General features: G+C 36.4%; 249 protein-coding genes, 10 tRNA genes and 1 pseudogene (2 of these 260 only partly in view). 175 read left to right on the top strand and 85 right to left on the bottom strand.

Features of this window, described 5'->3' with window-relative positions:
- A protein-coding gene (gene amrB / locus GFO_RS11970; protein WP_011710399.1) for an AmmeMemoRadiSam system protein B crosses the window boundary here: on the bottom strand, positions 1-451 show its beginning. The gene continues 614 nt to the left of window position 1, outside the view; 451 of the gene's 1,065 nt are visible here — the first part of the coding sequence; it begins with the start codon at positions 449-451; its stop codon lies off the left edge, out of view.
- A 316-nt stretch (positions 452-767) separates the two neighbouring features.
- Here amrB and GFO_RS11965 point away from each other — a divergent pair, with 316 nt between their 5' ends.
- The 3 genes from GFO_RS11965 (at position 768) to GFO_RS11955 (ending at position 4,242) form a co-directional block, all read left to right on the top strand.
- Complete coding sequence (locus GFO_RS11965) at positions 768-2,399, top strand: amidohydrolase (RefSeq protein WP_011710398.1); 1,632 nt, start codon at positions 768-770, stop codon at positions 2,397-2,399.
- Between the two features lie 183 nt (positions 2,400-2,582).
- Positions 2,583-3,515, top strand: coding sequence for a peptidylprolyl isomerase (locus tag GFO_RS11960; protein ID WP_011710397.1), 933 nt, complete (start codon positions 2,583-2,585; stop codon positions 3,513-3,515).
- Positions 3,516-3,696: 181 nt separating this feature from the next.
- Positions 3,697-4,242 (top strand): YfiT family bacillithiol transferase, encoded by a 546-nt coding sequence (locus tag GFO_RS11955; RefSeq protein ID WP_011710396.1) that lies wholly within the window; start codon positions 3,697-3,699, stop codon positions 4,240-4,242.
- A 119-nt stretch (positions 4,243-4,361) separates the two neighbouring features.
- On the opposite strand, the gene GFO_RS11950 is transcribed toward GFO_RS11955, so the two are convergent.
- Complete coding sequence (locus GFO_RS11950) at positions 4,362-5,006, bottom strand: peroxiredoxin (RefSeq protein WP_011710395.1); 645 nt, start codon at positions 5,004-5,006, stop codon at positions 4,362-4,364.
- Positions 5,007-5,103: 97 nt separating this feature from the next.
- A complete protein-coding gene (locus tag GFO_RS11945) occupies positions 5,104-5,661 on the bottom strand; it encodes a thioredoxin family protein (protein WP_011710394.1) in 558 nt (185 codons plus the stop codon).
- Between the two features lie 65 nt (positions 5,662-5,726).
- Here GFO_RS11945 and GFO_RS11940 point away from each other — a divergent pair, with 65 nt between their 5' ends.
- A complete protein-coding gene (locus tag GFO_RS11940) occupies positions 5,727-6,065 on the top strand; it encodes a tRNA-binding protein (RefSeq protein WP_011710393.1) in 339 nt (112 codons plus the stop codon).
- A gap of 164 nt (positions 6,066-6,229) precedes the next feature.
- Here the strand turns inward: GFO_RS11940 and GFO_RS11935 are convergent, their stop codons facing one another.
- The 5 genes from GFO_RS11935 to GFO_RS11915 form a co-directional block, all read right to left on the bottom strand.
- Entirely contained in the window at positions 6,230-6,937 is a 708-nt protein-coding gene (locus GFO_RS11935) for a potassium channel family protein (protein WP_011710392.1), read from the bottom strand.
- Positions 6,938-6,947: 10 nt separating this feature from the next.
- A complete protein-coding gene (locus tag GFO_RS11930; protein ID WP_011710391.1) occupies positions 6,948-8,738 on the bottom strand; it encodes a TrkH family potassium uptake protein in 1,791 nt (596 codons plus the stop codon).
- A gap of 152 nt (positions 8,739-8,890) precedes the next feature.
- Positions 8,891-11,407: a M14 family metallopeptidase gene (locus GFO_RS11925; RefSeq protein WP_011710390.1), complete on the bottom strand. Its 2,517-nt coding sequence runs from the start codon at positions 11,405-11,407 to the stop codon at positions 8,891-8,893.
- A 78-nt stretch (positions 11,408-11,485) separates the two neighbouring features.
- Entirely contained in the window at positions 11,486-11,878 is a 393-nt protein-coding gene (locus GFO_RS11920) for a PUR family DNA/RNA-binding protein (protein ID WP_011710389.1), read from the bottom strand.
- Positions 11,879-11,953: 75 nt separating this feature from the next.
- Positions 11,954-13,711, bottom strand: coding sequence for an ABC transporter ATP-binding protein (locus GFO_RS11915; RefSeq protein WP_011710388.1), 1,758 nt, complete (start codon positions 13,709-13,711; stop codon positions 11,954-11,956).
- Positions 13,712-13,844: 133 nt separating this feature from the next.
- Here GFO_RS11915 and GFO_RS11910 point away from each other — a divergent pair, with 133 nt between their 5' ends.
- From GFO_RS11910 to yajC, 4 genes are all read left to right on the top strand, one after another.
- Complete coding sequence (locus tag GFO_RS11910; protein ID WP_011710387.1) at positions 13,845-14,942, top strand: Glu/Leu/Phe/Val family dehydrogenase; 1,098 nt, start codon at positions 13,845-13,847, stop codon at positions 14,940-14,942.
- Between the two features lie 89 nt (positions 14,943-15,031).
- On the top strand, positions 15,032-15,976 hold the full coding sequence (gene nusB / locus GFO_RS11905; RefSeq protein WP_041250370.1) for a transcription antitermination factor NusB: 945 nt from the start codon (positions 15,032-15,034) through the stop codon (positions 15,974-15,976).
- A gap of 54 nt (positions 15,977-16,030) precedes the next feature.
- Entirely contained in the window at positions 16,031-16,489 is a 459-nt protein-coding gene (locus GFO_RS11900) for a DUF1573 domain-containing protein (protein WP_011710385.1), read from the top strand.
- Positions 16,490-16,497: 8 nt separating this feature from the next.
- Positions 16,498-16,800 (top strand): preprotein translocase subunit YajC, encoded by a 303-nt coding sequence (gene yajC / locus GFO_RS11895; RefSeq protein WP_011710384.1) that lies wholly within the window; start codon positions 16,498-16,500, stop codon positions 16,798-16,800.
- 51 nt (positions 16,801-16,851) lie between these two features.
- On the opposite strand, the pseudogene GFO_RS18065 reads toward yajC, so the two are convergent.
- The 3 genes and pseudogenes from GFO_RS18065 to pepT all read right to left on the bottom strand — a co-directional run.
- Positions 16,852-16,992 (bottom strand): annotated as a pseudogene (locus GFO_RS18065) (YdeI/OmpD-associated family protein); the annotation flags it as partial.
- A gap of 15 nt (positions 16,993-17,007) precedes the next feature.
- On the bottom strand, positions 17,008-17,445 hold the full coding sequence (locus GFO_RS11890; RefSeq protein ID WP_011710383.1) for a DUF1801 domain-containing protein: 438 nt from the start codon (positions 17,443-17,445) through the stop codon (positions 17,008-17,010).
- A 12-nt stretch (positions 17,446-17,457) separates the two neighbouring features.
- Entirely contained in the window at positions 17,458-18,699 is a 1,242-nt protein-coding gene (pepT, locus tag GFO_RS11885) for a peptidase T (protein ID WP_011710382.1), read from the bottom strand.
- A gap of 425 nt (positions 18,700-19,124) precedes the next feature.
- Between pepT and GFO_RS11880 the strand changes: the two genes are divergently transcribed.
- The 8 genes from GFO_RS11880 to GFO_RS11845 all read left to right on the top strand — a co-directional run bounded on the left by GFO_RS11880 (position 19,125) and on the right by GFO_RS11845 (position 32,164).
- Positions 19,125-21,998, top strand: coding sequence for a TonB-dependent receptor (locus GFO_RS11880; protein ID WP_011710380.1), 2,874 nt, complete (start codon positions 19,125-19,127; stop codon positions 21,996-21,998).
- A gap of 319 nt (positions 21,999-22,317) precedes the next feature.
- Complete coding sequence (locus GFO_RS11875) at positions 22,318-23,340, top strand: quinone-dependent dihydroorotate dehydrogenase (RefSeq protein ID WP_011710378.1); 1,023 nt, start codon at positions 22,318-22,320, stop codon at positions 23,338-23,340.
- Between the two features lie 3 nt (positions 23,341-23,343).
- The gene (locus GFO_RS11870) at positions 23,344-23,958 is read left to right on the top strand and encodes a LysE family translocator (protein WP_011710377.1); all 615 of its coding nucleotides are present in this window, start codon (positions 23,344-23,346) and stop codon (positions 23,956-23,958) included.
- A gap of 110 nt (positions 23,959-24,068) precedes the next feature.
- Positions 24,069-24,932, top strand: coding sequence for a hydroxymethylglutaryl-CoA lyase (locus GFO_RS11865; RefSeq protein ID WP_011710376.1), 864 nt, complete (start codon positions 24,069-24,071; stop codon positions 24,930-24,932).
- 1,028 nt (positions 24,933-25,960) lie between these two features.
- On the top strand, positions 25,961-27,175 hold the full coding sequence (locus tag GFO_RS11860; RefSeq protein WP_011710374.1) for a DUF4856 domain-containing protein: 1,215 nt from the start codon (positions 25,961-25,963) through the stop codon (positions 27,173-27,175).
- A gap of 56 nt (positions 27,176-27,231) precedes the next feature.
- A complete protein-coding gene (locus GFO_RS11855) occupies positions 27,232-28,344 on the top strand; it encodes an imelysin family protein (RefSeq protein WP_011710373.1) in 1,113 nt (370 codons plus the stop codon).
- Between the two features lie 9 nt (positions 28,345-28,353).
- Positions 28,354-29,718, top strand: a complete 1,365-nt coding sequence (locus GFO_RS11850; protein ID WP_011710372.1) for an HTTM domain-containing protein — start codon at positions 28,354-28,356, stop codon at positions 29,716-29,718.
- The gene (locus GFO_RS11845; protein ID WP_011710371.1) at positions 29,699-32,164 is read left to right on the top strand and encodes a TonB-dependent receptor; all 2,466 of its coding nucleotides are present in this window, start codon (positions 29,699-29,701) and stop codon (positions 32,162-32,164) included. Before GFO_RS11850 ends, GFO_RS11845 begins: the two co-directional genes overlap by 20 nt.
- 2 nt (positions 32,165-32,166) lie before the next feature.
- On the opposite strand, the gene GFO_RS11840 is transcribed toward GFO_RS11845, so the two are convergent.
- Positions 32,167-32,409, bottom strand: coding sequence for a hypothetical protein (locus GFO_RS11840; RefSeq protein WP_011710370.1), 243 nt, complete (start codon positions 32,407-32,409; stop codon positions 32,167-32,169).
- Between the two features lie 241 nt (positions 32,410-32,650).
- On the opposite strand from GFO_RS11840, the gene guaB reads away from it, so the two are divergent.
- Positions 32,651-34,123 carry an IMP dehydrogenase gene (gene guaB, locus GFO_RS11835; protein WP_041250116.1) on the top strand — a complete coding sequence of 491 codons (1,473 nt, stop codon included), beginning with the start codon at positions 32,651-32,653 and terminating at the stop codon, positions 34,121-34,123.
- A 71-nt stretch (positions 34,124-34,194) separates the two neighbouring features.
- On the opposite strand, the gene GFO_RS11830 is transcribed toward guaB, so the two are convergent.
- On the bottom strand, positions 34,195-34,728 hold the full coding sequence (locus GFO_RS11830) for an OmpH/Skp family outer membrane protein (protein WP_011710368.1): 534 nt from the start codon (positions 34,726-34,728) through the stop codon (positions 34,195-34,197).
- Between the two features lie 72 nt (positions 34,729-34,800).
- Positions 34,801-35,253 carry an SRPBCC family protein gene (locus GFO_RS11825; RefSeq protein ID WP_011710367.1) on the bottom strand — a complete coding sequence of 151 codons (453 nt, stop codon included), beginning with the start codon at positions 35,251-35,253 and terminating at the stop codon, positions 34,801-34,803.
- Positions 35,254-35,449: 196 nt separating this feature from the next.
- Here GFO_RS11825 and GFO_RS11820 point away from each other — a divergent pair, with 196 nt between their 5' ends.
- The 6 genes from GFO_RS11820 (at position 35,450) to GFO_RS11795 (ending at position 42,094) form a co-directional block, all read left to right on the top strand.
- A complete protein-coding gene (locus GFO_RS11820; RefSeq protein WP_229664727.1) occupies positions 35,450-36,310 on the top strand; it encodes a peptidyl-prolyl cis-trans isomerase in 861 nt (286 codons plus the stop codon).
- Positions 36,273-37,721 carry a peptidylprolyl isomerase gene (locus tag GFO_RS11815; RefSeq protein ID WP_011710365.1) on the top strand — a complete coding sequence of 483 codons (1,449 nt, stop codon included), beginning with the start codon at positions 36,273-36,275 and terminating at the stop codon, positions 37,719-37,721. The genes GFO_RS11820 and GFO_RS11815 overlap by 38 nt, the downstream gene beginning before the upstream one ends.
- Positions 37,722-37,729: 8 nt before the next feature.
- Positions 37,730-38,680, top strand: a complete 951-nt coding sequence (locus GFO_RS11810; RefSeq protein WP_011710364.1) for an AAA family ATPase — start codon at positions 37,730-37,732, stop codon at positions 38,678-38,680.
- A gap of 112 nt (positions 38,681-38,792) precedes the next feature.
- Complete coding sequence (locus GFO_RS18130) at positions 38,793-38,993, top strand: PLDc N-terminal domain-containing protein (protein ID WP_148264618.1); 201 nt, start codon at positions 38,793-38,795, stop codon at positions 38,991-38,993.
- Between the two features lie 186 nt (positions 38,994-39,179).
- Positions 39,180-41,447, top strand: coding sequence for an aconitate hydratase (locus GFO_RS11800; RefSeq protein ID WP_011710363.1), 2,268 nt, complete (start codon positions 39,180-39,182; stop codon positions 41,445-41,447).
- Positions 41,448-41,533: 86 nt separating this feature from the next.
- Entirely contained in the window at positions 41,534-42,094 is a 561-nt protein-coding gene (locus tag GFO_RS11795) for a TlpA family protein disulfide reductase (protein ID WP_011710362.1), read from the top strand.
- Between the two features lie 2 nt (positions 42,095-42,096).
- Here the strand turns inward: GFO_RS11795 and GFO_RS11790 are convergent, their stop codons facing one another.
- The 5 genes from GFO_RS11790 to GFO_RS11770 are packed head-to-tail and all read right to left on the bottom strand — an operon-like array spanning position 42,097 to position 46,931.
- On the bottom strand, positions 42,097-43,233 hold the full coding sequence (locus GFO_RS11790; protein WP_011710361.1) for a lycopene cyclase family protein: 1,137 nt from the start codon (positions 43,231-43,233) through the stop codon (positions 42,097-42,099).
- A 16-nt stretch (positions 43,234-43,249) separates the two neighbouring features.
- A complete protein-coding gene (locus tag GFO_RS11785) occupies positions 43,250-43,699 on the bottom strand; it encodes a sterol desaturase family protein (protein ID WP_011710360.1) in 450 nt (149 codons plus the stop codon).
- A 12-nt stretch (positions 43,700-43,711) separates the two neighbouring features.
- The gene (locus GFO_RS11780) at positions 43,712-44,551 is read right to left on the bottom strand and encodes a phytoene/squalene synthase family protein (protein WP_011710359.1); all 840 of its coding nucleotides are present in this window, start codon (positions 44,549-44,551) and stop codon (positions 43,712-43,714) included.
- Position 44,552: 1 nt separating this feature from the next.
- Positions 44,553-46,019, bottom strand: coding sequence for a phytoene desaturase family protein (locus tag GFO_RS11775; protein WP_011710358.1), 1,467 nt, complete (start codon positions 46,017-46,019; stop codon positions 44,553-44,555).
- Positions 46,020-46,028: 9 nt separating this feature from the next.
- A complete protein-coding gene (locus tag GFO_RS11770) occupies positions 46,029-46,931 on the bottom strand; it encodes a MerR family transcriptional regulator (protein WP_041250114.1) in 903 nt (300 codons plus the stop codon).
- A gap of 350 nt (positions 46,932-47,281) precedes the next feature.
- On the opposite strand from GFO_RS11770, the gene GFO_RS11765 reads away from it, so the two are divergent.
- Positions 47,282-48,538, top strand: coding sequence for a phage integrase SAM-like domain-containing protein (locus tag GFO_RS11765; RefSeq protein WP_011710356.1), 1,257 nt, complete (start codon positions 47,282-47,284; stop codon positions 48,536-48,538).
- Here the strand turns inward: GFO_RS11765 and GFO_RS17345 are convergent.
- The 3 genes from GFO_RS17345 to GFO_RS11745 all read right to left on the bottom strand — a co-directional run bounded on the left by GFO_RS17345 (position 48,523) and on the right by GFO_RS11745 (position 50,524).
- Positions 48,523-49,143 carry an NUMOD4 motif-containing HNH endonuclease gene (locus tag GFO_RS17345; protein ID WP_011710355.1) on the bottom strand — a complete coding sequence of 207 codons (621 nt, stop codon included), beginning with the start codon at positions 49,141-49,143 and terminating at the stop codon, positions 48,523-48,525. The genes GFO_RS11765 and GFO_RS17345 overlap by 16 nt on opposite strands.
- 161 nt (positions 49,144-49,304) lie before the next feature.
- Entirely contained in the window at positions 49,305-49,820 is a 516-nt protein-coding gene (locus GFO_RS11750; protein ID WP_011710354.1) for a hypothetical protein, read from the bottom strand.
- 11 nt (positions 49,821-49,831) lie between these two features.
- Complete coding sequence (locus GFO_RS11745) at positions 49,832-50,524, bottom strand: LexA family transcriptional regulator (protein ID WP_049792108.1); 693 nt, start codon at positions 50,522-50,524, stop codon at positions 49,832-49,834.
- Between the two features lie 145 nt (positions 50,525-50,669).
- Between GFO_RS11745 and GFO_RS11740 the strand changes: the two genes are divergently transcribed.
- From GFO_RS11740 to GFO_RS17740, 65 genes are all read left to right on the top strand, one after another.
- Positions 50,670-50,930, top strand: coding sequence for a hypothetical protein (locus tag GFO_RS11740; protein ID WP_011710352.1), 261 nt, complete (start codon positions 50,670-50,672; stop codon positions 50,928-50,930).
- 32 nt (positions 50,931-50,962) lie between these two features.
- Complete coding sequence (locus GFO_RS11735) at positions 50,963-51,244, top strand: hypothetical protein (RefSeq protein ID WP_011710351.1); 282 nt, start codon at positions 50,963-50,965, stop codon at positions 51,242-51,244.
- A gap of 30 nt (positions 51,245-51,274) precedes the next feature.
- Positions 51,275-51,613, top strand: coding sequence for a hypothetical protein (locus tag GFO_RS11730; protein WP_011710350.1), 339 nt, complete (start codon positions 51,275-51,277; stop codon positions 51,611-51,613).
- Between the two features lie 22 nt (positions 51,614-51,635).
- Positions 51,636-52,235: a LuxR C-terminal-related transcriptional regulator gene (locus GFO_RS17340; protein WP_011710349.1), complete on the top strand. Its 600-nt coding sequence runs from the start codon at positions 51,636-51,638 to the stop codon at positions 52,233-52,235.
- Position 52,236: 1 nt separating this feature from the next.
- Positions 52,237-52,416, top strand: coding sequence for a helix-turn-helix domain-containing protein (locus tag GFO_RS11720; protein ID WP_011710348.1), 180 nt, complete (start codon positions 52,237-52,239; stop codon positions 52,414-52,416).
- Between the two features lie 5 nt (positions 52,417-52,421).
- Positions 52,422-52,610: a hypothetical protein gene (locus GFO_RS11715; protein WP_041250113.1), complete on the top strand. Its 189-nt coding sequence runs from the start codon at positions 52,422-52,424 to the stop codon at positions 52,608-52,610.
- On the top strand, positions 52,607-54,631 hold the full coding sequence (locus GFO_RS11710; RefSeq protein ID WP_011710346.1) for an AAA family ATPase: 2,025 nt from the start codon (positions 52,607-52,609) through the stop codon (positions 54,629-54,631). Before GFO_RS11715 ends, GFO_RS11710 begins: the two co-directional genes overlap by 4 nt.
- Positions 54,632-54,642: 11 nt before the next feature.
- Entirely contained in the window at positions 54,643-54,882 is a 240-nt protein-coding gene (locus GFO_RS11705) for a hypothetical protein (protein WP_011710345.1), read from the top strand.
- A gap of 10 nt (positions 54,883-54,892) precedes the next feature.
- Positions 54,893-55,834: a recombinase RecT gene (locus tag GFO_RS11700; protein WP_011710344.1), complete on the top strand. Its 942-nt coding sequence runs from the start codon at positions 54,893-54,895 to the stop codon at positions 55,832-55,834.
- Between the two features lie 3 nt (positions 55,835-55,837).
- Positions 55,838-56,005 (top strand): hypothetical protein, encoded by a 168-nt coding sequence (locus GFO_RS17755; protein ID WP_011710343.1) that lies wholly within the window; start codon positions 55,838-55,840, stop codon positions 56,003-56,005.
- A complete protein-coding gene (locus tag GFO_RS11695) occupies positions 56,005-56,742 on the top strand; it encodes an MBL fold metallo-hydrolase (RefSeq protein WP_011710342.1) in 738 nt (245 codons plus the stop codon). The genes GFO_RS17755 and GFO_RS11695 overlap by 1 nt, the downstream gene beginning before the upstream one ends.
- 3 nt (positions 56,743-56,745) lie before the next feature.
- Complete coding sequence (locus GFO_RS17335; RefSeq protein ID WP_011710341.1) at positions 56,746-57,141, top strand: YopX family protein; 396 nt, start codon at positions 56,746-56,748, stop codon at positions 57,139-57,141.
- The gene (locus GFO_RS11685) at positions 57,141-57,341 is read left to right on the top strand and encodes a hypothetical protein (protein ID WP_011710340.1); all 201 of its coding nucleotides are present in this window, start codon (positions 57,141-57,143) and stop codon (positions 57,339-57,341) included. The genes GFO_RS17335 and GFO_RS11685 overlap by 1 nt, the downstream gene beginning before the upstream one ends.
- Positions 57,342-57,352: 11 nt before the next feature.
- Positions 57,353-57,859, top strand: coding sequence for a nucleoid-associated protein (locus tag GFO_RS11680; protein WP_011710339.1), 507 nt, complete (start codon positions 57,353-57,355; stop codon positions 57,857-57,859).
- Between the two features lie 4 nt (positions 57,860-57,863).
- A complete protein-coding gene (locus tag GFO_RS11675; protein WP_011710338.1) occupies positions 57,864-58,376 on the top strand; it encodes a hypothetical protein in 513 nt (170 codons plus the stop codon).
- Complete coding sequence (locus GFO_RS11670; RefSeq protein WP_011710337.1) at positions 58,377-58,817, top strand: hypothetical protein; 441 nt, start codon at positions 58,377-58,379, stop codon at positions 58,815-58,817.
- Positions 58,814-59,095 (top strand): hypothetical protein, encoded by a 282-nt coding sequence (locus tag GFO_RS11665; RefSeq protein ID WP_011710336.1) that lies wholly within the window; start codon positions 58,814-58,816, stop codon positions 59,093-59,095. Before GFO_RS11670 ends, GFO_RS11665 begins: the two co-directional genes overlap by 4 nt.
- Positions 59,096-59,125: 30 nt before the next feature.
- Positions 59,126-59,380, top strand: a complete 255-nt coding sequence (locus GFO_RS11660) for a hypothetical protein (RefSeq protein WP_011710335.1) — start codon at positions 59,126-59,128, stop codon at positions 59,378-59,380.
- Positions 59,377-59,556: a hypothetical protein gene (locus GFO_RS11655; RefSeq protein WP_148264617.1), complete on the top strand. Its 180-nt coding sequence runs from the start codon at positions 59,377-59,379 to the stop codon at positions 59,554-59,556. The genes GFO_RS11660 and GFO_RS11655 overlap by 4 nt, the downstream gene beginning before the upstream one ends.
- Positions 59,556-60,089 (top strand): PDDEXK family nuclease, encoded by a 534-nt coding sequence (locus GFO_RS11650; RefSeq protein ID WP_011710333.1) that lies wholly within the window; start codon positions 59,556-59,558, stop codon positions 60,087-60,089. Before GFO_RS11655 ends, GFO_RS11650 begins: the two co-directional genes overlap by 1 nt.
- Positions 60,070-60,903: a hypothetical protein gene (locus tag GFO_RS17330; protein ID WP_011710332.1), complete on the top strand. Its 834-nt coding sequence runs from the start codon at positions 60,070-60,072 to the stop codon at positions 60,901-60,903. The genes GFO_RS11650 and GFO_RS17330 overlap by 20 nt, the downstream gene beginning before the upstream one ends.
- Positions 60,815-61,522, top strand: coding sequence for a hypothetical protein (locus GFO_RS11640; protein WP_148264616.1), 708 nt, complete (start codon positions 60,815-60,817; stop codon positions 61,520-61,522). Before GFO_RS17330 ends, GFO_RS11640 begins: the two co-directional genes overlap by 89 nt.
- On the top strand, positions 61,519-61,854 hold the full coding sequence (locus GFO_RS11635) for a hypothetical protein (protein ID WP_011710331.1): 336 nt from the start codon (positions 61,519-61,521) through the stop codon (positions 61,852-61,854). The genes GFO_RS11640 and GFO_RS11635 overlap by 4 nt, the downstream gene beginning before the upstream one ends.
- A gap of 127 nt (positions 61,855-61,981) precedes the next feature.
- Positions 61,982-63,529 carry a DUF4942 domain-containing protein gene (locus GFO_RS11630; protein ID WP_011710329.1) on the top strand — a complete coding sequence of 516 codons (1,548 nt, stop codon included), beginning with the start codon at positions 61,982-61,984 and terminating at the stop codon, positions 63,527-63,529.
- Between the two features lie 4 nt (positions 63,530-63,533).
- A complete protein-coding gene (locus GFO_RS11625; protein WP_041250111.1) occupies positions 63,534-64,244 on the top strand; it encodes a DNA methyltransferase in 711 nt (236 codons plus the stop codon).
- On the top strand, positions 64,241-64,549 hold the full coding sequence (locus tag GFO_RS11620; RefSeq protein ID WP_011710327.1) for a DUF7768 domain-containing protein: 309 nt from the start codon (positions 64,241-64,243) through the stop codon (positions 64,547-64,549). Before GFO_RS11625 ends, GFO_RS11620 begins: the two co-directional genes overlap by 4 nt.
- Before the next feature lie 32 nt (positions 64,550-64,581).
- The gene (locus GFO_RS11615; protein WP_011710326.1) at positions 64,582-64,863 is read left to right on the top strand and encodes a hypothetical protein; all 282 of its coding nucleotides are present in this window, start codon (positions 64,582-64,584) and stop codon (positions 64,861-64,863) included.
- 130 nt (positions 64,864-64,993) lie between these two features.
- On the top strand, positions 64,994-65,161 hold the full coding sequence (locus tag GFO_RS17750; RefSeq protein ID WP_011710324.1) for a hypothetical protein: 168 nt from the start codon (positions 64,994-64,996) through the stop codon (positions 65,159-65,161).
- A gap of 29 nt (positions 65,162-65,190) precedes the next feature.
- Positions 65,191-65,337 (top strand): hypothetical protein, encoded by a 147-nt coding sequence (locus tag GFO_RS17675; protein ID WP_011710323.1) that lies wholly within the window; start codon positions 65,191-65,193, stop codon positions 65,335-65,337.
- Between the two features lie 6 nt (positions 65,338-65,343).
- A complete protein-coding gene (locus GFO_RS11610) occupies positions 65,344-65,559 on the top strand; it encodes a hypothetical protein (protein ID WP_011710322.1) in 216 nt (71 codons plus the stop codon).
- Between the two features lie 27 nt (positions 65,560-65,586).
- On the top strand, positions 65,587-66,030 hold the full coding sequence (locus tag GFO_RS11605) for a hypothetical protein (protein ID WP_011710321.1): 444 nt from the start codon (positions 65,587-65,589) through the stop codon (positions 66,028-66,030).
- 13 nt (positions 66,031-66,043) lie between these two features.
- Entirely contained in the window at positions 66,044-66,238 is a 195-nt protein-coding gene (locus GFO_RS11600; protein WP_041250109.1) for a hypothetical protein, read from the top strand.
- A 10-nt stretch (positions 66,239-66,248) separates the two neighbouring features.
- Positions 66,249-66,704 (top strand): DUF551 domain-containing protein, encoded by a 456-nt coding sequence (locus tag GFO_RS11595; protein ID WP_011710320.1) that lies wholly within the window; start codon positions 66,249-66,251, stop codon positions 66,702-66,704.
- Between the two features lie 5 nt (positions 66,705-66,709).
- Positions 66,710-66,922, top strand: a complete 213-nt coding sequence (locus tag GFO_RS11590; RefSeq protein ID WP_011710319.1) for a hypothetical protein — start codon at positions 66,710-66,712, stop codon at positions 66,920-66,922.
- The gene (locus GFO_RS11585; RefSeq protein ID WP_011710318.1) at positions 66,919-67,164 is read left to right on the top strand and encodes a hypothetical protein; all 246 of its coding nucleotides are present in this window, start codon (positions 66,919-66,921) and stop codon (positions 67,162-67,164) included. The genes GFO_RS11590 and GFO_RS11585 overlap by 4 nt, the downstream gene beginning before the upstream one ends.
- Positions 67,165-67,608: 444 nt before the next feature.
- Positions 67,609-67,983 carry a PDDEXK family nuclease gene (locus tag GFO_RS11580; protein WP_011710315.1) on the top strand — a complete coding sequence of 125 codons (375 nt, stop codon included), beginning with the start codon at positions 67,609-67,611 and terminating at the stop codon, positions 67,981-67,983.
- A gap of 124 nt (positions 67,984-68,107) precedes the next feature.
- Positions 68,108-68,206, top strand: a tRNA-OTHER gene (locus GFO_RS17670).
- Positions 68,207-68,314: 108 nt separating this feature from the next.
- Positions 68,315-68,665, top strand: a complete 351-nt coding sequence (locus GFO_RS11575; RefSeq protein WP_011710314.1) for an HNH endonuclease signature motif containing protein — start codon at positions 68,315-68,317, stop codon at positions 68,663-68,665.
- Positions 68,666-68,667: 2 nt separating this feature from the next.
- Complete coding sequence (locus GFO_RS11570; protein ID WP_011710313.1) at positions 68,668-69,582, top strand: hypothetical protein; 915 nt, start codon at positions 68,668-68,670, stop codon at positions 69,580-69,582.
- A gap of 6 nt (positions 69,583-69,588) precedes the next feature.
- The gene (locus tag GFO_RS17745) at positions 69,589-69,759 is read left to right on the top strand and encodes a hypothetical protein (protein WP_011710312.1); all 171 of its coding nucleotides are present in this window, start codon (positions 69,589-69,591) and stop codon (positions 69,757-69,759) included.
- Positions 69,760-70,074: a hypothetical protein gene (locus GFO_RS11565; protein WP_011710311.1), complete on the top strand. Its 315-nt coding sequence runs from the start codon at positions 69,760-69,762 to the stop codon at positions 70,072-70,074. It begins immediately after the preceding gene.
- Complete coding sequence (locus GFO_RS11560) at positions 70,074-70,595, top strand: terminase small subunit (protein WP_011710310.1); 522 nt, start codon at positions 70,074-70,076, stop codon at positions 70,593-70,595. Before GFO_RS11565 ends, GFO_RS11560 begins: the two co-directional genes overlap by 1 nt.
- Positions 70,582-72,102 (top strand): phage terminase large subunit, encoded by a 1,521-nt coding sequence (locus tag GFO_RS17325; RefSeq protein WP_011710309.1) that lies wholly within the window; start codon positions 70,582-70,584, stop codon positions 72,100-72,102. Before GFO_RS11560 ends, GFO_RS17325 begins: the two co-directional genes overlap by 14 nt.
- Positions 72,102-73,439: a phage portal protein gene (locus GFO_RS11550; RefSeq protein ID WP_011710308.1), complete on the top strand. Its 1,338-nt coding sequence runs from the start codon at positions 72,102-72,104 to the stop codon at positions 73,437-73,439. The genes GFO_RS17325 and GFO_RS11550 overlap by 1 nt, the downstream gene beginning before the upstream one ends.
- Positions 73,439-73,792 (top strand): hypothetical protein, encoded by a 354-nt coding sequence (locus GFO_RS11545; RefSeq protein WP_011710307.1) that lies wholly within the window; start codon positions 73,439-73,441, stop codon positions 73,790-73,792. Before GFO_RS11550 ends, GFO_RS11545 begins: the two co-directional genes overlap by 1 nt.
- 11 nt (positions 73,793-73,803) lie before the next feature.
- The gene (locus GFO_RS11540; protein ID WP_011710306.1) at positions 73,804-74,040 is read left to right on the top strand and encodes a hypothetical protein; all 237 of its coding nucleotides are present in this window, start codon (positions 73,804-73,806) and stop codon (positions 74,038-74,040) included.
- Positions 74,024-74,236, top strand: a complete 213-nt coding sequence (locus tag GFO_RS11535; protein ID WP_011710305.1) for a hypothetical protein — start codon at positions 74,024-74,026, stop codon at positions 74,234-74,236. Before GFO_RS11540 ends, GFO_RS11535 begins: the two co-directional genes overlap by 17 nt.
- The gene (locus GFO_RS11530; protein WP_011710304.1) at positions 74,233-74,604 is read left to right on the top strand and encodes a YopX family protein; all 372 of its coding nucleotides are present in this window, start codon (positions 74,233-74,235) and stop codon (positions 74,602-74,604) included. The genes GFO_RS11535 and GFO_RS11530 overlap by 4 nt, the downstream gene beginning before the upstream one ends.
- Before the next feature lie 3 nt (positions 74,605-74,607).
- Positions 74,608-74,850 (top strand): hypothetical protein, encoded by a 243-nt coding sequence (locus tag GFO_RS11525; RefSeq protein ID WP_011710303.1) that lies wholly within the window; start codon positions 74,608-74,610, stop codon positions 74,848-74,850.
- On the top strand, positions 74,850-75,089 hold the full coding sequence (locus tag GFO_RS11520) for a hypothetical protein (protein ID WP_011710302.1): 240 nt from the start codon (positions 74,850-74,852) through the stop codon (positions 75,087-75,089). Before GFO_RS11525 ends, GFO_RS11520 begins: the two co-directional genes overlap by 1 nt.
- On the top strand, positions 75,090-75,224 hold the full coding sequence (locus tag GFO_RS18020) for a hypothetical protein (RefSeq protein WP_011710301.1): 135 nt from the start codon (positions 75,090-75,092) through the stop codon (positions 75,222-75,224).
- Positions 75,225-75,227: 3 nt separating this feature from the next.
- Entirely contained in the window at positions 75,228-76,253 is a 1,026-nt protein-coding gene (locus tag GFO_RS17320; protein WP_011710300.1) for a hypothetical protein, read from the top strand.
- A complete protein-coding gene (locus GFO_RS11510) occupies positions 76,234-76,638 on the top strand; it encodes a hypothetical protein (RefSeq protein WP_011710299.1) in 405 nt (134 codons plus the stop codon). Before GFO_RS17320 ends, GFO_RS11510 begins: the two co-directional genes overlap by 20 nt.
- Positions 76,625-76,840 carry a hypothetical protein gene (locus GFO_RS11505; protein WP_011710298.1) on the top strand — a complete coding sequence of 72 codons (216 nt, stop codon included), beginning with the start codon at positions 76,625-76,627 and terminating at the stop codon, positions 76,838-76,840. The genes GFO_RS11510 and GFO_RS11505 overlap by 14 nt, the downstream gene beginning before the upstream one ends.
- A gap of 59 nt (positions 76,841-76,899) precedes the next feature.
- Positions 76,900-77,526 (top strand): hypothetical protein, encoded by a 627-nt coding sequence (locus GFO_RS11500; RefSeq protein WP_011710297.1) that lies wholly within the window; start codon positions 76,900-76,902, stop codon positions 77,524-77,526.
- A gap of 16 nt (positions 77,527-77,542) precedes the next feature.
- Positions 77,543-77,914, top strand: coding sequence for a hypothetical protein (locus tag GFO_RS17315; protein ID WP_011710296.1), 372 nt, complete (start codon positions 77,543-77,545; stop codon positions 77,912-77,914).
- On the top strand, positions 77,914-79,206 hold the full coding sequence (locus GFO_RS11490) for a major capsid protein (protein ID WP_011710295.1): 1,293 nt from the start codon (positions 77,914-77,916) through the stop codon (positions 79,204-79,206). Before GFO_RS17315 ends, GFO_RS11490 begins: the two co-directional genes overlap by 1 nt.
- A gap of 1 nt (position 79,207) precedes the next feature.
- Entirely contained in the window at positions 79,208-79,510 is a 303-nt protein-coding gene (locus GFO_RS11485; protein WP_011710294.1) for a DUF6706 family protein, read from the top strand.
- On the top strand, positions 79,507-79,794 hold the full coding sequence (locus GFO_RS11480; protein ID WP_011710293.1) for a hypothetical protein: 288 nt from the start codon (positions 79,507-79,509) through the stop codon (positions 79,792-79,794). Before GFO_RS11485 ends, GFO_RS11480 begins: the two co-directional genes overlap by 4 nt.
- On the top strand, positions 79,782-80,210 hold the full coding sequence (locus GFO_RS11475) for a hypothetical protein (RefSeq protein WP_011710292.1): 429 nt from the start codon (positions 79,782-79,784) through the stop codon (positions 80,208-80,210). Before GFO_RS11480 ends, GFO_RS11475 begins: the two co-directional genes overlap by 13 nt.
- Positions 80,194-80,577 carry a hypothetical protein gene (locus GFO_RS11470; protein ID WP_011710291.1) on the top strand — a complete coding sequence of 128 codons (384 nt, stop codon included), beginning with the start codon at positions 80,194-80,196 and terminating at the stop codon, positions 80,575-80,577. The genes GFO_RS11475 and GFO_RS11470 overlap by 17 nt, the downstream gene beginning before the upstream one ends.
- Before the next feature lie 3 nt (positions 80,578-80,580).
- Complete coding sequence (locus GFO_RS11465; RefSeq protein ID WP_011710290.1) at positions 80,581-81,123, top strand: hypothetical protein; 543 nt, start codon at positions 80,581-80,583, stop codon at positions 81,121-81,123.
- A 43-nt stretch (positions 81,124-81,166) separates the two neighbouring features.
- Positions 81,167-81,571, top strand: coding sequence for a hypothetical protein (locus GFO_RS11460; RefSeq protein ID WP_011710289.1), 405 nt, complete (start codon positions 81,167-81,169; stop codon positions 81,569-81,571).
- A gap of 51 nt (positions 81,572-81,622) precedes the next feature.
- Positions 81,623-82,129 carry a hypothetical protein gene (locus GFO_RS11455; RefSeq protein ID WP_232501930.1) on the top strand — a complete coding sequence of 169 codons (507 nt, stop codon included), beginning with the start codon at positions 81,623-81,625 and terminating at the stop codon, positions 82,127-82,129.
- A gap of 50 nt (positions 82,130-82,179) precedes the next feature.
- A complete protein-coding gene (locus GFO_RS17740; protein WP_158308624.1) occupies positions 82,180-82,326 on the top strand; it encodes a hypothetical protein in 147 nt (48 codons plus the stop codon).
- Positions 82,327-82,335: 9 nt separating this feature from the next.
- On the opposite strand, the gene GFO_RS11450 is transcribed toward GFO_RS17740, so the two are convergent.
- A complete protein-coding gene (locus GFO_RS11450) occupies positions 82,336-82,995 on the bottom strand; it encodes a hypothetical protein (protein WP_011710287.1) in 660 nt (219 codons plus the stop codon).
- Between the two features lie 99 nt (positions 82,996-83,094).
- On the opposite strand from GFO_RS11450, the gene GFO_RS17310 reads away from it, so the two are divergent.
- From GFO_RS17310 to GFO_RS11380, 15 genes are all read left to right on the top strand, one after another.
- Entirely contained in the window at positions 83,095-84,033 is a 939-nt protein-coding gene (locus GFO_RS17310) for an NUMOD4 motif-containing HNH endonuclease (RefSeq protein WP_011710286.1), read from the top strand.
- An 85-nt stretch (positions 84,034-84,118) separates the two neighbouring features.
- Complete coding sequence (locus GFO_RS11435) at positions 84,119-88,096, top strand: phage tail tape measure protein (protein WP_011710285.1); 3,978 nt, start codon at positions 84,119-84,121, stop codon at positions 88,094-88,096.
- An 81-nt stretch (positions 88,097-88,177) separates the two neighbouring features.
- The gene (locus tag GFO_RS11430; protein WP_011710284.1) at positions 88,178-90,643 is read left to right on the top strand and encodes a phage tail spike protein; all 2,466 of its coding nucleotides are present in this window, start codon (positions 88,178-88,180) and stop codon (positions 90,641-90,643) included.
- Complete coding sequence (locus GFO_RS11425; protein WP_011710283.1) at positions 90,643-91,647, top strand: hypothetical protein; 1,005 nt, start codon at positions 90,643-90,645, stop codon at positions 91,645-91,647. Before GFO_RS11430 ends, GFO_RS11425 begins: the two co-directional genes overlap by 1 nt.
- The gene (locus GFO_RS17305; RefSeq protein ID WP_011710282.1) at positions 91,647-92,834 is read left to right on the top strand and encodes a hypothetical protein; all 1,188 of its coding nucleotides are present in this window, start codon (positions 91,647-91,649) and stop codon (positions 92,832-92,834) included. Before GFO_RS11425 ends, GFO_RS17305 begins: the two co-directional genes overlap by 1 nt.
- Positions 92,835-92,887: 53 nt before the next feature.
- A complete protein-coding gene (locus GFO_RS11415) occupies positions 92,888-94,624 on the top strand; it encodes a fibronectin type III domain-containing protein (RefSeq protein ID WP_158308623.1) in 1,737 nt (578 codons plus the stop codon).
- Positions 94,611-94,784 (top strand): hypothetical protein, encoded by a 174-nt coding sequence (locus tag GFO_RS17735; protein ID WP_011710280.1) that lies wholly within the window; start codon positions 94,611-94,613, stop codon positions 94,782-94,784. Before GFO_RS11415 ends, GFO_RS17735 begins: the two co-directional genes overlap by 14 nt.
- A gap of 6 nt (positions 94,785-94,790) precedes the next feature.
- Positions 94,791-96,794 (top strand): right-handed parallel beta-helix repeat-containing protein, encoded by a 2,004-nt coding sequence (locus tag GFO_RS11410; RefSeq protein ID WP_011710279.1) that lies wholly within the window; start codon positions 94,791-94,793, stop codon positions 96,792-96,794.
- Positions 96,787-96,975, top strand: a complete 189-nt coding sequence (locus GFO_RS11405) for a hypothetical protein (RefSeq protein WP_011710278.1) — start codon at positions 96,787-96,789, stop codon at positions 96,973-96,975. Before GFO_RS11410 ends, GFO_RS11405 begins: the two co-directional genes overlap by 8 nt.
- Before the next feature lie 38 nt (positions 96,976-97,013).
- Positions 97,014-97,676 (top strand): hypothetical protein, encoded by a 663-nt coding sequence (locus GFO_RS11400; RefSeq protein ID WP_011710277.1) that lies wholly within the window; start codon positions 97,014-97,016, stop codon positions 97,674-97,676.
- A gap of 7 nt (positions 97,677-97,683) precedes the next feature.
- A complete protein-coding gene (locus GFO_RS11395; protein WP_011710276.1) occupies positions 97,684-98,223 on the top strand; it encodes a hypothetical protein in 540 nt (179 codons plus the stop codon).
- A 10-nt stretch (positions 98,224-98,233) separates the two neighbouring features.
- The gene (locus GFO_RS17730; RefSeq protein ID WP_011710275.1) at positions 98,234-98,407 is read left to right on the top strand and encodes a hypothetical protein; all 174 of its coding nucleotides are present in this window, start codon (positions 98,234-98,236) and stop codon (positions 98,405-98,407) included.
- Between the two features lie 2 nt (positions 98,408-98,409).
- Positions 98,410-98,601 carry a hypothetical protein gene (locus GFO_RS11390; RefSeq protein ID WP_011710274.1) on the top strand — a complete coding sequence of 64 codons (192 nt, stop codon included), beginning with the start codon at positions 98,410-98,412 and terminating at the stop codon, positions 98,599-98,601.
- A gap of 33 nt (positions 98,602-98,634) precedes the next feature.
- Complete coding sequence (locus GFO_RS11385) at positions 98,635-98,967, top strand: hypothetical protein (RefSeq protein WP_011710273.1); 333 nt, start codon at positions 98,635-98,637, stop codon at positions 98,965-98,967.
- Position 98,968: 1 nt separating this feature from the next.
- On the top strand, positions 98,969-99,604 hold the full coding sequence (locus GFO_RS11380) for a hypothetical protein (RefSeq protein WP_011710272.1): 636 nt from the start codon (positions 98,969-98,971) through the stop codon (positions 99,602-99,604).
- A gap of 37 nt (positions 99,605-99,641) precedes the next feature.
- Here GFO_RS11380 and GFO_RS11375 read toward each other — a convergent pair whose 3' ends face one another.
- The 5 genes from GFO_RS11375 to GFO_RS11355 all read right to left on the bottom strand — a co-directional run bounded on the left by GFO_RS11375 (position 99,642) and on the right by GFO_RS11355 (position 100,864).
- Positions 99,642-99,908: a helix-turn-helix domain-containing protein gene (locus GFO_RS11375; protein ID WP_011710271.1), complete on the bottom strand. Its 267-nt coding sequence runs from the start codon at positions 99,906-99,908 to the stop codon at positions 99,642-99,644.
- 77 nt (positions 99,909-99,985) lie between these two features.
- Positions 99,986-100,189 (bottom strand): hypothetical protein, encoded by a 204-nt coding sequence (locus GFO_RS11370; RefSeq protein WP_011710270.1) that lies wholly within the window; start codon positions 100,187-100,189, stop codon positions 99,986-99,988.
- 248 nt (positions 100,190-100,437) lie between these two features.
- Positions 100,438-100,521 (bottom strand) — tRNA-Leu (locus GFO_RS11365).
- Between the two features lie 165 nt (positions 100,522-100,686).
- Positions 100,687-100,759: transfer RNA gene (locus tag GFO_RS11360), tRNA-Lys, on the bottom strand.
- A gap of 32 nt (positions 100,760-100,791) precedes the next feature.
- Positions 100,792-100,864 (bottom strand) — tRNA-Lys (locus tag GFO_RS11355).
- Between the two features lie 126 nt (positions 100,865-100,990).
- Between GFO_RS11355 and GFO_RS11350 the strand changes: the two genes are divergently transcribed.
- On the top strand, positions 100,991-101,512 hold the full coding sequence (locus GFO_RS11350) for a shikimate kinase (RefSeq protein ID WP_011710269.1): 522 nt from the start codon (positions 100,991-100,993) through the stop codon (positions 101,510-101,512).
- On the opposite strand, the gene GFO_RS11345 is transcribed toward GFO_RS11350, so the two are convergent.
- Genes GFO_RS11345 through GFO_RS11335 form a run of 3 tightly spaced genes read right to left on the bottom strand, consistent with a single transcriptional unit; the run spans position 101,504 to position 102,995 of the window.
- The gene (locus tag GFO_RS11345) at positions 101,504-102,004 is read right to left on the bottom strand and encodes a phosphoribosyltransferase family protein (protein ID WP_011710268.1); all 501 of its coding nucleotides are present in this window, start codon (positions 102,002-102,004) and stop codon (positions 101,504-101,506) included. The two genes, GFO_RS11350 and GFO_RS11345, sit on opposite strands and share 9 nt — an antisense overlap.
- A 3-nt stretch (positions 102,005-102,007) precedes the next feature.
- Positions 102,008-102,583, bottom strand: a complete 576-nt coding sequence (locus tag GFO_RS11340; RefSeq protein ID WP_011710267.1) for a methyltransferase domain-containing protein — start codon at positions 102,581-102,583, stop codon at positions 102,008-102,010.
- Positions 102,576-102,995, bottom strand: a complete 420-nt coding sequence (locus GFO_RS11335; RefSeq protein WP_011710266.1) for an RNA-binding S4 domain-containing protein — start codon at positions 102,993-102,995, stop codon at positions 102,576-102,578. The genes GFO_RS11340 and GFO_RS11335 overlap by 8 nt, the downstream gene beginning before the upstream one ends.
- Positions 102,996-103,075: 80 nt before the next feature.
- Here GFO_RS11335 and GFO_RS11330 point away from each other — a divergent pair, with 80 nt between their 5' ends.
- Positions 103,076-104,023 carry an FKBP-type peptidyl-prolyl cis-trans isomerase gene (locus GFO_RS11330; protein ID WP_011710265.1) on the top strand — a complete coding sequence of 316 codons (948 nt, stop codon included), beginning with the start codon at positions 103,076-103,078 and terminating at the stop codon, positions 104,021-104,023.
- Between the two features lie 225 nt (positions 104,024-104,248).
- Here GFO_RS11330 and GFO_RS11325 read toward each other — a convergent pair whose 3' ends face one another.
- Positions 104,249-105,028, bottom strand: a complete 780-nt coding sequence (locus tag GFO_RS11325) for a hypothetical protein (protein WP_011710264.1) — start codon at positions 105,026-105,028, stop codon at positions 104,249-104,251.
- 86 nt (positions 105,029-105,114) lie between these two features.
- Positions 105,115-105,819: an SAM-dependent methyltransferase gene (locus GFO_RS11320; protein WP_011710263.1), complete on the bottom strand. Its 705-nt coding sequence runs from the start codon at positions 105,817-105,819 to the stop codon at positions 105,115-105,117.
- Here GFO_RS11320 and GFO_RS11315 point away from each other — a divergent pair.
- Positions 105,819-106,313, top strand: a complete 495-nt coding sequence (locus GFO_RS11315; RefSeq protein ID WP_011710262.1) for a YkgJ family cysteine cluster protein — start codon at positions 105,819-105,821, stop codon at positions 106,311-106,313. The genes GFO_RS11320 and GFO_RS11315 overlap by 1 nt on opposite strands.
- Before the next feature lie 260 nt (positions 106,314-106,573).
- Here GFO_RS11315 and GFO_RS11310 read toward each other — a convergent pair whose 3' ends face one another.
- Positions 106,574-107,812: an exo-beta-N-acetylmuramidase NamZ family protein gene (locus tag GFO_RS11310; RefSeq protein ID WP_011710261.1), complete on the bottom strand. Its 1,239-nt coding sequence runs from the start codon at positions 107,810-107,812 to the stop codon at positions 106,574-106,576.
- A gap of 6 nt (positions 107,813-107,818) precedes the next feature.
- Here GFO_RS11310 and GFO_RS11305 point away from each other — a divergent pair, with 6 nt between their 5' ends.
- The 10 genes from GFO_RS11305 (at position 107,819) to GFO_RS11260 (ending at position 120,300) form a co-directional block, all read left to right on the top strand.
- Positions 107,819-109,051, top strand: a complete 1,233-nt coding sequence (locus tag GFO_RS11305) for an ABC transporter permease (protein WP_011710260.1) — start codon at positions 107,819-107,821, stop codon at positions 109,049-109,051.
- An 83-nt stretch (positions 109,052-109,134) separates the two neighbouring features.
- The gene (locus tag GFO_RS11300; RefSeq protein ID WP_011710259.1) at positions 109,135-110,115 is read left to right on the top strand and encodes a PLP-dependent cysteine synthase family protein; all 981 of its coding nucleotides are present in this window, start codon (positions 109,135-109,137) and stop codon (positions 110,113-110,115) included.
- A gap of 240 nt (positions 110,116-110,355) precedes the next feature.
- Complete coding sequence (locus tag GFO_RS11295) at positions 110,356-112,464, top strand: amino acid carrier protein (RefSeq protein ID WP_011710258.1); 2,109 nt, start codon at positions 110,356-110,358, stop codon at positions 112,462-112,464.
- 191 nt (positions 112,465-112,655) lie between these two features.
- Complete coding sequence (locus GFO_RS11290; protein WP_011710257.1) at positions 112,656-113,351, top strand: SGNH/GDSL hydrolase family protein; 696 nt, start codon at positions 112,656-112,658, stop codon at positions 113,349-113,351.
- Positions 113,352-113,398: 47 nt separating this feature from the next.
- Entirely contained in the window at positions 113,399-114,682 is a 1,284-nt protein-coding gene (locus GFO_RS11285; protein WP_011710256.1) for a DUF2851 family protein, read from the top strand.
- Between the two features lie 9 nt (positions 114,683-114,691).
- The gene (locus GFO_RS11280) at positions 114,692-114,922 is read left to right on the top strand and encodes a PspC family transcriptional regulator (protein WP_011710255.1); all 231 of its coding nucleotides are present in this window, start codon (positions 114,692-114,694) and stop codon (positions 114,920-114,922) included.
- The gene (locus GFO_RS11275) at positions 114,919-115,929 is read left to right on the top strand and encodes a potassium channel family protein (RefSeq protein ID WP_011710254.1); all 1,011 of its coding nucleotides are present in this window, start codon (positions 114,919-114,921) and stop codon (positions 115,927-115,929) included. Before GFO_RS11280 ends, GFO_RS11275 begins: the two co-directional genes overlap by 4 nt.
- 142 nt (positions 115,930-116,071) lie before the next feature.
- Entirely contained in the window at positions 116,072-118,156 is a 2,085-nt protein-coding gene (locus tag GFO_RS11270; RefSeq protein WP_011710253.1) for an amino acid carrier protein, read from the top strand.
- 13 nt (positions 118,157-118,169) lie between these two features.
- Positions 118,170-119,042 (top strand): helix-hairpin-helix domain-containing protein, encoded by an 873-nt coding sequence (locus GFO_RS11265; protein ID WP_011710252.1) that lies wholly within the window; start codon positions 118,170-118,172, stop codon positions 119,040-119,042.
- A 91-nt stretch (positions 119,043-119,133) separates the two neighbouring features.
- Complete coding sequence (locus GFO_RS11260; RefSeq protein WP_011710251.1) at positions 119,134-120,300, top strand: acyl-CoA dehydrogenase family protein; 1,167 nt, start codon at positions 119,134-119,136, stop codon at positions 120,298-120,300.
- A gap of 358 nt (positions 120,301-120,658) precedes the next feature.
- Here the strand turns inward: GFO_RS11260 and GFO_RS11255 are convergent, their stop codons facing one another.
- The gene (locus GFO_RS11255) at positions 120,659-121,528 is read right to left on the bottom strand and encodes an MBL fold metallo-hydrolase (RefSeq protein ID WP_041250107.1); all 870 of its coding nucleotides are present in this window, start codon (positions 121,526-121,528) and stop codon (positions 120,659-120,661) included.
- Positions 121,529-121,683: 155 nt separating this feature from the next.
- On the opposite strand from GFO_RS11255, the gene rpsU reads away from it, so the two are divergent.
- The 19 genes from rpsU (at position 121,684) to GFO_RS11160 (ending at position 137,876) form a co-directional block, all read left to right on the top strand.
- Positions 121,684-121,878, top strand: coding sequence for a 30S ribosomal protein S21 (gene rpsU, locus GFO_RS11250; protein ID WP_041250351.1), 195 nt, complete (start codon positions 121,684-121,686; stop codon positions 121,876-121,878).
- A gap of 92 nt (positions 121,879-121,970) precedes the next feature.
- Entirely contained in the window at positions 121,971-122,861 is an 891-nt protein-coding gene (locus GFO_RS11245) for a tyrosine-type recombinase/integrase (protein WP_011710248.1), read from the top strand.
- Positions 122,862-122,896: 35 nt separating this feature from the next.
- Complete coding sequence (gene hpf, locus GFO_RS11240) at positions 122,897-123,199, top strand: ribosome hibernation-promoting factor, HPF/YfiA family (protein WP_011710247.1); 303 nt, start codon at positions 122,897-122,899, stop codon at positions 123,197-123,199.
- 103 nt (positions 123,200-123,302) lie between these two features.
- Positions 123,303-123,376: transfer RNA gene (locus tag GFO_RS11235), tRNA-Thr, on the top strand.
- 306 nt (positions 123,377-123,682) lie between these two features.
- Positions 123,683-123,767: transfer RNA gene (locus tag GFO_RS11230), tRNA-Tyr, on the top strand.
- A 71-nt stretch (positions 123,768-123,838) separates the two neighbouring features.
- A tRNA-Gly gene (locus tag GFO_RS11225) sits at positions 123,839-123,911 on the top strand.
- 279 nt (positions 123,912-124,190) lie between these two features.
- A tRNA-Thr gene (locus GFO_RS11220) sits at positions 124,191-124,262 on the top strand.
- 57 nt (positions 124,263-124,319) lie between these two features.
- Complete coding sequence (gene tuf, locus GFO_RS11215; protein ID WP_011710244.1) at positions 124,320-125,507, top strand: elongation factor Tu; 1,188 nt, start codon at positions 124,320-124,322, stop codon at positions 125,505-125,507.
- 58 nt (positions 125,508-125,565) lie between these two features.
- Positions 125,566-125,638: transfer RNA gene (locus GFO_RS11210), tRNA-Trp, on the top strand.
- Positions 125,639-125,717: 79 nt separating this feature from the next.
- The gene (secE, locus tag GFO_RS11205; protein ID WP_011710243.1) at positions 125,718-125,915 is read left to right on the top strand and encodes a preprotein translocase subunit SecE; all 198 of its coding nucleotides are present in this window, start codon (positions 125,718-125,720) and stop codon (positions 125,913-125,915) included.
- An 11-nt stretch (positions 125,916-125,926) separates the two neighbouring features.
- The gene (gene nusG / locus GFO_RS11200; protein WP_041250350.1) at positions 125,927-126,478 is read left to right on the top strand and encodes a transcription termination/antitermination protein NusG; all 552 of its coding nucleotides are present in this window, start codon (positions 125,927-125,929) and stop codon (positions 126,476-126,478) included.
- A 73-nt stretch (positions 126,479-126,551) separates the two neighbouring features.
- Complete coding sequence (gene rplK / locus GFO_RS11195; protein ID WP_011710241.1) at positions 126,552-126,989, top strand: 50S ribosomal protein L11; 438 nt, start codon at positions 126,552-126,554, stop codon at positions 126,987-126,989.
- A gap of 19 nt (positions 126,990-127,008) precedes the next feature.
- Positions 127,009-127,707 (top strand): 50S ribosomal protein L1, encoded by a 699-nt coding sequence (rplA, locus tag GFO_RS11190; protein WP_011710240.1) that lies wholly within the window; start codon positions 127,009-127,011, stop codon positions 127,705-127,707.
- A 9-nt stretch (positions 127,708-127,716) separates the two neighbouring features.
- Positions 127,717-128,238: a 50S ribosomal protein L10 gene (gene rplJ, locus GFO_RS11185; protein WP_011710239.1), complete on the top strand. Its 522-nt coding sequence runs from the start codon at positions 127,717-127,719 to the stop codon at positions 128,236-128,238.
- A gap of 57 nt (positions 128,239-128,295) precedes the next feature.
- Entirely contained in the window at positions 128,296-128,670 is a 375-nt protein-coding gene (gene rplL / locus GFO_RS11180) for a 50S ribosomal protein L7/L12 (protein WP_011710238.1), read from the top strand.
- Positions 128,671-128,803: 133 nt separating this feature from the next.
- Positions 128,804-132,616 carry a DNA-directed RNA polymerase subunit beta gene (gene rpoB / locus GFO_RS11175; protein WP_011710237.1) on the top strand — a complete coding sequence of 1,271 codons (3,813 nt, stop codon included), beginning with the start codon at positions 128,804-128,806 and terminating at the stop codon, positions 132,614-132,616.
- Positions 132,617-132,686: 70 nt separating this feature from the next.
- Positions 132,687-136,988, top strand: coding sequence for a DNA-directed RNA polymerase subunit beta' (gene rpoC, locus GFO_RS11170; RefSeq protein WP_011710236.1), 4,302 nt, complete (start codon positions 132,687-132,689; stop codon positions 136,986-136,988).
- A 71-nt stretch (positions 136,989-137,059) separates the two neighbouring features.
- Complete coding sequence (locus GFO_RS11165; RefSeq protein ID WP_011710235.1) at positions 137,060-137,515, top strand: DinB family protein; 456 nt, start codon at positions 137,060-137,062, stop codon at positions 137,513-137,515.
- 40 nt (positions 137,516-137,555) lie between these two features.
- Complete coding sequence (locus GFO_RS11160) at positions 137,556-137,876, top strand: DUF3467 domain-containing protein (RefSeq protein ID WP_011710234.1); 321 nt, start codon at positions 137,556-137,558, stop codon at positions 137,874-137,876.
- Positions 137,877-138,045: 169 nt separating this feature from the next.
- Here the strand turns inward: GFO_RS11160 and GFO_RS11155 are convergent, their stop codons facing one another.
- Positions 138,046-139,416, bottom strand: a complete 1,371-nt coding sequence (locus tag GFO_RS11155) for an alanine/glycine:cation symporter family protein (RefSeq protein WP_011710233.1) — start codon at positions 139,414-139,416, stop codon at positions 138,046-138,048.
- 164 nt (positions 139,417-139,580) lie between these two features.
- The gene (locus tag GFO_RS11150; protein WP_011710232.1) at positions 139,581-141,170 is read right to left on the bottom strand and encodes a peptide chain release factor 3; all 1,590 of its coding nucleotides are present in this window, start codon (positions 141,168-141,170) and stop codon (positions 139,581-139,583) included.
- A gap of 162 nt (positions 141,171-141,332) precedes the next feature.
- On the opposite strand from GFO_RS11150, the gene GFO_RS11145 reads away from it, so the two are divergent.
- The 6 genes from GFO_RS11145 (at position 141,333) to GFO_RS11120 (ending at position 144,806) form a co-directional block, all read left to right on the top strand.
- The gene (locus tag GFO_RS11145; RefSeq protein WP_011710231.1) at positions 141,333-142,943 is read left to right on the top strand and encodes an OmpA family protein; all 1,611 of its coding nucleotides are present in this window, start codon (positions 141,333-141,335) and stop codon (positions 142,941-142,943) included.
- 68 nt (positions 142,944-143,011) lie between these two features.
- Positions 143,012-143,530 carry an isopentenyl-diphosphate Delta-isomerase gene (gene idi / locus GFO_RS11140; RefSeq protein WP_011710230.1) on the top strand — a complete coding sequence of 173 codons (519 nt, stop codon included), beginning with the start codon at positions 143,012-143,014 and terminating at the stop codon, positions 143,528-143,530.
- A complete protein-coding gene (locus GFO_RS11135; RefSeq protein ID WP_011710229.1) occupies positions 143,527-143,937 on the top strand; it encodes a 6-pyruvoyl trahydropterin synthase family protein in 411 nt (136 codons plus the stop codon). The genes idi and GFO_RS11135 overlap by 4 nt, the downstream gene beginning before the upstream one ends.
- Before the next feature lies 1 nt (position 143,938).
- The gene (locus tag GFO_RS11130; protein WP_011710228.1) at positions 143,939-144,391 is read left to right on the top strand and encodes a peroxiredoxin; all 453 of its coding nucleotides are present in this window, start codon (positions 143,939-143,941) and stop codon (positions 144,389-144,391) included.
- Between the two features lie 63 nt (positions 144,392-144,454).
- A complete protein-coding gene (locus GFO_RS11125) occupies positions 144,455-144,721 on the top strand; it encodes a hypothetical protein (protein ID WP_011710227.1) in 267 nt (88 codons plus the stop codon).
- 11 nt (positions 144,722-144,732) lie between these two features.
- Positions 144,733-144,806, top strand: a tRNA-Thr gene (locus GFO_RS11120).
- 264 nt (positions 144,807-145,070) lie between these two features.
- On the opposite strand, the gene GFO_RS11115 is transcribed toward GFO_RS11120, so the two are convergent.
- The 10 genes from GFO_RS11115 to GFO_RS11075 form a co-directional block, all read right to left on the bottom strand.
- Complete coding sequence (locus GFO_RS11115) at positions 145,071-145,370, bottom strand: type II toxin-antitoxin system RelE/ParE family toxin (protein WP_011710226.1); 300 nt, start codon at positions 145,368-145,370, stop codon at positions 145,071-145,073.
- Entirely contained in the window at positions 145,367-145,609 is a 243-nt protein-coding gene (locus GFO_RS11110; protein ID WP_011710225.1) for a type II toxin-antitoxin system ParD family antitoxin, read from the bottom strand. Before GFO_RS11110 ends, GFO_RS11115 begins: the two co-directional genes overlap by 4 nt.
- A 110-nt stretch (positions 145,610-145,719) precedes the next feature.
- Positions 145,720-146,985: an L-lactate MFS transporter gene (locus GFO_RS11105; RefSeq protein ID WP_011710224.1), complete on the bottom strand. Its 1,266-nt coding sequence runs from the start codon at positions 146,983-146,985 to the stop codon at positions 145,720-145,722.
- A 383-nt stretch (positions 146,986-147,368) separates the two neighbouring features.
- Positions 147,369-148,115 carry a DUF4369 domain-containing protein gene (locus GFO_RS11100; RefSeq protein WP_011710223.1) on the bottom strand — a complete coding sequence of 249 codons (747 nt, stop codon included), beginning with the start codon at positions 148,113-148,115 and terminating at the stop codon, positions 147,369-147,371.
- A 54-nt stretch (positions 148,116-148,169) separates the two neighbouring features.
- A complete protein-coding gene (locus GFO_RS11095; RefSeq protein ID WP_041250106.1) occupies positions 148,170-149,435 on the bottom strand; it encodes a DUF819 family protein in 1,266 nt (421 codons plus the stop codon).
- A 67-nt stretch (positions 149,436-149,502) separates the two neighbouring features.
- Positions 149,503-150,312, bottom strand: coding sequence for a Cof-type HAD-IIB family hydrolase (locus GFO_RS11090; RefSeq protein WP_011710221.1), 810 nt, complete (start codon positions 150,310-150,312; stop codon positions 149,503-149,505).
- Positions 150,312-150,482, bottom strand: a complete 171-nt coding sequence (locus GFO_RS17550; protein ID WP_011710220.1) for a type II toxin-antitoxin system antitoxin — start codon at positions 150,480-150,482, stop codon at positions 150,312-150,314. The genes GFO_RS11090 and GFO_RS17550 overlap by 1 nt, the downstream gene beginning before the upstream one ends.
- Before the next feature lie 3 nt (positions 150,483-150,485).
- Positions 150,486-151,424 (bottom strand): alpha/beta hydrolase family protein, encoded by a 939-nt coding sequence (locus GFO_RS11085; protein WP_011710219.1) that lies wholly within the window; start codon positions 151,422-151,424, stop codon positions 150,486-150,488.
- A gap of 2 nt (positions 151,425-151,426) precedes the next feature.
- The gene (locus GFO_RS11080) at positions 151,427-151,903 is read right to left on the bottom strand and encodes a hypothetical protein (RefSeq protein WP_011710218.1); all 477 of its coding nucleotides are present in this window, start codon (positions 151,901-151,903) and stop codon (positions 151,427-151,429) included.
- 1 nt (position 151,904) lies between these two features.
- Positions 151,905-152,765 carry an SPFH domain-containing protein gene (locus tag GFO_RS11075; protein WP_011710217.1) on the bottom strand — a complete coding sequence of 287 codons (861 nt, stop codon included), beginning with the start codon at positions 152,763-152,765 and terminating at the stop codon, positions 151,905-151,907.
- A 120-nt stretch (positions 152,766-152,885) separates the two neighbouring features.
- On the opposite strand from GFO_RS11075, the gene GFO_RS11070 reads away from it, so the two are divergent.
- On the top strand, positions 152,886-153,668 hold the full coding sequence (locus GFO_RS11070; protein WP_011710216.1) for a S1/P1 nuclease: 783 nt from the start codon (positions 152,886-152,888) through the stop codon (positions 153,666-153,668).
- On the opposite strand, the gene GFO_RS11065 is transcribed toward GFO_RS11070, so the two are convergent.
- Entirely contained in the window at positions 153,665-154,252 is a 588-nt protein-coding gene (locus tag GFO_RS11065; RefSeq protein ID WP_011710215.1) for an alpha-ketoglutarate-dependent dioxygenase AlkB family protein, read from the bottom strand. The genes GFO_RS11070 and GFO_RS11065 overlap by 4 nt on opposite strands.
- Positions 154,253-154,255: 3 nt before the next feature.
- The gene (locus tag GFO_RS11060) at positions 154,256-154,615 is read right to left on the bottom strand and encodes a DoxX family protein (protein ID WP_011710214.1); all 360 of its coding nucleotides are present in this window, start codon (positions 154,613-154,615) and stop codon (positions 154,256-154,258) included.
- A 152-nt stretch (positions 154,616-154,767) separates the two neighbouring features.
- On the opposite strand from GFO_RS11060, the gene GFO_RS11055 reads away from it, so the two are divergent.
- On the top strand, positions 154,768-156,999 hold the full coding sequence (locus GFO_RS11055) for a tetratricopeptide repeat-containing hybrid sensor histidine kinase/response regulator (protein ID WP_011710213.1): 2,232 nt from the start codon (positions 154,768-154,770) through the stop codon (positions 156,997-156,999).
- A 2-nt stretch (positions 157,000-157,001) separates the two neighbouring features.
- Here GFO_RS11055 and GFO_RS11050 read toward each other — a convergent pair whose 3' ends face one another.
- Positions 157,002-157,817: a DUF6503 family protein gene (locus GFO_RS11050; protein ID WP_011710212.1), complete on the bottom strand. Its 816-nt coding sequence runs from the start codon at positions 157,815-157,817 to the stop codon at positions 157,002-157,004.
- A 265-nt stretch (positions 157,818-158,082) separates the two neighbouring features.
- The gene (gene htpG, locus GFO_RS11045; RefSeq protein ID WP_011710211.1) at positions 158,083-159,972 is read right to left on the bottom strand and encodes a molecular chaperone HtpG; all 1,890 of its coding nucleotides are present in this window, start codon (positions 159,970-159,972) and stop codon (positions 158,083-158,085) included.
- A gap of 211 nt (positions 159,973-160,183) precedes the next feature.
- Here htpG and GFO_RS11040 point away from each other — a divergent pair, with 211 nt between their 5' ends.
- Together GFO_RS11040 and GFO_RS11035 are read left to right on the top strand one after the other, a co-directional pair.
- Positions 160,184-160,855, top strand: a complete 672-nt coding sequence (locus tag GFO_RS11040) for a TetR/AcrR family transcriptional regulator (RefSeq protein ID WP_011710210.1) — start codon at positions 160,184-160,186, stop codon at positions 160,853-160,855.
- Between the two features lie 15 nt (positions 160,856-160,870).
- The gene (locus GFO_RS11035; RefSeq protein ID WP_011710209.1) at positions 160,871-162,178 is read left to right on the top strand and encodes an ABC1 kinase family protein; all 1,308 of its coding nucleotides are present in this window, start codon (positions 160,871-160,873) and stop codon (positions 162,176-162,178) included.
- Positions 162,179-162,399: 221 nt separating this feature from the next.
- On the opposite strand, the gene GFO_RS11030 is transcribed toward GFO_RS11035, so the two are convergent.
- A complete protein-coding gene (locus GFO_RS11030) occupies positions 162,400-164,868 on the bottom strand; it encodes a S9 family peptidase (RefSeq protein WP_011710208.1) in 2,469 nt (822 codons plus the stop codon).
- Positions 164,869-165,003: 135 nt separating this feature from the next.
- Between GFO_RS11030 and GFO_RS11025 the strand changes: the two genes are divergently transcribed.
- Positions 165,004-166,014, top strand: a complete 1,011-nt coding sequence (locus tag GFO_RS11025; RefSeq protein WP_011710207.1) for a 3-oxoacyl-ACP synthase III family protein — start codon at positions 165,004-165,006, stop codon at positions 166,012-166,014.
- A gap of 45 nt (positions 166,015-166,059) precedes the next feature.
- Here the strand turns inward: GFO_RS11025 and GFO_RS11020 are convergent, their stop codons facing one another.
- The 3 genes from GFO_RS11020 to GFO_RS11010 form a co-directional block, all read right to left on the bottom strand.
- Complete coding sequence (locus tag GFO_RS11020) at positions 166,060-166,269, bottom strand: hypothetical protein (RefSeq protein ID WP_041250105.1); 210 nt, start codon at positions 166,267-166,269, stop codon at positions 166,060-166,062.
- Positions 166,262-166,504, bottom strand: coding sequence for a putative signal transducing protein (locus GFO_RS11015; RefSeq protein ID WP_011710205.1), 243 nt, complete (start codon positions 166,502-166,504; stop codon positions 166,262-166,264). The genes GFO_RS11020 and GFO_RS11015 overlap by 8 nt, the downstream gene beginning before the upstream one ends.
- A 71-nt stretch (positions 166,505-166,575) precedes the next feature.
- Complete coding sequence (locus GFO_RS11010) at positions 166,576-167,301, bottom strand: hypothetical protein (protein ID WP_011710204.1); 726 nt, start codon at positions 167,299-167,301, stop codon at positions 166,576-166,578.
- Between the two features lie 170 nt (positions 167,302-167,471).
- Between GFO_RS11010 and GFO_RS11005 the strand changes: the two genes are divergently transcribed.
- On the top strand, positions 167,472-168,038 hold the full coding sequence (locus tag GFO_RS11005; RefSeq protein WP_011710203.1) for a fasciclin domain-containing protein: 567 nt from the start codon (positions 167,472-167,474) through the stop codon (positions 168,036-168,038).
- 130 nt (positions 168,039-168,168) lie between these two features.
- A complete protein-coding gene (locus GFO_RS11000; RefSeq protein ID WP_011710202.1) occupies positions 168,169-168,747 on the top strand; it encodes a DUF4136 domain-containing protein in 579 nt (192 codons plus the stop codon).
- A gap of 88 nt (positions 168,748-168,835) precedes the next feature.
- Here GFO_RS11000 and pheT read toward each other — a convergent pair whose 3' ends face one another.
- The 3 genes from pheT to recG all read right to left on the bottom strand — a co-directional run bounded on the left by pheT (position 168,836) and on the right by recG (position 174,938).
- The gene (pheT, locus tag GFO_RS10995; RefSeq protein ID WP_011710201.1) at positions 168,836-171,262 is read right to left on the bottom strand and encodes a phenylalanine--tRNA ligase subunit beta; all 2,427 of its coding nucleotides are present in this window, start codon (positions 171,260-171,262) and stop codon (positions 168,836-168,838) included.
- A gap of 251 nt (positions 171,263-171,513) precedes the next feature.
- Positions 171,514-172,422, bottom strand: a complete 909-nt coding sequence (locus GFO_RS10990; protein WP_011710200.1) for a tetratricopeptide repeat protein — start codon at positions 172,420-172,422, stop codon at positions 171,514-171,516.
- Positions 172,423-172,838: 416 nt separating this feature from the next.
- Entirely contained in the window at positions 172,839-174,938 is a 2,100-nt protein-coding gene (gene recG / locus GFO_RS10985) for an ATP-dependent DNA helicase RecG (protein ID WP_011710199.1), read from the bottom strand.
- Between the two features lie 126 nt (positions 174,939-175,064).
- On the opposite strand from recG, the gene GFO_RS10980 reads away from it, so the two are divergent.
- The 3 genes from GFO_RS10980 to GFO_RS10970 are packed head-to-tail and all read left to right on the top strand — an operon-like array spanning position 175,065 to position 179,009.
- Positions 175,065-177,179 carry a M1 family metallopeptidase gene (locus GFO_RS10980; protein WP_041250348.1) on the top strand — a complete coding sequence of 705 codons (2,115 nt, stop codon included), beginning with the start codon at positions 175,065-175,067 and terminating at the stop codon, positions 177,177-177,179.
- Position 177,180: 1 nt separating this feature from the next.
- Positions 177,181-178,083, top strand: a complete 903-nt coding sequence (locus GFO_RS10975; RefSeq protein WP_011710197.1) for a patatin-like phospholipase family protein — start codon at positions 177,181-177,183, stop codon at positions 178,081-178,083.
- Positions 178,083-179,009 (top strand): patatin-like phospholipase family protein, encoded by a 927-nt coding sequence (locus tag GFO_RS10970; protein ID WP_011710196.1) that lies wholly within the window; start codon positions 178,083-178,085, stop codon positions 179,007-179,009. Before GFO_RS10975 ends, GFO_RS10970 begins: the two co-directional genes overlap by 1 nt.
- Here GFO_RS10970 and GFO_RS10965 read toward each other — a convergent pair.
- The 4 genes from GFO_RS10965 to GFO_RS10950 are packed head-to-tail and all read right to left on the bottom strand — an operon-like array spanning position 178,993 to position 182,943.
- On the bottom strand, positions 178,993-179,514 hold the full coding sequence (locus GFO_RS10965; protein ID WP_011710195.1) for a DUF7935 family protein: 522 nt from the start codon (positions 179,512-179,514) through the stop codon (positions 178,993-178,995). The two genes, GFO_RS10970 and GFO_RS10965, sit on opposite strands and share 17 nt — an antisense overlap.
- Positions 179,515-179,527: 13 nt before the next feature.
- Positions 179,528-181,123: an FMN-binding glutamate synthase family protein gene (locus tag GFO_RS10960; protein WP_011710194.1), complete on the bottom strand. Its 1,596-nt coding sequence runs from the start codon at positions 181,121-181,123 to the stop codon at positions 179,528-179,530.
- Positions 181,123-182,403, bottom strand: coding sequence for an amidohydrolase (locus GFO_RS10955; protein ID WP_011710193.1), 1,281 nt, complete (start codon positions 182,401-182,403; stop codon positions 181,123-181,125). Before GFO_RS10955 ends, GFO_RS10960 begins: the two co-directional genes overlap by 1 nt.
- 3 nt (positions 182,404-182,406) lie before the next feature.
- On the bottom strand, positions 182,407-182,943 hold the full coding sequence (locus tag GFO_RS10950) for a DsrE family protein (RefSeq protein ID WP_011710192.1): 537 nt from the start codon (positions 182,941-182,943) through the stop codon (positions 182,407-182,409).
- Positions 182,944-183,099: 156 nt separating this feature from the next.
- On the opposite strand from GFO_RS10950, the gene GFO_RS10945 reads away from it, so the two are divergent.
- From GFO_RS10945 to GFO_RS10925, 4 genes are all read left to right on the top strand, one after another.
- The gene (locus tag GFO_RS10945; RefSeq protein ID WP_041250347.1) at positions 183,100-185,421 is read left to right on the top strand and encodes an ATP-dependent helicase; all 2,322 of its coding nucleotides are present in this window, start codon (positions 183,100-183,102) and stop codon (positions 185,419-185,421) included.
- Positions 185,422-185,840: 419 nt separating this feature from the next.
- On the top strand, positions 185,841-186,053 hold the full coding sequence (locus tag GFO_RS10935; RefSeq protein WP_011710190.1) for a hypervirulence associated TUDOR domain-containing protein: 213 nt from the start codon (positions 185,841-185,843) through the stop codon (positions 186,051-186,053).
- A 60-nt stretch (positions 186,054-186,113) separates the two neighbouring features.
- Positions 186,114-186,734 carry an L-threonylcarbamoyladenylate synthase gene (locus tag GFO_RS10930; RefSeq protein WP_011710189.1) on the top strand — a complete coding sequence of 207 codons (621 nt, stop codon included), beginning with the start codon at positions 186,114-186,116 and terminating at the stop codon, positions 186,732-186,734.
- A 106-nt stretch (positions 186,735-186,840) separates the two neighbouring features.
- A complete protein-coding gene (locus GFO_RS10925; protein ID WP_011710188.1) occupies positions 186,841-187,677 on the top strand; it encodes an alpha/beta fold hydrolase in 837 nt (278 codons plus the stop codon).
- Positions 187,678-187,840: 163 nt separating this feature from the next.
- On the opposite strand, the gene GFO_RS10920 is transcribed toward GFO_RS10925, so the two are convergent.
- The 4 genes from GFO_RS10920 to GFO_RS10905 form a co-directional block, all read right to left on the bottom strand.
- Positions 187,841-188,938, bottom strand: a complete 1,098-nt coding sequence (locus GFO_RS10920) for a neutral zinc metallopeptidase (protein WP_011710186.1) — start codon at positions 188,936-188,938, stop codon at positions 187,841-187,843.
- Between the two features lie 128 nt (positions 188,939-189,066).
- Positions 189,067-189,912: an OmpA/MotB family protein gene (locus tag GFO_RS10915; RefSeq protein WP_011710185.1), complete on the bottom strand. Its 846-nt coding sequence runs from the start codon at positions 189,910-189,912 to the stop codon at positions 189,067-189,069.
- A 97-nt stretch (positions 189,913-190,009) separates the two neighbouring features.
- On the bottom strand, positions 190,010-191,002 hold the full coding sequence (locus GFO_RS10910; RefSeq protein WP_011710184.1) for a glycosyltransferase family 2 protein: 993 nt from the start codon (positions 191,000-191,002) through the stop codon (positions 190,010-190,012).
- A complete protein-coding gene (locus tag GFO_RS10905; protein ID WP_011710183.1) occupies positions 190,999-191,448 on the bottom strand; it encodes a type I restriction enzyme HsdR N-terminal domain-containing protein in 450 nt (149 codons plus the stop codon). Before GFO_RS10905 ends, GFO_RS10910 begins: the two co-directional genes overlap by 4 nt.
- Positions 191,449-191,531: 83 nt before the next feature.
- Between GFO_RS10905 and holA the strand changes: the two genes are divergently transcribed.
- From holA to GFO_RS10850, 11 genes are all read left to right on the top strand, one after another.
- Positions 191,532-192,536: a DNA polymerase III subunit delta gene (holA, locus tag GFO_RS10900; protein WP_011710182.1), complete on the top strand. Its 1,005-nt coding sequence runs from the start codon at positions 191,532-191,534 to the stop codon at positions 192,534-192,536.
- Positions 192,537-192,538: 2 nt separating this feature from the next.
- Positions 192,539-193,441, top strand: a complete 903-nt coding sequence (gene menA, locus GFO_RS10895) for a 1,4-dihydroxy-2-naphthoate octaprenyltransferase (RefSeq protein WP_011710181.1) — start codon at positions 192,539-192,541, stop codon at positions 193,439-193,441.
- A gap of 92 nt (positions 193,442-193,533) precedes the next feature.
- Positions 193,534-194,214, top strand: a complete 681-nt coding sequence (locus GFO_RS10890; RefSeq protein WP_011710180.1) for a metal-dependent hydrolase — start codon at positions 193,534-193,536, stop codon at positions 194,212-194,214.
- 58 nt (positions 194,215-194,272) lie between these two features.
- A complete protein-coding gene (locus GFO_RS10885) occupies positions 194,273-194,620 on the top strand; it encodes a four helix bundle protein (RefSeq protein WP_229664730.1) in 348 nt (115 codons plus the stop codon).
- Positions 194,621-194,664: 44 nt separating this feature from the next.
- Positions 194,665-195,699 (top strand): o-succinylbenzoate synthase, encoded by a 1,035-nt coding sequence (locus tag GFO_RS10880; RefSeq protein ID WP_011710178.1) that lies wholly within the window; start codon positions 194,665-194,667, stop codon positions 195,697-195,699.
- Between the two features lie 8 nt (positions 195,700-195,707).
- On the top strand, positions 195,708-196,646 hold the full coding sequence (locus tag GFO_RS10875; protein ID WP_011710177.1) for a CPBP family intramembrane glutamic endopeptidase: 939 nt from the start codon (positions 195,708-195,710) through the stop codon (positions 196,644-196,646).
- 91 nt (positions 196,647-196,737) lie between these two features.
- On the top strand, positions 196,738-197,244 hold the full coding sequence (locus tag GFO_RS10870; protein WP_011710176.1) for a hypothetical protein: 507 nt from the start codon (positions 196,738-196,740) through the stop codon (positions 197,242-197,244).
- Positions 197,245-197,250: 6 nt separating this feature from the next.
- Positions 197,251-197,991, top strand: a complete 741-nt coding sequence (locus tag GFO_RS10865) for an LVIVD repeat-containing protein (RefSeq protein WP_011710175.1) — start codon at positions 197,251-197,253, stop codon at positions 197,989-197,991.
- A 123-nt stretch (positions 197,992-198,114) separates the two neighbouring features.
- Entirely contained in the window at positions 198,115-199,212 is a 1,098-nt protein-coding gene (locus tag GFO_RS10860; RefSeq protein WP_041250103.1) for an AMP-binding protein, read from the top strand.
- Between the two features lie 4 nt (positions 199,213-199,216).
- Positions 199,217-199,747: a CIA30 family protein gene (locus GFO_RS10855; RefSeq protein ID WP_011710173.1), complete on the top strand. Its 531-nt coding sequence runs from the start codon at positions 199,217-199,219 to the stop codon at positions 199,745-199,747.
- 42 nt (positions 199,748-199,789) lie between these two features.
- On the top strand, positions 199,790-201,121 hold the full coding sequence (locus GFO_RS10850; RefSeq protein ID WP_011710172.1) for a M24 family metallopeptidase: 1,332 nt from the start codon (positions 199,790-199,792) through the stop codon (positions 201,119-201,121).
- Between the two features lie 11 nt (positions 201,122-201,132).
- Here the strand turns inward: GFO_RS10850 and GFO_RS10845 are convergent, their stop codons facing one another.
- The 4 genes from GFO_RS10845 to GFO_RS10830 form a co-directional block, all read right to left on the bottom strand.
- A complete protein-coding gene (locus GFO_RS10845) occupies positions 201,133-201,555 on the bottom strand; it encodes a DoxX family protein (protein WP_011710171.1) in 423 nt (140 codons plus the stop codon).
- An 86-nt stretch (positions 201,556-201,641) separates the two neighbouring features.
- The gene (locus GFO_RS10840; protein ID WP_011710170.1) at positions 201,642-203,276 is read right to left on the bottom strand and encodes a M1 family metallopeptidase; all 1,635 of its coding nucleotides are present in this window, start codon (positions 203,274-203,276) and stop codon (positions 201,642-201,644) included.
- The gene (locus GFO_RS10835) at positions 203,269-204,153 is read right to left on the bottom strand and encodes a hypothetical protein (RefSeq protein WP_011710169.1); all 885 of its coding nucleotides are present in this window, start codon (positions 204,151-204,153) and stop codon (positions 203,269-203,271) included. The genes GFO_RS10840 and GFO_RS10835 overlap by 8 nt, the downstream gene beginning before the upstream one ends.
- Before the next feature lie 3 nt (positions 204,154-204,156).
- A complete protein-coding gene (locus GFO_RS10830) occupies positions 204,157-205,785 on the bottom strand; it encodes an acyl-CoA carboxylase subunit beta (protein WP_011710168.1) in 1,629 nt (542 codons plus the stop codon).
- Between the two features lie 186 nt (positions 205,786-205,971).
- Between GFO_RS10830 and GFO_RS10825 the strand changes: the two genes are divergently transcribed.
- The 3 genes from GFO_RS10825 (at position 205,972) to ettA (ending at position 208,401) form a co-directional block, all read left to right on the top strand.
- Positions 205,972-206,151 (top strand): CAL67264 family membrane protein, encoded by a 180-nt coding sequence (locus tag GFO_RS10825; RefSeq protein ID WP_041250102.1) that lies wholly within the window; start codon positions 205,972-205,974, stop codon positions 206,149-206,151.
- A gap of 10 nt (positions 206,152-206,161) precedes the next feature.
- Positions 206,162-206,641, top strand: a complete 480-nt coding sequence (locus GFO_RS10820; protein WP_011710166.1) for a DinB family protein — start codon at positions 206,162-206,164, stop codon at positions 206,639-206,641.
- A 68-nt stretch (positions 206,642-206,709) separates the two neighbouring features.
- Positions 206,710-208,401 carry an energy-dependent translational throttle protein EttA gene (ettA, locus tag GFO_RS10815; protein ID WP_011710165.1) on the top strand — a complete coding sequence of 564 codons (1,692 nt, stop codon included), beginning with the start codon at positions 206,710-206,712 and terminating at the stop codon, positions 208,399-208,401.
- A gap of 78 nt (positions 208,402-208,479) precedes the next feature.
- Here ettA and GFO_RS10810 read toward each other — a convergent pair whose 3' ends face one another.
- Both GFO_RS10810 and GFO_RS10805 read right to left on the bottom strand, forming a co-directional pair.
- On the bottom strand, positions 208,480-208,716 hold the full coding sequence (locus GFO_RS10810) for a DUF1456 family protein (protein WP_011710164.1): 237 nt from the start codon (positions 208,714-208,716) through the stop codon (positions 208,480-208,482).
- Positions 208,700-210,016: a DUF2254 domain-containing protein gene (locus GFO_RS10805; RefSeq protein ID WP_011710163.1), complete on the bottom strand. Its 1,317-nt coding sequence runs from the start codon at positions 210,014-210,016 to the stop codon at positions 208,700-208,702. The genes GFO_RS10810 and GFO_RS10805 overlap by 17 nt, the downstream gene beginning before the upstream one ends.
- Before the next feature lie 197 nt (positions 210,017-210,213).
- Here GFO_RS10805 and GFO_RS10800 point away from each other — a divergent pair, with 197 nt between their 5' ends.
- Positions 210,214-210,657 (top strand): Hsp20/alpha crystallin family protein, encoded by a 444-nt coding sequence (locus GFO_RS10800; protein WP_011710162.1) that lies wholly within the window; start codon positions 210,214-210,216, stop codon positions 210,655-210,657.
- A gap of 103 nt (positions 210,658-210,760) precedes the next feature.
- On the opposite strand, the gene GFO_RS10795 is transcribed toward GFO_RS10800, so the two are convergent.
- The 5 genes from GFO_RS10795 to GFO_RS10775 form a co-directional block, all read right to left on the bottom strand.
- Positions 210,761-211,978, bottom strand: coding sequence for a hypothetical protein (locus tag GFO_RS10795; RefSeq protein ID WP_011710161.1), 1,218 nt, complete (start codon positions 211,976-211,978; stop codon positions 210,761-210,763).
- An 89-nt stretch (positions 211,979-212,067) separates the two neighbouring features.
- Positions 212,068-214,071: an excinuclease ABC subunit UvrB gene (gene uvrB / locus GFO_RS10790; RefSeq protein WP_011710160.1), complete on the bottom strand. Its 2,004-nt coding sequence runs from the start codon at positions 214,069-214,071 to the stop codon at positions 212,068-212,070.
- 157 nt (positions 214,072-214,228) lie between these two features.
- On the bottom strand, positions 214,229-216,991 hold the full coding sequence (locus tag GFO_RS10785) for a T9SS type B sorting domain-containing protein (RefSeq protein ID WP_011710159.1): 2,763 nt from the start codon (positions 216,989-216,991) through the stop codon (positions 214,229-214,231).
- A 24-nt stretch (positions 216,992-217,015) separates the two neighbouring features.
- Positions 217,016-217,852, bottom strand: coding sequence for an ABC transporter permease (locus GFO_RS10780; RefSeq protein WP_011710158.1), 837 nt, complete (start codon positions 217,850-217,852; stop codon positions 217,016-217,018).
- 5 nt (positions 217,853-217,857) lie between these two features.
- Positions 217,858-218,757: an ABC transporter ATP-binding protein gene (locus tag GFO_RS10775; RefSeq protein WP_041250100.1), complete on the bottom strand. Its 900-nt coding sequence runs from the start codon at positions 218,755-218,757 to the stop codon at positions 217,858-217,860.
- Between the two features lie 94 nt (positions 218,758-218,851).
- Between GFO_RS10775 and GFO_RS10770 the strand changes: the two genes are divergently transcribed.
- On the top strand, positions 218,852-219,916 hold the full coding sequence (locus GFO_RS10770) for a hypothetical protein (RefSeq protein ID WP_011710156.1): 1,065 nt from the start codon (positions 218,852-218,854) through the stop codon (positions 219,914-219,916).
- Between the two features lie 126 nt (positions 219,917-220,042).
- Here GFO_RS10770 and GFO_RS10765 read toward each other — a convergent pair whose 3' ends face one another.
- The 6 genes from GFO_RS10765 to GFO_RS10740 form a co-directional block, all read right to left on the bottom strand.
- Positions 220,043-221,101 (bottom strand): nucleoid-associated protein, encoded by a 1,059-nt coding sequence (locus tag GFO_RS10765; RefSeq protein ID WP_011710155.1) that lies wholly within the window; start codon positions 221,099-221,101, stop codon positions 220,043-220,045.
- Between the two features lie 85 nt (positions 221,102-221,186).
- Positions 221,187-221,699, bottom strand: a complete 513-nt coding sequence (locus GFO_RS10760; protein ID WP_011710154.1) for an IS1096 element passenger TnpR family protein — start codon at positions 221,697-221,699, stop codon at positions 221,187-221,189.
- Positions 221,700-221,928: 229 nt separating this feature from the next.
- On the bottom strand, positions 221,929-222,963 hold the full coding sequence (locus GFO_RS10755) for a COX15/CtaA family protein (protein ID WP_011710152.1): 1,035 nt from the start codon (positions 222,961-222,963) through the stop codon (positions 221,929-221,931).
- A gap of 132 nt (positions 222,964-223,095) precedes the next feature.
- Entirely contained in the window at positions 223,096-224,529 is a 1,434-nt protein-coding gene (locus tag GFO_RS10750; RefSeq protein WP_011710151.1) for a CCA tRNA nucleotidyltransferase, read from the bottom strand.
- A gap of 3 nt (positions 224,530-224,532) precedes the next feature.
- Positions 224,533-225,102, bottom strand: coding sequence for an L-threonylcarbamoyladenylate synthase (locus tag GFO_RS10745; RefSeq protein WP_011710150.1), 570 nt, complete (start codon positions 225,100-225,102; stop codon positions 224,533-224,535).
- Positions 225,089-226,210: a glycosyltransferase family 4 protein gene (locus GFO_RS10740; RefSeq protein ID WP_011710149.1), complete on the bottom strand. Its 1,122-nt coding sequence runs from the start codon at positions 226,208-226,210 to the stop codon at positions 225,089-225,091. Before GFO_RS10740 ends, GFO_RS10745 begins: the two co-directional genes overlap by 14 nt.
- 95 nt (positions 226,211-226,305) lie before the next feature.
- Here GFO_RS10740 and GFO_RS10735 point away from each other — a divergent pair, with 95 nt between their 5' ends.
- From GFO_RS10735 to GFO_RS10725, 3 genes are read left to right on the top strand one after another with little or no spacing between them, the layout of a single operon-like run.
- Entirely contained in the window at positions 226,306-227,421 is a 1,116-nt protein-coding gene (locus tag GFO_RS10735) for a glycosyltransferase family 4 protein (RefSeq protein WP_011710148.1), read from the top strand.
- Positions 227,421-228,212, top strand: a complete 792-nt coding sequence (locus GFO_RS10730; RefSeq protein ID WP_011710147.1) for a glycosyltransferase family 2 protein — start codon at positions 227,421-227,423, stop codon at positions 228,210-228,212. The genes GFO_RS10735 and GFO_RS10730 overlap by 1 nt, the downstream gene beginning before the upstream one ends.
- 2 nt (positions 228,213-228,214) lie before the next feature.
- Complete coding sequence (locus GFO_RS10725) at positions 228,215-228,973, top strand: lipopolysaccharide kinase InaA family protein (protein WP_011710146.1); 759 nt, start codon at positions 228,215-228,217, stop codon at positions 228,971-228,973.
- On the opposite strand, the gene GFO_RS10720 is transcribed toward GFO_RS10725, so the two are convergent.
- Together GFO_RS10720 and GFO_RS10715 are read right to left on the bottom strand one after the other, a co-directional pair.
- Complete coding sequence (locus tag GFO_RS10720; RefSeq protein WP_011710145.1) at positions 228,970-230,040, bottom strand: CDP-glycerol glycerophosphotransferase family protein; 1,071 nt, start codon at positions 230,038-230,040, stop codon at positions 228,970-228,972. The two genes, GFO_RS10725 and GFO_RS10720, sit on opposite strands and share 4 nt — an antisense overlap.
- Positions 230,037-230,686: the 3' portion of a glycosyltransferase family 9 protein gene (locus GFO_RS10715; RefSeq protein WP_011710144.1), read on the bottom strand. The gene runs 400 nt beyond the window's last position; the window shows 650 of its 1,050 coding nt (coding positions 401-1,050); the start codon falls outside the window, past its right edge; the stop codon is at positions 230,037-230,039. Before GFO_RS10715 ends, GFO_RS10720 begins: the two co-directional genes overlap by 4 nt.

Here is a 230,686-nt window from a genome sequence, read left to right as displayed (position 1 = left end):
GCATCATGCTATCATGCACAACAAAAGACTCCTCCTGGAGATTTTGAAGCAATTCATTTCTTAATGCTGAAATTTTCACTTCTCCATACGGTGCTTCCCAGGAGTTGAAAGATCCAAAGATCAACCTATCCTGAAGATCAAAATTTCTGGCCCGGTGCGCCACTCCTATCAATACTACCGTATTCGCTTTTATTCCCGAAAGTGTTTTAGCATAAAGCCCGGCCGCATACTTATAATCATCATGCGGATTGATCACAGCTTTATAAATTTCCTGATTCTGGATTTTATCAGCATCTGCGATCCGGGCAACGATGCTGTCCATTTGCCACTGGTGTTTTGCAAATCCTATAGAATCATGAAACTGCCTGATTTCAGGCTCCGTTGAATTCTGGGCTTTTAAACTCAGGTTACTCAGGAAAAGAATAAGAAGGAAACTCAGTTTTAATTTCATGTGAGGTTTAATTATTCTACATATCCGTTTTTTGTCCTATGGTGATTTCGTCACGCTGAATTTATTTCAGGGTCTTAAGTTACAGTTATGATTACTAGTGTTCTGAAAATCTGAAACAAGTTCAGAACGACGTCTGTTATCAATTTAGGACATATGGTGGATATTCAATTTAATTTTTAAGAGTTCTAAAATATGGCTTTTATTTCAAAATTAAGAAGTGAAATACTGATATCGATATGGGGATAGCTCCTGAAATTTCCTCAAGCCCATAGATTTTTAAAAAGCTTTATCTATTTTTGATCAAAACTTATACAAAATGAAGAAATTCCTATATCTATTTTGTCTTTTATTTCTAGTTGCTTCCTGCGGGCCAGATAAAGAGAAAGCCGATCTTTTAGTTTTCAATGCAACTATTTATACGGTAAATAACGAATTTGCAAAAGCGGAAGCCTTTGCGGTAAAAGATGGAAAATTCCTTGAAGTTGGTACTTCTAATGATCTTCGGAATAAATATGAATTTTCAGAAAAAATAGATGCTGAAGACAAAGCGGTTTATCCGGGATTGATTGATGCTCATGCCCATTTTTACGGATTGGGAATGCAACAGCAGCGTGTAGATCTTACCAACACTCAAAGTTTTAAGGAAGTTGTCGCTAAGATCGTGGAATTTCAGGAGAAAAATAAAGTTGAATTTATCGCCGGAAGAGGCTGGGACCAGAATGACTGGGAAGTAAAGGAATTTCCGGTAAAAGATACGCTGGATAAATTATTTCCCGATACTCCGGTTGCAGTGACTAGAATAGACGGTCACGCCATGCTGGTAAATCAGGCAGCCTTGGATAAAGCAAAAATCAATACTCGAACTAAATTTGAGGGTGGTGATATTGAGCAGAAAGGTGGAAAACTTACCGGAATATTGATAGATAATCCCATGATGCTTATTGAAAAGATCACAGACGATATAAATATAGAAACTCAAATCAAAGCACTAATGGATGCCCAGGAGATCTGTTTTGGGTATGGATTAACTACCGTTGATGATGCGGGAATAGATAAGCAGGTAATCGAATTAATAGACAGCCTGCACAATTCCGGGGAATTAAAGATCAGGTTGTACGCCATGATTAGTAATACTAAAAAGAATCTGGATTATTATTTAGAAGAAGGACCCTATAAGACCGATAAGTTAAATGTAAGATCGGTGAAATTCTATGGGGACGGAGCTTTGGGATCTCGTGGCGCTGCTTTAAAAGAAGAATATTCGGACAGGCAGGATCATTTTGGCGCATTACTTTCTCCGGTTTCAGAATTTAAAAAAACGGCGAAGCGTATTGCTAAAACTGAATTTCAGATGAACACTCACGCTATTGGTGATTCGGCGAATTATTTAGTGCTAAAAACCTATGATTCCCTGTTAGGAAATGGTAATGAACGTCGCTGGAGAGTAGAACATTCCCAGGTAATCGATTCCGCAGATTTTAAGTATTTCAGCAAAAATATAATTCCGTCCATACAGCCAACACATGCAACGAGCGATATGTACTGGGCAGAAGACAGGCTGGGAGATGAGAGGATCAAAGGAGCTTATGCCTATAAAAAATTACTGGATCAGGCCGGAATGGTGGCTTTAGGAACCGATTTTCCTGTAGAGCAGGTTAATCCCTTTTTAACCTTTTACGCTTCTGTAGATCGCCAGGATACTGAAAATTTTCCTGAAGGAGGATTTATGAGAGAGCAGGCACTGAGCAGAGAGGAAACTTTAAAGGGAATGACGATTTGGGCAGCTTATTCAAATTTTGAAGAAGATGAAAAAGGAAGTATTGAGGTTGGTAAATTTGCCGATTTCGTGATTCTGGATAGGGATATTATGGAAGTTGATATAGATAAAGTGCCGGAGACAAAGGTGATCTCTACTTTTGTGAATGGCGAGCAGGTCTATAAAAATTAATATGGGTATCTTTGCGCCCAAATAAGAATCAGTTGTATATCAGTTTTATTCATAGTAGTTATTTCGTCACCCTGAATTTATTTCAGGGTCTCAATATATAGTATTGTAAGATTCTGAAACAAGTTCAGAATGACGCATTTTATCAAATTATGATATATTACGGACAATCAAAAAATCAAAAAAATGAACGAAGGATTATATGCTAAATTCCATACTTCTAAAGGAGAGATCCTGGTAGAACTGGAATACGAAAAAACACCCGGAACTGTAGGAAACTTTGTAGGCCTTGCTGAAGGGAATATAGAAAATGAGCCAAAAGCTAAAGGAGAGGCTTATTATGACGGATTGAAATTTCACCGTGTAATTCCAGATTTTATGGTACAGGGAGGCGATCCTCAGGGAACCGGTGCCGGTGGACCAGGATATCAGTTTGATGATGAGATTCATCCGGAACTTAAGCATGATGCACCAGGAAAACTTTCTATGGCCAATGCAGGTCCCGGAACTAACGGGAGCCAGTTTTTTATTACTCATGTGGAAACTCCATGGTTAGATGGAAAACATACTGTTTTTGGGAATGTTGTAGAAGGTCAGGACATAGTTGATAAAATTCAGCAGGGGGATAAACTTGAAAAAGTAGAGATCATCCGTGAAGGAAGTGCTGCTGAAAACTTTAAAGCTACGGAAGCTTTTCAGAATTTTACTGCTGAAAAAGCAGGAAGAGAAGAAGAGGAAAAAAAGAATGCAGAGGCTGAAGTAGACAAATTAGCAACTGGTTTTCAAAAAACAGATAGCGGACTTCGTTACCAGATCATTCAAAAAGGGGATGGTGCGAAAGCAGAGAAAGGAAAGACCGTTTCTGTGCATTATAAAGGGCAGTTGGCTGATGGGACTGTTTTTGACTCTTCTTATAAGAGAAACAAACCTCTCGAATTTCCAATAGGAGTAGGGCATGTTATTCCGGGATGGGATGAAGGTATTCAACTTCTTCAGGTTGGAGATAAGGCAAGGATGGTAATTCCTTCTCATATTGCTTATGGAGAAAGAGGCGCAGGTGGAGTGATACCTCCAAATGCGGTACTTATTTTTGATGTGGAATTAATGGAGGTAAAGTAACTTTTCTTAAATGGAAAGAATTGTCAGATTGAGCTTGTCGAAATCTGCTTGAAGAATCAATGGAGTGAAACTTCGACAGGCTCAGTTTGACATTTTAAGAACAGAGAAATAGAATAATAGTCTTCCCTTAAATTATATACAAAATGCGCTGCATGTTCAGCGCGTTTTTTTATTTTTAAGAATGACTACAGAAGAACTAGAAACACTAAGATATCCTATTGGGAAATTTGAAATTCCTCAAGAAATTTCTTCGGAAGATATTAAGAAATGGATCACCGATATTAGTGAGTTACCCGAAAAACTGAATAAAGCGGTAAGGCCACTTTCAAAAGAACAATTAGATACCCCATACCGGCCAGAAGGCTGGACCCTAAAACAATTAGTACATCATATTGCAGATAGTCATATGAGTGCTTTACTTCGATTTAAGTGGGCTTTGACAGAAGATGAGCCCACCATTAAGGCATATGATGAAAAAGCTTTTGCAGACTTGTATGATTCTAAATTTGCACCGGTAGAGATTTCTCTGGATTTTATAAGTGCCTTACATGCTAAATGGGTGATATTACTGGAAAATATGGGAGCTTCAGATTTTGAAAAGACCTTTGTTCATCCGCAATCGGGATCCAGATTTAAACTTAAGGAAATTCTAGGGCATTATTCATGGCATACGCGACACCATTTTGCTCATTTAAATAATCTTTTAAAAAATAAAGGCTGGCAATAATAGTCAGCCCTGTTATTTACTAGGTTTTGTCATCTTGAGCGCAGCCGAAAGATAAACAAAGACTTTACGACTGCGCTCAATGTGACCTAAATTTAAGAGTCACTGTTCACCAGCCTCTTTTATTTTTTTAATTCGGGTTGTGAAGTGGTTCTCAAATATGGTTTTACAACTTTATAACCCTTTGGGAACATTTTGTCTGCTTCTTCATTACTAACCGATGGGCTTATTACCACATCTTCTCCCTGTTTCCAGTTTGCCGGAGTGGCTACTTTATTGTAAGCCGTTAATTGCAGGGAGTCTATTACACGTAACAATTCGTCAAAATTCCTTCCTGTACTTGCAGGATAGGTAAGTGTCATTTTAATGCTTTTGTCTGGGGCGATCACAAATACAGATCTCACCGTAAGCGTATCGTCTGCCTTAGGATGGATCATTCCATATAAATCTGAAACTTTTCTATCCTCATCTGCGATAATTGGAAAATTTACCGTGGTGTTTTGAGTTTCATTGATGTCCTTTATCCAGCCTTCATGGGATTTTAAACCATCAACACTAAGCGCTATCACTTTAACATCACGTTCTTTAAACTTGGCTTTATAATTCGCCACTGTGCCTAATTCGGTTGTACAAACCGGGGTGTAATCTGCCGGGTGTGAAAATAAAATTCCCCAGCTATCTCCCAGGTAGTCGTGAAAATTGATTTTTCCGTCTGAAGTTTCAGCGTCAAAGTTTGGGGCTTTATCTCCTAATTTTAACTCGCTCATAATCAATACTTTTTAATTAATAATAAATAACCTATTAACTCTATAGGAATATAAAAGTAGAGAAAATAATATCCGAAAATTTAAAGATGAAGTTAAATTAATCTTTCCATTTTATGTTGCAGCCTATACTGGGTTTTTGTTCTTCAGTAACTTTTCTATTGTTTAAAATAGCATCCATGGCTTCTCTAAGATCCCGGCCATTTGGATGAATTCCATTTCCAGGTCTACTATCATCCAATTGTCCTCGATAGATTAGTTGTAGTTGATCATCAAAAAGGAAGAAATCGGGAGTGCAGGCAGCGTCGTATGCTTTTGCAATTTCCTGGGTTCCGTCAAAAAGGTAAGGAAAGGAATATTGATGTTTTGCTGCATGCTCTTTCATTTTTTCAGGATTGTCCTCTGGATAATTTTTAACATCGTTACTCATTATTCCGGCAAATCCAAAGCCCAACTGCCGGTATTCATTGGCAATACGAACAATTTCTTCGTTCACATGTTTTACAAAGGGGCAATGATTACAAATAAACATGATCAAAGTTCCACGCTCACCTTTTACTTCATCTAAAGTAATAAGATGATCTGTGATGGTATCCATCAATTTGAAATTGGGAGCTTTTGTCCCGAGTTTAAGCATATTTGAAGCAGTACGTGACATCTTTTTTCTTAAAATTAATTATTAATGCCGAATATTCTCTAATTTGACGATCTTAAAATTTAAAGATGGAAGAAATTAATTGGAATGATTTTGAAAAGGTAGAAATGCGGGTAGGTTCGATTACTTCAGTAGAAGATTTTCCAGAAGCCAGGGATCCGGCGTATAAACTGACTATAGATTTTGGGGAGGAAATTGGCGAAAAAAGATCTTCAGCTCAAATTACCCGGCGTTATACGAAAGAAGAACTTCCCGGAAGGCAGGTTATTGCCGTGGTTAATTTTCCCGTAAAGAGGATTGCTGGTTTTAAAAGTGAATGTCTTGTTCTTGGGGTCTTGGGGGATAATAAAGATGTTGTTTTACTATCTCCAGATCAAAAAATGCCTAACGGATCAAAAATAGCCTAGTGTTAAATTAAAGTTGAAATAACATATAATGCAATCTCCGGTTTTGTAACAGGTTGAGGCAAAAAATTATTGTATGGCCGCAGCCATTGGATTATTATTGAACGGAGGCATGGTTAAAAAGTGCTTCGGACCTAATGTAGGTTTTCAATTAACTGAACACTAGATTATATCCCTTCTTTAAACTTTTTATGTTCCTCTAAAAGATTTTTTATATCCTTATTGTGACCATATAGAACCATAATTTCATCTTTATAGAGCACGGTATTGGCTCTGGCAATTCCCTGAACCGATTTTTTTTCAGTATCTGCGCCAAGTTCATTTTTTGAATTGGAAACATTCATGGTAGTAAGCACTATAATATCAAATTCTTCTTTGATATTTAGCTCTTTAATGGTCTTTTCGTGATACTCTTTCGGAATTCTTGTTTCAACAATACTATAATCACTGTCTAGTTCAAAGCTGTCTACCACACCTTCAAGATTAAGTTTTTGCGCCCATCTGTCTGCAGTTTCCTTTTCGGGATGAATTATTTCATCAACTCCCATAGTTTCCAGGACCATGCGCTGAAGTGGATCCACAGCCCGGCTTATAAGCCTTTTTACTTTCATTTGTTTCATAAGCGCGGCGGCCATGATATTTGCTCCTTTATCTTCTCCAATTCCAATAATTACAATATCGGTATCGTTCAGTGGTAGATTTTTAATAGCTTCCATATCGGTTGCGTCCAGGCTTATGGCGTGGGTAATCTTTTCTTTAATTCCTTCCACTTTGCTCATGCTAATATCAACACCAATCACTTCATTTCCCATTTCGGCCAGCTTTTCTGCTATAGATGATCCAAAAACGCCCAGTCCAACTACTATATACTTCATACTATTTTCTTTAGTTGATTAAAATTTCATCGCTTGGATAGCGATAATTTAAATGCTTCACACGCCTTAGTATAGCGATTAAAAGTGTAAGCATACTTACACGGCCTATAAACATGGTAAAGATAATCACGACTTTGGAGTTTGCGGAAAGATCTGAAGTGATCCCGGTTGAAAGTCCTACCGTACTATAGGCGGAGAATGACTCAAAAACAATACTTAAAAGTGTTTTATCCTGATCAAAGCTTGCTATCAAGAATATAGAAATTCCTATAATCATTAAGGATAATGAAATAATAGCGAAGGCCCTTCGTATGGAAGCCTGAGAAATTTCTCTCCTATAAACCTCTATTCTATCTTTTCCCTTGGCAAGGCTGAAAAAATTGAGGGTAGCTACAGCGATGGTACTTGTTTTAATTCCGCCTCCTGTAGACGCCGGAGATGCCCCAATCCACATTAAAATAAACATCAGCATGATAGTGCTGAAATTCAGGGCACTGGTATCTACACTATTAAAGCCGGCTGTTCTTGGGGTGGCGGCTCCGAAGAAGGCTGTCACTATTTTACCAAACCAGTTATGTTCGGCTAAAGTATTGTTGTATTCAGAAACATAAAAGCCAATGGTTCCAAGGCTAAGCAAAATAAATGTGGTTACAATTACAATTCTGGTGTTGAGGTTGATCACCCAGGGGGAATAAGGTAGTTTTTCCTTATTTCTAATTTTTGAATACAGATTTTTCATAGTGTATTTAGTGTACTTATAAATATTGAGTACAATTGGAAAGCCAATTCCGCCAAGGATAAAAAGGGATGCTATAATTAGATGGAGTGGGTAATTAAATCTAAAATCGGGTTCATAGAGACTGTTTTCCAGAGTTGAAAATCCTGCATTACAAAAGCCGCTTACCGCATGAAAGATCGAAAAGAATAAGCGGTGACCTATATGGGTGATTTCAGAATTATTAAGACTGAAATAGATGAAAATTGTACCGAGCAATTCTACGATAAAAGTGATAAAAAGGATCTTTTTCAGCACGCTAAAAACTTCTCCTATCTTATCTGAATTTGTAGCATCTTTCAACATTAACTGACTCTGGTAAGAGGTTTGACCTCTGAAAAAATAGCTGAAATAACTGGCGAAAGTCATGATTCCCAGTCCGCCAATCTGCATTAACATTAAAATAATGGTCTGGCCAAAAAGTGTAAAATAAGATCCGGTATCTACTACGATTAGACCTGTTACGCATACGGCGCTGGTGGAGGTGAAAAGCGCATCCAGAAGACTAATTCCTTCATAAGTAGCTTTTGGAAGCATGAGTAATGCGGTTCCTGCTAAAATGATAAGTAAAAAACTGGAAATAAATAATTGGGCGGGATTGAGATACTGACTATTCAAACTGAATTCTACAGTAGAAAATTCCCGAACGAAATAAATTAATGCAGCGATATAGACATATACCATTTGATTCATAAACTCCATGAAAGGTAGATTTTCAAGGACTCCATCAATTTTTATGAATATCAATAAAGCGAAAAGGGTGCCAAGCACACTGTCAAAAATTCTAACTTTCAGCCGAAAATGTACTTTGAAGAGAAAGTAGCGAAGCAGGATCGCCAGGACACCAATAATAAGCGCACCAAAATAGAAATGACTTAGCTGTTCTTCTTCATATTCAGCATGCCGGTAACCAAGATCGTAGATGGCAATTAATACCGTTATAAGGCTTAATAAAAAGGAAAGTCGGTTTAAATACCTGAGAAATCTTTCATTTTGAAGCCAGCTTCTAAATCCTGAAAATTTCACTTACCGGTAGTTTTTAGCATTTGGAGCAATGTTTTTCTGAACCTAAAAAGTCCGAAAATGAAGGCTTCCGGACTTTGTTGATCTTATTCTTTACAAAGTTATTTAATTTTAAAGTAAGACTATTAAAGTTTCCCTAAACTATAAGGGTATTGTTACATCTCTTCCCCAAAGAAAATAGCATTCATAAGTAATTTGTTGGTTCCGTACCAGAAAGCCCGGAAATTGGTATTATCTGTAAATAGCATTACTTCCCCGCGCCCCATATTTTCATGTTTAAAGGGTACAGTACTCGCAATAGAATCCAGGTTCGGTTTACTAATATACCCGCTTAATAAAGGTTTCTGAGTATATTGAATAGGGTTCTTGTAGCTTTGTTCATCTGCTTCCATAAAAATAGTAGTGTTTCTAAACATGGCTATTTTATCGTCTTTATACCCAAAGGCTATGGGGTGACTCCTGTCCAGCTTAACTTCAAAAATAGCACCTCCAATTACCTGGGCTCCTCGAAAATCTCCGCGCTCTCCAAAACTTATATCCTGTGCGGTCATTTTATTTTCTTTTGTTTTGAAATCGATGAATTTATGTTCTTTCATCCAGTTAACCGCACTGCGATAAGCGATAATGGTTCCACCACTTTTTGTCCATTCTTTTAGTTTAGGTGCAAATTCCTTATCTATCCCGCTGCCCCATGAACTGGGAAGTATAATATCTGTGTATCTGCTCAGGTCGGTTCTGGAAAGATCGCTAACGTCCAGTTTTGTAATTTTCATATCATAGCGTTGATCAAATAAATGCCAGATTTCCCCAGCGTCATATGATGTAACAGATCCGCCAACAATAAGGGCTACTTTTTGCGGCTTTATAGCTCTAAACTGATTGCTTCCCAGATTAATTCCTTTAGTCATCCCTGTTTGAATAGCTGAAATCTTTACGCTACTTTCTTTAGACACTTTTTTTAGAAATTCATATAGATCTGCATTACCAAGTTTTTGATTCTGAACAGGGATCATAATGGTTCCATAACCATAATTTTTTCCTTCCAGCCAAAAATCTTCCATGGCAACTTTGGCCCGCAGATCTTTCTCTAAAATTTTATTCAAGGCCTTTGGAGCCATGTAATCTTTCCAGTTTAGCAGGTATGCATAATCACTTTCTTCTGGTAATTCCGGAGATATAGGAGAAAGCTCCTCAACTTTACTTCCGGCATTTTTCATAGCGGCTTCTTCTGTGAAATCCAGGTTAAATGCCAGCGGAAAAGTCCAGGCAGAAATATCATAAAAGAGACTGTCCCTAAACTCAGTTCTTTTTTCGAACATCGCTTTTAATAATCTGTGCTGGCGCTGGTTTTTCGGGACGATATAGGCTGAACCTTTTTCAAAATTTTCATCTTGCTGGCTGAAGTTGTCTTTAAGTTCATAAACTTCAATTTTATGTCTTTTTAATATTTCAGCAAGTTTATAGGCACTAAAAGGATCGTGTGAATTTCCAAAAGCATAGGCTCCGGATTCGGCAGAATCGCGAGACTCCTTAAAAAAGTTTCGTTGATAATTCAGAAGATCTTCTCTCATATGTTGAGAAGCCTCTAATGTTGAAAGCGCCGCAGTAAACTGATTTCTGATGGTGAACGGAAAAGTAAGAATACCATTCTCGGTTTCCTGAGCATGTCCTCTGGAACTTCCCTGTTCAAATAAGATTCCTACACTTCCGTTAATATCGGGAAATGTGGAGCCTTTTCCGTAATAGAAATCGTCATAATTTTCTTCGGTGTAATATAAAGAACCAATTTCGTCCAGTGCTTCGGCATGGTAAGTTCCAATTTCCCTGGTTAAGTCCTGGTTCATTTTTGGCGTTAACGGATGTGTTCTTGATGGAATTCCCGGTTGAAAGAAAAACGTGGAATTAGAACCCATTTCATGATGATCTGTTAGGATATTAGGATACCATTTATGAAATGTGGCAATTCTTGCCTGAGATTCCGGTAATTGTACCGGCAACCAGTCACGGTTCATATCAAACCAGTAGTGATTGGTTCTTCCTCCCGGCCATACTTCGCTGTATTCACGATCCTGAGGATCTGGATTTATATTTTCACTCTTATTGGTATTTGCCCAATAGGCGAATCTTTGTAAACCATCTGGATTAAATGCCGGATCAAGCAAAATAACCGTGTTATCCAATACTTTTTCAATTTCATCTCCTTCTGCTGCGGCTAAATAATACGCATATAATAATGCTGAATTTGATCCGCTGGCTTCATTTCCATGAATGGAAAAACCCTGATTGATGACGATCGGCATTGCTTCAGTATTCAAAGATTCTGAATCGTTTTCTACCAGGGAAACATGTTCCTTTCTAATATTTTCAATATTCTCTAAATTTTCTTCCGAAGAAATCACCAGCAACGCCAATTGCCTTCCCTCGTAAGTAAATCCTCGATTTTCAATTTGAATTCTGGGTGAAACTTCAGCCAGCTTATTTATATACATTAAAAGCCGATCGTGGCTTACATGCCATTCTCCGGGAATAAAGCCTATAACTTCCTGCGGAGTTGGAATTTCAGAATTGTATGAAATATCTGCAGGTAAATAATAATCTAAAGTGATTTCCTGGTCCTGAGCCTGAATAAATAAAAATGAAAATAGAAAAATGATAGTCGTAGAAATTCGCATGGTCGTGATTTTGAAAAATCTAATATAAAAAAAACCGTCCTGAAATGGGACGGTTTAAATTATCTAAAAGTAATTTTGTTATATATCGTCGAAACTTACATCTGTAAATTTCTCTGCATTTGGTGAAGTGGAAACAGCTTTATCTTTAGTGTTTTCGTCATCATCAAATTCTTTTTTGAAATCTTTCTGGTGACGTTCGCTAATTACTTCTTCACCTTTTTCGTTGATGATATAGTTCGTCATTTCTTCAAGGATCTCTCTAAAGCCATCAAAATCTTCTTTGTAAAGGTAGATCTTGTGTTTTTTGTAGTAGAAAGAACCATCGTCGTTAGTGAACTTCTTACTTTCTGTGATCGTAAGATAATAATCATCAGCACGGGTGGATCTTACATCAAAAAAATAAGTTCTTCTTCCCGCTCTTAAAACTTTAGAGAATATCTCTTCTTTCTCCATCATTCCCTTGTCGCTCATAAAATAGATTCTTTAATAAATTTATTATTGTCGAGTTCAAAAATCTAAAAATTTTTAACATCTCGCAAAATATTTTCACATTTCTTTTTCATTTAGCTGTTTTGCATAGAGTTCTTTATAGTATCCCTCAGTATTCATTAGCATTTGGTGGGTACCTTCCTGAACTATTTGTCCGTCTTCCAAAATAATGATCTTATCGGCATTTTTTGCTGACGATATACGGTGACTTACAATAATGGTGGTTTTATCTTTAGAAATATGGAATAGGTTATTTAAAATCTCTTCTTCTGTTTCGGTGTCTACCGCAGAAAGGCAGTCGTCAAAAAGAAGAATCTCCGGCTCATGGATAATCGCTCTGGCAATAGAAATCCTTTGCTTTTGTCCGCCAGAAAGTGTAATTCCTCTTTCACCTAACACGGTATCATAACCTTTACTAAAGCCTGTAATATTTTTGTGTACGGAAGCATTCTTAGCTGCGGTGATAATCTCTTCTTCGGTAGCTTCTGTTTTTCCGAATTTAATATTATTTCGAATACTATCGCTAAATAAGAATGCATCCTGCGGAACATATCCTATACTTTCGCGCAGGCTCTCCAGATTAAGACTTTCAATATTGCGATCGTCTATAACAATCTCACCCTGATCTATATCATATAACCTCCCAATAAGCTCCAGAATAGTAGATTTTCCAGATCCTGTTTTACCAATAATGGCCAGGGTTTCTCCTTTCTTGACGTTAAAGGAAACATTTTTTAAAGCAGTAATATTGGTATCATCATAAGTAAAGGTTACCTCTTTAAATGCGATATCTCCATGAATAGTATCAGGTTCTGTTTTAGGATTGGTAATCTCTGGTTTTTCGCTTAAGAATTCATTAATACGCTCCTGGGAAGCTTCAGCCTGTTGAACGAGTGACGTAACCCATCCTATAGATGCTACCGGCCATGTGAGCATATTCACATAAAGAATAAACTCTACCAAAACATCAATATTGGCTATTTGGCCGGAGATAATCTGTCTCCCACCAATATAGATCACAATAATGTTACTAATCCCTATCAACAATATCATTAAAGGAAAAAAGAATGCCTGAACTTTTACCAGATCAATGTTCTTATCCCGGCTTCCATTGGAAAGTTCGGTGAAATTAGTGTTGGTTTGTGGTTCGATTCCGTAAGATTTTATTACCGCAATCCCACTAAAACTTTCCTGTGTAAAAGTATTTAGTTTTGATAGGTATTGCTGAACAACCGTACTTCTCTTATGGATGGCAACGCTCAACTTGTAAATGGAAAATGCCAGGATTGGCAATGGGATAACCGTATATAAAGTGAGTTCTGGAGCAGCCTGGATCATAAAGATAAGTACCACGATAGTTGAAGTGAAAGTGGTAACACTGTACATAATCGCAGGGCCAAGATATAATCTTACCTTAGAAACATCTTCACTAATCCTGTTCATCAGGTCTCCGGTTCTATTTTTCTTATAGAAATTAAGAGAAAGATCCTGGTAATGTTCGAAAACTTCATTTTTGAGATCATATTCCATATGGCGGGAAACCACGATAAATGTCTGCCTCATTAAAAAAGTAAGAAATGCCGCAATAAGAGTAGTCCCAACAATTAGGGCAATATTATAGGCAAGCTCACTTTTAACCATAGCAATATCGCTCACTTCACCACTGATATACTTCTCAATGATCACCGTACTTTTTCCAATAAGCGGAATATAATAAATGGCAAATATTCTGGCGGCAATGGTAATTACCAAACCAATTAATAATTTCCATTTGTATTTGTAAAAATATTTATTTAGATGCTGAAGGTTTTTCATTCAGGGTAATTTACTTTAATTGAGGATTTCGTAATTTAACACGTTTTAAATTACTGCTTTTTAAATTATTATTATTTTTGCAGCAGTTTTTTGATAAAATTCAAAATCTGAATAATTTAAAAATCAACAAATTATGCAAGTTGACGTTCTAAATGCAAATGAACTAAAAAAGTCTGCTCCGGTATTCGGACAGGTGTCGTTTGATGAACACGAGCAAATCGTTTTTTGCAACGACAAAGATACAGGTTTAAAGGCAATAATTGGTATTCATAACACGGTTTTAGGACCTGCTTTAGGAGGTACCAGAATGTGGAATTATACCAGTGAATGGGAGGCGGTAAATGATGTTTTGCGCTTATCCCGAGGAATGACTTTTAAAAGTGCAATCACAGGATTGAATCTTGGAGGAGGGAAAGCAGTGATCATTGGAGATGCCAAGACAGATAAGACGCCTGCTCTCATGAAGAGATTTGGTGAATTTGTACATTCTTTAGGGGGAAAATATATCACTGCAGAAGATGTTGGAATGGAAACTTCAGATATGGATACCGTTCGTGAGGTAACTCCTTATGTAACGGGAATTTCAGAATCTAAAGGTGGGGCAGGAAACCCATCACCAATTACTGCTTACGGAGTATTTATGGGGCTAAAAGCTTCCGCTAAATTCAAGTATGGATCTGATGATCTTGAAGGTAAGAAAGTATTGGTTCAGGGAATTGGCCATGTTGGCGAAACGCTTGTAGAATATCTTACCGGGGAAGGTGCTGAGGTTTTTATCACAGACATCAACGAAGAACGCCTTGAAGAAGTTAGTAAAAAATATGGTGCTCATATTTTTACAGATAGAGACATCTATGGTGCAGATATGGATATTTATGCGCCATGTGCACTTGGGGCAACGATCAACGATGAAACTATTCAGAGGTTAAAAGTTGATATTATTGCCGGTGCCGCAAACAATCAATTGGCAGATGAAGTTTCTCACGGAGAGATTCTTCAGAAAAAAGGGATTGTTTATGCTCCCGATTTTCTAATCAACGCCGGTGGAATTATAAATGTGTATGCCGAACTTGAGAATTACGATAAGCAGGAGATCATGCGTAAGACGGAGAATATCTATAATACTACATTGAGAATTCTTGAAAAAGCTTCCAAAGATGACATAACAACTCACTTCGCTGCCTTGCAAATCGCCAAGCAAAGAATTGAGGACAGAAAAAATCAAAATTAAAATTAGTCAGTTCTAATTAATTGATATTTTTGCAGGGCGAAAGAGAAATTCTTTCGCCCTTTCTAATTTCTAAAAGTTCTTTTACAATTATGTTGACAAGAAGACATATCAGGGTTAAAGTAATGCAGTCACTATACGCTTTTAACCAAAGCCAGAATGATAACCTTGCCACTGAAGAAAAATTTCTGCTCAAAAGTATGCAGGAGATGTATGACCTTTTCTTATTACAAATCAGTTTAATTACTGAAATAAGAGAACATGCAGAAACCTATTTAGAAAAATCACAACAAAAGCATTTAGCGACCAGCGAAGAGAAAGATCCTAATCGCAAATTTGTAAATAATCAGGTCTTTCAAATTCTCAATGAGAACGAAAGTATCCAGAATGCGTTGGAGAAGCATAAGATCAATCACTGGAAACAGGATGACGAATATGTGGCTATTATTTGGAATGAAATTAGGAATAGCCTAACGTACCAGGAGTATTTAGAAACCAGGGAAAGCAGTTTTAAAGAAGATAAGGACTTTATTGTTCATATTTTTAAAGAGATTATTGCGCCTAATGATAAGCTTTACGATTACCTGGAAGATAAAAAGCTAACATGGGTGGACGACCTTCCCCTGGTAAATACCGCTATCCTAAAATTTCTTCAGAAAATGAAAGAATCTACCGGTAGGGAGAAGAAGATCACGCAGCTTTTTAAGAATGAAGAGGATAAGGAATTTGCCATAAAACTTTTCAGAAAAACTTATCTCAACGATGAAGACCTTTCCGAAGAAATGCTAGGGAAGACACCAAACTGGGATAAAGATCGTATTGCTGAAGTTGATATGGTTTTAATTAAAATGGCTATTTGTGAATTTTTGAAATTCACTAGTATTCCTGTTAAGGTAACCATTAATGAATATCTTGAAATTGCTAAGGAATATAGTACTCCTAAAAGTAGCATTTTTATAAACGGGGTTCTAGATAAGTTGTCCAAGGAATACCAAACAGAAGACAAGTTAAATAAAACCGGAAGAGGTCTTATGTAGTAATATATTTTTTATTATTTTTATCAATTAGAAATTTAACAAAATAACTTCACCATGAAAAAGACAATTTTGATGTTTGCAGCAGTAGGGGCGATGCTGTTCACCGGATGTAAAGATAATGCCTCAGACAAAGTAAAAGCTGAAAACGTTGAAGCTTCTGCTGAACGTGACGCTCAGGAAACTCAATATCCAGAGATTACATTTAATGAATCTGAATTTGACTTTGGTAATATTGCTAAAGGAACAAATGTTGAGCACGTATTTAAATTTGAAAATACAGGAAACGCTCCATTAGTAATCACAAATGCTTCAAGTTCTTGTGGATGTACAGTTCCTGAATATCATAAAAATGAAACCATTGCTCCTGGAGAGACTGGTGAGATGCTGGTTAAGTTTAACGGGTCTGGAAACGGACAGGTTACTAAAACAGTGACTGTATCTGCAAATACAGAAACAGGAAAAGAACAAATTAAAATCAAAGCTTTTGTAGAAGCTGACGAAAACGCTAGCTAAAAGCATTTATGGATCAATTAACGCAGTTTGCACCAATTATTTTAATGTTTGTGGTGGTGTATTTTTTTATGATACGCCCGCAAATGAAGAAAGCTAAACAAGAGAAAAATTTTGCTGCCGAGCTTAAAAAGGGAGATCGGGTTATTACCAAAAGTGGAATGCATGGTAAAATTATAGATTTTAGCGAAAAAAATAATTCGGTGATAATTGAAACCGGAGCAGGAAAAATAACATTTGACAGGTCTTCCATTTCTATGGAAATGAGTAAGAAACTTAATGAGCCTGCAAAACCTGTAAAGGAGAAAAAGTAATTACAGAGTACATTGATAAAAAAAGCAGCTATTTATAGCTGCTTTTTTTATTTAACAATTTTTGTATTTATCATGTAAGCCTTTTCCCTGTTTAATCATGGGTGTGATTTTTTCCAAACGACTTATTTTAGTGGTTTCCCTTTTTGCTTCTGAAATATGATCGGCATATTCCCGCTGTTTTCCGGGAGTGAGGGCATTAAAACTTTCTTACAGTTCTGTATCTGTCTTAAGAGCCGTAGAAAGTTCAGGAGGTACCATTAGTTTCTTTTGTGTGACTGGTTTTATCTCCAGGCCGGCACGTTGATTTTGAATAGCTTCTTCTATATACGGAAGTAAACTTGAATTTTTAAGCTGATCGCCTTTTTCAAAACGAATCTGTCTTAAGGCTTTTGTTTTTCCTTCCTGGGCATTTACTAAAAGAGAAGTGTTCTCTTTTAGAAGTGCACCATTAAAAAACCAGATGCCAAAATGATTTTTAAAAGCTCCCAGTCCAACTACATTTTTTCCTTCTAAGGTATAAACAGGGGCTCCCCATTTAATCTCAGATTTTAGATCTGTGGTTAAGATCAATTCATGTAGCTGCCTTAGTTCTTCCTCCCAATATGAATGACATGAAATATATTCTTCCGCATTTTTTACAGCCATGATTAAAGTTTTTTATTCGTATTTCTTTGCCGTTAGTTCTGCTAATTTAACGATAACTTCGGCTGCTTTTTGCATGCTCTCCACAGGAACATATTCATATTTTCCATGAAAATTATGTCCTCCAGCAAAAATATTGGGGCAGGGAAGTCCCATGTAACTCAGCTGTGCACCATCAGTTCCACCTCTAATAGGTTTAATGATAGGTTTTACGTTTACTTCTTCCATAGCCTTTTCAGCCAGGTCTACGATATGCAATACCGGTTCTACCTTTTCCCGCATATTGGCATATTGATCTTTTATTTCAATACTTATACAATCTCTGTCATACTGCGAACAAATATCGCTCACCAGGTCCTGCATCATTTGCTTTCTTGCTTCAAAATGAGTTTTATCGTGATCTCTAATAATATATTCAAGAACAGTTTCTTCTACATCTCCTTTAATACTACTTAAATGGAAGAATCCTTGCCGGCCTTCAGTGTGTTCGGGTGTTTCCATTCTTGGCAGGGAGTTAATAAAATCCTGTGCTATATACATGCTATTGATCATCTTATCTTTAGCATATCCAGGGTGAACGCTTTTCCCGAAAATTTTGACTACAGCGCCGGCCGCATTAAAGTTCTCATATTCCAATTCTCCAATCTGGCTACCATCCATAGTATAAGCCCATTCAGCTCCAAATTTTTCTATATCGAATTTATGAGCACCACGACCAATTTCTTCATCAGGGGTAAAACAGATTCTTATTTTTCCGTGAGGGATTTCAGGATTATCTACCAGATATTCCATTGCGGTAATAATCTCTGTGATCCCTGCTTTATCATCGGCTCCTAATAAAGTGGTTCCGTCTGTAGTGATAAGGGTTTGACCTTTATACTGTTCGAGATCCTCAAAATAGTCAGGAGAAAGGATGATGTTTTTTTCAGTATTTAGAACGATATCCTTACCATCATAATTCTCGATAATCTGCGGATTTACATTGGTACCTGAAAAATCGGGAGTGGTGTCAAAATGGGAAACAAAGCCTATAACGGGAACTTCATGAGGTACATTGGCCGGTAACGTAGCCATTACATACGCGTTCTCATCAATACCTACGTCCTGAAGGCCTATTTCTTTTAATTCATCTACTAATTTATTAGCGAGGTTCCATTGTTTTTCTGTACTGGGAGTGGTTTCGCTTTTAGGATCACTTTGCGTATCGATTTTCACATAGCTGATGAATTTCTTAGTAAGTCTTTCCTTATTAATCATACGTTTTCATTATAAAATTTAAATCCTAATTCATTGACTTGATAGGTTTTTCAAAGATAATTTAACTAAAGGCTGTTTTTCTTAAAACTTATCTTAAAACTGAGCAATAACATTTTTTTCTTTACTGAACTTCTGCTTAGTATAACTATATGGCAAGCCAAAACCTTGTAAAATACCCGCAGCTGGGCGATAGAAAAATCGCCCAGACTGAATCCTGGAACTATAACCACATAATCTGCGAAAAAAGGTTCAGAAGAATCATGACTTCTGAATAATTATAACTCTTATAAAAAATTCGGGCTAAAATTAAGACTCTTTTGAATAAAATGTAGCTTTTTAGATAGGTGTAAATAACTGTATATGAGTTGTTTGTTATGAAAAAGTTAAATAATTGAGCTATATTTAAGAAAACAAACCAATTAAATATGAAAAATTTCTACGTACTCATTTTATCGTTTTTCCTTTGTTTGGTAGCTCAATCGCAAACCCGAACAATAAGTGGAGTTGTACTTGATGAGAATTCTCAACCTCTTGGCGGGGTCACAGTTGCAATCAAGGATACGAATAAGGGAACCAGTACAGATTTTGATGGGATTTATTCCCTGGAGGCAGAATTTGGACAAACGCTCGTATTCACCTTTGTGGGATTTGATGCCCGCGAAGTTTTTATAGATAGCGAAGAGATAAATGTTACTATGGTCTCAGGGATGGCACTCGGGGAAGTGGTACTGGTAGGCTCTAGGAATCCCAGTAGAACTGTAGTAGAATCAACGGTTCCCATAGATGTTCTGGATGTTCAGGAGATGACCATAGCTGTTCCCCAGGTGAATTTGAATCAGATGTTAAATTACGTCGCCCCCTCTTTTACTTCAAATACCCAGACAATTTCTGATGGAACAGATCACATTGATCCTGCATCATTGAGAGGATTGGGACCAGACCAGGTATTGGTATTGATCAACGGGAAACGCAGACATAATTCTTCTTTAGTAAACGTAAACGGAACTTTCGGTAGGGGAAGCGTAGGTACAGATTTAAATGCGATTCCTGCTTCAGCAATTAAACGGATCGAGGTTCTGCGGGATGGCGCTGCAGCCCAATATGGTTCAGATGCTATTGCCGGAGTGATCAATATTGTATTGATAGATCAAACAGATGAGCTAAGTGTGAATATCACTACTGGCGCAAATTTTTCTAAAAATGCGAATGAACAAACCGGGGGAGTTGATGGAGAAACGGTAAACGTAGCAGCGAGCTACGGTATTTCTTTGGGGGAGAAAGGTGGATTTGTGACCTTCGCAGGAGATTTCGATTATCGTGAAGATTATAACCGAATGAGAGAGTGGGAAGGTACTATTTTCAATGCCTATAATGCAATTGAATTTCGCGCTGCAAATTTCGGAGCGAATATAGCTTCTCTGACCGATGATCAAATTAAAGATTTTGCCCAGGATGTTTCGTATTTCAGTAGTGAGTTTCAGAATGATATTAGCAATGCTGAAGACAGGGAAACGCTGCAATCGCTCTTGGGAATGGATGTCACAGAAAATGAACTTGATGCAAGGGGACTAGATCGTACAGATTTTAATATGAGGGTAGGTCAATCTGGATTAAGAGGTGGACGTTTCTTTGCCAATATGTCTTTACCTCTCGATGAAGAAGGAACTGAATTATATTCTTTTGCAGGAATGAGTTCTAGGAGGGGAAATTCTGCTGGATTCTATAGGTTGCCCAATCAAAGTAGGACCTATACTCCAATTTATATCAACGGATTTTTGCCTGAGATTAATTCCAAAATCAAAGACCAGTCTATTGCTGTGGGAGTTCGGGGTGCAGTTAGTGAATGGGATGTAGATTTTAGCAATACCTGGGGTAAAAATGAATTTCAATATTTTATCTCGAATACTTCCAACGCTTCTTTGCAAAGAGCGAGTCCGACTTCTTTTGATGCCGGAGGTTTTTCTTTTATTCAGAATACCACAAACCTTGATATAAGCAGGTTGTTTCAAGAAGTCTTTCTGGGTTTGAATATAGCTTTCGGGGCAGAACATAGATTTGAAAATTATGAGATCGTAGCCGGTGAGCGTGGTTCGTACGAGCAATACACTCAGAGCGGGGATGTTGTAGTAAGAGCAGATCAAAATCCGGCAACAGATTTCTTCGGAAGTGCCAGACCGGGAGGATCCCAGGTTTTTCCGGGCTTTAGTCCGAAAAATGAACTTTCCAGGGAAAGAAGTAGTATCGCCGGGTATTTTGATGCCGAATTGGATTTTAGCGAAAAATTCCTGATGACCTTCGCTACCAGATTTGAAGATTATTCAGATTTTGGTTCTACCCTGAATTTCAAATTGTCTTCCCGTTATAAACTAACCGATGATATTAACATTAGAGGAGCGGTCAATACAGGGTTTAGGGCACCTTCTTTACATCAGTTATATTTCAATTCTACTTCTACGATATTTGATAATGCTGGAAATCCGCAAGAAGTGGGTACTTTTTCTAATGATAGTCGGCCGGCAGAGCTCTTGGGGATTCCTCAGTTAAAAGAAGAAACCTCAAGAAGTATAAGCCTTGGTTTTACGGCTAAGATTCCCGATGCGAACCTTTCGTTAACTGTAGATGGATATTTTGTAGCAATAGATGATAGAATTGTATATACTGGTCAGTTTAGCGGGCCGGGCACTGGCTCAGAACTTGATAATCTTTTAGCCCAGGCAAATGCAACTGCGGCTTCATTTTTTGCAAATGCGATAGATACCGAATCTAAAGGTCTGGATATGGTACTAACGCATAAAGCTGTCTTTAATGATAATTTAAGATTGAAATCAGATCTTGCCGCAACGCTTTCAAAGACTAAAAAGGTTGGTGATATCAATGCTTCAGAGGTTTTGGAGCGAGCTGGTTTAGTAGACACTTATTTTCCTGAAGATAGCCGGATCTACCTCGAAGAGGCTGTACCTAGAACAAAGGTTAATCTTACCAATAGTTTGACCGCCGGGGATTTTAATTTTTTTCTGAGAAATGTTTATTTTGGTGAAGTGACCGAAGCATCAACAGTCCTTGAAAATCAGCAGGTATTTAGTTCTAAAATTGTAACAGATCTATCGGTAGGCTATCATGCTACAGAAACTTTGACTTTAACCTTGGGGGCAAATAATATTTTCGATATCTATCCAGACAGGGCAGAAGAAGAATTTAATAACCGTAGTTCCGGTAGGTTTGACTGGTCTAGGCGTGCCCAGCAATTTGGGATTGCAGGTCGTTTTCTGTTCGCCAGACTCAGTATTAATTTAGATTAGCTATTTTTTCTTAGTTTGTTTCAAATTGCGGAAAATCAAATTTTTATAATCAACAAGCCGTCTCTTAAATAAGGCGGCTTTTTTTTAATCCATATTAGAATGCTTTTCAAAATGTCAGGTTTTGGATAGATCTCAAATTATTGTTGTGATTATTTCTATCCTAAGTTTCTGAATTAAGTTCAGAATGGCGTCTTTTATCAATTTATGGAAGTTTATGGAGGAACAAATAATTAAATATTTCCGTACAGAAAAACAATGAAAATTTCGGCAAACTTTTCTTTTATAGAATTTCAATTACTTTTGACAAAACTTTCCAGAAATGTACAAATCACTTATAAGACCTACACTTTTCAAATTTGATCCTGAAGAGATACATTATTTTACATTTAATTTTTTGAGAAAGTTTTGTAAAATTCCGGGGGCGACCTCTTATTTGAAATCTAAATTTCAGGTGAAAGATGCCCGATTGGAAAGGGAGGTTTTCGGATTAAAATTTAAAAACCCGGTGGGCCTCGCTGCTGGTTTTGATAAGGACGCTAAGCTATATAACGAATTATCCTCCTTAGGTTTTGGATTTATTGAAGTTGGCACAGTAACACCGAAACCTCAGCCGGGAAATGATAAAAAAAGATTATTCCGGTTAAAAGAAGACTCTGCTATTATCAATAGAATGGGCTTTAATAACGAAGGCGTCGAAGCTACCGTGAATCGTTTAAAAAGTAACAAGAATGTGCTTATCGGTGGTAATATTGGTAAAAATAAAGCGACTCCTAACGAGCATGCAGTAGAGGATTATACTTATAGTTTTGAAGCACTATTTGATTATGTAAACTATTTCGTGGTAAATGTAAGTTCTCCAAATACGCCAAATTTGCGTGAACTTCAGGACAAAGAGCCTCTAAAGGATTTGCTGAATACGCTTCAGAAAAAAAACGAACAAAAGAAAAGACCGAAACCAATATTATTAAAAATAGCTCCAGATCTCACCGATGAGCAATTAATGGATATTATCGAAATTGTTCAGGAAACAAAGATCGCCGGAGTGATCGCTACCAATACCACCATTTCCAGGGAGGGTTTAAAGTCGGAGAATAAGAATGAAATGGGCGGACTCAGCGGTAAACCACTCACTAAAAGATCTACTGAGGTGATTCGTTTTCTTTCCGAAAAAAGTAATAAAGCTTTTCCTATAATTGGAGTTGGCGGGATTCATACTGCAGAAGATGCTATAGAAAAACTGGAGGCCGGCGCAAGTCTGGTTCAACTTTATACTGGATTTATCTACGAGGGTCCGGCCCTGATCAAAGACATCAATCAGAAAATATTGGAAAAAGGTCTTTAAAATATGTTAGACCAAATCATTCCCTTTTTAACTGCGTCTATTCTTCTCACATTTTCCCCTGGCCCGGATATTATATACGTTTTAGTACGTTCTATTGCCTATGGAAGTAAGCAGGGAATTGTTAGTGCACTTGGCCTGGTGGGTGGGATCCTTATCCATACCAGTCTGGTGGCTTTTGGTGTTTCGGCAATTATCAAACAATCTGACAATGTTTTCTTGTTGATTAAAATTCTCGGTGCGGTTTATTTGCTGTATCTGGCATATCAGGTTTATAAAAGTGATCCTGAAATTGCTTTTTCTTCAGAAAAGATTAGCGATAAAAGTATGCTTAGTTTATTTAAGCAGGGATTTATTATGAATGTATTAAATCCCAAGGTAGGGATTTTCTTTCTGGCGTTTTTCCCGGGTTTTCTCTGGGAACCAGACGGAAATACCATCCTTCAATTCTACATTCTGGGAATGCTTTTTATGTTGCAGGCATTCATTATTTTTACTGGAGTTGCCATGTTAGCTGAAAAAATTTCGGCCTATATCAAATCACATCCTAAGTCGGGCATTTTTTTAAAATGGATGCAGGTAGTGATTTTTATTTTAATAGCGGTTCTTATTCTGCTATAAAAGGATTAAGAATTCAATGGTATAAATTCTGAAACTCCCTTCTGAAATTTAATATTATCAATAGATCCATAATCTTTTTCAATTTTCTCTAAAATGTTATCTTTGGGCGTATGGGTAAAGTAAAGCTTATTGAGTGTCCCCGTGACGCGATGCAGGGAATTCGGGATTTTATCCCCACTGAAAAGAAGGCACAATATATACAGTCTTTGTTACGCTGTGGTTTTGATACTATAGACTTTGGAAGTTTTGTATCCCCCAAAGCGATTCCCCAGATGAAAGATACCGCCGATTTACTTTCCCGGTTAGATCTATCCACAACTACTAGCAAATTGCTTGCGATTGTTGCGAATACCCGCGGAGCTGAGGATGCTTCTAAATTTGAAGAAATAGATTATTTAGGGTATCCATTTTCTATTTCTGAAAACTTCCAGATGCGTAATACACATAAAACCATTGCAGAGTCTGTGGAGGTCTTGCAACAGATTTTAAATATTGCCGATGCCAGCGGAAAAGAAGTAGTCGCTTATTTAAGTATGGGGTTTGGAAATCCTTATGGAGATCCGTGGAATGTGGAGATCGTAGGGGAGTGGACAGAAAAACTCTCAGCAATGGGTGTGAAGATCCTGTCTTTATCTGACACCGTAGGAACTTCAACTCCCGAAATTATAGATTATCTCTTTTCTAACCTTATACCGAAATATCCAAATATCGAGTTTGGTGCCCATTTACATACCACACCTTCCAGATGGCATGAGAAAATTGATGCGGCATACAAAGCCGGATGTTATAGATTTGACGGTGCTATTCAGGGATTTGGTGGCTGCCCGATGGCTAAAGATGAACTCACCGGAAATATGCCTTCAGAAAAAATGCTCTCTTATTTTAATTCTGTGAAAGCTGATACCAATGTGAAAATGACGAGTTTTGAATCTTCTTATAATGAAGCCTCTAAAATTTTTAATTCGTATCATTAAATTCTAAGGCATTTTTCAAAATTCGAACTTGGCCTTTCAAACTGGCAAGTGCATTCTTATATTTTTGTCATTTCGACGAAGCATAGCGAAGGTGAAATCTATTAGTATATTTCCAGGAGATCTCTCTCGTTGGTCGAGATGACAATTGCGGACAACGTGTATTTGGAATTTAATTATCAGCTAATTTAAGTTTTCAGGGTTATCATATTTAGTTTATCAAACTATCGAAGTGCTATAGATTGGGGACACGCTTCGACAGGCTCAGCGCAACAATTCGTCACCCTGAATTTATTTCAGGGTCTAATGGGATACTGCATCAAGTTCAACATGACGTTAACTTAACTGTCATTTCGACGAAGCATAGCGAAGGAGAAATCTATAAGTATATTTCCAGGAGATCTCTCCCGTTGGTCGAGATGGCAATTGCAAACAACGTGTATTTGGAATTTAATTTATCAGCTAATTTAACTTTTCAGGGTTATCATATTTAGGTTTTCAAACTATCGAAGTGTCATAGATTAGAGACACGCTTCAACAGGCTCAGCGCAACAACTCGTCACCCTGAATTTATTTCAGGGTCTTTATGAGATACTGCATCAAGTTCAGCATGACGTTAACTTAACTGTCATTTCGACGAAGCATAGCGTAGGAGAAATCTTTTAGTATATTTCCAGGAGATCTCTCCCGTTGGTCGAGATGACAATTCAAAGGTTTTTATTCTGGCCTTATTTATCAAGTTTAATCATATCAAAATTGAATTTTTATCAATTCCAGGGCTAGTTAATTTCAAAATTTAAATATCAGATGAATATTTCTTTTTATAAATAAGTAGAAAATTTAAGTAAGTAGACGTCCTTATTCTTATAAATCCAAAGCTTCGGAAAGCTTATTATTAATAGAATTTATCGCTTTTCATACTACCATTAGAAAAAGTTATTTAAATTTAATCTAAATAAACTTGCGGTAGCCAAAACGGGTTTTTATATTTGCCGCCGAATGTTATTTTAAACCAGTCTAAATAAAGCAATATGAAAAAACTGTTATTTTCAGCAGTATTAGCCGGAGCTACATTAATGTCATGTTCTTCTGATGATGATTCATTAAGCCCGGAAGGAGAAAACAATATAGATAACCCCACAACTTATAAGTTTGAGAGAAACAATAGTTCAACTGTAGACTTCAACGGTCAAACAACAAGACTACAAATGTCTGCGGAACTTCTTTCAAATTTCAATGATTTTGACAATGCTTCAGAAACTTTGTTGTTGAATATGTTCGCAAATGAGAATGCTCCGTTTGAGAATACAAGCTTAAACGAATCTTCAAAAAGTATAAAATCTAAAGTAGCAGCTTCAAGCTTCTATTTTTCAACCAATACTGTTGAAAGTACAGAGATTAAAAATGATTTTGAATCATTTATTTCCGGACAGATGAACACCGTAAAGCCTAATAAAGATCAGCTTGCTGAGGCTGGTGTTGCAGGTCAGATTGCTGATGGTGATGGAGTTCGTTATGTAAACGAAAAAGGTTTAGAGTATAACCAGGCTTTTGCAAAAGGTTTGATAGGTGCACTCTTGTTAGACCAGATCGCTAACAATTACCTTTCTGTAGCGGTTCTTGACGAAGCAGACAACAAGGCTAATAATGACGCTGAAATTACTGAAGAAGGAAAGTCTTATACCACTATGGAGCACAAATGGGATGAAGCATATGGCTATCTGTACGGAGATCCTTCAATTCCCAGCGCAACACCTAACAGTTTATTAAATGAAAGTGATGACCGTCTACTTTTCAGTTATTTGGGTCAGGTAGATGAAGATGAAGATTTTGCCGGGATCGCTGAAGAAACTTTTGAAGCTTTTAAAAAGGGTAGAGCCGCTATTGTAGCCGGAAATTATTCTGTAAGAAATGAGCAGATTGCGATTATTCGTCAAAACCTTTCAAAAGTAATTGGAGTACGTGCAGTACATTATTTACAAGGAGGAAAAGCGAAGCTGCAGGAAGAAAATTATGGCAGCGCTTTTCATGAGCTTTCAGAAGGATTCGGATTTATTTATAGCCTTAGGTTTACGCATAATCCTTCAAACGGAGCTCCTTATGTTTCAAAAGCACAAATTGATACAATTAATGAGCAGCTGCTTTCAGGAAATGGATTTTGGGAGGTTAGCCCGGAAATGTTAGATAGTATTTCCGAAGAAATAGCCGCAGGCTTCGACTTTAGTGTTGAGGAAGCTGCAGAGTAAAATAACTAGCCGGAGCTGGGGATCATCTTCCGCTCCGGTTTTTAAAATTTAAAATTATGAAGATTTCAAAAATAGTATTATTGGCCTGTCTTGTACTTGCAGCCTGTTCCACTGAAGATGAAGGAGGAGATACCGGTGGTGATAACACAAATGATACTTTTGATCGTGGTGAAATGCTTGCTAATTGGGCAGATAATATTATTCTTCCTTCTTATGAAGATTTCTATACGAAAACTCAAAAACTCGAAACTCTTGCCCAGGCTTTTGTAGAAGATCCTGGAAACACTGAGCTTACGGCTCTTAGAGCTCAGTTTGAGCTTTCTTATAGATCTTTCCAAAGTGTATCTATGTTTGATATCGGGAAAGCCGAGGAGTTGAACTATAGAAGTTTTCTAAATACGTATCCTTTAAATGCAAGTGAGCTTGATTCTAAACTGGCATCTGGCACCTATAATCTCAAATTACCGTCAAGTTATGATGAGCAGGGTTTTCCTGCGCTGGACTATCTTTTATTTGGTTTAGCATCTACCAAAGAAGAAACATTGTTAAAATATACTTCTGATGAAGACGCAGAGAACAAGAAAGTATATCTCCTGGAGGTGGTTAAGCGTATAAATGCACTTACTGCAGAGGTTACAGCTTCATGGCAGGGTGATTACAGGGATGCTTTTGTAAATAATACAAGCTCTTCAAGTACCGGTTCGGTAGATCGTTTAACAAATAAATATGTTATGTATTTTGAAAAATTCTTACGTTCGGGTAAAATAGGATTTCCTTCCGGGGCGATTACGGGAACACCTTCTCCAATAAATGTAGAAGCGTATTATTCCGATGATTTTTCACGTGAACTTTACCTTGAAGCTTTAAAAAGTAGTAAAGATTTCTATATCGGAAAATATTTTGGAAGCAGTCAATCTGGAGAAAGCTTTCATACATACCTTGAAGCACTGGATCGAGGAGATTTAGCTAGTGATATTTTATCACAATTCAATGCTATAAGTTCTGAATCTGGAGATTTGGATTCAAGTCTTAGAAATCAGGTGGAAACTGATAATGTTCTTATGCTGGAAGTTCATGACGAATTACAAAAAGAAGTGGTGCTTTTAAAATTAGATATGCTTCAGGCACTGTCTATTAGTGTGGATTATGTAGATTCAGACGGAGATTAGTCTGCTTAGATGAATTTTTCAATCTCAAAATATCTCAATTCTTATACCGAAGCGGCTCCACTGGCAGTTTTTAGGATAGGATTTGGAATCATGATGTTCGCCAGCATCGTTCGATTCTGGCTGAACGGATGGATTGAAAAACTTTATATAACTCCAAAATTTCATTTTAGTTATTATGGATTTGAATGGGTGAAACCGCTTGGCGATTTCACCTATTTACTTTTTATAATATGTGGTCTGGCCGCACTCTTTGCGGCGATAGGTTATAAATACAGAATTGCGATAATTACGTTTTTTCTGAGTTTCACCTATATAGAACTCATGGATAAGACTACCTATCTTAACCATTACTATTTCATTAGTATCTTAAGTTTTCTACTGATCTTCCTGCCTGCCAATGCTTATTTCTCCCTGGACGCCTGGAAGAATCCTAAAATATCTTTTCAAAAAATTCCCCGTTGGTGTATAGATTCAATCAAATTATTGCTGACCATCGTGTATTTCTATGCGGGATTGGCTAAATTTAATTCAGACTGGTTGTTTAAAGCGATGCCATTAAAGATCTGGCTTCCTTCAAAATACGACCTTCCGCTGCTTGGAGATTTGATGCAACAGGAATGGATAGCGTATGTTTTCAGCTGGAGTGGGATGTTATATGATCTATTCATCCCTTTTTTATTGCTTTACAGTAGAACACGCTTAATGGCATTTCTTGCCGTGATCATATTTCATGTTATGACGCGCGTTCTGTTTCCTATAGGGATGTTTCCTTATATCATGATCGTTAGCGCATTGATATTCTTCAGTCCTAAAGTGCATCATCAAATTTTGAATAAAATTTCCTCCTGGTTTAAGATCAAGAAGACGACATTTGACAATACCAGGTTATTTTTTAATAAGCCTCAAAAGAGAAAACTTCTCACCTCTGTGGTGGCCACTTTTTTTATTATTCAGTTGTTGCTTCCGTGGAGATATTTATTATATCCTGGAGAATTATTCTGGACAGAAGAGGGTTTCCGATTTTCATGGAGGGTAATGCTGATGGAAAAAGCAGGTTATGCCGAATTTAAAGTGGTGGATGCCAAAACGGGAAAACGCTTTTATGTTGATAATTCAGATTTTCTGACTCCCTTTCAGGAGAAACAAATGTCTTTTCAGCCAGATTTTATAATAGAATATGCCCATTTCCTAGCCGAACATTTCCGTAAAGATGGTCATAAGAATATTGAAGTTTATGTAGATAGTTATGTAGGCTTAAATGGCAGAAAAAGTACTCCCTATATAAGCCCCGACGTTAATTTGCTTAATTTCGCGGACTCGTTTGAACACAAAATATTTATTTTACCCTTCGAAGATGAAATTAAAGGTCTTTAGTATATTTTTCTTTTTTAGTTTGTTAATGAATGCGCAGTATTCACTGAGCGGGAAAGTGACTTCTTCAGAAACGGGGGAACCTGTTCCCAATGCAGAAATTTGGAATAAAAGCACCGGTAATCTTGAAGTTGCAAATAATGAGGGTGAATTCGAGATCTCGAATCTAAAAGAGGGGAGCTATATTTTTGCTGTGTTTAGTTATGAGTTTGAAATTATTGAAACGGAAATAACGATTAATAAAAATACAACTACTAACTTCCAATTGTCTCCGCTGGCTGAAAGTTTAAGTGAAGTATTGATTATAAATAGGAAAGAGCAGCTCTTTGCGCTTCGAAAACTTAGAGAAGTAGAAGGCACCGCTATCTATGCCGGAAAGAAAAGTGAAGTGGTTTTACTGGATAAGGTTTCGGGTAACCTGGCAGCCAATAATGCAAGACAGATTTACAGCCAGGTTGTGGGATTGAATATTTATGACAATGGGGATGCAGGTTTACAGCTAAATATTGGAGGTCGTGGGTTAGATCCTAACAGAACTCAGAATTTTAATACACGACAGAATGGTTACGATATTTCGGCAGATGTTTTAGGATATCCTGAAAGTTATTATACTCCACCACCCGAAGCACTCAGGGAAATTCAGGTGATAAGGGGAGCTGCTTCTTTGCAGTATGGAACCCAGTTTGGAGGACTTATCAATTTTAAGTTTAAAGAGCCGGTACCGGATAAAAAGATCGAATTGGTTTCTAGACAGTCTGTAGGATCTTATGATATGTTTACCACTTTTAATAGTCTTAGCGGAACTGTTGGAAAATTTAGTTACTACACGTATTATAATTATAAAGGAGGAAAAGGCTTTCGTCCAAATTCAGAATATGATTCCCATAATGCTTTTGCACATTTAGGATGGAAATTCAATGATAGAACGAATATAAGTGTTGAGTATACCTATCTGGATTATCTGGCACAACAGCCGGGAGGTCTAACTGATAGTCAGTTTTATGAAAATCCTGATTTTAGCAATCGTGAGCGGAACTGGTTTGATGTGAACTGGAACCTTTTCGCATTAAAACTGAAACATGAACTCACTGATAAAACAGATTTGAGTTTAAATGTTTTCGGCTTAAATGCAAGCAGAAAAGCCTTAGGTTTTAGACAGAACAGAGTGGCTTTGACCGATGATCTGGAAGAACCAAGGGAATTACTGGTAGATGATTTCTCTAATTGGGGAGCTGAAGCAAGAATGCTTACCCGATATAATTTATTTAATGAAGAGTCGGTATTATTATTAGGTAGCAAATATTACCAGGCTTTTAATGAGCAACAGCAGGGACCGGGAAGCACTTCTTTTGAACCCGATTTTAATTTTGCTTCGGAATATTTTCCGAATTATGAAAGACAGTCTCAATTCGAATTTCCCAATAAGAACCTGGCGTTTTTTGGAGAGAATATCTTTAAGCTCACGAACAATTTTTCGATAACTCCCGGTTTTAGGTTTGAATATATCAATACAGAATCAGACGGATTTTATAAGAATATTATAAATGATAATGCTCAAAATACGTTGTTAAATGAAACGGTGGAAGATGACCGTAAATTTGAAAGAAGTTTTATTCTTCTAGGAGTGGGAAGTAGTTATAACTTAAATGCATCTAACGAACTTTATGCTAATCTCTCTCAGAATTATCGATCTGTAACTTTTAATGATATCAGGGTGGTAAACCCAAGTTTTCAGGTAGATCCTAATATTAACGATGAAGAAGGCTTTACTTCAGATATAGGAATTAGAGGTCGTTTAAAGGATTTTCTATCGTATGATGCCAGTATTTTCGCATTAAGATATAATGACCGGATTGGTGAGACCTTAAAGCCTGAAGAGCGTGTAAATGCATCTGGGCAGCTTGAAGAAACGGGTAGATTGGTTAGATTTAGAGGGAATATTGGAGATGCTTTTATATATGGTTTGGAAACTTTTGCTGATTGGAATCTAAGAAATTCATTCTTTAGTTCAGCCGAAGACTATAAATTGAATGTATTTGTAAATGCAGCTTTTACCAAATCTGAATATATATCATCTGAAGAGGTTAATGTAGAAGGAAATGAAGTAGAGTTTATCCCGGCAGTGAACTTAAAAACAGGCCTTAATTTTGGGTATAAAAACTTTCTTACTGGATTGCAATATACTTACCTGGGGAGACAGTATACAGATGCTACCAATGCCCCTCAGGTAAAAACTGAAAACAATCGAGGGATTGAAGGAGCGGTTCCTGCGTATGGAATCTTAGACTTTTCAGCCTCTTATAGTCTGGGGAAATTCAAGTTAGAAGCGGGGGTAAATAATCTTTTAGATAATTCTTACTTTACCAGGAGAGCCACAGGGTATCCGGGGCCTGGAATTATTCCTGCGCAACCAATTACCTGGTATACAACGTTGCAGGTAAAACTTTAGATTTAAGCGGTTGCCTGTGGTGCCCAGTGATTGCACAACATTCCAGGAGCGGCTTTCTGAGGATTTGCACAGGTAGGCGACTCATATCTGCTACAGTTCAGACAATTTGGTTCATTTTTTATTGCGGCTTTCATTTTAAAACTATCGCAGGTGTGTTGTTCGCCAACACTTGTTTCATGCTTAGTGCAGAAATTATTTTTGAATCTTTCACAATTCACGCAGCTGTTTCCTAATCTAATACTCATAATTTTATTTTTTGATATACTTAAATTTACGAACACAGCTTTTAAGAAACAATATAAATAGCTTAAAGCTAATTTGTTACAATTATTTTTTATAGCTTTTAAGACTATAGATCCTGGAGTTGAAAGGCTATTCAATAGCTTTAAAAGAATCTATATTAGGTTTATTTTGTCTTAATATCTAAAACCTACATTTTCTCACATATAAACCTTACATTTGCATGCAATTAAATCCTTAATTGCAATGACTGCACACGAATCAAAAATACTTGGCGAAGCACTTACTTATGACGATGTACTTTTAGTACCAGCATATTCTGAAGTTCTACCAAGAGAAGTAAGTATTCAATCCAAATTCACACGTAATATCCCAATTAATGTTCCTATCGTTTCAGCAGCGATGGATACAGTTACAGAATCCCGCATGGCTATCGCTATGGCCAGGGAAGGAGGTATTGGTGTTCTTCATAAAAACATGAGTATCGAGCAGCAGGCTTTAAAAGTTCGCAAAGTGAAACGTGCTGAAAGCGGAATGATCATAGATCCCGTTACTTTACCAATTTCGGCAAGAGTTCGGGATGCGAAAGAATCTATGCGAGAGCATAGCATTGGAGGAATTCCTATTGTAGATGAAGATGGAAAACTCCTCGGTATTGTTACTAACAGGGATTTAAGATTCGAAAAAAACCTTAATCGCCCTATCTCTGAAGTAATGACTTCAGAGAATTTGGTGACTGTAGCAGAAGGAACTTCTCTGGATGAGGCAGAAGATATACTTCAGGAGAATAAGATTGAAAAACTTCCGGTAGTAAATAAGGATGATAGGCTAGTTGGTTTAATAACCTTTCGAGATATTACCAAGCTTACACAAAAGCCGATGGCTAATAAAGATAGCTACGGCCGTTTACGTGTTGCAGCCGCAGTTGGAGTGACCGGTGATGCGGTTGATCGCGCTGAGGCTTTAGTGAATGCAGGTGTAGATGCAATAATTATTGATACGGCTCATGGTCACACTAAAGGAGTGGTTCATGTGCTTAAAGAGGTGAAAAATAAATTTCCAGATTTGGAAATAGTAGTTGGAAATATAGCCACCGGAGATGCCGCAAAATATCTTGTAGATGCTGGTGCAGATGCAGTTAAGGTTGGGATAGGGCCTGGATCCATCTGTACAACACGTGTTGTTGCCGGAGTTGGATTTCCTCAGTTTTCTGCAGTGCTGGAAGTTGCTGCTGCAATAAAGGGCTCTGGTGTTCCTGTGATAGCAGATGGCGGAATTAGATATACCGGTGATATTCCAAAAGCAATAGCTGCCGGAGCAGATTGTGTAATGCTAGGTTCGCTGCTTGCTGGAACTAAAGAGTCTCCGGGTGAAACAATTATTTATGAAGGGCGTAAGTTTAAGTCTTATCGAGGAATGGGATCTGTTGAAGCAATGGAAAAAGGTTCGAAAGACAGATATTTCCAGGATGTTGAAGATGATATTAAGAAATTAGTGCCAGAAGGTATTGTTGGTCGTGTACCTTATAAAGGCGATTTAGAAGAGAGTATCCACCAGTTTATCGGTGGCCTAAAAGCCGGAATGGGATACTGTGGTTCTAAAGATATTGAAACACTCAAGGAAACGGGTAGATTTGTAAAGATTACTGCTGCCGGAGTTCACGAAAGTCATCCACATGATGTTACTATAACAAAAGAATCTCCTAACTATAGTAGATAGTAGTAGAAAATTGAACATAAAAAAAGCCCTGAATTTTCAGGGCTTTTTTTTTGCTAATTGATGAGATTGTGTTATTTATTTGAAGTGGCTTCAGTTTGGGGCTGTGGTTCAATTCCCAATTCTGCCATAACTTCCTCAGTAATATCGTCTTCAGCTCTGGAAAAAGCTAGACCACTGGCACTTGAATTGAAAATTTGTGTATAGCCCTTTTCTGCAATTACTTTTTTCATTGCTTTATCGATTTTCTCATATAAAGGACCAGTTAATTCGTTACGTTTCATTTGCATCATTACTGAGGCCTTCTGGCGAAAACCTTTAATATCGTTTTCTAAACCAATAATTGTATCTTCTTTTCCCTTTCTGGCAACTTCTTCAAGATCTTTACCGGTTTCCTGATATTCTTTTACCAGTGTTTCATATTCCTGAATATTCATTTTAAGATCAGCCTGAAGTTTTTCATTATAGGTTTCAAGACTTTTATTTACCCCAGTATTCTCAGGCATTTGAGCAAGGATGTATTCAGCATCGATGGTCCCAATTTTGGATTGAGCGTTTGCCGAAAATGCAATAAATAATAATAGAATTCCTAAGCTTAATCGTTTCATTTTGTGTTATTTTTTCGCAAATATAACAGCCTGAGTAAAATATAGCTAAATTTTTATTTTAAATATTAAGGATTATTCGTTCTTTACACTCTTTCCATCTTCTACAAAGGCCTTGAAATCCTGCATATATTTATAAGATTGTTTCTTAAATGCTCCGGGCATAAACCAACCAAAAAGCTTCATAAATCCGCTAAATTTAAACTCATTATCTGCTATCCAAACGGTATGGCCTTCGGTAGTTTCTTTAAATCGGTTTATCTGAAAATTATAAACTCCCTTCGCTTCGTAAGTGGCACTAAACTCATTGGGCAGGTTATTCTTAAGTATGGTTTCGGTCATTTCTATCTCTCTTTTTCCCATTTCGTATTTTAAGAGATTCTGGGAACCAGCGGCACCTAACTCACCATTTATAGGTTTCATGAAAATAAAACCTTTCTGCCAGTGTTCCATATTTTCTGGATCTGAAAATTTTTCTACGACCTCATTTCTGCTTCGTTTAATGGTGATTTCGTGTTGATATTTCATAACTAGCTGATTTATTGTATTCTAAAGATATGGCGGAATTAAATATTTCTGAAATTTATAATTTAAATATCATGTTTTCGTTATGCCTTTAGCTTGCAGAACCTTAACTAATTCTTATTTTTGCGCCGATGAAGACATTTTCTATGCACCATGTCTTTTCTGGCATTTAAATTGAAGAATGCTAAAAAAATTGATTTTGAAGAAATACTTTCTTGGATTTACTCTGATTTTTTTATCGCTGCTTGTGCTAAGCTGTGAATATTTTGAGCAATCTGATGATCGTAAGATAGTTGTAAGGGTTAATGATTCATATCTTTACGAAGAGGATATAGTTGCTTTGATAAATGAAGCTACATCGCCCGAGGATAGTTCAATAATTGTTTCAAATTATATTACTCGCTGGGCGACCCAGCAATTATTGATAGATCGTGCAGAGTTAAATTTACCGGAAACCCAGCAAAATGAATTCGATGGACTGGTAAATAATTATAGGAACGAATTGTATACCAATGCCTATACAGATGCTGTTGTTTCTCGTGATCTTGATACTTCTTTAAATACCAACGAAGTAGAAGAATATTATGAGAAAAATAAAGAGAATTTTATTTTAAACGAAGACCTCGTAAAGCTTAGATATATTAACCTGGCTAAGAATAGCAATAATCTTGATGAAATTAAGAAAAAACTGAATAGGTTTAATGAAGAGGATCAGCAGGAATTGGAGACTATGGCCTTGCAGTTTAAGAATTATGCGATGAATGATTCGGTTTGGATAAAGACCAAATCTGTTTATGATAAAATAACACCGCTATCTGTAGAAGATAGATCAAGCCTGCTTAAGAAATCCAATTTTATGGAATTGCAGGATTCACTAAATGTGTATCTTGTTTACGTAAATGATGTTTTAAGCCGAAATGAGCAGGCTCCTCTTGAATATGCTTCGGCAACTATACGCGAGATACTACTTAATAAAAGGAAGCAGGCGTTAATTAAAGAATTAGAAAAAGATATTACTAAAGATGCAATTAAGAATAATGAATTTGAAATTTACAATTAAATCTATTTTAGCTGCAGGATGTGTACTGCTATCTTCTTATGCGAACGCACAGGAAGTAATTGTTACAGATAGTACTTCTATCCAGCCAGATGCTGAGGTGAAGAAGGAGAATGTTACAAAACAGGGGTCTCAAAGAATGAAGGTTGATGGGATTGCTGCAGTCATAGGCGAGTATATCATTTTAGATAGTGATGTAGATCTTATGTATAAGGATATGCAAAGTCAGGGTATGTCTACTGCAGATGTGACAGACTGTAACCTTGCAGGTTCTTTGATGGAGAATAAACTTTATGCCCATCATGCCATTCAGGATAGTATTATTATTCCAGATTCTCAAATAAGTGCAACGGTAGACCAGCAAATTCAGGGACTTGCGCAACAGGCAGGTTCTATGGAAAAAGTTCTTGAGTTCTATAAGAAGGAAAGTGAAGCTGAACTTAGGGACGAGATCTTTCAGCTTACCAAGCAAAGACAGCTGGCACAAAGAATGCAGCAAAAGATTATTGAAGAAATAGAAGTTACTCCTGAAGAGGTAAGACAGTATTATGTGGGAATGGATGAAAAGCCAATGTTTGGGACAGAGGTTGAATTATCCCAGATAGTTATTGAACCTGAAATTCCAGAATCTGAAAAACAGAAAGTAATTGACAGATTAAACGGATTTAAAGCTGATATTGAAGAAAATGGAGCTAGTTTTTCAACCAAAGCGGTACTTTACTCTCAGGATCCAGGGAATGCTTCAGACGGAGGAAGAATAACACTTACTCGAAAAGATGCTTTTGTAAAGGAATTTAAAGATGTAGCTTTTAGTCTTCAGGAAGGCGAGATCAGCGAACCTTTTGAAACAGAATTTGGATATCATATTATTCAGGTAGATAAGATTAGAGGGCAAACGGTAGAATTGAGACATATAATTTTAATTCCAGATGTGACGAATGCATCTGTAGAAGCCGCAAGAACCGAAATAGATACCTTAAGAAGCAAAATTACTGCTGGTGATATTGAGTTTGCTGCTGCAGCCAGAGAAGCTTCAGACGAAGAGGAAACAAAGAATGAAGGTGGGAAACTTATAAATCCTCGTACAGGGGACACACGGTTTGAATTAACCAAAATTGATCCCGAGTTATTCAAACAGGTGGAAGGTCTCGAAGAAGGTGAACTATCTTTGGTTTTAACCCAGAAAGACAGATCTGGAAGACCACAATATAAAATTATTAAGGTTACTAAGAAGGTAGAAGAACACGAAGCAGATTATGCAACAGATTATCTTAAAATAAAAGAACTTGCTTTAAGAGATAAGCAACTGGAGGCTATTGAAGAATGGCAAACAGAAAAAATAAACGATACTTACATCAAGGTTAATGGGAAATACCGTGACTGTGAGTATACAAGTGGCTGGGTGAAAAATTAATTCAATATATGTCTGACGTTGCACTGGTAGAAAAATTAGTAGACAAACATCGCGATCTTAAAAAAGAGATCGCGAAAGTTATTGTTGGACAGGATGAGGTGGTAAATCAAATCCTGCTGTCAATTTTTTCCGGAGGTCATTCATTACTTATTGGAGTGCCGGGACTGGCAAAAACCTTAATGGTAAATACCATTGCTCAGGCACTAGGTTTAGATTTTAAGAGAATACAGTTTACTCCAGATTTAATGCCCAGTGATATTCTGGGGTCTGAGATTCTGGATGAAAACAGAAGATTTAAATTTATAAAGGGGCCCATTTTTACCAATATTTTACTGGCAGACGAGATTAACAGAACCCCGCCTAAAACCCAGGCGGCCTTGTTGGAAGCCATGCAGGAAAGATCGGTGACCGTAGCAGGCCATCACTACAAACTGGATCTTCCATATTTTGTATTGGCAACACAAAACCCTATAGAACAGGAGGGAACCTATCCGCTTCCGGAAGCTCAATTAGATAGGTTCATGTTTGCCATCAACCTTGATTATCCAAGTTTCCAGGAAGAAGTTGATGTGGTAAAATCTACAACCTCAGACGAGCCAAAAGAAGTAAATGCTCTATTTACCGCGAAAGAAATTTCAGATATTCAGCATGTTATCCGCAGAATTCCTGTGCCGGATAACGTAGTGGAATATGCCGTAAGGTTAGTGGGGAAAACGAGACCTTTAAATGGTGCACCAGAATTGGTAACTAGTTATGTAGACTGGGGAGCCGGACCCAGAGCTTCCCAAAATCTTATTATGGCTGCAAAAACCCATGCTGCCGTCAATGGAAAATTTTCTCCCGATATTGAAGATGTTCAGGCAGTTGCTTTCGGAATTTTAAGACATAGGATCATTAAAAATTATAAAGCCGAAGCTGAAGGAATTACGGAAGAGGCGATTATTAAAAAACTGTTTTAACCTGATACAATTTATTATTAAATACAAGCTGTTTCTAAGCATTCTCTTTTATGTGCTTTGGGGAGCTTCTTTTTTTACACATATTTTGGATCTTGATGAAAACGAATCCCAAATGGTCATTTGGACTAGTAATGCGATTTTATTTATTTTTTGGCTGATCATTCTTATTGATATGATTCAAATGGAAATTAGGGACAAAACTTTCTGGATTCTCTCTATGGTAATCCTTCCCTTTTTTTCTCCAATTGTATATATATTCAGAAGGAAAAATCTTATCCATCTAAGGTCAAATAAATTTAAATCTGGTAAATGATTTAGCTGGTGATTGATAAATTCTCAATTTTCTATCTTATTATTGAGTTTTACTGAATTTTTAGAGGTCAAAATTATAATTTCAGAAATTATTTATACTAAATTCTGACTATTACCTCTAATTTTCAAAATCCCTTAAAAATTCCTATTTTTGCAAGACTTTTTTAGAACATAAATTAAACAGAATATGGCATACGATATTGATATGATTAAGAAGGTTTATAGCCAAATGGCCGAACGTGTGAATACTGCACGTGAAGTTGTTGGGAAACCTTTGACACTTTCAGAAAAGATCCTTTATTCTCACTTATGGGACGGTAAGGCTAATGAAGCTTACGCCAGAGGGAAGGATTATGTAGAATTTTCACCAGACAGAATAGCCTGTCAGGATGCAACGGCTCAAATGGCTTTATTGCAGTTCATGCAGGCCGGGAAAAAGCAGGTTGCTGTTCCTACAACTGTTCACTGTGATCACCTTATTCAGGCGAAAATGGGAGCAGCTATAGATTTACAGTCGGCTAACAAATCGAGTAGTGAAGTTTTTGATTTTCTGGAATCGGTATCAAATAAATACGGAATTGGATTCTGGAAGCCAGGTGCAGGTATTATTCACCAGGTAGTTCTTGAAAACTATGCATTTCCAGGCGGAATGATGATCGGTACAGATTCTCACACGGTAAATGCCGGTGGGTTAGGAATGGTAGCGATTGGTGTTGGTGGAGCAGATGCGGTTGATGTAATGGCTGGAATGCCCTGGGAACTTAAGTTCCCTAAACTAATAGGAGTGAAGTTGACAGGAAAACTTTCCGGTTGGACTTCTTCTAAAGATGTGATCTTAAAGGTTGCCGGGATTCTTACTGTAAAGGGAGGTACCGGGGCAATTATAGAATATTTTGGTGAAGGTGCACGTAATCTATCCTGTACTGGTAAAGGTACTATTTGTAATATGGGAGCTGAAGTAGGTGCAACCACTTCAACTTTTGGTTATGACGACTCTATGGAGCGTTACCTAAAAGCTACCAATAGAGCTGATGTTGCTGATGCAGCAAATGAAGTTCGTGAACACCTAACTGGTGATGATGAAGTTTATGCAAATCCTGAGCAGTATTTTGATGAAGTGATCGAGATCAATTTAGATGAATTAAAACCTCACTTAAATGGACCGTTTACTCCAGATCTTGCCACTCCTATTTCTGAAATGGCAACTAAAGCCAAGGAGCATGACTGGCCAATTAATGTAGATTGGGGTCTTATTGGTTCCTGTACCAACTCTTCTTATGAAGATCTTACCAGAGCTGCGTCTATCGCAAAACAAGCGGTTGATAAGAAAGTAAAAGCAAAATCTGATTTCGGAATTAACCCGGGATCTGAACAAATTAGATTTACTGCGGAAAGAGACGGATTGCTTCAGATCTTTGAAGATCTTGATGCGACTATCTTTACCAATGCCTGTGGGCCATGTATCGGTCAGTGGGATCGCTCAGATAGAAAAGGCGAAGAGAAAAACACTATTGTCCATTCTTTTAACCGTAACTTCTCTAAACGTGCAGATGGAAACCCAAATACACATGCCTTTGTAGGTTCTCCAGAATTGGTTGCAGCAATTGCAATTTCTGGTAGACTTGATTTTGACCCGACTCGTGATAAGTTGATGAATGAAGATGGGGAAGAAGTGATGTTAGACGAGCCACAAGGAATTGAGCTTCCAACAAAAGGATTTGCTGTAGAAGATGCAGGATATGTTGCTCCAAAAGAAGATGGTGGTAGCGTTGAGGTAAAAGTAGCAGAAGATAGTGAAAGACTAGAATTACTTACCCCATTTGAGCCTTGGGATGGTAAAAACCTTACTGGAGCCAAACTTCTAATCAAAGCATGGGGTAAATGTACTACAGATCATATCTCTATGGCGGGGCCATGGTTACGTTACAGAGGTCATTTAGATAATATTTCTAACAACTGTTTGATTGGAGCTATTAATGCTTACAATAAGAAATCAAACTTTGTAAAGAGTCAGATAACCGGAGAGTACGATGGAGTACCGGCAGTACAGAGAGAATACAAAAAAGAAGGAATTCCAACTGTAGTGGTGGGAGATCATAACTATGGGGAAGGTTCTTCTAGAGAGCATGCTGCTATGGAACCGAGACATTTAGGTGTAAAGGTGGTATTGGTAAAATCTTTTGCCCGTATCCATGAAACAAACCTTAAAAAACAAGGAATGTTAGGTCTTACTTTTGCGAATGAAAGCGATTATGATCTTATTCAGGAAGATGATACTTTCAACTTTACAGATCTTGAGAACTTTGCTCCAGATACGCCATTAACAATTGAAATTGTTCATGCAGATGGAAGTAAGGATACTATAAAGGCTAATCATACATACAATAACCCTCAAATTGAGTGGTATAAGCATGGATCAGCTCTTAATCTTATCAAGAAGCAAAATGCAGCTTAATTTTAAGCTGAAATTATAAAAAGAAAGCTCCCTTTTCAGGGAGTTTTTTTATGTATTAACTTTGCAAAAATTTAGTTCCCCTATCCATGAAGTTATTTAAAAATCAATGGTCTAATATTATCATTATCGTCATTATACTGGCGATGGTTATTCCCCAGACCAGAAAGCCAATCCAAATCTTTGTAAATAAATTGATCTCCTTTGCACCTTCAGTAAATGATGAAGATGATAGGGCGAAAATTTCTAATTATAATTGGGTGCTTGAAAATAAACGGGGCAAGCGAGTTGAATTTTCTGAATTTCAGAATGAGGTAGTTATCATAAATTTCTGGGCTACCTGGTGCCCACCTTGTATCGCTGAAATGCCTAGTTTCCAAGAACTTTATGAAGATTATGGAGATAAAGTAACATTTATATTCGTTTCTGGGGAACAGCACGAAACAACAGATAATTATATGAAGCGGAAACGCTTTACGTTGCCTTCTTACAAGATGCTTACGAAAGCACCAGAACCTATGGATGGCAGAACATTACCAACAACTTATGTTTTATCTAAAGATGGAAGTATAGTCATCGATAAAGTTGGTTCGGCAGACTGGAATAGCGATAGTTTTAGAAAAACGCTGGATAAACTACTTATAGAATAGCATTAAATCTTCCGAAAAAATGATTTCAGAAATTGAGCATGGTATAGGGAAAGCATAATCTTTAGTTCTTCTGAAAAGCTTGTCTCTTCATCAAGAAATCTGAAGATATCCTGAATACTATTTTTAGTGTATAATTTTGTGAAAAGCGATTCCCCAAGGTCATTTCGTTGCTCCAAAACATCCAGGAATATAGCATCATAAAACTGATACTTTTTACTCATAAGATTGGCAGAAAGTTTTAGTCCGCTCTTTATATTATCAATCAATTTGTCAATTTTCCTTTCAGTGTTTTTAAAAGAATATCCTGAAGAAGCTTTAACCCAACCTCCGGCTGTACCTATTTTCGTGATATATTTTGAGTTTTGATCATGGAAGGGATAATCGGTCATGGGAATGATTCCCTTTTCTGATTCTAACTCTCCATAATCATCAATTTTTAATATAGACCTAATATACTGCTCAATTTTATCGTCGTACACCTTTTCATCTGTAAGTGATGGAGTGAAAAAAGTAAATTCAATCAACGCCTCATTTTTAGCGGTCGGTAAAATATAAGTGAAACAGGTGTTGTCTTTATGTTTGATCCTATAATCCATCATGGTAAAAACATCAGGATTAAAATGAGCTTTTTCAGTCTTGATTTTAATGCCCTTAAAATGCTGGTAAATGATCGACGATTTTTCATCCTTTTCAAAATTAGAAGGAGGTCGACTATCAAAAAAATGGGTGGCAGTGTAATTACTAGCTTCCCCGATTGCCGTTCTGGTAACCTGGTCTATTTTGGTGATCTTATCTTTTATGAAAAATATATTTTCTGAAGTTTCTAGTTTTTCTTTCGCATATTCATAAAAGTCGAGTGATCTCAGCATTTTATATGAATATGGATCAAGGTCTAGATCCTTGGTAATTTCCGAAGAAATGAACTTCCCTTTTTTCCACTTTTTCGTAATTAAATGATCCCAACTACCACGACCTTCTTCCCAAAAACACCAGGTTTTGTCGTTTATAGATTTATTGGAAGGTTCAATAATGGCAATTTTCTTCCCTTTGAAGAAAACATCCTGATGTAGGCGCAAAGCTAGTTGAAGTCCTGCCAAACCACCACCAATAATGACGTAGTAATAATCTGGCGTTGTCATCTTATTGAAATTTTTATTATTTTCTGAAGTATTTAAAAGGTACGAAAAGCATTCCGAAGCATTCACCGTGATCTTTACCTAAATGCTTATGATGCATTTTATGAGCTCTTCTAATGCCTTTGGCATATTTATTACTCGCATTTCGGAATATCTTAAAACGCTGGTGTATAAATATATCGTGAACCGTAAAATAAGTAATTCCGTAAGCTAGAATACCAAGTCCAATGGGCAAGCCTATCCAAACATCTTCGTATCGCCACAGTAGAAAACATCCAATACTAACAAAGGCATAAAAAACAAAGAAAAGATCGTTTCTCTCCCACCAGCTACTATGTTCTTTTTTGTGATGGTCTTGATGAAGTTTCCATAAGAAACCATGCATCACATATTTGTGAGTAAACCAGGCCATTCCTTCCATCATCATAAAGGTGCCAAGAAAAACCACTATCCATAATAAAATATTCATTCTTCTATACTTTTATATAAGGTTTAACCTGTATGAAATATAAGATTTAGCAAGTAGTCCGGCTTTTTGATAATTGGGAACTCTTACTCTGCGATTTCTAATTTCCAGTGAAGGTATTCTCTTTAATTTTTGTAATAATTTTCTATAGTAAATATATGCGGTATAAACTCCAAATTTAGCTTCTACTGGCAAATGTGCAATACCTTTTAAGCCTTTATGGAAATCATCCTCTATCTCTTTTATAATTTGTTCTTTGTTGATTTCATTTAATTGGGATAGATCAACATTTGGAAAATAACTTCTACTGAGGTCTTCATAATCTGCTTTCAGGTCTCTTAAAAAGTTTACTTTCTGAAAAGCAGAGCCAAGGCTCATAGCAGATTCTTTTAATTCTTCATATCTTTTATCATCACCGTGAACAAATACTTTTAGGCACATTAATCCAACCACATCGGCACTTCCATAAATATACTGTTTATATTCTTCCATGCTTAAATATTCAGATTTGTGAAGATCTAATCTCATGCTATCCATAAACGAACTATATAGTTCTTCCTGAATAGAATATTTATGTACTGTTTCCTGAAAAGAATTAAGAATTGGATTCAAAGATATTTTTGAGTCGATAGCTTTGTAGAGATCATTCTCAAAATCAGCAAAAAGCCTTTCTTTATCGTAGTCGTGAAATGAATCTACGATTTCATCAGCAAACCTCACAAATCCATATATATTATAAATATCCTGCCTAATGGAGGGGGCAAGCATTTTGGTAGCCAAAGAAAATGAGGTACTGTAAGAATTGGTTACGGTCTTACTGCATTCTCTGGATACGATGTCAAAGATAGTTTTCATATCAGTTTTTTTTATATTTTTCTATCAGTCCGGCGGCGAGTTTTCCTGAAATTAATGATGGAGGAACTCCCGGACCGGGAACAGTTAACTGTCCCGTAAAATAAAGCTGGTCAACTTTCTTACTTTTCAATTTTGGTCTTAAAAATGCAGTCTGAAAAAGAGTATTGGCCATACCGTATGCATTGCCTTTATAAGAATTGTAATCTTCTTTAAAATCTTTTACGCAAAAGGATTCTTTAAATATAATATTTGATTTTAATTTTTGATCTGTGATTTTCTCAAAACGATCAATAATTAGATTAAAATAGTGTTCTCTCAAATCTTCTGTGTCTTCGAGGTCTGGTGCAAGAGGAATTAAAAATATTCCGGCTTCTTTTCCTTCAGGAGCACAGGAGCCATCGGTTATTGAAGGGAAACTGGCATAAAACAACGGGTTTTCCGGCCATTTCGGATCATCATAAATATCTTTTGCATGATCTTCAAAACTAGAATCAAAGAAAAGCGTGTGATGTGAAACATTCTTTATTTTCTTATCAAATCCTATATAAAAAAGTAAAGATGAAGGAGCGAATGTCTTCTTCTTCCAGTATTTTTCAGAATATTGTCTTTCCTTTTTTGATAGTAATGATTCAGAATGATGATAATCTGCTCCTGAAAGGACGATATTAGAAAGATGATCTATTCCATTTACGGTAATACCTTTGGCGGTACCATTTTCAGTGATAATTGTATCAACGGGTGAATTTACCTGAAATTTCACCCCTAGTGATTCAGCGAGTTTCTGAATTCCTTCAATAACCTTATACATGCCGCCTTCCGGATGCCAGGTGCCAAGACCAAAATCGGCATAATTCATAAAACTATAAAAAGCCGGAGTGTCACTTGGTTTAGCTCCCAGGAAGAGTACCGGAAATTCAAGAATTTTGCGAAGTTTTTCATTGCTAAATTCTTTGCGAACTTCACTGCTAATATTGGTGAAAAATCTTGACATTCTTGTAGCCGTTGCCGGGGTAACCAATTCTACAGGGGTTATCCCAGGGCGATATACCAGATCTTTTATAGCAATATCATAGTTGTCTTTTGCTTTCTTTATAAACTTTTTGAGTTTGTCCGAACTTCCCTTTTCAACATTCTCGAAATTTTGATAGATTTCCTCAAGCGATCCTGGAATAATGACCGAATCATTTTCTCCAAAATATACCTGGTACGCAGGATCTAGTTTGTTTAATTTATAATATTCAGAAGCTGATTTGTTAAAATCTGAAAAGAAACGTTCAAAAACATCGGGCATCCAATACCAGGTAGGACCAATGTCAAAAGTGAATCCATCTTTTTTTAATTGCCTGGCTCTTCCTCCAATACTGGCGTTTTTTTCAAAGACTTCTACCTCATAACCCGCTTTTGCTAAATAGCAAGAAGCTGCAAGTGATGAAAACCCAGATCCTATGATATTAATTTTTTGAGGCATTAGATGTATTTATAGGGTATTAACAAATTCGGAAATAGAATGGTATATTTTTATATTACTAGAAAGCTCTGTTTCTTTAAGTTCCTTAATTCTCTGGCCAAATAAGTAGAGTTCATGATTTTTTTCGTGACATATTTTTTCTTCGAAATCCCTTATAAATTCTTTTATGTTCGTGTTCACCGGTGATATGGTTAAGTAACTTACGAAAATGATGTTCTTGTGGATTTCCATTAAGTACTCCATATTATTCAATGGAAGGCTAGGACCCAGGTAAATCGCATTTTTACCGGAATTAAGTAGCTCATAATTTAAGTAAAGTATTCCTACGTCGTGAATTTCATTGTCGGGCAGAAAAAGAACATATAGTTTTTCATCATCTACATTAGGAACTTCAGATTTTTCATCAGCAATATTTAAATAAATCTTTTGCTTTATTAATTCTACAATATAGTGTTCGTGGATGGGTTTAATAGTGTCTGTTTGCCATAATAATCCAATTTCTTCCAGAAGAGGAATGAAAACATCATAAAAGACTTCTCTAAAGGTTTTCTTTTCTCTAAGGCTATTAAAGGTTCGTTGAAATAGCCTGTCGTCAAAACTCATCATGGCAAGTTTAAAGGAGTTTTTTGCTCTATTCTCTTCGCTCGATGATGCTGAGATTCTATTAACCAGATCGTTGATCTGCTTATCTTCCATTTTAGAAATTCTGGAGATCTTGTAGCCGTGACTATTTAGAAAAGCTATGTTCAGTAACTTTTGCAGATTTTCATTGCTATAACTCCTAATATTAGTATCTGTGCGTTCAGGATTAAGAATATCATATCTCTTTTCCCATATTCTAATAGTGTGGGCTTTAATTCCACTAAGATGCTCAAGATCTTTAATACTGAAATTTTGCTTTATGTGTTCCATATTTATCATTAGGAGTTAAACAAAACTAAACAATTAAAAGCTTATCTTAATTAGCAAAATGTTAAAATGTTTAATTTTTACATTAAAAGATTAAACAATATTTTATAATCCATAAAAGAAAGCCCTTGTTCGGACTGATTGTTTTTAAACTAAAATGTATTTATGGAAAATATTTTTTGAAGAGTAGTACCCGGAGCGGGGCTATAACCTATAGTTTTTATAACGTCACTATTTAAAGCGGATTACAGTTGAACAGGGCGGTATCGTTGCATAAATGTAATTTTTTATAAACGTCAGAAAACGACATTAAAAGTTAATAAAAACCATTATGTTAGCACAAATGTTGACACATGGCTACAAGTTCATTCTACGTAAGAAAAAATAAAAATATTGCAACGATCATTTTCAGGTTCTCTTATAAAAGAGGGGTTTCTCCTTTTCGGAAATCTACCGGGGAACAAATTCCGGCAGATGCCTGGGACACAAATAAACAAAAAGTAAAAGATAAAGTTTCCACTTTTGCTTATTCCGGAAAGATAAATGAGCGTCTGGAAAAAATACAAAAACACTTTGAAGAAAAAGTGAAAGGAGAAGATATAAGTATTCCTTTCTTAGAAAAGCTATGGTTGTCTATAGATGACAGGAAAGGAATTTCTTTTTTAGAATTCTGCAATAATTATTATGAGTGGGCCAAAGTCAATAACAATCCCAGAACTAAAAAACCTTATTCTGAAGGGACCTTAAAAAAATACAATGGAGCTATCAATAAGCTGAAGGAATTCACTCAAAATAAGTTCCAGGTAAACTTTAAAAATCTGGATCAGCATTTTCATACGGAATTTATAAAATATTTTGAAGGAAAAGGATTGGCAGATAATACCATTGGAACGGATCTTAAAAACATAAAAGTATTTGCTAAAGCTGCCAGTAAAGAGCACCCGGTAAATAACTTTATTTTATCAGATGAATTCTACCTACCGAATAATGAAACGATCTCGGTTTACTGCGATGAAAGTGAAATTCAAAGAATCTATGATTTCATACCAGAAAAAGATTATCAGCTTAATGCAAGAAATTGGTTTATTATAGGATGCTGGACCGGTCTAAGAATATCTGACTGGCACCGGGTAAAAGAAATTAAAGAAGATTACATAACTATAAAACCAGAAAAGACAAAAAATACTTCTGGAAAAACGGTTGTAATTCCTGTTCACTGGCAGATTAAAGAAATTATTAAGGAATACGGAATGCCCAGGAAAATCAAAAGCCAGAATTTCAATGTTTACATAAAAGAAGTTTTTGAGGAAGCCGGGTTTAAAAATTTCACCTATGGATCTAAAATGGAAAGCATAGGTAAAGATTCAAAGGATCATGATATCATGAGAAAAAAAGTAGGGAACTTTCCCAAATGGCAACTCATAAGCTCACATACCTGCAGAAGATCTTTTGCAACCAATAATTATTTGATGGGGATTGATTCTTTGACGATAATGAATGTAACTGGGCATACTTCCGAGAAAAATTTTCTAAAGTACATTAGGGTCACACCGAAGCAACATGCGGAAAGACTTATGGAAAAATGGAATAAACACTACGAGATTAATTGAAGTTTAAATTGATTTCTTAAATCCATATTGTTATTCACTAAATTAAAAGCATTTCTATAAGCTTCTGCGGCTTTTTTTTCATCAGAATAGTAACCAAGATGTATTAATTTTCTAGAAACAACTATACTAGCTCTCCATTTTCCTGCATTATGATTCCAACTAACTCCTATAAATTTAGACAACGTATTTTTCCTAGAGTTATTAGTGTTCTCTCTGTTTGTAACTATTCTGAGATTGCTAAGCTTATTATTTAAAGGATTTCCATCTATATGATCTACAACTCTTATCAACCCACAAGGAGTATGACTTAAGAAAGTTATTGCGACTAGTTGATGAACCTTCCATACTTTTCTATTTCCTTTTTCACATAAGTTTACTCTTAAGTATCCAGTAGTTGTAAGGCTTTGTTTTAATATGATACCTTCCTTTAAGTGGTATCCACTTCCTGTCCATCTTTGTCTATCTAAACTTTGAACTCTACCTAAATTAGAGACTTTATAGAATTGCTCATATTTTGGAATAGGCAGCCAAAATTCATCTTTTAAAGTTTCTAAAGATAAATTTTTGTAAGCAAGAGATTTGTCTAGATTTGCAGAAGTATTCATGATTAGTCAGATTAATTGTGAATGTTAGAAACGTCAGTAAGCTACAACTTTCTGGCGTTTCGCTATTTAGAATAGCAAATATATAAAATTCAAATTAAAGATTACTCCAACTCAACACGCAGATAGGTTAAGAGAGAAGTGGGATGCACATTATGGGAAAGTCAATTGAATTCAGGATATTTCAAATAAAAATCTTTCGATGTAGCTTCGCCTTGGTTTCTTAAAAAGAATTGATTCCTTAAAAATAACCTTCTAGGATTAACCAAATTATCAGCTTGTATATCTAATAATATTTTATTTTTTATTGAATATGCGGCCTCCTCAAATTGAAGTATATCTGTTTGTTCGAAATATATAGCATAAGTTTCAGATTTTCTGAGAGCTCCATATCCATTTTCAGCACGGTAAGTTAATCTTACAAATTTCATCTCAGAAATACTATCGTTTTTTTGAGACATAGATTCAACATCTAAAATCATGGGGCTATTAGTATCTGCAGAATCCTTAAGCTTAAATTTCCATTCTCTATTTATATTCCAATCAATTTCTTCTAATGAATTTGGATTATGCAAAGTTTCCTTGAGATATTCCCTCACACCATTTTTAATTTTAACATCATCCTCTACTGCGCAAGAAATTAATAATGTTATTAGTATAAGGGTAAATAGTTTTTTCATTTTATATACTTTTACAAACTTCTTTTAATATCAATCACATTGAAAATAGCTATGAGATCATCCATATAAACTGTTTGATCTTCATACATAGGATTAAGCGATTGAAGAATCAATTTACCTGTTTCGGTATCATGTTCAAGAACTCTCTTTATTAATATGCCTTCTTCTCTATGGACAATTACAAAATTTTTCCATCTATGCAGATGGAGCTTATTTTTCCAGTGTACTCTTTGAATCTCCCTGCATAATAAAGTATCATTCTCGACAATACTTTCCCTGGTATTGTTATCCATACTGTCACCGGTAACTTCAAAGCAAACATATTTACCTTTGTACTCTTTGTCAACTTCCCATAGTGTAGTAGGTAGCTCTTGAATATACTCTGGATCACCCCAACCTGACAGAAAACCAGCCCTTGCCCTATGGTTTATAATAGGTATTTTCATATAACTATTAAAATCTACAGGCAAAGCTTCTTCTGAAAAATTATCATATTTAAAATCCTCAATCTTCAAGTTGTAGAAATTCTCAAATTTTTCTACAACACTTTTAGAAGGTTGTAATTTGTTGTTGATTATTTTAGATAAATTACCTTTATCATATTTAATATTAGTTGAAATTTCTGCAATTGGGTTTTCCAATCCTAAAGATTCGACAGCTTTTCTGAATTTATACCCCCTGATTTTACTAGGCTTCTCGGCCATACCTGAAAATTTAACATATTGAATACAACTTTTATACATTTTGTTGTTGTAAAGTTGTAATTCAGTTGTATATTAGCACCATAATAAAAATGAAACAAAAACAAATCTACGATAAAAGATTTGAAACGGAAATAAGGGAATACCGATGACACCAGAACAAGGACAAGTTATTATAGCAGAACTAGGCAGCAATTACGGATGTAAACTTATGGATTTTGCTAAAAAGAATAGGTTCAAAAAAGAGCGTGGAGGTGGGTATTATAAAGATCCTCAAATATTCCGAAATGTTATTAAAGGTCATTATGAAAGCCAAAGGATTGAAAAATTCATACTTAAAGCTTACCTCCACTACAAAGAAGAAAACGAGAAACACGCCAAGAGCTTAGAGGCTTTGGTTGTTAAGTAATCAATAAATATTCAAACTAAAAATTTTCAATTATGGTAAATCTAATCCAGTTAAAGTTCAATTTCCTAAGTCTTGAAGATATAGACTTTATAATTCGCCAGAATAGTATTCAACTTATGGAGCTATGGGGAATTAGTTATTACGATGCAAAATTTTATGTAGAAAGAGTAATGAGGGAATTTGCTAAAAAAGGAAATGTTCAAAATGTATTAGACGAGCAGATTGTTTCAATTTTTGAAGTAAGAAACAATCGTAATTGTTCGAGGGAACATAACAGAATTAATCGATTAATAAAGCCCCTGGCTTACGCTTAATAAAATTTCAACAATTAATAACCCCCCATCATGAAAAGTAGAGGTATCGTCGCGGGCTTAATTAAGCCAATCTCATCTTTAAAGGCTTCATCAAACCTTTTAAAATGCTCTTCAACAATTAGTATATCACAAAAAAGTGAGCCCCGGCTCATCACTTCCGGGGCTCTTCAACAATTAATACTCACATCAATGCCCCAGGAGGGGCGTAGCGAAGTATTGACATCAAAGATACAGCAAAGAAACGATACCTCAAAAGAGAAGTATAAAATTGAGGGTAATTCCGCAGAACATGAAAAAGAACTGCATTTCAGAACACAATCAATGGCCCAAGATCAAAAGGCTAGTATAAAAAATTACAACAACAATTAATATTCATTTAAAATTTTCAATTATGAAGTATTCAACTAACCACAACCCACAATTAATCGCAGGACTTAATCCATTGATCCCAGAGGATATTGAATTTATCCCTAAAGGCGAAGGAATGAAAGTATTATGTCTGCAAGGAGGCAGAAGCTACCCTTTTAAAAAGATAGCGGCTCCAATATTTACAGATATTCTTAATGAGTACACCAATGATAGAGGTGCTCAGCGCTTCATCAAATTATTAAGAAACGAAAATAGACTGCCTTATTCTAAAGTGGAACAGGTAGAGATATACGCTTTCTTTATGTGGGGAGGTATAGACGGGAAGCCTGATGTTATTGCAGGAGTTCTTCAACCTTCAGAAAATTTTATAACCGGCGAAGATTGCCCATCGCTTCACTTTGATAAAAAGTGCATTGTAATAAATGACAATGAGTTAAACAATCGGGATATAAAAATAATCCTAATGGCTGCTAAGGATCTTCCTAATAAAGCCATTGCTGCAGAGCTTAATATTTCTGATAGAACATTAGAGTATCACAATACCAGGCTATTCAGAAAAACCGGAACTCAAAGTAGAACCGGTCTGGTATCTACATCATATAAGAATCATTTAATCGCGTAAAATGAAAACTAAAGCAACGGACTGGATACATGAATGGAAGGGACTAAGTGAATACTTAGGGGGTATTTCTGTAAGGACTTTACAGCGGTATGAAAAGGAAGGTATTATTCAAAAATACCGTCTTGGAAAAAAAGTATTCTTTAAAAAATCTGAAGTGGATTCTGCCCCGGTTGCAATTTAAAAATTATGGAAGCAATGGTAATGGTTATTGAGCACACGCAAGGTCGTTGGCTCGTAAACGGAAAAAGAACGAATGAACTCAATGTAATGGAACAACGCTTTATGAATGAATTCTTCAGAAACATAAAGCCGGAACCAAATCAAGAACTAAAAATAGAACTAAAAAATACTCAACAATTAAATATTCAATCATGAAAACAATTCAAATTAAATCTTTGATCCTTAGAAATTTTAAAGGAATAAAAAACCTTAAGATTGAGGACTTCCAAAAAGAGACTTCTATTTGGGGTGCTAATGCCACTGGAAAGACAACCATTGTAGACGCCTTTAGCTGGTTACTTTTTGGAAAAGATAGTACTGATAGAACCAATTTCGAGATAAAAACACTGGATAAGAATAACCAGGTAATCCCTAAGATAGATCATGAGGTAGAGGCTGTTATTACTGTAGACGGTGAAGAAATTGGACTTAAAAGAACCTACAGGGAAAAGTGGACCAAAAAGAAAGGTGCACTTGTATCTGAATTTAATGGTCATGAAACTTTATACAGTTGGAATGAGGTACCAATGACCCAACGAGACTACACGGCTAAAATTAGTAGTCTGGTAGATGAAAGTGTTTTTAAACTTATCACTTCACCTGCAGCTTTCAACTTATTAAAGTGGCAGGATCAAAGACAGGTGCTTTTAGATATTGCCTGGGGGATTACAGATGAACAGGTAGCTAAAGGAAACCCGGAATTTGAAGATCTTTTCTCCAAGCTTACGAATAAATCTTTGGAAGAATATGAGAAGCAAATAAAAGCTTCCATTCTGAAATCTAAGAAAGAGATCAATGTTATTCCTACCCGTATAGACGAGGTGGAGCGTAATAAGCCAGAAGCAATTGATTTTGACGATGTGGAACGAGATATACAGGCTAATAAAAAAGAACTGGAAGGGGTTGAAAAGCAGATTTCCGATAAACTGGAATCTGAAAAAGAGGTTCAGAAGAAGAAATCTGCAATTCAGAAACAGATTCATGTATTAGAATCCCAGATTGAAGATGAAAAGCATAGGCTAAACCTGAAAGCTAAATCTGAATATCAAAAACAGACATCTGCTTCTAATGATATACAGTCTCAGATCAATGCTAAGAACGAAGATCTTACCAAAGCTCAAAAAACGTTAGCTAAGATCAAGGCTGATAAAAAAGAGAAGGAACAGGAAATTGAAAGTCTTTCTAAGCAGAATAAAGAACTACTGGAAAAATGGCATAAGCGCGCTAAAGAATCTTTTCAGATGGATGAGAGTGATTGCAAGTGTCCTACCTGTAAGCGTGAATTTGAAGCAGAGGATATTGAGCAGAAGAAATCTGAATTGGAATCGAATTTCAATGAAAATAAAAGGAAAGACCTCGCTGCGATTACAGCAAAAGGTCAAGGCAATGGTAAGCTTATAGATGAGGCTAAGATCGGGATCAATACTTTGGATGAGCGCATTGAAATTGGAACCGGTAAAATTGAAGAAATTACCGAAGAGCTTACCGAACTGGATAAGGCTTTGGAAACGGCTAAGGATAATTCCACCAATATTAAAAACGAAAAACAGCTTGCACAAGATCTTATTAAAGATAGCCAGGTAATTTCTGGAAAGGTTTCCGAGCTCAATATACTGGATAAGGAATTGTCTGAGATTAAACCAGTAGATGTATCGGAACTTAAAACCGAAAAGGATAAGTACGCTACTGAGATAAGTAACCTGAAATCTAAGCTTTCTATTAAAGATCAAATCGCTGCAGCTGACAAGCGTAAAGAAGAGCTTTCAGAAGAGGAAGGTAAGCTTGCTCAACAAATTGCAGATTATGAAAAGGATCAGTATATAATTGAGCAATTCAATAAGGCTAAGATGGACACACTAGAAAATATCATTAATGAAAAGTTCCAGATGGTAAACTTTAAGCTTTTCGAAGCACAAGTTAATGGTGCAGAGGCTCCAACTTGTAAGGCACTTATTAATGGTGTGCCATTTTCAGATGCAAATACTGCATCGAAAATCAATGCCGGAATTGATATCATCAATACCCTTAGTGATCATTATGGAGTTTCAGCCCCTGTATTTATTGATAACAGAGAAAGTGTTTCCAATCTTATAGAAAGCCAATCGCAAATTATTAATCTGATTGTTTCTCCAGATGATAAGAAGCTAAGAGTAGAATCAAATGTTGAACAATTATAAACTGTAGCTTAATGGCATACAAAAATCAATATAGAGGTAGAAAGGTACACTCTCAAAGTGAACTAGAACAAATTTGTGAAAGTCAGTATGAAACGATCAGAAAACTTTTGATGCTTGTTGATGACTGTAAAAAAGGTTTCGAAAAGGTAAATGATTTTGATGAAGATATAGAAGAGGTTTATGATGATCCTGGGCACATTGCTAAAATTCATCTAGGAATAATATCCAGAAAATTAAATTCTAACAATTAATATTTAAATCATGAGTTCAGAAACTTCAAAGCAATTAGTGAAACAAAAAAAGCAGGATATATCTACCAGGGTACTTGCTAAAGTCAACGAGTTTGAACAAACAGGAGAGCTTAGAATACCTAAGAACTATTCAGTAGAAAACTCTCTTAAATCGGCTTATTTGATCTTATCTGAAACCAAGGATAAAAATAAAAAACCAGTATTAGAAAGCTGTTCAGTTACCAGTCTATCCGAAGCTCTTTTGAAGATGGTAGTTTGGGGATTAAACCCAATGAAAAAGCAATGCTATTTCGTGCCTTACGGTGGTAAAATAGAATGTATTCCAGATTATACAGGGAAAATTGCCATGGCTAAAAGATATGCCGGATTAAAAGACATCAAAGCCCATGCAGTATTTAAAGATGATACTTTCGAATTTGAAGTAGATCCGTCTACCGGTAGAAAGAAAGTCACCAAGCATACCCAAACTTTAGAAAGTATGGGAAGTAATGAGTTTAAAGGTGCGTATGCTATTATGGAAATGAATGATGGGACTTTTGATGTTGAAATCATGAGTAAACCCCAGATTGTTGCAGCATGGCAACAAGGTCATGCTAACGGAACCAGTCCGGCTCATAAAAAGTTCCCTGATCGTATGGCTAGAAAATCAGTCATTAACAGGGCCTGTGATGCTTTGATTAGAAGTAGTGACGATAGCGTGCTTTACGAAGATGAAGATGAAAGAAAGATTATCGATGTTCCTTCTGAGGACCTGAAACACGAGGTTAAAACCAAAGCTAATAAGCGAAATTTTGATACTTCAGATATTGAAGATGCCGATTATGAAGAAGATGAGTTTCCAACAAATGAAGCTGAAAATGAAGATGATGAAAATGAACGTCTTTATGAGGAGGCAATGGCTGAGGAAGAAGGTCAATCATCAATGGCTAATTCACCGGGATTTGGAGCTTAATTTATGAAAGTACTTGTTTCATATTATTCAGACGGTTCAGGATTCAAGGTTTTGAAAGCTTATTCTGAAAGCGAAAAAGAAAGCGATAGAGCTAATGAAGATTTAAAATTACTTCAGGCTTTGGAAGATTCATTGTCTTGTAAAGTTGAATTAAGAGATACAGAACTTTAATGGATTTAAAAATTATAGGATCGGGGAGCCGAGGGAACGCATATTTATTGGAAAACGATTCCGAGGCTCTTCTTATCGAATGCGGTGTAAACTTCAATGAGATCAAGAAAGCACTAAACTTCTCTTTTTCTAAAGTTTCCGGAGCTATTGTTTCCCATTGTCACGGAGATCATGCCAAATCAATAAAAGAGACTATGGCAGCCGGAATCAATGTTTGGGCTTCTGAAGCAACGCATGAAGCTTGTGGAACAACTATGCATCACCGGGCTTGTATGATGATGGAAAACCAAGTTTATAAAATTGGAAACTTCCAGATCAAACCTTTCGGAGTTAAGCACGATGTACCAACATTTGGATTTTATATAGTGCATCCAGATTGCGGTCGGGTAGTTTTTATCACTGATACTAAATACTGTGAATATGTATTTCCGCCGCTTCATAACATTATAGTAGAAGCGAATTATTCCAAGGAAATTATAGATCAAAGAGTAGCAAATGGAGCTAATCCAAAGTTTCTAAGAAACCGGGTGATCCATTCACATTTAAGTCTGGAGAACTGCCTGGAATTTCTAAAAGCAAATGATTTAAGCCAGGTGAATAACATTGTACTTATTCACTTATCAGACGGGAACAGCCATGAAGTAAATTTTAAAAAAGCTGTAGAAAATATTACTGGTAAAAACGTAAGTGTAGCTAGTAACGGAATGAAAATAAATTTTAATCGTAATCCTTTTTAAGATATGGGTAGAGAAATAAAATTTCGTGGAAAAAGCTTAATAACTAAAAAGTGGAAATATGGCAGTCTAATCGATGCCAATCCACTAGGACAATATATCGTTGAATTTATCAAAGAGACCGACGATTCAAATTATTTCCCTGTTAAAAAAGATACAGTTAGTCAGTTTACAGGCTTTAAAGATAGAAATGCGAAAGAGATTTTTGAAGGCGATATTCTAAGCGACTGGACTGAAACAGACGAGGGAAATATTCAATCTAAAATGCAAGTCTTTTGGTGTGAAAAAATAGGAGCATGGAAATTAGATAACTCTTTCAAACAAGATAAGTCCATTGGAGATTTATTGAGTGATGAGTTAGCGAATTTTACCTATGAAATCACTGCTAATATTTACGAATAATGAACCTAACCCCAGAAGAAAAAGAAGATATCAAATCATTACTACTATTTCTGGTAGAAAAGAAATCAGAAATTTCAGATGGACATAATGGATTTCATCTTAAAGAGCTTGAACCATTTCTTCAGGAACTGGTAGAAGAACAAAAAATTAAATGCCGTCCAACAATTACGGCAGACAATTACTTTAAAATCAACAATTAAATACTACATCAATGATTAACTTATTTAATGCACAAATTGCAAATCTTGCCATTCATAAAATAGGCAACAAATCCCGTGGAGAAGGTAAATTCCTTTCCCAGGAACAAACATCTTTGAACGATGAAATTACGCCCCTTTTAAAAGAGTACTATTTAAAACCTTTCCGGGAAAAAGAAGAAAACTATTTCAAGTTTTCCCATGAGATAGATCTTGAGTTTAACGAAGATCAGTTTTTAAGCCAGTTCAAAAACCCGGGTTTAATACCTGAATTCCAGAATTACAAAACAGAAAAAGGACCTAAATATAGTGTTCAGGATCTTTCTTCTTTTCCTATTGATAATGGGGCTGTTTCTGAAAGCCGTAAGAAGTTTAAAGGTGTTATTGAACTTGACAGCAATATGACTATCAAAATGGATTTTGTGAACGCTGAGAGCGCGGATAAGTTCCTTGAAAAAGGATGGGACGAAGAAAAGCAGATGTATTATTATCTGTGTTATTTTAATTCAGAAAAGAAGTAGAGGTATGGAAAAGTTAGAATTAAAACATTTAGCACCTTATTTGCCTTATGGCTTGAAAATAAAAGGTTTAACTAAAATTTATCCAGATCCTATAATAACAGGGATATTAGGTAGCTGCGATAGAGTGTATTGGAATTATCACGGAGCAAGTGGTGTTTGGAAATTAGAAGACACCAAACTTATCCTAAGACCTTTAAGCGATCTAACAAAAGATATTAAACATAATAATAATAAGTTTTTGCCGATTGTTGAGCTATCAAAAATTGAATTCGACGATGAAGTAGATATTGATTTTAGCTCTGATTTTCATGAAAATGATTATCTATTAGAATTAGAATATGTTCCTACTTGGTTTGCTTTAAGATTCCATAAAAAAGATAAAAATTTTTCCCGATGGGATGACGGCGAAGGTATTTCAGCTTGCAAACACGAATTACTATTTAAGCTTTTTGAATGGCATTTCGACGTATTCGGACTAATAGAAAAAGGTTTGGCAATAGATAAAAACAAACTTTAATTGATATACCGCACGAACATACCCCTCGAAAAACAAAATGCCATAGAGCGTTTCAAATACCTTATCGGTAAAGGAAAGCGTATTGAGCTTACTGAAAAGAAAAAGAAGCGCTCTATTGCTCAAAATAGCTACGAGCATCTTCTATTCAATTACTTCGGGTTGCATTTTGGACATACACTACAGGAAGTCAAGCAAAACATATTTAAAAAAGTAGTTAACCCTGATATTTTTTACGAAGGGGAAGAAGAGTATTTCGGGGAGAAAGTAGAAAAATGGCGAAGTACCGCCGATCTAAAAACAGATGAGAACAGCCTTGCTATCAGTAGATTTTTAGACTTCTCAGCACAGCAGGGCTTTCCATTACCAGAACCTAAAGATCTGGTCTGGCTTGAAACCATAGAAAACGAATTAAGTAAACATACCTCAAAACAATATTTATGAAAATTTACACAGGAATTATAGAGGAAATTTCAGAGCGCGACCCGTATAATACCGGTCACAAAAAAAGATTAGTAAAAGTACGAGAAGATGCAAAACAAAGCGTCTGGATCGAGTTCAAAGGACCACAATTAACGGTACTCGAAAGAGAATTTTCCGTTAACGATTCGGTAAGTGTAGCTACAGAAAATGTATCTAGCAAAAGCCGTAATCAAACCAGGTTCAATAACATTTATGCTAAGGGTATTGATAGGGTAAACCTATCGCAATCAGCATACTAGAATTTTCAACAATTAATATCACATCACATTATGAAAACTACAAGCTACCTGGCTCACGAAAGCGTGAAGCCACACAAAGAACGGGTTCATACTAAAATTATAAGGGGTCTTAGGAAGATCAAAAAAGGAACTTTTGAAGATATCGCCAATGCCTGTGGTCTTAAAGATCAACAGGTATGGAAACGCCTAAGTGAACTCAAAAGACAGGATAAAATAATTGAAGATGGAATCCGTATCTGTGATGATTCAGGAAGACCTAGAACGATATGGAAAATAATAGATTGAAGGATTACCCCCTTTACGTTACTAGCATTTCCAAACCAACACAAGTACTATTTATTTTCCGTGATAATGGACAACAAATTAAGGTTTCTCTTACCGGTGATCAGCCGGTAGGAGAATACGCCTTAACTCCAGAAGAGCGGATGCACATATTAGATAATTTTTATAAGAATAAATAATGAATTTTTTAGAAAAGGATTTAGAACAGATTATAGAAGAATCAGGCAATGATGATCTTATAAAAAGAGGTTTATTCATCAAGGGTAAATTACTTAGACAAAAAAGAATTTATAAAGAGGGGATTGCTGACATTATTTCAATACATAGAGAGCATTTTTATAAAAACAACCAACTAATTTCTAAGCTCGTTATTACAGTATTCGAGCTAAAAAAAGGAAAATTAGATGCGAGTGCTTTCTGGCAAGCTATAAGATATGCTAACGGAATCAAGAAATACATGAGAAAAAATTTCTTCTATGATTATGAAATTAGAATATCTCTTATCGGAAATAATATTGATGATTCATGTGGTTTACACTACCTACCATATTTACTTGATAATAGTTCAGATGAACCTAATCAAGCAATTAAAAAAATAGACATATACACTTATTCCTACGGATTCGATGGAATTTCATTCAATAAGCATGATAAAAATGTAATGAATAATCCAGGATGTAAAAAGAAAAGAAATGGCAAGAAGATTTATTGATACAGGATTTTTTAAAGATCCTTTTGTAAGGGGCTTACAAGGGGCTTACAAGGGGCTTTATGTGTACCTTTTTTTAGATTGTTCAAGTGCTGGAATTTGGAATGTTGAGTTGGACGTTGCAAAATTACGTTGCGGCATAGATCAATCAGTTACCGATGAACAAATAAAAGAAGTTTTTGAAGATAAAATTGTAGAACTTGAAGATGGGCAAAAATGGTTCATTAAAAATTACTTAAAGGTACAGCATAATGGGCTTTTAAAGAGAAATAACAAAGCTCATACTTCAGCAATTGAAGAGCTTATAAAATATGATTTAATAGAGGAAATTTCGGAAGGAGAATTTCAGTTATCTGAAAAAATAATTAAGGGGCTTCCTAGGGGCTTACAAGACCCTAAGGTAATGGTAAAGGTAAAAGAACAAGGTAATGGTAAAGGTAAAAGCAACGGTAAAGAAGAAAAAACAAAAATTATAAAAAAATCAAAAGAAGAAGAGTCTGAAATAGTTTTTCCTTTTGACAGTAATAATTTCAAAACGCAATGGAATCATTGGAAAATTTATAAAAAGAAAGAATTCAAATTTGATTACAAATCTCTACAAAGTGAGCAAGCAGCTCTAACTGAATTAGCTAATAAATCCGACGGAAATGAAAAAAAAGCAATTGCAATTATGCATCAAAGCATGAGCAATGGATGGAAAGGAATTTTTGAATTAAAAACTGAGAAGAATGTCAACAACCGAAATAGCGAATCAAACACAGAAATTGCAAAAAGAGCAATGGGAAGTAAAACAGCTAAAGACTTTAGGTTTAAGTAAAGAAATTATATCTGGAGAGACTTCACTTGCAAACCTGGAAATGAATTTAAGTATTCAGGAAACATTTTCTAAGCCAACGCTCAGATCAGTTTTTAAAAACGAGACCGGAAGTATAGGATTTTCAGTTGTCAATGTTCTAGTAACTCGGTTTGTAGATTCTTTTGGTTTCAGCAATAAGCTAAGTGAAGTTCAAATCGAAATGATAACCATTGATGCCTTGGAAAACTGCGCCTATGAAAGCCTTGAAGATGTTATTTTATTCTTTAAAATGGCTAGATCTGGAAAGTTTGGAACTACCAAAAGAGGCGTTGATAGCAACCTGATTTTTGGCGAATGGTTCCCAATGTACTTAGAACAAAAAGCAATTTTAAGAGAGCAGGGCTATGAAAAAGAAAAAGGCGAACGTAATAGCAATCCAGATGCTAAAAATGCTGTAGCGATTACTAAAAATAGAATTTACGAAGCTAAGAAAAAAGAAAAAGTTAATAAATATATTAATAATCTAACTGCTAAAATGGATAAGCAAGCTTTAGAAGATACTATTTCAAGCTGGGAGAAAGATTCTGAAATGAAGCCTTATGTCCAACTATTAAAAAAGAAAAGGAGGAGCGTAAAATGAGACCATCGAAATTAAATAAAACCCAAAAAGAATTTATCTGGGATAATCATAAAATTTCAACCCTATACCTTGGAAGACTTTTTCAAGTAAGCCCGGACACGATCAGAAGATGTAAAAAAGAAAAAGGACTTCAAGACAAAAGATATATTTCCACACCGGAATCTATATCCAGAAGAAATAAATCAAAAATAGAAGACCCTGAAATAAATACTAAACCTACGCTTTACGAGTGGTTAGATAGTCAGGGCATTAAAAATGTAAGCCAGGGTATAAGATTTTTCGGAAGCGGTAGAACGATGAGGAAGAAATTTGAATCTGAAATAAATGATTAAAAAAGAGCTTTTGATGCATTAAAAAGTTTGGTTAATACTAAAAATTGACTTAGTTTTATATCGTTATGCAAAACATAACTCCCGCCATCACCGGGATATTTTTCAACAATTAATATCACATAAATTCATGATTTTCAATCCTGATTTTTACCCTACGCCTTTAGGTGTAGTCGATTACATGATATCGCAAATCGATGTCAAAGGAAAAGTAATTTTAGAACCTTCAGCCGGTAGTGGCAATATTGTCGAAGCTCTTTTTAAGCACGGTGCCAAACAGGTTTTAACCTATGAGATCGAACCAGATCTTCAGAAAATAGTTTCCACAAAATCTAAGCTTTTAGGATCTGACTTTTTAGAATCAAAGCCAGAACAATTAAGCCATATAAATGCGATTATAGCAAATCCTCCATTCTCAACAGGGGGTAAGCATATTCTAAAAATGTGGGAGGTGGCCCCGGAAGGTTGCGAGATCATAAGCCTTTGTAATTCCAATACGTTGGAAGTTGATTATACCCGGGAGCGCAGAGAGCTAAATGCTTTGATCAGTAACCATGGAACCTCAGAGAACTTAGGAGACTGTTTTGCAACTGCAGAGCGAAAAACAGGAGTTTCTGTAACGATGGTAAAACTTTTCAAACCTGTTTCTACTAAAGAATTTGATTGGGAGGGTTTTTTCATGGATGAAGATGAAGAGGTTTTAACCGGTCCCGGGATCATGCAACACAATGAAGTTCGATCTATTGTAAATCGATACACTGCAGCCGTTGATACTTTCGATGAATATTTAACTACTTCGGAGCGTATGAACGCGCTTTTGAAGCCAATAGGTATCAAAGATAATTTTTCATGCTCCGTTTCCCATGGTAAAACAGTGACCACTAAAGAAGAATTTTCAAAGGAACTTCAGAAAAGCTCTTGGGATTGGATATTCAAAAAAATGAATATAGAGAAGTTTATTACTTCTGGGGTACTTAAAGACATCAACAAGTTTGTGGAGGAGCAGCAGAAATATCCATTTTCGATGCGCAATATTTATCGAATGTTTGAAATCATTGTGGGTACCCGAAAGCAAACCATGGATAGGGCTATAGTTGAGATTTTCGATAAGATCACAAAACACTATGATGATAACAGATACCAGGTCGAAGGCTGGAAAACTAATTCTCACTACATCGTAAATAAGAAATTTATTTTTCCATACATGTGTAAAAAAGGATGGCATGGAGAAATTGATACCAGCTATGATTCTGAAAATAAAATGGACGATATCAATAAGGTTCTATGCTACTTAACCGGTCAAGATTACAGTGGTATGCTGTCATTCTACCAGCGGCTAAAAATAAAAGATTGCTATTTGATTCTAGACGGTAAAAAAGTAACAGATACCCAGGTTAATGAAATTACCGGGCAAAGCTCAAAATATACTTATAACAATCCTTTCAATTTTGATAGTGAACAAGCTGCAAATGAATTTCACCAAACCTATTATTCACATAAAAAGGCAGTGATCTATAACCGCCCGGAATGGGGTCAATGGGCTGACTGGGATTTCTTTGAATTCAAATGTTATAAAAAAGGAACCATTCATTTTAAGTTTAAGGATCTGGATGTATGGGCACAGTTCAATCGTCGCGTTTCGGAAATTAAAGGTTTTCCGTTACCTGAAAAGTTGTAGTTCTATGATACGAATTACCCAAGAAGATAACATGGAGCTCATGGCTCGTGCTAAAGATAAAGAATATGATTTAGCGATCGTTGATCCGCCTTATGGTATTAACGCTCCCAATATGAGTATGGGAACCAATAAAAAAAGAAAAGGTGACGGTTATCCAAGTGTAAGTGTTGCGCAAAGATTAAAGAAAGGCAGACTAAATCAAGGTTCGGGTAAATTGAAGAACAGAGCCTTAAATACTATGAATTGCGAATGGGATTTTGAAGTTCCTTCCCAAGAATATTTTAAAGAATTGTTTCGGATATCTAAGAATCAAATTATTTGGGGTGGTAATTATTTCGACTTACCACCTACCAGATGCATAGTTTGTTGGGATAAATGCCAGCCATGGGAAAATTTCTCTCAGTGGGAAATGGCATGGACTTCTTTTGATAAGCCTGCTGCAATGTTTCGTTTTTCAAATACGGGAGGTGCTAATCAGGAAAAGAAAATTCATCCTACCCAAAAACCTGTGAAGCTTTATGAATACCTACTTATGAAATTCGGTAATCCAGGAGATAAGATAATTGATACTCATTTAGGTTCTGGAAGCCATTCTATAGCATGTCATAATCTTGGATTTCATTTGGATGCCTGCGAAAAAGATGAGCAGTATTATAAAGATTCTTTAAATAGATTAAAAATACATCAATCACAACAGAGATTATTTCAGATATGAAAGTAATACTAGAAAGTCCATTCGCTGGAAACATAGATCGAAATGAAAAATATGCTAGATCCTGTATGAGAGATAGTTTAATGCGTGGTGAATTCCCTATGGTTTCACATTTACTTTACACCCAATGCCTATTTGATGAAATACCAAAAGAACGTGAAATTGGAATTAATGCCGGATTAGAATGGGGTAAGTATGCAGAAAAAACAATAGTCTATACGGACTTCGGAATTTCAAAAGGAATGGAATACGGAATTAAAAACGCAGAAAATAATAACCGACCTATTGAGTATAGAACTATACTTTAAAAACAACAATTTTCAACAATTAATACATCATCATGAACAAAGGATTAAGCAAAGATATCTCTAATAAGGTATCAGTAATCAGTTTTGAAGAGATCCAAAAAACGGACTTCTTTAAAAAAATGCCTGAATTTCAAAAGAACTTCTTTAGGCAAAATAGAAAGCACGTCACCCACGAGGTCCACCACGGCTATAATGTAGCTAGGAATTTAGGATTTAAGGGATGGGAAAGGCAAACCGCTGCCAGCTACCAGATAAAGCAATTTTTGAAGCGCATCATAATGCTTTGGAAGAGCATTTCGATAAAAAACAAATAGCCGCTTAATGTACCCCTTCTACCACCATATAAAACACGAAGATGAAAAGATCCTTATTCCGGGATGCATGGGTACAGATCCGGAAGACCCGATGGATCTGGATATTGTTTAACCGCTAAAAATAAAACTGATGAATAAATCCCTTATTCTCTTTTTGATCCCTGTAGGATATATCTATATCTCAATAATCCTACTACAAGCCAATCCTTTAAAATGGACTTGGACGGCACAGCTGATGCTATTATTAATCACCCTTATGTGTGTGATATTTTTAAAAGATGAACTTAGAGAAGAGTAATCCCCCTCTCTCCCTAACAAAAACAAAGAATGGCAAAAATTATAGAATTAATAGAAACAGATGATTTAAGAGGAACTGGAAAACCAGAAGATCCTTGGAGACGTGTAAAGCAATACTTCACTAAAGAAGGTGAATTATTATTTGAATTAGATGATTGCCAACCCCTTATTAAATAAGATAAGATGAAAGACGTAATAAAATTTCTAAAGAAAAACGGTTTTAAAAACATGGAACTCGGTTCTTATGCAAATGATTTATGTAATGTAGTAATAAACTCGAATGAATATGAAGTTGCAGATAATGAAGGGAATACTATGTACAGCAAAGATCATAACATTTACTGGCTTATAGGAGTTCTAACCTATTATGGATTTATCGAAAAGAATTATAAGATTTAACCCACCAATCAATAAACACCAATACCTATGGAAAATACATTAGAAAATAAAGCGAAGTTCTTTGCTCAATACTGGACTTGGATTTACGAAGGTGAATCTGTTTGTGTAACTATCCAAGATATTCAAGAAAGTGACTTCTTGAGACTAAAACCACTATCTAAAATAAGTGATGAAGATGCTATTGAGATAGCCAATAGAATCGGGTATTTTTTTGATAAAGTTGTTAGATCAAAAAAATATCTATACATAACTGATAAATACAATGACTTTGAAGATGTTCAAGAAACTTTGAGAATTTACCACAATGGGGAAATATTTTATTTAGATCAGAGTGGTAAGGTACGTGAATTGTCAATGGAGCAAGCTGAAGAAGTTATTTCTTTAATTAGACAGAAGGGTATTGCGTATCAATCAAGAGGTCTTTCGGTAGAACAACAATTAGAATATAACTGGATAAAATTAACCGAGTAAAACCAGCTATAAGATGAATAGAGAGTATGAATTAAATAAATTAAAATCCAAACCTGATAAAAGTTTTTGCAGTTGTGGTCTTGGAAATTATAAGGAAAGAAGAAAATGTAAGCACAAATCTTGTCAAGAAGACGCTAAACACACACAAAATGTAAATGATTTAGTTGAAAGGGGCTGGTTACCACTTGAAAGATGGAGACACGTTTAAAACTATAAAGATGAAAGCAGAAGAACTAATTAAAGAAAGACCTAAATTAAAAGATTACAGAAGTATATCTGGAAGAATCAATACTCAAACAAAAGATAAATTCATTAAAGATTTGCAAAATTGGTCTTATAAAGCTGAGGATATGTTGCTTTCCCTCACCAAAGACCAAACAGAAGAAGAGAAGTGGATAAGTGTAGAAGATAGATTGCCAGAAACAGGAATTCCAGTTGTAATTTATGGAATTAATGATTACGGAAAGGAAAGAAGACTTCGGGCTTTTTATGCGCCTAAATTTTCTATTTATGCAGATTGTTACGAAGGAGACAATGATGAATACTGTGAAGAAAAAGACGAGTATTTTATCCCTGAAGGTTGGTATGAGCAAAATGAATATGAATGTACTAATTGGTACGTAGGATTTAAACCTACCCACTGGCAACCATTACCAACCCCTCCCAAACAATAGAATACATGGAAGAAGAAAGAGAAGAAAGATTAGAAACTCTTTTAATTAATAAGAGAGATGAAAGAATAAGTTGGTGCGAGTTCTGGGATTACTTTCAGGATCTAAACGTTAGCGCTAAAACTTATAATGAAGTTCAGGCTAAACACAGCAGTAAAATAAATCAAATTGATAGATCAATAAGAGATTTGCAAAATGAAATAAATAACCTCCACCAATGAAAGAACCTAAAGAAAAGGCAAAAGAGTTAATAGAGAAGTTTATTCCAGATGCTAAATATTGGGATTGTTACAATGATGTTCCTTTAGATGAAGATCACGCTAAGAATTGCGCACTTATCGCAGTAGAAGAAATATATAATCTAAAACTAGAAATAGGTCAGCACTTAGAAGAAATGCCTGATAAGCAAAACTATTATTCATATTGGGAAGAAGTAAAAACCCACCTACAAAACAAAGAGTAAAAACAGTAATGCAAACCAACCTATTTGAATAAATAGCAGTTTCCAAGGCCAATCAATTACTAGATCTGGTTAACGAAGGAAAAAAAGGAAAGGAAAAATATATATCCCATTACTTTTTTCATCATAATAGCTACATCGTTTTTATGGCTGCCAATTCTAAAAAAGACTTAATTTTTAATGTACTGGATCAGTACGGGGAAATTCCCAAAGATTTGCCTGTAAATTGGAGGCACTTATCCCATATAAAACAAGAGATTGGACTGTAATTATCATCATATTTTTATGACGGTATTCCCTTATTTTTTGTATATTGCACCTATCAACAATTAATATTCAAAGTCCTGCATCACAGGCATTCACTTTCAAAACAGTAAAATAAATTAAGTTCTGGCCGGAAGAAAAAAACAGCCTGAATTTGAGCTTCAGAAAGCGGTATCAAGGTATTTGTCTATACAATACAAAGACATTTTATTCCTAAGCGATACTGTTGCAAATTTAAAGCTTACCGTACCTCAAAAGGCGCGTAATAAGTCTATTCAAAAAACTGGATTCAAATGCCCCGATGTTCTTATTCTCGAACCACGCGGAGGCTATTCAGGTTTATTTATCGAACTAAAGGTAAAATCACCATTTAAACAAAACGGAGAAATATATTCCAATGACCATTTAAAAGGCCAATTGGAAAGTATTAATGCGCTAAAATCAAAAGGTTACTTCGCTTGCTTTTCTGTAGGATTCGATGAAACCAAAAATATTATTGATACATATTTCAAAAAAGACATTAAAACATCACTAGGAGGGGATGATTTAGACGCTTAGTTGTCGCTAATCGAGGCCGTGATAATGCAAGAAAGCCAACATCGGGATCCCCAACTATTTTACATTTTTAAAGCTCGATAAATTATCACAAGACTGGCTTACCGGTGAAAAGTAACCGGGAAAAGGAGAGGTGCCGAAATTGGTAGCCGGGCGATATAGTCGTAGTGGATTAAGTTATCAGGCCAGTAACTCCACTTTGCAGGTTCAAGTCCTGCCCTCTCTACTAAAAGAAATATTATATGACTGTATGTTTAGGAATACTTTTTTGCATCGTAGGGATAATATCTCTACTGGCGTCTATAATAATCGCAGTCAAAAGCATTGAGGAGTAATGAAGCCGTACACAAAACTATATTTCAGAGCACTAGGATACGCTGAAAGTGATTTTATCCCTTCGGAAATTTCAGGTAATAGAGCTGTGGATATCAATCACATTATTTGCAAAGGCTCAGGCGGGAATCCTTCAGGGGATAAAGACCGCATAGAAAACCTAATGGCACTTACCAGGGAAGAGCATATCGAGCAAGGTGACAAGAAGCATTTAATCGCTGATCAATTTAGAACCCATGCAAGATTATTAGAAGCCAACGGGGTAAAATTTGATAAAATCTGGATCCACGAACAAATTCAGAAGTATAGCCAATATGAAGCCAGTAGTGCTGAATTAATTAAAGGGCATTAGGGATGGATAAGCGAAAGAAAAATTTATTGGTTTCATTTTCCACGGGAGAAACTTCAGCTAAAATGGCGAAGTGGCTTAAAGACAATAAGTCTAATGAATACAATATGCTTTTTGCTTATGCCAATACGAGTAGAGAAAGAGAGGAGAGTTTGTTATTCGGAAATAAATGTGATAAAGAATTCGGTTTGGATTTAGTCTGGATTGAAGGTGTTTATTCTATGACTTATGGAGAGGGAACGACTTATAAAGTAGTGGATTACAAAACCGCTAAGCGTAACGGAGAAGTTTTTGAGGAAATGATAAAAGCTTATGGCTTACCCAATGTGACCTATAAGCATTGTACCCGAGAATTGAAAACAAACCCTCTTAAGAAATTAGCAGATGATGTTTTTGGAACGAATAATTATGAAATAGCTATTGGTTATAGAGTTGATGAAGTAGATCGAGTAAATAAAGATTGGAAAGAAAAAAGACATTACTATCCCTTAATTACTGATAATCCACTCACTAAGCCTCATGTTAATGTATTCTGGAAAAATATGCCTTTCAGGTTAAACCTTAAAGGCTATGAAGGCAATTGTAAAAGGTGCTTAAAATTCACGCTAAGAAAACAGTTGACTCAAATTAAAGAAGAAAGAGAAAAAGGGGAAATTGATAAATGGTGCGAGAAAATGGAAGATAAATACGGGGATTATGTGCCGCCTCATAGAGAAGAAAAAAGAAAGCCACTTGAAGGTAAATTAACTTTTTTCAGGAATAACCTGAGCCATAAAGATTTAGTTGAATTATCTCAACAAAATTTTAAAACAGCTACTGACGATTCTGTTATTTATGATAGACAAGAAATGCTTTTTGGTTTTGAATTAGATAAAAACGGAGACGGTGGATGCTCAGAAAGTTGCGAACCATTTAATTAATAAACTATGAAAATCAAGATCACTAAAAAGTTTGTAGATCAGGAAACAGGAAAAACTATTCTTCCTAAAAAAACCATCGAGCGAAACAAAGAACGCGGACAGGCAATTATTAATGCTGGTTATGGTGAAGAGGTGAAGCCGAAAGCTAAGAAATCTGAATCTGATACTAAGGAATAATTGAGCACAAGAGCAAACATAAAATTTTCTAGTCCACATGGAGAGGTTATTCATATAGACCGAAGCCATGATGGTTTCCCTGAAAATATTCTTCCAGATATTGAAAAGGTAGTTGAATTATGCAAAGGCCGTTGGAGTGGTTCAGAATTAGGACAGCTTGTAAGTGCTTTTTTAGGCTATCATTTTGAAGCAAATCGGAGAATTCAAAAATACGAGCCTTGTATTGGTTATGAAAAAGCCGGGGATGAAAGTTATTGCTATTTCGTAAGATGGAACGATGAGAGTAGAGAATATGAATTTGGAGTATTAGAGTAATGACAGACAAGACCTTCGAAAAATATAAAGCAGTTATTGATGAGTGGTTCGTCAATGGCTTTAATGGCGTGAAGGCATATCAAAAAATATACCCTAAATCTAAAGATAAAAGCGCAGAAGCAAACTTCAGAAAAATACTCGCAATTGCTCGCATCGAGGAATTTGTTAAAGAAAAGCGCGAAGCAATAGCCGAAGCTAACAAAATAACTATTGATGAGTGTGTTTCTTTACTTACTTCTATGGCTCGATTCGATATTGCCGATTGCTATGATGAAGATGGAGTTTTAAAGCCTATTCATGAGATTCCAAAAGAAACCAGATTAGCTATTGAAGCTTTGGATAGTGATGAAATATTCATAGATAGTATGGTTGTAGGAAGGACTAAGAAATTAAAAACCTCCAATAGACGGTCGAATGTAGTTGAGCTTTTAAAAGTGCTTGGAGGTTATGAAAAAGACAACAATCAGAAGAAACAGGACAACATTGTAGTATTCCGAATACCGGACAATGGCAGAGGTTAAGACAATTCAGCCACAGGAAGGTTATCAGCTTATGGCGCTTGCTTCTCCTGCAGATATAGTGATTGGAGGAGGCGCAGCAGGCTCCGGGAAGACGTTCGTTCTTTTATTAGACGCAGTAAGGGATAAAAGCAACCCTGATTATGGAGCGGTAATCTTTAGAAGGCTTACCACCCAGATCAAAGCGCAGGGAGGTTTAAAAGATGAAAGTGAAAAGCTTTATCCTCATTTAGGAGGCACTTATAACCAAACTGAATTGCAATGGAAGTTCCCGGAAGGTGCAAAGATTAAATTCTCCCACCTGGAACATGAAAAAAATGTAACGAGTTGGCAGGGGTCACAGATCCCAATGATAGGTTTTGATGAGTTAACACATTTCTCAAAACAAACGTTCTTTTATTTATTGTCTCGTAACCGTTCCAATAGTTCGATTAAACCGCGAGTAAGAGCTACTTGTAACCCCGACCCTGACAGCTGGGTATATGATCTTATAAAATGGTGGATTGGTGAAGATGGTTTCCCTATTCCAGATCGTCAGGGTGTAGTAAGATATTTTGTGAAAGATGGGGATAGCATGATTTGGGGTAGCACCGTGGAAGAATGCATTGAAAAAGCCGCTTATTTCATCAATCCATTAGTGGAAGCCTCAGGAATTGAAGCCAAGCATTTTGTGAAGTCCATCACTTTTATAGGCGGATCTGTTTACCAGAATAAGGAGCTACTTAAGAATAACCCTGAATATCTGGCAAACTTAGCATCCCAAGACGAAGATGCCAGAAACCAATTATTAGCCGGGAATTGGAAAGTATCGCTTAATCCAATGGACGTGTATCATTACGCATCATTCAAAGATATTTTCAATAACGATTTTGTAAAGGCCGGTGAAAAGTATATTACAGTCGATGTGGCGACTTCAGGAAAAGATAAGCTTGTTATATGGCTATGGGAAGGTTTCCGGATTAGGGATCTAATGAAGATCGATAAATCTACCGGTAAGGATATCATAGATGAGATTAAAGCAATGGCTCTGAAATGGGGAGTTCCTAACCGAAGAATTGCTTACGATGCCAATGGAGTAGGAGCATTTATAGGAGGTGCAGATAATGCCTTTATTCCAAATTCTATTGCTTTTGATAGTAATAACAGACCCAGGGAAACTAAAGACGGACGAAAGTTCAAAAACCTGAAAACTCAATGTTATGTGCTGAGTGGCGAACGAGTTGAGCGGAACGAGATATGGGTAATGCCACAAGTAGCTAATATGATGTTTGATGAAAAACAAACCATTAGACAGCGAATGTTAGCGGAACGCAAGGCAATAAAAAAGCAACCTAAAAAAGATGAGGAGCCGCAAGCCCTGATCAAAAAAGAAGAAATGAAAGCAAAGTATCTGAATGGGGAGAGTACCGATTTACTAGACCCTTTTATGATGCGAGAAATATTTGAACTGGAACCACCAATCACTATTTCAAAACCAACCAAGCCGAAAGGCTTAAACTTTGGAGGATAATGGAAGAAGAATTTGACTTCGACTTTAAAAATGCAACTGCAGTAACCGATTTCTTAGGCGAAAACGAAAAGCGTAATAAGAAAATAGCTGAATATAAATCTGAATATGAAGGTACCGATGAGGGCCGAAAGCTTCGCGACAATCAAATTGGAAAGCGTGAAGATTATACTCAGGGGAAAAAATCAGTAAAAGCGGAACGCCTGAAAACCCAGTACCAGAAGTATATCGTTCAAACCGGGGTTTCTTTTCTTCTAGGGGATGCACCAACTATTACTGCAAGTGATATTGATAATGAAGGAGGTAAAACTATCCTTGATGTCTACAAGAAAAACAGAATAAACGATAAGCTTCAGGAATTTGCCGAGCAAGCCATGAGCACCACCATGGGAGTTTTTATATTCTCTAGGGGAACAGATAACGAAATAAAAGCCAGGCTTTATACTCAGGACAATGGGAAATATACTCCTCAATATGATGTGTATGGTGATTTGGTTGCTTTCTACTGGCAATTTACCATTGAAGAAATAGAACATATTTGGATTTTTACTGAAACTGAGATTCATAAGTATGAAGATGAGAAGTATATCAATTCAGATTCGCATGACTTTAGAGTAATACCAGTGGTTTTTGTCGACCAAAAAGAGCCAGAATGGTTTATTTCCAAGGAAGATATTGACCGCTATGAAATGCTTAAATCAAAGTTAGCCGGTTCCAATAATTATTTCGCTTTCCCTATCCTGAAATTAAAAGGCGGTACTGTTAAGAATGATAAAGGCGAAGATGAAACGCTTATTGATATAGACGATGACGGTAAATCACTTCTTTTGGGAATTGCCAAACATAATGACCATGTGATTGAAGCGGATGCGGATTTCTTACAAAGGGATGCTGCCACTGATTCTATAGAACTTGAAAAGAACTGGCTTAAAGAAGATATTCACCGTATTACCCAAACTCCAGATTTATCTTTTGATAATGTGAAAGGGATAGGAGCACTTTCTGGACGTGCTTTGCTTCTAATGATGCAAGACCCTTTAAATAAGGCTAAGCGAAAACGTGGAGCATACAGCACAGCAATTAGTCGTATTCTATCCATTATTAAGAACGGTTTAAATATTACGGATGAAGAATTGAGTTTCGATATAGAATTCAATTACTCTATTCCAGAAGATATGAAGGAGTGGATTGAAATGCTTTATACTGCTACTGGTGGGAAAGCAACTATGTCTCAGGAAACGGGAATACAGCATAACCCACAGGTTAAAGATCCAGCTGCTGAACTCGAAAAGATTCAGGAAGAGGAGAAAAATAGAATGGGAGAAACATTTGTGCCGTAATGATTACAAAAAAGCATAAGACACCTTTATACGGTACAGAGTTTACGATTGTTGTATATAACAACAATAAGGAGTTTGAGGATAAATTCAAGGACTGGGAATTTGATCAAAATATAGAATCATTTGATGGAGCAGTTTTCAAAAGAAAGGAAATGTATTACATCGTTTTTTCTGCTGAAAAGAAGGGATATCCAACACCGGGAATAATAGCTCATGAATCAAAGCATCTGGTGAATAATATTTTTATAGATATCTGTCACAATTTAGACCTATACAATGACGAACCAGAAGCCTATTTATTAGGTTGGATAGTGAACCGGGTACACGAAGTTTTAAATAAAGTCAACAATTAATATATAACATCATGAAATTATTAAATGAATTACTGGAAAAGCAAATTGATAATCTGAATTATAATCGCAATCATCTTGTAGAGTCAATATCTGAAGCTAATGAAAACAGTTCTAATTATGAGAAGAAAATTCAAGAGATAAACTATCAAATAGCTTCAACCGATAAGCGTATTGATTATTTGATGGAACAGCTACTATGCGATTTAAAGATAAAAAGTAAAAGAAATAATCATGGGACCATCAATTAACCAATTAAACGATTTCGATGAAAGTAAAAGTCTTGAAGAGCATTTTGGTGTAGATATGAGTGAGAAGCACGGATCTATGCACGAACCAAAGCGAAAACTTTCCCGAAAAGAACGCAGGGCCTTCAATAAAAAATTGAAGAAACCCAAATACCAAAATCTTGCTAAGAAAATAATTGAATCTAAAAATAAGAAGTGAGAGATTTAATATTCAGAGCTTATAATCCAATTGTAGATAGGTTTCAGCAATTCAGTCTTCAAGATATCGAAAAGAAAAAAGACCAAATACAATGGCATATTTTAAAAATAGACCAATATACAGGCTTAAGGGATTCTAAGGGACGTAAGATATTTGAAAATGATATTGTAGAGTTTAGCTGTGAGAGATATTATGATAGTGATCCAAAGGTACCAACAACTAAAACCTTTATTTCTCAGGTAAAATATATCGAAGCTGCATTTATAATATCTGAAACTCAGGAAGACGATACTTTTTTATGCGCTTTCAACAATGAGTGTATAATCAAGGGAAATATTCACAGGAACAAGGAACTTTTAGAAAAATAAACTATGAAAGCAATAGAATTTGAAGGCCACAATGTAAAAATAGCCGAAGATCAACCGGAGTACCAAACTCTGCCAGCGCTATTCAATAAGCAAGAAGGTTCAATGACGTTTTGTTTTGAATTAGATGAGCAAGAAATCGAACAGGTAAAAAAAACCGGTAAGATTTGGATTAAGCAATTGACTTTCGGTAAGGCTATGCAGCCTATTGCCGGAACTGTATTGAAGGAACATTTAATTGAACAGTAATGGAAGTAGCAATAATTGGACACGGAGCAGATAAGGAAGCTATGATAAGAGCTACTGCTATGATGCAAAAAGCCGGAATGACGGTTATAGAAGCTTCTGAAAGAATGGCTGAAGCATCCAGAAGATTACATATCGATTCTGTAGGTGCTAAGATTGAAGCTCAAAACTTAGCTCAATCAATTAATAACCTGAAAAGGAATATTGAATTTGAGAAACCGAAATCTAAATATCATAAGTAGATGGAGGAACTGGAAGAAATGGAAATGCCAACACCTTGTGAAAGGTGCGGTGATTGGTTTGACCTTAACGATGGGGGGCCAAGTAAATACGTTAAAATTCAAATATGTAGAACCTGTTCAGATAACGAAAGGTAACTAATGACCAACAACTGCGAAAATAGACTACTTTCTTTACTGAGTGCTCATGAATGGCACTTGGATAGATTGTACGCGGAATATGCCCGGCAATTCGGTTCTATCTTTCGTAATTATTCAGGCACTACCAATAAGTTAAAGCAAAAAGAATTGGATAGGGCCTTAGTTCAATTCCATGACGATTTAGAAAAGCTTTTTTCAGATCAAATAAATAACTCTTTTGGTATTTCAGATTTATGTAATGATGAAGCAGCTGAGCAATATTTAAAGGATCTGGATATTTCTGCAGATGAAAAGGCAAAATTTTTAAAAACAAATTCCAATGCTGCCAGTGCTTTTGTTTCCAGAAAACAGGCCGGGCTTAATTTAAGTGAACGAGTTTGGAAGCTTACCAATCAAACACAAGCATCTTTAAACAATGCTTTAGAATCTGGAATATTTGACGGACGTCCTGCAGCGGACATGGCCCGGGATTTAAAGCGGTACCTAAAAGAGCCAGACCAACGATTTAGAAGAGTAAAAAATGAACAGGGCAAATTGATATTGTCTAATCCTGCTAAAGACTACCACCCTGGACAAGGGGTTTATCGTTCAAGCTATAAAAATGCACTAAGATTAAGCCGCAATGAAATCAATATAGCCTATCGAACCAATGATTTTGAAAGGCGTAAAAATATGCCTTGGGTAATGGGACAAAAAGTTAGGCTTAGTTCGGCTCATCCCAGATATGATATTTGCGATGAATTGGTGGGTACTTATCCTAAAGAATTCAAATTTGTAGGCTGGCACCCTAATTGTCTTTGTATAGCAGACAGTCTATTATTACCAAGATCAAAATTCAAAGAATACTTAGCCGGTGGTGGTATTGATCAGCGGCACCTTATTAAAAATGTTCCAAAAAACGCATTGGATTATTTAAACGACAATGCCGAGCGAATTAAAGGCTGGAAGAATAAGCCTTATTTCCTTCGTGACAACTTCAAAATGACAAAAACCGGATTCGTACCTAATGCGAATATTCAAAGTTAAATTAGAAAGACAGCAAGGCGGTAAAAAGTTACAGTGGTCCCGTGAAGAATTGTACACAGGTGATCATCCTCCGAAAGTTGGAAAATCTATTGCGCTTATGACTACGCCAACTACTTTTCAAACGGTGGTATCTGTGGAAGATATTACTCCAGATATTGAAACTAAAGTAAGCCTAACCACTATTGTAGTAGATGTTGTAGAGCGTACCAGGTTGAAGTTTTTCGAAGTTTACGGTAAAGATCCTAAAGACAATAGAAAGCTTTTTATAAACTGGTATATAAGAACTCATGAAGGAACCTACCGATCCTTAATTAATGACCTTTCTAATTTCTATTTACATATTAGCGAAGACCGGATAAATCGATATATCAATGAATCGGAATAAAGAACTCATTGAAAAAAGGCGAAGACTTATTGGTATCTATATGGAGAATCAAAAACGAAAGCCCGGATATTCTTTTCAAGAAGCAACCAATCGGGCAGCATCTGTTTTTTCGGTATCGCATAAAACCGTATGCACCGACCTTGCTGTTTTCAACGGTACTATAATGGCAACTACGCACCTACAATTAGAATTAAGCCTATAAAGGCTTAGTCTAAAATTATATTGCAGCCTATTCAACAATTAACGAAAACCAATCGTACGATGAAAATCGAAGAATTTATCAAGAAACTAGGTGTGGCGTTGGAAGACGATGACACTGCCAAGGCGCTTGAAGCGTTCGGGGTAACTCCTGAGCAAATTGAGGAATTTAAAGACCTCACAGTTCCTTCAAATCTCGAAGAAGCCTTAAAAATTAAAGGAGTGCAGAGTGAGTTTGATAAGAAGCTTAAAAAAGCTGCTGATACTCGTGAAGCAAAACTTAAAAAAAGATTTGGATTCGGCGAAGAAGAGGAGGAAGAAATGGAAGAAGAGGAGGAGATCGAAACAAAAGATCCTGCTATGAAAGCGTTGCTTGCAAAACTTTCTAAAATGGAAAAAGAGTTACAGGAACAAAAAGCCGAAAAGCAACAGGAAACTGTAGCTCAGAAAACTCAAAAAGCGAGAGACTTCTTAAAATCCAAAGGCATTTTACCTGGATATGCCAGTGAACTTGATTTAGAAAAAGACTTTGAGGAGCAATTTGAAACCGTTAAGGAGAAATTCGAAGCTGACGGTGGAACCATTGCAACTGAAATTCAAACAAATCCAAGAAATTCACGCATACCAGTTCCACGAAATGGAGGGGCGAAAAAACCTTCAAAAGAGGAAATTGCTGATATAGTTAGATAATCTAAAAACCAATACAATGGCAGTATTAGATTTAAGCGTCGAAGAGCAAAAGGAATATTCCGAAGGCATTGACGGCGTTGCTATCAAGAAACACATTCACGGCCTTGAAGGAGGAGCAGTTCTTAATATGACTGGTTTTCCTGACAGATTCATTTTTGAGGGTCATGGTGTAATTCGAGAAGATGGCGAATTCAAGCCGCAACCAGTTGACGGCGCAAAAGGAGCTTTACTCGTTGGGGTTGTGCGTTCTACCACTAGAACCGCTAAACCTTCTACCGGTGTTATGACCGGAGGGTACTTCAACAACGAAGTTGTAAAGTATAAGTTTAACCAGAATTCCTTAGATGCTTTAAAAGCATTAGGAATCTATAATCAACCAGACTACTAATGGCAGTATCAATTTTTAAAGATCTGATTGATGAGTATATGGAAGGCGTTGTACTTGCTCAATATGAGAAAGTAAACGGTTCCAAAGATGCTCCAGCTTATGATCATGAGCGTTATTTAACGCCTGAGTATAGTGCGGATATGTCGTACAGTTCTGTAAGTGGAAATTACACACGAATCACTGCTGATTTCGTTTCTTATGATTCTCCACTTCCTGTAAAGTCCAGAGCTACTGTAAAAAGTGCATCTGGCGAGGTGCCTAAAATGGGTATGAAATTCGTTTTGGGAGAGAAAGAAATGAATACACTTCGTATTCTAAGACGTGATCCGGGAAGAAAGAAAGAATTAGCACGTAAAGTGTTTAATGATTCTGAAAACGGTATTTACGGAATTAAGGAACTAATTGAAGAGGCTATGTATGTAGGTTTTTCAGGAGGTGCAATGCTTATTCCGCAAGAGAACAATACCGGTACAGCTGTAAGAGCCAGCTATGATATTCCTAAAGAGAATCAGTTTGGGGTAACAGGAAAATGGAGCAATCCAGATTCTAAGCCTATCTCTGATCTTAGAAGGATTAAAAAGGCTGCTAGAGCAAAAGGGGAATATCCAAATACTATTTGGATGGGCGCAGATACGCTTGATAATCTATTGGATAACCTTCAGATTAAAGCTCAGTTTGCTTGGAATAACAGTTTCTCAGGAGATAATCCTAATATCCCAACACTTGACGAGGATCAAATTAGAGGTCTTTTATCAAGAACTTTAGGTATGAATCTAATTGTTGTAGAGAGAACTTTTGTTCACCAAAAGAATAAGCAGCGTATTGTTACCGAAGGATGGGAGAAAAACATGGTAGTTCTTACTACCGGAACTAATATTGGTTCTTTGGTGTATTCTACACTTGCTGAGGAGGAATTCCCAGTAGAAGATGTGCAGTACCAGAAAGCAAACGATTATATCCTTGTAAAGAACTGGGGAACTACAGATCCTGTTAGCCATGCTACCGGAGCTGAAGCAATTGTATTCCCGGTATTGCAGAATGTAGAGTCTTTCTTCTATATCAATGCTGAAGAAGCTGACGCTTCTGATGATGTTCAGGTAGAAGGTGACGCGGTTTATACCTACAAGGAAACAGACTATACTAAAGCTTCTGTAGTTGCTGGATTGAATGCTACAGGTGAAGTACCTGAATCCAATGTAGATCAGGCAGATTCTACTTTAACAGGTAAGATCAATAAGCTTTCTGAAGCTGGTATCGAGAAGTTCGAAGCTGAACTTGTAGCATCCGTATAAGATGACTAATAAAGATTGGCTTAACGAAATAGTACCTGAAGTAAGCCAGGGAATAAAAGACGCTATTATGGTAGCCCGGGAAGTAAATCCCGGTGCTACTTATAGTGTTACTGATCAAAGCATTGAATTGGCAGAAGCTGATATGTATATGCGAATGAGACGTATTTCCTCTTTTACCGAAGGCTCGCTTTCCGTTAAGTACGATCTAAGTTCTTTGAAAGAGCAAGCCAATGCCATTTACAAGCTGTATGGAGATCCGAAATATAATGACGGTATACCCAAAATAAGGTCGGTTAAGTTATGATAAATAGGTTTCCGCATACGGCTACTATTAAACTGGAAACAGTTGGTGAAGGAAAACTTCCTGAGGTAACTAAGGAAGAGATAACCTTGAAAGGTCGATATGAGCCAGAAAAGGGGAATAAAAACCTTGACTATAAAGCCAAATTCTATTGTGAGCAAACACCAGAACAATTGAAATCAAATCCTCATGCATTTGACGATCAAAAGATGGATATTTTTGGTAGGAGTATCACAATAAAACAGGCTTGGCCTTACCAAACCCACTGCGAGTTATGGCTGGATTAAAAGCGATGTTCAACCTTAACCAGGTTCGAGATTACATGAGTGATCAAATCGAGCAGATAGAAGATAAATCTATTGAAGCATTGCGTTATCAAGGCGAAGAATTTATTAATAAAGCCAGGAACTCAGGGAACTATACAGACCGAACCGGAAACCTCCGGGCTTCTGTAGGTTATGTAATTCTGAAAGATGGGCAAGAAATAGATTCAAGCTTTACGGGTGGTAAATCACAAGGGGTAAAAGCCGCTAAAAAAGCCATTGATGAAGTAAGAGGTTTATTTGGTAAAGGACTTGTTTTAATAGGCGTGGCTGGTATGAATTACGCAGCTGCAGTTGAGAGTAAAGGTTTCGATGTGATTACGGGTAGCGCCCCAAATTCTAATGATATAAAAGATTTATTAGGTGCAATCAAGCTATAACATACTACTTGCTTTAAGCGAGTTATTTCAGGGTAAGAATTTACCTGTTGATTATGTGGATGGTGCTCCAAAAGGTCTTCAATCAGAATTCATTGATACCAATACAATCAATAATCCAAATGGGTATCTGCAAAATGGTTTTGGGAATGTGAATATTCATCTTCCAAAGCTTACAGGTGATCTGCACAATGGCAATCGATTTAAAGAATTAACAGATATAATAATTCCACTTCTGGACGATGTTACCCAGGTAACAGATAACGGAACCTTTCATTTTCAGATATATGATGATAAGGGAACATTTGAAGATCCGGACAGAGACGGAATGAGTTACTATAATATTCGATTTGAATTTCAAACATTATAACAAATGTCAAAACAACATAACTTTTTAGGTATTGTCGCGGTTTACTTCGGCGATCCCGGGGACGGAGTAATGGGAGATACCCTTACCGAGTTCAACGATATTGAAGTTGGTTCTACTACACTGGAAGGTGCGAGTGCCAATGAGGAAAATATCCCTACAGAATCAAATGATACTTACATTACCGTGGATGGTACTGTTGATCCAACTAATATGGTCGTTCGTTTGTTCGGAGTTACTCCAGAGCAGCGTGTGCAGCTTATGGGTGGTAAAGTAGGAACTGTAGACGATGGTGAAGATGAAGGAAACTATATGGCTCCTGCCGGAAAACCATCAATTTACCAGTCTTTCAAGGCAGTAGGTAAAACGGTAGATGGTAAGAGAGGTGTGCTTAAAATTCCTTACGGAAAAATAAGTGCCAGAGATCAGGGAACACTTACTAAAAACGGCCTTCCAGCTGTAGAGGTAAGAATTACCGCAAATACTCCTGAATCTGCCGCTGGTGATGAAGGAAGTCCTTACATCTTAGGGTTTGAAGATGTAGTATAATATTGAAGCCCTGCTAAGGTGGGGCTTTTTTAATAAGTTTATTATGAAAGCTAGTCAGCTGGTTTTAATGTTGTTTATCGTTTTGATAGACTTCACGGGATTCGGAGCTACCACTTCCGACCTGACCGAAAATTCGACAACCGAAATTGTTCAAGATGAACTTTCGGCAATTGTGGTTGCTACTCCTGATTTTACTCAGGATAAAATTATGGTTGAAGCTATAAGCTCAATCTCATTTAATTCGGTAGCGAATACCGAAATGGTTTCAGGTGAAAGAATGATTGAAAATCCTATCCTGAAATCAGAAAAAAGTGAAGCATTTAGGAACCATTTTAATCTGGTTAATGATGTCGGTTGGTACACTTATCAAAATGACAATTTAACACCTGAAATTAAAAATAAGACCGGAGGTGAATTGTCAACTTTTTACAATTTATCGAACATTTAGCGATTAAATATATATACCAAAAGCCATTGCAACGACCCGTAATGGCTTTTTTTGACAACTATTATTATGACCGACAAACAGAAATTACTTAAGGCTTTAATTGAGGAACCTTCCAGGTACTCAGTAGATGTGAATGACAATTCCATACTGCCTGAAAACATGAAAGACAAGAAATCAATTTATTTTGTAGTAAAACCCCCTTCACCCGGAGTATTGGCTATGTGTGCTAATTTATTTCAGGACTTACCCAAAGAACTATTAGAAGAAAATAAGAAGCTATCCCTTCAAGATGTAATGCCCCACTTAGAAACAATGGTAAAAGTAATTTGCCGTATAAGCTGGGGTAAGAAAGATGATTACCCGGAATGGTACCTGCCGTTCTTTATGGGAAATACTACAGGTATAGAAATATTCAAGATCTTTCAGGAAACCGCCTTAAAAACGCAGTCGGATTTTTTTTTGACCTCTTTCCAGATTGCAAGCCTGACAAATCCGATGATGATGAAGAAGATTCCGAAGAAGACAAACCAGATCGATTCAATCCCCACCGATTCATAGGATCAGTTTGTCACTACTATAACTTCTCTTTTTTTGATGTGCTCTGGAATATGAGCTATCAAAATTTGATATTGCTTAATGCTTCAATACCTCAGAGCAATTTCGATAAGAATAAAGATAAGGACGAAGACGATAAGCCGGTAGAAGTAGATTTTAATGATTATATAAAAAATGCGATGGGGAAGAAAGATAAGTAGTCTGGATTTTTAAAAATCCAGCAAACAAAACTGCGATCCTTTCAATTTATCCGGATAACGATGTTTGATATTACGGGGAACCTGGATGCGTTCCCCTTTTACAAATTTTTCCTCATAAACCTTTTCCCAAAGTATGCCGTCTGCTATCAGAAATTCAGGAAGGTTTTGAACCCGGTTCCACAAATCAGTCTCATCAAATAAAGGGCATTCGGAAATTGCTTTTTTCTCAGCATAAGCAATGAGTAAATTATAGATCGTCTTTTTATCGATAATCCATTTATTACCTTTCCAGGTCCCGTAATTATACCAGTAAGTATGTGTTTTGAAATAAGGCCCGGTTATATGGTAACTGATAGTGTCTAATTTCCTGCAACCAAAACCGGTACCACAATCCTTATCTATCATTCTTTGATCATAACACTCTCCTATCCATTCAGCCTCCAATAAAAATCTATACGGATGTACCGGCCGGTTGTTATAAGTAGCTTGTGTTCCCTTCCAATTTTGGATATAATGAAACAACTGTCTTATTTGGCGATATCCATTTAGGATATCTTTAATCTCAATTCTAATTATTCCATCTTCATAGGTGCATCCAATTTGCCGGGCCATTTTCAGAGCCTTTGGAAAGTTCTTGGATTTCTTTTCTAGGAATTGGAGTTTGTACATTTAATGAAATTAATAATAAAATTGTATATTTAAAAAACGAAACCGCTCGGAATTGGCGTTCCAAACGGCTCCTAATAATCACAATAAACTATACTTATTATGAATACTTCACCAAAAGTACAAAAATCTTCTATTTCTGAAATTTGGAAACCTATTGAGGGTTTTGAGGGCTTATACGAAATAAGCAATAAAGGCAGGGTTAAATCACTTCCAAAGAGAAGTAAGCACAATTACGGAGGAATTAGAATATCAAAAGAGCGAATACTAAAAGGAGGTGCAACTAACGGATATATTAGGGTTACCTTGTGTAAAAACGAGAGAAAAAAAGCTTATTCTATTTCTCGATTAGTAGCCGCTCATTTCTTACCAGTAAATGATAGAGGAAATATTATTAGGTACAAAGACGGTAATAGTTTTAATAATTCCGCTGATAATTTAGAGTGGGAATATTCCGAAAGAGAGTGGTTAAAATCTCAAAGAAAAACAGAGCCTTTACAGCTTGAAGGTGAGATATGGAAACCTATCGATGGTCATGAAGGTAAATATGAAATTTCAAATCTAGGTAGAGTAAAAGTCCTTCCCAGAGAAAAGAAATATAAAAGCGGAAGAATTGACCTTATAGGGGAAAGAATATTAAAAAACCCATTAAGTTCGGGCTATAAAGTAGCAAATTTATTCTGTGAACAAAGAAAACAAATACCTATTCATGTACACCGTTTAGTAGCAATTGCTTTTATTCCTAATCTTGAAAACAAACCTCACATTAATCATATTGACGGTAATAAATTAAATAACGATATATCAAATCTGGAATGGTGTACGCCAAAAGAAAATGCAGTTCACGCACACGAAACAGGGCTTTCTACTTATAAAGGAGAAAAACATCATTTAACTCCTTTTACAAAAGAAGAAATATTAAGTATTAGGGAGGAATATAAAGATCCAAATACATCCCATAGGGATTTAGCTAGAAAATATGGAGTTGAAAAAACAACTATAGGTAATATCATTAGAAAGAAAACTTGGAAGCACGTTTAATTTAATAGCACCTACGCATACCTACCCTTAATAACTACTATATAGAAAGCTCATAGAGATAAATTGACAGTAAAATTTATTTCTAATGTCAGTACGTGGTGATAATTCCCTCTTCTTTGCAACTGGGCTCCAAAACGATCAGCTAAAAGCCGGTGCAGCAGAAGCAACAGGAATAGTCCAGGGCTTAGCAAATACAATCGGTAAAATAAATCCATTTGCTATTCTAGTAACTGGATCAGTAACTGCCTTTGCTACTATTGCTAAGTCTGCATATGATATGATGCGAGACTTTGAGCAAGCTATGAAGGAGGTAGAAACAATCTCTAAAGCCACTCAAGATAATTTCAAAGGGATCTCCAAAGAAGTATTTGCTCTTTCCGAAATTAGCCCGGACGCCCCTGTAGAATTAGCTAAGGCATATTACCAAATTGTTTCTGCGGGTTATGACGGTGCAAAAGGTCTTAAACTTCTAGAGACTGCAACCAAAGCCGCGACTGCAGGTGTAACCGATACCAAAACAGCAGCCGACGGTATCACAACGGTATTGAACGCCTTTAAAATTAGTGCAGAGGAAGCCGATAGAGTTGCGGATATCATGTTTAACACGGTTAAACTTGGTAAAACTACCTTTGAGGAACTTTCAAGCCAATTATCACAGGTTGCACCTCTTGCGGCCGCTTCTGGTTTTAGCTTTGAAGAAGTCGCTGCAGCCGTTGCTTCCTTAACAAAACAAGGGGTGCCAACGGCTCAGGCAATGACACAGATAAGATCTGCCATTGAAGCAACTACTGAGGTCTTAGGTGATGGTGCAGCAAAATCTTTAACGCTTCAAAATGCATTCCAGGCTATTTATGATAAAGCTGGCGGATCTCAAAACGAGTTAAAGAAGCTTACCGGTAGGATGGAAGCTATGAATGCTATTTTGGCTATTACGGGTCCAAATGCTAAAGGTGCTGCAAGTGATTTGGAAGCAATGGGTAATGCAGCCGGAAGTGCTGAGGAAGCATTTAACCGCATGGCAGGTTCTAACGTAAATGAATGGCAGATACTAAGAAACAGAATCAAAGCGACTACCGAAGAACTCGGTAATGCAGCCATTGAGCTTAGTTCTAAGTTTGCCGGGTTCTTTAATGATATGTTAGCAGATGGAGACAAGCTTAGAAAAAACTTTGATCAACAAAGAATTGAAATATTCAAGTTAGAAGGTGCGCTTCAAAGTGTCAATGAAGATACAGATGAATTTAAAGTTATAAGGAAGCAGATTATAGATCAATTTCCCGATTTTGTTTCTGGTATTGATTTAGAGAAAGCATCTACAGAAGATTTACTTGGAGTTTTACAGCAGGTAAATGACGCTTATTTACAGCGTTTCAAATTTGCTAAAAGACAAGATGAGATTAAAAAAGAGCTTGAGAAACAAGGTAATATTGAGATAAATATTGAAGACGCTCAACAGAAATTTGATCAGAGATTAGCAGAAGTAAGAAAGATAGCTGAAGATCGTGGAATAGATCTTAAAATTGATTATAGCCTAGATGAAAAAGGAATCTTCAAGCAGGTAACAAACCAACTTGAAAAAGCTGAGTTAATATCTACAAAAGGTTATCAGGGCGCAGCAACAGCCATTCAGGAAACTTACAACTTCTTATTAGCTTCTACACGCGCCATAGGTGAGCAAACGGTAAAACTTAGAGAGCAGGAAGGTGTAGTTGAAAATCTAATAGATAAGAATAGGGATTTAAACCTTAGAGATTTAAAAACACAGGAAGGAAGAAATGAAGCTTTAAAGCAGATTAACGAATCATTGAAACAATCAGAGCTTCAAAGGTTTGTAGGTTCTGGAATAAAAGAAATTGATGAAGCTATTTCAAAGCGTACTAAAATCATTGAGCAGTTTAATGAAATTAAGGTTGCTAAAAACATAGAATCATTAGCTCCATTCCTTAAAAGTGAAAACGAAGAAATTAAAAATCTAGCAGAAGAAAGAAAAAGGTTTTTAAATACAGGTTTTACAGGTGGTGGTGGCAATGGAAATAATTCTCTAGATGATTTTAAAGAAGAACTTAAAAAAGCCAAAGAGGAGTATAAAGCCTATGAAGCTGTTATTAATCAAATTGGTGAAGGTGCAGCTAAAGAGCAGTTTGAAAAGTTACTGCAATATGGTGACAATTACCAGCAGTTTTTAAAAGGTAAACTAGATAATACTACAAGTTACGCTAAACAGCAAATAATAGCACTTGAAGCTGAAGCTGAAAACTTTACTCTTAATAGACCTGAATTAGAAGCAGTATCCTCAGTTAATCCAGGTACGGTTAATTTTGATTTTGAAATTGATCAAACTTCTATTAATGCTATTCAAAACCAGATAGGAGAACTTAATAAAAAGATTCGTGCAGCCTTAACGGATGAAGAAAGGGATTCTTTAAGAGAGCGTTTAAAGTATTGGGAGGATCGATTAGATATTGCTGAGGGCGGTGTAGATTCTGAAACTGCATTATACCAGGATATTTATAGAAACCTGAGTGACCTTACTTACGAAGGGATTAGGGATTATATCAAATATTGGAAGGCTAGGCTGGCAGAAGCTGAAAAAGGATCCAAAACAGAACAGGAAATACTAGGTAGAATCTCCAGTGCTCAAGGTAAATTACTAGATAGGATTATTGGAGATGCTGTTCAGCAATTAGAAGCAGTATCAGGTATTTTTAGAGAAGCCGGAAATGAAATGGCAGCTGACATGGTGGACGGCCTTTCAAGTGCTGCTAATCAACTAGGAAACGCTTTCAAGGCTATTGAGTCAGGAAGCACTTATGATGCGGTTGCCGCAGGACTAGGGGCAGCTATAGAACTAACTGGGATGTTAGTTAGTGCTTCGGCTCAACGTAAGAAAGCAGATCAAGATTATTACAATGCTGTCATAGCTCAACAGAAAGAATACAATCGCCTTTTAAATGAAGAGCTAAGAACAAGAGAAGGTGCAAATGAAAACGTATTTACCACCGATTACGAGAACAGAATAAAACAAGGTGTAGAAGCTTACAGCGATGCTCAAAGCAGTTACATGGAGAGTCTCAGAGCTTTATCGGAAGGTGTAGTGCAGGCAGGAGTAAGAGATGAAGCCAATATCGGCAATATATTAAGCGGAGCGGGGTCAGGTGCTGCTTTAGGTGCTGCAGTTGGCTCTATTATTCCGGGTTTAGGTACGCTGATTGGTGGTGCAGTTGGTGCAGTTGGTGGTGCTTTGGCAGGACTTTTTGGAGGCAGAACAAACGAGCCACAATGGGTAAGTCTTCTGCAGGAGTACCCAGAGCTAATACAACAAGCTGAAGATGGTCAATTACAACTTAATGAAGCCTTAGCAGAAACACTATTAAATCAAGACCTTGTAAAAGAAGGAACACGAACGTTAATTGAAGATACCCTTGCATGGCAGGAAGCAATGGAAGCCGCAAAAGAACAAATTAGGGATGTGATCAGTGATCTTGCAGGCGGTTTAGGTGACAATCTTAGAAATTCTTTAGTAGGAGCTTTTCAGGCAGGACAGGATGCAGCTATAGCAATGGGCGATACTGTTTCCAATGTACTTCAAGATATACTTTCTCAGTTGATATTTGACAAAATATTTTCAGATCAATTTAAGCGTCTAGAAGATGAAATGGCTGCATCTTTTGATGTTGGAGGTGATCGTAACTGGCAGGATGATTTTGCTAGGTTCTTTGAAGGTGCTCAAGGATTAACAGAAGATTTCAACAGTCAGCTGGAAGCGGCTAGAAATACGGCAATGTCTAATGGCTTTGATATATTTGGCCCTGAAGCTGGCACCGATAGAAATGGGTTAGCCGGGGGAATATCTAGCATTACTGAAGATACGGCTGGAGCTATTGAAGGATATATGAATGCTGTTCGTATAGATGTTAGGCAAGGACTGGAGGTTGCTATTCAAAGCGGAGTTTATTTGTCTGAAATAGCACAAAACACCCGTTATAATAGATATTTAGAAAGCATAGATGGTAGAATGGCAACTATAGAAAACGGAATTTTAGAATTTCAGTCAAGAAATTAGCAAATGGCATCTACGCATATCTAAACTTGCGGAATACCGAATCTTTAGGCTCTGGAATTACATTGCAGTAAAACTGCATAGGTGAAAATTTACCGAATCATAGAAGGTGTAAAAACAGAACTCCACGACATTGAAGTGGATGGGAACACGGAACTCAACCAAAAGATTTCCGGGCAGGATCTTATTCGAGCCAGGTTCACCTCCGATGGATTTATGTACGATTTACAGATTGGGGATTATGTAGAATTTAAAGATGCTAAATATACGATACTCGAAGAGCCCCAGATAAAGAAATCACAAAACGCCTATTCTTACGATATCCAGTTTAAAAGTGATCAGTACTTATACAACAATGTACAGCTTCTGAATCCCGGAACCGAAGAAATAGAATTCGTTCATTTTGGGGACGCTATTGACATGGTAAGTATTGTTTTAAATAATATGAACCGGGTTTATGGTCAACAGGGTGGCACTTACTTTGCAGATTTTGTAGAGCAAACCGAAGGTAGGAATATCAGATTTAATGATGTTAATTGTTTACCTGCCTTAGATCAAATAGCGCAGGAGTTTGGATGTGAATTTATCATAAAAGGTTATAAGCTTACATTCAGAAAAAAGATAGGAAAGGAAACCGGCCTTACTTTCAGGTACAAAAAAGAGCTTCGCGGTATAGAGCGTAAAACAATTCAAAATGGGGAGCTGGTAACGGTCCTATATCCCTTTGGTAGTGATCGGAATGTTACCAATGAATATGGATCTAAACGCTTAAAAATACCAAAGCTTCAAAAGAACGTCGATGTTTTTGGAACTATCGAAAGAGCGAAGGTATTTGAAGATATCTACCCGAGATTAAGAGGCGTTGTTTCTTCCGCTTCAGATTATAGAACATTTACCGATACCAGTATTGATTTTAACATCAATGATCAGCTAATGGGTGGTGCCACTGCGAAGGTGGTTTTCAATACTGGAGATCTAGCCGGTAGGGAATACGAGGTAGAAAGGTATGATTCAAACAGTAAGAAAATTACCATTATTCCATATACCGATGATAGTGATTTTACTACTCCAGATAGCGTATTTAAGCCAAGAGTAGGGGATAAATATGTACTTATTGATATCAAGATGCCTCGGGCTTATATCGATAATGCTGAAGCGGAACTGCTTGAAGCCGCTCAGGAGTATTTAGATACCTATTCACAGCCGAATGTAATTTATACCGTGCAACCGCACTACCCGGAACTCAGAAGACAACAAATAAATATTGAACTTGGAGATGTGGTGACTTTGGTAGATGAAGATTTTGGGATAGAATTTGAAACCAGAATACTAGCCCTTACCCAAAAGATTAATAATGAATTTGAGTATAGCTTGGAAATTGGAAACCAGGTAACACTCAGTTACTTTTCTCAGGTCCTGGGGGACCAACAGGAGATCCGAAATGATATATATCAGAACACTCAATACTTTCAGGAATTATTCAACAGGGTCTTCAATAATGTAAAAGGATTCAGCGCGCCACTTTATGTAAACCGTGGAGAATTCTCTGCAGCTAATTACTATTACAATAATCAAAATAGAAGGGATTACGTATTTAGAACTATCAAAGAAGGGGATCAGGAATATAAAGCCTGGTATTACTACATAGGCGAAGATCATCAAAGAGCAGAGTTCATTGAAGCCAACTGGCAGTTAATAGGCGATAGCTTCGAGATTCTGGCAACGGAAACATTACTGGCTCAAAATGCGAATATTGGTAACTGGCTAATTCAAAATGGTCAAATAGTTTCCCAGGCTATTTACGATAGTGATGATGAGACAGAAATAGAGCCTGTAGTTCAGATGAACGGGAACGAAGGTTTTATAAAGTTTGTTACGAAGAAGGAAGTTTGGAACGGTTTCAGAATGGTATCGGTTAAGCAAACCATGTTTTTAGATGGTCGGACCGGGGAAATATCAATTGACATAGGCGGCCTAAGATCTGAATTTTCATTTGAAGGATTGATAGCTAATACTGAGGTCGGACAGGAGATATTAACACCAGACGGTAAAATTGGATTTGGAGGTGTAGTAGGTAACTACGATGGAAATCTAGCTAACAGAGCTGGAATCACAATACCTTATCTAGTTTACGGTCAAGAAGCATTTTCAGCAGGAGTAATAGGTGTAGCAAATAATAGTTACACTGGACCAGGTGGAACAGCCCCTGCATACGGTGGAGCTTTTTGGGGCTTAAAATCATTTGGAAGATATCGAGGTATTCAGAAAATAGAGAACGGTCAGAATACATTTTACTGCGATGAACACTCTGAATTGATCAGTGCCAATAATCAAGTGGACTGTAATTTATATTTACCTAAGAACCCCTATGAAGGACGCGAAATTATAGTAAGGGCAAATTATAACAGGATTGATTTCAGAACAGAAGACGGTATAAAATTTCTATTGGATAGAAATCAAGTTGCCAATCTGAATACTACCCAAAGAGATCAAAGGTTCACATTTACCTACGATGGTCAAAAATGGCTAACTAACATACAGCGATTCTAATGGAGAAATTCGCAAACATACTACTTAGTGATATTGGGATTGTTGTTCAATTCATTAATGGTATTCTGGATCTTCCAAAAAGGGATGGAGCCACTACCTATGATTGGGGTGATGAAGTAGAGCCATTGGTAAGCGCTGAAGATATTTATTTTGGATCCAGGCAGATAGTTATTGAAGCTTTTTTTGATAACAGAAAAGGAACTTTTGAAGAAGCTTCAGATTTATTAAGAAGCATTGGAGAAACTGAAACCTTAGAAACAGCATACGGAAATTACCAGGTTAAACTTGACAAAATTGAGGTTAAGAGATCTTATAAAACCGGTAAATCTATTCAGATAACATTTATTGAATTGAATCCGGATCTTTCCGGTCCACTTCCAACAGCTTCACCTTCGAATTCAAAAGTAAAAATAGATGGATATGACTTACTGGCAACTTTTGGACTGCTGGTTGAAAATGCTGAATTATCTGAAATATCACAACTTAAATCCTCCAAGCAAACTTCCTATAGAAACAACTATTTAAGCGTGTACCGAGAGCCTCATGAAATTGAGGTTAAGGTTAATGGCATCTACGCATCAAAGGCTGAAATGACAACTAAAATGAGTGCCTTAAATCGGTTATTAGCCAGTGAAGGAATACGCTTTTTTGAACATGGGAATAAAGGCTATCGATGCTATTCCACGGAAGGGAACAAAGTTGATATAAAACGAAAAAGGGTAAGTTTTACTCTTAAACTGAATGTAATGGTAGAGTACGATATAGATCAGATTGTGCAACGGGTTATTGACCAGGTGAACATTCAGGTTAACCCGCAAAGCGACCTTTCTCAGACAGATAACACGAAGCCTGATTTTGTAAAGGGTAAAGATAATTTCAAGGCTGCAGATACTGCTAAGCTTAATAACCAGTCAGCATCTTTTTATGCCAAGGATTCCGAAATAGAAGCAATTAGAACTTATGATCTGGCTCAAAGGCTGGAAAATGGCACTTTAGAAATATAATGGCAGAAAAAACTCCATTACAAAGAATGCAGGATCTGGTAGACAAAGCCAGTGAAAAACTTAATGCCTTAAATCAAAAGATTAAGGATGTTTCTCCATGGAAAGGATTGAGCTTAAACGCTGGCAATTCCCTTTCATTAGATGCGCAAGCAAGGGTTTTTTTTAAAGAACGCACCCCAGAGCAAATAAAACAGGCACTTTTTAGTCTTTCCGATACTAATAATTTTTCTAATGCTGACAAAGAAACGATTCAGTCTTTCAGTCAGGCCCTACAAAGCATAGGTATTATAATTCAAAAAGTTGAAATAGTTCCGGAAATCGGTAATTCAAATGCGCTCTATCTGGAAAACTCTACTGGTTTAATCAAAACTTGGAATGGAGTTGATTATGATACGCATGGAGGGGACCAGTTAACCTATGATAAATTAATTGCAGCACTGGGTTATACTCCTTTGGATTCAAACCAAAAAGGAAGCCCCAACGGAGTAGCTGAGACAGATCAGAACAATATTATTCTTCCACAACATTTACCAAGCTATGTAGATGATGTCCTTGAAGGAACTTATGTTGATTCCACGACTTTTAATAATAATGATCCTACTCCATCGCCTTATACTCCTGAAAACGGTAAGATTTATATTGATAAGACTTCAAATAAACAATATCGATGGACTGGTAGTATTTATTCTCAATTAAATGGTGGCTTAGTATTAGGTGAAACCGCTCAAACGGCTTACCGTGGAGATCGAGGTAAAACAGCTTACGATCACGTTCTTAAAAGAGATAATCCGCACCTGGTAACAGCTGCTCAGGTAGGAGCTGAAACTCCTTCTGGTGCTCAGGCTAAAGCTACTCAGGCTAAAAACGATGCTAACGCCTATACCGATAACAAGTTGAAGGCAATAGAGGGCACAGGATCTAACATATTTCTATCTAATATAAGTGGTAATAACTATAACTATGCTGCCCCTTCTTCATCCTTATCCTACACTACAAATAACCCTGTAATCAATGGATATGCCACAAGTCTTATTAATGCTTCCAGTGAACCGGTAGTTTATGAAACTGATGGAACAACTGTTGCCACTAAGATTTCAGGAGCCGATTTCGTAGCGAATACAAATATGGAGCTTGTTATAGAATCAAAGGATGGTGCAACCGTAAGATATTTCTTTTTAGCCCTATGAGTTTAGTAATACTACATAGAAGAAGATTATCGCAAGAAGTTGGAACCGCTCCATTGGCACCATCGAATTTGAGGTTGGTTCAGAAAACAGCCTACACTATCGAATTAGCATGGGATGTAGTGGAGAATTCAACTTCATACAAATTAGAAAAGGATGGAGTAGTTACTGTAATATCTGGAAGTCAAAATAATACTTACACTTATACAAATTTAGATGCTGACACTCCTTATAGTTTTAGAATAAGGTCAGTTAATGACTTTGGTACAAGTCAATATTCAAACACAATAAATATTACTACTGATAATGATTTACCTGAAGCTCCAACAGGAATATTCTTTAACAATGTTACTGAAAATAGTGTAACCATAAATTGGGATGCTGCCTTGAGAGCTGACTATTATCAAGTTTTGAGAAGACTTCAAGGACAAACAGCTTGGTCAAGTATCGCTAACAACGTGAATAATACTTTCTACACGAACAATGGAGTGGGTTCAGGGAATACTTATGAATATATTATAAGATCCTGGAATAATATTGGTTCAGCGGATAGTACTATTGAATCTGTTACGATTGATCAATCCATCCCTGATGCACCCACCTTATCTGTTTCTTCATTTGGAGAAGATTTTATATCTCTTAGTTGGACGGTTTCTTCTCAAGCTGACAATTATAGAGTGGAAGTTAAATACCCCGAGGGCACTTCATTTATAGCTTTAACAACAAAAACCGGTACAACACATACTTTAAATAATGCTCAATCTGGAAGCGAATATTCTTTTAGAGTGGTTGCTATTAACTCAGCAGGAACCGCTACCAGTAATGTAGTAACGCAAACTACAGATTCAGGAATTCAGCCAGTAGCAGCTCCAACTTTATCACTAGGCACGGTTTCTGGAAATGATATTCCTTTGAGTTGGTCAAGTTCTGCTAATGCAACGAGCTATGATGTGATGGTTTTATTGCCAGGCGCAAGTACGTACACATTACAAACTAATTTAACCAATACTTCATACACTTTTACTGGAAATCCTGATTCAGAATACAGCTTCAAAGTAGTAGCTAAAAATTCTGACAGTCAAGCTGAGAGTAATGTAGTTACAGCAACAACAGAAGTAGAAATCCCAACTCAATTCTTATTGTCTGGATATCCACTTACGGAAACTACAGGTGACGCGATTGATTATGGTTCTGGAGGTTATGATATGCAGGTATTTGGTTCTATGGTCAGAAATGGCAGTAATTATGAATACAATGGGTCGAATACTTATTTGAAAGTTAGTGGAGCTACGGGTCATTCGTTTGTGAAAAATGGTCAGGATACTGCCTTTACGTTCAGATGTTCCATTAAGTGGAAATCGTTTTACAGAGGTTTTATAATAGCTCGTAGAGTTGGTTCAGCAGGTGGTGAATATCAACTTTGGTATGATAGCGGCATACTTCAATTATGGCTTATTGGCAACGATACAATAGCAGACAGAATGGTTGTCTCTGTTGACTTAAGTACTATTGCTAATCTAAATACCTGGTATCGATTAGCCGTTACTTACGATGCGAGTAAAAATAGGGCTGGTATGAAAATACATTTGAATGGAGTTAGGGTAGATACTGGAACTTCTGGAAATGCAACATACTCCGGTATGAAAAGTACAGTTGCCGATACCAGAATAGGTGCACCAGAATTTAACGGCGGTTATAGAATGAGTGTTTTCTTAAAATATGTAAATATTGATAAGGAAATAGAGTTTTCTCAATCACAATTAGAAAAAGATTATCAAGATGCAAGCTTATAAAATAACACCGGCTGAAAAAATAATCATTGAGAATTCTATACGTCCCAATGGAGATAGATATGCGAACGGTGACTTTTTCATTTGGGAATTAGAACACAAAGATTGCGGATTTGGCGTGAAGGCTGAGTTTATTGAACCTAATATTGACATTTTAAATTAAAAACTTATGACACTAGAATTACAATCAGGATTGATAATATTAGGTTTTGTATTAGCCGTAATATTACTCAGAAAGTTTAAAGTGCTTGGATTTATTGTTCTATCCTTTACACTTACTGGATGTCCTTCAGGAAATGAAAAATTTAATCCAGGTTTACCAAGTGTAGATGATGGTGTGGAAATACCTGAAGATACGATTGATGCTGTTACAGATGCTACAGATGATATAATTGATATTCCAGTAGATACAATTCCCGAAGTACCGGAAAAGCCTAAAGATAGTGTTGTAACTCCTGAAGTGCCAAAAGACACTATAGTAAAACCTGAAAAACCTTCAACTGAATATATTTTAAAGGAAGCTTTTAGTGGTGAGCCTAAAGAGATACCTGCTAATGATAAAAATTCATTAGTTAATAATTCCAAAGATCAACCGTTCACACTCCGAGCCTACCTAAACATTAAAGATTTTTCAGGCTTACAATGGATCGCTTCTAAAAGAGATAAGGAGAGTAACGAATGGCAATTAATGATTTACCAAGATCAACTTGTTTTTGCTTTAACTGAGAAAGGAGATTACAAGCCTAATTCTATTGCCAGAGCTTTGCCTTTGTCTGAAGTACCAACAGGATATTTTCTATTGCATATCGAATATGATGGGAACTATTCAACTAGCGGTTTTACATGGACTGTAAACGGTAGAGAAGTTGAAACTAATCACTTATGGGATTCTACCTACAAGGGAATGACAAAATCCAATGCTTCTGTATTCATAGGTAAGGCAGGATTTAATGACAACTATCCATTTAAAGGAACGGCTGAAATATCTATTGCAAAAGGACTCTCCACACCTGAAAAGAAACTCGAAGATTATAAAGAAACCTTTGGAGTTGAGAGCATTTTTGCAAAGCCTGCAAAGGATGGTAATTACTACATAGATGTTGAACCTAACACAGGCGAAGATGTTTCTATTGCGCTAAATAAAGCCATTGATAATATACCAGATGGAACACCCGGGAAACCTTCACAGATCAAACTTAAAAGTGGTCGCTATAATGTAGACAGAAAACATATTCCTGGATATATTGAAGGCGGTGCAATTGATTTATATGCTCGAAGAAATTTAAGATTTAGTCCAACGGGTGACGAGCCTGTAGTTTTATATGTTACCGATGCAGCCGTACCACCGTTTGAAATGCAGGATAATCAAACAAATCGAACTGGAAAAAGAAACCAGATACGAGGCCAGCGATGTGAGAATATCGAGATCTATAATTTCCGAATAGAAAGCACGAATAAAGAGAAAAGCTTCAAAGGATATTTAGAGTTTGAACACGCAATTTCTTTCAAGTACTCCAAGAATATAACCGTTAAAAAATATGTAGCTGATGGTTGTTGGGGTGATGGTTTCTATGCTTGGCATACTGATGGAATAAATTTAATTGATGTAGAAACTTACAATATTAACCGTCAAGGATTAGGGTTCTCAAATGGTTGTAAGAATATTTTAATTGATAATCACACCGCCGATAAGATGACTAGAACGGCTGTTGACTTAGAGCCACAGTCAGGCGGTTTAATTGACAATGTAGAGATTAGAAATAGTACTTGGTATGATGGGCATTTAGCCGCTGGAGGTGCAGGATATGTGAATAATGTTCACTTCCATAACAACAAACACCGGGCAGCTATTCGTGCGTTAGGAGGTCTTAGTTATCCAAGGGAGAACTGGACTATTGAGAATAATGAGATCATAGGTTCTTATGGAAGTCCTATGCCATTTGTACAAGTCAGAGTAACCAAAAATGTAACGGTAAAAAACAACAAGTATTCAATAAGTCCTGCGCAAAAGAAGTTCGCGGTATTGCTTCAGGTATGTTCTGGAAATATAGAAATAACAGGAAATGACTTTGATATAGAAGCAAGGGTTGAGCTTGTAAATACAGATAAAGATTCAAAAATAACTATTGAAAACAATAAGCCAGAACCATTAATAACAATCGACTATGAATAACTTAAAACTAGAATACATCGTTAAAGCAGTCGTAGGGATATTAATTCTTGGCGGTTCATTCTACTTGAAAAATGCTGGAAAATTATCTGATGCGGTTTTTCAGGGAATTGTAGTGTTTCTATATCCTTCAATAGTTGGAGTTGCAGAATACTTCAAGACTATGAACGCAAAAAAAGAATAAAATCATTAACGCTTAGAGCGTGTGAAATTGCCCCCGGAATGTTTAAAACAGGATTTATTGTATGCTCACTATCCAATTGGATAAAAGGAATTTTCTCACTTGCTGTAAGTAATGATTACTTGGTAAGTTTCATGTCAATTGTATTTACACTTGGAATTTCATTTAGTGAGATCATCGTTAAGGATAATATTTTCGGAACTACAAATCTTGTTATCGGATTAGTTCTTTTGACTGTTTTCATTAATACCGGGTTTGGAATAAGGAAAAGCTTAATAAAGTCCAGTAAGTTCTTTGCTAAGGCTCAGAAGTTCGAATATAGGAAACCTGAACATAGATTCTATATGAGGAAATTTCAGAATCATAAATTCAGTATTAAACGGGTTTATTTCGTTTTTTTTAAATGTCTTTCTCTATTGGGTTACTTGTTTTTTGTGAAAGCACTTTTAGATGATGGAGGAACTTTTTTTGATTTTACAATCGAGATATTATGTAAGGCACCAATTGCTTTATTTTGGTATTATGAGTTCAAAAGTATAGGTGAAAATTCGGAATATATATATGAAAGGAAAGCTTCAATATTTAAAATAGTTGAATTCATATTTGAGCCTAGAATATCAAAGTTTTTAGGAACCAAAACACCTAGCGATGGGATTCATAATGATTTAGGATTCAAGGAAGATCAAGACGATTATACAGATTAAAAATATTATGGTAACAGCAAATGAAATATTATTCGGACACAAATTAAAACCTGAAGTTCTAAAATGTTCAGTTCAGGAATTTGTAGATAAGGTTCAGAAAATTTCTCAGGATCTTCTTGTAGTTCCAGACTGGCTTATGCTGGTAATGGAATTAGAGACTGCAGGAACATTCAGCCCGTCAATAACCAATAGTCTTGGATATACGGGTTTGATTCAGTTTGGTAGAGACCGCGCAAAAGAAGCTGGAACTTCCAGAAATGCACTCAGAAAAATGAACGCAGTTGATCAACTTGAGTATGTGTATCTGGCTCTTCTTCCTTTTGCCGGAAGGATGAACACTATTCAGGATGTTTATTTGGCTGTATTCTTCCCGGCTGCTATTGGAAAGCCTTTAGGCTGGACTTTGCACGCAAGAAACTTACCAGCTGAGAAAGTTGGAAAATGGAACCCCTTATTTGATATCGACAAAGATGGAGTTATCCAGGTATGGGAAATAAAGAAAAAATTACTTAATCGCATTCCAACTAAATATCGATGGATTGCATAAATAAAAAGTTATGGAGCCAACTGAATTAGAAAAATTGCAATGGGAGAATAAGGCTTTAAAAGATGCACTTCAATACTTAGTTGACACTAAAAAAAGAAAAGATACTATTGGAAAGGATTCAATTTATATACAACGTAAAAATATGGGATGGCGTAAAGCTGAAGCTCTATTAAAACAAGAATAATTATGACAATTAAAACAAAACAAGTATTAAAAGGATTCGCAATATTCATCTTAGCAGGGATATGTGTATTCTCATTATTCAGTATTGCAGGATATATTATTGTAGATAAAGAAGTTTCCGCATGGAACTATATTCTTTTTACCGTATTAGCTGGAGCAGGTGGATTTGGGGCTGTGAAACTGTATAGAAGTTAACAAATTTGCATATATGCAAACAAACTGTCAAATATGAAAAGTAGAGAACACGTAGTAACAAACGGGCGAGCAGTATTTTACGCGGCAATGTGGGGAGATTTTAGGCAGTCTGCACTGGATAAAGGCTGGGCTTTAGGTTTACATGGAAGTTTGGCAAGTGACATGGATATTATGGCAATGCCTTGGACTGAAAGTGCAAGTTCAGTAGATGTATTGATAGCATCTCTGGAATCTTGCCTAACAATACCTGAAGATGCTTTTCATTTTAAGACAAAACGCAGTACAGATAAACCAAATAACCGGGTAGTTTACACTATACATATTTGGTCTGATTTTTATATTGATCTTAATATCATTGAAAAATAATATGACAATCAACTGGCGTAAAATATCATTCTACTCATTTGGAATAATTGCAGTATTAATTATTCTATTATTCTGGAAAGGATGTGGACGGGAAACAAAAACTATAACCGTTACGGTGCCTGCTGTTTCCGGTTCTTTTGATTGGCAAAAACCTACTTTTATTCCTCAGCCAATGCCGGGTGAAGTTGTGGAGCTTAAACCACGTCCAGATTTGCGATTGGAGCAGTACAAGAAAGAAAGTGATTCATTGCTTGAAGTTTATAAATCTGAAAATGATAGCCTAAAGCAACTGGCAATGTTTTCCGATGCTATCCAGATTAGAGATTTTAAAAACCACTTTGAAGATGAGTATTTAAGTCTCGATGTATTTTCCCGTGCACAGGGCTATGTAAAAGAGGTGCGAATAGACTACACTTTGAAAGAACGTGAAATACAGCACGAATTGGAATCTACCCGGTTGCGTTTGCTGTTTGGCGGACAGTTTGGAACTAATCAAGATCTAAATTCATTCCCTTATAAATTCGATGTAGGTATTCAAAACGCTAAAGGCCATATCATTGAAGGATCTTACATGAGATTGAATGGTGAAAATTATGGTCTGATTGGTGGTAAATTTTCTATACTTGAGTTAAAATAATAATAAGTCTAAAAGCTTATAAAAACCAATTATAAGGTTAATTAAAAAACATTCGCTGCATATAGTTTTTATCAGCCTCAGCCGGGATCAGGTAAGGACGTAATTCTAAAGCTCCGCAGATCTTTAAATAAGTAGCCAAAGGCATCGCTGTTTCTTTTTTAAAATTACGAATTAAAGTGGATTCATTAATACCAATCATTTCAGCTAATTCAAACTGAGTAATTTGTTTTTCCTTCATTCGATCTTTAATGAATTTAAAGATCATGTCTGTTGCTACGTCTGAAGATTTATCAAATTTTCCCATATCTTTGCACTGATTAATGTTTGTAATGAATATTAATTATTGACAATGAAAAGCCCCTGGAGAGGGGCTTTATTTATTTACTTAACTAAGTAATACTCGTCTGTTTTTAGAAATTGTTGCCAGTCATTAGCGGTATTCATTTCGTTAGAATCAAATTCTTCTTGACTCATTGGAATAGTTCTGTATTTTGATTTCATTCCATTTTCTTCAGTTCTAATAGTAAATGTTCTTTTCGAATAATTTGGAGTTACGTTGATTTCTTTTCCTGTGATAGTTTTCATAATGTTTAATTTTAAATGAGTTATTAATTATTGACTCTGTAAAGATAACAAATACTTGCGTATATGCAAGTGTAAATATAAACTTTAACATTTAATTATTTTATGAAGACAATGAATCATGAAATTGAAAGAAGAAATTAAACCAAGATTTGAGAGATCAAATAGGATAAAAAACCAATGTAATCACTTTTGTTGACACATGGTTTTTGTAAATGTATTTATATTGTGGTTCTTGGGAGTAATCTTAGTACCCGGAGCGGGACTTGAACCCGCACGCCCTTAAGGACACATGGCCCTCAACCATGCCTGTCTACCAATTCCAGCACCCGGGTAAAAGACTATGGAATTAAATTATCCATAAGGCTGGTTCTCATTTAAAATCCGGAAAAGTGACCGGTTTAAATCTGAGTAGTGATCTGGCTGGGGCTTCCTTCGGCTTCACTCTCGTTTCGCTCAGGATAAACTTCTCACCCTTTGAAAAAGTCAGATCAAAAAAGTGATCTGGCTGGGGCTCGAACCCAGGACCCTCTCCTTAAAAGGGAGATGCTCTACCAACTGAGCTACCAGATCTAAAAAAAAAATAAATTATTGAACTTGTTTTGTGATCTGGCTGGGGCTCGAACCCAGGACCCTCTCCTTAAAAGGGAGATGCTCTACCAACTGAGCTACCAGATCAATAAAAAGCATCCGTCTTTTTGCGAATGCGGGTGCAAATATACGTGCATTAATTTATTTTTCAAGCCTAAATTGCTATAATTTTATCATAGTTTTGCCTTTATCTCATTTTAAGCAGATTACATAATGATAATATTTCTAATAGGATATATGGGTTCAGGAAAATCTCATATTGGAAAGCGATTAGCAGAGAAGATTAATCAAAAATTTATGGATTTTGATGCGGAAATCGAAAAAATGGAGAATGCAAGCATTTCTGAAATTTTTCAGAAAAAGGGAGAGATATATTTTCGAAAGTTAGAACGTAAAATTCTAAAAGAATTGACAGATATTGATGAGGATGCGGTAATTTCATTGGGAGGAGGAACTCCGTGCTATGGAGATAATATGGAATTGATCAAAGCAAGTAAGGATGCAACTTCTTTTTATTTAAAATTGAATATCGAAACCTTAACTGAAAGACTGGAGACTGAAAAAGACCATAGGCCAATGATTAGCCATTTAAAGGAAAAAGATAAATTGGAAGAGTTTATAAGAAAACATCTTTTTGAAAGAGGCTTCTATTATAATCAAAGCGATCACGTTATAGATTGTAATGATGAATCTGCAGCTACTATTATTTCAAAAATTCAGGAGAAGCTAGGATAACTCTACTCTCTCCTTATTCTTTTCAAAAATTACTTTAATAGTTTCACTTAGGGATGTAGAAAGGGAAATACCTTTAAAATCGGCCTTTACCGGATATTTTTTATGATTTCTATCTACAAGTACAGCGGTTTTAAACTGCTTTAATGGAACTTCCAGGAAATGCCTTACTCCGTAGATAAGGGTAGTGCCAGAATTTAATACATCGTCTACAAGTATGATAGATTTATTCTGGTATTCTTGAGAGCTGAGGGAAGTTTTAATTTCGCCAAGAGGATTCTTTTTGTCAATTTCAACTTTACAAAGAGATGTTTTAATGGGAGAAATATCTTTTAATTCTTTATCTAGTTTTTCAGCGAGAATAAATCCATTTTTTGCAATCCCGGCAATAATAATCTCCTTCTCATCGATATTGCTTTCGTAAATCTGATAAGCAATACGGCGTATTTTATGTTTTATTTGATCCTGATCTAAAATTGGATGATGATTTTTCATCTTTTACTTTTTACTAAAATTAAAAAACAACTCTTTTCCCTGTCTTGGATTTATAGAATTGTAGCACCTTTCAAAAGTATTAATTTTGAAATACGGGCTAAAATACGCCAAATATTCCTCTTTACTACCGCCAAAAGGAGGTCCGTCCGGCGTGAGTGGAAAATCAAACAGGACTCCACTTATTTTACCATTCACTTTAAGTAGTTCAAAAACTTTTTTAGCGTAGTTTTCTCTAAAATTAACGGGCAGCGCACAAAAGAAAGTTTGTTCCAGGATTAAGTCAAATTGATCTTTCAATTCAAAAAAATCACGATTTAGGATCTGAGATTCAGGAAATTCTGGTAGTCTCTTTTTAAAGTTCTCAATGGGCTCTTTTGCGATATCACAAATCCAGATGTTTTTAAATCCTTTTTCAAAAAGATATTCTGCTTCATAAGAATTCCCGGCACCGGGAATGAGAATTTTAAGTTCCTTTTTGTGAAGATGGTCAATATACTCTTTCAGAGGAGTAGAGATATTTCCAATATCCCAACCGGTATTGCCTTTTTGATATCGTAGTGACCAGAAATCCTTATTCATTCTCTTTGTCTGGTTTTTCTTTTATATTTTTTTCAACTTCATCTCCTGCATTATCGAACCAGTCATCAATATCTCGTCGATCTTTCTTAGTGGGTCTTCCGGTCCCTTTTTTGCGATAATAATCTTTTGAGTATTTAAGCAGTTCTAACTTTTCAAATGCTTCTTTTGGGGTAATATCATGTAGGTATAAATTGACAAGTTTTGCTCCTACACGACTTTTAGGAAGGTCTAGAATTTCAATTTCATAATTAATCTGGTTCTTACGCACCCTCAATTTGTCTCCTGGGAACACATCTTTAGATGGTTTTAAAATTTCATCTTCAAGCCTTACTTTGCCTTGTTTACAAGCATTCGTAGCGATGCTTCTGGTCTTAAAATATCGTACACACCATAAAAATTTATCAACTCTCATAATTTGACCTCTAAATCAGCGTTCAATATTGAACAAAAGTACAAGATTATTGTATCTTGCGGCTCCAAAATAGAATTCTGATGAGAATAAACAAACTTTTACTGATTTGCCTTACGGCTTTTCTTGTTTTTTCATGTGATAATGATGACGACAATACTACTGAGGTTGTTCCACCTAGAGATAGAGGTGAAGTGGCCATTGAAGATGATCAGGCTTTGATCGATTATCTTTCCACGCACTTTTATAACTATGAAGAATTTGAAAGTCAACCTGAAGATTTTGTATTGAAATTTGATACGATTTCAGGAGTTAATTCTGATAAAACTCCCATAATAGATTCGGATAAATTAATAACAAGAACTGTAAATTTTCAAGGGGTTGATCAGCAATTATATATTTTAAGAGTAAGAGAGGGTGAGGGCGAGAGACCTAAATTTTCTGATTCAACTTATGTTACTTACCAGGGTGAATTATTGAATGAAAATATTTTTGATAGCCGATTAGTAACTCCAATTTGGTTTGATCTTTCGGGATATGTAGTAAGAAATTCCAACGGACAATTAAGCGGAGTAGGAACAAATCTAAGCAAAGGATTTGCGGAAGGCTTATTAGAGTTCAAATCTGCCACTGGTTTTGAAGTTAATTCAGATAATACGATAAATTGGAATGGTGATTATGGTATTGGAGCGATTTTTATGCCTTCTGGATTGGCGTATTTTTCCTCTCCTTTAGAGGATATTCCTGCATATTCACCACTAATTTTTAAGGTTAATATGTTTAGGGTGAATGAAGCTGATCATGACTCTGATGGAATTCCTTCTTTTATGGAAGACCTGGATGGTGATGGAGACCTTTTTAATGATGATACAGATGGTGACGGACTCCCAAATCATTCAGATGCAGATGATGATGGTGATGGCACTCTAACGATAGATGAGATTGTTGTAAATGAAGATGGTAGTATCACCTTTACTGATTCTAATAGTGATGGCACACCAGATTATTTAGATCCTGATACTTTTAAATAATAAAGACTTAGAAATTTAGCATAAAAAAAGCCGGCAATTAATTGTCGGCTTTTTTTATTTCAAAAGAATGGTGTATTCTGTTTTTTATTTATAGTTCGGTTGTAACGCTGAATTCCAGGGTCTTAAGTTACCATCTTGACAATATTTTTATAAGATTCTGAAACAAATTCAGAATGACTTGTGATTTTATCATACTGTGCGGATATACAAAAATATATTAGATTTTTATCTCCCTCCTATAGATTGTAGATCCTGGATGCATGCGTCATCTAACGTTGGAATTCCAGAGCCGTCAATTATATTCACAACACCGCTTCCAAACTCTATTGAAGATCTCATAAGACAGCCATCTACAATACAATGACCATCATTTTCAGGATCTTCATGATCTGTAACCGGAGTCGTACCCAAATTAACCAAGCCAAATAAATGGCTGAATTCATGGTTTAAGGTTGCAGCTTCAATAGTAGCTCTATTAGGAGCACCGGTTCTATTGGCGAACTCTCTTATCGTTCTTTCATAAATAACCATCGAGGTGTTTCTAAACGCAGATCCCAGAACAAACTTTTCATTAGTGTCTTTTTCATTACTGCCATCAGCAAAATAAATCCAAACGGCTATTTCATCGCCTACATTATAAGAAGTACGCTCTTCTTTTTCAATATCTACAATTTCTTCAATAGTAAATGGAGCTTTCCCTGAAGAGTTTGCAGATCTTAAATTAATTTTTATCCCATCAGGTTTATAGATTCGTGATTGTAAAAAATTCCGAAAGAGATTAATGCCTTCTTCCGTTGGGCGATTTCCCTCAACATATACTATCTCAATATTTAACGAAGTAAAGGTAGCGTCGTTAAGCAAGTCTGATGCAGAGGAACCAAGGCTTTTTAAGTTAGCCGTACGGTCAATCGATCCATCTCCGGATCGATTTGGACTGTCTTTGGAACAGGACAGTATAAAAGTGGCAGCAAAGAAAAATATAAATAACTTTTTAAATCTAATCATGGTTATAGGTACATTGAGACAAAAATATGAAAAATAGTGATTTAGCGCTGTTTTAGTACGATTAGAAAATTAATATTATTCCTAAACTACTTCATTATAGTAAGGCAGGCCAAATAATCATGATTACTGCCTTTTCTCAAAATTTCACAATGAAAATTATTTGCCCGGGCATATTCTTGTAGAAGATTTGGGTCGATATAAAGCCAGTTAAAACTATCAGCCTTTTGATTTTTATAGCTTATACTGAATTCAAATTCTCCGTAATATTTTTCTGATTCAATGATTTCATCATCGAACAAATAAATGAGGTCTGAAGAATCCAGTAATATGTTACCGTCTTCATTTAATAGTGATTTTGAATGTTCAAAAAAATGCTGAAGATTTTTCAATTGACCAACAATACCAATACCATTCATCAGCATTAGAACGGTATCAAATTTCTCATTCCTTATATTGAAAAAATCTTCATAAGTGGCATTTTCAACCCCTCGCTTCTTTACAATTTCAATGGCTCCTTTAGAGGTGTCTATTGCCTTTACCTGAGAATCTTTTTTGTTTTGAAGATACAAGGCGTGGCTTCCTGCCCCACAGCCGACATCTAACACCTTTCCGTGGCATAATCTGAGGGCTTCCTGTTCAATTTTTGGCATTTCGTCAAAATTTCTGAAAAGATATTCCACGGGGATTATATCATCATCAAAATCTGGAGAATGTACGATGATGTCCGTTTTGTCATTTTCTTTGAAAAATGCTTTGATGGCCGTGCCGAATATATCCTTATTTTTGTCCAATGGAAGAGATTCTAAAGAGTTTACCTGAAAGAGCCAAAGATAAGAAGAAGGAGAATAGAAAGTTCTTTTCTAAGCTAAAGAAAAGGCCACCGAAGAATTTGGATACTCTTATGATTGAACTTCACGAGGATGAATTTTCCAGAACCGATTGCCTAAACTGTGCTAATTGCTGTAAAACTACGGGCCCGCTATTTACTCAAAAGGATATAGAAAGAATTAGTAAGCACTTTAGAATGAAGCCGGGTGAATTTATTGATACCTATTTAAGGCTGGACGAAGAAAATGATTTTGTACTACAACAAGTGCCATGTCCTTTTTTAGGAGAAGATAATTACTGTTCTATTTATGAAAAAAGACCTAAAGCCTGTCGCGAATACCCGCATACAGACAGGAAAGATTTTCATAAGATTTCAAATATTACGATAAGAAATACCGCAGTTTGCCCTGCAGCCTATAATATTGTGGAAGAGATGAAAAGAAGAGTCAATAGTTAGGCTAAGTTATAATCTTATTGGTTGTTTTTAAAGCGTCATTCTGAACTTGTTTCAGAATCTCATAACATAATAAATCAATATTATAAATTGAGACCCTGAAATAAATTCAGGGTGACGAGATAACTATTATGCCAAAAAACGGAAAGTCATTAATTTGAAATTACAAAAGTTACAGCTGTTAAATGCATTCCCACTTATTAATTTTAGAGTTTGTGGTTGATCCTATTGAAGGATAATAGAATTTTTGGGCGAAAAATTTCTTATTGATAAAGTAAGTATTGTTCCCTCTTTTTCTCAAAATCTTCCAGCCCTTCTGCCCAGGATGCTTTTATTTCTTCTGAAGATTTTCCGCTTTCAATTTGTTCTTGAAGCCTTTCTGTTCCTGCCAGTTTTGTAAAAAATGAATTGAAGAATTTAGATTTATCTGAAGTGTTATTGTACGCAGCTATAAGCCATTCAAGATTTAGTTTGTTTAAGTTCTCGGTCTCACGAAGGTTTTTGCCAATGCACATTACACCTGAATGTTTGGGATTTTGGGCACCCTCCATAGATTTAGGCGTGTAGGAATAACTGTAGTATTCATTACTTAAAAAAGGAGAGCCAAATACTTGAAATTGTGAACTTGTTCCCCGACCGGCATTTACATTGGTACCTTCAAAAAAGCATAGGCTGGGATAAAGATTTATGGCTTGGTCGTTGGGTAGGTTTGGAGATGGTTTAACCGGTAAAGAATAATTTTTAGAATGATCATAATTTTTAATTTTCACGATATTCAATTTACATTGAACACCATCTTTAAGCCATTTTTCACCGTTTATCATTTTTGCATATTCTGCAATAGTCAACCCATGAACAACCGGAATAGGATGCATCCCCACAAAACTTTGAAATTTAGGGTTTAAAATGGGGCCGTCTATGTAATGTCCGTTAGGGTTTGGCCTATCCAGAATTAATAAAGGAATATCGTTTTCAGCACAGGCTTCCATGATATAATGTAGCGTTGAGATATAGGTGTAAAATCTTGCTCCAACATCCTGGATATCGAAGACCATTAAGTCTATTCCTTTTAAAACTTCAGAAGATGGTTTCTTGTTCTTTCCATACAAGGAAACTACAAGCAGTCCGGTTTTGGTATCTATCCCGTCCTTTATAATTTCACCCGCATCGGCAGTGCCGCGAAACCCATGTTCGGGAGCGAACACTTTTTTAATTTGAATATTCAGACTTTGCAAAGAATCCACCAGGTGTGTAAAATTGCCTTTTTCTGATTTAATAATAGAAGTCTGGTTTCCTACGATCCCGATCGTTTTATTTTTCAGAAGCGGTAAATATTCCTCCGTTTGATTTGCACCTGTAATAATTTCTAAGTTTGTGTCTTCCTGTTTTTTAGCTTCGGCAATCTCTTCAGCAACTGGATTCGATTGATTGTTGGTGTTTCCGCAGGAAAGAATTCCGATAAGAAAGAATAAAAATGTACTTTTGAGCAACCTCTTAATCATAGGATATTGAATTTCGAATATTTTGTTGTAAAGCGGCTAATCAGCGCTAAAAAATATAAAAGTAGCATATCTGCACCTATTATAAAAATAGCGATCACGGCAATTGCTATTGGGGTTATTGTGATGCTTGTTGCTTTTGCAGCCGGTCTGGGCTTGCAGGAAAAGATAAGAGATAAGATCGCAGCCTTTAACGGGCATATAAATATTTCCAGTTACGATAATAACAGTTCCAAAGTTTCTCTAATTCCGGTTTCCAAAGAACAGGAATTTTATCCCGAATTTACCTCCGTAGATGGGATAAAGCATATTCAGGCAGTGGCTACAAAATTTGGGGTCATAAGGACTGAAGAAGATTTTGAAGGTATTATTGTAAAGGGTGTTGGGGATGATTATAATTGGGAATATTTTGAAGAATTTTTAATTGATGGAAAGCTTCCCGACTTCACAGAAAATTTAAATGATGAGATCTTAATCTCACAATACCTTGCAAACAGGCTTCAGTTAAAAGTTGGAGATAGAGTGCCTACTTATTTTCTTCGGGAAGATAGTGAACGTCCTCTTGCCAGAGGATTCGAAATTACCGGTATCTATGATTCTGGATTTCAGGAATTTGATGAGCTCTATTTGATTGCCGATATAAGGCATATTCAACGTATCAATAAATGGGAAGACGATCAGGTTGGAAATTTTGAAGTTTTCGTAAACGATTTTGATGAACTGGATCAAAAAGGAAATGAAGTTTATGAAAATACCGGTTCTTTTCTGGATACTCAAACGATCAGTCAGAAGTATTACTCCATGTTTGAATGGTTGTCCCTTTTCGACTTTAATATTGCACTAATTATTGGGATTATGATCCTTGTCGCAGGGATCAATATGATTACCGCTTTATTAGTTTTGATCCTGGAACGAACCCAAATGATTGGAATTTTAAAAGGTCTTGGTGCAGGAGACTGGAGCATAAGAAAGATCTTTCTCTATAACGCAGGTTATCTTATTGTACTTGGTCTGTTCTGGGGTAATTTAATTGGAATTGGAATATTAGCGCTTCAGAAATATTTTAAACTAATTCCTTTAGATCCTCGAACATATTATGTGAGCGAAGTTCCAATTTATCTGAATTGGGACTATATTCTCGCGGTGAATTTTGGAACCTTACTTTTATGTATGTTGATGTTGTTAATCCCATCTATTATAATTTCCAAAATATCCCCGGTGAAAGCGATAAAATTCGATTAAACTTTCCTGTAAAAATATAAGCATCTGTAATTCTTGGCATAAGGCTTAAGGATTTTTTACATTTGCATTCTTAAAAATTGAAAATGGAATACGCTGAAAATATATTGGGTACCATAGGGAATACTCCTTTGGTGAAAATGAACAAAATTGTTGAAGAGATAGACGCTCTGGTACTTGCGAAATATGAAACCTTTAATCCCGGAAATTCTGTTAAGGATCGTATGGCGGTGAAAATGGTTGAAGATGCTGAAAAGAAAGGATGGTTAAAACCCGGAGGGACTATTATTGAAGGAACTTCAGGAAATACGGGAATGGGCCTGGCTTTAGTCGCAATCGTAAAGGGATATAAAATGATCTGTGTACTTAGCGACAAGCAAAGTAAAGAGAAAATGGATATTTTACGTGCTGTGGGAAGTGAAGTAATCGTGTGCCCTACAGATGTTGAGCCGGATGATCCCCGTTCTTACTATTCAACTTCAAAAAGACTGGCAGAAGAAACCCCGAATTCGTGGTATGTAAACCAATACGATAACCTTGCAAATCGTGAGGCTCATTATGAAACCACAGGTCCGGAGATCTGGAAACAAACCGATGGTAAAGTAACCCATTTTGTAGTAGGAGTGGGAACCGGTGGAACTATTTCTGGCGTCGGAAAATATTTAAAAGAAAAAAATCCAAATATTAAAGTTTGGGGAATAGATACTTATGGATCTGTATTTAAGAAATATCACGAAACAGGTGTTTTTGATGAAAAAGAGATATATCCATATGTAACAGAAGGTATTGGAGAAGATATCCTGCCAAAAAATGTAGATTTTGATGTTATTGACGGTTTTACCAAAGTAACCGATAAAGATGCAGCAGTATATACTCAAAAACTTTCTAAGGAGGAGGGCTTCTTTCTTGGTAATAGTGCAGGTGCCGCGGCCAAGGGGTTACTTCAGTTGAAAGAGCACTTTACTAAAGATGATGTGGTAGTGGTTCTTTTCCATGATCATGGAAGCAGGTATGTTGGTAAGATGTACAATAATGAGTGGATGAAAAAACAAGGCTATTTAGATTGAATCATTTAAAAGAATGATTTGTATAGCTGGTTTTATTCTATAGTTGTTTCGTTACCCTAAATTTATTTGACTTCGTCGAATCTTCGATTTCAGGATCTCAAATTACCTTATCGATACTTAGTTTTATGAGATTCTGAAGCAATCCCGATAGTTATCGGAACAGAATGACGCTATTTATGATACTTCGCAGATATTCAATAAGAATGATTATAGAAAATGTTTAATCAAACTTAAATTTATATGATAAAGAATTCGTGGTTATTAACCAGTTTATTCTTAATGTTAAGCTTAATTACAAATGCACAGAATGATGTAAAAAATTACTCAGATTTCGAGGTTTCTCTAAAATTGATCAATCCCACCCGGGAGATCAATGACGGGATTGTTAGATTACAGATTCAGGGAGGTGTAGCTCCTTTTAAATATAAATGGAGTAAAAAGGCCACAGCTCTTGATTCTAAGAAATCCAAAGGTCTTATTGAGGGAATGGAGCATACAGTTACAGTAACTGATGCTAACGGGAAGAGTATAGAAGAAAAATTTACTGTACCAGCCACTTCAATTACAGAAGTCTTTAATAGTAAGGTACAGCCTGCAGTAGATTTTTTAGGCGGCGTTCTTTTCTGGGATCCATTTGCTGCCGTAGGAATCTACGACCCCATAGTTTATTCTGATCAAAAAGAAATCCCCATTCCAAATTGGGATGCTACCACCAATAGTATTTACCATCTTAAAGAGTGGCTTGTTGCTGAAGGTGCTTCAGTAGCCGAAGGTGATAAAATAGCCATCGTACAAAGCGAATCTGGAAAAGAACGGGAAGTGTATTCAGATGCTTCTGGGACTATAAATTATCTCGTTCAGGAAGGTGGTGAAATTTTTAATCCGAATGATAAAAGTGATGTAATTGAGCAGAATGCCCATATGATCGCACAGGTAAAGTTTGATAATCCGCAACCTTTACATCATCCAAATGGAGATATAAGAACCAACGCTATTCCTTTTATCGTTATTTGGTTAATTCTGGGTAGTATTTTCTTTACTCTACGGCTTGGATTTGTAAATATCCGCGGATTCAAACACTCCATACAACTCGCAAAAGGGAAATTTGACAATCCTGATGCTCCGGGAACAATTACACATTTCCAGGCGATGGCTACAGCGGTTTCTGCTACAGTTGGGCTTGGTAATATTGCAGGGGTGGCCGTGGCGATCTCCCTAGGTGGAGCAGGTGCTACATTCTGGATGTTTTGTGCCGGTTTTTTCGCGATGTCTCTAAAATTCACCGAATGTACCCTAGGGGTGAAATACCGTGAGATTAAAGAAGATGGCAGGATTTTCGGTGGGCCCATGAATTATCTGCGTTATGGTTTAGAAAAAAGAAATATGAAAGGTCTTGGTAAATTTCTTGCCGGACTATTCGCTGTACTTGGAGTGGGAGCTTCGTTTGGAGGTGGTAATATGATCCAGTCTAACCAGGCTTTTAAAATTGTTTCTGAACAAATCCCTATTTTACAAGGGCATGGTTTTATTTTTGGAGTGATCTTCGCCATTTTAGTAGGAGCGGTGATTCTTGGGGGAATCAACAGTATTGCCCGTGTGACGGGAAAGGTGGTTCCTGTGATGGCAATTATTTATATCCTTGGTTGTGCTGTGGTAATTGGTGTTAATATCGAAAATATTGGCGGAGCATTTTCCGCGATTTATAATGGAGCATTTTCTGCAAGTGCGCTAAAAGGTGGATTTATTGGAGTGCTGATAATTGGTCTTCAGAGAGCTGCTTTCTCCAGTGAGGCCGGGGTTGGTTCTGCTGCGATTGCCCATAGTGCTTCTAAAACAACCAATCCTATCGCAGATGGTTTTACTTCTTTGGTAGAACCTTTTATAGATACGATGGTAGTTTGTACCATGACGGCGCTTGTGCTTATTTTTACTGGAATGCACGAAGTTGGTGGCGGAATGAAAGGAGTTGAATTGACTTCTGATGCCTTCGGAAGTGTGATCTCCTGGTTTCCGGCGGTACTTGCGCTAGCCGTTTTCCTTTTTGCATTTTCTACCATGGTTTCCTGGTCTTACTACGGAATGAGATCCTGGACTTATTTATTTGGACAAAGCAAAAAATCTGAAATTATTTACAAAGTGTTGTTCCTTGTATTTGTAGTAGTTGGAGCATCGGTAAGTCTGGGAGCCGTTTTAAGCTTTTCAGATATGATGATTCTCGCTATGTCGTTCCCGAATATCATCGGTTTATATATTATGTCTTCTGAAGTAAGAGCAGATATGGAGGCTTACTGGCATAGACTTAAAAAAGGGGAGCTTTTTATTAATCCTAAATTTAGGGACGCCGCTTAAAGGGAAAATTTTAAAACTTGTTTTATCAGGTTGAGCGCAGTCGAAACCTTAATTGAAAATTCGACTGCACTCAATTTTTCATTTTAGCCACTTCTATATTCACTCTTCGTATGCTAAGAAAAGGCTAAACTCAAATAATTTATTTCAGAATAGCTTCAAATATCCTATTTTCAGGCTTTAAAAAGATAATTATGAGAAAAATATACTTTCTGTTTTTAAGCCTTATTCTTTTTTCCTGCAGTTCTACGGTAGATAGTGTAAGCAACCCAATGCCCGAAGATCCAAAATATACCTTTCTGGCCCTTGGAGATTCATATACTATTGGGGAAAGTGTTGTAGAAACGCAGCGTTGGCCGGTACAGCTTGCCGAACAACTGAGATCCAGAGGCTATAAAATGGCTGCTCCCAAGATCATAGCGAAGACTGGCTGGACTACTGAAGATCTGTTAAGAGGAATGGAGAATGAATTGAATATTCAGCGGGATTTTGATCTTGTTTCCATTCTTATTGGAGTAAACAATCAATATCAGGGAAAACGTATTACGGAATACGAGGATGATCTTCGAACCATTTTTAATAAAGCTGTGAATCACTCTAAAACCATGGAAAAAGGTGTTTTTGCGGTAAGCATTCCAGACTATGGTTATACCCCTTTTGGTTCAGCCGATCAGGAGGAGATTAGTGCCGAAATAGATAGATTTAACGCTGTCTTTAAAAGAATAGCCGATGAATTTGACGTTCCTTTCTATAATATTACTCCTATTTCAAGAGATGCAGTGAACAATCCAGATTTAGTAGCCAGCGATGGTTTGCATCCAAGCGGATTAATGTACCAATATTGGGTTGACCAAATCGTGAACCAGATTGCTGAAAAACTTCCGGAATAATTTTTTATACGCTAATATTCAATTATTTAAATTGATATATTTAATGTGTGAAAGAGGATTTTTTATATCATTTATGGAAGTTCCAAAAATATGATTCTGAAGATTTAAAAACTTCAGAAAAAGATTATTTAAAAATTTTTAAGCCGGGTATTCAGAATGAATTATCCGGGCCAGATTTTTTCAATGCGAAAATCCAGATAGGCGATCAACTTTGGGCGGGCAATGTGGAAATCCATATAAAATCTTCAGATTGGTACCTACATCGTCATGAAATAGATTCGAACTACGATAATGTAATCCTGCATGTGGTTTGGGAGCATGACGAAGAAATTTACCGCCGCGATAATTCTATAATTCCCACTCTTGTATTAAAAGATAAAGTTGACAAAGGACTTCAGGAATCCTATGAAAATCTTTTGGAGAAAGATCATCTTAAACTCAATTGTGAGAATGATTTTAAAAACTTTTCAGATTTTCAAATGGAGCATTGGCTGGAACGTTTATTTTTTGAACGATTAGAGAGAAAGACAAAATTCATCCTGGACCTTTTAGCTAAAACGGGGAATAATTGGGAGGCGGTCTTATTTACCGTCCTTTCCAGAAGTTTCGGATCGAAGGTTAATGCCGATGCTTTTATGATAATGGCTCAAAGCTTGGATTTTAAAGTGGTTCAAAAATTATCTAATAATCGCTATTCATTAGAAGCACTTTTTCTTGGGCAGGCGAAACTTATAAAGGGGGAAGACCAGTATTCATTAGAGTTGCAAAAAGAATATGATTATTTAAAGCATAAGTTTTCCCTGAAAAACGAATTTCTTCCGTCCCCCGAATTTTTCAGATTACGACCAGATAATTTTCCAAGCATTAGATTAGCACAACTCGCTGCTTTATATTCAGAAAAGAAAAATATATTTCATGAGCTAATGCAGGCAAAAAATATAACTGAAATCAAAGACCTGTTCGATTTGCAAATTTCAGAATACTGGAAATCTCATTATAATTTTGGCAAAACTCATACTACAAAGAATAAAAAACTCACCTCCGCATTTATAGACATTATCATTATAAACTGTATCGTCCCAATTAAACATTGTTATTTTCAGTTTATTGGAGAGGAAAATGAGCAATCTATTCAGGACCTTATTCAATCAATTAAAACAGAAAAGAATTCCGTAGTAAATCTTTATAATGAATTGAGACCAAAAACAGCGACTACAGCTATGCATTCACAGGCATTGTTACAATTAAATAGTGAATATTGTACTTCAAACAAATGTCTACAATGCGAATTGGGCGCCTCTTTATTAAGGAAGTCTCCTAAATACATTTAAATTTGTGCTATGACGACGCTGGTTTCAAACTTTAGATATTATCTTGAAAAGCACGGATTCTATGTTTCTACCCGGCTTGCAGATAAACTTGGGATGCGTGCTAAAAATGTAAGGTTATTCTTTATATATGCTTCATTTTTCACGATGGGAGTTGGCTTCGTGGTATATCTTACCCTGGCGTTCTGGTTGAGATTAAAAGATCTTATTTATACTAAGCGAACTTCGGTTTTCGATTTATGAGAAGACTGGTAGATTCAAAGCTCAAACTGGCTATAGTCTTAATTATTCTGGTATTTATTACCGGAATAATCGGCTTCCGGTTTTTATATGATTATTCGTGGGTAGACGCATTATATATGACGATAATCACCATTAGTACAGTTGGTTATGGTGAAGTTCAGCCAATGGGTGCCTATGGTAAAATTTTCACATCGATATTTATTATTTCCGGACTTTTTATATTTGGTTTTGGTCTTTCAACCATTACAGAGCATATTCTGAATAAAAATAATATTGGTAATCTAAAGCGGAATAAAATGAAAAAGAGAATTGATTCTTTTAAGGATCATATTATTGTTTGCGGTTATGGGCAGAACGGGAAAGAAGCTGTGCAAAAACTGGTAGATTACCGAAAGGATTTTGTGATCATTGACGAAAATGAGGAGGTTTTTCATGGAATTGGCGCTGAAAAACTCAATTATATTGTTGGCAATGCTACTGAAGATGAAGTATTGGAAACAGCAGGAATTGAGAGGGCTTCCACATTGATTTGTACCTTGCCAAGGGATGCAGATAATCTTTTTATCGTATTATCTGCCCGCCAACTTAATAAGGAGCTGAAGATCATAAGTCGGGCTACCGAAGAAAACAGCTATAAAAAGTTAAAACTTGCCGGTGCAGATAATGTGATCATGCCAGATAGGATAGGAGGGAGCCATATGGCGTCTTTAGTGGTGGTTCCAGATCTTGTAGAATTCCTGGATAATCTTTCGGTTTCAGGAAAACACGATAGTATTAATGTGGAACAAATTCCTTTTTCCAAAGTATGTTCAGACGGAAGGGAAAAGACAATTGCAGAGACCGATATTAGAAAAAATACAGGCTGCTCCATTATTGGATATAAATCACCTTTAGGAACGTATGTGGTAAACCCCGAGCCATCCCTGAAATTAGAGAAAAATTCTAAACTTATTATGATTGGGAGACCTGAACAAATAGATAGTTTAAAAAGATTCTATTCGGTATAAAATTTCTAAAAATTAAGCACCGAATATCGTTTATATTTAACAAGAAATTCACAATTTAACGGGTAAAAGTTTGAAATAGACTAATTTTTTAGCATATTCACCCGCTGAAAATTTAACTTCACATAAATAACTGAAATTCCATATGAGAAAGTATTTGCTTTCAATGTTCTTTTTATTTTCAATTTTTGGATTGTCTGCACAAGAACTAGATGTAAAAGCCAAAGTAGGTAATCCTTCAAAAGTGATTAATAATGGGTTCATCGAACTAGATGTAACCGGGGGAACTCCTCCTTATCAATACAAATGGTCTAATCAGGGAACCAGCCTTGAATCTAATAGAACTGAAGGACTTACCGAAGGTATTCCTTATACTGTTGTAGTTAGTGATAGTAATGGAGATTCTGTTGAAAAAGAGTATCAGGTAGATGCAGAGGCCATTACAGAGCATTTTAACGGAACATTTGCGCCAATTGTAGCCAGTATGGGAAGTGTTCTATTCTGGGATCCGTTTTCTGCAGTTGGAATTTACGATCCGGTTGTTTACGCAGATATAAAAAGAATCGAAGCGCCTGAATGGGATGCAAGTGAGGATGCAAAATTCATTCTTAAAGAATGGAAAGAGGCTGATGGTGATCATGTGAATGAAGGAGACCTTGTAGCTATTGTATCTAAAAACGGTCAGGATATTAATGTTTATGCCAATGCTGATGGTAAAATAGAACATTTTCTTGGTGAAGAAGATGTTATTTATAATTCAGAAAATAAAAAACACGTAATAGAGGCGGGTGCTCAATATTTCGCTAGTATTGAATATGATGAGCCTGTCGCTTTGCTTCATCCAAACGGAGACTTTCAAACTAAGAACATACCGTTCATTGTAGTTTGGTTAGTTCTGGGAGCTTTATTTTTTACCTTACGTTTAGGGTTTATCAATATAAGAGGCTTTAGGCATTCACTTCAACTTGCAAAAGGGAAATTTGATGATCCAAATGCACCGGGACAGGTAACACATTTCCAGGCATTGGCTACTGCTGTTTCTGGTACCGTGGGACTTGGGAATATTGCCGGTGTTGCTGTGGCTATCTCTTTAGGAGGTGCAGGAGCTACCATGTGGATGATTCTTGCAGGTTTGCTGGGGATGTCATCTAAATTCGTAGAATGTACGTTAGGGGTAAAATATAGATTTATAAATTCTGAAGGTCGTGTATTTGGTGGCCCTATGAACTACCTGAGATATGGGCTTGAAAAAAGAAATAAAAAAGGACTGGGTAAATTCCTTGCAGCTTTTTTCGCAATTCTTGCTATTGGAGCTTCCTTTGGTGGAGGTAACATGTTCCAGGCCAACCAGTCTTTCTCAATTCTAGCAGGAGAGTTTCCAATGCTTGTTGGAAACGGATTCTGGTTTGGTATTGTAGTAGCTATTTTTGTTGGTATTGTAATTATTGGTGGGATTAGTAGTATTGCTAAGGTTACCGGAAAAATTGTACCTATTATGGCCGGGGTGTATGTTCTTGGAGCATTGGTAGTGATAGGAGTAAATATTGAAAATATAGGGCCTGCTTTTTCCGCAATATGGGATGGAGCATTTAGTCCAAGTGCTTTAAAAGGTGGAGTTATTGGGGTACTTATCGTAGGATTCCAGCGTGCAGCATTCTCGAATGAGGCTGGTGTTGGATCTGCGGCAATTGCACACAGTGCTGCAAAAACGAATCATCCGCCTTCTGAAGGTTTTGTAGCTCTTTTAGAGCCATTTATCGATACTGTTGTAGTATGTACGCTTACCGCATTAGTACTTATTTTTACAGGAATGCATGAAGTTGCCGGGGTTGGAGGTGTAGAGCTTACATCAACCGCTTTTGGTAGTGTTATCTCATGGTTTCCTTATGTTCTTGCAACAGCGGTATTCCTTTTTGCATTCTCTACGATGATCTCCTGGTCTTATTATGGAATGAGGGCATGGACCTACCTTTTCGGGAAGAGTAAAAAGAACGAGATCGTATATAAATCACTGTTTCTTATATTTGTAGTAATTGGAGCTTCTGTTAGTTTGGGAGCGGTTCTTGACTTTTCAGATATGATGATTCTGGCGATGTCTTTCCCTAACATCATTGGGCTATACTTCTTGATTGGAGAGGTTAGCAATGATCTTAAGGAATATCAACATAGGCTTAAAGCCGGTGAGCTGTTTCAGAAAACCGAAAAGAAAAATACTAAGACGGCCTCTTAGGTCTTGATAAAAAATGAAATTTCTAAAATCCCATTTTGCGCTTTCAAGAAGTCAGCAAAATGGGATTTTTCTTTTAGTCCTTTTAATTATTAGTTTCCAGGTTTTTATGTTTTTTGATTTTTCTTCCGAAAAAGAAGCTGATAAAATAAACGATCGTGAAGTAGAAATTTATCAAAAACAACTGGATTCCCTAAACAGGATTGCTCCTTCTGGAAGAGATACAATTTATCCTTTTAATCCCAATTATATTACGGATTTTAAGGGATATCAGTTAGGGATGAAATTGGAAGAAATTGATCGTCTTTTAGTTTACAGACAAAACGGAAAATGGATTAACTCTGTGGAAGACTTTCAAAAAATAACCGGAGTGTCAGATAGTTTGTTGAATAGAATCAGTCGGTCTTTTCGTTTTCCTGAATGGACTAATAAAAGAAATTCAGTTACCTTTCAGAATAAAGGATCCAAAGGATCTGATATTGATATTGCAATTTCCGATCTGAATTCGGCCAGTGCTGAAGATTTTAAACTCATTAATGGAGTAGGAGATGTTCTATCGGAAAGGATTGTAAAATACAGGAAGAAAATAGGAGGATTTGTATCTTCAATTCAGTTAAATGATGTTTACGGTCTCTCTTCAGAAGTTATTGAAAGAATCGATAAAAAGTTTCAAATCGTTTCAAGGCCTAATATAGCTATAAAGAATCTCAATTTGATAACGGAGGCAGAATTGGCTGAAATCCCTTACTTTAATGGGCAATTGGTCAGGGGAATTTTAAGCTATCGAAGACTTCATGAAAAAATCACTTCTTTTGAAGAATTATCAAAAATCAACGATTTTCCTTACGATAAAATTGATAGAATTAAATTATATTTGACCTTAGAGTAATTTTTGGAAAAATTTCTTGTCCAAATTCACAATAATACAATTTAGAATTGCTGTTTTTGAATTACAATTACAGCTTTAAAATAATATAGGAATGAGTAGATATTTTACAGAGGAACACGATTTATTCCGGAAAAGTTTTCAGGAATTTTTGCAGAAAGAAGTTGTGCCTCATATAGAAAAATGGGAAGAAACCGGAACCATAGAACGATTTATATGGAAAAAATTCGGTGAAATGGGATATTTCGGACTTAATCAGCCTGAAGAATACGGTGGTATGGGCCTTGACCTATTTTACACTGTGATATTTCTTGAAGAGCTTCAGAAGGTTAATTCCGGAGGGTTTGCAGCAGCGATGTGGGCACATGCATATTTAGCGATGACCCATTTAAAAGTGGAAGCAGATCATGATCTAAAAGAAAAATATCTTACACCTGCGATTGATGGGGATAAGATAGGATGTCTTTGTATTTCTGAACCTTTTGGAGGATCTGATGTGGCTGGAATGAAAACTACGGCAGTCAAGAAAGGTGATAAATATATAATAAACGGTTCAAAGACTTTTATTACAAATGGTGTTTATGCAGACTTTTATGTGGTAGCAGCTAAAACGGCTCCTGAAAAAGGTAATAAGGGAATGAGTATGTTCCTGGTAGATAAAGAAGTTAAAGGTATCTCTGCGACTAAACTCAATAAGTTAGGTTGGAGAGCTTCAGACACCGCAGAACTTGCTTTTGATAATGTAGAAATTCCGGAAGAATATCTTTTAGGCGAAGAAGGAAAAGGTTTTAATTATATCATGCAGCATTTTGCGATGGAACGATTGATCATGGGAATCAATGCTCATGCAAGATCTGAATTCGCTCTGGATTATGCTATGGGTTATATGAAAGAACGTGAAGCTTTCGGAAAGACTTTGGATAAGTTCCAGGTCTTAAGGCATTCTTTGGCAGAGATGGTGAGTGAAGTTGAAGTGATTAAAGAATTTAATTATGCGACTGCTCAAAGGCTGAATGATGGTGATTATGTAGTAAAAGAGGCAAGCATGTCTAAATTACTAGCCACTAAAATAGCAGATGAGGTCATGTATAAATGTCTTCAGATGCTTGGGGGGTATGGATATATGGAAGACTATCCTATGGCTAGATTATTAAGAGATAGTAGACTAGGCCCTATAGGAGGTGGAACTTCTGAAATTTTGAAAGAAATTATCGCTAAAATGGTGATCGATAAAAAAGAATATAAGCCAGCAGCGAGGTAAGAATTTTGGCAAAAATTCCTTTCTATTATCGCCAAAATGGTGATCGATAAAAAAGAATATAAGCCGGCAGCTAGGTAAGAATTTTGGCGAAAATTCCTTTCTATTATCGCCAAAATGGTGATTGATAATAAGGAATATAAGCCAGCTGCTAAGTAAGAGTTTTGGCGAAAATTCCTTTCTATTATCGCCAAAATGGTGATCGATAAAAAAGAATATAAGCCAGCAGCGAGGTAAGAATTTTGGCAAAAATTCCTTTCTATTATCGCCAAAATGGTGATCGATAAAAAAGAATATAAGCCAGCAGCGAGGTAATTTTTAATCAAATATTTTTAAGATAGACCCTGGGTTTCGCCCGGGGTTATTTTTTTAAACTATCGTAAAAGGTTTTCCTGATCTTTTTTCCCGTTATAAAAAAATCTTTTGCTTCCTCATCAGAATAAAATTCGCTGGTCAGTGTTTCATTTTCTATTATTTCAGATTCAGAATTTCCTTCAGAAATTGCTCTGTTTACATTATCCCTAATTGTTTCAAGCATATTTAAATAGTTCTTATAATCAGAATATCCAGACAGTGCTCCGTGACCCGGGATAATATTTGTGTTTTCATTTATAAGCGATAATCCCGTTTTTGCGGCTTCAATGTCGCCTGCAACACTTCCGCCACTTTTAAGGTCTATAAAGGGAAACATTCCATTAAAGAAGGTGTCTCCGGTATGAAGCACATTGCTTTGGGGAAAATAAATCAACGCATCACCATCGGTATGGGCATTGTGGACGTGGGCTACCACAATATCATTATTATTTATATGAAGATTCATTTTGTCATTAAAAGTGACAATGGGAAATCCGTTAGTTTTGGTGGTGTCTGATTTAAGTCTTTTTCTAACATTCTCGTGAGCAAATATTAAAGCACCGTCTTCCTGGAAATTTTCATTTCCACCGGTATGATCTCCATGATGATGTGAATTAACAAGATATTTTACAGGTTGATCACTCAAGCTTTCTAATTTGACTTTAATTTTATTGCTCAAAGCCGGAAATTGATCGTCTATCATAAAAATACCATCGTCGCCTATCAGAATTCCAATATTTCCCCCTGCTCCCTGGAGCATATAAACATCTTTGTTAACTGGAATAATTTCAATTTCTATATTTTCCATTTCCTGAAAAGCAAAAAGAGAAGAGCTCATAAGAAGAAACGACAACAGAAGTTTAAAGGAATTTTTCATAACATATATTTTATTGAGCTCTAATTTACTGAAAAACCTGAACTTCGAATCTAAGTTCGATTTACTCATGGATAAATAAATTATAAAAGTATTGGGCGTTAATAGAAATGCATTATCTTTGCAACCGATTCCAAAAGAAGGGAGGTGATGACACTATGTTAATTATACCAGTTAAAGACGGAGAAAATATAGATAGAGCTCTTAAGCGTTTTAAGCGTAAGTTCGACAAAACCGGAACTATGCGTCAGCTAAGAGATCGTCAGCATTTTACAAAACCTTCTGTAGAGCGTAGAGCTCAGGTTCAGAAAGCTGAATACATCCAGCATCTGAGAGACGCAGAAGATATCTAGTACTTACTAGAAGATTGTAAAATCAGTCTACAATAAATTTAAAACTGTTGGTAGGTCAAAGTTTAGTAACTTTGTTTATCAACAGTTTTTTTATGTCCTTTTCTGCTTTTCTCGATTATCTTCAGCTTGAAAAAAAATATGCTTTTCATACAATTACGGCGTATAAAGCAGATCTTAATGCATTTCAGGACTTTATACAGAACACTTTTGAGCAGGATACGATTTTAGAGGTAAGTTATTCTCAAATACGAAGCTGGATCGTTGAACTTTCTGAATCGGGAATTTCTAACCGAACTATTAACAGGAAAATATCGTCCTTAAAAGCTTATTATAGATTTCTATTGAAAACTAAGCAGATAGAGTTTTCTCCACTTGCAAAACATAAAGCCTTAAAAACCCCTAAAAAAATTCAGATACCCTTTTCTGAAGAAGAGATCGTGAGTGTTCTGGAGAATATAGACGATTCTACTTACGAAGGGATCAGGGGCAGGTTAATTGTAGAACTTTTTTATTCCACGGGAATCAGAAGGATAGAGTTGATTAACATCCAACTTTCAGATCTTGATCTTGAGAGAGGGGTGTTGAAGGTTTTAGGGAAGAGAAGTAAAGAAAGGTATATTCCCTTGATTTCATCTGTAATTGATACTGCCGTGAAATACCTTGAACGAAGACGAGAAGAAGGGGTGAATCATGATTCTGAATTCCTTTTTTTAACCTCCAAAGGAGATAAAATCTATGAAAGTTTTGTTTATAGAGTTATAAATAATTATTTTAGTGAGGTGTCTGGTAAACTAAAGAAGAGTCCGCATATTCTGCGGCATTCATTTGCCACTCATTTATTGAACCAGGGTGCTAATTTAAATGCCGTAAAGGAATTGCTGGGTCACTCCAGTCTTGCAGCGACTCAAGTGTATACTCATAATAGTATTGCTGAATTGAGTAAAATTCATCAGAACGCACATCCCCGGAACAGTAAAACCTAACCTAATCTTTTTTGTTTAATTAAATTCTACAGGATATGAAAATGAATTTGCAATCTGTGAACTTCAATGCCGATCAAAAATTAATTGACTTCACTCAAAAAAAACTAGATAAACTAGATACCTATTTCGATAAGATTATTCATGCTGATGTGTATTTTAAAGTTCAAAATACAAGTGGGAAAGAGAATAAGATAACTGAAATTCTTTTAAGTGTTCCTGGAGGAGATATTATGGTGAAAAAAACTTGCAATAAATTTGAAGCATGTGTGGATGAATGCGTTAGTTCGCTTCAAAGACAATTGATTAAAAGAAAAGAAAAAATGAGCGCGCATGCGTAGATAATTTTTTTCAAAATTATTTTTTGATAAAGGAATAATTTACATACATTTGCAGTCCGTTAGAAATAGCGGACTTTTTTATGCTGAAAAAGTAGCATAAAAGGCCGATGTAGCTCAGCTGGCTAGAGCAGCTGATTTGTAATCAGCAGGTCGTGGGTTCGAGTCCCTCCATCGGCTCTTGAAAAATTGAAAATGCACAGGTTTTGTTGAGATTTTGATCTTAGTAAAAGAAGGGACGAGAAGTTTATCCTGAGCTTAGTCGAAGGGAGTCCCTCCATCGGCTCTTGAAATTTTGATATTACCGAATTTCGGAAGATTTTTTAAAATTTAAATTATTAATTTTTAAGGCTTTAAAAATTTTTCTTCTGAAATTTTAAAAAATGCTTTGGATGGTGCTTCAAATTTGCTTTAATTTGCAGCCGTTTTAAAACCATCATAAGCTTAGCTGTTTCAGCTATGGTTCTATGAAATAGTGGTAAAATTGGGGAGATACTCAAGCGGCCAACGAGGGCAGACTGTAAATCTGCTGACTACGTCTTCGCAGGTTCGAATCCTGCTCTCCCCACCAATAAATTCAAAACTCTGAATTCTGAATTCAAAATTAATTTTGAATCTTGAATTTTAAATCTTGAATTAAATGCGGGAGTAGCTCAGTTGGTAGAGCGTCAGCCTTCCAAGCTGAATGTCGCCGGTTCGAACCCGGTCTCCCGCTCTAAGTTTTTCTAAAGAAAACAGAATTTGATTTTTAATTGAAAGATGTTGGAAATAGAAAGAAGGGTGAGAAGCCTGTCCTGAGTGAAGTGAAAGCGGAATCGAAGGAAATATGGTCTCTCATTCTATATTTAATTGAATCAGGTTTATCCGGTCACAACAACCGATTATTTCGGTTTACCCATTCGGGGCAAAATGACTGAAATACCTCGAACCTGATCCTATCCATAAGCCCCTTATAGGTTTATGGTTATTGCTGTTTGAAACAGTCAATTGTCTGGCCGACGTAGCTCAGGGGTAGAGCGTTTCCTTGGTAAGGAAGAGGTCATGGGTTCAATTCCCATCGTTGGCTCTAGTTTTGTATAAAATTGAACACTAATATATAACTAAGATTAAATAAGTATTAATTATGGCAAAGGAAAAATACGACCGTTCCAAACCGCACCTTAATATTGGTACAATTGGACACGTAGATCACGGAAAAACTACTTTAACTGCAGCGATTACTAAGGTAATGGCTGATGCTGGATATTCAGAAGCTAGTGCGTTTGATCAAATTGACAACGCTCCAGAAGAAAAAGAAAGAGGTATAACTATTAACTCTTCTCACGTTGAGTATTCAACAGAGAAGCGTCACTATGCACACGTTGATTGTCCTGGTCACGCCGATTATGTTAAGAACATGGTAACTGGTGCTGCTCAGATGGATGGTGCTATTCTTGTTGTTGCTGCGACTGATGGTCCTATGCCACAAACTCGTGAGCACATCCTTCTTGGACGTCAGGTTGGTATTCCAAGAATCGTTGTATTCTTGAATAAAGTTGACCTTGTTGATGATGAAGAGCTTTTAGAGCTAGTTGAAATGGAAGTTAGAGATCTTCTTTCTTTCTACGAGTATGATGGTGATAATGGTCCTGTAATTTCAGGTTCTGCACTTGGAGCTTTAGAAGGAGATGAGAAATGGTCTAAGACTGTTCTTGAGCTTATGGAAGCAGTTGATACTTGGATTGAACTTCCTGAGCGTGATGTTGATAAAGCATTCTTGATGCCTATAGAAGATGTATTCTCTATTACTGGTCGTGGTACTGTTGCAACTGGACGTATAGAAACTGGTGTTGCTAATACTGGAGATCCTATAGAGATTATTGGTATGGGTGCAGGAAAACTTACTTCTACAATTACTGGAGTTGAGATGTTCCGTAAAATTCTTGATAGAGGTGAAGCTGGTGATAACGTTGGTATTCTTCTAAGAGGTATTGAGAAATCTCAAATTTCTAGAGGTATGGTAATTACTAAGCCTGGATCTGTAACTCCTCACGCTAAGTTTAAAGCAGAGGTTTATATCCTTAAGAAAGAAGAAGGTGGACGTCACACTCCATTCCATAACAATTACCGTCCTCAGTTTTACGTACGTACAACTGATGTAACTGGAACAATTAGTCTTCCTGATGGTGTAGAAATGGTAATGCCTGGAGATAACCTTACTATTACAGTAGAGCTTATCCAAGCAATTGCTATGAATCAAGGTCTTCGTTTTGCTATCCGTGAAGGTGGTAGAACTGTAGGTGCTGGTCAGGTAACTGAAATTCTAGATTAAGAATTATTTTAATATAAAAAGGTATCCCGTGAAGAGCGGGATACCTTCACTTATATTTACGGGTTTAGCTCAGTTGGTAGAGCACTGGTCTCCAAAACCAGGTGTCGGGAGTTCGAGCCTCTCAACCCGTGCTGATTAAACGAGGCGAGAAGCCTGTCCTGAGCGAAGTCGAAGGGAGCCTCTCAACCCGTGCAAATATCTTTTTAAAAAATGGCAGGAATTGTTAATTACATTTCAGAATCATATAACGAGTTAAGAAACCACGTTACCTGGACAAGCTGGTCTGAAGCTCAAAGGCTTACAGTAATTGTTGCAGTATTCTCGATTATTTTTTCATTAGCAATTTGGGGTGTTGATACGCTTTTTAGTGGAGCGATTGAGCAATACTTCGAATGGGTTAAATCATAATTAAGATGGCTATGGCAGAAGCAAAAGAGAAAAAGTGGTATGTGGTTCGTGCCGTTAGCGGACAGGAGAATAAGGTTAAAGATTATATTGAAAAAGAAATCGAATACCTCGGGCTTCAAGATGCCATAGATCAGGTTCTTGTTCCTACTGAAAAAGTAATTCAAATTCGTAACGGGAAAAAGGTAAATAAAGAAAGAGTTTATTTTCCAGGTTATGTAATGATTCAAGCCAATATTGGAGGTGAAATTCCTCATATAATTAAAGGTATCAATGGAGTTATTGGATTTCTAGGAGAAACAAAAGGAGGAGATCCTGTGCCGCTTAGAAAATCTGAAGTGAATAGAATGCTAGGGAAAGTCGATGAACTTTCTGTGAAGGCTGATAATGTTGCGATTCCTTTTACAATTGGTGAAACTATTAAGGTAATTGACGGACCATTTAACGGATTTAATGGTACGGTAGAAAAGATCAATGAAGAAAAGCGTAAGCTTGAAGTAATGGTGAAAATTTTCGGAAGAAAAACACCATTGGAGTTAAGCTATATGCAAGTAGAAAAAGTATAATAATAACTGTTACATATTTTTTGATTGTTTTTTAAGCTTCCACTCAATAAACGATCATTTAAAAATTTGAAAAATGGCAAAAGAAGTAAGTAAAGTTGTAAAACTACAAGTTCGCGGAGGTGCTGCTAACCCATCACCACCAGTTGGACCTGCTTTAGGTGCTGCCGGGGTAAATATCATGGAATTCTGTAAGCAATTCAATGGTAGAACTCAGGATAAGCAAGGAAAGGTGCTTCCAGTTGCAATTACTGTATATAAGGATAAGTCTTTTGATTTTGTGATCAAGACTCCACCTGCAGCAGTACAATTGATGGAAGCGGCTAAGACTAAAAAAGGTTCTGGTGAGCCGAACAGAAAAAAAGTGGCTAGTGTTTCTTGGGATCAGGTTAAAGCGATTGCAGAAGACAAGATGCAGGATCTTAATGCATTTACTGTAGAGTCTGCAATGAAAATGGTTGCCGGAACAGCTCGTTCGATGGGAATAACTGTAAAAGGTGATGCACCGTTTTAATCCAAAAAGAAATTAAGAAATGGCAAAATTAACTAAAAAGCAAAAAGAAGCTCAGTCTAAGATTGAGAACGGCAAAACCTATACGGTTGCCGAAGCTTCAGCTTTGATAAAAGAAGTTTCCAACGCAAACTTTGATGCTTCTGTGGATTTAGCGGTTCGTTTGAACGTAGATCCTAGAAAAGCAAATCAAATGGTGAGAGGTGTGGTAACACTTCCTCATGGTACTGGTAAAGACGTTAAAGTTTTGGCTCTTGTGACTCCAGATAAGGAAGAAGAGGCTAAAGAAGCTGGTGCCGATTACGTGGGATTAGATGAATACCTTGATAAGATAAAAGGCGGTTGGACAGATGTTGATGTAATTATCACGATGCCTAGCGTTATGGGTAAACTTGGACCATTAGGACGAGTTCTAGGACCAAGAGGTTTAATGCCTAACCCTAAGACTGGTACTGTAACTATGGATATTGCTAAGGCAGTTTCTGATGTTAAAGCTGGTAAGATTGACTTTAAGGTAGATAAGCACGGAATTGTGCATGCTGGAGTTGGAAAAGCATCTTTTGATGCTGAGAAAATTGCTGGTAATGCAAGAGAATTATTAACTACGCTGGTAAAATTGAAGCCTCAGGCAGCTAAAGGAGTGTACATTAAGACAATTTACATGTCTAGTACCATGAGCCCGAGTGTACAGATTGATACTAAAAGGTTTACTGAGCAATAATTTAAGATTATGACAAGAGAAGAAAAAGCACAAGTTATAGAAGCTTTAACTGCCCAGTTAGCCGAAAATCCAACTATCTATTTGGCTGACATTTCTGGCCTGGATGCTGGAAGTACTTCTAACTTACGTAGAGCTTGTTTTAAAGCAAACGTAAAATTAGCGGTAGTTAAGAATACATTGCTTGCTAAAGCGATGGAAGCTGCTGAAAAAGATTTCGGTGAACTTCCTACAGTTTTAAAAGGCAATACCTCAATAATGCTTTCTGAAACCGGAAACGCTCCGGCGAAAGTTATTAAGGAATTTAGAAAGAAATCTGAGAAACCTTTACTTAAAGGAGCTTTTGTAGAAGAAGCTATTTATGTAGGTGACGACTATCTTGATACACTTGTTAATATCAAGTCTAAAGAAGAAGTTATCGGGGATATCGTTGGATTACTTCAATCTCCTGCTAAAAATGTTGTTTCCGCACTTAAATCAGGTGGTGGAAAGATCGCAGGAATCCTTAAAACCCTTTCAGAAAAAGAGGGATAATATAGTACGCACTTTTTAACAATTATAAATTAAAGAACTTTTTAAAAACGATAGAAAATGGCAGATTTAAAAGATTTCGCAGAACAATTAGTTAATCTTACTGTAAAAGAAGTAAACGAATTAGCTGATATTTTAAAAGAAGAATATGGTATTGAGCCTGCTGCTGCTGCAGTAGCTGTTGCTGGTGGTGGTGCCGCTGGTGGTGAAGAAGCTGAAGAGCAAACAGAATTCGACGTAATTCTTACTGCTCCAGGTGGATCTAAATTGGCAGTAGTTAAGTTGGTAAAAGAACTTACAGGTCTTGGTCTTAAAGATGCAAAAGCATTAGTAGACGAAGCTCCAAAACCAGTTAAAGAAGGAGTTGCAAAAGACGAAGCTGAAGCATTAAAAGCACAGTTAGAAGAAGCAGGAGCTGAGGTTGAGCTTAAATAAGCTTAGCACAAGCAATATTATTTAGGTTTAGACCTCAGGGATACACTCCTGGAGGTCTAAACCATTTTGCGTATATAGAACTTAAGTTCAAAAAACGCAGTTTTTTATATATAAATTATAATCCCGTCCATTGATGTTAGCAAAGCAAACTGAAAGATTGAGTTTCTCTTCTGTTAAGAACAAGCCTGCTTATCCGGACTTTCTGGATCTGCAGATTAAGTCTTTTCAGGACTTCTTTCAATTAGAGACAAAATCAGAAGAGCGGGGAAATGAAGGTCTTTACAACACCTTCCTAGAAAACTTCCCCATTACGGACACCCGTAATCAATTTGTACTAGAATTCTTAGATTATTTTGTGGACCCGCCGAGATATTCCATTCAGGAGTGTATAGAACGCGGATTGACCTATAGTGTACCACTTAAGGCGAGACTTAAGTTATACTGTACCGACCCTGAACACGAAGATTTTGAAACCATCGTACAGGACGTTTATTTGGGAACTATCCCTTATATGACACCTAGCGGAACTTTCTGCATCAACGGTGCCGAGCGAGTAGTAGTTTCTCAGCTACACCGTTCTCCAGGGGTTTTCTTTGGACAGTCTTTCCATGCAAATGGAACTAAATTATATTCTGCCCGTGTAATTCCTTTTAAAGGATCATGGATAGAATTTGCTACCGATATTAACAGCGTAATGTACGCGTATATCGATCGTAAGAAAAAATTACCTGTTACCACGCTTTTCCGTGCTATCGGATTTGAGCGTGATAAAGATATTTTGGAGATCTTTGACCTTGCGGAAGAAGTGAAGGTATCTAAAACAGGACTTAAAAAATACCTTGGACGTAAACTTGCGGCAAGAGTATTAAATACATGGTACGAAGATTTCGTAGATGAAGATACCGGAGAAGTTGTCTCTATCGAACGTAACGAGATCGTTCTTGACCGTGATACAGAACTTGAAAAAGATCACATAGAAGAAATTCTTGAAACCGGAAGTAAAACGATTCTTCTTCATAAAGAAGATAACCAAACCGGTGATTATGCGATCATTCATAATACACTACAAAAAGATCCTACCAACTCTGAAAAAGAAGCGGTAGAACATATCTATCGTCAGCTTCGTAATGCTGAACCGCCAGATGAGGAAACTGCTCGTGGAATTATCGACAAACTTTTCTTCTCAGATCAGCGTTACAGCCTTGGAGAAGTTGGTAGATATAGAATGAACAAAAAGCTTGGTCTTGATGTTGAAATGGATAAGCAGGTGCTTACCAAATTAGACATTATTACCATTGTTAAATATTTAATTGAACTTATCAACTCTAAAGCTGAGATTGATGATATTGATCACCTTTCTAACCGTCGTGTAAGAACTGTAGGTGAGCAGTTATCTCAGCAGTTCGGTGTTGGTCTTGCTCGTATGGCAAGAACAATCCGTGAGCGTATGAACGTTCGTGATAACGAAGTGTTTACTCCAATTGACTTGATCAACGCGAAGACATTGTCTTCTGTGATCAACTCTTTCTTCGGAACTAACCAGTTATCTCAGTTCATGGACCAGACGAACCCTCTTGCAGAAATCACGCATAAGCGTAGACTTTCCGCATTAGGACCAGGTGGTTTATCAAGAGAAAGAGCAGGGTTCGAGGTACGTGATGTTCACTATACTCACTACGGAAGACTTTGTCCTATTGAAACTCCTGAAGGTCCGAATATTGGTTTGATCTCTTCACTTTCTGTTTATGCAAAAGTGAACGGAATGGGATTCATTGAAACTCCATACCGAAGTGTAACCGATGGTAAGATCAATACTTCCGAAGAGCCAATTTATTTAAGCGCTGAAGAAGAAGAAGGTAAGAAGATAGCTCAGGCTAACATTCCATTAAAAGATGACGGAACTATAGATACAGATCGTGTAATTGCACGTATGGAGGGTGATTTCCCGGTAGTTGATCCTAAGGAGATACATTATACCGATGTTGCACCAAACCAGATCTCCTCTATTTCGGCTTCATTAATTCCATTCCTGGAACATGATGATGCCAACCGTGCATTGATGGGATCAAACATGATGCGTCAGGCAGTACCACTTTTAAGAACAGATTCTCCTATTGTTGGAACTGGACTTGAAAGACAGGTAGCTACAGATTCTCGAGTATTGATTAATGCTGAAGGAGAAGGAGAAGTAGAATATGTAGATGCAAATAAGATTGTAATTAAGTACGATCGTACTGAAGAGGAAAGAATGGTAAGTTTTGATGATGATTCAAAATCTTACAACCTTATTAAATTCCGTAAGACGAACCAGGGATCTTGTATCAACCTGAAACCAATCATAAGTGTAGGTGACAGAGTTACTAAAGGACAGGTTCTTTGCCAGGGTTATGCTACTGAAGCAGGTGAACTTGCATTAGGTAGAAATATGAAGGTAGCCTTCATGCCTTGGAAAGGTTACAACTTTGAGGATGCGATTGTAATTTCAGAAAAAGTGGTAAGAGATGATATTTTCACCTCTATCCATATAGATGAATACTCTCTTGAAGTGAGAGATACAAAACTAGGTAACGAAGAATTGACGAATGATATTCCAAACGTTTCAGAAGAGGCTACTAAAGACCTTGATGAACACGGAATGATTAGAGTTGGTGCTGAAGTGAAGCCTGGTGATATTCTTATAGGTAAGATTACTCCTAAGGGAGAAAGTGATCCAACTCCCGAAGAAAAACTTCTACGTGCGATCTTTGGTGACAAAGCAGGTGATGTAAAAGATGCTTCATTAAAGGCATCTCCATCATTAAGTGGTGTTGTTATTAATAAGAAGTTGTTCGCAAGAGCAATTAAAGATAAGCGTAAGAGAGCTCAGGATAAAGAAGATGTTGCAGCACTAGAGAAAAAGTACGATGCTAAATTCGCTAATCTTAAGGCTGATCTTGTTGAGAAACTATTCACTATTATAGGTGGAAAAACAGCTCAGGGAGTACAGAATGACCTTGGTGAAGAAGTAATGCCAAAAGGTAAGAAGTACACGCTTAAGATGTTAAATGCTGTAGACGATTATACCCACTTAACTACGGGTACATGGACTACAGATGATCACCTTAATGAGCTTGTTGCAGATCTTTTACATAATTATAAAATCAAGGAAAACGATCTTCAGGGTAACCTAAGAAGAGAGAAATTCACCGTTTCTGTTGGAGATGAACTTCCATCAGGAATTCTTAAACTGGCTAAAGTTTACATCGCTAAGAAACGTAAGCTGAAGGTAGGGGATAAGATGGCAGGACGTCACGGTAACAAAGGTATTGTTGCAAGAATCGTTCGTCAGGAAGATATGCCATTCCTTGAAGATGGAACTCCGGTTGATATCGTGTTGAACCCACTTGGGGTACCATCACGTATGAACATCGGTCAGATCTACGAAACAGTTCTTGGATGGGCTGGTCAGAAAAACGGGAAGAAATATGCGACTCCAATTTTTGACGGTGCAACTATCGAAGAGATCAATGATCTTACCGATAAAGCAGGAATTCCAAGATATGGTCATACGTATCTTTATGATGGTGGAACCGGAATGAGATTTGATCAACGTGCTACAGTTGGTGTGATTTATATGCTGAAATTAGGTCATATGATCGATGATAAGATGCACGCCAGATCTATTGGACCATACTCACTTATTACTCAGCAACCGCTTGGTGGTAAGGCACAATTTGGTGGTCAGAGATTTGGAGAGATGGAAGTTTGGGCATTAGAGGCTTATGGAGCTTCTGCTACCCTACGTGAAATCCTGACGGTAAAATCTGATGATGTGATTGGTAGAGCTAAGACCTATGAGGCTATTGTGAAGGGTGAGCCAATGCCAGAACCTGGATTGCCGGAATCTTTCAATGTACTTATGCACGAATTGAAAGGTCTTGGATTGGATATTAAATTAGAAGAATAAAAAGTCACCAGTAGTTAGTATTCAGTAAACTTTACTGGATACTACTACTGTTTACTATATAAAAAGTATTATGGCTAGAAATAATGATAAAAATACAGTACAGAGGTTCAACCAGATCTCTATAGGTTTAGCTTCTCCAGAGTCTATCCTTGCGGAATCTCGCGGCGAAGTTCTTAAGCCTGAAACGATCAATTACCGTACGCACAAACCAGAGCGTGACGGATTGTTCTGTGAGCGTATTTTTGGTCCTGTAAAGGATTATGAGTGTGCCTGCGGAAAATATAAGAGAATTCGTTACAAAGGGATTGTTTGTGACCGTTGTGGTGTAGAAGTTACCGAGAAGAAGGTGCGTAGAGACCGTGTTGGTCATATTAACCTTGTAGTACCTGTAGCTCATATCTGGTATTTCCGTTCTTTACCTAACAAAATTGGTTATTTGTTGGGACTTCCTTCTAAGAAACTTGACATGATCATCTACTACGAAAGATATGTAGTGATCCAGGCAGGTAATGCGAAGAATGAAGAAGGAGAACCATTGAAGAAAATGGATTTCTTGACGGAAGAAGAATATCTAAATATTTTAGATGAACTTCCTCAGGAAAATCAATATTTAGACGACAGCGACCCAAATAAGTTTATCGCTAAAATGGGAGCTGAATGTCTAATCGAAATTCTTAAGAGAATAGATCTTGATGAACTTTCTTATGAATTAAGACATAAAGCTAATAACGAAACTTCCAAGCAACGTAAAACGGAGGCTCTTAAGAGACTTCAGGTGGTGGAAGCACTTCGTGATGCAAATAAAAATCGTGAAAACAATCCAGAATGGATGATCATGAAGGTAGTACCGGTTATTCCACCGGAACTTAGACCTTTGGTGCCTCTTGATGGTGGTCGTTTCGCTACTTCAGATTTGAACGATCTTTACCGTCGTGTAATTATTCGTAACAACCGTCTGAAAAGATTAATGGAGATTAAAGCTCCTGAGGTGATTCTTAGAAATGAGAAACGTATGCTTCAGGAATCTGTAGATTCATTATTCGATAATACAAGAAAATCATCAGCAGTAAAAACTGATTCTAACCGTCCGCTTAAATCACTTTCAGATTCATTGAAAGGGAAACAAGGGCGTTTCCGTCAGAACCTGCTTGGTAAGCGTGTGGATTATTCAGCACGTTCGGTAATCGTTGTAGGACCGGAACTAAAAATGTTCGAATGTGGTCTTCCCAAGAATATGGCAGCGGAACTTTACAAGCCTTTTATTATTAGAAAACTGATAGAAAGAGGGATCGTAAAAACAGTGAAGTCTGCTAAGAAGATTATCGATAAGAAAGAACCTGTAGTTTGGGATATATTGGAAAATGTGTTGAAAGGGCATCCGGTATTATTGAACCGTGCTCCTACACTTCACCGTCTGGGAATCCAGGCATTCCAGCCTAAACTTATTGAAGGTAAGGCAATTCAGCTTCACCCACTTGCGTGTACTGCATTCAATGCCGATTTTGATGGTGACCAGATGGCAGTTCATTTACCACTTGGGCCGGAAGCTATTCTAGAAGCACAGTTATTAATGCTTGCTTCTCATAATATTTTGAACCCTGCAAACGGTTCTCCTATTACTGTACCTTCTCAGGATATGGTACTTGGTCTTTATTATATGACCAAGCACAAGAAAACTACTAAAGATGAGACAGTAATTGGTGAAGGACTTACTTTTTATTCTGCGGAAGAGCTTGTAATAGCTTACAACCAGAAGAGAGTAGATCTTAACGCAGGAATCAAGATTAGAACTAAAGATTACAACGAAGAAGGTGAATTGGTTTATATGATCAAGGATACCACGGTTGGTAGAGTTTTATTTAATGAAGCTGTACCTGAAAAAGCCGGGTATATCAATGAGGTATTAACTAAGAAATCCCTTCGTGAGATTATTGGTAAGATTCTTAAAATTACAAGTGTACCTGAAACTTCAGAATTCCTTGATGAGATTAAAGGTCTTGGATATGGATTTGCATTCCGTGGTGGACTTTCCTTCAGCTTAGGTGATATTATCATCCCTGAAGAGAAACAATCTATGATCGATGAAGCTAATGAGCAGGTTGAAGGTATCATTGGTAACTATAACATGGGTCTTATTACCAATAACGAACGTTATAACCAGGTAATTGACATCTGGACTTCTACGAACGCAGGTCTTACAGATCTGGCTATGAAGCGAATTCGTGAAGACAAGCAAGGATTCAACTCAGTATATATGATGCTTGATTCTGGTGCTCGTGGTTCGAAAGAACAGATTCGTCAGTTAACCGGTATGCGTGGATTGATGGCTAAGCCGAAGAAATCTAACTCTGGTGGAGGTGAAATTATTGAAAACCCGATTCTTTCTAACTTTAAAGAAGGACTTTCAATTCTTGAATACTTTATCTCAACTCACGGTGCTCGTAAAGGTCTTGCCGATACCGCACTTAAAACTGCCGATGCTGGTTACTTAACCCGTCGTCTGGTAGATGTTTCTCAGGATGTGATCGTAAATGAAGATGACTGTGGAACATTGAGAGGAGTGGAAGTGAAGCCACTTAAAAAGAATGAAGAAATTGTAGAATCATTAGGAGAGAGAATCCTTGGACGTATTTCTCTAAATGATGTGGTAAATCCATCAACACAAGAACATATTGTTGCTACAAATGAAGAAATAACTGAAGAGATCGTTGCTAAGATCGAAGCTGCGCCAATCGAGAGTGTTGAAGTACGTTCACCACTTACTTGTGAGGCGAAGAAAGGGATCTGTATCAAGTGTTACGGTAGAAACCTTGCAACCAACAAAATTGTTCAAACAGGTGAAGCTGTTGGGGTTGTTGCTGCACAGTCTATTGGAGAACCTGGTACACAGCTTACACTACGTACGTTCCACGTGGGTGGTATTGCAGGTAACATCTCTGAAGATAATAAACTTGAAGCTAAGTTTGCTGGTGTTGCAGAGATCGAAGATCTAAAAGTTGTTAAAGGTGAAGCCCCTGATGGTGGAACTGCAGACATCGTGATCTCTCGTACCGCTGAACTTAAGATCAAGGATAAGAAAACAGGAGTTGTATTAAGTAACAACAATATTCCTTACGGTTCTCAGATCAATATTAACGATGGAGCAACAGTGAAGGAAGGTGAAGTAATCTGTACTTGGGATCCATATAACGGTGTAATTATTTCTGAATTTGCCGGTAAGATCAAGTATGAGAATGTAGAACAGGGTGTTACTTATCAGGTTGAGATCGATGAGCAGACAGGATTCCAGGAAAAAGTAATTTCTGAATCCCGTAACAAGAAATTGATCCCAACGCTTCATATCCTAGGGAAGAAAGACGAAGTAATTCGTTCTTATAACCTTCCGGTAGGTGCTCACCTTATGGTGGACAACGAAGAGAAAATTGGAGTTGGTAAGATTTTGGTTAAGATTCCACGTAAATCTTCTAAAGCAGGGGATATTACAGGAGGTCTTCCAAGGGTAACCGAGCTTTTCGAAGCACGTAACCCATCTAACCCGGCTGTTGTATCTGAGATTGACGGTGTGGTATCTTTTGGTAAGATTAAAAGAGGTAACCGTGAGATCATCGTTGAGTCTAAACTTGGTGAGGTTAAGAAGTATCTTGTTAAATTATCTAACCAGATCCTTGTTCAGGAGAATGACTACGTGAGAGCTGGAATGCCACTTTCTGATGGTTCTATCACTCCGGAAGATATCTTGAATATCAAAGGGCCAAATGCTGTACAACAGTATCTTGTGAACGAAGTTCAGGAGGTATATAGACTACAGGGTGTGAAGATTAACGATAAGCACTTTGAGGTTGTGGTAAGACAGATGATGCGTAAGGTAAGAATCGTAGATCCGGGAGATACTATTTTCCTTGAAAATCAACTTGTACATAAAGCTGATTTCATCGAAGAGAATAACAAGTTATTCGGAATGAAAGTTATCGAAGACGCGGGTGATTCTGAAAAACTGAAGGCAGGACAAATTATCACTCCAAGAGATCTTAGAGACGAAAACTCTATTCTTAGAAGAGAAGATAAGAATCTTGCAACTGCCAGAGACGTAATCACGGCAACGGCTAATCCGGTACTTCAGGGTATTACCAGAGCTTCACTTCAAACTAAGTCCTTTATCTCTGCTGCTTCCTTCCAGGAAACAACGAAGGTATTGAACGAGGCTGCAGTAAGCGGTAAGATTGATTATCTTGAAGGATTGAAGGAAAATGTAATTGTAGGACACAGAATTCCTGCAGGTACAGGTATGAGAAAATACGATAGCATTATTGTTGGTTCTAAAGAAGAATTTGACCAGATGCTTGAGAAGAAACAGGAAGTTAATTATAACTAATTCCTGATAATAATTAAGAAAAGGCTCCGCTAACAGTGGGGCCTTTTTTTATTTATAACGATATTTGAAATATGAAGGATTATTTTAAAGAACTGCTGGAATATTCGCATTATTACAATCTGGAGATCATTAAAAAATTTAATGATGGTGATTTGGAGTTTATGATACCAGAAAGAGCAATCAAACTTTTATCTCATATCTTGAATGCACAAAATATCTGGAATAATCGAGTGATGGAGAAAGAGGATAAAGTGAATGTGTGGCAGAATTATGAAGTAGATAAAATGAAGTCCATAGAAATTAAAAATTTTAAAGAAACTCTGGATATTTTAGAAAATGAAGATCTTGACAGAATTGTAAAGTATAAGAATTCTAAAGGAGAGCGTTATCAAAATTCTTTAAGAGATATTATTTTTCATGTGGTTAACCATTCTACTTATCATCGAGGACAGATCGCCACCGAATTTAGAAAAGAGGGGATTGATCCAATAGTTTCAGATTTTGTGTATTATAAACTAGATAATTAAGCATTTCAAAATAAATATTAAATTGAAGAAAATTTAAATTATGGAAGAAGATAAAAAGAATAAAAACCAGAAAGGAAAGATCAATATAGAACTTGATGATGCTATTGCTGAAGGAACCTATTCAAATCTGGCGATCATTAATCATTCGGTTTCAGAATTTGTAGTGGATTTTGTGAATATCATGCCGGGAAGACCTAAAAGTAAAGTGAAATCAAGAGTTATCCTGACTCCGCAACATGCTAAGAGATTGCTGAAAGCTTTAGGAGATAACATTAATAAATTTGAAAAGGCACATGGCGAGATCAAAGATTATGATAAAGCACCGTTGCCTTTAAATTTTGGACCTACAGGACAGGCTTAATTTAGTACGCTATTAGCAGTAACAATTGGCAGTTTATTACAAACTTAATAGTAAAAAAGAGATTTCTCGCTTTGCTCGAAATGACGTTTAATAATGAGTGTCATTTTGAAGGAGAGAAGCGACTGAGAAATCTCTTTTTTTGTTCGGTTTAATTCCTGAAATTCAATTATCAGGGAGTATATTTCTTAAAATAGATCTTCGCCGCCTTCATCACTCTTGGCGCCATGATTAATGTTGAGATCATTGTTGGGATTGCCATAAGTGCAAAAAATCCGTCAATCAAATTCAGTATAAAACTTAAAGATGTTGTTGCTCCAACGATAATACTTAATACGTAGACATAATTGTAATACTTCTTGTTTTTTGCTCCAAGTAGGAATGAAAGGCATTTTGTTCCGTAGTAAGAATAAGAAAATAGCGAGGAAATGCTAAATGCCAGAATACAAAGTAATAATACATAATTTCCAACATACGGAATTCCCTGATCAAATGCTGCGGCGGTAAGGCTTACTCCGTTTACATCTGTACTTTGCCAAACTCCTGTTACTAAAATAGCCATTGCCGTGAGTGTACAAACCACTAAGGTATCAATTGCAGGACCCAGCATTGCAATAAGCCCTTCCCTGATGGGTTCTGAAGTCTTGCTCGCTCCGTGAGCCATGGTGGCCGTTCCTATACCGGCTTCGTTAGAAAATGCACCACGACGTATCCCTAATAGAATAAGTCCGCCTAAAACACCTCCTAAAAGAGGATCTCCTTTATAATTATTTGCAGCAAATGCATCGGTAAAGATCATTCCGAAATAGTGAAACACGACATCATAATTTACAAAAAGGATTACCAGTACTGAAACAAAGTATAACACAACCATAGCCGGTACCAGCTTTGAAACCGTTTTACTAATTCTGTCCAAACCTCCAATAATAACTACCGTGGTGATTAGGGTTAAAATAATTCCAATTATAAGGCTGGTAGTAAAGCCTGTTTCAATATTATTAGGTTCTAAAAGAATATAATTAATCGCCTGTGTAAGCTGATTCACATTAAAAACAGGTAAAGCTCCTACAAGTCCGGCAATGGCAAAAAAAGCAGCTAAAGGTTTCCATTTCTTACCAAGTCCTTCAACAATAAAATACATAACGCCTCCCTGTATTTTGCCTTCGGTATCTTTTCCGCGGTACATTACCGCTAAACTATTCGTAAAGAATTTTGTAGCCATTCCAACTACGGCGCTAACCCATAACCAGAATATCGCTCCAGGTCCACCTACTGCAATAGCCACCGCAACACCAGCTATATTCCCCATCCCAACCGTGGAGGATAGCGCGGTAGATAAAGCCTGAAAATGATTGATATCACCCGGGTCATCAGGGTTATTATACTTTCCACGGAGAACTTCTACGGAATGACCTAAATATCTGAACGGTAAAAATCGGGAATATATAAGAAGAAAAATTCCACCTCCAATAAGCAGGATCACTAACGGAATCCCCCATACAAGAGAAGCAAAATCAGCAATAAATTCATCAATTTGGGACATAGAGTTACTTTGTTTCGAAAATAGTAAATTTTATGGGTGTATCTATCTTTTTCGAAATGCTCTTTTGAAACATCATTCAAATACAATGTATTACTGAATTTGTTTCAGTATCTCTGGAGACTCTGAAACAAGTTCAGGGTGACGAACTCTTTATTTAAAAGACTTTAAAACTCTGAAGTAAAATGGAATTTAATAGATGGATATTTTTGCTGGGTCATTTGTAAGGAAAACTGGGAATCTGCAAAAAACACCAGTTGGCCATGTTTATCTTTTGCCAGAAATTTCGACTTTACTCTTTTAAAGTCTTTGAATTCGTCGCTTTTTTCATCTTCAGCTTCAATCCAGGTTGCTTTATGAACATTTAGGTTTTCATAAGTACATTTTGCACCATATTCATGTTCCAAACGATATTGGATTACCTCGAACTGAAGTGCACCAACAGTACCTATCACTTTTCTTCCGTTCATTTCAAGAACGAATAATTGCGCAACTCCTTCATCCATCAACTGATCAATCCCTTTTTCCAATTGCTTGGATTTCATGGGGTCTGCATTGTTGATATATCGAAAGTGTTCGGGTGAGAAACTAGGGATTCCCTTGTAAGCCAGATTTTCTCCTTCAGTAAGAGTATCTCCGATTTTAAAATTTCCAGTGTCATGTAAACCAACAATATCTCCCGGATATGAAACGTCTACGATCTCTTTCTTTTCAGCAAAAAATGCATTCGGAGAAGAGAACTTCATGTTCTTATTATTTCTAACGTGCAGGTAGTTCTTGTTTCTTTCAAATTTCCCTGATACAATTTTTATAAATGCAAGTCGGTCACGATGTTTAGGATCCATATTCGCGTGGATCTTGAATACAAAACCGGTAAATTCTTTTTCATCCGGCTTCACCAGCCTGGAATCACTTTCTTTAGGTCTTGGTGGTGGAGCGATCTTAATAAAACAATCCAGTAGTTCTCTAACTCCAAAATTATTTAAGGCCGAACCAAAGAATACTGGCTGTAACCTCCCGTCTAAATAAGCATCCCTATCAAATTCTGGATAAACACCTTGGGCAAGTTCTAATTCCTCTCTAAGTGTATCTGCAGCAGTATCACCTATCAATCCATCAAGTTCCTCTGATTTAAGGTCACTAATTTCTACAGTTTCCTCAATATCTTTTCTTGGATCACCGGTGAACAGATTCACGTTCTTTTCCCAGATATTGTAAATTCCTTTAAAATCATAACCCATTCCAATTGGGAAACTTAAAGGAGTTACGGTTAAGTTTAATTTTTGCTCAATTTCATCCAGCAGCTCGAAAGCATCTTTACCTTCACGGTCAAGTTTATTGATGAATACGATCATCGGGATGTTTCGCATTCTACAAACCTCTACCAGTTTTTCAGTTTGTTCCTCCACACCTTTTGCGACATCAATAACAACGATAACGCTATCTACAGCGGTAAGGGTTCTAAAAGTATCTTCAGCAAAATCCCTGTGACCGGGAGTATCCAGAATATTTATCTTAATATCTCTATATTCAAAAGCAAGTACAGAAGTCGCTACAGAAATTCCTCTCTGGCGTTCAATTTCCATAAAGTCACTGGTAGCACCTTTTTTGATCTTATTAGATTTTACGGCTCCCGCTTCCTGGATCGCACCACCAAAAAGTAATAACTTTTCAGTAAGAGTGGTTTTACCGGCATCGGGGTGGGAAATGATCCCAAATGTTCTTCTTTTATTGATCTCTTTCTGATAATGCTTCATGCCTGCTGATATTGGAGCGGCAAAAATACCATTATTTTGATGAAATTTTGTTTATCTGGACACGCCTTTTTATCGATGCAATACATCTCTTAAACCATTAATTATTAACTTTAATGAGTATATGCGGTTTTTGATAGATATTTGATTTAATTCCTGTAAGAAATGAAGGTCTTTGCCCTACAAAACCTAAGACATGCGGTCTTATTATTTGCTGTAAATCTTATTTTCAGCTTCTCATTATTTTCTCAGTCTAATACTGAAATTATAGCAAAAGGTTCCTATGCTATAAATTTAGGAATTACTCCCCAAACACATGCCAATGCTTTAAAACCTTATGGTTTTATACACGAGCTTCTATCGGATTATCCGGTGGAAATAAAATGGATAATTAACTCAAAAAAAAGTAAAGATGGAATCGATTTTAGTCTAATGGGCGAAGATTTTAGATCGGGTTCTTTTGTGATTCCTGTTTCCTATATTACAGAAGAAGTACAACAGAGTATACAAAGCTGGGAGCAAAGAGGCATTATTGGTAGTTACTTGAATGAGGATAAAGCGCTTCCTGTCTTTACAAACCTTTCAGTAGCTCCAAAATGGACATTAGATAAACAGAATGGTAGTATTGCCCTGGTTTATTTCAAAGCCGCAGGAATTCCTGGTTCTGCACATGGTGGTTATAATTCCAGTAATTGGAAATCGCCGGATGAATTAGGGATTTGTGATGATATATTTGTGATGCCTCATGCCGAACCTAAATTTGAAACTCACAAAAATTTATATTTCTGGAATAGAAAATATAAAGGCGCGATCTGGGCAGGTTGCCATGCCGGAAGCCAGCTTGAAAATCTTTATGGATCGGTTCCTGAAGGTGATAAAAGTAAACTAATTCAACTCAATTTCTTATCGGCTGGGATGCCCGGGGCAAGAACATCGGGCCTTATTCCATATTACGAACACAGGTTTGCAACGCCCCCTTATTTGCATCAATTTCCATCAGATCCTGTTGCTCAATATCTCGGCAGGAACGACAACGCAATGATTAATGGTTCCGAACGTATTTTATATCCAAAAAAGGCAAATGCCTGGAGGGAGGGAGCAAAAATGATTGTCATAGATCCTTCAGCACCAGATGTTCCATCGCTGTCCAATGGGCCAGGTGCTGTAATAGTTTACGGTAATGGATTTGATAATCCTGAAAACGGTTTAGTGATGTATCAGGTTTCTCATGATTTCTCGGGCAATGATCCTGAAAATGTTGCCGCTATAAGAGCTTTTTTTAACTGGAGTTTTTACGCAGCGGAAGTCAAGCGGAAGGAAAATTTTATTCGGTTTCAAAATGATAAAGGTGATAAAATTTTTGCAGCCAGAGTAGGGGATGATCTGGCGAAAATGCTCGATTTAGACCCTATTTTATTTGATTTGGATAAAGCTGAAATCGAATCAAAAGCTGCCAGACAGTTAGATCATATTGCAGCATATATGCAGGAATACCCTGAATTACTTATTGATATTAGATCACATACAGATAGCAGGGCAGATGATAAATATAATATAAAATTATCTCAAAACCGGGTAGCGGTTACCAGGCAGTATTTAGTAAATATGGGGGTAGATGGAAATCGTATATCGGGACGAGGTTATGGTGAAACCGAACTGGTTAATAATTGCAGAAATAAGATTCCCTGTCCAGAGGATGCTCATGCAATAAATCGTCGTTCAGAATTTATTTTGTCTATAAACTGCGATCTTTATACTGGTAACTTAAAACTTTAGGAATTGCTTAATCAGCTTCTTTGTGATAAAAAATTCCGTTTTTGTACATTTGAACTTCAATAAAAAAAATGGCAAAAGAAAAAGTAATTTTAGTTAACGAAAAGGACGAGCAGATTGGTCTAATGGAGAAGATAGAAGCGCATGAAAAGGCATTGCTTCACAGGGCTTTTTCGGTATTCGTTTTTAATAACAAAAATGAACTGATGATACAACAAAGGGCGCTCACGAAATACCATTCTCCGGGATTATGGACAAATACCTGTTGTAGTCATCAAAGAGAAGGTGAATCTAATATTGATGCCGGTAAAAGAAGACTTCACGAAGAAATGGGATTTTCTACAGATCTTAAAGATACCATCTCTTTTATTTATAAAGCACCTTTTGATAATGGTTTAACCGAGCATGAGTTTGATCATATTCTTGTGGGGAATTTTGAAGAAAAACCGAACCTTAATCCAGATGAAGTTGCCGCCTGGAAATGGGTTACTTTAGAAGATCTGGAAGTAGATATGAAGAAAAATCCTCATATTTATACCGAATGGTTCAAGATTATTTTTGATAAATATTATTCACATATTCAACAATGAGAATAACCGTACACAGAAAGGCCCATTTTAATGCAGCTCATCGCCTTTACAGGAAAGATTGGGATGATGAGCGAAATTTTGGGGTTTTCGGAAAATGTAGTAATCCACATTATCACGGGCATAACTACGAACTTATAGTTTCGGTAACTGGTGAGCCAGACCCTGAAACGGGCTTTGTAATGGATCTAAAGATCTTAAAAGAGCTTATCTATTTGGAAGTGGAGGAGGCTTTTGACCATAAAAATCTTAATGTTGAAGTTCCGGAGTTTGAAGATCTGATTCCTACCGCCGAGCATATTGCCGTAGTAATATGGAATAAACTTCGTACAAGAATTCAGGAAGATCATGATTTGAAGGTGACGTTATATGAAACACCAAGAAATTTTGTGAGCTATAAAGGAGAATAATATGAAGATTGGCGATGAGGTTCCAGATTTAGAATTAAAGAATCAAAATGGTGAAAAATTTCGATTTTCAGAATTGAAAGGAAAAAAAGCCTTTGTGGTTTATTTCTATCCAAAAGATTTTACACCGGGTTGTACTAAAGAGGCCTGCAGTTTTAGAGATAGTTACGAGGACTTTAAAGAACTTGGAGCTGAGGTTATTGGAATTAGTGGTGATTCTTCAAAATCACATTCTAAATTTATTGATAGATATAAATTACCCTATATTTTTCTATCTGATAAAGATAAAAAAGCAAGGAATGTTTTTGGCGTGAAGCCCAGTTTATTAGGGTTGCTGCCGGGAAGGGAAACCTTTGTCTTTGATAAAAACGGAAAATTACTTCACAGGTTTAATAGTATGAGTGCAGGCAGGCATATGCCTGAAGCTTTAGCGGTATTGAAAAAAAATCAGAATTAAAACTTATTTAATCTATTTTCGTTTCGAAAAATAGTTTAAATTCGCAGCCGAAATTTATTGATAATGGCGAGTAAAAGACTACTTAAAAAAGACGTGAATTATGTAATGGGAGACATCATCGATGCTGCTTACATTCACCAAATGGCTAATCCAAAAGAAGACCCGGCGAAATCTGAGTCGATCGTTGATGAGGCTATAAAAGAATATGATGAATTGATCACTAAGATCAACCGTCGTGATGTTGAAAATAAACAAAAACATTTTAAGGAAGTTCAGGCTGACTTGGAGACTAAAGCAAATGCTTTGATCGAAAAACTGAACGCACTTTAATCTAATAAGTTGCCGATGTAGCTCAGCTGGCTAGAGCAGCTGATTTGTAATCAGCAGGTCGTGGGTTCGAGTCCCTCCATCGGCTCTTAATAGAAACCTTTCTTCGGAAAGGTTTTTTTGTGGAATTTAAATTGGGATGAGAAGCCTGTCCAGAGTGTAGCGTTAGCGAAATCGAAGGGAGTCCCTCTATTGTTTTTAAAAAAAATGCTGCGGTCTCGGTTATCGCCAGTTGGCGGAGTAGGGGACGTGGATTTATCGGCTTAGTTGTTTTTATGATTGATCTCTAAAAAAAAATAACTTTCAGAAGACTACCGGTAATTGCGATGAACCGTTTTCGTGTGGAGTTTTACTATAAACGTCTTTTTATATCCATTCTTTCGTGGAGAATTCTAATGATTTCTACGGTTTGATTTTCATCTTTTCTGTAAAAAATCAAATGTGATTTTATTTTTGTTACTCGATAATTTTTTCGCGTTTGTTCGGCTGATTTACCTGTCAAAAAATTATCTGCTATAAAATGAATTTCTTCAATTATTAAATTGTAATATCTGTCTGCTTGTACCTTAGACCATTTTTTAAAAGTGTAAATCCAAATTTTATCTAAATCTTCAAGTGCCTTTTGACTTATTCGATATTTATCGTTACTCATAAGTGTTGCCGGTGCAATTCTTTTAAGTGTTCTTTAGAATCGAAATCTTCAACAAATCCACTTTGTTCTCCTGCTTCTAGAGCTTTAATAAGCTCTTTTTCTTTTCTTTCTTCACTTTCTAATAACCTTAAAGCAGAACGAATTATTTCACTTACAGAGTTATATCTTCCAGATTTTAATTCTTCATTAATAAACTCTTCAAAATGATTTCCAAGTGATATAGAGGTGTTTTTTCCCATATTTGAGTGTTTATTCAAATATACCAAAGTTTGGTAACGAGACCAAAAATTAAATTTTCATACGACTCCTTACAAAGAAACTTTTTTAATTAAGTATGCAGATCATACTGCTATTCTGTTGTACTTAGTTCATATTCATCTCGCTTTTCTCTCGCTTTTTTTATACTCCTGTTAAGCAATATACTCACGATTAAGGCTATTAAAATCAATCCGGTAAAAACATAGAATACTGGAATATAACTGCCTGTTCGTGTATAGATTTGAGAGACGAGCGTAGGGCCTATTAATCCGCCTAAAGACCAGGTGGTAAGCAGATAGCCATGAATAGCCCCCAGCTCTTTTGTTCCGAAGAGATCGCCAATAAACGCCGGAAGATTAGAAAACCCACCGCCATAACAGCTTACTACCAGAAATATTAGTAGTTGAAAGATAATAGTGCTAACTGTTAGAGGGAGCGCGATAAATGCAATTAATTGTATAACGAAGAAAATTATAAAGACTTTAGGTCTGGAAATATAATCTGAAGCTGCAGCCCAGCCAAGTCTTCCACCACCATTAAAAATGCCCATTAGACCAACCATGGTTGCTGCCGCACCCGCTGAAAGTCCAGCGATGTTCTGAGCCATAGGAGATGCGACAGAAATCATCATTATCCCTGCACTGGTATTAATAAGCATCATGACCCATAACATCCAGAAATGTCTGGTCTTTACTGCCTGGGCTCCGGTTGCCTGTCTTAGGTCTTTTTTTATTTTTTGTGTTCCTGCATCAACGGCTGCTTTCATACCTGCAGGTAACCATTCTTTAGGAGGTGGAGCAATATAAGAGGCTCCCAGCATCATCATTATAAAATAAGAGGCTCCCAGAATATAAAAAGTATAACTTATTCCAATCGATTCGATTAAGCTAGCCGCAACCGGAGCTGTCACTAAAGCTCCTGTTCCAAAACCTAATACGGCCATACCGGTAGCTAGACCACGTTTATCGGGAAACCATTTTACTAGCGTTGAGACTGGTGAAATGTATCCAATGCCCAATCCAAGTCCGCTTAAAAGTCCATAAGAGAGAAGAAAGAGTGTTAGTGAATCCATAGAAATAGCGAAGCCTGAACCAGCCTGGCCTACACTAAATAATACTGCAGCCAGCATGGCTGATTTCCTGGGGCCACTTTTTTCGACAAATCTCCCGAAGAGGGCGGCGGAGCCACCTCCTAAAACCATCATAATAGTAAAGGCGGTAGTTACCGAGGCTACAGACCAGCCTTTTGCTTCTACCAATGGTTGTGTGTAAACACTATAAGCATAGGCTGCGCCAATCGAGACATGAATGGCTATAGCTGACGCGGCAATTAGCCAGCGGTTTTTTTCTGAATTCATCACTTATGATTTTGCAAAATGATCTATTGATCAAAATTTAGGATAAACAGCGACAATAATAAGGTTTTATTAACAGAAAATTAAATTGACTAATGCTTTACTTGGATATTTTTTTGTTTATCCGCAAAGTATCGAAAAAAAAAATTGCGTCATTCAGAACTTGTTTCAGAATTTCATAAGTTTAAGAATCAATATGGTAGCTTAAGACCCTGAAGTAAATTCAGGGTGACGAAAATACTATAGGATAAAATCAGATATGGATATTGGTTCAACTTATGCAAATAATGCAATCACTAACTGATGCAATAGATTGGTAAGAACTTATTATAACAAAAGAGAGGAACCGTTTGGCTCCTCTCTTCAATATATCTTATAAAAAAATATTAATTTTCTTCCGTCGACTGCGCTTCTACTTTTGCTTCCAGCTTTTCTTCTTTTCGACGTTCTTTTAGAAAGCTCTTAAGTTCCTTTCCGTATTTAGATTTCTTTACTTTTGGAGCTAAAGAATTATAGATGGTATCCAGGTATTTGATATTCGCATCAAAAACTTCAGAAAGCGCCAAATAAGGTGCAATTTCGTGATTTTTATTATTGATCGCGAAATTTACTGTATATAGATACTTTCTCTTCAGCAGACCATCATACTTCTTATCGATTTCCATCAATTTATCTTCATCCTGAGACTTTTCAGCTTCAAAACTAGCCTTGATCAAATCCAGGTTCTGATCATTGAATCTACTAATCATTTTACGATATTCCACCAGTTTTTCCTGGTTTACCGAACCAACAATTTTAGCGCTGGTTTCAAATTTTTCAAGCTTTGTATTAATGCTAATTTCACCTTTGTCAGCAAAAAAATCTATGCGATCATCATAGGTGTTGTTGTCTACTTTTTCAAGATATAGATACATGATCTGAGGACTCTCAATGTAAGTTTCCATAGAGAACATAGGGTCGCCATCAACAATTACTGAATCTATATTTACTAAAGAAGTATCATCGATCTTTTGCAAGTATAAAGTCCCTTTCTTAAGGCCCTTAATTTCCCCACTAACAATGAGATTGCTTTCTTTTTCGGAGCAGGAGGTAAAACTGATCAGAATAACTAAAAGAAGAGCTAATTTTTTCATTTTTTGAATTCAGATTTTAAAAAGTGCAAATATCTTATATTTTTCTGTCTATTGCTAACTGCCGGCAGCTATTTGCATTAAAATTGTACACAGGATCGCACCATAAGTTCCAACCACATAACCAAAGACTGCTAACAGTACTCCTACCGTGGCTAATGAAGGGTGAAACGCCGCGGCAACTACTGGAGCTGAAGCTGCACCACCTACATTTGCCTGACTTCCTACTGCAAGGAAGAAGAAAGGAGCCTTGATGATTTTTGCTGTAGTAATTAGAACAATGACATGGATGAGTATCCAAACTAATCCTATGGCAATTAAACCAGGATTATCCATAATCATGGTTAGATCCATTTTCATACCAATGGTAGCAACCAGTATATAAATAAAAATACTTCCAATTTTACTTGCTCCGGCGCCCTCATATTTTTTCATTTTAGTAAATGATAAGAGTATTCCAATAGCCGTTGCAATAGTGATCATCCAGAAAAACTGGGAGGAAAATGAGGAAAGTGCACTTTTGGAATCATTGAAAACATCAAAAGTTGCAAGCAGGTATTCAGAAATATTATCAGCTCCCCAATGTGCGATTCCAACAGCCCCGAAAGCAAGTGCCAGCATAATCATAAAATCCGGCAATTCAGGAACCCTGGTGACACTTTTTGCATAGTCACTAACTTTAACTTTAAGATCTTCAATAGCAGAATTATCGGCTTTAAGCCATTTATCAATTTTATCGTTTTTACCAATTCCCATTAGTATTATGGCCATCCAGAGATTGGCTACTACGATATCTACCAATACCATTCCTCCGTACAGATCGGGATTGTATTCATAAATTTCGAGCATGGCCGCCTGGTTGGCTCCTCCACCAATCCAACTGCCTGCAATGGTTGAAAGTCCTCTCCAAATAGCATCGGGACCTACCCCGCCAACGGTTTCAGGAGAAATGGCTGAAATAATTAAAACAGCAATAGGTCCGCCAAGAACGATTCCCAGGGTTCCGGCGAAAAACATTATTAAAGCTTTAGGACCGAGGTTGAAAATGGCTTTTAGATCTATACTTAGTGTCATAAGCACCAGGGCTGCTGGTAAAAGATATCTACTGGCAACGAAATAGAGTTGAGATGTATTGTCGTCTATTAGACCAAGTGAATTGAGAATTGCCGGGATGAGGTAGCACATTAAAAGTGCTGGAACAACTTTATAAAATTTACTCCAGAATCCTTCTTTTTTAGAAGAGGTATAAAAAACAAATCCAAGAGCAAGCATTAGTAAACCAAAGACGATGGCGTCATTAGTAAACACGGTAGTAGTTTCCATATAATTTAGAATAGATTGGCCGGCAAAATACAATTTTTATTGTACCTAAAGGGTGGAGATATTTAACTTATATTTTTAGTAATTCCATAATACTTTTTGCAACCCCGTCTTCCTTGCCCGGAGTGGTGACCATATGGGCTATTTCTAATACCTCAGGTTTAGCATTACCAACAGCAATCCCCATTCCCACACCCCGAATCATCTCCACATCGTTGTAGTTATCACCAAAAGCCATGCTTTGAGATAATGGGATTCTAAAATGATTATCTAATAAATGCTGAACCGCGGTTAATTTTGAAATTGCCTTCGGTGCTATTTCAATATAAGTAGGTTTAGAACGGTATAAGTGTAGTTCATCTTTGAAATTTTGTAGAAGAAAAGTCATGATAGCGTCAATTTTTTCTTCTTCTCCCATCGCCATAATCTTGTGAGCTCCTTTGCTTTCCTTTCGCCATTTGTTTATCACATTCTGGTTACTTTCAAACTCAGGTTGAACCCTGGTGTTATTGATCTCTCTTTGGGTCCAGAAATCATCTCTTGGTACATACCATTCGTCGTTATGAAAAAGACTGAGATGCACATTTTGATGCTCATTAAATTTATGTAGTTCTGTAAGGATTTCGATAGGAATTTCAGTAGAACTAACAACTTTACCGTCTACAATGATCAAACCTCCGTTGTAACTTATTATAGGAAGGTGCTCAATATCCATTTTCTTTTGAAGGTGTCTCATGGCAGCAGGCATCCTTGAAGAAATTAGAATAAAAGGAATGTCTGCTTTTGATAACTTTCTTATAGTTTCAATGGTGTATTCTGAAAGATCCCTTTCTGCATTAAGCAATGTACCATCGATATCTGAAAAAATAATTTTAAACATTAATCCTCGTTCTTTTTAGATTTAGGGTGTCTTTTTGACTCTTTTAAAGCTTTGTTTAGCATCCACTCGATCTGTCCATTGGTACTTCTAAATTCATCAGAAGCCCATTTCTCGATAGCTTTTAGCATATCTTCATCAACTCTTAAGGCGAATGCTTTTTTCTTGCCCATAATTTACTCAAGTTCTTTGATGAATTCTGTAATTACAGGAATTAATTCTGGATGTAACGGTAAACCAGGTTCGTTATAAGATTTGGTATTTACTAACCTATCTTTACTTGCTATCTCACGGAAAATATGGTTCATATTTTCAATAATCACCAATTTTGCATCCTGATTTCCTGATTTCAACATTTCAGCCTGATCAACTTCAACCTGTATGTCTTCAGATCCATTAATGATAAGCACCGGAATATCCAGTTTTTTAATTTCCTGGGAAGGGTCGTACTGCATCCAGCTATACATATAAGGCTGTACGCTGGGTTTGAAAATTGACTCTAGCATTGGATTGTAATTGGTCGTTTTTCCTTCTTCTCTTATTTCATCAAAAGCGACTCTGGCATTTTCTCCAAGTTGTGGGGCCATTTTATTTACCTGGTCCACAATAATACTATCTATAGGTTCTCCAGCTCCTGCTAGTGAAATAAAAGCATCTACAGTTTCTTTAGCTGCAAGCATGCCCACCAGAGAACCTTCACCATGTCCTGCTATAATAAGATTGTCAAATTTATCATGCTCTTTGAAATACTTCAGGATATTTTCCACATCTTTTGAGAAATCTTCAAATCTTAGATCTTCTTCTTTCGTTTTTAGCTCCTGTATTTTGAAGATTCTTTTATCAAATCTATAGGAGGCAATTCCGTTTACTGCAAGCTTGCGAGCCATCTTCTGAATGCCATCATTTTTCGCCATGGATTGATTCCCGTTTCGATCTGTGGGCCCTGATCCCTGGATGAAAATAACTATGCTTTCAGCTTCCTTATTTCGGGGAACAGTCAAGGTTCCTTCTATAACCGTGTTAATTTTTAGGTCTTCTTCCAGAAAATTTTCTTCCTGTGAGAATCCTGCCTGACTCATCACAATTAAAAGACCAAATATTAAGTACTTTTTCATGTTTATTGTAATTTTTCCTGATAACGCCTGATTACTTTTCTGGCATCTTCTGGCTTATTGGTTCCAATTAAAAACTTTTCATGCTTCTTTGTGATGATTTGAATCCCCATATTTCCGGAAACATTATATGCTTTTGCTGATCCTAATCCTCGGATGCCCCAACCTCCATACTCTGTTAAAGCTGAATATTTTCTAACATGACATTTGCTGATTTCATTCCATTTGTAATTCTTTCTGAAAAATGGAAAAGGTTCAAATCTGGCTGAAATACCTTTAGCATCGATTTTGGTGTGTAATTTCATATTCCAAAATAATCCACAAAATGCAATTATGAGGATGAAGCTTCCAATATCCCATATTTCAAAATTTGAATTACTAATTTCAAAATAGATTTTTATGGAAATTCCAATAACTGTGATTGCCAGGATCAATAGTATCCACCATTGTCTAAAAGCCTGGATTTCTTTAAATACACGCATTTTAGTGATTTAAAGTTCCGGCATTTACAACCGGGGTAGCATCTCTATCGCTACATAAAACAACCATTAAATTACTAACCATGGCAGCGCGACTTTCTCCGTCGAGATCTACCACTTGTTTTCTGCTTAGTTCGTCCAGAGCCATTTCAACCATACTCACAGCACCTTCCACAATTTTATGTCTCGCCGCTACGATGGCAGTAGCCTGTTGTCTTTTCAGCATCGCGCTGGCAATTTCATTGGCATATGCCAAATAACCAATTCTGGCTTCGAGAACTTCAATTCCTGCAATGTTAAGACGCTCTTCCAGTTCCTTTTCCAGGGCATCACTCACTTCATTAACGCTGGATCGCAAGGTAATATCTTCGTCCAGACCTTCGTCGGCAAAATTATCATAAGGGTAGAGACTGGCAAGTTTCCTTACAGCCGCATCTGTTTGAACCACCACGAAATTTTCAAAATTATCAACATCAAAGGAAGCTTTAAAGGTATCCATGACTCTCCAAACAAGAATGGTGCTAATCATAACCGGATTTCCCAATTTGTCATTAACCTTAAGCCTCTCACTATCGAAGTTTCGTGCTCTCAAAGAAATTTTCTTTTTGGTGTAGAAAGGATTTACCCAAAATAGTCCATTCTTTTTAACAGTTCCCTTATAGTCACCAAACAATAATAATACTCTGGATTCATTGGGGTTTACCAGGATTAAACCGGGAACTACAAAAAATGCCAGAAGAACTCCCAGTGCCCATATAGGGTTTCCGGTTGAAAATATTCCTATTATACTACCAATTAGGAGAAATAAAAAGAGAAAGAGCATTATGTAGCCGTTAAATGCCGTAATTGATTTTTCGTGTGTCATGATTGAAATATTGATATTAAAATGATATCATAAATATATAATATTAAAATTTAATCTTCTGTATTCTTAATAGTTATTTTTTACAGGCTTGTTTATATTTGCCAGAAATATTGAAGAAAAATGAAAAATCTTTTAATTATTGTTTTCGTCCTTTTTGTTGGAATTTGTGGTTTCGCAAATGATTCAGATTGGGGGAAAACAGGACATCGTGCCACCGCAGAGATCGCTGAAACCCACTTGAGTAATAAAGCTAAAAATGCAATTGACGGCCTGCTAGGTGGCCATGGTTTGGCTTTCGTTGCGAATTATGCAGATGATATTAAAAGTGATCCTGAATACAGGGAATTTGGTCCATGGCATTATGTAAATATAGATCCTGAGAATAAGAAATATATTGAAGAAGAAGCTAATAAAAGTGGAGACCTGGTGCAGGCTATAAAAAAATGTGTGGAGGTTTTAAAAGATCAAAATTCTTCCAGGGATGAAAAACAGTTCTATTTAAAAATGCTTGTACATTTTGTTGGAGATTTACACCAGCCTTTCCATACCGGACATGCAGAGGATAAAGGTGGGAATGATATCCAGGTGAGATGGTTTAATGAAGGTTCTAATATCCATAGGGTTTGGGATAGCGATATGATTAATTTTTATCAGATGAGTTATACAGAATTGGCTTTGAACACAAAAGATCTTTCCAAAAATCAAATTAAAGCTATTGAAAAAGGAAAGTTGCTAGATTGGGTTTATGAGTCGAGAGCGATGGCTGAAGATCTTTACACCGGAGTAGATAACGGAGAAAAACTTGGTTACTCTTATATGTATAAAAATATGCCTACAGTTTTAGAGCAATTACAAAAAGGAGGAATTCGCCTTGCGAAAATTCTGAATGATATTTATTCTTAAATGATCTTCCGAAAAGTAAGATTTACTCTGGGAGCAATTATTTTCTTAGTTTTAGGGAGTTGATGTTTCCAGAATTCCTGAGTGGTACCTTTCATTACTAAAAGGCTGCCATGTAGTAAATTTATTTTATGCTTTGCATTTTGAAGCTTTTTATGTTTTAGGTGAAAAACTCTCTCGGCTCCAAGGCTTATGGAGGCTATAACGGGATTTGATCCAAGCTCTTTTTCATCATCGGCATGCCAGCCCATACTATCATCGCCATTTCGGTATAGGTTTGCAAGACATATATTAAATTTTATCCCGTTACTTTCTTCTTCACATTTATATTTTAAAGTTTTGATTATATCGGGAAAGGGCTCGGGTGACATTTCTAAACCCGAATATTTATAAGTATTTCCGCTTTCGCCAAATAAAATAGTTAGCCTTGGCTGTAAAACTTCTTTTCCAAACAGTTTTATTTTGTCCTGTCTCCATGAATCAGATTCTAATAGGAAACGAAGCAGTCGATCTGCCTCTTCCTTCGTTAAAAAGTCGGGATAATACTCTAATTCAGCGTCCTGAAGGTTTTTGATAGCTGTTTCCATTTCTTAAAATTGCAAATAGAACCAGGCCCACCATATTAATATAAATTGTAGGGGTAACCTTACAAGTAAAATCCATTTTGGAATTCCCGCTCCCGCTTTTTTTGAAGACAGCATATAGAAATGAACCAGTAAAAAAATAAGTAGCATTAGAATAAGACCATATATGACTACATTCTTTGTTTCTGGGAAGCATAGGCCAATCCCAAGAGATATTTCTGCTAATCCACTCAAATAAACCAAAAGCTTATGATTAGGTAGATATCTTGGCATTATTCGCATGTACATTTTAGGCTTAATGAAATGGAAAATACCAGCGATCGTATACATCGCAGCCATTAAGTAAAGATGCCAGGGATAATTCATGATTAAACAGTTTTTTCTCAAGATAGGTTAATTACGCAATTCAGAAAATTCGTCAGAAAAAAATTGCATTATAAAAATAAATGTTGTGTAAGTACTTTAAATAGAGTATTTTCAACCCCCGAAATCTAACTTAATAACCTACATTCTTACTTTTGACAAAAAGCTATACAGCCTTTTTTCTGTTATTTATTTTATGCTGGAGCGGTAGCTCTGCACAAACCCCGCATTCTTCAGACAAAGATTCTTTAAAGGATATTCTGAAAGAAATTTCAGTTCATATAGAAAAATACCGCTATGATCAGGCAATAGAGGATTCTCATGATCTTTTAAATTTAGCAAAAGAAAAAAATAATCTTTATTATGTATCGCATGCTTATAATAGTCTTGGGCATGCTTATTTAGACCAAAAGGATAGTGCGCGTGCCCGTAAAAATTATGCACTTGGTCTGGAATATGCTCAAAGAGTAGGTAACGATACTATTTTGATGCGTTCGTATAATAACCTGGGTAATATCTATTCTGAAATTCCAGAGACTACTGAAAAAGGAATAGACTATTATAATAAAGTAATTGACCTTGCTAAAAAATTGAATGATCCATCTGAATTGATTATTCCTAAGGCAAATATTGGATGGACATATTTAGATAATAATAAATATCAAGAAGCTTATCCTTATTTAAAGGAATCCCTGCAATTAATGGACTCTATAGCTACGTTAGGAGATAAGAATAGGAGTTATTTTTATTCTCAAATATATATGCTTCATGGGCGCTATTTTGGCCATGAGAAACAATTTGATACCGCTAGTTATTTCTTTGATAAATCTATAGAACTTGCAGTTGCAGATTCATTAGTTCTACCTGCTGCAGAGGCTTATAAGGCCTATGCTAAAATGCTCGAAGAAGAAGGGGATTTTGAAGCTGCCTATATGGCCCAATTAAAGTTCAATGAATATAATTCCATGGTGTTTGAAAGTGAAAAGCTTAGACAAATGGAAATTGCCAATGCTAGATTCAGTATATCAGAATATAAAAAGAACCTGGAAATTGCCGAAAGAGAACAGAATTATCAGGATGAAATAATCGAAAAGTCTCAAGAGAAAGTGATTATCATGGTGATTTCTTCAGTGATCCTCGTTTTTATACTCGTTTTTCTTTATAAGATTAATCATGACCGGAGGGGTCTAATTAGTGAATTGAAGAATAAAAATAAGCAGTATAAGGAAGCAAAGGTAGAAGCAGAGAATCTTTCTTTGTTGAAAACACGCTTTTTTAGTACGGTAAGTCATGAAATTAGAACTCCTTTATATGGAGTGATAGGTCTTACTTCTTTGCTGTTGGAAGAAAAAAGTCTTGGTAAACACAAATCAGATCTTAAATCTCTGAAGTTTTCAGCAGATTATCTATTAGCGCTTATAAACGATGTGCTTCAAATGAATAAGATGGAGTCTAACGAGGTCAATCTTGAGAGCGTTTCTTTTAATCCGCGAGACCTTCTCAATAGTATCTTAAATAGTTTTGAGTTTACACGTGTTCAGAATAAGAATGAGTTACATCTGGATTTTGATGAAAATATACCAAGTTTCTTACTAGGTGATTCTATAAGGTTATCTCAGGTATTGATGAATTTGGTAGGTAATGCCATGAAATTTACTGAAAGGGGTAATATCTATTTTCAGGTTAAACAAATTGATGGGGATAAAGATCATTCTAAGATCTATTTTGAGATCCGGGATGATGGACCGGGAATTCCTGAAAGTAAAAAGAAAGTGATCTTCGAAGAGTTTTCTCAATTAGATAATTCAAATTATAATTATCAGGGAACTGGTTTGGGGCTGCCTATCGTGAAACGTCTACTGAAACTATTCAATTCAAAAATAAAACTGGATAGTAAGGAAGGTGAAGGCTCTACTTTTAGCTTTTCTATTCTGTTTGATGTGGATACAGCGAAGGCAGAAACTATTAAAATCGAGGAAGATTCGTATCTGCATGAATATTCGGGTAAGAAATGTATTCTTATCGTAGACGATAACCGGATCAATCAGGTTGTGACGCGGAGAATTTTAGAAAAGAAAGATTTTATTTGTGAGGTGGCCGGGGATGGAATGCAAGCTATTGAACTGGTGAAGAATGGCAATTTTGATCTCGTATTAATGGATGTGAATATGCCTGGCATTTCAGGACTTGAAGCTTCCAAAAAGATAAGGGAATTTAACAAGATAATTCCGGTTCTTGCATTAACAGCCGTTGAGGTAGAAGAGATAAGAGAAGAAATTCATGATGCCGGAATGAGTGGGATCATTATAAAACCTTACGATGTTCAGCAATTCTACCAAATCGTTTATAAGCATTTAAGTATTCAAAGGATTGTAGAAGAAGTCTAGGCCTATCTTTCTAACAATTCTGAATTTTCAGAAGCTTTAAATAATTCTTTCTCTGGTGAAAAGAATTTCACATTAGAAATGGTCGCTTCACCTAGCTTTTCGCCAAAACCATCTGTTGAACTCCAGTTATGAAAACTCCACTGGGTAGCAATCTCAGCATCTTTAAAAGTTTGATAGTCTGAATATACAATCGCATGAGGATTCTCTTCAGCTTTTTCCTGCTCACTTCCAAAGGTTACAATATAAGCGGCAGCTTTAAGTCTATTGGTTTCAGGATCCTTGTAAACTACATACCAGTCATCCGGGGAATCTCCAACGTTAGATTCAAAACTAAGTTTAGCGGTTTGATATTCCATACTATCCAGCATTTTAGGCTGCTGTTTTTCCCAAACAGTTCCTGGATCTGTTAATTTAAATGGAATAGCAAAAAAGTATTGCCAGGTAAAAATATCAAATCTGGCACCTTCTTTTTTCGCGGTCTCAGGAGATATATAAACCTGGTCTCCATCAAATATCACAGTAGTTCCGTCTGCTTTGTCAAGACGTACCTTCGAAGAATTAGTGGTCATGCTCACGGTTCCTTCCAGCCTTGGACTTCCTCCAAACTTTAATTTAATGTCATAAGAAACTGCCTCATTCATCATAAAGGCTGTTTTATTATGAGCTTCTTCAATATTTTCTGAAAAAGAAAGAACTTTTGGAGGTTGGGCTCCATTTCCAATACCATTATTAGGCTCTACCGGAATTTTTTCTTCGGTTTTATTTTGTTTACAGCTTATCAGGCTGAATAGGGCAAATATGAATAGAAGATTTCTCATGACTCTCAATTTTGCTTCAAAAGTACAAAAGAAAACTGACCCCAATAAAAAACCGCCTTCCAAAAGGAAAGCGGCTTTTTGTAATTATGAAATTGTATATCCGTTTTTCGTCCTATAGTTATTTCGTCACCCTGAATTTATTTCAGGGTCTCAAGTTCCTGTTGTAATTACTGACGTCCAGAGATTCTGAAACAAGCCCAGAATGACGTCATTTATCAATTTAGGACACTTTACGGATATACAATTATGAAAAAACTAAAATTTATTATTTTACCATATCAAAACTTCTTTTGATAAAGCTTGTAAGTTCTTCACCTTTCAATAGGTTTTGAGAGAGCCTGGCAAGGTCTAAGGATTGTTTGATTAAACGTTGCTGTTTCTTCTCAGTTTTCGTGTTTAGAATTGTATTAATAAGGTCGTGGTTCGTGTTCACTACCAGGTTATACATTTCAGGCATGTTGCCCATTCCGAACATTCCGCCGCCACCGCCGGTTTGCTGCATTTCTTTCATTCTACGCATAAACTCAGGCTGCGTGATAATTAATGGAGCAGCAGTGCTGTCCATCGCTTCCAGCTGAATGGTATATTTTTCAGCAGGAATTACTTTTTCAAAATCTGCTTTGAGCGTTTCTTTTTCTTCATCTGAAAGCTTAGAGATCTTCTCTTCATCTTTCTTAATAAGATTGTCAACATGATCTGAATCTACACGTACAAAAGAAATCTTTTCTTTCGAAGTTTCCAGTTTTTGAAGAAGATGCGAGATGATTGGAGAATCCAGTAAAAGAACTTTATATCCTTTATCTTTTGCAGCTTCAATATAGCTGTGCTGCTCATTTTCATTTGAAGCATAAAGCACTACCATATTCCCATCTTTATCGGTCTGGTTTTCTTTAATGGCTTCTTCTAATTCAGGGAACGTATAATACTCACCTTCGGTAGTAGGATACAGCGCAAATTTTTCAGCTTTCTCAAAGAATTTATCTTCTGAAAGCATTCCATATTCAATAACGATCTTAATATCGTTCCATTTCTTCTCAAAATCTTCACGGTTGTTATTGAAAAGACTTTTTAGTTTATCAGCAACTTTTCTGGTGATATAACTGGAGATCTTTTTTACTGCGCCATCTGCCTGAAGATAAGATCTTGAAACATTTAAAGGTATATCTGGAGAATCTATCACCCCACGAAGCATGGTCAAAAATTCAGGTACAATTCCTTCCACATTATCTGTTACGTATACCTGATTTTGATAAAGCTGAATTTTATCTTTCTGGATATTCATATCCTGAGCCATTCTTGGGAAATAAAGTATTCCTGTAAGGTTGAAAGGATAATCTACATTTAAATGAATGTGAAATAATGGTTCTTCAAATTGCATTGGATACAATTCTTTGTAAAACTCATTATAATCTTTTTCCTCAAGATCTGTGGGTTGTTTTGTCCAGGCCGGTTCAGGATTATTGATAAAATTATCAACTGTTTCTGTCTCCGGCTTTGCGTCTTCTTTAGCATCTTCAGGAAGCGGAAGTGTTTCTTCCTTAGTTCCGAATTTAATTGGAATTGGCATAAACTTGTTGTACTTCACCAATAATTCCTGAATTCTGTTCTCTTCCAGAAACTCTTTATCCTCTTCATTTATATGAAGAATGATTTCTGAACCATGTTCTTTTTTGTCAGCTTCTCCTAATGTGAATTCAGTAGTTCCTTCGCAAACCCAGTGAGCTGCCGGTTCATCCTTATGAGATTTTGTAATGATCTCTACTTTATTGGCTACCATAAAGGCAGAATAGAAACCAAGCCCAAAATGACCAATAATGCCACTGTCTTTTGCAGAATCTTTATATTTTTCAAGGAATTCTTCAGCGCCAGAGAAAGCCACTTCGTTGATATATTTCTCAACCTCCTCTTTTGTCATACCAATACCCTGATCTATCACATGAAGGGTATTATTTTCCTTATTTATTTTTACCTCAATAAAAGGATTCCCGTAGTCTACGTTGGCTTCTCCTAATTGACTTAGATGTTTGAGTTTTAATGTAGCATCGGTTGCATTTGATATAAGCTCCCTCAAAAAGATTTCATGATCACTGTACAAAAACTTCTTGATGAGCGGAAAAATGTTTTCAACAGATACATTTATTTTTCCGGTTGCCATATTTTCTAATTTAAATTTTGATTCCCTTTTCTGTTTTCAAAAAAAATACCATTAGTGATTCGCTGACAAACTGGCGCAAATGTAATTAATCGTCTTGTCACACGTCTAAAATTCAAATATTGAAAGGAATAGAATTTTTAACAAACTTTTGTTTAATGTTTTTTAATTTAAACTAAACAAAGTTGTATTTTTGGAATAGAAGCAAAAAATTATGGCAAAGAAGACAGGAAATACAAAAGTGAATAAGAAACCTGATGCAGAGAAACTTATAGCACTATATATGGACTATGTACTGGAGCATGAAAAAACTCCTAGAAGTGTCTATAAATTTGCGAAAGATAACGATATGACCGAGGGAGACTTCTACAAGCATTTTGGAAGTTTTGAAGGTTTGAGAAAAGCTATATGGGATAAACTTTTCCAGAATAGTCTTCAGGTGATGGAAAAATCTAAGGAGTATGCCTCCTTTCCAAATCGTGAAAAACTACTCACATTCTATTATACATTTTTTGAGGTTTTAACCGCTAACAGGAGCTACGTGCTTTATACTTTAAATGAGAATGAGGCGCCTCTAAAAAATATGGAGCAGCTTAAAACACTTAGAAAAAGGATAAAGAGTTATGCTAAAACACTCATTCAGGATGGTAATAGCGAAAAATCTATGAAGTTGTTTCAACAAAATGAAATGATCTTTTCTGAAGGAGTCTGGGTACAGTTTCTTTTTCTCCTGAAATTCTGGATGGACGACAATTCTGCAGCTTTTGAGAGTACAGATGTAGCAATAGAGAAATCGGTGCATACCGTTTTTGATCTATTTGATAATACACCACTAGAAAGGATCGTTGATCTGGGAAAATTTCTATGGAAAGAAAGAAAAGCATAAGTCAGAAGGAAATAGATGAAAACTATAGATAAAATACCCACGGGAAAAATAGGAAGAACAGGAAAACTGGTGCAGACCGGAGTAAAAATTGGTGGCAATTACCTCAAATATTATGGGAAAAAAGCATTCAATTCAGAACTTACCAGAGACGAATTAGATGAAGACAATGCTTCTGATATTTATGACGGATTAAAAAGTCTAAAAGGCAGTGCACTTAAAGTCGCACAAATGCTTTCCATGGAAAAGAACTTACTGCCCGGGGCTTATGTAGAAAAATTTAGTCTGGCCCAGTTTAGTGTTCCACCACTTTCAGCACCGTTAGTTAGAAAGACATTTAAGAAATATCACGGGGAATACCCTGAAGATTTATATGATACGTTTGCAGCCCAATCGGTAAATGCAGCCAGCATCGGACAAGTGCATAAGGCTACAAAAGAAGGGAGAAAACTTGCTGTGAAAATCCAATATCCGGGGGTTGCAGACAGTATCAGTTCAGATTTGGCCATGGTAAAACCAATTGCATTGAAGATGTTCAATATGCAAGCCAAGGATTCTGAAAAATATTTTAAAGAAGTAGAGGGGAAGCTTCTCGAGGAGACAGATTACATCCTGGAAGTAAAGCAGAGCAAATTGATATCTAATGCTTGTGAACATATTCCTAATCTAAAGTTCCCGAAGTATTATGAAGATTTATCCAGTGAGCGAATAATCACAATGGACTGGATGGATGGTATTCATTTAAGCGAATTCGCAAAGCAGAATGATAATCAGGAACTGGCAAATGAAATTGGGCAGGCACTATGGGATTTTTATATGTTCCAGATACATGGTTTAAAACAGGTGCATGCAGATCCTCATCCCGGTAATTTTATGGTAGATGAAAATAATAACCTTATTGCCATTGATTTTGGATGTATAAAACAGATTCCTGATGATTTTTATAGTCCTTATTTTTCCTTGACAGATAGAAAAAATTTAAATAATCAGGAATTCTTTTATGACAGGTTGCTAGAACTTGAAATTCTGAATCAAAAAGATTCAAATAAAGAGAAAGAATTCTTTTCAGAAATGTTTCACGAGATGTTCACGATGTTTTCTACCCCATATCAGTCAGAGACATTTGATTTTACAGATGAAAATTTCTGGAAGCATCTTACAGAGCTAAGTGAAAAGTATTCAAAAGACCCTGAATTACGAAAAATGAATGGAAACAGGGGAAGCAGGCACTTTCTCTATATGAGTAGAACCTTTTTTGGCCTTTATAATCTATTACACGATCTTAAAGCAACAGTTGATATTAATAAGTTTAGAGTTTATCTCTAATGGTTGGTTTATTGGTTAGGTTGTTAGGAAGCGTAGTCGATCCCAATCGGTTGCGCTTCCTTATTTAAAAGAAAAAGAGGCCATCTAAAAATTGCTTTTTCGTCAAGCTGAACTCGTTTCAGTTTCCAATTTAAACTGGTAATCTATAGATCCTGAAATAAATTCAGGATGACGATATTTAATTTTTAGACAGCCTCTTTTATTAATCAGAGTTGATTTTATTAATTCTTCAAACTTTCTTCAGGCATTTCCTCTTGATCTTCATCTTCTAAATTTCTGTTCTTTACATATTTCTCCAGCCATTGATTTTGTTCCCATAACACATGTAATACAGATTCCTTTGCGCTATATCCATGACTTTCTTTGGGAAGCATCACCAGCCTTGCTGTTGCACCTAATCCTTTTAAAGCATTAAAATAACGCTCACTTTGCATAGGATAAGTTCCGGAATTATTATCTGCTTCTCCATGAATAAGTAGTAGCGGTGTTTTCATCTTGTCGGTATGCATAAACGGGGACATGGTATTATAGACCTCCGGAGCTTCCCAATAACTTCTTTCCTCACTTTGGAACCCGAAAGGCGTAAGCGTTCTGTTGTAAGCGCCACTCCTCGCAATTCCTGCAGCAAAAAGATCTGAATGTGACAATAAATTAGCGGTCATAAATGCACCATAACTATGGCCTCCAACAGCAACCCTGTCTCTGTCTACATATCCCATTTCGTCCACTGCATCTATAGCCGCCTTTCCATTAGCTACCAATTGCTTTCTAAAAGTATCATTAGGCTCCTCATCTCCTTCACCTACAATTGGGAAAGAAGCATCATCTAAGACAACATATCCCAGGTTGACCCAGTAAATAGGAGAACCGTAATAAGGATACGTGAAATCATTTGCATTAGATGTATTCTGAGAAGCGGAATTTTTATCTTTAAATTCACGTGGATAAGCCCACATCAACATTGGTAACTTTTCGGGGTTCTCTTTGTCGTAACCGGCGGGAAGATATAAAGTAGCATTCAGTTCCAGACCGTCATCACGTTTGTATGTGATCACTTCTTTGCTGACATCTTCCAGACTTTTGAAAGGGTTTTCAAACGAGGTGATCTGAGTTAATTTATCATCTGAGTTTATATCTCGTATGTAATAATTAGGATATTCTGTAGAGGCTTCAATTCTAACTAAAATTTTTCCATCTTCTATATCCAGTGCTTCTACAAGACTTTCTTTTTTATCTTCGAATTTAGATTGATATAATCTTTTAGTTTTCCCATTTTCAAGATCAATTTTATCTACAAATGGATATTGTCCCTCTTCTGTAAAACCGGAACCTAATAAAAACGCGTTCTCATCATCAAGTTTTAGAATATTTCTTCCGAATTTATTTTTGGTCGTGACAAAACTTCCCGGATCGTTATAAACATCCTGGTAATTTCTGTCAAAAATGATTTCTGGATCTTCTGAAGAGTCTGAAGGATTAAAAACATATGTTTTCGTGTTTCTAGTATTCCACCAGTAGTCAGTAGCCAGTGCTATTTCATCATCTCCCCATAAAATCCTGCTTCCGCGATTTTTAACCTTCAAAATAGATTTTCCATTGCCTTTGAAGGGTGCTTCTATTTGAAAAAATTCATCTCTGTATTCAGCTTCCACTTCAGGATCTCCACCATCCAGGGCAGTTACATACACTAAAGTGGCTGGTTTGTCATCCCGCCATTGAAAATCTCTTTTTCCCTCACGTTCTGCCATAAAACCTTTAGGAAGATCTTCAATAAGTGGGACATCATTGATCATATTGACCAAATTTCCTGAAGCATCATATATAGTTGTTTCAGAAGGAAACCTATAATACGGAACCAGATATGAAAATGGTTTTTTAATATTGGTTATCATCACATATTTTCCATCTGGCGAAAAGGAAATATCACTGTACATCTTAGGAGCCATCCATTTAGAAGTAGTTCCGTCTAAATTAACTTTAATCAATGCAGATCTCGCAAGTTGTTCAAAATTGTATTCATCATTGGGATTTTTGAGCAGATCCTGATAAGTTCTGTTCTGAGCTTCTTTTCCATCACTCACCGAAATGGTAGGGCCTGTGGGTACAGAAGTTTCAGCGTCAATTAACTTTTCTCTGTCGGTGGGAAGCATGGTAACTAATAAAGCAGAATTATCTCTAAACCAGTTAATAGTACTTCTCATATTAGCATTCAGGGTTCCTTCGGTTAGTTTCTTTGCCGAGGCATTTTCGATGTTTAATACCCAAAGTTCTACTCCTTTATCGGTAGTATGGGTAAAAGCGATCATGGATTCATCTGGAGACCAGCTAAAGTTTGTAAGTCTCGGTGCCTCAGGAAGACCTGTAACCTCTATAGGCTGATTTCCATCTACAGGCTTAACCTTTAAGTCGTTGTAGTATCTTGCCCGGCTGTTAATATTGGTAACGGGATTAATTCTTAAACCCCCCAGTCGCATTTCTTCTTCACTGAGTTCTGCTATACTTTTAAACTGATCTCGATATAGAAAGATCATCATTTCGGCATCACTGTCTATAAGAGTTGCAGGAGCAAGTGGCACATCAATTAGTTCCAGGATCTCTTTGGGTGGTTTCTGATAATCAAGGTTTTCCTGGGCGAACATTCCCGAAACAAACAGGAACATAGCTGAAAGACAAATAAAAAATCGTTTCATAAATAGAATTTTAGATGAAAGTTTAAGGACGGCAGATACATCTGGAATGTTAATGTTTATTATATTGCGCGTCTATTTTTTTACATTTTGCTTAAATTTAATAAGAATAATTTTTAATATCATAATAAATCGTCCATGTATCAAACCAAAATTGCAGGATTAGGAAAATATGTACCAGAGAATGTTGTCACTAATGATGATCTGTCTAAAAAAATGGACACCAATGATGAGTGGATAACAGAACGTACTGGAATAAAAGAACGCCGGCATATTAAGAAAGGAGATGGCAATACTACAGCAAGTATGGGCGTGAAAGCTGCTAAAATTGCTTTGGAACGTTCAAAAATTTCAAAAGACGATATAGATTTAATCGTTTTTGCCACTTTAAGTCCCGATTATTATTTCCCTGGATGTGGAGTTCAGGTTCAGGAAATGCTAGAAATAGATACCTGCCCCGCATTAGATGTACGTAATCAGTGTAGCGGATTTATCTACGCAATTTCAGTGGCCGATCAGTTCATTAAAACCGGGATGTATAAAAATGTTTTGGTTATAGGAAGTGAAAACCATAGCGGGGGACTCGATTTTACCGATAGAGGACGTTCAGTTTCGGTAATCTTTGGGGATGGGGCAGGAGCTGCCGTTTTAACAAGAAGCGATCATAATGGTCAGGGAATTCTTTCCACGCATTTACATTCTGAAGGAAAACATGCATTGGAATTATCTTTAAAGGGACCAAGCACCAATCACTGGGTGCCGGAGATTATAGCTGAAAACCCTCAGGGTGATGATATTCCATATTATCCTTATATGAATGGACAGTTTGTATTTAAAAATGCTATTCAACGATTTTCTGAAGTTATAAATGAAGGATTAAAAGCGAACGGCTTGGAAGTTTCAGATATTGATATGCTTGTTCCACATCAGGCGAATCTTAGAATTTCCCAATTTGTTCAGCAGAAATTCAAACTTTCAGACGATCAAGTTTATAACAATATTCAGAAATACGGAAATACAACAGCGGCATCCATCCCTATTGCATTAACCGAAGCCTGGGAAGAAGGGAAAGTGAAAGATGAAGATGTTGTTGTACTTGCAGCTTTTGGTAGCGGTTTTACCTGGGGTAGTGCAATAATAAAATGGTAAAAATATAGAGGCTTTTTAAAGTAACTGTTTTAAACAGCCTTCTTTCTATACTCCTTTAAAATATTTGTATAGATCGTATATCCCAAAAATTATAAAGCCAACAGCTAAAATAATTCCGAAGGTATCAGATTCCTGCAATTGTGTTTTTTGATAAAGTCTAAAACTTCCGTATCCCAAAAAAACTATTCCCAATACTAAGTTCCAAATATTCTTTTTAGGTTGTTGGTTCTCTGTATCTATTTCCTGATTATGCATTGTCAAAATCTTTAGGGAAAGTAGTTTTCGCAATTTTCACAGCTTCTTCGTAATCCTTTTTAAAAACGAATAATAAAACCTGTCCCGGCGTGGAGCCAAAACCTGCCCTTATACTGGATTCAAAATCGTTTCTAACCCGGGAATGTATCCCTGATTTTTCAAATAACTCCTGAAGATATTGAACGTTTGTATTTGGACCGGTGTAAACTCTTCTATATTTTTCTTCTTCACTCATTGTATACTAGTTTAGCTATCTAAATTACAAATAAGCTACAGGCTATGGTAATTTTTTAGTCTGAAATTAACTTAAGCGTTATAAAATTTGCTGTTCCAAATCTCTGTACTGAAATTTTTACCCATTTTAAAACCATAAAAGATAGATAAGCCTGCAAACCACTTAAATACAAAAAAGAAGATCATAAAGAATTGAGTAGTAGTTTGCTGTGGAGTAAAAAGACCCTCTGGAATAAGTAAGGCAGTTAAAAAACTTGTGGCTAGAAGAAAGACGGCGAAATTCTCCAGTGTTTTAAATGGCCACATTAGGAGTTTGCGAAATGGATGAAGATCATTCCCCCATTTGTGAATTAGATAATAATAGTCATTCCCGATAGGAGCAAATAGCAACGGATCATCCGCGTTTTCTAATTTAAATAGGCTGGATGGCGCAATAATTTTAAATCCTTTAAGGGAAATTTTATGGGTCTGCTCTAACTTTTTGATTTCCATCAAAGCTTCGTATGGTATTTTGGATTTAAAAAAACGGGTGTCTAAAAATCTCAGTCTATAATTAATGCAGATGGTATAGATATCATTCACATGAAATATGCGATCGGATTCTAGAAGGTCAATATCAAAATCGTTCTCGTTTACGTTACTTTCCTGCTGTAATTCTTTCAATACGATATCATCTTTAGCTTGCGCCTCAGCTAAAATGGCAGTTACCTGTTTCAGGATTTGATCTTCCTTGAAGTTTTTGTTTCTAACTTTAAGGAGTTGTTTTCTAATATCGGTGCGGGGAAATATCAACTTCATTTTCTTCTCTTTAGCTCCACTAAATTAGACAATTAAGATTTGAATTACAATTACTTTTTTTACATAAAAGCTCTTTTTTTAGTTGTTAATCTTAAGCCAATTAGCAAGCTATTAAAAACCGTCTAAGAACCTTGCTCGTAACTTTCACTATAAATAACTAAATCTACATTATGAAAAATCTAAGAATTTTTACTGTTTTAAGTATGTTCCTTTTTGCAGGAACGTTTGCCTTTGGTCAGGGAGATATGGCTAAAACAAAAATGGTGGGTGGCGCAGAGATGTATCCTTCCAAGAATATTGTTGAGAACGCTATAAACTCAAAAGATCATACAACATTGGTTGCCGCTGTAAAAGCAGCCGATCTTGTAGAGATTCTGCAAAGTGAAGGACCTTTTACAGTTTTCGCACCAACAAATGCTGCTTTTGAAGCACTTCCTGCTGGAACAGTTGAAACATTGTTGAAAGAAGAGAATCAAAAGAAACTTCAGTCTGTTTTAACGTACCACGTACTTGCCGGTGATTTCAAGGCTAAAGATGTGATGATGGCTATAAAAAAAGGAAATGGTAAGGCAACTTTTACAACGGTTAATGGGGCTAAGATTTCTGCTATGTTAGATGGAGATAAAGTCAAACTAAAGGATGCGGCTGGAAATGTTGCAACGGTAACTATAGCTGATGTTAATCAATCTAATGGTGTGATTCATGTTATTGATACCGTATTACTCCCATCTAAATAGGAATCAATTGATTTATTTGCGAAAGCGGCTTAATGCCGCTTTTTCCGTTAAATAAAAGTCAAACTAACTAAAAGTCTTTTTTGTTGAATACCTAAAGGCTATTTTGAATAAAATAAAAAATTTTAATGCTATGAAATTTTTAAAAATAAATTTATTAATTCTGGTAACGGTACTAATTGCTTCTTGTGGATCTAGTAGTCCCACCGCTAAGAATGATGTCAAAAAATTAAAATCCTATGACTCTTATGCTTACCTGCCAAATAAGGACACGATAATTAGCAGGGATTTTAATAATGATGCAATTAATCAAAATATAATTGAAACCATCAATGCAAATATGCGTGAGAATGGATTTCGTCTGGATAAATTGCAGCCTGATGTCCTAATACACGTTCACCCAATGTTTGACGAGAAGGTAGCTGTAAATGCTAATCCAGTTTATACCAATTATCCTTATTATCGTCCTGGTTTTTACATAGGGCCATATTATCAGGATGTTATGTATGATAATTATTTTACGATCCAAAGAATCAACGGACCTCGTGTTAGCCAGATCCCTTATAAAGAAAGATCTATAGTAATCGATTTTATAGATAGAAGAACCAATGAAATTTTATGGAGAGGATCTACTGACGAAACTATCGAAAAGAAAAGAATAGATCGCGAGGTCAGGGAATATGTAGACGATATATTTAAAGAACTTTATTAAGTTCAATTAATTATACCCTAAACAAAAACCCGATGCTTTTGCATCGGGTTTTTATGTTTACCTATATTTCCAATTTCAATAGAATATATTATCTCAACTCAGCTTTAAGTTCTTTTTCAAATCGATACTGAAGCTTGCTCATCATTTTATCAACCTGTTTGTCTGTAAGTGTTTTGTGTTCATCCTGAAATACAAAACTTACTGCATAACTCTTTTTGCCTTCCGGAAGATTTTTCCCCTCGTAAACATCGAAAAGATTAACTTTTGTCAACATTTTCTTTTCAGTTTGCCTGGCGATTTGTTCAATCTCATCATAACTAACAGATTGGTCTAAAAGCAGCGCAAAATCTCTCCTTACACTAGGATATTTTGGAATAGAAGAGAAGCTTTTTTTCTGTTGTCTAACGGCATCAATTACCTCGTCCCAGTTAAAATCAGCAAAAACTACTTCTTGCTCAATATCGAAATTTTTCAGAATTGATCTTTTAACTACTCCAAATTGAACCAGTTTGGCTTTTTTACCACTTATTTGAAGGCCTTCAGAAAAAATATCACTTTTTGCAGCTTTACTCTTCAAATCACTAAGGCCTAATTTTTCAAAAATAGAAGTAATCGCTCCTTTTAAATAAAAGAAATTTCCGTTACCAGTAACGCTATTCCAGCTTTCGGAAGTTCTTTCGCCAGAAATGAATAGGGTAAGGTGTTTGTTTTCTTCCCTTCCACCCACAAAAGAATGATAGGTTTTTCCAAATTCGAAGATCTTTAGATTATTTCTTTTTCTATTAATATTATAGCTTATCGCTTCAAGTCCCGAGAATAACATGCTTTGTCTTAGAACTGAAAGATCCTGGCTTAAGGGATTAAGCATTTCAACCTGATATTCATCTTTTAATTCCTCACTTAACCTATTATATTTTGCGGTGGTAAGCGAATTTGCCATAGTTTCATAGAAACCCTGACCAATTAACTGATTAGCGATAAGGTTTTGTATCTTATAATCCTCAAATTTTGAAGAGTTTGCTACAGAAAGGCTAAGTTTATCTCCAAATTTAATATTGTTATATCCATAGACTCTAAGGATCTCTTCAATGACATCAGATTCACGCTGAACGTCTACGCGGTATGAAGGAATGGTGAGTCCCATCCCGGTTTCGGTGACATTATTTACTCGGATCTCCAGAGAAGCAAGAATAGATTTAATAGTTTCTTCTTCCAGGTTTTCACCGATAAGTTTATTAACCTTCTCGAAAGTTAAGAACACCTGGAAATCTTCTATTTTCTTAAAAAACAGATCGTCAATATCACTGGTGATTTCGCCGCCTGCAATTTCTGTTATCAATAGTGCTGCTCGTTTTAGTGCAAATTCTACTGAATTTATATCTATTCCTCTTTCAAACCTGAAAGAAGCATCGGTATTTATCGCATGTCTTTTAGCAGTCTTACGAACGCTAACAGGATTAAAATAGGCACTCTCTAAAAATATCTGAGTAGTGTTTTCAGTCACACCACTTCCTATTCCTCCAAAAACACCAGCAATACAAAGAGGTTTTTCTGCATCACAGATCATAAGGTCCTCTTCGTGCAATTCTCTTTCCACCTCATCAAGAGTGGTAAATTTAGTTCCACCTTTTAGAGTTTTTACATTGATCTCGTTTCCGGCTATTTTACCTGCATCAAAAGCGTGCAGTGGCTGTCCCAGTTCATGCATTACAAAATTAGTAGCATCCACCACGTTATTCTTTGGAGTGAGACCAATTGCCTTGAGCCTGTTTTGAAGCCATTTTGGAGATTCCCCTACTTTAACCTCAGATAAGGTAACGCCGCAATATCTGGGCGCTAAATTTGAATCATCTACTTTTATCTGAATTTTCAGACTACGGCTATCCACATGAAAGCTACTCACCGAAGGAGTGATTAATTCCAAATGTTTACCCATTTGCTGATAACCTGCTTTAAGATCTCTGGCAACGCCCCAGTGGCTCATGGCATCTGCCCGGTTTGGAGTTAAGCCAATTTCAAAAACCTCATCATTCTCTACTTCAAAAATATCTGCTACCTGGGTTCCCGGAACCAGTTCATTATCCATCACCATAATACCTTCATGGCTTTGGCCTAAGCCCAGTTCTTTTTCTGAACATATCATTCCATAGCTAGCTTCTCCACGAATCTTCCCTTTTTTTATCTCCCAGGATTCTCCTTTTTCATCATAAAGTACAGTGCCTATAGTAGCTACAGGAACTTTTTGTCCAGCTCCAATATTTGGTGCTCCACAAACTATTTGAACCTCTTCGCCATTGCCAATATTCAGCTTTGTAAGCTTTAATCTGTCAGCATTAGGGTGTGCTTCACAACTAAGCACGTGGCCAACTACAATCCCTTCAAGGCCTCCCTTAACACTTTGAAAACTTGAGATTCCCTCAACTTCAAGCCCAAGGTCGGTTAACAATTCTCCGGTTTTCTCTGATTCTTCAGGTAGTTTAATGAACTGTTTTAGCCAGTTATATGAAATCTTCATGGATAATCTTTTTCAGGCAGCAAAGATAGTATTACGAATGGTTTTGTCATAATCTGAAAAATAATTTTGTTCTAAACTATTTTCATAAAAAAGGGACTGTCTAAAAGCCCCTTTTTCGTCAAACTGAACTTGTTTCAGGCTTCTAACATGTAGTGAATAGCAATTTGTTAAAATTCTGAAACAAGATTAGGATGAAGTTCTTTCGCCTTTTAGACAGTCTCTTCTTCTTTTCTATACTGAAAATTTAAATTTTATTCTTTCTTTTTTAAATTCATAGTTCTTACTTTTTCCCATCCCGAATCGCTGGAGTTATAAGTTATCCATTCAACCTGATCTGCTTTTTTCATAATATCATGCTTCACTTCAACCATTTCATCTTCATTGTTGGTATATCTCTCGATCATTTCATAATGATCAGGCTCGATTTCTTTTAAAGACATTGTTGAATTATTTATGCCGTTTGGCTGATTTCTATTCATAAAGGCCACATCGAAATTATCATCAACAGGATTATAGACCATCACTCGTTTACAACATGGTTTGTCGTTTCCATCATCATGATCCACAATCATTATAGAACCTCCGGTATCAAACGAAATGTTATTTGAGCTTTTTGAATTATTAACTTCCTCTCCGTTTTGAAAGATTTTAGTTTCATTATCCCAGTTTCCTACTAAAAAGTTGAGCTGTTTGTCCTTGTTTTGCAGAATAGCTTTTTTAGCTTTTCCTGCTTCTATGATTAGGTCATTCTCCTCGTGGTTCGTTTTTTCAGCGATTGCCAGTGATTTTTCAATATATTTCACAGCTTCGTCCTTTTTGTCCATCTCTAAAAGTACATCAGAATAAGAATCGTATGGGTTTGCTTCTTCCGGATATTCTTCTATTTGAGCCAGAAATAATGTTTCTGCTCCTTTAAGATCGTTGTCCTCCTGCATTAAGCGGTAGGCAAGTACATTTAGAGGCTCTGCCAGTCCTTCATAATTCTTATTAACGTTATTCTTTTCATAGCTCTTTAGAGCTTCTTTTACTCCTTTTTCTTTATAAACTTCATAAAGGCTGGAAGCCATATCGTCTTTAGGTACGGTTTGAGCAAACAGTGATGTAGTGAAACATATCAACAGTAAGCCAATGCCTAATTTAATTTTACTAGTTGTACTCATGATTTCTATTTTTATGTGATTTTAAAAAATTGATTCCAGAATTTTATGGGGATAAAATTTCGCAGGTATAAAAAGGCGGAGCTAAAATTTTAAGGATTGTAGGAGACCCTTATTTTCTTCAGTGATAATTCAAAGATCTTTTAAAAAGCATCTTTTGAGATTGAAAATCAGTAGCTAAACTGATTGTTATTTCGGTTAATAAAAGAAAATCCAAATGCTTTTTAAGTAGCAGTAAGTATTGGTAAGAATTTTTTCGGATACTTTAAATATACGGAAAATAGTAATTGTTTGATAATGAATGTTTAAAAAATATAGGTCCTTTGCCTGGCAAGATTTTTTATTGAACTTGCTTAAACTATTTCAATTGTCTAAAAATTAGTTTTCGAAAAAGTTCGAACGAGTTTATTGAGACTTATTTAGCTGATATAATTCCATATAGTTTTATTTTTTACCAATCTGGCGAAAGCGTTCTTTACCATAACATGCTTTTCCTGTGAAAGGTTGGGATCGGCTTTAAGCAGTCGGGAAGCATAATTTCTGGCTAATTGTAAGATAGAATTGTCTTTTACAATATCAGCAATTTTTAGATTAAGTACTCCACTTTGCTGGGTGCCCATAAGATCCCCCGGGCCTCGGAGTTTAAGGTCAACTTCGGCTATTTCAAAACCATCATTGGTAGAGGTCATGGTTTCCAGCCTGGTTTTACTATCGTTAGATAGCTTATGTCCCGTCATCAAAATACAAAAACTTTGTTCTGCACCGCGCCCAACTCTTCCTCGTAACTGGTGGAGTTGAGAAAGACCAAATCTTTCGGCACTTTCAATAATCATAACGCTGGCATTGGGAATATTTACCCCAACTTCAATAACTGTAGTGGCTACCATGATTTGGGTCTCTGCTCTCACAAAGCGATCCATTTCATAATCTTTATCTGCCGGTTTCATTTGGCCGTGAACTATAGAGATCTGAAATTCTGGAAATTCGCGGGCAATACTTTCATAGCCATCCATAAGATCTTTATAATCCATTTTTTCAGATTCCTGAATAAGAGGATATACTACATACACCTGTCTTCCTTTTTGAACCTCTTCTTTAATAAACCTGAAAACTTTAAGCCGGTTGCTGTCAAATCTATGTACCGTTTTTACGGGTTTTCTGCCCGGAGGCAATTCATCTATTACAGAAATATCCAGATCGCCGTATAAACTCATCGCCAATGTTCTTGGAATTGGGGTTGCTGTCATTACCAGAACATGAGGCGGAATATGATTTTTCTTCCATAATTTTGCTCGTTGGGCAACACCAAACCTGTGTTGTTCATCAATTACCGCAAGCCCCAGATTCTTAAATTTCACTTTGTCTTCCAGAAGTGCGTGCGTACCTATTAAAATATCTATTTCGCCGTTTTCCAGTTTTTCGTGGATCTCTCTTCTTTTAGCGGTTTTAGTTGAACCCGTTAAAAGGAAGATCTCAATATTAAGATCTTTGCAGAGTTCTGCAAGACCATGATAATGCTGAATAGAAAGTATCTCGGTTGGCGCCATTAAACATGCCTGAAACCCATTATCTAAAGCAATAAGCATAGACATTAATGCTACGATCGTTTTTCCTGAACCAACATCTCCCTGTAACAGTCGGTTCATTTGGGCACCGCTACCCATATCTGCACGTATTTCCTTAATTACTCGTTTTTGAGCACCGGTGAGATCGAATGGTAAATGTTCCTGGTAAAAATTATTAAAATACTCACCTATCTGGTCAAAGTTGAAACCTTTGATCTTCTGCTTATGCAGCATATTCTTCCGAAGTAGCTGAAGCTGAATAAAGAATAATTCCTCAAATTTTAATCTGAATTGAGCTTTAGCAAGTAATTCCTGATTTTTTGGAAAGTGGATATTGAAAAGCGCCTCAGCCTTAGAGATCAGTTTTAGCTCATCAATGAGATCTGCATTTAAACTTTCGGAAAATTTCAAACCTGTTTGCTGTAATACCTCCTGCATCAATTTCATGATTACCCGGTTGGTAATCCCTTTCTTTCCAAGCATTTCAGTAGAAGGATATATCGGCTGCATGGCAGGTCTCAGGTTTTTTTTGTAATCTGCGACCAGTTCCATTTCTGGATGAGGCATACTAAAAGCACCATTGTACGAGTTGGTTTTTCCGAAGATCACATAAGGAGTGTTCAGTTTTAGGTTTTCACGAATCCATTTATGACCCCGAAACCAGATAAGCTCCATCTTACCGGTATCATCTATAAAATCTGCAACCAGGCGTTTTCCCCTTTTTTGTTCCACCATTTTAAGGTGGGTTATTTTTCCAACGATCTGGACCTCAGAAGAATTTCTCTGAAGCTGATTGATCTTATAAAAACCTGTTTTATCTATATATCGATTCGGAAAAAAATTGATTAGATCCCTGTAATATTGAATATTAAGTTCCTTTTTAAGCACTTCAGACCTATTTGGTCCAACGCCTTTTAAATACTCAATAGGGGTTTGCAACAGATTTTGGATCATAAAAACGAAGATATTAAAACAGTTTGATTTTTGAACCGCTGCTTCAGCCAGAAGATGTTTAAACTGTAAAATTTATGTATTAAAACCCCAATTTTGTATTTTGCGGAAGTTATTCTTCAAATTTACATGCGAAAAACACTTGCTTTTTTGTTCCTATTCTGGTCAGTTACTTTAATGGCTCAGGATTTTGGACTTTCCCAAACCGAATATTTTGACTTTAAGAATATTGATGCTTATATCAAGATAGTACCATCAGAAGCAAAAGTTGATGGTGAGGTTACTTATACTTTTGATATTCTGGCACAGGAAGACACACTTTTTATAAACGGAAAAAAGATGCGGTTTACAGACGTGCTCCTGAACGGAAATACTGCAAACTACCATTCCGATGAAAATGGAATTTATATTATTTCTAATTTTCTTCCTTCAAAAAACAATAAACTCAATCTTAAATATACGGTGAATCCGCAAGCCGGAATGTATTTCATTAATTGGGATTCATCTGAAATTGATAGATCTAAAAGACAGGTTTGGACTCAGGGACAGGGCAAATACACTTCTACCTGGTTACCCAGTTTTGATGATATGACAGAAAAGGTAGAATTTGACTTGAGTTTTGAATTTCCGGGTCAATATCAACTTATTTCAAACGGAATTCAAAAAAGTGTAGAGCGGGTTAATGATAGTACTCGAGTATGGAGCTTTGATATGGACAGACCTATGAGCAGCTATCTGGTTGGAGTGGCGGCCGGTGCGTATAATTCTCAAACTATAACTTCGGGAAGTGGGGATGAAATTCAGCTTTTTTACACACCGGAAGATTCATTGCTGTTTGAAGCTACTTACAGGCACTCTGCAGAAATATTTGATTTTCTGGAAAGCGAAATCGGATTGCCCTATCCCTGGCAAAATTATAAGCAGGTACCGGTTCAGGATTTTTTACACGGAGGTATGGAAAATACAGGAACCACCATTTTTTCTTCATCTTTCTTAACAGATTCCATCGGATTTAAGGATAGGAATTATGTGAATGTAAATGCTCATGAGTTGGCCCATCAATGGTTTGGTAATTTGGTAACCGAAAAAAATGGTCAGCATCACTGGCTGCATGAAGGTTTCGCAACCTATTATGCTTTGCTTGCTGAAAAGAAAATTTTCGGGGAAGACTATTATTATTGGAAATTATACGAAACAGCAGAAGGTCTCAAAGAACTTAGCGATTCAGGAAAAGGACAATCGCTTTTAAATCCCAGGGCCAGTTCGATGACATTCTATCAAAAAGGAGCCTGGGCGCTACATATTTTAAGGAAAAGAGTAGGAGATGAAGCTTTCCGCAAAGGAATGAAAAGTTATTTGGAGCTCTATAGTTTTAAAAATGTAGAGACCAATAATTTCATCGCCGAGATGGAAATGGCTTCTGGGATGGATCTTTCACAGTTTGTAAAAGACTGGTTGGAGCAGTCTGCATTTAAAGCAACTCAGTCTTTGGAGTCTTTGAAGAAATCAGATTTTATAACTAATTATTTAAATATGGCGGCATTAAGAGAGACCGCTTTAGATCAAAAATTTGAATATTTAGAGGATGTTCTGGATTTTCCGGTAAACGATTATATTGGCCAGGAAGCGGTAAATCAACTCGCCGGTTTTCAAACGCAACAGGCTACAGCTCTTTATAAAAAAGCATTTGAAACCAATAATATATTTGTGCGACAGGCAATTGCCAGAACCATGCAACCAATTCCAGAATCTCTAAAATCTGAATTTGAATCTTTGCTGAAAGACGAATCTTATTTAACTATAGAAGCAGCTTTGTTTAAATTATGGGAACAGTTTCCGGAAGATAGAGCAAAATATCTGGAACAAACCCGAAATTTGGATGGCTTTTATAATAAGAATATCAGAATGCTTTGGTTAACTTTAAACCTGGTGACTCCTGAGTTTGAGCCGAAACTTACTGAAGATTATTATGAAGAGTTAGCGGGTTATACGGCAACCTGGCGGCCATTTCAGGTACGGGAAAATGCCTTCAGTTATTTATATCAAATTGGAGCATTCAATACTCCAAGCCTTGAAAGCCTGATTAAAGGAACTAAGCATCATACCTACGGTTTCAGGGATTATTGCAGGCAATTGCTAAATGAGCTTCTGAAAAATGAAGAATACAGGCTTAAATTGGTAGAAATATCAGAAAATATGGCTGAAAATGATACTTCTTATTTAAGATCTAAAATTAACGGATAATATGCGCGCACTTGTGATTTCAGGAGGTGGTAGTAAGGGCGCATTTGCAGGAGGTGTGGCCCAATATCTAACTGAGGAACTTAAAAAGGATTACGACCTTTTTATTGGAACTTCTACCGGAAGTCTTTTAATAGCTCATATGGCCTTGGGAAAAGCCGATAAAGTGAAGAAAATTTTTACTTCCGTAAACCAATCCAGTATATTCAGTAACCGTCCATTTTTGATAAAAAAGAAACACGGTTATGAAAATATTACTATCAATCACTTTAAAGTACTGCTGAATTTTTTAAAAGGAAAAAAGACCTTTGGAGAGAGTCTCAATCTCAAGAAGCTGATTAAGAAAACCTTTACAAAAGAAGAATTTGAAGAATTAAAGGCCGGACCCAAAGAAATTGTTGTGACGGTATCCAACCTGTCACTGAATGAAGTAGAGTATAAATCTATCAGGGATTACGAATATGAAGATTTTATTGAATGGATATGGATCTCCTGTAACTATACCCCCTTCATGAGTTTAGTTAAAAAAAATGGATGTGAATATGCAGATGGTGGGCTGGGTTCCATGGTTCCCATAGAGGAAGCGATTAAAAGGGAAGCTACTGAAATTGATGCGATTATCTTACAAACCGAGGTAACCTACTTCAATAGAATGCCATCAAAAAACGTATTTTCCTTGATTACGAACTTGTTTGCGTTTATGTTAGACCGAATAGAATCGCAGAATATTAAGATTGGAAAATTTTCAGCAGCTAATAAAGATGCGATCCTTAATTTTTATTATACTCCAAGTGTTTTGACTACCAATTCCCTTATTTTTGATGAAGAGAAAATGAAAATCTGGTGGGAGAGCGGTTATGAATTCGCAAAACATAGAAATAAAGAGTTAAACCAAATCGAACCTTAATGCGTGCATTAGTGATATCTGGAGGTGGGAGCAAAGGAGCCTTTGCGGGTGGCGTTGCTCAGTATCTTATTCAGGAACAAAATCGCAACTATGATCTTTTTCTAGGAACTTCTACCGGGAGCCTGTTAATTCCTCATCTGGCAGCCGGGAATATTCAAAAGGTTTACGATATATATACAAACGTTAATCAGCGAAAGATTTTTAGCATCAACCCATTTGTGGTAAAAAAGAAGGATGGTCGGCAGTATGTAACTATTAATTATTTCAATATGTTCTGGCAATTCGTTAGGCAACGAAGAACATTTGGGGAGAGTAAAGCTTTAAAGAGAAATATTCGGAAGAATTTTTCACATCAGGATTTCAATCAACTTAAAAGTAAGGTGAAAGATGTTGTGGTAACTGTGTCCAATCTTTCTAAAAACAGAGTGGAATATAAGTCAATTCATGATTTTGAATATGATGATTTCTGTGAATGGATCTGGATAAGTTGTAACTATATCCCGTTTATGAGCCTTGCAAAAAAAGATGGATTTGAGTATGCTGATGGCGGACTTGGTTGTGTAGTTCCTATTAGGGAAGCTATAAAGAGAGGAGCAACAGAAGTAGATGCGATTATTCTTGAAGCCGAGAATATGGAATATAATAAGGTTTTAGGGAAAAATCCATTTTCCTTAATGGTGAACCTTTTTGGGTTTTTGCTGGACCAGGTAGAGTATCATGATATAGTAGAGGGTAAGTTAGCCGCAATGAATAAAAAGGTAAAGCTGAATATCTATTATACACCCACAAAACTTACCGAAAATTCACTGGTATTTAATAAAAAAGCCATGACCGAGTGGTGGCAACAAGGCTACGAATATGCAGAGAAGAAAGAAATGGAAAAAAAAGCTGCGGCTAAATCTTCCTGGTTTAAGCTAGGCTTCTAACTTCTTTCTTAATATAAGATAAAGCAGCATCTGTAGGAGGTTGTTTATCCATTAGACTTTTTAGAACTATTTCACGAAGTTCATCAGCAGTAGAAATATCTTCCTTTGCGGCTGCTTTTCTAAGACTTGTAATAATCGAATTTTTTGCGGTCTTTATATAATCCCAGCATTCATTGCTTACATAGATTTGTTGCGCAAGATTATGCTCAAATTCCTGTTCAATATTAGCAATAAGAAGGTTTGCATAAGCTTCAGCTTCTTCTGAAGTGGCCTGAACCCTAAATAAAATTTTTCCTGGTGAGATTCTTTCCAGAAAAAGAGCCAGCCTTTCATAGGCCTGCAAACGTATGGGTAAAGCAGTTTTCTGTTTTTCTCTTAGCAGGAGAAATCTCCTTCTGTTTTCCTCATTTTTTGAGTAAGAATGAAAAAAATAAAAAGAAACCAATCCAACAATAATCGCCGGCAAAATGGCAAATAAAAGATCAAGAATTTCAGATTCGTTCATTAGGTAATAAAATTTAGTCTATTGCTTTTTCTGTTTTTTGTAAATGCTCAAGATTAAGGTTTCCGCCTAAATGAGCACATTCCACCAACTCCTTAACAGATCCGAAATTTACTGCATCTTTATGGTATGAAAAAGTGGTAGCCAGAGTTTTTGCAAGATTCTTATCGCTGAGGTTGATATCTACATCATCGGTATTAAACTGGCAGGGGTGCTCGTAGCCACAGGCATGACTTATTTGTAAAAGCTCTTTTCTAAATTTCACAAAATAGAAATTTGTACGCATTGCCTTATCCTTTACATTAATACCGGATTGTAACCATTTATTTTGGGTAGCAACGCCGGTTGGGCAGGTATTGGTATGGCAACTTTGTGCCTGAATACAACCAACACTCATCATCGCTTCGCGGGCTACATTGATGCAATCTGCCCCAAGAGCAAATGCCATGGCCGCTTTTGCAGGAAACCCAAGTTTACCGGAAGCTATAAAAACGATGCGATTGGTTAATTTATATTTCTGAAAAATCTTATAAACATCTGTAAATGCATAGATCCAGGGCAGTGAAACATGATCAGCAAAGCTAGGGGGCGCTGCGCCCGTTCCACCTTCTCCGCCATCTATAGAAATAAAATCGGGACCAAGATCTTTTTCCTGCATGATCCTGGCAAGTGTTTCCCAGTCTTTTAATTGCCCTACAGCCGATTTGATTCCCGTGGGCAAGCCTGTTGCTTTTGCAATCTTTTCTACAAATTCAACCATTCCTTCAATGGTATCAAAAGTGTGGTGATATGCCGGAGAGATTACATCTTTGCCCATAGGAACCCCTCTAATTTCTGAAATTTCTTTTGAAATTTTTGCAGCTGGCAAAACTCCCCCTTTACCCGGTTTGGCACCTTGAGATAACTTAAGTTCAATAGCCCTAACCTGTGGATTGTCTTTTACAAGTTGCACCAGTTTTTCCATAGAAAAAATGCCGTTTTCATCCCGAACCCCAAAGTAGCCGGTACCTATCTGAAAGACAACATCGGCTCCTTTTTTGTGATATGGAGAAAGTCCGCCTTCGCCGGTATTATGGAAAGCCCCGGCAAGTTTGCAACCTTCATTTAGCGATTCTATCGCTTTAGCTGAAAGTGAACCGTAGCTCATCGCAGAAATATTAATAATGGATGCCGGGCGGTAAGGCCTTTCTCGTTTATTCCAGGCACCCATAACCTTAGCGCAGGGGATTAATCCTGAATTTTGTATGTTAGGATGGCCTTGCGGAAGTTTGTAAGGTAAAAGCGCATTATTAATGAAGATATAATGTGTTGAAAATATATCCTGATCGGTACCAAAACCCTCATAATTATTTTCATTTTTGGCAGAAGCGTAGATCCAGCCACGTTCTCTACGATTAAAAGGCAGCTCTTCCCTGTTATTGGCCACAATGTATTGCCTTAATTCAGGACCAATGCTTTCCAGAAAATACCTCATATGCCCAACCACCGGAAAATTGTGCATAATAGTGTGTTTCTTATTCAGAAAGATATCTGAAATCCCCACCAAAATTAGAAATATCAAAAGCCATCCCCACCATGGAATGATAGCTATAAAACTTAAAAATTCCTGCATTACTCGTTACTTAAATAGTCTAAGGTAAGTTGTGTCATTGTTTGTACTCCCAGTAATAATCCGCTTTCATCAATAAAGAAATCTGGAGTATGGTGCCTGGTAGGTTCTCCGTTTTTAGGCATACCTCCAAGGAAAAAATAGAAACCGGGAACTTCTTCCTGGAAAAAAGAGAAATCTTCTCCACCGGTTGTCGCTTTCATGAGATTCACATTCTCTGCCCCTGCCACATTCTTTAAAGTTGGAAGCATTTTAATAGTCAATTCAGGATCGTTATAAGTTATCGCTGTATTATTCTGAATTTCGATGGTGGCTTCCCCACCATAAGCAGCGGCGATTGCCGGAACCATTTCCCGCATCCTCTTTAGAATTAATTCTTTGTTTTTTGGATCTAATGTTCTTACCGTTCCAATCATTTCAGCAGTTTCAGGAATGATATTGAATCGAACTCCGCTGGTGATTTTTCCTACGGTGATTACCGAAGCCGACTCCGTAAGTTCCGCATTTCGGCTAATAATTGTTTGTAGTCCGTCGATGATTTTAGCTGAAATTAGAATTGGGTCTACACCGCTCCAGGGAGCTGAACCATGCGCTTGCATTCCTTTTACATTGATCACAAATCTTTCTACGGCGGCCATAGTCCCTTCCGGTTTGTATTTGATGGTTCCTACGGGAGTGGCAGCATTTATATGCAAACCAAATATGGCATCAACATCCGGATTTTTAAGAACACCTTCCTCTATCATTAATGAAGCACCACCTTTTTCTCCCGGTGGTGGTCCCTCTTCCGCAGGTTGAAAAATAAACTTCACAGTGCCATTGATCTTATCTTTATTTTCTGAAAGAATTTCTGCAACACCCATTAAAATTGCCGTGTGAGTATCATGACCACAGGCATGCATCACTCCGGTTTTAGCATTCAGAAATTCTGTTTTCACTTTAGATTTGAAGGGGAGGTCATTATTTTCAGTTACCGGTAAAGCATCAATATCGGCTCTTAGTGCCAGAGTTTTTCCTGGATTATCACCTTTTAAGATTCCTACTACTCCGGTTTTTGCAACTCCAGTCTGGGTTTCAATTCCCAGGGCATTTAAATGAGCTGCGATCTTTTCCGCAGTCTTGAATTCTCTATTTGAAAGTTCAGGATGCTCATGAAAATCTCTTCGCCATTCAATTACTTTATCTTCAATATTCTTAAATGCTTCCGCAGGAATATTTTTCTGAGCTTGAGAAATACAGGTAAATAGTATTCCACAGATCAATAAGTATTTTTTTAAAATCATAATTTAAAATTTAATAAGTTGGTAAGCATTATTTTGTAATTGAACCAATGCCGTCATAGCCGATAATGCAAATTTTACATTTTTGCTGGCCTTCTCTTTTGAAACTTTATGGTAGGTAGCACTTTGCCCGCAAAGAATAATTTGTACTCCTTTATTTGTAAGAGCTTCTATTAGAGGAAGATTTGGATTTTGTGAAATTTCGGGATTTATCTCTGCGTAAAATTCATCTTTCAAAACATCATGCACAGCTTTGCCGTGAAGCACTAAAGCGACTTTCATATTTTTAGGGTCAACGCCGGCTTTTTCATGCATATTTAGAAACCTGGCAGCAGTTTCAATAAGCGCATTCGGTTCTGATGCTTTAAAATTTCTATCTACATCAAAAACCACTTTTAAAACCGACGTGGTATCAGTTTTAAACTCTGGAGATTCAACGTTAAAAGTTTTACCAAAATGAGGAATCACATTCCCGGGTTCTAATTCCTGAGAATTCGAAGTTGTTGAGAATAAAATGAAAAGGAGAAAAAGTGCTTTTTTCATGAATGTTTTTAGAATCTTTAGATTTAGGATTTTAAAGATATTAAATTATAATCCTTTGCGCCCGCCAATAAACTTAATTGTTTAAAAAACGCTTGCAGTCTGGTTTCCTTTTTTGTGCATTTTAGTTACCTTTCAGTTTTTAAAAACGGAGAAAATTTGGAAGCTTATTTAGCTGAATTGAATGATGCACAGAGGGCTCCGGTGCTGCAAAAAGATGGCCCTATGATCGTAATTGCCGGAGCAGGTTCCGGTAAAACGAGGGTGCTTACTTACAGAATCGCTTATCTAATGAATCAGGGGGTAGATGCCTTCAATATCCTTTCGCTAACCTTTACCAATAAGGCAGCACGGGAAATGAAGCAGCGTATTTCCAAGATCGTTGGGAGTAGTGAGGCTAAAAATTTATGGATGGGAACTTTCCATTCGGTTTTTGCCAAGATCTTAAGGTTTGAAGCAGATAAGATGGGATATCCTTCAAATTTCACCATTTATGATACGCAGGATTCGCATAGTGTGATCAGGGCGATTATAAAAGAAATGAGGCTGGATAAGGATGTTTATAAATATAAGCAGGTTTATAACCGCATCTCTTCTTATAAGAACAGTCTTATTACCGTAAAAGCCTATTTTCAGAATCCTGAACTTCAGGAAGCCGATGCGATGTCTAAAAAACCACGTTTAGGAGAAATTTATAAAGCATATGTAGATAGATGTTTTAAAGCCGGAGCGATGGATTTTGATGATCTTCTTCTGAAAACCAATGAACTTTTAAATCGTTTTCCGGAAGTACTGCATAAATATCAAAGCAGGTTTAAATATATTCTGGTGGATGAGTATCAGGATACCAATCATTCCCAGTATTTAATTGTAAGAGCACTTTCAGATAAGTTTCAGAATATATGCGTGGTTGGAGATGATGCGCAAAGTATTTATGCTTTCCGCGGAGCGAATATTAATAACATTCTGAATTTCCAGAAGGATTATGATAATGTACAGATGTACCGACTGGAACAGAATTATCGTTCTTCTAAAAATATCGTAGAGGCTGCGAACTCCATTATTGACAAGAACCAGACGAAACTGGATAAAATAGTTTGGACGGCAAATGAAGATGGTCCAAAGATCATTGTAAATAGATTGCTTACAGATGGTGAAGAAGGAAGATATGTAGCGAGTTCTATTTTTGAGAACAAAATGCAAAATCAGATGGATAATGGTGATTTTGCGATTCTTTATAGAACCAATGCCCAGAGTAGGGCGATGGAAGATGCGCTTCGGAAAAAAGATATTCCTTATAGAATTTATGGCGGACTTTCTTTTTACCAAAGAAAAGAGATCAAAGATGTGCTTGCCTATTTACGGTTGATCTTAAATCCAAAAGACGAGGAAGCCCTAAAAAGAGTCATAAATTATCCTTCCCGCGGAATCGGACAAACCACAATGGATAGGTTGGCAATTGCAGCCAATCAGCATAAGATATCCATGTTTGAAGTTATTAAGAACATTGATAAGCTGGAACTTAAAATTAATCGGGGAACTCAAACTAAACTGGTGAATTTCGTAAATATGATACGCAGTTTTGCGATCATGAATGAAACCAGCGATGCTTTTCAAATTGCCGAAACTGTCACAAAAAAAACAGGATTAGTTCAGGAACTTAAAAAAGATGGTACTCCGGAAGGTATTGCCAGAATTGAAAATATTGAAGAGTTACTTAACGGAATGCGGGATTTTGTTGAGGGACAGAAAGAACTGGCAGATGCAACCGGATCACTTTCTGAATTTCTGGAAGATGTTGCGCTAGCCACAGATCTTGATAATGATACCGGAGATGATGATAGAGTAGCCTTGATGACCATTCACTTAGCTAAAGGTCTGGAATTTCCTTACGTATATATTGTAGGGATGGAGGAAGACCTTTTTCCATCAGGGATGAGTATGAATACACGAAGTGAGCTGGAAGAGGAGCGACGACTTTTTTATGTGGCTATAACCAGGGCAGAGAAACAGGCTTATTTAACGTATACGTTATCCAGGTATCGCTGGGGAAAACTTGTGGATGCAGAACCCAGCCGTTTTATTGAAGAAATAGACGATCAATATCTCGACTTAATGGTGCCGCAGGATGATTATAAATATAAACCTCTGATAGACACCGATATTTTTGGTGATGCGGTAGATAAAAGCAAATTACGTCAAACGAAACCTAAAAGTGGAACTCCGCCACCAGCACATAAACCTTCCGAAGAGCAACTTCGGAAACTGAGAAAATTAAAACCAGCAGCCACTGAACCTTCAAAAGCTAGAAATACATTAGACCTTGCTGAAGGAAATGAAGTGGAACATATGCGCTTTGGAAGAGGAACGGTGATGAAATTAGAAGGAGTAGGGCAGGACAGAAAAGCAGAGATAGAGTTTGATCAGGGGGGTATTAAGAAATTATTGTTACGTTTTGCCAAGTTAAAAGTACTTTCATAGTCAGTTATTTGCAAACATGTATTTTTTACATATATTCGCATAGAGAGTGGAATAGAGCCCTACCTTTATTATAATCTCAAAACCAAACAAAAACAATGTTTTTAAGAGACCTTACGGGTCTCTTTTTTTTGCCATATATTCAGAAAAAAACGAATTAATTGTTTTATGGCATACCTGTAAATTACCCTAAATTGATAAAGGGCGTTCATTCTGAACCTGTTTCAGAATCGCAGAACACCGATAATTATTACAGTAACCTGGGGCCACGAAATAAATTCTGGGGAAACGAAATTACTATAAGACAGAAAAGGATATACATTAGTTATACTTCCATATATGTTAAAACTCCTTTAAAAAAGCCTTCAAGTAACCTAAGTATAAAATAGAAAGCGGAATATTTTTTATCTTGAAAATAAAAAATGATAAGAGAAGGAAGCAACGTAAAATGGGAATGGGGTAATGGAACGGCAGAAGGAAAAGTAATAGAAACATATTCTAAAAAAATCACTAAAAAAATTCAGGGAAGTGAAATTACCCGTAATGGAGAAGAAGGAGATAAGGCTTTATTTATAGAACAGGAAGACGGAAGCAAGGTTTTAAAGCTTGAAAGTGAAGTAGAAAAATTAGACTGAGTATCTATTCAAAAAAATTATATTAAACCTGTAACTTTAAAAGGACTAAAAAATATTATTATGGCTGAATTACTTCGAATATATGACGAAAATCCTGCTCCTAAACATATTAATAAAGTTGTGGAGACCTTGCGAAAAGGAGGCCTCATAATCTACCCAACCGACACTATTTATGGATTAGGATGCGACATCACCAATGTTTCAGCCCTGGAAAAAATAGCCCAGATAAAAAATGTGAAGCTTGAAAAAGCGAACTTTTCCTTTGTTTGCGAAGACCTTAGTAATCTCTCAGACTATGTGAAGCAGATTGATTCTTCTACGTTTAAAATCTTAAAACGTTCTCTTCCGGGACCCTATACCTTTATTCTTCCTGGTGGGAATAGCCTGCCGAATGTTTTCAAAAAGAAAAAAACCGTAGGTATACGTGTGCCTGATAATAATATTTGTAGAGCTATCGTAAATGGTCTTGGGAATCCCATTGTTTCTACTTCTATTAGAGACGAAGATGAGGTTTTAGAATACAGTACAGATCCCGAACTTATCAAGGAAAAGTGGGATCATCTGGTAGATATTGTTATTGACGGTGGCTTTGGAGATAATATTGCTTCAACTGTAATAGACCTAACTACTGGCGAACCTGAAGTGATCCGGGAAGGAAAGGGTCGCATTGATATAATGTAAAAGTCTTCTGAAAATTTTTGAATTTGTAGTTAATTACATACTAAAGTATGTTTTACATTTTTTAATAGAACGGAACATTCCTATTTTAATTGAAAATTGAATTGTTATGAGTTTTATTGAAACTACAAGTAAAGAAAAAGGCAAAAATATTAATTTGTTTTATGAGGATTATGGGGAAGGAAAACCTGTTATTTTAATCCATGGGTGGCCTTTAAGTCATAGAATGTGGGAATACCAGGTTAATGCGGTTGTAGACGCAGGATTTAGATGTATTGCCTATGATCGAAGAGGATTTGGTGAAAGCGATAAACCATGGAGCAATTATGATTATGATAGCCTGGCCAAAGACCTTAATGATATTATCACCAATCTAAGCCTTTCAGAAGTTACTATTGTTGGATTCTCTATGGGTGGAGGAGAAGTCGCCAGGTATATTGGTAATTATGGAACCTCGAAACTTTCTAAAGCTGCACTAATTTCTGCAGTTCCCCCATTCATGTTGAAAACAGATGATAACCCTGACGGACTGGAGAAAGATGTTTTTGAAGGTTTCAAGGAAGAAATCAAAAAAGACCGACCTGCATTTTTGAAAGGTTTTGGGAAACAGTTTGTAAATTTTGAGAAGGTGGGTGATAGAATCAGTGAGGAAATGGCAGACTATTACTGGTCTATTGCATGCAAGGGCTCACCGAACGCCACTCTGGAATGTATTGATTCCTTCGGTTTAACCGATTTTAGAAAGGATCTTGAAAAATTCGATGTTCCAACATTGGTAGTTCATGGAGATGCAGATCAAATTGTGCCTATAAAAATTTCTGGAAAGAAAAGCGCAGAGATGATCTCTAAAAGTGAATACCATGTAATCGAAGAAGCTCCTCACGGGCTGGTTCTTACTCACACCGCAGAATTTAATAAAATATTTACAGACTTTTTAAAGTCTTAAAACTTTGAAGAAATAAGAAAAAAGAAGTTGTCTTAAAAGTGACTTTTTCTAGAAGCTGAACTTGATTTAGCTTCTGAAAAGTATTGATTATCAATTTGTTAAGATCCTGAAATAAATTCAGGATGACGGTTATTACTACTTTTAAGACAGCTTCCTTTTCATTTTATAAGATCAATAGTTCATATACTTTTAAGAATGCTTCATGAACTTCTGTAGGGCTTAAGATAAAGCCTTTTTTCTGTGCGGAAGCAGCCAGTTTATATCCAAATTTGGCGGCAGCAAGTCTCTGTTTGGGAGTGCCATGATGATCATTTGACTGAACGAAACAATCTCCAACATTGAATGATAATGAAAAATACTCTTCAATTCTCTTCCAGTTGTAGGTAGCACCCCTTTTATGGGATAGAAAGTAAGAAGCAGCAAAATCTGCTTCTAATTCTGAGAATCTTGTTCTCTCTGAGGGATTGGCAAGTTGATCTATAAAATCCCATTCCTCATCGTATTCAAATTGAGCCTGGTGCCACCATTCATGTGCAAGCATGGTAGAAAAAGCAATGTCTCCATCAATTCCAGTTTCAGTTAAACTTTGGAGTATTCCGTCACCAATTACCAAAAGCCCACTAGGTTTGGTGAATGCATCAAAGGCAAAATAGGGATTTTCTGGAAAGACCGAAGATTGTGCGTTGATCGCTAATAATGAATCTGCCTTTTCGTAAGCTTCCATTCTATTTCTAACAGAGCGGTCAAAACTTTCTATCATATCTGTAAGAATTTCCCGATCATCTAAAAAAGCAGTATGCTGCCCGTTTAGGTAAATTTCACGGTCAAGGCTCCAGAATTTGGTAAGTTCTCTTATTCTTTTTTTGGCAAGATGATTAAATTCGCCATTCTCACCGTAATAGTTGTCTCCACGGTAGAAAGTAACATACTTTCTGTTTAGTTCTAAATAGTAGTCTAATAGATTAAAGTCAAAAAAAGGATCATTGAGTATTTCGGTCAAATAGCCTGATAGAACCTGGGAGAAGTCTGTGGATTCGCAGGAGGCATCCATATATAGTTCATCATTCACCACATTGAGAATGGAGTAAGTGATATCTTCATTTACATAAGAATTGTTTTTTTTCTTGTGTAATGGAACTTTGGGATCACTTAAACCAGGCTGGTTATTTTCATAGGTTAATTGATCCCTGGAGCAGGAGAGAACGGTAATCGAAAAAAATAGAATACCCAGACCCAAGATGCAAACATCTTTCCTTTTCATAATCTCAAAATTTAGGAGTTTGGTATGTCTAAAAATACTATAAAATACTGTTTTATAGTATTTTAACTGTTAAAAATAAAAAAGCCCCGCAATTGCAGGGCTTTTTATATATGTATGAAATTTAGAGCTTACTCTTCTCCAGAACTTGCTTTTTCCATTCCTTCTTCAATCATACTGTAGAATTGGTCTAACTTAGGAAGAACAACAATTCTTGTTCTTCTGTTCTTAGCACGACCTTCTGCAGTTTCGTTAGAAGCAACAGGGATGTAGTAACTTCTACCTGCAGCAGTCATACGAGCCGGTTCAATACCAAAATCGTCCTGTAGAACTCTTACTACAGAAGTAGCACGTTTTACACTAAGATCCCAGTTGTCTTCAAACATTGAAGTACTAATAGCCTGATCATCTGTGTGACCCTCTACCATAAATTCGATATTTGGTTTGTTTTTTACAACAGTTGCTACTTTACCAAGTACTTCTTTCGCACGAGGTTTGATGTTGTAACGTCCGCTATCAAATAATAATTTATCTGAGATAGATACATAAACCACACCTTTTTCTACGTTGATCTCGATATCTTCATCGCTTAGATCTCCTAAAGCTCCTTTAAGACTTGTTACAAGGGCAAGAGTTACAGAATCTTTCTTGTTCATTGCATCCTGCATAGAACGGATAGCCAGATCCTTTTCTTTAATACTCTCTAAAGAACGTTCCATGTTTTCAGCTTCTTTCTTAGAAAGTGTAGCTAAATCTCCTACGTTATTTAGAAGAGCCGCATTTGTATTGTTCAGGTTTTTAATTTGACCGTTCAGACTTTCTTTTTCGTCGAGACAGGAATTCAATTTAACCGTAGCGGTATTTAATTGATCCTGTGTTTCTCTTTGCTTGGTTTCCAGTTCATTGTATTTTTTCTGTGAAACACATGAAGATAGCAAAATGGCAGCTGTTGCCGACAAAAGCATGATTTTTTTCATAACTCGTTTCTTAAATTTTAAATTGTTAGATGAACCAAAAATATCAAAAAAATAGTAAGCTGGAAAGGTATTTTAACATTTCCTTTTTTATTTATTTTTAAAGTTCATTGAACTTATTTTTTTTCAGTATAAAATGTGAATAGACAACGGAAGAAATCAAATAGTATTTCCTGAAAATGAATTCTTTTGGTCTTTTTTTTCGGATTTTACCGTAATGCCTGTAGAAGCTGGCATGTGCTTTTAAAATTGCGAAAAAATGATTCAATTTTCCTTCGAAAATAAACTTAAAAGCCGCGATCCCATCGAGCAGCATTCTTATAAACAGGACGTAAAAAAGCCAGGAAGATTCAACATTTTTTAAAAGTAAAAAAAGACTATTTCTAAAATTATAGAATGTTTTTTTAGGATTTATATCGCCTAAAGTTGCCCCGCCAACATGGTAAACTCTGGAAGAACTCACATATTTAATTTTATAACCACTATTTAAAAGCCTCCAGCAAAGGTCTATTTCCTCCTGATGAGCGAAAAAATCCTCATCCAGACCTCCAATTTCATAAAAACTTTTTTTTCTTATTGCCAGACATGCACCGCTTGCCCAGAATATATATTTGTCTTCGTTATATTGACCGTAATCTTCTTCTAATTCCTGGAAAATTCTACCTCTGCAGAACGGATATCCAAATTTATCTATATATCCTCCTGCCGCCCCGGCATATTCAAAATGGTCTTTTTTCTTGTAATCCAGAATTTTTGGTTGAATAGCAACAGTTTCCGGTTCATTTTCAAAAGCCTCAAGTATTGGCCCCAACCAATTTTCAGTGACCTCTACGTCACTATTTAATAAAATGTGTATTTCTTCCGGCACAGATTTTAATGCCAGGTTATATCCTCCAGCATAGCCGGCATTAATTTTATTCTGAATAATATTAATTTCAGGAAAATGAGCCTTTAGAAATTCGATAGAACCATCGCTTGATGCATTATCTGCAACATAAATAGTTGCTTCTTTAGAATGTGAAATGACCGATGGAAGAAATTCTTCCAACAAATATTTTCCATTCCAATTTAAGATGACTACTGCTATTTTCATGCTCTGGAATATTCAGGGATATCTTTCAGGAAGATATAGTTTTCATTTTCGTAATCCATTTTACAGAAATAATGGTCTTTCCCATTCGTGACCATGAGAAAATTAGCTTTTAAGGTTAAATTGTATCGAGCGATTTGATCAAATGTTTCCTGGGTGATTTTAATCTTCGGCGCCTTGCACTCCACAATTATCTGAATATTTCCGTCTGGTTCGAAAACAACAATGTCATATCGCTTTGTAAGTCCTGCAATTTTGAGTTGTTTCTCCACATTGATAAGGCTTAACGGGTAGTTCTTTTCGGTTTGCAAAAATTTGACGCAATGTTGCCGCACCCATTCTTCCGGTGTAAGGATCACAAATTTTTTCCTTAAATCATCAAAAACAGCTACTTTATTTTGATTATTTTTGAACCGAAATGAATATTGAGGGAAATTCAATTTTTGCATGTTCCAAAAGTAATAAACAATATTACAGGCTCGCAAGTTACTTTTTTAGATTTCTTTCAATGTAAACCTCCGCATAATTCCGTATGGACGAAGCCAGACAGATTGTAAATGATATTCAAAAAGGAAATATAAAGCCTATTTATTTCCTGATGGGTGAAGAAGCTTATTACATCGATAAGATTTCAGACTTTATTGAAGAAAATATTCTGTCTGAAGAAGAGCGGGGTTTTAACCAGATGTTGATCTACGGAAGGGATACCAGTATCGATGAGGTAGTGAGCAATGCCAAGCGGTATCCGATGATGGCCGAGCGACAGGTTGTGATCCTGAAGGAAGCCCAGGATCTTTCCAGAAGCATTGAAAAGCTTGTTGATTATGCTGAAAATCCTCAGCCAACCACTGTTCTTGTAATTTGCTATAAGTATAAAAAAATAGACAAGCGTAAAAAGCTATATAAGTCCATTGATAAATCGGGAGTAATTTTTGAAGGAAAACGGCTGTATGAAAATCAGGTAGGCGACTGGATCACCAGAAATTTAAAAAGTAGGGGGTATTCAATTTCACCAAAAGCTTCTCAAATGCTGGTAGAATTTTTAGGGACAGATTTGGGTAAGATTGATAATGAACTCGAGAAACTACAGCTAATTTGCAAGCCTGGAACTACGATAACTCCAGAGATCATTGAAGAAAATATAGGTATAAGCAAAGATTTCAATAATTTTGAACTTAGAAAGGCAATAGGGGAAAAAGATTCTTTAAAGGCTCATAGAATTGTGAATTATTTTTCTCAGAATCCCAAGGACAATCCTATGGTAGTCACTATTTCTCTACTGTTTTCATACTTTTCACAAATTCTTCAATATCACGGTTTAAATGATAAATCTAAGGGCGTTGTGGCCAAGCAGTTAAAGGTAAGCCCTTATTTTGTTAGTGATTATGTTTCTGCAGCTAGAAACTACCCCATGAAAAAAGTAAGCCATGCTATTAGTTTGCTCCAGGAGACAGACGTGAAAAGCAAGGGTGTAGGTGCAACTAATATTGCACAGGGAGATCTTTTAAAAGAGCTTATTGTAAAAATTATGAATTAAGAATGAGCAGAATTTCACCCTGGATCAATGCAGCAAGGCTTAGAACGCTACCTCTTTCTATTTCCGGAATACTTGTGGGAAGTAGTATCGCTGCCTACGATGGGTATTTTGACGTGGCAATTTTTAGTCTTGCATTAGGAACCACATTAGGATTACAGATTCTTTCTAATTTTGCTAACGATTATGGTGATGGCGTTAAGGGAACAGATAATGATGATAGAATAGGCCCTATCCGTGCTATCCAGAGCGGGCTAATTACCCAAAAAGATATGCTTCGGGCAATAGTGATTACCGCTGCTGCCACATTACTTCTGGCAGTACTTTTAATATATGCTTCATTCGGAGTGGATAAGCTTTTTTCAGCATTAATATTTTTTCTTCTAGGTATCGCTGCAATAATTGCAGCAATTAAATACACGGTAGGAAATACAGCTTACGGCTATAAGGGGATGGGAGATATTTTCGTTTTTATATTCTTTGGTTTGGTAGCTGTTTACGGTTCTTACTATTTATATAGTCATGATCATGAAGTGGTAAGTGTTTTTCCGGCTATTTCTATGGGGCTTTTAAGTGTGGCAGTGCTCAATCTCAATAATTTAAGGGATCGAATCTCTGATGAGAAGGCAGGTAAGATCACCCTGGTGGTGAAAATGGGAGAAAAAAAAGGGAAGGATTATCACTATGCGATTATTTTAGGTGCATTATTCTGTCTCCTTATTTATTCTGCGATCAATGCGTCAGAACTAAATGATTTTATTTATCTACTAGCTTTTATCCCGCTTATTTTTCATTTAAAGAGAGTGGTTCTGAATAACGATCCTAAAGCGCTGGATCCAGAACTTAAAATTGTAGCCCTTTCCACATTTGGTATAGCACTTCTTTTTGCACTTGGATTGATTTGGTAAATTTCAGGCTAAGTTTAACAAAATTATATAGTGTAGACTTCTGGGATCTTTGACTGAATCCCTATTTTTATTGAGAACCGAAATATAAGATTATGAAAATTACATTTTACGGTCAGAATACCCTGGCACTGAAAATTGGAGATATACATGTACTTGTTGATCCCTTTATTACCGGAAATGATCTTTCTAAAGATAAAGTGGATATCAATGATCTAAAGGCCGATTATATTTTGCTCACTCATGCGCATCAGGATCATATTTTAGATGCTGAAGCCATCGCTAAAAATACCGGTGCCGTAATTGTAAGTAATTTCGAAATTGCGAATCATTATGAAGAAAAAGGTTTTGAAGTACACCCCATGAATCATGGTGGCAGCTGGGATTTTGAATTCGGAAAAGTGAAATATGTAAATGCAATTCACACAAGTTCATTTCCTGACGGAAGTTACGGTGGTCAACCCGGCGGTTTTGTGATTGAAGGGGAACACAAGAATATCTATATTGCCGGAGATACGGCCTTAACTATGGATATGAAATTAATCCCTATGCACACAAAACTTGATATTGCGGTGCTGCCAATTGGAGATAATTTCACGATGGGGATTAATGATGCTATTATAGCAAGCGATTTTATTGAATGTGATAAGATTATTGGTTGCCATTATGACACTTTCGGTTATATCGAGATTGATCATGAAGAGGCTAAAAAGAAATTCTATGAAAAAGGAAAAGACCTGATGTTATTGGATATTGGAGAATCAATAGAATTGTAAAGAGGATTTTTAGATTAGTTAGAATATTGGATAGTTAGCAATGCACAGATTCAAAGAATTGGAAATATGGAAACAAAGCAGGGTCTTTTGCAAGGATATTTATATAGTAATTGCCAATTTTCCTAAATCTGAAAAGTTTGGTTTGATTAGTCAACTAAGAAGGGCAAGTGTCTCTATACCTTCCAATATTTCTGAAGGGACATCGAGAATTTCTTCAAAAGACTTTAGTAGATATTTAGAAATGGCAATGGGTTCTTGTTATGAGGTAGAAACTCAGATTTTACTTTCGAATGATTTGGGTTTTTTAAAAGATACTGAGTTGATAGCTCTGCAAGAAAAATTGACTTCAATTATAAAAATGATATCGAAGTTTAGATCAACAATCAATGCAAGAATTAAAAATTAAAGAAAATCTAATAATCCAAATTTCAAGAAATCTAATGGTCTAATATGACGGCAGATTACAAAAAGTACACACTCAAATTTAAACGCCCTAGCGGAACATCGCGGGGCGTTCTTACTGAAAAAGAAACCTGGTTTTTGAAAATTTCTGACGGGAATAGTTTCGGAATTGGAGAATGCGGGATTTTAAGAAGCCTTAGTTATGATGATCGCCCAGATTATGAAGACAAATTAAAATGGGCTTGTAATAATATCAATCTTGGTGAAAAAATGCTATGGGAAGAACTTCGGGAATTTCCAAGCATTCAGTTTGGTGTGGAGATGGCTTTCAAAAGTTTAAAAGCAGAAGATCCCTTTGTATTGTTTCCTTCAGAATTTACTTCCGGAAAAAAAGCGATTCCCATAAACGGACTTATCTGGATGGGCGATAAGCAATATATGAAAGAGCAGATTTCAGAAAAGATTAAAGCCGGTTTTAGTTGCATTAAACTGAAGATTGGAGCAATAGATTTTGAAACGGAGCTTGATCTGTTAAAATCTATTAGAAGTAATTTTTCTGAAAAGGATATTGAATTAAGAGTAGACGCAAATGGAGCGTTTGATCCAAAGAAGGCATTAAGAAAATTAGAATTATTATCTAATTATCAATTGCATAGTATTGAACAGCCTATAAAGCAGGGGCAAATTGATGAAATGGCAGCGCTCTGCAGAAATACCCCAATTCCAATTGCTTTAGATGAAGAACTCATTGGCATTACAGATGTAACGGAAAAAGAAAATCTTATACAAACATTAAAACCACAGTATGCTATTTTTAAACCCAGCTTAATCGGGGGGATTCGGGGAACCGAGGAGTGGAAAAAAGTTTGTGAAACAAATGAAATAAAATGGTGGATCACCAGCGCTTTAGAAAGTAATATTGGATTGAATGCAATTTCTCAATATACGTTCACTTTAGATTCAAAGCTGCCACAAGGCCTTGGGACGGGCGGGTTATATACCAATAATTTTGAGAGTCCGCTAAAGGTTGAAAATGGGAATATTAAATACAATCCTTCTAAAAATTGGGAGTTTAATTTATAAAAAGAAATATGTTTATAGCACAGGCCTTTAAGTACAAATACGATTTTTGGAGGTATATTATTGGTGTATTGATGGTGGTTGCTGGTATTTTTATAGGGCAAATTCCTTTGATGGCAGCGCTTCTTTTGGAGCTTGGAGTGGCAGAGACTGCAACGCTTACCGAGAGCGAGATGATGACGGCTCTAGATTCTAATTACTTCCTGTTTCTCATGTTACTTTCATTTGCCATAGGGCTGGTTTTTCTTTTTATCGCAGTAAAGAAAATTCATGGTCAAACTTTACGTTCTCTTACCACATCCAGGAATAAAATTGACTGGAGCCGGTTTTGGTTTGCATTTGGACTTGTTGGTGTTTTCATTTTAATTACTACAATAGGAGATTATTATAGCAATCCGCAAGACTATCAGTGGAATTTTGAGTTGATCCCTTTTCTTATTTTGTTGGTTATAGCGGTGATCTTTGTCCCGCTTCAAACCAGTTTTGAAGAATATTTTTTCAGAGCATATTTAATGCAGGGAATTGGTGTACTAAGCCGTAATCGTTGGTTACCCCTGATTATTACCTCTGTGATATTTGGAGGACTCCATTTTTTTAATCCCGAGGTCACTAAATTGGGCAATATTATCATGATCTATTATATAGGAACTGGTTTTATGTTAGGTATTATGGCTTTGATGGATGAAGGAATTGAGCTTTCTTTAGGCTTTCATGCCGCTAATAATCTCCTGACCGCTCTTTTGGTTACTGCCGATTGGACTGCATTTCAAACAAATTCTATATTTAAAGATATTTCTGAACCTTCTGCCGGGTGGGATGTGTTAATTCCGGTATTATTAATTTATCCTTTATTTCTTTTTATTATGGCCCGGAAGTACAAATGGACTAATTGGAAAGAAAAATTATTTGGGAGTGTAGAGAAACCTGTTGTTATTGAAAATCAGCAATAAGAGCTCTAATTGTTCAGTTGGAAGTGAAGAATGGTAATGCCTGGCACGCAACCATTTGTAGATATTTGTATCTATTTAGAAACTAACCAACATGAAAAAACCACTTCTTATAATCATTGCCTGTCTTTTTTTACAGTCGTGCTGGCTTCATCGCAATGATGAGCGGGGGGATATAAATCCTGTTACAAGTTCTTTCGAGCCACTTACAATAGATCGTGAAATTTTTGAAAGTACTATAGCCATAGGTGCCCCGAGGGAGATTGAGGAAGCAGGAAAAATCTATGTTAATGGAGACATTGTCTTTATTAATGAACTCAATAAAGGTTTCCATGTGCTGGATAATCACGACCCAAAAAATCCCGCTAACATTTTATTTATAGAGATTCCGCTGGCTACGGACCTTGCCATTAGAAATAACACCATTTATGTTCATCATGCCGTAGACCTCGTTGCAATGCGACTTGATGCCAATTCTATAGAGATTTTACATAGGGTTAGAAACGTTTTCCCAAGGCTTAATTCTCCGGATGGTTTTCTGGCGGAAGATTTTGACCTGGGCGAGAATCAGATAATAATAGGCTATCAATCCTTAAACTAGAACGATATGAAAAAATTACTTCTACTTATTCCGTACGTACTTTTGATGGCTTGTAGTACAGACAATTCAACTTTACCTAATGGCAATGCAAAAGGAGATGGAGTTGGAGGCTCCCTGGCAAGATTTACGCTGGCCGGAGATTATTTATATACTGTGGATGAGCAATCTTTGAGAATTTTCGATATCAGCAATCGGGATAAACCGGAATTTGTCAATGAAAAACATATTGGTTTTGACATTGAAACGCTTTACAGCCTGGGAGAAAATCTATTTGTAGGTAGTAGGTTGGGAATGTATATTTATGATATATCAGATCCTAGATTTCCATTGCAATTATCTAAAGTAGAGCATGTGAGAAGTTGCGATCCGGTGGTTTCTGATGGTTCTTTTGCTTATGTGACATTACATACCAATGTTTCATGTGAAGGTAATGTAAACCAGCTGGAAATCTACAATGTAGCAAATCCCATGGCACCACAATTGCTGAACATTATTAATATGGATAGGCCAATTGGATTGGGATTATATGGTGATAATTTATTGGTGACAGATCAAGGAGTGGTTAGAGTTTTTGATGTCACCGATCCTGCCATGCCTGATTTAATTGGAGGAATTCCGGTAGATGGTTTTGATGTGATTATTAAACAGGACCATTTGTATGTAATAGGTTCAGAAGCGCTTTATCAATACACCCTAAACGCCGATAATGCTGCAGAATATGAAAATCTTAGCACATTCATTTTTTAAGTTGTCAACATAATCGAAAGCTTTCGGAGTGCCTATATCCTAAATGTTTCAGAAGATATTTAAGAATTTCATTGCAATTTGTTAACTTTCAATAATAAGTTATTTAGCAACTTAGTTTGGAACATGACAAATAAGTACAAAATACCAGAAACTCATCCTGATTTTAAACTGAATAAACTGCATTTTACAAATGCCGACCTTAAACAAGTCGCCTATAGTTATATTAAGGAGGGAGAACCTTTTGAACAACAAATAGGGAGCTTTCTATTAGACTGGTTAAAGCCAACGTCGTATATAGAAGTGAAAACTTCTGGATCTACGGGGGAACCTAAGAAGATACGTCTGCAAAAGCAACACATGGTAAATTCGGCTTTAGCGACTTCAAAATTTTTTAAATTGCCGGCGCATACTAAAGCTTTAATGTGTCTTCCTGCTGAATATATTGCAGGTAAAATGATGCTGGTTAGGGCGATGTTTCTTGGCTGGAATATAGATACTGTACCACCTTCATCAAATCCACTGGACCAGGTTTTTAAAGTCTATGATTTTTCGGCAATGACTCCTTTCCAATTAGATAATTCCATAGCACGTTTACATTTGGTTAAGAAGATGATTATTGGTGGGGGCGCTGTTTCTCCACGTTTAAGAAATATGCTTAAGGAGGTAGATTCAATTCTGTTTGAAACTTATGGGATGACCGAGACTTGCAGTCACATCGCAGCAAAAAGGCTTAATCCAAGAAAAAAGAAAAAGGGTGAGCGTCCCTTCAAATTAATGCCGAACGTTGGTATCACTCAGGATGAGCGAGGATGCTTAATAATTAAAGCGCCAAATATTCTGGATGAGGAGATTGTGACAAATGATGTAGTAGAAATTATCACTTACAAGCGATTTCTTTGGAAAGGCAGGTATGATAATATTATAAATTCTGGAGGTATCAAGTTATTTCCAGAACAGATAGAGCAAAAATTAAACAAAGTGCTTGATCGTAGATTTTTTGTTACTTCAATGCCTGATGATTCTCTGGGAGAGAAATTAATTCTTTTTGTAGAAGATGACTTTTCAGAAGAAACCATCGATCAGCTTAAAGAGCAGATCGATAATATCAAATCTTTAGATAAATATGAAAAGCCAAAGAAGATCTATCTTATAGAGAAATTTGAAGAAACCCCTAACGGTAAGATCCATCGTGAGAATACTTTAAAAAGTAAAGTGTCATAGTTTTATGAAAAATCTCTCACTTTCTATTCTGGGACTAATTATTTTTAATTTGAATACAATTTTTGATTTTCAGAAGAATAGCGATATTTCAAACTGGAATATCGTAGAAGACCGGGTGATGGGAGGAAACTCGAACGGAACATTTTTCTTGAATGCAGACGGCCATGCGCAGTTTGAAGGAAATGTTTCCTTGGAGAACAATGACGGATTTGTGTCTGTAAGATATGATATGCAAAAAATTGATCTTGAAAATCATCAAATGATTTCAATCAAACTTAAAGGACATGGAAAAAAATATCAATTCAGAATAAAGAATAGAGACCAAAATTATTATTCATATATCACTGAATTTTCTACCAATGGAGAATGGCAGAATATAAAAATTCCTTTAAAAGAAATGTATCCTTATTTTAGAGGTCGGAAGTTGAATCTAGCCAATTTTGCGCATCAGCATATAGATGAGATTGGTATTTTGATAGGAAACAAAAAGAATGAAAAATTTCAGCTTTTGATAGATAAAATTGAATTAGAATAATTCGGAATTTCTTTAGATAGCTTATTTAATCAAAACCAATTCATGAAAAAAATATTTCTTTTAGGCTTATTGCTATTCACTACAGTATCCCAAAGTCAGATTCTTGCTGAACGTGAAAGATCTGAAATTATAGATCAGATTCTTGCAGAAAGATTTAATGAAGTTTTACCCATGCTCATGGACAGGACCGGTATAGATATGTGGATATTGATTTCGCGTGAATATAATGAAGATCCTGTTTTAAGAACGATGCTTCCCAGTACCTGGTTAAATGCCAGGAGAAGAACAGTTCTGGTGTTTAATAGGAAAAAATATCAGGATACGATTGAAAAACTTGCAATTGCCAGATATAATATCGGGGAGAATATAGATTCAGCCTGGGATAAGGAAAAACAACCTGACCAGTGGAAAGCTTTAATTGATATTATAAAAGATCGTAATCCGGAAAAAATTGGGCTAAATTTTTCTGAAAACTTTGGAATTGCAGATGGATTGGTAAAAACCGATTTTGATGAATTTAAGGAAGCTTTACCTGAGGAATATGTGAAGAGAATAGTTTCTGCAGAAGATCTTGCAGTAGGCTGGATCGAGACAAGAACAATTAGGGAGATGATAGTTTACAGTTCTTTGGTGGAAATAACTCACGATATAATAGCGGAGGCCTTTAGTTCAAAACTAATTGAACCCGGAGTTACCACTACAGAGGATGTTGTTTGGTGGATGCGCCAAAAAGTTACCGATATGGGAATGGAGACCTGGTTTCACCCAACTGTGGACATCCAAAGAAATAAAGAAAAGCTGGTAGATCAAGTCACCGCTTTTTCAGATAAAAATGGGAGCAGTGTTATACTTCCCGGCGATCTGTTACATTGCGATTTCGGAATTACTTACCTGCGCTTGAATACAGATTGCCAGCAAATGGCATACGTGCTTAAGGATGGTGAGACAGCAGCCCCTGATTTTCTTCAGCAGGCTTTTAATAAAGGAAACGAGCTTCAGGATATTCTAATCTCAAATTTTGAGACAGGACTTAGCGGAAATGAAATATTAAGACAAAGTCTTGAAGAGGCGAAAGAAAGAGACTTAAAAGCTTCCATCTATACGCATCCACTAGGTCTGTATGGACATTCTGCGGGACCAACGATCGGAATGTGGGATCAACAGGGTGGGGTGCCCGGAACTGGAGATTACAAATTATACGAGAATACTGTCTACGCAATTGAACTGAATACCGAAGTTGAAGTTCCAGAATGGAATAAAAGTATCAGAATTATGCTGGAAGAGGCAGGATTCTGGGGAGAAGACGGATTTAGATACGTAAATAAAAGACAAAGAAATCTTATGCTAATTCCTTCGGAAGAAGCTGAAAACTGAATGATTTAGGCCTAATAACCCATCTTCATCAAATAATCTGCGGAATGTTTTCCGGAGCCATAAAAGATAAAGAAAGCGGTAAATACAAATACTACGAGTGCCAGGATTAAGTTGGAAGCGCTCATTACGCCTACGAAATTAATAAGGATCGCTCCAAACAAAATTGGTAATTGCGCGATTAATGCCCATCTGGTAAGCAGTCCAAAAGCAATTAGGATTCCGCCTACGAGATGTGCCGAAGCTACATAGTGAACAACTAACATAGTCCCTCCAAAACCTCTAAGAGGTTCAATCAAGGTTACCAGGGTTTCAGTCTGAGAAATAAAATTGACTCCTTTAATAAAAAAGAGAACACCCAGAGCTACTCTCAATACATCCAACCAGTAGTAAGTATGTGCATTGGCCCATTTATTAAGTGATTTGATACTTAACATAATGGAAAATTTACATTAAATTACTAAAAATCAATGTAATACGCCTGTATTAAGTCTGAAAATATAGTTTCTAATCGTTATTTTTATTACTCCACTATTTTTGTGGTAATGTAGAATTCTAATTCATTGACCTTCAACTCATCTAATCCTTCCCCGGTTTCATAAGATTGCCATTCAGAGGTTCCCATTAATCTTATTTCTTCTTCATCAATAATTACATCTACGGGCATTTTAAAATTTATCACATCGGCTTTCCAGCGGTATAGTATCTGGTCATCTCCTTGTTTAAGTTGAAGAACCGGTAAAGCAGCCTGTCTCAGATATTGATTAAATACAGGTTTTAGATCTATATTGATAGCCTCATTAAAGAATGCTTCCGTATCATTGGTAGTGATCGTTTGATGCTTAAATGTTTTAGTATAATTCCTGAAAGTATCCCACCATAATTCATCATTATCGTAAATACTTCTAATGGTATTTAAAAGGTTCGCTCCTTTAAAGTACATATCGCCAGAACCTTCAGCATTTACACCATAATCACCTATAATTTTTTGCTTATTGCCCACACCTCGTCTCGTTCCTTTAAGATATTCCAGGGCTTCCTGTTTTCCCCAACGGCATTCTACATAAATACTTTCTGTATAACTGGTAAAACCTTCCTGGATCCACATATCTGCAATATCCTTGGCAGTAATACTATTTCCATACCACTCATGTCCAGATTCATGGATGATGATATAATCCCATTTTAGTCCAATTCCGGTACCAGAAAGATCTCTTCCCAGATAACCATTTTTATAGTTATTACCATAGGCTACGGCACTTTGATGCTCCATCCCGAGATAGGGAGTTTCCACGAGTTTAAAACCATCTTTTTCAAAAGGATAAGGTCCCATTTTTTCATAGAAACATTCCATCATGTCTTTTACTTCCTCGAACTGTTTCTTCGCTTTATCAAGATTGTATTCTAAAACATAATAATCAAGATCAAGGTCTTTGTATTTATCTGAAAAGTGAGCATACTTCCCGATATTGATCATGATATTGTAGTTATTGATTGGGTTGACTACTTTCCAGCTCCATTCAGTAAATCCATTTTCAAGATCCGTTTTCTTAATAAATCTACCGTTAGAAACATTAGTAAGTCCGGTGGGTACGCTAATATCCATTCTGGCTTCTTCAGGTTCATCGCTTTGATGATCTTTATTTGGATACCACAAACTAGCACCTGTTCCTTGAGCGGCAACACCTATCCACGGATTTCCATTCTTATCTTCAGACCAAACGAATCCGCCATCCCAGGGAGCATTTTCTGCCACAATAGGGTTTCCATGATAGTAAAATTGAATAGAATCAAGCGTTCCCTGCTTTAAAGGTTTCTCAAAATTGATAAATACAGCATTGAACTTTCGTTGGTAATCCAGACTTTTATTTCCATGCATGATAGAGTCAATTTTCATATTCTCAAAGAGGTCTAACTGCATGCTTGGTAAGCTGTTCATTACCTGAAAACTTATGGTGTTGGATCCTGAAATAAATTTCTTTTCAGGCTCTATTTTTAGCTTTAGATGATATTTCTGAACATCAAAACCTGTTCTTTCAGGTCTTAAAGATCCCCTAAGGCTGTCAGCTTGTGTGTAATCGGTGTGATTTTCTCCAACAACCTGGGCTCCGGAGAGCGCCCACGTAAAAAGGAAAAGTATGGTGAATAATCTATTCATGATGCATTATATATAATTTGGCGTTTGGATCTTTATCTAAGACTTCTTGCATTCTCTGAGTTTGTTCTGAGAAATTTTTCAATGTTTCCCCTTTACAAACACCGTAAGAGTAATGATAATTTAAGATTTCCAAATCTCTTTCTGTGAGCTCTCTTAAGGTTCTACAGGCCGATAAAATACTTTTGCAAACCAAATCTTTTGATGATCTGAAATATCCTAAAGATTTAAAAAAGTGAAATTTTAATAGATTTAGCTGAAGTTCTTCCGACTTTGCTTTTTCTGTATTAATCTTCAGTTTTCCGTCATAAATCTGTTGCCGTCCGTTCCAGCTAACATAATAACCACCAGTATTATTGGTTATTCTGGGTTCATAATCACTGATGTTTTCTCTGTTTAGATAATACACCAGATAATTTGATTTCTCTCTATCAAAATTTCGAGTAATCTTTAGTGAGTCTATATCCCTGGAGATCGTTTTCGCAAATTGCATGAGATCTTTGGTATGCGATACAGGTACGCTTTCATCAAAAAATATCCTGATTTCTTCTTTCCAGTATTTCATCCTTTCGGTTGAATCTATCTTCACATCGGTATTGTACACAACATCCTTATAGATATCCAGAAATGTTGAATCTTTTGGAACATATTCCACTCTCACGTAGTCTTTTCCGGCATAGGGATCGAAATCAAGTGGTACTCTTACCAGGGTATCATTATCTCTATAACTAAATTCCGTGGTGTCTACAGGTTTCCCAAATGTTTCTTCGTAAAATTTCAGGGAAATAAACTTCCTTGCAGCCTGTCTTTTAATTGTATCCTGAGAAAATGCTTGTAGACTTATAAATACGGTGATAAATAGAAAAAATGTGTGTTTCATAAATCAGGTTTGAATTACCCCCATATTAAAATCTTTCTCGATAGGAGCATGATTGGCAGCTTCTATCCCCATGGAGATCCACTTTCTGGTATCTAAAGGATCTATGATAGCATCTGTCCAGATTCTGGCTGCGGCATAATAAGCAGAAGTCTGCTCATCGTATTTAGCTTTCAGTTTTTCAAATACTTCTTTCTCTTTTTCCTCATCTACTTTTTCACCTTTTTTGGCCATTGAGGCCGTTTCGATTTGAGCGAGTACTTTAGCAGCCTGAGTTCCTCCCATTACGGCAAGTTCAGCACTTGGCCAGGCAGCGATTAGTCTTGGATCATAAGCCTTTCCGCACATAGCGTAATTTCCTGCACCATAAGAATTTCCTATAATTATGGTAAATTTCGGAACTACAGAATTACTTACGGCATTTACCATTTTGGCACCATCTTTAATGATTCCGCCATGTTCGCTTTTACTTCCCACCATAAATCCGGTGACATCCTGAAGAAAAACCAATGGAATTTTCTTCTGATTGCAGTTTGCAATGAAACGAGTAGCCTTATCGGCAGAATCTGAATAGATCACTCCCCCAAACTGCATTTCACCTTTCTTGGTTTTTACAATCTTTCGCTGATTGGCAACAATTCCAACTGCCCAACCGTCTATACGGGCATAACCAGTGATAATTGTTTGCCCATATCCTTCTTTATATTCTTCAAATTCTGAACCATCCACAAGTCTTTCAATAATCTTGTGCATATCATACTGGTCACTTCTTTTCTTAGGTAGAATTCCGTAGATATCTTCCGGGTTTTCCTTTGGTTTAACGGACTTCTTATGACTATATCCCGCTTTGTCATAATCGCCAATTTTATCCATGATGTTTTGAATACGGGTTAGCGCATCTTTATCATCTTTTGCTTTATAATCTGTTACTCCGCTTATCTCAGAATGCGTAGTAGCTCCTCCAAGCGTTTCATTATCTATAGACTCACCAATGGCAGCTTTTACAAGGTAGCTACCTGCTAAAAATATACTTCCGGTCTTTTCAACAATAATGGCTTCATCACTCATAATAGGTAAATAGGCTCCTCCGGCTACACAGCTTCCCATTACTGCTGCGATTTGAGTGATTCCCATACTGCTCATTACTGCATTGTTGCGAAATATTCTTCCAAAATGTTCTTTATCAGGAAATATTTCATCCTGCATAGGTAAATAAACACCTGCACTGTCTACCAGATAAATAATAGGTAACCTGTTTTCTATAGCAATTTCCTGAGCACGAAGATTCTTTTTCCCGGTTATTGGAAACCAGGCTCCCGCTTTCACAGTTGCGTCATTGGCAACCACGATACATTGCTTGCCAGATACATATCCCATTTTAACTACAACACCTCCGCTGGGGCATCCGCCATGCTCTTTGTACATTCCTTCTCCTGCAAACGCACCAATTTCGATGGAGTTCGATTTATCATCTAAAAGAAAATCGATTCGCTCCCTGGCGGTCATTTTTCCTTTGGAATGATGTTTTTCTATTTTTTTTTCACCACCACCAAGTTTTACTTTGGCAAGCCTCTGTCTCAAAGAAGAAACTAAAAGCTTGTTGTAATCTTCATTTTTATTGAAATTGATATCCATTATTTTGAACTATTTACAAGAATTCGACTATTTCGCTAAGATTAATTCGAAATTAATCTAATTTCTGAAGAAATATTGTGAATTTTTATTCAGAAATGACTTTTTGCTAAAATACAAAATCACTTGAATTCTATGGTTTAAAACAATCATTAAAAATTAGCCGATATTTGTAATAAAACCGGATTGATGGCAATGAATAAAAATACTATTTTTGGATGGGCCTCTTTTTTAATGTTTCTTGTGGGAACGGCTCTTGTACTTTTAGGGGTTTTAAAATATAGGGATTATGCAATTGGTTTTTCTGTAACTGGAATAGGATTTTTCTTTATATCCTGGGTTTTTAATGCTCTAAAGGGCCGGGTTTAAAATTAAGACTATGAATGTAGATGTAACACAGCGAAATCAATTGGTAAAACATCTTGAGGGAGGACTTGCATATGCTTCTATAGATAGTTTTTTAGATGGAATTCCTTTCGAAAAAATTGGAGTAAGGCCGTCCGGTTTGCCATATTCATTTTACGAGATCTTCTTTCATATTGCTTTTGCTCAAAAAGATATTCTTGAATATAGCATTTCCGGTGATTATAATACTCGAAACTGGCCGGATGATTACTGGCCGGGACGACCGGCACCTGCTAATGAAGAGGATTGGGAAGACTTAAAAGCCGAGTATTTTGAAGATAGAAGGTTGTTTAAAGAATACATTCTTGATAGTAATAACGATCTAAATAAACCGGTGCAAAACTCAAATGAACACAGTCTTTTAAGAGAAATAATCCTTGTTGTGGAACATACAGCCTATCATACGGGACAATTGCTGATTATTGAACGATTATTGAGTGTTTATGACAATTGATTTCTCTGAAAAATTCAGGATATTTGCATCTTCTTAGATAGATTTAAAAATTTAAATTTTAAAAATATATGGCAGACGATAATAAGGTAATTTTCTCCATGTCTGGAGTTACCAAAACTTTTAAAAATGCAAATACGCCGGTTCTAAAGAATATTTACCTCAGTTTTTTTTATGGCGCTAAAATTGGAATTCTGGGACTTAATGGTTCTGGTAAATCTACTTTGCTGAATATCATAGCTGGACGCGATCAAAATTATCAGGGAGATGTGGTTTTTTCTCCTAATTATAGCGTCGGAATGTTAGAACAGGAACCAGATCTCGATGAAGAAAAGACTGTATTGGATGTAGTAAAAGAAGGAGTGGCCGAAACAGTTGGAATTCTGGATGAATACAATAAGATCAACGATATGTTCGGGCTTCCGGAAGTTTATGAAGATGCAGATAAAATGCAAAAGCTTATGGATAAGCAGGCTGAACTTCAGGATAAGATTGATGCCAGTAATGCATGGGAACTTGATACCAAATTGGAGATAGCCATGGATGCTTTAAGAACTCCAGATTCAGATAAGAAGATTTCGGTACTTTCAGGAGGAGAGAGAAGAAGAGTAGCGCTTTGCCGACTTCTACTTCAAGAGCCTGATGTATTATTGCTGGATGAGCCTACCAACCACCTGGATGCAGAATCTGTCCATTGGTTAGAGCATCATTTGGCTCAATATAAAGGAACGGTGATCGCTGTAACTCACGACCGTTATTTCCTGGATAATGTAGCTGGTTGGATTCTTGAACTGGATAGAGGAGAAGGGATTCCATGGAAAGGAAACTATTCTTCTTGGTTAGACCAGAAATCTAAGCGTCTTGCGCAAGAACAAAAACAGGCCAGCAAACGTCAAAAAACGTTGGAGCGAGAGCTTGAATGGTCCAGAATGAGTCCAAAAGGTAGACAAAGTAAGCAGAAAGCCAGGCTTAAGAATTATGATAAATTAATGAGTCAGGATCAGAAGCAGATGGACGAGAAGCTGGAAATTTATATTCCGAATGGACCTCGTTTAGGTACCAATGTGATCGATGCTGAAGGGGTGAGTAAAGCATTTGGAGATAAATTACTTTATGAAGATCTTAAGTTTAATCTTCCTCAGGCAGGAATTGTAGGAATTATCGGGCCAAACGGTGCTGGTAAAACCACGATTTTCAAGATGATCATGGGAGAGGAAGATCCTGATAAAGGGAATTTCAAAGTTGGAGAAACTGCCAAAATCTCATATGTGGATCAAAGTCACTCGAATATAGATCCTGAAAAAACGATCTGGCAAAACTTTAGTGATGAGCAGGAATTGATCATGATGGGAGGCCGACAGGTAAATTCAAGAGCTTATTTGAGTAGATTTAATTTTAGTGGAAGCGAACAAAATAAGAAAGTGAATATGCTTTCTGGTGGTGAACGAAACCGTTTACATCTTGCAATGACCCTTAAAGAAGAAGGGAATGTTCTTTTGCTGGATGAGCCAACAAACGACCTTGATGTAAACACATTAAGAGCACTTGAGGAAGGTCTGGATAATTTTGCCGGCTGTGCTGTAGTTATTTCTCACGACCGTTGGTTCCTGGATAGGGTTTGTACACATATTCTTGCTTTTGAAGGAGACTCTCAGGTGTATTTCTTTGAGGGAAGTTTTTCAGATTATGAAGAAAACAAGAAAAAACGTTTAGGTGGAGATATAATGCCGAAACGAATTAAATACAAGAAACTGGTTCGCTAAGAATCAAATTTTGGAAAAAATAAAAGGAGTTGAAATTTTAGGTTCAACTCCTTTTTTAATTTTGTTCAAAGTCTAAAGTCATTTTTTCTTCGGCATAGGCCCTCTTAGATGAATGATGAGTCCGTCAAGAAAATTTCTAAGAAATTGATCGCCACATTCCATATATTTTTCATGATCTTCCCTTCTGAATATTGCTCCAAGTTCACTTTTGGAAACCTTAAAATCTACCAGCTCGCAGATTTTTACAATATCATCATTCGTTAATTTATGAGCTACTCTTAGCTTTTTAAAAACATCATTATTGGTTAGTGCCATTTGCGTTATAGTTAAAATTCAAATTGAGTTTAGAGGCTAGTCTTTTTGCTGTTTCAATATCTTTTTTATTAGAAATAGCTTCTTCCGCATCGTTTAGAAGATAAATAGATTCCTGATCTAAAGACTCGTAATAAGAGTCATTTGCTGCCTGTTGCTTTTTTAGATAATGCAGCATCATCAGTAATTTTTGAACTAAAATGATGTCATGTTTACAATAAGTGCGTATTGCTGCCATAATATTGTACAGCAAGTCAGCGAAATCTATCGTATTCATTTTAATGAACACAGTTTCATCCCTGCTTATCATATTCGTATCTAATTTCCGCATGCGTAAGGCAAAAAGTTCGGTAAGATAGTCTATACCATTAATTGCCGTCCCCGGGTCGTTGATACCAGGTGACATCGCTTTAAGAATAATTTCTGTGATTTGTTTGAAAGCCAGGGTATAATTGTCTTCCACCAGTTCTTCCCGTGCAAAATTGAAATTAAAGAGAATCTGTTTAACAGTATCTTCATCTAATTCCTTTTTAGATTTAAATAAGGGGATCCCATTTAAAACGAAAATTCCTTTGACCGGTAATATATGGAACTTAGTCTCTTTTTTTCTACAAATATCAATCAGGTTTGAATAGGAGATATTCTGAAGATAGCCGCTTTTTTCTGAAGAATACTCGTACCAACCATCAGTATTTTCAAAGTCTCTGTTATTTTCCTTTTCTTTTTCAATAAGCTGATCAAGTCTTGTCTTTGCGGTCTTAAAAATATTTTGAAGGATGTTACTTATCTGGATACTTTGAGAAATGTTATGGATAAAATAAATAAAGGCATAAATAGATACTACGGTAGAAACAATACCAATCAACACGGCAAATCCCGGTACCTGGTATTTATTTCCGGTTGGCTGTATCGTAAATAATATAAAAATACAATACAGTATAGTAAACAGGTATACCCCAAGGATGATCTGGTGTTTTTTATCGGATATCAGACCAGGAAGTAATCTAGGAGAGTAATTACTGGAAGCCTGGCTAAGCAAAAGCATCACCATCGAAAAACTGAATACCACTACAGAAATTAACCCGGAAATAAAAGAACTTAATATAGTCTTTGCTGTATCTCCATTATTTACAACAAGGCTGGGAGCATGTTCTACTAAATATTTGGAAATCCCCAGGTTCTCCAAATAAGTCATCACCAGTGCAAAAATAAATCCGAAAACTGCTAATACCGTAGGATAAAAAGCAATTTTACTTTCAATAACATTAAAAAAGGAGATTGTTCGATTAAAAAGTTGCTTCATACTTTGGTTAGTTAGCTTTTAAAGTTACTCAAACCTGCGATTGGGGAAAGGTTTTAATAATAATTTATAAAAAATAGACAAAATGTCATTATTTACTTGATTAAATAAGACAAAAAGACAGTATTTATCAATTGGTACTTCAATTGCTATTCAGTTAAGTGACTTTAAAATTGATTATTAAATTAAAAAATAAAACTATGAGTCTTATAAAGCACAATGAAACGGGTTGGTTACCCTCAGTTTTTGACGATATGTTCAAAACAGACTGGTTAGGAGGTACTACAAATGTAAATAGTATTGGAACTAGCATACCTGCAGTTAATATTAGGGAAACTGAAGAGAGTTTTTCTGTAGAGGTTGCCGCTCCTGGCAAATCTAAAGATGATTTTAATATTGAACTTGATAAGAATGTTTTAACGATCTCTTCTGAAGATAATAAAGAGAGTGAAACTGCAGTTGAAAAAGGAAAGTTTACCAGAAAAGAATTTAGCTATAGCACCTTTAAACGTGCGTTTAGTTTACCAGATTCGGTAGATAACGGTAAGATCTCTGCCTCTTATAATAATGGGGTTTTGGAGATTGCTCTTCCTAAAAAAGAAGAAGCAAAAGTTCAGGCGAAAAGATTAATTGATATTTCGTAAACTGAATTAGTTTGGTTAGTTAGTTAGAGGAGAAAGAGCGCTCAATTAGAGCGCTTTTTTTATTCTAGGAGGGTAAATACTCCGAGGCTTACCCTGAAGAAATTTACTGGTCTAAAAGAATCCATCTATTTCCTGCACTTTGTATGGTAAAGATCTGCTGAGGTTTTATACTTAAGATCTTTGTGTTGCTTCGGGGATCAAAAAGATCATCGCTTCCCAGAAAAACAAGTATTTTTTCAGAATTAGCCGGCCAGTTTATTAATCTGATAATGCGCCCTTTATTGGTAGAAGATGCCGGGATTACTAATCCGGAAACCTGATTATTTATTCTAAGGGTTCCAATTTCATCAGAAATTACAAAATCCCCAGTAGCGCTTGTGGTCGAAGAATAATTTTGATACCCCGGATTAGCCCAGGATGCCTGTCCGGTAGAATTTAAAATCATCGTTTGTCCTTCAAGTCCTCTTGCGGTTGGTAATGTATAATCTGTTTCAGGAGTATTTCCTATTCCTACCCTTCCGGCAAAATAACCAGCATACACATTACTATTTGAGTCTCCAAGAGCGATACTATAGATCCCGTATATATTTCCGACTCCCTGGATACTGCCTATTTCATTGTAGATACCGTAATTATTACTTCTCGCACCAAAAGTTCGTCCTATGCGATTAAAAATTCCGTAGATATCATTGGTACCTGTATTCTGATAGGTTTCATTAAAAATTCCATAGTGAATTCCGGTTCCTATCCCGCCAACATTGTTCTTGATTCCATATTTATTGCCATTAGTTGTACTTCTGTTATCATTTACTATTCCGTAAGTAGTAAGATTATCGGTAGCTGAATTGGCATTGTCTACTTCCAGTCCTTTCTTTAAACTAAGATCTTTTCCGGCAGGAATTGCGATTTGTAATCTAGATGTAATTTGATCGGTACCCAACCCAATACTCGATTCACGATAAATTGGATCTGAAATATTATTAGGACTCTGTGTAGTTCCCGGTTTATGAAAGTTTGCACCTCCTGCATCAGACGCAATAGATTTCCATTTCACTTCCAGAGCATTCCAGAAATAAAATCCGGAAGAGTATCCCGTAACGCTTTTGTTTAAAAAAACCAGCATTCCATGTTGGTCTTTTCCAGGGTTTTCCATGGAGAATTTTTCAATTCTAGGAACCAGGATACCGTCAATATTGGCTGGGTTATCACTGTTCGTAGCAATAATATCTAACTGCGCCTTCGGGTCTGAAGTGCCAATTCCTACCTGAGAATAACCAAAAACACAGAAATGGAATAAAATAAAAACATAAAAATTTCTCATAACAAACAAATTTGTTTGTCATTATAGTGTGCTTAATTGCTTTAGGATGAGATAAATATATATTAAATATTAATATCCAGAACATTTATTTACACCATTTCACTAATTTTTTCCTGAAGCATTTTAATTTCATCCCGAAGCCTTGCCGCCTGCATGAAATCCAACTCTTTTGCCGCAGTTTCCATTGCTTTACGCTTTTCTCTCACCTTTTTCTCCATTTGTGGTTTGGACAGATATTCAGCTTCTTCTTCGGCCGCTTTAAGATCAGGACGTGTTTCATGATCGTAAATGTCCAGCTTTTCTTTGATCAAAGCATTATTGAATTTTTTGACAAGTTTAGTGGGAGTAATGTTATTTTCGGTATTATAATCAATCTGCTTTTGACGTCTATATTCTGTTTGATCAATCGTTTTTTGCATACTATTAGTGATTTTATCAGCATATAATATTGCTCTCCCATCAACATGTCTTGCGGCACGACCTATAGTTTGAGTCAGGGAACGATTGCTTCGAAGAAAACCTTCTTTATCGGCATCTATAATTGCTACCAGGGAAACTTCCGGAAGATCCAGGCCTTCTCGTAAAAGGTTGACGCCTACCAGAACATCAAAAATTCCTTTTCGTAGATCCTGCATGATCTCAACTCGTTCCAATGTGTCTACATCTGAATGAATATAGCGACAACGAATATCGATTCTCGTCAGGTATTTTGTTAATTCTTCAGCCATACGTTTTGTAAGTGTAGTGACCAGAATACGCTCATCCTTATCCACTCGAATCTGAATCTCCTCAATGAGATCATCTATTTGATTCAAACTAGGCCTAACTTCAACTATCGGATCCAACAAGCCCGTTGGTCTTATAACCTGCTCTACATACACCCCTTCACTTTTCTGAAGTTCATAATCTGCCGGAGTCGCACTCACATAGATCACCTGGTTTTGAAGCGCTTCAAATTCTTCAAATTTTAGAGGCCGGTTATCCATAGCTGCGGGTAGTCTAAAGCCATAATCTACCAGGTTTTCTTTTCGGGAACGGTCACCGCCAAACATGGCGTGTACTTGCGGAATGGTTACGTGACTTTCATCCACCACCATTAAATAGTCTTCCGGAAAATAATCTAGTAAACAGAAAGGGCGGGTTCCCGGCATTCTACCGTCAAGATAGCGTGAGTAATTCTCAATTCCTGAACAATACCCAAGCTCCCGAATCATTTCAAGATCGAAATTGGTTCTTTCATCCAGTCTTTTCGCTTCCAGATTTTTACCGATATCCTGAAAATAATCAACCTGTTTTACAAGATCGTCTTGAATTTCACGGATTGCTCCCTGAAGTACATCAGGAGAGGTTACGAACATATTGGCGGGATAAATATTAAGACGTTCATATTTTTCAATAACATCATTGGTTCCCGGATCAAATGCCTCAATATCTTCAATTTCATCTCCAAAAAAGTGAATTCTGAAAGCATTGTCCGCATAACTTGGAAAGACATCAACGGTATCCCCTTTAATTCTGAAATTACCATGGTTAAATTCCGCTTCAGTTCTGGAATAGAGACTTTGAACCAGTCTATGTAGAAATTTGGTTCTGGATATCTCCATATCTCTTTCAATAGAAACGACGTTTTTTCTGAATTCAACCGGATTACCAATACCATAAAGGCAGGAAACCGATGCGATCACTATCACATCCCTTCTTCCGCTTAGAAGAGAAGATGTGGTGCTTAAACGTAATTTTTCGATTTCTTCATTTATGGAAAGGTCCTTCTCTATATAAGTCCCGGAAGAAGGAATAAAAGCTTCAGGCTGGTAATAATCGTAATAGCTTACAAAATATTCCACGGCATTTTCCGGAAAAAACTCCTTGAATTCTGAATAAAGCTGAGCAGCCAGTGTTTTATTATGAGCCAAAACAAGCGTAGGCTTCTGAACATCTTCAATCACGTTGGCAACGGTAAAAGTTTTACCAGAACCGGTAACACCCAACAGGGTTTGATATTGCTCGTTTTTATCTATTCCGGTGACCAGTTGCTTTATGGCGTTTGGCTGATCTCCGGTTGGTTTATAATCTGATTTTATATTGAATTTCATTCAGTTTATTTTCTTTTTCATCTAATTAGAAAGCGCTTTTAAGCGATCAGATGAAGTTTGTCATAGATTAACCCAAAAGCTTTCAGGATTTTTTATGACCTATTTCATAGCCTCACGAAATTAAACAATTATTAAGCTTAAATCAATTTTTTAGGATTCATCTAACAAGTGAGAAGTGACCATTAAAGACTTTACCATTCTGCAATCTAACTTCAAACCAATAATCATCAGAGGGCATTGGTTTTCCATTGGAAGTTCCGTCCCAGCCTTTAGTATTTGGTGGTAACTGAATCAATAATTTGCCATATCTATCAAAGATAAATATACCCGCTAGAGCATAATCAGGATCGGGAATATCAAACGGTCGCCATAGATCATGATAACCATCATTATTGGGTGTAAAGAAGGCCGGATGACCATATAGTGAAATTTCCTGCGCTCCAATTTCACAAGCCTGGTCGTTCTTGATATAAATTTTATGGCTTCCGCCGGGTACATTTTGAAAGATAGGGCTCGATTGGTACGGACCTTCAATATCGTCTAATGCAAAAACAGTATTTTGATCTATAGAATTGGTCAATACATTCAGCGTATTATTGCTACCTTCATTCGTAATTTCAATTTCACTAATTTCTGGAGCTTCGATTTTTTCAACCTGAAATTCAATTTCAATTGAGCAACCACTATTTTTCCTGATTAAGTTTAAAATAAAAGTACCAGACTCATTTACCTGGATTGTGGGAGAATTCTGCCCGGTGCTCCATTCATATAAAAAGTCTCCGGGAGTTGCCAGGCCAATTTCATTTCCTAAATCCAGAGGAAAATTATCACTACATGATTGTAGGTTATATTCTTGTTGAATTTCAGGGAATTCAACAATCTCAAGATTAAGGATTCCAAGACTATAACAGGCCTGATCACTATTCACGCGTAAGTAAATCGTTTTTTCTTCAGAAAAATAATTATTTGATAGAGGATTTTCGCCCAGTAATGCTTCATTCTTATCTTCATGAAATGTGATAATTGTATTCTGATTCAAATTGAGTTCGATCCTTACTTCTTCAGTTATAGAAACAAAATTAAATTCGGCTTCTTCAGAATTGGTACTACAGCCTATGAGCGTTTGAACCTTTATTGGTTCTACTGAACTACTGGTTGCCAGATCAAATTCTGAATAACTGGCACATTCGTTATCATAATCCGTTACTTTCGCTACCAGCGTTTGACCTGCGCTTGTATTTCTATAAATGTCTGGTAGGCCGCCCTGGTTGAGGTCATCTAACTGGGCACTCTGAGTATCCTCATAAAATAAGACTTTTATATTATTATCTCCACCAGTGAAGTTGTCCCTTGCAATTTGAAGATTGAAATCTGTTAATCCATCATCAGGATCATCGTCGGATATATCACATTGGGTTAAAGTGTAATTTTGGGCAGCCTGATCAAAACCTATAATAGTGACCTCCTCACAAACTGGATCTTGTGGGATATTATTTATGAACTTAGTTAGACTCACTACGTAAGTCCCTGGTTCAGAATAAGTATGGGAAGGTGATTCTTCTGAAGATGTAGTACCATCTCCAAATTCCCATTTAATAGAATCATAATTCACACCTCCGTTTATAGTGAATTTGGTAGCTTCCCCAAGACAGAAATTTTCAGCATCAAAATTATTATTCAAGAGTGACTGCACAAAAGGGGGTAAACCCAATTTAACATCCCTGGGAGAAATATCGACTGAATTATGATCATAATCTACCGAGCTTGCATTGGCTTCAGGATTATTTATGACCGATAAAAAATTATGGTGTACAGCTCCACTACTTTGTGGATAACCTGCCCGGTAAATTTTCCCATCAATTGCCAGTTGCAAAGCACCAGCGACATTATTTGATGTATTAATTAAGGATTTCGATGCACCAATATTAATTCTTTCCAGGTCAAATTGATATAATTCACCGCTTTGTAATTGATCACGGTTATTATAGGTATTTGCTGTTGTGTACAATTTCTTGCTATCCGCTGAAAATTCGACACCATATGGATATGTATTATTAAGTATTAAATTTTCATTGGTTACTTTTCCGGTGACATCGTTAAAATCATACAGGTAAACTTTACCGCTACTTTTAGTTCCATTAGAAGAATTTCCTAAAGAAGTTCCTGTAAAAGCTATAGCTATTTTTTTTCCGTCGGGAGAAATTTTCATGTAACCGGGCGCAGTAAGATTTAGATTATTATCGGTTATTAGAGGAGGGAAACTAGTTGGAATAGTGGAAATAACCGGTGTTGAATTTACTCCTTCTGAACTAACATTAAACGCATAGAATTTATTGGAAAGCTGAGTTACCACCCAATATGAAATACAATTTCCACTAATGACGGAAGAAATTTTTTCAGAACTTTTATACTCATTCTCTAGAGGATCATTTGGATCATAAGTAACCAAATGAATATTTTTTCGATTCGGTATAATAGCACCTCTTCCACTATTAAGGGTCATGTCTACTTCAGAATAATGTACCCCTTCTATTGGATCGTTCTGTATCCTGAAATAATCTGGTTTATCAACCGTAAAAATGAAATATTTAAGTGGGTTTCCTGGTCTGGGGACTATAATCGCAGATTGGGTGCTTGAAACGTTTCCTTTTAATTCTTCTCCATTGGGCATTATATTATGTTGCCTTGTAAAAACAGTATTACCCTGAGTATAGAATAAAAGGTTTCCATCTCTATCAGAAATTGTGGCAGATCCTTCTATAGTTTGTAACTGTCCATTGGTAAGAGGTACCGGTGAACCTGAAGAAAAATTTAAACCAGCTCTATCTCCAAAATACCAAGTACCAGCTTCTTTTTGCGCACTGGATTTTGTAGTGAAGATCAATAGTAAAAAGAAAAACAGGCAATAACGAAGTTTCATAAAAAACGCTAAAAACCCAAGGTATTATAAATCCCTCTTTTTTAAAAGCATAAGACTTAGATATATGAAAATAGCAATCCATGCAATAACTATCAAAAGCTGATACCAGTGAATGCCGTAATCTTTGGTTAGCTCTCCGCCAATCTGACTGGCGGCGGTTTGTACTGCATTTAATCTCGAAAATGGTTCTACCACCAGGTTGCTCATGGATTCCAATGGGAAGAACTGCATGATATTCGTAGCGATATCTGTTCCTTTAAAAACCTGGAAATTTAAAATCGCGTAGAGAATTCCCTCAAAAATGAACCATACTACCAGGAAGCCTAAAGCAAAAGCTGATCGTTTCACTAAAATCCCCAGGAACATGCAAAAAGCAAAGAAGCCTGTTAATTTCACAAAATAGGCCAGCAAATATTCAAGATCTGAGAAAACAATAGAAAGTTCGGTAAAATCAGAAAAAGAGTATCCTAGAATTATAGTCACTATAAAGAGAAATAAGGTAGAAACTCCTGCAAATACTAAAACCGTAAGGAATTTTGATAAAATGAACTCTTTCTTACTTAAGCCGTCAATCAGGTTCTGCTTTATCGTACGGTTGCTGTATTCATTAGACATCATGGATACAATCACAATAGCAAGGAACAACTTCAAGATCGCCGCGATATAGCTGTTAAAATGCCAGATATATGGGAAGTTAAATATTCCCTGGTCTGCAACGCGGAATTCAATAGTTCCAATATTGAATTCTATGGAGGCTATTAATGCTATAAATGTGATGAGTATAAAATAGGTAATGATCAATATTTTAGCTGATCGGCTATACCGTAGTTTGTTGTATTCTATTTCGAGTAAACGTAACATTCGCTTTAGGAGGTTTGGTTGGTTAATTGAAGGAATTGTTCTTCCAGGCTCTCTTTTCGCTTTATTAAATAGGAAAGGGAAAGGCCTTTTTCAAAAAGATAACGATTGATCTCTTCAGCATCCATAGGATCCTCTAAAAAGGCGGTAAGCATACCTTCCTTATCAGTGATCTTCCCGATTTTCGGATGTTCCTGTAATAGTTGTTCCAGCTTGTTCATATCGCCAGCTTTCAGTTCAAAAAAGCCGTGGCTATTGATTATTTCATCTACGGGACCGCTATATAATTTAACTCCTTTTCTAATAATTACCACATGAGAACATACTTTTTCCACTTCATCTAAAAGGTGAGAAGCCAGAAGGATCGTGGTTCCTCCTGAAGCGATCTTTCTTATGATTTCTCTAATTTGATGAATTCCCTGGGGATCCAGTCCGTTGGTAGGTTCGTCAAGAATCAGGATTTCAGGATCGTTTAGCAGGGCAGAAGCGATGGCAAGTCTTTGTTTCATTCCCAGTGAGAAAGTCTTGAACTTACTGTCTTTTCTATCCAGAAGACCTACAATTTCCAGTTTTTCATGGATTTTGTTTTTACCGGTGCCTTTAATTTTGCAAACCAAGGCTAGATTCTGCTCGGCAGTCATGTATGGGTAAAAGTTTGGATGCTCTATAATAGCTCCAACTTTTTTAAGAGCCTCATGGGTAGATAAATTGCCGTTAAACCATTTAAAGTCTCCGGAAGTCTTGTTAACTACATTTAGAACCATACCAAGGGTAGTAGATTTTCCACTACCATTTGGGCCCAGAATGCCATAAACATTTCCTTTTTCTATGCTAAAACTTAAATTATCGACAGCGGTAATCCTGCCGAATCTTTTTGTTAGGTTATTTAAACTTAAAATTGTTTCCAAGATTGATGAAGTGTTTAAAATACGACGCCTAAAATAGGAATTTGTTACAGGTTTCTCTATAATAAGCTTAATTTTGAGCAAAACGAGGAAAATTATGGAAGAAAAACTGATGTCCAAGAAGAAGCCGGCATTTCCTATCAATGAACGCTTCAACAGATATCTTGCGAAATATAATCGTAATACAAAGATTCCCGTTTTTTATGATGATCTTTTACGATTTTCAGGCTCTATAGTGGTTTATGATCAGCATGATGAAGATACTTTCTGGGTACGTTGTTATTATCCTGAGTTTGAAAGAGTGGAGATTGATAAAAGTCTGAAAAAAGTATATACTATCCTTCATTCTGATGGTAGTGACGATTCTCTGGAGTATCTTAACGTAGACGCTATTGACTACTGTACCTTCGGAAATTCAAAACCTTTCAGAGTAAAAGTTCGAAATATTCTGAATGATAGTTTCACCTATTTTTATGTAAAAAAAGCAGATGCATCCCGTTTGTACGGACTCGAATTTGAACATTTACTTTCTCCGCACCGAATTAATTTTCTGGTTTATAAGGATACTTTAGTTGAGGAGCATATTGCGGGAATTCCCGGCGATGTTTTTATTGAAGATCATTTGCCTTTATGCGATCTCAGAGCGCAAACCCAGATCGCAAAACAATTTGTAAAATTTAATGAGCGGTGTACGGTAAGGCTTTTAGGGGATATGCGTTCTTATAATTATGTAGTAATTCCTACCCATGATTTTGATCATGTGGAATATCAGATACGCGCTATTGACTTTGATCAGCAATGTTTTGAAGGAAATCTGAAGGTCTATCGGCCACAGTTTTTTAAGGAAAATTTTCAGATGGTTCAACTGGTGTCAGATAAATTAGAGAACTCGTCTATAGAGCAATATAGAAAAGAAGAACGTTCGTTACTGGCAAAAAGGATGATCAATACTCAGAGTAGATATAAAGAGCTTATACGCTGTATGATCAACGATCATGTTTCTACTAAGGATAATGTAAAGCAGCTTCGGAATGATCTTTATGCTTTTTCAAAAGATATGAAGTTCAAACGGGCCAGCACCATGGGACAGATTCTTAGAACAGCCCTTGATTTTGTGAAGCGTAATTATGACAATGTGAATATGCAGCGATTGTTGGAGTAAGTACAATCTTATGGATTGTCATTCCGAACGAAGTGAAGGAATCTCATGATAGAGACTACTTCACTTAATTCGCAGTGAATAACAAATTACATATTGCTTAAAACTTACAGCTTAACGCTACTATAATTACTTCTTCTCCTCCTTATTAAAATAAACCAGGTAGTAATACATCTGCTTTTCTTCATCCCAGCCTTTTTCCACGAATTTTTCGGCGGAATCTGCATTTACAAAATCCATTTTAATCTGAATATTCGTATCCAGCGTGATCACATTTTTGATCTTTTTTCGGGCATCGGTAACAGCCTTATTGGCAATGGGGAAATTGGTAAGATCTTCTACCTTATATTTTGGTGCTTTTTCAACCTTGTAATTCTGAAATTCAGGAATTAATGCAGGATTATCAATGACTGAATTGATATAATTAGACTCCTCAAAATCGTCATTTTTCGCAAAGTAGTCCATACTTCTATTCATGAACATTACTTCCTGCTTTTTATCTTCCGCAGGCAATACCACATCTTTCGCAAAGTTCTTGGCGAAATTAAGGTAGTTTTTTGTGAAGTAATTTTCGTCGGCAAGTACATCAACTCCCAGAAAATTCTCCAGCCAGTATTTTGTGTCATATCGATTAGAATCTACCGATAAAATTTTATAACCTTCTTCTCGATTTTTGTTGAAAATAATCGCTCCTTTATCCAGTTTTTGAAGATTAACACCTTGTTCTACAACCATTTCAAGGTTGCTTTGTTTTTGTTCAAACTGAAGAAAATCGTGTTTTAATTCAGATTTAAAGATACCGATGGCGGAAACCTTTTCATTATCAAGCTGCATTCCTTCAAAATATACGATATATACTTCTCCGCTTTTAATATGCGGATGCGTGGACTGCTCGTAAAGTAAAGTCGCGATTTTTTTCGAATATTCGTGCGTATTAAATGCATCGTCAAAGATCTGATTTGATAAATTATAAAGCTCATTAAACTCTAAGTCGGTTTCATGCTGAAAACGATAATAGGTTTCTTCTTTCTCACGGAAAGGTTTCAGAAAATACTCCTTGATCAATGGTTTAATTTCATCATTTAAATGAAAAGTGGATGCTGAAATAAATATGTTTTCGCCACGATTCTTATTTCCTACGCGATGTATGGAAAGTGATTCAATTTGAGCATTAAAAAGATTGATCATTGATATCTGAAATTTTGACTAAATAAAGTTGAAAAATGTGAATTCTGAAAGAAGTTTTTCAGAATAAAAGACTTGAGAAAATTTTTTAATTCCAATTTTCATTGAAAAAAAGATCGTCATAATCATCGTCCTCTAAATCGTCTTCATAATCTCCGTTCAACATCCCGTCGTCTTCTCCTTTGAATTTGGTTTCAGGAGCATTTTCCGGGATCTGGCCGTGTACGAACATCAAATTAGGGTAATCACGTCCTTCTTCAATTTCAGCAATTTGTCCCAGTTCAACGAAGAACGTCCACATTTTTAGAAAATCATACACATAGATAAGTTTGGTTTGCTTCTCTGAAAGGATACTATCTAATGAAGTTTCATTCATTAATTTAATCGAAGTATCATGGCCACTCATATCAAATTGGTGGATCTCCTCACCCTGATTCCATTCTTCATCACTAACATAGAACGAAGCCATTTCAGTCCCATCAAATCCAAATGACTGAACAATAGTGTTGTGCAGGTCTTCCAGGGTGCTTTCCTGTAGCATTTCTATATCTCTAAAAACATCTTCGTCAGCATCGAGAATTACTCGGAATCTATAAACCATATCTAAAAAATTTGGAGGGCAAAGTTACAATTTTTTAAACTAAATATTTCCTGGTTTCCTGCTGAAAATTGTCCAGGACTTCATGTATGAATGTTTTCTTTTTGAGCCTGTCTAAAAAATGGACCAAATATCATCCTGAACTTGTTTCAGGATCTAAACAGGTTGAAAATCAATGTATATTCGAAGCTGAAGCAAGTTCAGCTTGAAGAAAAAATACTCTTAAATAAGCTTAAGAACTGCTTTTTCGTAGTTTGGCTTGTGGTGCATTCATAGTTTCCATTAAAAGATAAAACTGAAATCCGAATAAGAGCGTGGCAATCACTAAATGAAGCGGTTGTGAAAGAAAGGGAAAATCAAAATTATACATCGCAATCCCGGTTGCTACTTCCAAGATAATAAGGGAAATAACGGTATTGATCCTATTGAGGTTAAGATTGAGTTTTCTGTTTTTCCACCACAAAAAAGCATTGATTCCAAGGACTAATATGGAGAATGATCTATGAATATAGAAAGTGAGGTCAGGATTAACTAGCCACAGATTTTCAGCATCATATCCTAAACTGCGAACCTGTTCATCTACAAATTGTCTCACCTGCGTGCCCAGTACCACCTGAATCAAAGTCATAACTACAGCAATGATCAGTAAAGTTTGAAATGATTTTGTTTTAAACTGATCAGCTTCTTTCTCTGAAGATATTTTTAAAAGATAGATCAAGACTGCTACGATTACCAACGCCATGACCATATGAATCGTGATCTTTACCGGTGATAAAACTGAATAAACCACGGTCGCTCCAAGCCACGCCTGGAATCCCATCATAAAAACGCAAAGCCAGGAAAGCAGGGTAATTCTTTTTTTTAATCTATACTTTCTGAAAGATAAAAATGCCATGATTAAAACAGCAAACCCTGCTAAAGCACCGGCGAGTCTGTTAATATATTCCACCCAGGTATGTGTGGGATTGAAGATCGCATAGTCATGTTTTTCGTAATTCTCCCAGTTTGAAGGCTGATATGAAGTTCCTGAAATGAAATCTCCCGCAGCGACTTTCAGGCTTTCATCCATGATGATCACCTGTCCCTTTTTATATTCTCTATTTGGCTGAAATTTAATTTCTGAAACTTCAGTAGGAGGGATGTAGTACCCAAAACACTTAGGCCAGTCCGGGCAGCCCATTCCGGAGCCCGTCATTCTTACTACCGCCCCGGCAATAATGACGAGGTAGACTAGAATGAGCGATATTTTTACTGATTTACGATACATTTCAAGGTTCAGAGTTCAAAGATTAGCCCTTCGACTGCGCTCAGGGAGACAATTCAAGATTTTATCCTTGGGCTGCATTCAGGCTGACAATTCTGGATTATATAATTTTCACTACTCACTACTCACTACTCACTACTCACTGCTAACTTCCAGCCCCAGTTTCTCACCTTTCTTCAACATAAACTCCCGGGCTGCTTCATATTCATTAGGAATGTTACCTTCGAGAATTGCTTCTTTAATGGCATCTTTTATCAAACCGACTTCCCGACTGGGTTTAATTCCGAAAGTCTGCATGATCTCCTCACCACTCACCGGAGGCTGAAAATTTCTAACATGATCCCGTTCTTCAACTTCCTGAATTTTTTGCCTTACCAGTTTAAAGTTATTATGATACTTTTTAAATCTCTTTGGATTCTTGGTGGTAATATCTGCCTCGCAAAGCGTCATTAAATCTTCAATATTATCTCCGGCATCAAATATCAATCTGCGGACGGCAGAATCGGTCACGTGATCATCTGCAATAGCGATAGGCCGGGAGCTCATCAACACCATTTTCTGAACGAATTTCATTTTTTCATTCAGTGGTAATCGTAATCGCTTAAATAATTTATAGACCATTTTAGCACCTACGAATTCATGTCCGTGGAAGGTCCAGCCAATTTTTTTATGGAATTTCTTGGTGGGGGCTTTTCCAATATCATGGAGTAAGGCTGCCCATCTTAGCCAGAGATCATCGGTATTTTCTGAAATATTATCTACCACTTCCAGGGTATGCCAGAAATTATCCTTGTGCGTCTGTCCTTCTACTTCATCTATTCCGGCCAGCGCAGTAAGTTCAGGTATTATTTTCTTAAGTAAACCGGTTTTATACAGAAGTGCAAAACCTTTGGAAGGCTTGTCACTAAGCATAATTTTATTCAGCTCATCTACGATACGCTCTTTCGAGATGATCTTGATCCGTTCATTATTAGCTTTAATTGCTTTTAATGATTCAGCTTCAATCATAAAATTCAGCTGAGAAGCAAACCGGATGGCGCGATACATTCTAAGAGGATCATCAGAATACGTAATATCGGGATCCAGAGGAGTTTTGATGATCTTTTTCTTTAAATCATCATATCCATTAAACGGATCCAAAAGATCTCCAAAACCGTCTTTATTTAGTTTAAGAGCAAGCGCATTGATCGTAAAATCCCTTCGATTCTGATCATCTTCCAGAGTGCCATCTTCAACAATGGGTTTCCTGCTATCTTTACGGTAACTTTCCTTTCTGGCGCCTACGAATTCGATTTCCATATCTTCTGAACGCAGCATGGCGGTGCCGAAATTTTTAAAAACCTGTACTTTTGGTTTATTCGGAAGCTTTTCTGAAACTTTTTTAGCCAGTTCAATCCCGCTTCCAACGGCAACAATATCAATATCTTTAGGTTCACCGCGCTCAAGAATATGATCCCGTACAAACCCGCCAATTACATAGGCATCCACAGAAAGATCTTCCGCAGCTTCTGAAATTACATTGAAAATTTTATGGTGTAAAGCTTTACTGTAATTGTGGTATTTCGGCATCTTTTATTTGCGTATCACTTTCACCAGGCCGTCGTTGCTTAACTTGATAATTGCGGAAGGGCGAGGTGATTTTTTTGAACGCTGCAAATTTACTACATAGTCCACACCTTTTAAAATTTGTGGAGTAATTTGATCAAAGGATTGTGGTGTTGGTTGCCCACTTACGTTAGCCGAAGTGGAAACCAGCGGTCGTTTTAGTTTTTTGATCAGGTCAGAACAAAAAGTATCCCTTACCACGCGAATTCCGAGGGAATCATCATCGCTGACTAAATTTTCTGCAATATGTACAGGTTTGTCATAAATTACGGTAGTAGGTTTTTTTGCGTACTTCAGAATATCATAAGCGGTTTCAGGAACGTCTTCAACGTACTGTTCCAGCATTTTAAAATTTGAAACCAGGCAGATCAATGCTTTAGATTCTTCTCTTTTCTTTAGTTGGAATACTTTGTCTACCGCATTTGCATTGGTCGCATCACAGCCAATTCCCCACACCGTATCGGTTGGGTAGAGTATAATTCCTCCTTTTTTTAGGACATCTATGCAATTTCTAACTTCTTGTTCAATTCTTTCCATAAAGCACTTTTTTATATTCAGCTAAGGTTTGCTCAGCCATTTTCCTGGTGGTATAGTTTTCAATGAGTTTTTGATGCGACAGTTCTGCGAACTTTTCCATCATTTTGTTATCATTCGACAAAGCTATCAATTTATCTGCTAAAGATTGGGCTTCATAAGGATTGCTTAACATGCCGTTTACACCATCCTCAATAATTTCAGGAATTCCGCCCACATTTGTGCTTACTACGGGAACTTTATAATAGAAACTTTCATAAATAAACTGCGGAATGCCTTCACTTTGGGAGGTAAGAAGAGAGATGTCAAATTGTGATATCAATGCAGAAGCATTTGGTATAAAACCTAGTAAGCTTATATGCTTGTCTAATTTTAATTCTTTTATAAGATCCAGATATTTTTGAGATCTATCAGAAAAACTTCCAATTTGAACAAAATGAAAATCCTTGTTGTTTTTTACATTAATAATGTGATTAATAGTTCGCACCCAGGTTTCCAAATTCTTCGCACGGATGTGATTTGCAATCATCCCCACAACTATTTTATTATTCGGAATATCGAACCGATTCTTCAGATCGAAAGGAGGTTTTGAAGATTTGTTCATCGATGTTCCATGGTAAATCGTGGTAAATTTTGATGTATCTTTTACACTATTGGAAGTGACCTCTTTAGTTTTTTCAGAAACACATAAAATTTTCTGAATTTGAGGATGGTTATATTTATAGAGTGTTCTAGGTCTTTGTTTTATGGGGAATGATGTTTTTTTAGAAAGAATAAATGGCGGTAGTTTCCCCAGTTTTGTAGCCATAACTGCAAGCGTTAGAGCAGTAGAATCATGTATGTGAATAAGGTTTATATGATATTTTCTGACTAATTTCAAAATCTTATATACATACCGAAGATCAAATTTAATAAGCATCGGGGCAGTGCTAAAATTAAGATCACTAATTTCCAATCGCTTATGGAAAGAAGCATTTTTTACACAGAGTATAAGGTTTAACGTGGAAGCATCTACTCCGTTGAACTCACGACAAAGGTTCTCAATATGGTTTTCACCACCACCCCAGTTTCTGGCGGCTGATAAATGCAGGATCTTTAATTTTTCTTTCAATGCTACCTTTCAATTATAATTGACAAACTTATGATAAATGATAATTTCAGCCTTAAATTGTAATAATTATCTTTGCGGTAAAAGTACATCGATAAATGACCGTATTACATATTTCTGGCGCACGATCCTGGGGCGGGAATGAACAGCAGCTTATGTATTTAATGGACGAATTGCCAAAATATGGTGTAATCCAGAAATTATTTTGCTTTCAGGATACCCCGATTTTTAAGGAAGCGGAAAAGCGATCGGTGGAAATACTCTCGACTTCATATTGTAAACCCCATACATCTGAATATAGAAAATTCCTTATTTCTATAATAAACCAATACAAAATTGACCTTATTCATCTACATACCAGCGATTCTGTTACTGGATATGTACTCACAGACTTGCTCCATGCCCTTAAAACGCCCACTTTGTTTGCCCGAAAGGGTATTCGAAGAAAGACGGGATTTTTAAGTAAGCTGAAATATAACTATCATAATATTGATACGATTTTATGTATTTCGAAATATGTAGAAAAGCATTTTAGGAAAATACTGACTGAAAAGAATAGACAAAAGCTGGTTACAGTTTATAATGGAGTTAAAGTTTCTGAAAAACCATTGCATGGAGACTTTGATATTCGGGAGAAGTTCAATATTGCTGAAAATATTTTTTTAATTGGTAATATAGCTAATCACACCAATGCTAAAGATTTACCAATTTTAATTGAGGTACTAAATGAAATGGTGAACAGACATGGAATTAAAACAATAAAACTCTTTCAAATTGGGGAGCATTCTGGTTTAACTCCAGAACTGAAAAAGAAAATAAAGGAATATGATCTGGAAAGCTATATAATTCTCACTGGCTTTTTATCTAAAGCTTCGGCATATCTTCCTCAATTTGATGTTTTTCTAATGACTTCTGAAAGGGAGGGAGGCCCATCCTCGGTTGTAGAAGCTTTTTATAATAAAACCCCTGTAGTTTCTACCAGGGTAGGGGTTGTTGATGAGGTCATTGAAGATGGAGTGAACGGGTTTTCTACAGAGGTAAAAAATCCTTCTGCTTTAGCTGGAAAATTAATGATTCTGCGTGAGAATCCGGATTTGCGTAGACAATTCGCTGAAAAATCTTACCAAATGTTTTTAAAAAAGTTTACTGCTGAAAATTTAGGAAAGAGTACTTTCAGGGTCTATGAGAATATGTTATTGAAAAATAAAAAATAATGAGAACGGCACTATTGATTTCTACCTACAATTGGGTAAGCGCCTTAAACCTGGTACTAAAAAGTGTACAAAATCAGGTGCGGTTACCTGATGAGATTTTAATTGCAGATGATGGTTCGAATAAAGAGACTAAAGAACTTATAGAATTTTATAAAAAGCAATTTTCAATACCTGTTCAACATGTCTGGCATGAAGATGCAGGGTTTAGAAAATCAAAAATTTTAAATAAAACGATTGCAGCAAGTACTTCAGACTATATAATTCAAATTGACGGAGACTGTATAATCCATCCTTATTTTATAAAGGATCACATAGAAATACGAGAAAAACAGGTTTTTCTTTATGGTTCTCGTGTAAATATCCATAAAAAAGGCCTTGAAATGGTTATGAGAAAGGAACTATCCAGATTTTCCTTTTTTTCATCACTTATAAAAAAAAGAACTAGGAATATTCACTTGCCATATCTTCGAAACAAATATGCAGCAAAATCAGGGTTTTCCAAAAAAGTGCGTGGTTGCAATATTTCTTACTGGAGAAAGGATTTTTTAGCTGTAAATGGATATAATGAAGAGATAGAAGGATGGGGAAGGGAAGATTCAGAATTAATTATAAGGATGTTGAATAGTGGTGTTAAGGGGAAACGCCTTAAATACGGCGGAATACTGTATCATATTTATCATAAAGAAAAATCCAGGGATCATGTTTCTGCAAATTCTAAAATTCAGCAGAAAACCATAGAGGATAAAAGAACCTGGTGTGAAAACGGAGTCGATCAATATTTTGAAAAATAGCTGTGAGAATAATTATTTCAAGCAAATATGAATTTGAAAAGGCGGAAATCACTCGTCTGATAAATAATTTCAATGCAGAAGGCGAGATATTGTTCAAATCCCGAAATAAAATTAAACTTTTTGAAGTAGGAGGTAGAACGATAAATATAAAATCTTTTAAAGTTCCTAATGCAGTTAATAAAATCGCCTATAAGTTTTTTAGAAAATCTAAAGCAGAGCGATCTTTCACATACGCTCAAATCCTTGAAAAGAAAGGGGTAGGTACTCCGTTACCGATAGGTTATGCGGAAGAAACCAGAAGTTTTTCATTTGGAAAAAGCTTTTACATAAGCGAACAGATTAATGCTGAGCTTACCTTCAGGGAACTTGTCACAAATCCTAAGTATCCAGATCATGAGAATATTCTAAGGGCTTTTACAAGGTTTACTTTTGAACTGCACGAAAAAGAAATCCAATTTCTGGATCATTCGCCCGGAAATACGCTTATTCAGAAGCATGGAGATGTTTATAGTTTTTTTCTGGTAGACTTAAACAGAATGAATTTTAAAAAATTAACTTTTGACGAAAGAATGCTCAACTTTTCCAGGTTAACTCCACAAAAGGAAATGGTGGCAGTAATGGCCAGCGAGTACTCGCAGCTTATTGATAAAAATGAATCAGAGGTTTTCGAAAAAATGTGGTTTTATACCCGGCAATTCCAGGAAAAATTCAAAAGAAAAAAGGAATTGAAGAAAAAATTGAAATTCTGGAAAAAGGGTTAATTATTTCTTGAAAGTGTATCGGCTTTGTTATTGCTGTTCAAAGTCCAGTAATTTAAATGCTTTCTAATTTTGTATTTTCTCAAAAGATTTAATGGCTTACTTTTAAGGTGAGATTTATCTGTATGAAGATATTCAATACATGTAGAGATAACTCTTTCGCTTGATTTCCCGTCTGAATAAGGATGTGAAAACTGCGCAAATTTTTCAATTTCCTGAAGCAAATCTGAAGGATTTTGTAAGGCTTTTTCAAAAGCAGTTTCAATTTCAGAAACTTTATTGATATCTATTAAATATGGCCCTGGCATGTTATTTTTATAAGTAACAACGGGCTTTCGTTGCAATAAAAACTCAATGATCGCCGAGGTGGTATCAGAGAACATGATATCTGCTTTTTTAAAAAGCGGAATTAAATTAGTCGTATCATAAAATTTAAAGTTTTCGTTTTCTAAATTCTTGAATTTTGCTACCGTTTCAGTTCCAATTTTTGGATGCAAAACCGCCATAAAATGATATTTCCCGATTTTTGATAATCTTTCGATCTCCTCAATTACTTCATCTTTAAATGCAAGACTGTACTGTTTCGTGAAAGTGGAAGAAATTAAAATAACCGGTTTCTTATTATCGGTTGGTTCCAAAGGAAAAAGTGAATCCATTTTAGACCAGCCGGTTTCTGTAACTTCAAAACTATTATATACTTCTTGTTGCTTTTTAAACGGACCGGTACTTGAAGGACCCTGAGTACAATAGAGATCAAAAAAACCACGAATGGTAAATTGATCGGTTCCTTTTCTTTTATTGGCTGGAAACCCATGAAAAACCTGCACTTTTAGTCCCGGAAAAAAATCTGGAACACTATCGGTCACAGTTAGTACGATGTGTGGATCATATTCAAAAACCTTATTGATATTCTCAATAAGCTGGCCATTTTCAGGAAAAAGCTTTTTCGGCTCTTCCATCCCAGAAAACCATTTTACCTCATATCCGAGCTTTTCAATTTCTTCCTTTAAAGGTAATCCTATTGGAATCGCGTAAGCATGGTTGATATATATTAAAAAGCGGTACTTCATTTGGAGTTCATGTTCAAAAATTTCCCTAGCTTTTCTTCAATCATTCCGGGGTGAAATTCATTATAAAAATTCTCCCATTCTGTTTTAAGTTGTTTTTCAGGTTTATCTACAAACATATCTGGTTTGAAGTCTCTTAAATGTACAGAAATGTTTTTCTTCCCATCTTCATACATATTCCAGTTTTCTTTATGGAGAGGAGGAGCAAAGATCGCAAATGTAGGAACTTCCATAGCCTTGGCCATATTAATTGCGCCACCTTCATTGCCAATAAGCGCATCACAATGATAGGTGATTGCAAGAAATTCTCTTAAACTATTTCCGTAGATATCTAAATGAATATTTTTTTGAGTGGCAGAACTGCAAAAGCCAAAAAGCTTTTCAACCTGTGTTTTCTGATTTGGAATATAGTTAAATAACAAATGAGCGTTCGTTTCTTCTACAATTTGATCCAGTAATTTTGCCAGATATTTTAGAGGATAGGTCTTTTTTTCGGAACTTCCTAAAGCACCTATCATATAAAGGTTTCTAGAAATGTCAATTCCTGCTTCTTCCAGTTTTTGCTTCGCATTTATGATTTCATCCTCTTGCAAAAAGATCTTTGGCTTTATTTCAGCAGGAAAATTGGCAGAAAGAGGAGTAAGCATTC

This window comes from Christiangramia forsetii KT0803 (assembly GCF_000060345.1).
In the GTDB taxonomy this organism is placed as follows: Bacteria; Bacteroidota; Bacteroidia; order Flavobacteriales; family Flavobacteriaceae; genus Christiangramia; species Christiangramia forsetii.
The sequence above is the reverse complement of the archived record's forward strand: the minus strand, read 5'-3'. Positions and strand labels throughout refer to the sequence as shown.

Bases quoted from the DNA above. Each gene is read 5' to 3' on its own strand.
- GFO_RS11965 (WP_011710398.1), top strand. From the start codon at position 768: ATGAAGAAATTCCTATATCTATTTTGTCTTTTATTTCTAGTTGCTTCC.
- GFO_RS11960 (WP_011710397.1), top strand. From the start codon at position 2,583: ATGAACGAAGGATTATATGCTAAATTCCATACTTCTAAAGGAGAGATC.
- GFO_RS11955 (WP_011710396.1), top strand. From the start codon at position 3,697: ATGACTACAGAAGAACTAGAAACACTAAGATATCCTATTGGGAAATTT.
- GFO_RS11950 (WP_011710395.1), bottom strand. From the start codon at position 5,006: ATGAGCGAGTTAAAATTAGGAGATAAAGCCCCAAACTTTGACGCTGAA.
- GFO_RS11945 (WP_011710394.1), bottom strand. From the start codon at position 5,661: ATGTCACGTACTGCTTCAAATATGCTTAAACTCGGGACAAAAGCTCCC.
- GFO_RS11940 (WP_011710393.1), top strand. From the start codon at position 5,727: ATGGAAGAAATTAATTGGAATGATTTTGAAAAGGTAGAAATGCGGGTA.
- GFO_RS11935 (WP_011710392.1), bottom strand. From the start codon at position 6,937: ATGAAGTATATAGTAGTTGGACTGGGCGTTTTTGGATCATCTATAGCA.
- GFO_RS11925 (WP_011710390.1), bottom strand. From the start codon at position 11,407: ATGCGAATTTCTACGACTATCATTTTTCTATTTTCATTTTTATTTATT.
- GFO_RS11920 (WP_011710389.1), bottom strand. From the start codon at position 11,878: ATGAGCGACAAGGGAATGATGGAGAAAGAAGAGATATTCTCTAAAGTT.
- GFO_RS11915 (WP_011710388.1), bottom strand. From the start codon at position 13,711: ATGAAAAACCTTCAGCATCTAAATAAATATTTTTACAAATACAAATGG.
- GFO_RS11910 (WP_011710387.1), top strand. From the start codon at position 13,845: ATGCAAGTTGACGTTCTAAATGCAAATGAACTAAAAAAGTCTGCTCCG.
- nusB (WP_041250370.1), top strand. From the start codon at position 15,032: ATGTTGACAAGAAGACATATCAGGGTTAAAGTAATGCAGTCACTATAC.
- GFO_RS11900 (WP_011710385.1), top strand. From the start codon at position 16,031: ATGAAAAAGACAATTTTGATGTTTGCAGCAGTAGGGGCGATGCTGTTC.
- yajC (WP_011710384.1), top strand. From the start codon at position 16,498: ATGGATCAATTAACGCAGTTTGCACCAATTATTTTAATGTTTGTGGTG.
- GFO_RS11890 (WP_011710383.1), bottom strand. From the start codon at position 17,445: ATGGCTGTAAAAAATGCGGAAGAATATATTTCATGTCATTCATATTGG.
- pepT (WP_011710382.1), bottom strand. From the start codon at position 18,699: ATGATTAATAAGGAAAGACTTACTAAGAAATTCATCAGCTATGTGAAA.
- GFO_RS11880 (WP_011710380.1), top strand. From the start codon at position 19,125: ATGAAAAATTTCTACGTACTCATTTTATCGTTTTTCCTTTGTTTGGTA.
- GFO_RS11875 (WP_011710378.1), top strand. From the start codon at position 22,318: ATGTACAAATCACTTATAAGACCTACACTTTTCAAATTTGATCCTGAA.
- GFO_RS11870 (WP_011710377.1), top strand. From the start codon at position 23,344: ATGTTAGACCAAATCATTCCCTTTTTAACTGCGTCTATTCTTCTCACA.
- GFO_RS11865 (WP_011710376.1), top strand. From the start codon at position 24,069: ATGGGTAAAGTAAAGCTTATTGAGTGTCCCCGTGACGCGATGCAGGGA.
- GFO_RS11860 (WP_011710374.1), top strand. From the start codon at position 25,961: ATGAAAAAACTGTTATTTTCAGCAGTATTAGCCGGAGCTACATTAATG.
- GFO_RS11855 (WP_011710373.1), top strand. From the start codon at position 27,232: ATGAAGATTTCAAAAATAGTATTATTGGCCTGTCTTGTACTTGCAGCC.
- GFO_RS11850 (WP_011710372.1), top strand. From the start codon at position 28,354: ATGAATTTTTCAATCTCAAAATATCTCAATTCTTATACCGAAGCGGCT.
- GFO_RS11845 (WP_011710371.1), top strand. From the start codon at position 29,699: ATGAAATTAAAGGTCTTTAGTATATTTTTCTTTTTTAGTTTGTTAATG.
- GFO_RS11840 (WP_011710370.1), bottom strand. From the start codon at position 32,409: ATGAGTATTAGATTAGGAAACAGCTGCGTGAATTGTGAAAGATTCAAA.
- guaB (WP_041250116.1), top strand. From the start codon at position 32,651: ATGACTGCACACGAATCAAAAATACTTGGCGAAGCACTTACTTATGAC.
- GFO_RS11830 (WP_011710368.1), bottom strand. From the start codon at position 34,728: ATGAAACGATTAAGCTTAGGAATTCTATTATTATTTATTGCATTTTCG.
- GFO_RS11825 (WP_011710367.1), bottom strand. From the start codon at position 35,253: ATGAAATATCAACACGAAATCACCATTAAACGAAGCAGAAATGAGGTC.
- GFO_RS11815 (WP_011710365.1), top strand. From the start codon at position 36,273: ATGCAATTAAGAATAATGAATTTGAAATTTACAATTAAATCTATTTTA.
- GFO_RS11810 (WP_011710364.1), top strand. From the start codon at position 37,730: ATGTCTGACGTTGCACTGGTAGAAAAATTAGTAGACAAACATCGCGAT.
- GFO_RS18130 (WP_148264618.1), top strand. From the start codon at position 38,793: ATGGTCATTTGGACTAGTAATGCGATTTTATTTATTTTTTGGCTGATC.
- GFO_RS11800 (WP_011710363.1), top strand. From the start codon at position 39,180: ATGGCATACGATATTGATATGATTAAGAAGGTTTATAGCCAAATGGCC.
- GFO_RS11795 (WP_011710362.1), top strand. From the start codon at position 41,534: ATGAAGTTATTTAAAAATCAATGGTCTAATATTATCATTATCGTCATT.
- GFO_RS11790 (WP_011710361.1), bottom strand. From the start codon at position 43,233: ATGACAACGCCAGATTATTACTACGTCATTATTGGTGGTGGTTTGGCA.
- GFO_RS11785 (WP_011710360.1), bottom strand. From the start codon at position 43,699: ATGAATATTTTATTATGGATAGTGGTTTTTCTTGGCACCTTTATGATG.
- GFO_RS11780 (WP_011710359.1), bottom strand. From the start codon at position 44,551: ATGAAAACTATCTTTGACATCGTATCCAGAGAATGCAGTAAGACCGTA.
- GFO_RS11775 (WP_011710358.1), bottom strand. From the start codon at position 46,019: ATGCCTCAAAAAATTAATATCATAGGATCTGGGTTTTCATCACTTGCA.
- GFO_RS11770 (WP_041250114.1), bottom strand. From the start codon at position 46,931: ATGGAACACATAAAGCAAAATTTCAGTATTAAAGATCTTGAGCATCTT.
- GFO_RS11765 (WP_011710356.1), top strand. From the start codon at position 47,282: ATGGCTACAAGTTCATTCTACGTAAGAAAAAATAAAAATATTGCAACG.
- GFO_RS17345 (WP_011710355.1), bottom strand. From the start codon at position 49,143: ATGAATACTTCTGCAAATCTAGACAAATCTCTTGCTTACAAAAATTTA.
- GFO_RS11750 (WP_011710354.1), bottom strand. From the start codon at position 49,820: ATGAAAAAACTATTTACCCTTATACTAATAACATTATTAATTTCTTGC.
- GFO_RS11745 (WP_049792108.1), bottom strand. From the start codon at position 50,524: ATGGCCGAGAAGCCTAGTAAAATCAGGGGGTATAAATTCAGAAAAGCT.
- GFO_RS11740 (WP_011710352.1), top strand. From the start codon at position 50,670: ATGACACCAGAACAAGGACAAGTTATTATAGCAGAACTAGGCAGCAAT.
- GFO_RS11735 (WP_011710351.1), top strand. From the start codon at position 50,963: ATGGTAAATCTAATCCAGTTAAAGTTCAATTTCCTAAGTCTTGAAGAT.
- GFO_RS11730 (WP_011710350.1), top strand. From the start codon at position 51,275: ATGAAAAGTAGAGGTATCGTCGCGGGCTTAATTAAGCCAATCTCATCT.
- GFO_RS17340 (WP_011710349.1), top strand. From the start codon at position 51,636: ATGAAGTATTCAACTAACCACAACCCACAATTAATCGCAGGACTTAAT.
- GFO_RS11720 (WP_011710348.1), top strand. From the start codon at position 52,237: ATGAAAACTAAAGCAACGGACTGGATACATGAATGGAAGGGACTAAGT.
- GFO_RS11715 (WP_041250113.1), top strand. From the start codon at position 52,422: ATGGAAGCAATGGTAATGGTTATTGAGCACACGCAAGGTCGTTGGCTC.
- GFO_RS11710 (WP_011710346.1), top strand. From the start codon at position 52,607: ATGAAAACAATTCAAATTAAATCTTTGATCCTTAGAAATTTTAAAGGA.
- GFO_RS11705 (WP_011710345.1), top strand. From the start codon at position 54,643: ATGGCATACAAAAATCAATATAGAGGTAGAAAGGTACACTCTCAAAGT.
- GFO_RS11700 (WP_011710344.1), top strand. From the start codon at position 54,893: ATGAGTTCAGAAACTTCAAAGCAATTAGTGAAACAAAAAAAGCAGGAT.
- GFO_RS17755 (WP_011710343.1), top strand. From the start codon at position 55,838: ATGAAAGTACTTGTTTCATATTATTCAGACGGTTCAGGATTCAAGGTT.
- GFO_RS11695 (WP_011710342.1), top strand. From the start codon at position 56,005: ATGGATTTAAAAATTATAGGATCGGGGAGCCGAGGGAACGCATATTTA.
- GFO_RS17335 (WP_011710341.1), top strand. From the start codon at position 56,746: ATGGGTAGAGAAATAAAATTTCGTGGAAAAAGCTTAATAACTAAAAAG.
- GFO_RS11685 (WP_011710340.1), top strand. From the start codon at position 57,141: ATGAACCTAACCCCAGAAGAAAAAGAAGATATCAAATCATTACTACTA.
- GFO_RS11680 (WP_011710339.1), top strand. From the start codon at position 57,353: ATGATTAACTTATTTAATGCACAAATTGCAAATCTTGCCATTCATAAA.
- GFO_RS11675 (WP_011710338.1), top strand. From the start codon at position 57,864: ATGGAAAAGTTAGAATTAAAACATTTAGCACCTTATTTGCCTTATGGC.
- GFO_RS11665 (WP_011710336.1), top strand. From the start codon at position 58,814: ATGAAAATTTACACAGGAATTATAGAGGAAATTTCAGAGCGCGACCCG.
- GFO_RS11660 (WP_011710335.1), top strand. From the start codon at position 59,126: ATGAAAACTACAAGCTACCTGGCTCACGAAAGCGTGAAGCCACACAAA.
- GFO_RS11650 (WP_011710333.1), top strand. From the start codon at position 59,556: ATGAATTTTTTAGAAAAGGATTTAGAACAGATTATAGAAGAATCAGGC.
- GFO_RS17330 (WP_011710332.1), top strand. From the start codon at position 60,070: ATGGCAAGAAGATTTATTGATACAGGATTTTTTAAAGATCCTTTTGTA.
- GFO_RS11640 (WP_148264616.1), top strand. From the start codon at position 60,815: ATGTCAACAACCGAAATAGCGAATCAAACACAGAAATTGCAAAAAGAG.
- GFO_RS11635 (WP_011710331.1), top strand. From the start codon at position 61,519: ATGAGACCATCGAAATTAAATAAAACCCAAAAAGAATTTATCTGGGAT.
- GFO_RS11630 (WP_011710329.1), top strand. From the start codon at position 61,982: ATGATTTTCAATCCTGATTTTTACCCTACGCCTTTAGGTGTAGTCGAT.
- GFO_RS11625 (WP_041250111.1), top strand. From the start codon at position 63,534: ATGATACGAATTACCCAAGAAGATAACATGGAGCTCATGGCTCGTGCT.
- GFO_RS11620 (WP_011710327.1), top strand. From the start codon at position 64,241: ATGAAAGTAATACTAGAAAGTCCATTCGCTGGAAACATAGATCGAAAT.
- GFO_RS11615 (WP_011710326.1), top strand. From the start codon at position 64,582: ATGAACAAAGGATTAAGCAAAGATATCTCTAATAAGGTATCAGTAATC.
- GFO_RS17750 (WP_011710324.1), top strand. From the start codon at position 64,994: ATGAATAAATCCCTTATTCTCTTTTTGATCCCTGTAGGATATATCTAT.
- GFO_RS17675 (WP_011710323.1), top strand. From the start codon at position 65,191: ATGGCAAAAATTATAGAATTAATAGAAACAGATGATTTAAGAGGAACT.
- GFO_RS11610 (WP_011710322.1), top strand. From the start codon at position 65,344: ATGAAAGACGTAATAAAATTTCTAAAGAAAAACGGTTTTAAAAACATG.
- GFO_RS11605 (WP_011710321.1), top strand. From the start codon at position 65,587: ATGGAAAATACATTAGAAAATAAAGCGAAGTTCTTTGCTCAATACTGG.
- GFO_RS11600 (WP_041250109.1), top strand. From the start codon at position 66,044: ATGAATAGAGAGTATGAATTAAATAAATTAAAATCCAAACCTGATAAA.
- GFO_RS11595 (WP_011710320.1), top strand. From the start codon at position 66,249: ATGAAAGCAGAAGAACTAATTAAAGAAAGACCTAAATTAAAAGATTAC.
- GFO_RS11590 (WP_011710319.1), top strand. From the start codon at position 66,710: ATGGAAGAAGAAAGAGAAGAAAGATTAGAAACTCTTTTAATTAATAAG.
- GFO_RS11585 (WP_011710318.1), top strand. From the start codon at position 66,919: ATGAAAGAACCTAAAGAAAAGGCAAAAGAGTTAATAGAGAAGTTTATT.
- GFO_RS11575 (WP_011710314.1), top strand. From the start codon at position 68,315: ATGAAGCCGTACACAAAACTATATTTCAGAGCACTAGGATACGCTGAA.
- GFO_RS11570 (WP_011710313.1), top strand. From the start codon at position 68,668: ATGGATAAGCGAAAGAAAAATTTATTGGTTTCATTTTCCACGGGAGAA.
- GFO_RS17745 (WP_011710312.1), top strand. From the start codon at position 69,589: ATGAAAATCAAGATCACTAAAAAGTTTGTAGATCAGGAAACAGGAAAA.
- GFO_RS11560 (WP_011710310.1), top strand. From the start codon at position 70,074: ATGACAGACAAGACCTTCGAAAAATATAAAGCAGTTATTGATGAGTGG.
- GFO_RS17325 (WP_011710309.1), top strand. From the start codon at position 70,582: ATGGCAGAGGTTAAGACAATTCAGCCACAGGAAGGTTATCAGCTTATG.
- GFO_RS11550 (WP_011710308.1), top strand. From the start codon at position 72,102: ATGGAAGAAGAATTTGACTTCGACTTTAAAAATGCAACTGCAGTAACC.
- GFO_RS11545 (WP_011710307.1), top strand. From the start codon at position 73,439: ATGATTACAAAAAAGCATAAGACACCTTTATACGGTACAGAGTTTACG.
- GFO_RS11540 (WP_011710306.1), top strand. From the start codon at position 73,804: ATGAAATTATTAAATGAATTACTGGAAAAGCAAATTGATAATCTGAAT.
- GFO_RS11535 (WP_011710305.1), top strand. From the start codon at position 74,024: ATGGGACCATCAATTAACCAATTAAACGATTTCGATGAAAGTAAAAGT.
- GFO_RS11525 (WP_011710303.1), top strand. From the start codon at position 74,608: ATGAAAGCAATAGAATTTGAAGGCCACAATGTAAAAATAGCCGAAGAT.
- GFO_RS11520 (WP_011710302.1), top strand. From the start codon at position 74,850: ATGGAAGTAGCAATAATTGGACACGGAGCAGATAAGGAAGCTATGATA.
- GFO_RS18020 (WP_011710301.1), top strand. From the start codon at position 75,090: ATGGAGGAACTGGAAGAAATGGAAATGCCAACACCTTGTGAAAGGTGC.
- GFO_RS17320 (WP_011710300.1), top strand. From the start codon at position 75,228: ATGACCAACAACTGCGAAAATAGACTACTTTCTTTACTGAGTGCTCAT.
- GFO_RS11510 (WP_011710299.1), top strand. From the start codon at position 76,234: ATGCGAATATTCAAAGTTAAATTAGAAAGACAGCAAGGCGGTAAAAAG.
- GFO_RS11505 (WP_011710298.1), top strand. From the start codon at position 76,625: ATGAATCGGAATAAAGAACTCATTGAAAAAAGGCGAAGACTTATTGGT.
- GFO_RS11500 (WP_011710297.1), top strand. From the start codon at position 76,900: ATGAAAATCGAAGAATTTATCAAGAAACTAGGTGTGGCGTTGGAAGAC.
- GFO_RS17315 (WP_011710296.1), top strand. From the start codon at position 77,543: ATGGCAGTATTAGATTTAAGCGTCGAAGAGCAAAAGGAATATTCCGAA.
- GFO_RS11490 (WP_011710295.1), top strand. From the start codon at position 77,914: ATGGCAGTATCAATTTTTAAAGATCTGATTGATGAGTATATGGAAGGC.
- GFO_RS11485 (WP_011710294.1), top strand. From the start codon at position 79,208: ATGACTAATAAAGATTGGCTTAACGAAATAGTACCTGAAGTAAGCCAG.
- GFO_RS11480 (WP_011710293.1), top strand. From the start codon at position 79,507: ATGATAAATAGGTTTCCGCATACGGCTACTATTAAACTGGAAACAGTT.
- GFO_RS11475 (WP_011710292.1), top strand. From the start codon at position 79,782: ATGGCTGGATTAAAAGCGATGTTCAACCTTAACCAGGTTCGAGATTAC.
- GFO_RS11465 (WP_011710290.1), top strand. From the start codon at position 80,581: ATGTCAAAACAACATAACTTTTTAGGTATTGTCGCGGTTTACTTCGGC.
- GFO_RS11460 (WP_011710289.1), top strand. From the start codon at position 81,167: ATGAAAGCTAGTCAGCTGGTTTTAATGTTGTTTATCGTTTTGATAGAC.
- GFO_RS17740 (WP_158308624.1), top strand. From the start codon at position 82,180: ATGAGCTATCAAAATTTGATATTGCTTAATGCTTCAATACCTCAGAGC.
- GFO_RS11450 (WP_011710287.1), bottom strand. From the start codon at position 82,995: ATGTACAAACTCCAATTCCTAGAAAAGAAATCCAAGAACTTTCCAAAG.
- GFO_RS17310 (WP_011710286.1), top strand. From the start codon at position 83,095: ATGAATACTTCACCAAAAGTACAAAAATCTTCTATTTCTGAAATTTGG.
- GFO_RS11435 (WP_011710285.1), top strand. From the start codon at position 84,119: ATGTCAGTACGTGGTGATAATTCCCTCTTCTTTGCAACTGGGCTCCAA.
- GFO_RS11425 (WP_011710283.1), top strand. From the start codon at position 90,643: ATGGAGAAATTCGCAAACATACTACTTAGTGATATTGGGATTGTTGTT.
- GFO_RS17305 (WP_011710282.1), top strand. From the start codon at position 91,647: ATGGCAGAAAAAACTCCATTACAAAGAATGCAGGATCTGGTAGACAAA.
- GFO_RS17735 (WP_011710280.1), top strand. From the start codon at position 94,611: ATGCAAGCTTATAAAATAACACCGGCTGAAAAAATAATCATTGAGAAT.
- GFO_RS11410 (WP_011710279.1), top strand. From the start codon at position 94,791: ATGACACTAGAATTACAATCAGGATTGATAATATTAGGTTTTGTATTA.
- GFO_RS11405 (WP_011710278.1), top strand. From the start codon at position 96,787: ATGAATAACTTAAAACTAGAATACATCGTTAAAGCAGTCGTAGGGATA.
- GFO_RS11400 (WP_011710277.1), top strand. From the start codon at position 97,014: ATGTTTAAAACAGGATTTATTGTATGCTCACTATCCAATTGGATAAAA.
- GFO_RS11395 (WP_011710276.1), top strand. From the start codon at position 97,684: ATGGTAACAGCAAATGAAATATTATTCGGACACAAATTAAAACCTGAA.
- GFO_RS17730 (WP_011710275.1), top strand. From the start codon at position 98,234: ATGGAGCCAACTGAATTAGAAAAATTGCAATGGGAGAATAAGGCTTTA.
- GFO_RS11390 (WP_011710274.1), top strand. From the start codon at position 98,410: ATGACAATTAAAACAAAACAAGTATTAAAAGGATTCGCAATATTCATC.
- GFO_RS11385 (WP_011710273.1), top strand. From the start codon at position 98,635: ATGAAAAGTAGAGAACACGTAGTAACAAACGGGCGAGCAGTATTTTAC.
- GFO_RS11380 (WP_011710272.1), top strand. From the start codon at position 98,969: ATGACAATCAACTGGCGTAAAATATCATTCTACTCATTTGGAATAATT.
- GFO_RS11375 (WP_011710271.1), bottom strand. From the start codon at position 99,908: ATGGGAAAATTTGATAAATCTTCAGACGTAGCAACAGACATGATCTTT.
- GFO_RS11370 (WP_011710270.1), bottom strand. From the start codon at position 100,189: ATGAAAACTATCACAGGAAAAGAAATCAACGTAACTCCAAATTATTCG.
- GFO_RS11350 (WP_011710269.1), top strand. From the start codon at position 100,991: ATGATAATATTTCTAATAGGATATATGGGTTCAGGAAAATCTCATATT.
- GFO_RS11345 (WP_011710268.1), bottom strand. From the start codon at position 102,004: ATGAAAAATCATCATCCAATTTTAGATCAGGATCAAATAAAACATAAA.
- GFO_RS11340 (WP_011710267.1), bottom strand. From the start codon at position 102,583: ATGAATAAGGATTTCTGGTCACTACGATATCAAAAAGGCAATACCGGT.
- GFO_RS11335 (WP_011710266.1), bottom strand. From the start codon at position 102,995: ATGAGAGTTGATAAATTTTTATGGTGTGTACGATATTTTAAGACCAGA.
- GFO_RS11330 (WP_011710265.1), top strand. From the start codon at position 103,076: ATGAGAATAAACAAACTTTTACTGATTTGCCTTACGGCTTTTCTTGTT.
- GFO_RS11325 (WP_011710264.1), bottom strand. From the start codon at position 105,028: ATGATTAGATTTAAAAAGTTATTTATATTTTTCTTTGCTGCCACTTTT.
- GFO_RS11315 (WP_011710262.1), top strand. From the start codon at position 105,819: ATGGAAGAGATTCTAAAGAGTTTACCTGAAAGAGCCAAAGATAAGAAG.
- GFO_RS11310 (WP_011710261.1), bottom strand. From the start codon at position 107,812: ATGATTAAGAGGTTGCTCAAAAGTACATTTTTATTCTTTCTTATCGGA.
- GFO_RS11300 (WP_011710259.1), top strand. From the start codon at position 109,135: ATGGAATACGCTGAAAATATATTGGGTACCATAGGGAATACTCCTTTG.
- GFO_RS11295 (WP_011710258.1), top strand. From the start codon at position 110,356: ATGATAAAGAATTCGTGGTTATTAACCAGTTTATTCTTAATGTTAAGC.
- GFO_RS11290 (WP_011710257.1), top strand. From the start codon at position 112,656: ATGAGAAAAATATACTTTCTGTTTTTAAGCCTTATTCTTTTTTCCTGC.
- GFO_RS11280 (WP_011710255.1), top strand. From the start codon at position 114,692: ATGACGACGCTGGTTTCAAACTTTAGATATTATCTTGAAAAGCACGGA.
- GFO_RS11275 (WP_011710254.1), top strand. From the start codon at position 114,919: ATGAGAAGACTGGTAGATTCAAAGCTCAAACTGGCTATAGTCTTAATT.
- GFO_RS11270 (WP_011710253.1), top strand. From the start codon at position 116,072: ATGAGAAAGTATTTGCTTTCAATGTTCTTTTTATTTTCAATTTTTGGA.
- GFO_RS11265 (WP_011710252.1), top strand. From the start codon at position 118,170: ATGAAATTTCTAAAATCCCATTTTGCGCTTTCAAGAAGTCAGCAAAAT.
- GFO_RS11260 (WP_011710251.1), top strand. From the start codon at position 119,134: ATGAGTAGATATTTTACAGAGGAACACGATTTATTCCGGAAAAGTTTT.
- GFO_RS11255 (WP_041250107.1), bottom strand. From the start codon at position 121,528: ATGAAAAATTCCTTTAAACTTCTGTTGTCGTTTCTTCTTATGAGCTCT.
- rpsU (WP_041250351.1), top strand. From the start codon at position 121,684: ATGTTAATTATACCAGTTAAAGACGGAGAAAATATAGATAGAGCTCTT.
- GFO_RS11245 (WP_011710248.1), top strand. From the start codon at position 121,971: ATGTCCTTTTCTGCTTTTCTCGATTATCTTCAGCTTGAAAAAAAATAT.
- hpf (WP_011710247.1), top strand. From the start codon at position 122,897: ATGAAAATGAATTTGCAATCTGTGAACTTCAATGCCGATCAAAAATTA.
- tuf (WP_011710244.1), top strand. From the start codon at position 124,320: ATGGCAAAGGAAAAATACGACCGTTCCAAACCGCACCTTAATATTGGT.
- secE (WP_011710243.1), top strand. From the start codon at position 125,718: ATGGCAGGAATTGTTAATTACATTTCAGAATCATATAACGAGTTAAGA.
- nusG (WP_041250350.1), top strand. From the start codon at position 125,927: ATGGCAGAAGCAAAAGAGAAAAAGTGGTATGTGGTTCGTGCCGTTAGC.
- rplK (WP_011710241.1), top strand. From the start codon at position 126,552: ATGGCAAAAGAAGTAAGTAAAGTTGTAAAACTACAAGTTCGCGGAGGT.
- rplA (WP_011710240.1), top strand. From the start codon at position 127,009: ATGGCAAAATTAACTAAAAAGCAAAAAGAAGCTCAGTCTAAGATTGAG.
- rplJ (WP_011710239.1), top strand. From the start codon at position 127,717: ATGACAAGAGAAGAAAAAGCACAAGTTATAGAAGCTTTAACTGCCCAG.
- rplL (WP_011710238.1), top strand. From the start codon at position 128,296: ATGGCAGATTTAAAAGATTTCGCAGAACAATTAGTTAATCTTACTGTA.
- rpoB (WP_011710237.1), top strand. From the start codon at position 128,804: ATGTTAGCAAAGCAAACTGAAAGATTGAGTTTCTCTTCTGTTAAGAAC.
- rpoC (WP_011710236.1), top strand. From the start codon at position 132,687: ATGGCTAGAAATAATGATAAAAATACAGTACAGAGGTTCAACCAGATC.
- GFO_RS11165 (WP_011710235.1), top strand. From the start codon at position 137,060: ATGAAGGATTATTTTAAAGAACTGCTGGAATATTCGCATTATTACAAT.
- GFO_RS11160 (WP_011710234.1), top strand. From the start codon at position 137,556: ATGGAAGAAGATAAAAAGAATAAAAACCAGAAAGGAAAGATCAATATA.
- GFO_RS11155 (WP_011710233.1), bottom strand. From the start codon at position 139,416: ATGTCCCAAATTGATGAATTTATTGCTGATTTTGCTTCTCTTGTATGG.
- GFO_RS11150 (WP_011710232.1), bottom strand. From the start codon at position 141,170: ATGAAGCATTATCAGAAAGAGATCAATAAAAGAAGAACATTTGGGATC.
- GFO_RS11145 (WP_011710231.1), top strand. From the start codon at position 141,333: ATGAAGGTCTTTGCCCTACAAAACCTAAGACATGCGGTCTTATTATTT.
- idi (WP_011710230.1), top strand. From the start codon at position 143,012: ATGGCAAAAGAAAAAGTAATTTTAGTTAACGAAAAGGACGAGCAGATT.
- GFO_RS11135 (WP_011710229.1), top strand. From the start codon at position 143,527: ATGAGAATAACCGTACACAGAAAGGCCCATTTTAATGCAGCTCATCGC.
- GFO_RS11130 (WP_011710228.1), top strand. From the start codon at position 143,939: ATGAAGATTGGCGATGAGGTTCCAGATTTAGAATTAAAGAATCAAAAT.
- GFO_RS11125 (WP_011710227.1), top strand. From the start codon at position 144,455: ATGGCGAGTAAAAGACTACTTAAAAAAGACGTGAATTATGTAATGGGA.
- GFO_RS11115 (WP_011710226.1), bottom strand. From the start codon at position 145,370: ATGAGTAACGATAAATATCGAATAAGTCAAAAGGCACTTGAAGATTTA.
- GFO_RS11110 (WP_011710225.1), bottom strand. From the start codon at position 145,609: ATGGGAAAAAACACCTCTATATCACTTGGAAATCATTTTGAAGAGTTT.
- GFO_RS11105 (WP_011710224.1), bottom strand. From the start codon at position 146,985: ATGAATTCAGAAAAAAACCGCTGGCTAATTGCCGCGTCAGCTATAGCC.
- GFO_RS11100 (WP_011710223.1), bottom strand. From the start codon at position 148,115: ATGAAAAAATTAGCTCTTCTTTTAGTTATTCTGATCAGTTTTACCTCC.
- GFO_RS11095 (WP_041250106.1), bottom strand. From the start codon at position 149,435: ATGGAAACTACTACCGTGTTTACTAATGACGCCATCGTCTTTGGTTTA.
- GFO_RS11090 (WP_011710221.1), bottom strand. From the start codon at position 150,312: ATGTTTAAAATTATTTTTTCAGATATCGATGGTACATTGCTTAATGCA.
- GFO_RS17550 (WP_011710220.1), bottom strand. From the start codon at position 150,482: ATGGGCAAGAAAAAAGCATTCGCCTTAAGAGTTGATGAAGATATGCTA.
- GFO_RS11085 (WP_011710219.1), bottom strand. From the start codon at position 151,424: ATGAAAAAGTACTTAATATTTGGTCTTTTAATTGTGATGAGTCAGGCA.
- GFO_RS11080 (WP_011710218.1), bottom strand. From the start codon at position 151,903: ATGCGTGTATTTAAAGAAATCCAGGCTTTTAGACAATGGTGGATACTA.
- GFO_RS11075 (WP_011710217.1), bottom strand. From the start codon at position 152,765: ATGACACACGAAAAATCAATTACGGCATTTAACGGCTACATAATGCTC.
- GFO_RS11070 (WP_011710216.1), top strand. From the start codon at position 152,886: ATGAAAAATCTTTTAATTATTGTTTTCGTCCTTTTTGTTGGAATTTGT.
- GFO_RS11065 (WP_011710215.1), bottom strand. From the start codon at position 154,252: ATGGAAACAGCTATCAAAAACCTTCAGGACGCTGAATTAGAGTATTAT.
- GFO_RS11060 (WP_011710214.1), bottom strand. From the start codon at position 154,615: ATGAATTATCCCTGGCATCTTTACTTAATGGCTGCGATGTATACGATC.
- GFO_RS11050 (WP_011710212.1), bottom strand. From the start codon at position 157,817: ATGAGAAATCTTCTATTCATATTTGCCCTATTCAGCCTGATAAGCTGT.
- htpG (WP_011710211.1), bottom strand. From the start codon at position 159,972: ATGGCAACCGGAAAAATAAATGTATCTGTTGAAAACATTTTTCCGCTC.
- GFO_RS11040 (WP_011710210.1), top strand. From the start codon at position 160,184: ATGGCAAAGAAGACAGGAAATACAAAAGTGAATAAGAAACCTGATGCA.
- GFO_RS11035 (WP_011710209.1), top strand. From the start codon at position 160,871: ATGAAAACTATAGATAAAATACCCACGGGAAAAATAGGAAGAACAGGA.
- GFO_RS11030 (WP_011710208.1), bottom strand. From the start codon at position 164,868: ATGAAACGATTTTTTATTTGTCTTTCAGCTATGTTCCTGTTTGTTTCG.
- GFO_RS11025 (WP_011710207.1), top strand. From the start codon at position 165,004: ATGTATCAAACCAAAATTGCAGGATTAGGAAAATATGTACCAGAGAAT.
- GFO_RS11020 (WP_041250105.1), bottom strand. From the start codon at position 166,269: ATGCATAATCAGGAAATAGATACAGAGAACCAACAACCTAAAAAGAAT.
- GFO_RS11015 (WP_011710205.1), bottom strand. From the start codon at position 166,504: ATGAGTGAAGAAGAAAAATATAGAAGAGTTTACACCGGTCCAAATACA.
- GFO_RS11010 (WP_011710204.1), bottom strand. From the start codon at position 167,301: ATGAAGTTGATATTTCCCCGCACCGATATTAGAAAACAACTCCTTAAA.
- GFO_RS11005 (WP_011710203.1), top strand. From the start codon at position 167,472: ATGAAAAATCTAAGAATTTTTACTGTTTTAAGTATGTTCCTTTTTGCA.
- GFO_RS11000 (WP_011710202.1), top strand. From the start codon at position 168,169: ATGAAATTTTTAAAAATAAATTTATTAATTCTGGTAACGGTACTAATT.
- pheT (WP_011710201.1), bottom strand. From the start codon at position 171,262: ATGAAGATTTCATATAACTGGCTAAAACAGTTCATTAAACTACCTGAA.
- GFO_RS10990 (WP_011710200.1), bottom strand. From the start codon at position 172,422: ATGAGTACAACTAGTAAAATTAAATTAGGCATTGGCTTACTGTTGATA.
- recG (WP_011710199.1), bottom strand. From the start codon at position 174,938: ATGATCCAAAATCTGTTGCAAACCCCTATTGAGTATTTAAAAGGCGTT.
- GFO_RS10980 (WP_041250348.1), top strand. From the start codon at position 175,065: ATGCGAAAAACACTTGCTTTTTTGTTCCTATTCTGGTCAGTTACTTTA.
- GFO_RS10975 (WP_011710197.1), top strand. From the start codon at position 177,181: ATGCGCGCACTTGTGATTTCAGGAGGTGGTAGTAAGGGCGCATTTGCA.
- GFO_RS10970 (WP_011710196.1), top strand. From the start codon at position 178,083: ATGCGTGCATTAGTGATATCTGGAGGTGGGAGCAAAGGAGCCTTTGCG.
- GFO_RS10965 (WP_011710195.1), bottom strand. From the start codon at position 179,514: ATGAACGAATCTGAAATTCTTGATCTTTTATTTGCCATTTTGCCGGCG.
- GFO_RS10960 (WP_011710194.1), bottom strand. From the start codon at position 181,123: ATGCAGGAATTTTTAAGTTTTATAGCTATCATTCCATGGTGGGGATGG.
- GFO_RS10955 (WP_011710193.1), bottom strand. From the start codon at position 182,403: ATGATTTTAAAAAAATACTTATTGATCTGTGGAATACTATTTACCTGT.
- GFO_RS10950 (WP_011710192.1), bottom strand. From the start codon at position 182,943: ATGAAAAAAGCACTTTTTCTCCTTTTCATTTTATTCTCAACAACTTCG.
- GFO_RS10935 (WP_011710190.1), top strand. From the start codon at position 185,841: ATGATAAGAGAAGGAAGCAACGTAAAATGGGAATGGGGTAATGGAACG.
- GFO_RS10930 (WP_011710189.1), top strand. From the start codon at position 186,114: ATGGCTGAATTACTTCGAATATATGACGAAAATCCTGCTCCTAAACAT.
- GFO_RS10925 (WP_011710188.1), top strand. From the start codon at position 186,841: ATGAGTTTTATTGAAACTACAAGTAAAGAAAAAGGCAAAAATATTAAT.
- GFO_RS10920 (WP_011710186.1), bottom strand. From the start codon at position 188,938: ATGAAAAGGAAAGATGTTTGCATCTTGGGTCTGGGTATTCTATTTTTT.
- GFO_RS10915 (WP_011710185.1), bottom strand. From the start codon at position 189,912: ATGAAAAAAATCATGCTTTTGTCGGCAACAGCTGCCATTTTGCTATCT.
- GFO_RS10910 (WP_011710184.1), bottom strand. From the start codon at position 191,002: ATGAAAATAGCAGTAGTCATCTTAAATTGGAATGGAAAATATTTGTTG.
- GFO_RS10905 (WP_011710183.1), bottom strand. From the start codon at position 191,448: ATGCAAAAATTGAATTTCCCTCAATATTCATTTCGGTTCAAAAATAAT.
- holA (WP_011710182.1), top strand. From the start codon at position 191,532: ATGGACGAAGCCAGACAGATTGTAAATGATATTCAAAAAGGAAATATA.
- menA (WP_011710181.1), top strand. From the start codon at position 192,539: ATGAGCAGAATTTCACCCTGGATCAATGCAGCAAGGCTTAGAACGCTA.
- GFO_RS10890 (WP_011710180.1), top strand. From the start codon at position 193,534: ATGAAAATTACATTTTACGGTCAGAATACCCTGGCACTGAAAATTGGA.
- GFO_RS10880 (WP_011710178.1), top strand. From the start codon at position 194,665: ATGACGGCAGATTACAAAAAGTACACACTCAAATTTAAACGCCCTAGC.
- GFO_RS10875 (WP_011710177.1), top strand. From the start codon at position 195,708: ATGTTTATAGCACAGGCCTTTAAGTACAAATACGATTTTTGGAGGTAT.
- GFO_RS10870 (WP_011710176.1), top strand. From the start codon at position 196,738: ATGAAAAAACCACTTCTTATAATCATTGCCTGTCTTTTTTTACAGTCG.
- GFO_RS10865 (WP_011710175.1), top strand. From the start codon at position 197,251: ATGAAAAAATTACTTCTACTTATTCCGTACGTACTTTTGATGGCTTGT.
- GFO_RS10860 (WP_041250103.1), top strand. From the start codon at position 198,115: ATGACAAATAAGTACAAAATACCAGAAACTCATCCTGATTTTAAACTG.
- GFO_RS10855 (WP_011710173.1), top strand. From the start codon at position 199,217: ATGAAAAATCTCTCACTTTCTATTCTGGGACTAATTATTTTTAATTTG.
- GFO_RS10850 (WP_011710172.1), top strand. From the start codon at position 199,790: ATGAAAAAAATATTTCTTTTAGGCTTATTGCTATTCACTACAGTATCC.
- GFO_RS10845 (WP_011710171.1), bottom strand. From the start codon at position 201,555: ATGTTAAGTATCAAATCACTTAATAAATGGGCCAATGCACATACTTAC.
- GFO_RS10840 (WP_011710170.1), bottom strand. From the start codon at position 203,276: ATGAATAGATTATTCACCATACTTTTCCTTTTTACGTGGGCGCTCTCC.
- GFO_RS10835 (WP_011710169.1), bottom strand. From the start codon at position 204,153: ATGAAACACACATTTTTTCTATTTATCACCGTATTTATAAGTCTACAA.
- GFO_RS10830 (WP_011710168.1), bottom strand. From the start codon at position 205,785: ATGGATATCAATTTCAATAAAAATGAAGATTACAACAAGCTTTTAGTT.
- GFO_RS10825 (WP_041250102.1), top strand. From the start codon at position 205,972: ATGGCAATGAATAAAAATACTATTTTTGGATGGGCCTCTTTTTTAATG.
- GFO_RS10820 (WP_011710166.1), top strand. From the start codon at position 206,162: ATGAATGTAGATGTAACACAGCGAAATCAATTGGTAAAACATCTTGAG.
- ettA (WP_011710165.1), top strand. From the start codon at position 206,710: ATGGCAGACGATAATAAGGTAATTTTCTCCATGTCTGGAGTTACCAAA.
- GFO_RS10810 (WP_011710164.1), bottom strand. From the start codon at position 208,716: ATGGCACTAACCAATAATGATGTTTTTAAAAAGCTAAGAGTAGCTCAT.
- GFO_RS10805 (WP_011710163.1), bottom strand. From the start codon at position 210,016: ATGAAGCAACTTTTTAATCGAACAATCTCCTTTTTTAATGTTATTGAA.
- GFO_RS10800 (WP_011710162.1), top strand. From the start codon at position 210,214: ATGAGTCTTATAAAGCACAATGAAACGGGTTGGTTACCCTCAGTTTTT.
- GFO_RS10795 (WP_011710161.1), bottom strand. From the start codon at position 211,978: ATGAGAAATTTTTATGTTTTTATTTTATTCCATTTCTGTGTTTTTGGT.
- uvrB (WP_011710160.1), bottom strand. From the start codon at position 214,071: ATGAAATTCAATATAAAATCAGATTATAAACCAACCGGAGATCAGCCA.
- GFO_RS10785 (WP_011710159.1), bottom strand. From the start codon at position 216,991: ATGAAACTTCGTTATTGCCTGTTTTTCTTTTTACTATTGATCTTCACT.
- GFO_RS10780 (WP_011710158.1), bottom strand. From the start codon at position 217,852: ATGTTACGTTTACTCGAAATAGAATACAACAAACTACGGTATAGCCGA.
- GFO_RS10770 (WP_011710156.1), top strand. From the start codon at position 218,852: ATGGAAGAAAAACTGATGTCCAAGAAGAAGCCGGCATTTCCTATCAAT.
- GFO_RS10765 (WP_011710155.1), bottom strand. From the start codon at position 221,101: ATGATCAATCTTTTTAATGCTCAAATTGAATCACTTTCCATACATCGC.
- GFO_RS10760 (WP_011710154.1), bottom strand. From the start codon at position 221,699: ATGGTTTATAGATTCCGAGTAATTCTCGATGCTGACGAAGATGTTTTT.
- GFO_RS10755 (WP_011710152.1), bottom strand. From the start codon at position 222,963: ATGTATCGTAAATCAGTAAAAATATCGCTCATTCTAGTCTACCTCGTC.
- GFO_RS10750 (WP_011710151.1), bottom strand. From the start codon at position 224,529: ATGCCGAAATACCACAATTACAGTAAAGCTTTACACCATAAAATTTTC.
- GFO_RS10745 (WP_011710150.1), bottom strand. From the start codon at position 225,102: ATGGAAAGAATTGAACAAGAAGTTAGAAATTGCATAGATGTCCTAAAA.
- GFO_RS10735 (WP_011710148.1), top strand. From the start codon at position 226,306: ATGACCGTATTACATATTTCTGGCGCACGATCCTGGGGCGGGAATGAA.
- GFO_RS10730 (WP_011710147.1), top strand. From the start codon at position 227,421: ATGAGAACGGCACTATTGATTTCTACCTACAATTGGGTAAGCGCCTTA.
- GFO_RS10720 (WP_011710145.1), bottom strand. From the start codon at position 230,040: ATGAAGTACCGCTTTTTAATATATATCAACCATGCTTACGCGATTCCA.